Raw genomic sequence first — 168,805 nt, 5'->3', positions numbered from 1 at the left:
CTCAACTAGCGCGTCGGGGGCGCGCGCCGCGGGGGCGGGGGGGAGCCCCCCCCGCGCGCGCGCCGCCCGGGCCCCCCCGCCGGGGGGGGGGGGGGGGGGCGCCCCCCCGCCCGGGCCCCCCCCCCACCGCGAGGGGGAGCAGCGGCGTACCGCTGCGGCGCCGGCCGGCCGATCCCGAGACGATGACGCGGTCCGGGCGCGGACCACGTTGTTTGCGGGCGACGCACCGTCATCTGGATCTGTCGGTCTGGCGCTGGACGTCACGATAACCGTCGTCCATACACGACGCAAGTAACGACGTTTGGAAACGACGTTTACCCCCGAACGGGTGACCGTGGACCGGTCACAACCCTTACTTAACCGAGGCCATCACCGAAAGGCGCGTCACTTGTTAACGACGCGTGGGGGATGGAAACGTTTCGGATGAGCCCGGTAGCCTGTTAGGTATGGGCGACGTATCAACGGCAGCGGCGGACCGGGCGCAGCCGGACACCGCATGGGGCCGGTATCTGCGTCGGATGACCCGCCGGCCCGGCTGGTCGGTGGCGAAACTCGCGCGCGACTCGGGCATCGCCCGTCAGACGATCTTCGACTGGATCCGCGACGGCGGCGACTCGGTGACCGTCGGTTCGGTGCGCCGCGTCGCCGAGGCGCTCGGCGACGACGTCGTCAACGCCCTGACGGCGGCGGCCAACGTGGCACACCACGACGCCGACGAGGAGCTGACCCCGATCCTGCAGTCCGACCTCGACCCCCAGGCCAAGGCCGAACTCGTCGAATACCTCACCGGCCTGCGCGAGGCCCAGCGCCACGCCCGCCGCACCGAGATCACCGCCATGCTCAACCGCCCCAGGCGCGCCGCCGCATAGTCGAGCTCGCCCCACCGCGAGTGCCGACGCGGCTCGCCATGGTGAGGGCGCGCCGCACACCATGATCGTTCGACCTTGCCAGGCAGATGGGCGAATGCGCGATCAAGATACGCACAGGTGCCTGGCAAGTCGAACGATCATGGAGCGGCGCTCGCCGGGCCGGGCGGGAGGCGGCGCTGCTAGCCTCGGTTCAATGCGAGTCTCGGCGTTGATCCTGCCTGTGTACCCCTGGCGCGAAGGCCGCCACGTCTGGCGGGAGGCCGAGGACCTCGGGTTCCACGCCGCCTACACCTATGACCACCTGTCGTGGCGCACGTTCCGCGACGGTCCCTGGTTCGGCGCGGTGCCGACGCTCACCGCCGCGGCCGGGGTCACCGCACGGCTGCGGCTGGGCACCATGGTCACCTCGCCCAACTTCCGGCACCCGGTCACACTGGCCAAGGACGTGATGACCCTCGACGACGTCTCGGACGGGCGGGTCACGGTCGGCATCGGCGCGGGCGGCATCGGGTTCGACGCCTCGGTGCTCGGCCAGGCGCCCTGGTCCACGGCGGAGCGCACCGAACGCTTCGAGGAGTTCGTGCCGCTGCTGGACCGGCTGCTCACCGACGGCGACACCACCCACCACGGCAAGCACTACTCGGCGTACGAGGCCCGCATGCTGCCCGGCTGCGTGCAGCGGCCCCGGGCGCCGCTCGCGATCGCCGCCACCGGCCCGCGGGGACTGGCGCTGGCGGCGCGGCACGGACAGGCCTGGATCACCACCGGCCCGGCCCGCAAGGGCGACGAGACCGACCCTGAGCTGCTGCCTGGCATCATCGCGGGCCAGCTCGACGGGCTGGGCCGGGCGTGCGCCGCCGAGGGCCGGGACCCGGCGGAACTGTCGCATATCCTGCTGACCGGTTTCACCCGCGAGCAGCCGCTGGCGTCGGTGCAGGCGTTCGTCGACTTCGCGGGCCGCTACGCCGAGCTGGGCATCGACGAGATCGTCGTACACCGGCCCGTTCCGGGCACCTGTTTCGACCCTGGCCAGGGCGTTTACGAGAAACTGCCGGCCGCGGTGGCGGCAGCCTTCGGCGGCTGACCTGCCGCGACGAACGTCCCGTTTCCGCCGACTGAGGGATCGTTCAGTCTCGCGCGTGTATCCGGGATTTGTCGAGACAGTGACGCCCCGTTGCAACCTAGGTCACATCAGAGGACTAGGCTTGCCCGTCGTGACACGCCGCGCAAAGATCGTCTGTACTCTCGGCCCTGCCACCTGGTCCCCCGAGCGCCTCCGCGGGCTCGTCGAGGCCGGGATGGACGTCGCCCGCATGAACTTCAGCCACGGCTCCCACGCCGACCACGAGCAGGCCTACCTGCGGGTCCGTGAGGTGTCGGCCGCCACCGGCAAGGCTGTGGCCACGCTGGCCGACCTGCAGGGTCCGAAGATCAGACTTGGCAAGTTCGCGGACGGCCCCCACGAGTGGCGTACCGGTGACAGTGTTGTCATCACCAGCGACGACATCCTCGGTACGGCCGACCGGGTCTCCTGTACCTATCGGAAGCTGCCGGCCGAGGTCAAGGTCGGCGACCGCCTGCTCATCGACGACGGCAAGGTCGCCGTCGAGGTGACCGGCGTCAACGGACCGGACATCCGCTGCCTCGTCATCGAGGGCGGGCCGGTCTCCAACAACAAGGGCGTCTCGCTGCCGAACGTGGCCGTGTCGGTGCCCGCCATGTCCGAGAAGGACGCCGAGGACCTGCGCTTCGCGCTGCAGCTCGGCGTCGACCTCATCGCGCTGTCGTTCGTGCGCTCGCCGGAGGACATCAAGCTGGTCCACGCGATCATGCACGAGGTGGGCATCGTCCGCCCGGTCATCGCGAAGATCGAGAAGCCCGAGGCGGTCGACAACCTCGAGGCCATCGTGGACGCGTTCGACGGCCTCATGGTCGCCCGCGGCGACCTCGGCGTCGAGCTCCCCCTCGACCAGGTCCCCCTGGTGCAGAAGCGTGCCGTCCAGCTCGGCCGCGAGTACGCCAAGCCGGTCATCGTCGCCACGCAGATGCTCGACTCCATGATCGAGAACTCGCGGCCCACCCGCGCCGAGGCCTCCGACGTCGCCAACGCCGTGCTCGACGGCGCCGACGCGGTGATGCTCTCGGGCGAGACCAGCGTCGGCAAGTACCCGGTGCTGACCGTCAGCACCATGGCGAAGATCATCACGACGACCGAGGCCGGTCAGATCTCCGTGCCGCGGCTGCAGCACGACCCGCGGACCCGCGGTGGCGCGCTCACCGTCGCGGCCTCCCAGATCGCCCGCGCCGTCGGCGCCAAGGCCCTGGTCGCGTTCACCGTCACCGGCGACACCGTGCACCGGCTCGCCCGGCTGCACTGCGAACTGCCGCTGCTGGCCTTCACCCCCGAACCCGCGGTCCGCGACCAGCTCGCGCTCGCCTGGGGCGTGGAGACCTTCCTGATGCCGTTCGTGCACCACACCGACGACATGTTCCGCCAGGTCGACGAGCGCCTGCTCAGCCTCGGCCGGGCCAACGTCGGCGACTACGTGGTGGTCGTGGCGGGCAGCCCGCCCGGCACCCCCGGCTCCACCAACACCCTGCGCGTGCACCAGCTCGGTTCGCTGGCGATGCCGCAGACCCTGGCCCAGGCCACGCAGCCGACCCAGGGCTAGGGTGAGCGCGACGCCGAGTGGAGTTCGGCCCGCGCGAATGGAAGTGACATGACGGACCCCATCACCGGTCAGGCCGCCGTCGACAGCCTGGTCGAGCTGCTGGACCTGGCCCCGGTCGACGATCTCGTCTTCCGGGGCCAGAATCCGCCGATCGGGCCGCCGCGCGTCTACGGCGGCCAGGTCGCCGCGCAGGCCCTGGTCGCCGGCGGCCGCACCGTGGACCCGTCGCGGCACGTGCACTCCTTGCACGGCTACTTCGTCCGTGCCGGCAACATGGCCGAGCCGATCGACTACCACGTCGAGAAGATCCGCGACGGACGTTCCTTCTCCGTACGCCGCTCCGTGGCGATGCAGCGGGGCAAGCCCATCTTTCTCATGTCGGCCTCGTTCCAGGTGCGCGAGGAAGGGCTGGACCACCACGACCCCGCCCCGGTCGACGTGCCCGGCCCCGACGAGCTGCCCACCATGGCCGACCGCCTCTCGCCGTACCCGGAACGCCTCGGCATCTGGAAGATCCTGCCCCGGCCCATGGACGTGCGCTACGTCGACGAGCCCGGCTGGGTGCGCCCCGGCAAACGGTCCGCCAACACCCTCCAACGGGTCTGGATGCGCCTGGACGGCAAGCTGCCCGACGACCCCCTGCTGCACGCCTGCGCCCTGACCTACCTGTCCGACCTGACCCTGCTCGACGCGGTCCTGTCGGTTCACGGCGAGGTCTGGGGCCCCGGCGGCGTCATCGGCGCCAGCCTCGACCACGCCCTCTGGTTCCACCGCCCCTTCCGCGCCGACGAGTGGTTCCTCTACGACTGCGCCAGCCCCTCGGCCTCCGGCTCCCGGGGCCTGGCCACCGGCCGCATGTTCACCCGCGACGGCCGCCACATCGCCACCGCCGCCCAGGAAGGCCTCCTCCGCCCCGTCGGCGCCTGACCGCCCGCCGCCGCGCTCCGGCTTCACGCCTCCGGTCGCTCGCGGCGCTCCGGTCGCTCGCGGCGGTCCGGTCGCTCGCGGCGGTCCGCGGCGAAGATCGCTGTTTCCGGTCATGATCTGCGGTTGCACCCGTCGTTCTGACCGTAAATAGCGATCTCCATCGGTTGTCGCTCATCAGAAGCGGACAAAACGTGCACGCGCCGGATGATCGGCGTGATCAAGGGGTGGGATGGGTCACGAGGTGAGGATCGTTCGGTCAGGCCGGTGATCCGTTCGGGCGATAATCGGGTCATGCGACTGTCCGCTCGTGTCGATTACGCGCTCCGTGCGGTGATCGAGCTCGCCTCGGCCGGGGACGGCCCGGTCACCTCGGAGCGCATCGCCCGCGCGCAGGAGATCCCGCCGAAGTTCTGCGAAAGCATCCTGCTGCAGCTGCGGCGGGGCGGCATCGTGTTCGCCCAGCGCGGGCCCGACGGCGGATACTGGCTGGCCCGGCCCGCCGAGCAGATCTCGCTGGTCGAGGTCGTCGAGGTGATCGACGGGCCGCTCGGCTCACCCCGGGCCGCCCAGCCCGACGCCCCGCTGGGCGCGGCGCATGCGCTGCAGCAGGTGTGGACTGCGGTGGAGGAGTCCGAGCGGGCCATCCTGACCCAGGTCACCATCGCGCACGTCATCGCCGGCGCGCTGCCCGAGCCGGTCGCCGCCCACCTGCCGCTCGCCGCCTCCTGACGGATACCTGACAGCGTCGTTTCACCAATACTTAACAACCGGGTCTTGCCTTACCCACTACTCCTATTAAACTGATCGGAAATACCAAGAAGCTGGGATCAGTAGGAGGCAACGGCCGTGCGAAAACTGCTGGTCATGGCATTGGTGGGGCTCGCCGCCCAGCTCGTCGACGGAGCACTCGGCATGGCGTACGGCGTCACCTCCAGCACCCTGCTCCTCATCGCCGGCATCTCCCCGGCCACCGCCTCCGCCTCCGTGCACCTCGCCGAGGTCGGCACCACCCTCGCCTCCGGCATCTCGCACTGGCGCTTCGGCAACGTCGACTGGCGCGTCGTCCGCAACATCGCCCTGCCCGGCGCTGTCGGAGCCTTCGCCGGAGCGACCGTGCTCAGCAGCATCTCCACCGAATCCGCCATCCCGTGGACCGCCGGCATCCTCTTCGCGCTCGGCGTCTACCTGCTGATCCGCTTCGCCCGCCCGCTGCGGCCCACCCGGCCCCGCGCGCTGCCGCGCCGCTTCCTCGCCCCGCTCGGCCTGTTCGCCGGCTTCATCGACGCCACCGGCGGGGGAGGGTGGGGCCCCGTCGCGACGCCGACCCTGCTCGCCTCGGGCAGCATGGAGCCCCGCAAGGTGATCGGCTCCGTCGGCACGTCCGAGTTCCTCGTCGCCGGCGCCGCCAGCATCGGCTTCCTGCTCGGGCTCGGCTCCGAGGGCTTTGTGCTGCCGACCGTCGCAGCGCTGCTGGTCGGTGGCGTCATCGCCGCGCCGATCGCCGCCTGGCTGGTCCGGCATGTGCCCGCGCAGCTGCTCGGGGCGTTCGTCGGCGGGCTCATCGTGCTCGTCAACACGCGCAGCCTGCTGCGAGTGTTCAAGGTCGAACCCGAGTTCGGGCCGTACGCGTACCCGCTGGTGGTCGTGCTCTGGGCGGTGGCGATCAGCTTCGCGGTGGGCGCCTGGCGGCGCACCCGCGCGGCGCAGGCCACGGCGTCCGCCGAGCCGGAGCTCGTGCCCGCCGCCTGACATCGCACGGCCCACAGCCCTCGGTCGTCCTCGATCGAGGGCTGTGGACTGGATTCCTAGGATGGTTTAGAGGGAGTGCCTTCCGTCCCGCACGACCGGCAGCGGATGCCCGACGACGGTCGGGGCAACGGTCAGGACTTCGGGCCGACGTGCTGGTCGAGCAGGGAGTTGCGGCGGTTGAGCCGCCAGGCCACGCCGAGCAGGTCAAGCGCCCAGCCGCACAGGGTGAGGATGTCAGCGGACTCGTTGGCGAACAGGTAACGCGGATACTCGTAGGTCCGGCCGGCCTTGACGATCCGGTTGATCGTCCGGCAACCGTCGGAGTGGAACAGCCCTTGGACGAACGCTGCGGGGTGGTCGAGGACGATCGCCCGCTGCCAGGGCTCGAGCTCGATCTTGCGGTCGTGTTTCTTGCCAGGGCCGGCTTGCGGGAAGAGGCATGGCCAGTGTTTCGAGTAGCTCTGCAGGTTCACGCATCCTTTTTGTCGGATGCGCTGGACCCGATTCGCCAGTGTGGCGAGCATCGCTCTTTCTACCTGGTCCAAGATGTCGGTGTAGGCGGCGGTGCAGGAGATCCGCAGCACCGGGACCTTCGCGGAGGTGACCAGATGGCCGTCGCCGAGATAGCTGCCCAGCAGGTATGCGTACTGCAACTGATCGGTGGGTGCGGTTGCGCGGCAACGGAAGCAGCGGTCTTCGGTGAAGCGGCTGTCCGGTGCGCCCTCGTTGCGGCACCATCTGTGCACCGTTGGGTAAGGCAGGTCGAGGTGCACCGCGATCGAACTGATCGACGATCCGTTGCGATGTTCGAGCTGCGCCTGACGGCGAATGGCGAGGGGGTGCACAGCCGCGATTATCGAACGCCTGTACGACAGTGGTGCCGGGAACGGGATTCGAACCCGCATGCCCTTTCGGGCAATCGCTTTTGAGGCGATCGCGTCAGCCTGTTGCGCCATCCCGGCGAGCTTGCGTCACTGTACCCGACTAGGCTGCCGAGTAGGCAAACGGCATTCGTGGTGTGGGGGTTGTGGTTCCGGTGACCGAGAAGCAGGCTGGTGTCGCGCGTAAGCGTGTGCTGATCGCGGAGGATGAGGCGCTGATCAGGCTGGACCTGGCCGAGATGCTCGGCGAGGAGGGCTACGACGTGGTCGGCGAGGCCGGTGACGGCGAGACCGCGGTGAAGCTGGCCGAGGAGCTGCACCCCGACCTCTGCATCCTGGACATCAAGATGCCGATCATGGACGGCCTGGCCGCCGCGGAGCGGATCGCCGGCGCGCGCATCGCTCCGGTGATCATTCTGACCGCGTTCAGCCAGCGCGACCTGGTCGAGCGGGCCCGCGCCGCGGGCGCGATGGCCTACCTGGTCAAGCCGTTCCAGCAGAGCGACCTGGTGCCGGCGATCGAGATCGCGCTGTCCCGGTTCGCCGAGGTGGCGGCCCTGGAGGCCGAGGTCGCCGGGCTGAACGACCGGCTGGAGACCCGCAAGGCCGTGGAGCGGGCCAAGGGCGCGCTGATGACGCAGTACGGCATGAACGAGCCGCAGGCGTTCAAGTGGATCCAGCGCACCGCGATGGACCACCGCCTGACGATGCGCGAGGTCGCCGAGCGGATCATCGTCGAGGCCGCGGCCGCGGAGTCCGCCGAGTAGCAGACCGGTGCACCGCCGCGGCTGAGGGTCTGCACGGTCGCGGCGGCGCGCTTACGATCGATCGATGTTGTCCGGTCGTGGCGTGGTCGCACTGACACTTCTGGTCGCTTTCGTCGGCGGGTGCACGCCCGCCGCGCCGCCCCCCGTGCCCGAGATCGTGCTGCATCCGCAGTGGCGCCGGCTGGCGCTGCCCGCGCCGCCGGGTCCGGCGGGCCGCCTGGTGCTGCGGGACGCGACGGTCTGCGGCGACCGCTGGTATCTGGCCGGCGCGGTCGCCGACGCCGACGGGATGACCCGACCGGTGGCGTGGACCAGCACCGACGGCGAGAACTGGCGATCGCTCACGTTCCTGGGCACGACTTATTACGGCAAGCGGGCCGTGATCTACGCGCTGGGCTGCCGCGGCGACCGGATCGCCATGCTGGGGGCGCGCAGCGGGGGAGGGCACGGCAACCCCCGGGTCACCCAGTGGTACGGCGGCCCGGACGGCCTGCTGCACGAGGTGATCGCCGGATTCCAGCTGTACGGCGGCCCGGACGCGGTGAACGTGTCCCGGCTCGCGGGTGGCCCGCGGGGCTGGGCGATCGCGGGGAACCGGCTGGCGGGGGCGGCGGTGTGGCTGTCGCCGGACGCGACGGAGTTCGGCCTCCGCGAGGGCGTGCCGGAGCTGGCGCGCGACGCCCGCGGCGAGACGATGGCGTACGACGTGACGGCGGTGCCGGACGGCTGGCTGATGGTGGGGGCGCTGAGCCCCGCGGACCGCCTCGACCGCGATGCGCTGGCGTGGACCTCGCCGGACGGCGAACGCTGGACGCGCCTGCCCGCGCCGGTGTCGCCGGATTACGAGCAGTTCGACCGGGTGGCCGTGGTGGCTGGCGCGCCGTACGCGGTGGGGTTGCGCGGGGCGCGGTTCGGGGCGTGGCGGCTGGCCGACGGCGCGTGGGCGGATGCCGGAGCGTTCGGTTCGACGAGGCCGGGGCCCGTGGCGTGGGTCGCCGGGCTGGCGGTGACGGACGGGGGCCTGCTGGCGGCCGTCTCGGATGGCGAGATGTACCGGTTGTGGCTCATGTCACCCGATCAGGGCTGGGTGGCGGTGGCCGCACCGGGTCCGCTGCCGGCGATCGGGGTGACGGCGGCGGGTGTCGCCGCGGCGGGCCGGCGGGTTCTGGCGATGGGCGACGACGGTTCCGGGGCACACGTGTGGATCATGGACATGGCGCCGAAGCACGCATGATACTCGCAGGTCACCGGGGGGTACGCCCGAATGGCGCTGCTCACGTAACGGTTGGGTCAACCCTTAGGCGAGGTCTTACCGATCCGGGTGTGAGTGGGATAACGTCCCTGGCCAGATCGTGGTTCACGATCTGTTCCGGTCCTGCTGCCCGCACAGTCGCGGCGACGGGTCCGGATCTCGGATGGAGGAGGGTTCTAGCCTTGAGGCAACGACTCGCGCGGGTGCTCGGAGGCGTCGCCATTCTGGCGCTCGTCGCCGGTGGCGCCGCCGCATGCAAGAAGGAAGAGCCGACGACGCCTGGTGGCTCGACGGTCTCTGGTCTGAAGATCGGTTTCTTCGGCGCCCTCACCGGTGACGCCGCTGGTCTCGTGACCCCGGGCAAGAACGGCGCGGAGCTCGCGATCGCCGAGTACAACGCCGCCAACCCGGGCGCCAACGTCACCCTGGTGCCGTTCGACTCGCAGGGCTCCGGCGACAAGGCCGCCCCGCTGGCGACCGCCGCCGTCGCGGACGAGAAGATCATCGGCGTCGTCGGCCCGGCGTTCTCGGGTGAGTCCGAGGTCGCCAACCCGATCTTCGACAAGGCCGGTCTGCCGATCATCACCCAGTCGGCCACCCGGCCGAGCCTGAGCGGCAAGGGCTGGAAGATCTTCCACCGCGGCGTGGGCAACGACCTGTCGCAGGGCCCGGCCATCGGCCGCTACCTGAAGGACGTCGCCAAGGCGGAGAAGGTCTACCTCGTCGACGACCAGTCCGCGTACGGCACCGGCCTGCGCGACGAGGTCGAGAAGATCCTCGGCGCCGCCGTCGTCGGCAAGAACAAGGTCACCGAGAAGCAGGTCGAGTTCGGCCCGGTCGTGACGGCCGTCAAGAACAGCGGCGCGACCGCTGTCTTCTACGGTGGTTACACCCCGGAGGCGGCCCCGTTCCTGAAGCAGCTGCGTGCCGGTGGCTTCAAGGGCACCTTCATCGGTGGCGACGGCCTCTACGACGCCAACATGCTGAGCGTGACCGGCAAGGCTGACGTCGAGGGCGCGGTCGTGACCTGCCCGTGTGGCCCGGCCACCGCGGCCAAGGGCAACTTCGTGGCCGACTTCAAGGCCAAGTTCGGCACCGACCCGGGCGTGTACGCCGACGTCGCGTACGACCTGACGAAGATCTTCCTCGAGGGCTTCAAGGCCGGCAAGACCACGCGCGCCGACATGCAGGCGTTCCTGGGCACCTACAACGGGGTCGGCACCGCCACCGGTGTGACCTACAAGTGGGAGGCCAACGGCGAGCTGGACCCGACGCAGGTCTCGATCTGGGCGTTCGTCGCCAAGGACGGCGCGTGGGCGAACCCGCAGCAGCTCCCGAAGAGCTGATCATTCCCGATCGGCAAGTGTTTCGCAGTTGATACCCGGTGCGGCCGGAGGTTCCCCCTTCCGGCCGCACCCGGCTTTTCAGAACCCTTTCGGGAGCCCCCGTGAATTTCGATGACCTGATCCAGGGTTTCCCTGATCTGACCACCACCGGATTGGCCCAAGGGTCGATCTACGCGCTGGTGGCGCTCGGATACACCCTGGTCTACGGCGTCCTGCGCCTGATCAACTTCGCCCACTCCGAGGTCTTCATGTTCGGCACCTTCGCCGCGCTGTGGACCTGGGGACTGATGGGTTACGACAGCAACTCGACCCGCCCGGACCTGGGCACCGCACTGTTGCTGATCCTCGTCTCGCTGGTGGTCGCCTCACTGTTCTCCGGCGGTGTGGCGATGGTGGTCGAGGCGGTGGCCTACCGGCCACTGCGTAAGCGCAACGCCCCACCCCTCGTCTTCCTGATCAGCGCCATCGGCGCCTCGTTCGTGCTGGCCGAGCTGATGGGCGCTTTCACCGAGCGCCGCCAGCAGGGCATTCCCGGTCTGCTGCCGGGTGATCCCCTGTTCTCGGCCGGTGGCTGGACCGTCTACCCGCTGCAGCTGATGACCTTCGTCGTCGCGCTCGCCGTGATGTTCGGCCTCGACTGGTTCGTGTCCAAGACCCGCTTCGGCCGCGGTATCCGCGCCGTCGCGCAGGACGCCGACACCGCCGCCCTGATGGGTGTGAACAAGGGCCGCGTGATCGCGCTCGTGTTCCTGCTCGGCGGCCTGCTGGCCGGCGTCGCCGCGGTGTTCTACAGCATGAAGCAGGGCAACACGCGGTTCAACGTGGGCTTCCTGATCGGTCTGAAGGCGTTCTCCGCCGCGGTGCTCGGCGGTATCGGCAACCTGCGCGGTGCGCTGGTCGGCGGTCTGCTGCTGGGCCTCGTCGAGTCGTACGGCGCGGCGCTGTTCGGCTCGAACTGGACCAACGTCATCGCGTTCGTGGTGCTGCTCGTCCTGCTGATGTTCCGCCCCACCGGTCTGCTGGGAGAATCGCTGGGGAGGGCCCGCGCATGACGACCGAGACTGTCAAGAAGCAGCGCTGGAAGCTGAACCTGCGGGACCGCTTCCAGGATCTGCCCAAGCCGGCGCGGATCGCCGCGATGGCGGTCTTCGTGGTGCTGCTGTACCTGCTGCCGACGAAGGCGTTCTACGAGAACCTGGGCTTCCCGATCCCGATCGGCAGCGGCTACCTGCCGTTCTACACCACCGGCTCGGACATGGCCGGTGTGCTGTTCCAGTGCGGTTACTACATCCTGCTGGCGCTGGGCCTGAACGTGGTGCTCGGTTATGCCGGTCTGCTCGACCTGGGCTTCTTCGGCTTCTTCGCCGTCGGCGCCTACACGGTGGCGCTGCTGACGTCGCCGGAGAGCAAGCTGATCACGGAGTACAACTGGCTGGAGAGCCCGTGGCCGTGGCTGGTGACGGTGCCGATCGCGATCGCGCTGGCGATGCTGTCGGGTGTGCTGCTGGGCTGGCCGACGCTGCGGTTGCGCGGTGACTACCTGGCGATCGTGACGCTGGGCTTCGCCGAGATCATCCGGATCGTGGCGAAGAACCAGGACTGGATCCTCAACGGCGACCGGGGCATCCCGAGCGTCGGGCACCCGCCGGGCACCTGGCCCGACGGCGAGGCGATCTTCGACCTGGAGTTCACGCCGTACTACTGGCTCGTGCTGACGGTGATCATCGCGGTCATCTTCCTGATCCGGAACCTGGCCAACAGTCGGGTGGGCCGGGCGTGGGTGGCCATCCGCGAGGACGAGGACGCGGCCGAGCTGATGGGCGTGCCGACGTTCAAGTTCAAGCTGTGGGCGTTCGCGATCGGCGCGGCGATCGGCGGCCTGTCCGGTTCGCTGTGGGCGGGTCAGGCGAACTTCGTCAACTCGAACACGTTCAGCCTGGAGAACTCGATCCTGGTGCTGGCGGCGGTGCTGCTGGGCGGTGCGGGCAGCATCGGCGGCGCGATCCTGGGCGGCTTCATCGTCATCTACCTGCCGGAGTGGCTGCGCTCGGTCGGCGACGTGTTCGGCTGGCCGACGCAGGTCGAGATCGCGGGCATCCACATCGACGTCAGCCCGACGTCGCTGCGGTTCGTGATCTTCGGCGCGCTGCTCATCGTCGTGATGATCTACCGCCCCCAGGGCCTGTGGCCCAACCGCCGCCGCGCGGCGGAGCTCAAGGACCGGCAGAAGGAGGTGGCCCCCGTTGAGTGAGCGTAAAGCTCTGCTGGAGGTCGACAACGTCACGCTGCGCTTCGGTGGCGTGGTGGCGCTGAACCAGGTCGACTTCACCCTCTACGAGGGTGAGATCCTGGGCCTGATCGGCCCGAACGGCGCCGGCAAGACCACCTGCTTCAACGCGATGACGGGCGTCTACCTGCCGACCGAGGGCCAGATCCGGTTCAAGGGCGAGCAGGTCAGCGGCAAGAAGCGCAACAAGATCACGAAGATGGGCATGGCCCGGACGTTCCAGAACATCCGTCTCTTCCCGGAGATGACGGCGCTGGAGAACGTCCTGGTGGGCGCGGACGCGCACAACACCACCAGCGTGCCGACCGCGCTGCTGCGGCTGCCCAAGCACTGGCGCGAGGAGCGCCAGAGCAAGGCGCGGGCGCTGGAGCTGCTCGACTTCGTGGGCATCACGGGTCGCAGCGACGACCTGGCGCGCAACCTGTCCTACGGTGACCAGCGGCGGCTGGAGATCGCCCGCGCGCTGGCCACCAACCCCGCGCTGCTGTGCCTGGACGAGCCGGCTGCCGGCTTCAACCCGGCCGAGAAGGTGGCGCTGCTCGAGCTGATCAAGAAGATCCGCGACTCGGGCGTGACCGTGCTGCTCATCGAGCACGACATGCGGCTGGTCATGGGTGTGACGGACCGGATCGTCGTGCTCGAGTTCGGCAGGAAGATCGCTGAGGGTACTCCCGAGGAAGTGCGGGACAACCCGAAGGTGGTCGCGGCGTACCTGGGAGTTCCCGATGCTGCTTGAGATCGATGACATCACGCTGCACTACGGGCGGATCCAGGCGCTGCACGGCATCAGCCTGCACGTCAACGAGGGCGAGGTCGTCGCGCTGATCGGTGCCAACGGCGCCGGCAAGTCGACGATCATGCGGGCCATCTCCGGCCTGCGCGCGGTCTCGCGGGGCGCGATCCGCTTCAACGGCGAGGACATCAGCAAGGTCCGGGCGGACCTGCGGGTGGCCCGCGGCATCTGCCAGGCGCCGGAGGGCCGGGGCGTGTTCCCGGGTATGACGGTGCAGGAGAACCTGGAGATGGGCGCGTACATCCGGCGCGACCACGCGGAGATCGCGAAGGACATGGAGCGGGTCTTCGGCCTGTTCCCGCGCTTGCTGGAGCGGCGCAAGCAGGCCGGTGGCACGCTGTCCGGCGGCGAGCAGCAGATGCTCGCCGTGGGCCGCGCGCTGATGGCCCGCCCGAAGCTGCTCCTGCTCGACGAGCCGTCGATGGGCCTCGCTCCGATGATCATCCAGCAGATCTTCACGATCATCACGGAGATCAACCAGCAGGGCACCACGGTGCTGCTGGTGGAGCAGAACGCCCAGCAGGCGCTGTCCCGGGCCCACCGGGCGTACGTCCTGGAGACCGGCAACATCGTCAAGGAAGGCACGGGCGCGGACCTGCTCCACGACCCGGCCGTCAAGGCCGCCTACCTCGGCGTCGCCTGACCCGCTTCACCCTGCGGCCCCGGCCCGGACCCCACCAGGTCCGCGCCGGGGCCGCCGCCTTTGCGGGCGATCTTGCGCGAACTGTGGGTGCGACACGGGCAAAAGCCACGAAAGAGCGACAGGTCGCGCGAGATCGTCGTGATCTTCGTGAACAGTCGCGTTGGTGAGGGTTTGGGGCAGTAGTGCACGTACTTTGGGTTACCGTGAATCATCACACGGTGCGCAAAGGGGATGGATGTGCTCAAGAGGCTGATTCCGGTCGGGGCGTTTGCGATCGCGCTGGCCGCGGGCGGTTGTGGCGGCGGCGGTGAGCCGGCCGGGTCCCCTAGTGCGGCGCCGAGCGTCTCGGTGAATCCGACGCTGGCGGCGATGGTGCCCGATGCCATCAAGTCCGACGGGAAGATCCTGGTGGGTGTCGATGCGACGTACGCCCCGAACGAGTTCCTCGCCCCCGACGGCTCCACCGTGGTCGGCTTCGACGTCGACCTGTTCAAGGCCGTAGCGCAGACCCTCGGGCTGACCGCCGAGTTCCAGCCTGCCACCTTCGGCGACATCATCCCGGGTGTGGGGTCCGGCAAGTACGAGGTCGGCGTCTCCTCGTTCACCGTCAACGACGAGCGCAAGAAGCAGGCCCAGATGGTCACCTACTTCAGCGCCGGGACCCAGTGGGCTACCAAGACCGGCAACCCGGCCGGGATCAACCCGGACGACCCGTGCGGCAAGCGCATCGCGGTGCAGAAGGACACGGTCCAGTTCGAGGACATCACCAAGCGCTCCGAGGCGTGCGTCGCCGCGGGCAAGCCCGCCGTGACCATCCAGCCGTACGCGGGCCAGGACCAGGTCGCGAGTTCCGTGGTGTCCGGCAAGGACGACGCCATGCTCGCCGACTCGCCGGTCGCGGCGTACGCCGTCAAGCAGTCCAACGGCCAGCTGGAACTGCTCGGCGGCATCTACGACTCGGCCCCGTACGGCTACGTGGTCAGCAACAACCAGGCCGAGTTCGCCAAGGCGCTGCAGGGCGCGGTCGACGAGCTGATCAAGAACGGGACGTACCAGAAGATCCTCGAAAACTGGGGCGTGCAGGCGGGCGCCGTGCCCAGCGCGCAGATCAACCCGTAAGCCATGACCGCCCCGGACACGTCGGCGAGCCCGGTGCCGCGGGAGGCCGAACCGATCAAGGCCGTTCCGGTCCGGCACCCGGGGCGGTGGGTCGCGATCGCCGTGATCGCGGTGCTGGCGGCGATGTTCGTGCACCTGCTGGTCACGAACAAGGCCTTCAACTGGCCGTTCATGTTCCAGAACATGTTCACGCCGCCGGTGATCCAGGGCCTGTTCGGCACCGTCGCGATCACGATCCTGGCAATGATCATCGGCGTGCTGCTGGGCATCGTGGTCGCGGTCGCGCGGCTGTCGGACAACCCGATCCTGCGCGGCGTGTCCTGGGCGTACACCTGGTTCTTCCGCGCCGTGCCCCGGTACGTGCTGCTCATCGTCATGGGCAACCTGGGCATCCTCTGGCCCCGGCTGGAGTTCGGCATCCCGTTCGACACCTATCTCGGCCAGCTGTTCGGCATCGAGAACGCGCACTGGCGGCCGTTCGGCATCGAGACCCGCGAGCTGCTCGTCGGCTTCTGGGTCGGTGTGCTGGGCCTGGCGCTGTCGGAGGCGGCGTACATGGCCGAGATCGTGCGGGCCGGCATGCTGTCGGTCGACCCGGGGCAGGACGAGGCCGCCACGGCGCTGGGCATGAGCCGTGGCCAGGCGCTGCGGCGCATCGTGCTGCCGCAGGCGATGCGAGTGATCATCCCGCCGACCGGCAACGAGACCATCGCGATGCTCAAGGACACCTCGCTGCTCATCGCGGTGCCGGTCATCCGCGAGCTGTTCTTCCAGCTGTCCGCGATCGGCAACCGGACCTTCCAGGTGTTCCCGATGCTCGTCGCGGCCATCATCTGGTACCTGTTCCTGGTCAGCATCCTGCTGGTGGGGCAATACTTCCTGGAGAAGCGCTTCTCGCGCGGGTACGGCCGCACCGCGAAGGCGAAGATGAAGCTCGAAGGCCTGGCCGCCGAGCACGGGGCGAACCCGGAGGTGCCGTGAGCCTTTCCGAAGCAGCCGAGCACAGCGAGGCGACCGCATGACGGCAGAGCAGCCCGCCCGCCACCGCGCGCCTGAGGAGCCCGCCGGCGCCGAGCCGATGGTGCGTACCGAGAACGTGCACAAGTCGTTCGGCAGCGTCAAGGTGCTGCGCGGGATCGACGTGACGGTGCCGCGCGGCAACGTGTGCGTGGTGCTGGGCCCGTCCGGTTCGGGCAAGTCGACGTTCCTGCGCTGCATCAACCACCTGGAGAAGATCGACGCCGGGCGGATCTGGGTCGACGGCAGGCTCGTCGGCTACCAGCAGAAGGGCGACAAGCTGCACGAGCTGCACGACAAGGCCGTCGCCGCGCAGCGCCGCGAGATCGGCATGGTGTTCCAGCGGTTCAACCTGTTTCCGCACATGTGCGCGCTGGAGAACGTGATCGAGGCTCCGACGATGGTCAAGGGACAGGGCAAGGCCGACGCCCGCCGCCGCGGCATGCAGCTGCTCGACCGGGTCGGCCTGGCCGACAAGGCCCTGAACTACCCGTCGCAGCTGTCCGGCGGCCAGCAGCAGCGCGTCGCCATCGCCCGCGCCCTGGCCATGGACCCGAAGCTGATGCTGTTCGACGAGCCCACCAGCGCCCTGGACCCCGAGCTGGTCGGCGACGTCCTCGACGCGATGAAGGACCTGGCCCGCTCCGGCATGACCATGGTCGTGGTCACCCACGAGATCGGCTTCGCCCGCGAGGTCGGCGACCAGCTCATCTTCATGGACGGCGGCGTCGTCGTCGAATCCGGCACCCCCCGCGAAGTCCTCTCCAACCCCCAACACCCCCGCACCCGAGACTTCCTCAGCAAGGTCCTCTAAGCGCGTCGATCATGAACTTGAGGACGTGTTCGACGGCGTGTCCGTGCCCTGGTGTCGTGATCGAGGTCGCTGTGCCGGCGCACTGGGGTGGGCGGCCTACGGTCGCGGATCTCGAATTCGGGAACTACCTGCTGGTCACCACGTTTCGCAAGGACGGGCGGGCAGTGCCTACCCCCGTGTGGGCGGTGCGGGACGGCGCGGAGATCTATGTGTGGACGTTCGCGGACAGCGGCAAGGTGAAGCGGCTGCGGCGCAGCAGCAAGGTCACCATCAGCGACCGCGACGTGCGTGGCAAGGCCACCGGCCCGACGATTCCCGCGCGGGCGAAGCTGCTCGGCTCCGAGCAGACCGAGTCGGTGCGGCACCTGCTGGCCAAGAAGTACGGCATCCTCGGCCGCATCACCCTCTGGGGCAGCCGCATCCGCCGGCGAAGTGATCACGGCGCCAGGGTGGTGACACGCCGTCGAGCACGTCCATAGGTTCATGATCAACGCGGTCGGCGCGGGGTGTGCGGTGAGCGGGGTGGGGGAGGGCGTCGGGGGGAGGGCATAAGCTCTTCGGGTGACTGAGACGCTGCTGCTGCTTGATGGGCATTCGCTGGCTTACCGGGCGTTCTTCGCGCTGCCCGTGGAGAACTTCGCGACCTCGACGGGGCAGCCCACCAACGCCGTGTACGGCTTCACCTCGATGCTGATCAACGTGCTGCGCGACGAGAAGCCCACCCACATCGCCGTCGCCTTCGACGTGTCGCGCCAGTCCTTCCGCACCGAGCAGTACGCGGAGTACAAGGCCGGCCGCTCGGAGACCCCGACGGACTTCAAGGGCCAGGTCAGCCTCGTCCAGGAGGTGCTGGACGCGCTGCAGGTCAAGCACGTGCAGCTGGCCGGGTACGAGGCCGACGACATCATCGCCACGCTCGCCCGGCAGGGCCGCGAGGCCGGCATGCGGGTGCTGATCTGCACCGGTGACCGCGACGCGTTCCAGCTGGTCACCAAGGACGTCACGGTGCTGTACCCGCGCAAGGGCGTGTCCGACCTGGCCCGCATGGACCCGGCGGCGGTGCTGGAGAAGTACGGCGTCGGCCCGGAGCGCTACCGCGACCTGGCCGCGCTGGTCGGCGAGTCCAGCGACAACCTGCCCGGCGTGCCCGGCGTGGGCCCGAAGACCGCCGCCAAGTGGATCAACCAGTACGACGGCCTCGACGGCGTCATCGCCCGGGTCGACGAGATCAAGGGCAAGGCGGGCGAGAGCCTGCGCGAGCACCTGGCCGGCGTGATGCGCAACCACCAGATCAACGAGCTGCGCGACGACCTCGACCTGCCGCTGGACGTCCCGTCCTCGCACTGGACCACCTGGGACCGCGAGGCCGTGCACCAGGTCTTCGACACGCTGCAGTTCCGGGTGCTGCGCGAGCGGCTGTACCAGTACCTCGACACCGCCGAGCCGGAGGCCGAGGCGGGCTTCGAGATCGACGGCACGGTGCTCACCGAGCCCGGCGCGCTGGCCGCATGGCTGGCCGAGCAGGCGACCGGGCCGGTCGGCCTCGCGGTCAGCGGCACGTTCGGCCGGGGCACCGGCACGCTGACCGGGCTGGCGCTGGCCGCCGACCACACCGCGGTCTGGGTCGACCCGACCGACCTGGAGGCGGCCGACGACGCGGCGCTGGCGGCCTGGCTGGCCGACCCGGCCCGGCCCAAGGTGCTGCACGACGCGAAGCCGGCGCTGCTGGCACTGCGGGCGCGCGGCTGGCAGCTGAACGGGCTGACCCACGACACCGCGCTCGCGGCCTACCTGGCCCGCCCCGACCAGCGCTCCTACGACCTGGCCGACCTGGCGGTGCGCTACCTGCACCGGGAGCTGCGCGCGGAGGCCGCCGACACCGGCCAGCTGGCGCTGGACTTCGGCGACGGCACCGCCGACCACGCCGCCGAAGAGGCGCTGATGCTGCGCGCCCGGGCGACGCTCGACCTGGTCGAAGCGCTGGGCGGCGAGCTGGACCGCGGTGACGGCGACCGGCTGCTGGCCGACGTCGAGCTGCCGCTGGTGCCGGTGCTGGCCGCGATGGAGCGGATCGGCATCGCCGCCGACACCGACTACCTGACCGAGCTCGAGGCCCAGTTCGCGGGCGAGGTGAAGGCGGCGGCGCAGGCCGCGTACGGCGACGTGGGCCGCGAGTTCAACCTGGGCTCGCCCAAGCAGCTGCAGGAGATCCTGTTCGGCGAGCTGAACCTGCCCAAGACCAAGAAGATCAAGACGGGGTACACCACCGACGCCGACGCGCTGCAGTGGCTGTTCGCGCAGACCGGGCACCCGGTGCTGGAGCACCTGCTGCGCCACCGCGACGTCGCCAAGCTCAAGTCGACGGTGGACGGCCTGCTCAAGTCGGTCAGCGACGACGGCCGCATCCACACCACGTTCTTCCAGACCGTGGCGGCCACCGGCCGGCTGTCCAGCACCGACCCGAACCTGCAGAACGTGCCGATCCGCACCGAGGAGGGCCGACGCATCCGCCGCGCCTTCGTGGTCGGGCCCGGCTACGAGTCGCTGCTGACGGCCGACTACAGCCAGATCGAGATGCGCATCATGGCGCACCTGTCGCAGGACGCGGGCCTGATCGAGGCCTTCGCCACCGGTGAGGACCTGCACACCACGGTCGCCTCGAAGGTCTTCGCGACCGACGAGGTCACCGCCGAGCAGCGGCGCAGGATCAAGGCCATGTCGTACGGGCTGGCGTACGGCCTGTCGGCGTACGGGCTCTCGCAGCAGCTGGGCATCTCCACCGCGGAGGCGACCGGGCTGATGGAGGACTACTTCGCCCGCTTCGGCGGCGTGCGCGACTACCTGCACGCGGTCGTCGACCAGGCGCGCAAGGACGGCTACACGGCCACCATCCTGGGCCGCCGCCGCTACCTGCCCGACCTGGTCAGCGACAACCGGCAGCGGCGCGAGATGGCCGAGCGCATGGCGCTCAACGCCCCGATCCAGGGCTCGGCGGCCGACGTCATCAAGCTGGCGATGCTCCGGGTGGACAAGGCGCTGCGGGCCGAGGGGCTGACCTCGCGGATGCTGCTTCAGGTCCATGACGAGCTGGTGTTCGAGGTCGCCGCGGGCGAGCGCGCGGCGCTGGAGGCGCTGGTCCGCCGGGAGATGGGCGGCGCGGTCGACCTGTCCGTGCCGCTGGAGGTCTCCGTGGGCGCGGGCCACGACTGGAACGAGGCCGACCACTGATCGTCGCAGGTGCGGGGCCGGGTCGACCGGCCCCGCTGCCTGGGAAGGCGGCGATGCGCGGATCGGGGCGCGGCGCGCTGAGCTAGGGTCACGATCGTGAGCGCTTCGACCGTACTCGTCATGGGAGTCTCCGGCAGCGGCAAGACGACCGTCGGCACGCAGCTGGCCAAGCGCCTCGGCGCCGTCTTCGCCGACGGCGACGACCTGCACCCGCAGGCGAACGTGATGAAGATGTCGGCCGGCATCCCGCTGACCGACGAGGACCGCGCGCCCTGGCTGCGGCTGTGCGCGCAATGGCTGGCCGGGCAGCAGGACGAGGGTGTGCCGGCCGTGCTGGCCTGCTCCGCGCTCAAGCGCTCCTATCGCGACCTGCTGCGCGAGGCCGCACCCGGCCTGGCGGTCGTCTACCTGGACGGCTCGCGCGAATTGCTGGCCTCGCGCCTGTCGCACCGCCCTGGGCACTTCTTCAACCCGCGCCTGCTCGACTCGCAACTCGCCGATCTCGAACCCCCGGGCGCGGACGAGGGCGCGATCGTCGTCCCGATCACCCTGCGCCCCGACGAGATCCTCGACCAGGCCACGGCGGCCCTGTCCCGCGCCTGACCCTCTCCTCGAAATGGACGCCGGCCTGTCACACCGAATCCGAGTCGCTCGTTTTCGATGTGACAGGCCAGCGTCCATGGCGGGCCCGTCCTCGCGGTCGCACCGCTGGGCCGCTGAGCCCCGCGTCGATCATGAAGTTGTGGACGCGACACACCGTCGAACCGTGCCTTAAGTTCATGATCAACGCGGGGAAGGGGGCGCGCCGGGTGCCGGGTGGGGCACCTGGCGCGCGAGAGGGTGGTCAGAGGGTCAGTTTGTTGAGGAGGCGGTTGGGGGTGCCGGAGAGGGAGCCGGTGACGACGTTGGGGGTGGCGTTGGTGACGATCCAGGAGTGGACCGCGGACTGGCTGGCGTCGCCGTAGGTGGCCTTGTAGAGGACGGCTATGCCGGCGGCGTGCGGGGTGGACATCGAGGTGCCGTTCTTGCTGCCGGTGCCGCCGCCGGGGACCGTGGACACGATGCCGGAGCCGGGGCCGTAGAGGTCGACGCAGGAGCCGGTGGAGGAGTAGCTGGCGCGGGCGTCGGTGGAGGTGGTGGCCGCGACCACGAGCGCCGCGGTCAGGTTGCGTGGCAGCCGGTCGCAGGAGTTGCCACCGGTGTTGCCGGCCGAGGTAGCCAGGAAGACGCCCGCGTTCATCATGTTGGTCAGCGCCGTGGCCAGCGTCGAGCTGTACGTCATGTTCCAGGAGGTGTTGGCCACCGCCGGCTTGACGTGGTTGGTCCGGACCCAGTTGACCGCCGCGACGGCCGACGAGGTGGTGCCGCTGCCGGCGCAGTTGAGCCACTTCACGCCGTGCAGGCGTACGGACTTGGCCACGCCGTACGAGGTGGAGCCGATGGTGCCGGCCACGTGCGTGCCGTGGCTGTTGCAGTCGGTGTTGTTGCTGTCGATCGAGTTGTAGTCGAACGTCGCCCGGGTGCCGAAGTTAGGGTGGGAGGCGTCGATGCCCGAGTCGATGATGTACGCGTGCACGCCCGAGCCGGTCGCGGTGTAGGTGTAGCTCGCCGACAGCGGCAGCGCGTTCTGGTCGATGCGGTCGATGCCCCACGCGGGCGGGTTGCTCTGCGTGGTGTCGAGCACGTTGTGGTGCCAGGCGTCGCGCTCGATGGCCAGCACGTCGGCGCTGTGCGACAGCTCGCGCACCTGGGCGGGGCTCAGGTCGGCGGCGAAGCCGTTGACGGTGGCGCCGAAGTCGACGCGGGCAGTGGTCCGCAGCGCCCGCAGCGCCACCCCGCGGTCGGCGCCGTCCCGGAAGGTGACCAGGTAGGCGCCCGGGATGACGGTGGTGTCCGGGCCGGCGGCCGGGGCGGTGACCGGGACCGGGACCGCCCGGTAGGGCGCGCCGGCGGCGAGCGCGGGTGACGGCAGGGCCACGACGGTGGCCAGGGCGGTTGCGGTGATCGCGGCGGACGCCAGCAGGCGGGCACGCCAGGACCGGTTGGTTGGCACGTCTTCCTCCCCAATACCAGGTGCCGCCCTGTTTGGACGGCAGCTGGCTCGGAGAGTACATAGATATTGTTACAGTAATCAATGTCTAAGGCACGAAAAGGCGCCGCCCCGGTGCGGGGCGGCGCCTGATGGCACGGCTGCCGTGTCACTCGATGTTCGGTCCCTTGTACGGGTCCGGACCCTCGTAGGTCTTCGCGTGCTCCCGGTCGTAGCGGACGCCGGGCCGCTCGCGGCTGTGGTGGTAGCTGTAGATGAAGTAGATGACGAAGCCGACCAGCATCCAGACCGCGAACCGGACCCAGGTGTCGACGGGCAGGTTGAGCATCAGCCACAGGCTCGCCAGCGCGGCCAGGATCGGCAGCACCGGCACCCACGGCACCCGGAACGGGCGCGGCAGGTCGGGCCGGGTCTTGCGCAGCACGATCACGCCGAGCGCGACCACGAAGAAGGCGAACAGCGTGCCGATGCTGACCAGCTCGGAGAGCTTCTCCAGCGGGATGAACGCGGCCAGCAGGGCGATGACGACGCCGACCCCGATGGTGATCAGGTACGGCGTGCCGTAGGTGCGGTGCACCTTGGCCATGCCGATCGGCAGCAGGCCGTCGCGGGACATCGCGAACAGCACGCGCACCTGGCCGAGCAGCAGCACCAGCACCACGGTGGTGATGCCGCAGATCGCGCCGAGCGAGATCAGCTTGGCGACCCAGGGCTGGCCGACCACGTCGAAGGCGTGCGCCAGCGGCGCGTCGACGGCCAGCTGCGTGTAGTGCACCATGCCCGTGATGACCAGCGAGACCAGCACGTAGAGCAGGGTGCAGATGACCAGCGAGCCGATGATGCCGCGCGGCATGTCCCGCTGCGGGTTGCGCACCTCCTCGGCGGTGGTCGCCACGATGTCGAAGCCGATGTAGGCGAAGAAGACGATCGCGGCGGCGGCCAGGATGCCCGGGATGCCGAAGTGCACTGGTTCGATGCCCAGCAGCAGCTGTGACAGCGGCGTGTGCCATACCGAGGCGCCGGTCGCCGCGGTCGGCTCGGCCGGCGGGATGAACGGCTTGTAGTTGGCGAACTTGATGAAGAAGGCGCCCACCACGATCACCAGCAGCACCACGGCCACCTTGATCGCGACCAGAACGCCGGAGACCCGGCTCGACAGCTTGGTGCCCAGTACGCCCAGGAAGGTGCACAGGGCCACGATGAAGATCGCCCCGAAGTCGGGGATCGCCTTCTCGCCGGCCACCCAGGCGGGCAGGCTCAGCAGGTTCGCCAGGTATGCCGACCAGCCGCGGGCCACCACGGCCGCGCCCAGGCCGAGTTCGAGCACCAGGTCCCACCCGATGATCCAGGCGACGATCTCGCCCAGGGTCGCGTAGGAGTAGGTGTACGCCGAACCGGCCACCGGCACGGTCGAGGCGAACTCGGCGTAGCAGAGCGCGGCCAGGCCGCAGACGATGCCGGCCACCACGAACGAGATCACGATCGCGGGACCGGCGTTGACGGCGGCCTGGCGGCCGGTCAGCACGAAGATGCCGGTACCGATGATCACGGCGACGCCGAAGATGATCAGGTCGAGGGTGCTCAGGTTCTTCTTGAGTCTGTGTTCAGGCTCGATCGTCTCGGCCATCTCGGCTTCGACGCGCTTTGTCCTGAATATCCCTGTTGCCACGCCCTGATCATCCGCCCGGTGAAACCCGTTCCGCGCCCCTTTCCTGAAAAGTGCAATTTGCAGACGGGTCCGGGGGCGGCGGCGTGGCGCGGGAGCCGGTGGTGGCGCACGGCGGGGGCGGGAGTGGCACCGTCTTGATCGACGCCGGCCTATGACATCGACTCAGTGTGCCCGTTTTTCGATGTGATAGGCCAGCGTCGATCAAAGTCGGGGCAGGGGTCAGCCGCCGGGCTTCGCTGAGGCGAAGATGGCGGTGCCGGGGAAGAGGCGGCCGCGCAGCGGGGACCACTGGCCCCAGATCTGCTCGTGGCCCTCGGGCCACTCCGGCTCGATCAGGTCGACCAATGTGAAGCCCGCGCTGAGCAGCTCGCGCAGTCGGTCGCCCATGGTGCGGTGGTGCTCGACGTAGGTTGCCGCGCCGCTCTCGTCGTACTCGACGTAAGGCCGGCGGTCGAAGTAGGAGTGCACCGCCCGCAGCCCGCCCTCGGTGGGGTCGTCGAGGAAGATCCAGCGCATCGGGTGGGTGACCGAGAACACCCAGCGTCCGCCAGGCTTGAGCACCCGGAAGACCTCGCGCATGACGCCGGCCGAGTCGTCGACGAACGGCACCGCGCCGAACGCGGTGCAGACGACGTCGAAGGCCGCGTCGGCGAAGGGCAGCGCGCTCGCGTCGGCCTGCACCAGCGGCACCGTGATGCCGGTGCGCGCGGCGGCCTGCTCGGCATGGCGCAGCATGCCCGCCGAGAGGTCCATCGCCACCACGTCGGCGCCCTGAGCGGCCAGCCAGCGGGCCGCGGCTGCCGCACCGCAGCCCAGCTCCAGCACCCGGCGGCCGGACACGTCGCCGAGCAGCTTCGCGTCGGCCTCGCGCAGCCCCTCGGGGCACCACACGAAGTCGGCTTCGCCCAGGAACTCGCCGTGCTCGGACTGGTAGTTGTCGGCGTCGGCGTCCCACCAGCCGCGGGAGGCGCGCAGGTTCTCCGCGGCCGTGACCGGGCGGCGGGTCACGCCGGGCCCGGACTCGACCGTCTCGAAGTCGTCGTCCAGATCGTCGTCGCCGGCAGGATGGATCTCCACCCGGACAGCGTACGAGCCGGTCCGGCGGGGGCGGCGCACCGGGTGTGACGCACGGAACAATTCGCCCGCAAACGCCTTGCAGTCCCCCGAATCAGGAAGAGGGGAGCGTCACGGGAGGGGTGGGGTTGCGTCGTGTGGTAATGGGCACGGTAAGCTGTTCGATGCACTCGCACGTCCGCGGTTCTCGGCATGGAGCAGACCCGTAGCGCGCCGGATCACCGGAGCGTAGGCGAGCGGGAGCGGCAGTGGAACACCCACTGGGTCACACTGAACATCCATCCGACGGAGCAACAGTCCACATGACGAGCAGCATCGAGGCCACCTCGAGCGCCAACAGGGTCACCATCGACGATCTCGGCTCTGAGGAAGCTTTCCTCGCCGCGATCGACGAGACCATCAAGTACTTCAACGACGGCGACATTGTCGAAGGCACCGTCGTCAAGGTCGACCGGGACGAGGTCCTGCTCGACATCGGCTACAAGACCGAGGGTGTCATCCCCTCGCGCGAGTTGTCGATCAAGCACGATGTGGACCCTGCTGAGGTCGTCTCCGTCGGAGATCACATCGAGGCCCTGGTCCTCCAGAAGGAGGACAAGGAGGGGCGTCTGATCCTCTCCAAGAAGCGCGCGCAGTACGAGCGGGCGTGGGGCACCATCGAGAAGATCAAGGAAGACGACGGCGTCGTCCGTGGCTCCGTCATCGAGGTCGTCAAGGGTGGCCTCATCCTCGACATCGGCCTGCGGGGCTTCCTGCCGGCCTCGCTCGTCGAGATGCGCCGCGTCCGCGACCTGCAGCCGTACGTCGGCCGCGAGCTCGAGGCGAAGATCATCGAGCTGGACAAGAACCGCAACAACGTGGTCCTGTCCCGCCGGGCCTACCTCGAGCAGACCCAGTCCGAGGTGCGCACCGAGTTCCTGAACAAGCTCCAGAAGGGCCAGGTCCGCAAGGGCGTCGTGTCCTCGATCGTCAACTTCGGCGCCTTCGTGGACCTGGGCGGCGTGGACGGCCTGGTGCACGTTTCGGAGCTGTCCTGGAAGCACATCGACCACCCGTCCGAGGTCGTCGAGGTCGGCACCGAGGTCGAGGTCGAGGTTCTCGACGTGGACCTGGACCGCGAGCGCGTCTCCCTGTCGCTCAAGGCGACCCAGGAGGACCCGTGGCGTCAGTTCGCCCGTACCCACGCGATCACGCAGATCGTGCCGGGTAAGGTCACCAAGCTGGTGCCGTTCGGTGCGTTCGTCCGGGTCGAGGACGGCATCGAGGGCCTGGTGCACATCTCCGAGCTGGCCGAGCGCCACGTGGAGATCCCGGAGCAGGTCGTTCAGGTCGGCTCCGACGTGATGGTCAAGGTCATCGACATCGACCTCGAGCGTCGCCGCATCTCGCTGTCGCTCAAGCAGGCCAACGAGGGCTTCGTCGAGGGCGAGGAGCACTTCGACCCGACGCTGTACGGCATGGCCGCCACGTACGACAACGAGGGCAACTACATCTACCCCGAGGGCTTCGACCCGGAGACGGGCGAGTGGCTCGAGGGCTACGAGAAGCAGCGCGAGGTGTGGGAGCAGCAGTACGCTGACGCCCGCGCGCGCTGGGAGGCGCACACCAAGCAGGTCCAGACCTCGCGCGCGGCCGACGCTGCCGCCGCGTCGGAGGTCCCGACCGGCAACGTGTCGACCTCGACCCCGGCCCCGGCCAAGGCGGCGGAGGAGCCCAGCGGCACCCTCGCCACCGACGAGGCCCTGGCCGCGCTTCGCGAGAAGCTGGCGGGCGGCAAGGCCTGAGGTTCACCCCTCGCGCCTTGAGTAAGCCGAAGGGCGGCCCCCGACTCCACGGAGTCGGGGGCCGCCCTCTTTCGTGTATCGCCCCGTCCCGTCTCAAGATCGCCCGACTTGCCTGGCACTTGCGCGTATCTTGACCCCGCTTTCGCACACCTGCCTGGCAAGTCGAGCGATCTTGGCGCGCGGGCGGCCGGCTGGGCGGGCGGTGTACGGACCGCAGGCAGGGCGACCTCGGCCCGGGCGCGCGGGGCAGGAGAGCGGGTGCGAGCATGGGGCGGTGCGAGGGGTGGGGCTGACCGGCGGGATCGGATCCGGCAAGAGTGCGGTCGCGGCGCGCCTGGCCGAGCTGGGCGCGGTGGTGATCGACTCCGACCGGCTGGCCCGGGAGGTCGTCGCACCGGGCACGGAAGGCCTGGCCGAGGTGGTCGCGCGCTTCGGGCCGCAGGTGCTCGGGCCGGACGGCGCGCTCGACCGGCCTGCGCTCGGCAAGGTCGTCTTCGGTGACGAGGCTGCCCGCCGGGACCTGGAGGCGATCATTCACCCCCGGGTCCGCGCCCGGACCGCAGAGCTGGCCGCGGCCGCGCCGCCCGACGCGGTGGTCGTCAACGATGTGCCGCTGCTGATCGAGGCAGGCCTGGCCGGCATGTACGACCTGGTCATCGTGGTGTTCGCGGACGAGGCGACCCGGGTGGCACGGCTGGTGCGCGACCGGGGCATGACCGAGGCCGAGGCGCGTGCCCGCATCGCCGCGCAGGCCACCGACGAGCAGCGCCGCGCCGCGGCCGACGTCGCGATCGTCAACGAGGGCACCCTGGCGGAGCTGCACGCCACCGTGGACGAGGTCTGGCAGACCCGGCTGCACCCCTGACCCGCCAGCTCTGGCGGGACAGCGCAGGAATCGGTGCCGCCGCCGGACCAGCGGTGCCGGCCATGATCGCTCGACTTGCCTGGCAGGTGGGCGAAAGCGCGGTCAAGATACGCACAGGTGCCAGGCAAGTCGAGCGATAATCCGGGACCGCACAGCGAAAGGCCCGTGCCGCCGCAGCGGCACGGGCCTCGTAGGCCGGGACGGGTTACTTGACCTTCAACGGGAGGGCTGGCGGCTTCTCCTTCAGGTCCAGGTCGAGCTGGGCGAAACCGCCCGTGGCGGTACGCAGCTCCAACCGCTTCAGCACGCCCGCGTTGTCCACCCAGTAGCGCATCCGGGCCTGCCCCGCGGGCACGTTCGTCTCGACGGCGCTGGGCAGCTCGAACACGCCCACCGGCACCTTGCCCAGCACGTCGACGCGCAGGCGGCGGCCGTGCTTGGCGATGTGCGCGGCGTCGTCGGGCATGTTGGCGGCCAGCGACAGCGCCTCGTAGATCAGGTAGTCCAGGTCGGTGATCTCACCGGAGCTGCCCAGCACCACCCACTCGGCCCGCTCCCACTTGCCGGTCGGCGCGGGCAGCGGCGGCTGCTCGGGCACCCGCTTGCCCGGCTTGCGGATGGCGATGCCGGTGCGGTCGGCGTGCATCAGCACGTCGTAGCTCTCGTCGTCCTGGTCGCGTACGGCCAGGTATGCCAGCTGCTTCTGCCAGTCCAGCCAGCCCTTGCCGGTACGCAGCACGCCCGGGTTGACCGGCATGGTCACCGTGACCGCGCCGCCGCGGGCCTTCAGGTTGCGCTGGCGCAGCTGGGACAGCACCTTAGCTTCGGCCTTGGTGATCTCGGTCGGCTTGTTGTCGCGCCCGCCGAGCGCCATCGTGCGCACGAACTCCTGCTGCTGGCCGCGCTGCAGGTCGAGCACGGACGGCAGGCCGTCGCCGAGCACCGTCTCCAGGCGTACCAGGGAGCCCTTGGCGTCCAGCCAGTAGCCGACCGCGCCACCGTTGGCCTCCAGCGACTTCGGGTCCGGGGGTGGCGACGGGCTGCCACTGGCCTTGGCGGGCTCGTCCGCGGCACCGGGGGAGGCCTGCGTGCCGGGGGAGGCGGCGGGAGCGGCGGGGGAGGGCACCGTGGTCGCCTCCGTGCGCGGAGCGGTCGCTGCGGAGGCCGACACGCCGGCCGAGGCGACGGCGGACGGGGACGGCACGGCGGCGGACGGCGCCGGGCTGGGCGCGGTCTGCGGCAGCAGCGCCGGGCCGAGCAGCACGTCCACCGGGGCGCCGTCGAACGTGTCGCGGCGTACCCACTCATTGCGCAGCTCGCCGAGCGGCCCGGTCGGGTCGGCCTCCTGCTTGGCCAGCAGGAACAGGAAGGCGACCAGGTTGTCGATGGGCCGCTCCTCGTCGCCGCCGAGCTGCAGCGGGCGCACCCGCCAGCCGTCCTCCGGCGCGGTCAGCGGCGGCTTGCCGGCGGGGACCGCGCCGGCCGCCGGTGACGCCTCGGCGGCCGGGGAAGCGGCAGGTGAGGCGGATTCGCGGGCCGACTCCGGGGAGGGGGCCGCAGGCAGCGCGCCGGGGCGCATGGCCAGCACTCCGGGTGTGGCCTGGATCAGCAGCGTGCTCGCACCCGCTCCGGTCCCGGACACGGACAGGTAGACCAGCTGGCGCTTCCAGTCGACCCAGCCGTCGACCTTGGTCTGGCGGCTGCCCGGCCCGATGGTGCCGCGCAGGCCGACCCGGCCGTCGGCGAAGTTGCGTGCTCGCATGCCGGCCAGGCGTTCGAGTTCGCCCTTGTTCAGCGGCCGGCTCGCCTCCACGGCGGGCTTGTCCGCCGAGCAGGAGGCCAGGCCGCCGGTCATGGTCGCGGCGAGGCCCAGCAGGAGCCCGCCCGCGGCGAGGAGATGGAGGGTCCGGCGTCGTCCATTGGTCGAGGTTCCCACGCGAGATGCAACGGGCCGAGGCGGGTGAGGTGACGTGCCAAACCGCTCAGGGTCGCCGTCGGGGGCCGGGCGTGCCTGGATACGTCAAGACCGCCCGCGGCGGCCGGTCGGCGCACACAGTGTGCGCGACCGCAGCGGTGCGCTCATCGATCCTGCGGTGGGGCGGATCGAGGCTGCTACCGGTGCGCCAGAGGGGATGACCGGCCGGTGTGGAGGTCCGGTCTCTCTGGGACGGCCGCCGCGAACGGCCTACCACACGACGGTATCGCGGTGATTGATGACACACAATCGCAATATTGGAGCCGGTCGTTCACCTACCGTCACACCAGCCTCGCCTACCTGCACAGCGGCCCGCGCGAGTGTCACACGCCCGGCGTAGGTTGGGTCACATGAGTGAGACCGCCGCCGCCACGATCCCCCGCCTGGACGGGACGTTCCAGGTCATCAGCGACTACGTGCCCGCCGGTGACCAGCCCGCGGCCATCGAGGAGCTCGCCAAACGGGTCCGCCGCGGCGACAAGCACTCGGTGCTGCTGGGCGCGACCGGCACGGGCAAGTCGGCGACCACGGCCTGGCTCATCGAGAAGCTGCAGCGCCCCGCGCTGGTCATGGCCCCGAACAAGACCCTGGCCGCCCAGCTGGCCAAGGAGTTCCGGGAGCTGCTGCCCAACAACGCGGTGGAGTACTTCGTCAGCTACTACGACTACTACCAGCCCGAGGCGTACATCCCGCAGACCGACACCTACATCGAGAAGGACTCCTCGATCAACGAGGAGGTCGAGCGGCTGCGCCACTCGGCGACGATGTCGCTGCTCACCCGCCGGGACGTGATCGTGGTCGCGACGGTCTCGGCGATCTACGGCCTCGGCACGCCGCAGGAATACCTGGAGCGCGCGGTCAAGGTCAAGGTCGGCGAGGAGATCGACCGGGACAAGCTGCTGCGCCGCCTGGTGGAGATCCAGTACGCGCGCAACGACATGGCGTTCAACCGGGGCACGTTCCGGGTCCGCGGTGACACCCTGGAGATCATTCCGGCGTACGAGGAGCTGGCGCTGCGCATCGAGTTCTTCGGCGACGAGATCGAGCGGCTGTCCTACCTGCACCCGCTCACCGGCGACGTGATCAAGGACGTCGACCAGATGATGATCTTCCCGGCCACGCACTACGCGGCCGGGCCCGAGCGCATGGAGCGGGCGATCGCCGGCATCGAGGCCGAGCTGGAGGAGCGCCTGACCGAGCTCGACCAGCAGGGCAAGCTGCTGGAGGCGCAGCGGCTGCGCATGCGCACCACGTACGACCTGGAGATGATGCGCCAGGTCGGCTTCTGCAACGGCATCGAGAACTACTCGCGCCACATCGACGGCCGCGAGGCGGGCAGCCCGCCGCACGCCCTGCTCGACTACTTCCCGGACGACTTCGTCACCGTCATCGACGAGTCGCACGTGACCATCCCGCAGATCGGCGGCATGTACGAGGGCGACGCCTCGCGCAAGCGGGTGCTGGTCGAGCACGGCTTCCGGCTGCCCAGCGCGCAGGACAACCGGCCGCTGCGCTTCGACGAGTTCCTGGAGCGGGTCGGGCAGATGGTGTTCCTGTCGGCCACCCCCGGCCCGTGGGAGCTGCAGCGGGCGCAGGGCGAGTTCGTGGAGCAGGTGATCCGCCCGACCGGCCTGGTCGACCCGCAGGTGGTGGTGAAGCCGACCAAGGGCCAGATCGACGACCTGATGCACGAGATCCGGCTGCGCACCGAGCGCGACGAGCGGGTGCTGGTCACCACGTTGACCAAGAAGATGTCCGAGGACCTCACCGACTACCTGCTGGAGAACGGCATCCGGGTGCGCTATCTGCACTCCGAGGTGGACACGCTGCGCCGGGTGGAGCTGCTCAAGGAGCTGCGCATCGGCGAGTTCGACGTGCTGGTCGGCATCAACCTGCTGCGCGAGGGCCTGGACCTGCCCGAGGTGTCGCTGGTGGCGATCCTCGACGCGGACAAGGAGGGCTTCCTGCGCAGCGGCACCTCGCTGATCCAGACCATCGGCCGCGCCGCGCGAAACGTGTCCGGCGAGGTCCACATGTACGCCGACAAGATCACGCCGTCGATGGCGTCGGCGATCGACGAGACCAACCGGCGTCGCGCCAAGCAGGTGGCATACAACGAAGCCAACGGCGTGGACCCGCAGCCGCTGCGCAAGCGCATCCACGACATCCTCGACGACATCTACCGCGAGGCGGAAGACACCGACACCGCGCTCGCCGGGCACGGGCCGGGCGGGCACATCATCGGCGGCTCGGGCCGGCAGATGTCGCGCGGCAAGGCCCCGGTTCCCGGGACGCGCTCGAAGGCGCGTACCACCTCGGAGAAGCGCGGCGCGGTCGTCGCCGCGACCGAGGGCATGGCCCGCGTCGAACTGACCAAGCTGATCGGCGAGCTCAACGACCAGATGCTCGGCGCCGCCGCCGAGCTCCAGTTCGAACTCGCCGCCCGCATCCGCGACGAGATCACCGAACTCAAGAAGGAACTCCGCCAGATGGACGCCGCCGCCTAGCACGGCAACAGACAAGATCGCCGTTTCGGGTCATTCGCTGCGGTTCAACCGCACTTCCTGACCTGAAACGGCGATCTTGCATTCCGCGCCCGGGTGTCACCTCGGGTCGAGTTGGTCGGGGTAGGTGGGGCGGCCGGTGACGGCGTCGCGGAGCTTGTCGGCGACGCCGAGCATCGGGTCGACGACCTTGTTCCAGGGCGGCGTGCTCGGCGACTTGGGGTGCGGGCGGGTGCCCGCCGCCTCCTCGGCGATCGCGGCCCGGTTTCCCAGGCGGATCAGCTCGTCGTCATTGGCGAGTTCCTTGAGCCGGCCGTGGATGCGGCGGTCGGCGGTGTGCTTGTGGCGGCGCAGGTGGGCGTCGACCTCCAGGGCGAGGTCCTGGAAACCCTCGTCCTCGGCCGGCATGACCGACAGCGTCTGCAGCACCTGGCGGATCGCGCCGTCCTCGGCGAGCTCCCGGGACACCAGGTCGTCGCCGTCGGGGAACAGGGTCTTCACCGTGGGCAGCAGGTACTGCTCCTCGGCCGCGAGGTGCCGGCTGACGACGGCGGTGACCACCTCGGCGACCTGGCGACGGCGGGCCGGTGAGGCCGTCGCGGCCTCCGTGGCCAGCTCCGCGGAGAGCCGGGTGATCTGCCGGTGCTCGTCGGCCAGCATGTCGACGATGCTCTGCCCGGCGGGGGTGTACTGGGCTTCGGCTTCGGGGGACAAAGGCGGTAGTGGTGGCAGCTCAGCGCTCATGTCGCGGAGCTACCCGGGCCGGGCATCGAGCAAACCTGACCGGTTTGACGCCGCCGGGCGCACCTCATAGCACCGACGCCGATCGCCTCCGGGCTACGGCGGTCTTCTTCTCGGCGTGGTCGGTCCGACCGCCGAGGGCAGTGGTGTGCGTCCGTTCGCGCGTGACTCCTCCCGGAGCAGGATCCCCACAGTGCCCACACTCTCCTCCAGAGCCGGGCGTGCCACGCTCGGCGTCCTCATGCCGACCCGTCAGGCGCGTCACCCCGTCAGCCCTCACCAACCGGGATCCGGTGGCGGATGCCGTCGCCCGTCACCCCGACCTGAAGGCTCCCGCTATCGCCGAGTTGGCAGGCGTCAGCGAGTCGACCGCTCGGCAGTGGACGGAGAAGCTGGCGGAGAAGGCGTCACCATCTGCGGATGCACCTGCCGAAATGCTCGCGCAACGGCAATGTGACCGGGCTGCTGGACACCGCTTCCGTCAACTGATCACTCCGAGAAGGCAAGATGAACGCACTCCGCCCTCAGCAGGCCTACCGGGCGCGCAACATCATTCCCATGGAGACGAACGGCGCCCGCCGTTATCGAACCGCGACAATAGCGCTGAGTGTTGGCTTGCGGACTTAGAAGGTGGGATGTGCACCGCATGACCGATTGATGATCGGCGCTGTGTAGCCACTGACCGCAGCTGTCATTTTGGCGACCGGATATGGGGCAGCGACCGTCGTGCATAGGGACTACGGTCTCTACCGAGTGGGCAGGCAAGGCTTACACCTTCCGCCTACTCACCTGTCCATGCGGCTCGCGGTGCTGGTTGGGCCCTCACCGCGAGCCGCCACCTCATCCCTTGGAGGATCTGTGAGGTTGCGCAAAGCGTACCCCCAACGCGGACGAAAGTGGCTGGCGGCACTCGCATCAGCGTTTGTCGTGTCCATGGCAGTGGTCCTAGCGCCGGCTGGCTCTGCCACTGCGGCAAGCGATCCAGCGATTGCGATCGCACAAAAGCGTCAGCAGTTGCTCGAACTCGCTCTGACGGGAGCCTCGGAGGCGACCATCCAGTCCCGCCTGGGTCTGGTCAAGGTCTCTACAGCGAGCAGCGGCTTCCAGCCATTGTCGCCGAACACGGCCGCCACCGTCCAAACACCCACAATCTACTTTGACACCGGCTTGCAGGCGTACTACGTCTCGGCCACGTTCAGCTGGAACAACCAGCAGACGAACGGCGACGGCTCGGCGTACAGCGGCAATGTCGGTGGGTACGACGGGTTCGCCGTTCGGTTCGACAAGGACATCACCAATATGGGTACCAGCGCCTCGTTCTGTCCGGGAAACTGGGGCGGCGCTACGCCATACCCGGGCACGAAGCCAGGTTGCGTCATCCCTCAGCCCGAGGACAACAATAGCGATGGGTCGTCCTTCAAGTACCAGGACCGGACGAACGGGGCCTACTGCGGTGGCACCGACTACCCGAGCTGCTGGATCTACATCGGTGCCAAGGGGACGATCATTCACTCCTTCAAGAAGTCCTGGGCCGGGTGCCTCCAGGTGTATGCGAAGTACGGGCACACGTGGAACAGCACTCAGATCTCGGGTATCGATCTGAGCAACGGCGGCATCACGATCAACTTCTCATCGTCGAGTTACAGGTGGGACATATCCAGCTCCAACTCCGCCAAGTTGGGCTGCTAAGCGAGTAAGGTTGCCCGGTCTGCCTGTGGGCGGGTCGGGCAACCCCCTGTAGGAGGGCACATTATGCGCAAGACCGCAGTGTTTTTGATCGCCGGGCTGGTACTCGCCTTCGTCGGCTACGTTGTCTATGACAACACGAGTCGGCCAAACGAGATCCGCGTTGCCGTCGGCATGAACGGCTGTGTCGATCAGCACTGCATCACGTTTCCCCTCCCGCAGGCCGATGTTGCAGTCAAGTTTGCCGACGGCGAAGTGTTCGCCGGCAAGACCGACGCAGCTGGTATCGCACACTTTCACCTCGACAAAAGCGGCCCAGTGGAAGTCACCGCGACATCGTCGTTGCTCAGCGGCACGCTGACGACTAGGACGACTGTTGACTCAGCGGCCGGGGGATATGTGTCTATCGAACTTACTGACACAGTGCCGTTCAAGATCCTGCGCGCACAGTAAGAAGTCCGTTGGCCTTCGTGCCGTGGCAACCCGAATTTCGATCCCGGTGGAGATTCTGATCCGCCACCATTCGTATAAGGTGGCGGGTGCTTTGTGCTGCGTAGCCACCCAGCATTTTTCCCTTCCGGTCTTCCGGTGCCTCTCAAAGACGGGCATCGACCATCGCGTGTCGTTGGTGGAATGTTATTCATTGCTGGAGTTTTCCTGGCCGGTCAGGTCGAGCGAGGCGCGGACGTAGATCACCAGTGGAACACCGGCTTCCAGGCTGACGTGGTGGTCACCAACACCGGGTCGTCTGGGTCAACGGCTGGGCGCTGCGCTGGACGTTCGGCAACGGCCAGGTGATCAACCAATCCTGGAGCAGTGTGTACGCGCAGAGCCGCTGCCGTTGGGCTGACGGTCGACTCGGCGGGCCTACATCTTTTTTGATGTGCCCACATCAAAAAAGATGTAGGCCCGTACAGTCCTATGTCTTCCGGCCGGGCCGCAGCGCGGCGGCAGTCGCGCCGAGCACCGCGCCGAGCAGGGCCAGGGCCATGTCCTTCTGGGCATCCCACAGGTCACCCTGCTGGCCGTTGTAGGCCTCGGCGGCGTCCGGGGCCAGGGTCAGCGCGATGCCCCACTCGAACAGCTCGTACAGCGCGCCGGTCGAGACGATCACCTGCACCGCGTGCAGCCAGGCCCGGCCGCGCCCCGCGCCGCGCTCGCGCCAGGCGAGGACCAGCGCGGGAGCCAGCAGCAGCCCGTATCCCAAGTGGACCAGACGGTCGAAGTGGTTGCGCCCGCCGTACGGGGCGATCCCGGTGACCGCCTGCCACCACTGCTCGTACGGGACGTACGAGTAGATCCAGCGGGCGGCCACCGTGTGCAGTGTCAGGAAGCCCAACACCAGCACGAACGAACCGAGCGGCAGCCGCAGCCGCCGTTGCGTGAGCAGCAGCCCGGCCACGGCCAGCACGGTGAGGCTGTGGTGCAGCGCCTGCTCGACGGGCCAGTGAGGTCGCCACCACGACACGGCGACGATGACGGCGAAGACCAGCAGCGCGACCAGGTGGCCGCGGGGCAGGCGGTCGGGCGGGGAAGGGGTGTCCACGGCTGTTCATGCTGACAGGGCAAATCCAGTGCCGCCCGTCCCGAACTCGTCTAGGCTCGCGTCCCGTGACCGACGCTGACGCTCTCTTCGCCCCGCTGGCCGCCGACGCCGTGCCGGCCGTGTCCCGCCTGGCCGCCCGGTGCCTCGCCGTCGACGGCGGCCTGCCGCTGGCCGCGGGTGAGGGCTTCACCGGACGGCGGTACGCCGCCGAGGGCGGGCTCGCCATCGGCGCGTACGACCCGGACGGGACACTCCTCGCCGCCGCCGCGATCCGGCCCACCGGCAGCACCGTCACCGGCACCGCGCTGGTCGACCCGGCCGCCCGCGGGCGCGGCCTCGGGGCCGCCGCGCTGGACTGGTGCCTGGCCGGGGCGGAGGTCATCGAGACCGAGGCGCTGACCGACGCCGCCGCGGCCCTGTTCGCCGACCGCGGGCTGACCCAGATCTTCGCCGAGGACGTGATGCGCCACGACCTCAAGGAGATCCCCGACATCCCGCCGCCCGATGGGGTGCACCTCGTCGGCTGGGCCCCGGACACGGTGAGCCGGTTCCACGCCGCCTACCGGGCGGCGTTCGCGGACCGGCCCGGCTTCCCGGACTGGGACCTGGACCAGTGGACCGGCTGGCTGGTCGACGACGACTTCCGGCCGCCGTGGTCGCTGCTCGCGGTCGGCCCCGACGGCAGCGACCTCGGCTTCGTGGTCTGCGGCGACGGCTGGCTGGTGCAGGTCGGCACCACGCCCGCGGCGCGCGGCCAGGGCGTCGGCGCGGCCCTCACCGTCGCCGCGTTGCGGGCGGCCGCCACGGACGGCGCGTCCGAGATGCTGCTCGACGTGAACGTGAACAACCCCGGTGCGGCCGCGCTCTACCACCGCCTCGGCTTCACCACCTTGGGCCGCCGCGCCCGCTTCGCCCGCCCGGCCTGACCCCGCCGGGCGGCGGGTCGGCGAATGAGGCGAGGGAAAGGTTTCGGCATCGGCGGTGCGGCAATAGGAGTGGCAAGGGCGGGCTGATTCCGCGACAGGCGATCGATGTGGATCGCCGTTCTCCTCGCGGGGTCGGCGCGACGCCCACATGCAGTGGGGCGGTTCGTGAACCGCGTACTCCGGGCTGCTTCGCTGCCGGTGTCGGCGCCCTCGGCAGACACCGAGGAGGTTTCGATGACCGAAGCCAGGCACAGCCGCGCGCAGTCGCCGGACGAGGCGGTAGCGGCGCGATCGCTGATGGCCGAGCAGCGGCGCATTGCCGCCGAGACGGGCTGGAGCACGTCCGGCAATGCCCTGCAGGCCGTCCGCAACCATCTGGTCGCCGTCATGGCGGCGACCAGATGACCGGTCCGCGGCGGGCAGAACGGTCCGCACGCGGCCGAGACCGTCGCGGGAGCCGATCCGTCGGCTCCCGCGACGGCGTTTCGGCCATGTCGCCGTAGCGGGGAACGGGTGGTGGCCGGTCAGATCCGGACGCGGGCCGCGTCGATCCAGGCGAGCACTCCGTGGGCGCGACTGCGGGCGGCCGCGGTGCGGGCCTGTTCGAGCAGCTCCGCCGCGTCCTCGTCCCGGCCCTCTTCGTAGGCGAGCTGGCCCAGTGCCAGTTGCGCCGCCGCGAGGCCCGGCAGGAATCCCAGCTCCTGGCGGATCCGGGCGGACTCCTCCAGCTTCTCCCGGCCACTCGCGCGGTCGCCCGCCTCCAGGTCGGCGAAGCCCAGGTGGCGCACCGCGTACGACCGCGTCAGCTCGTCACCGCTGTGCTGGGCCAGGTCGTAGGAGCGCTGCAGCAGCGGCCGGGCGGTGTCGGCGTCGTCGCGCACCACCTGGTGGAAGCAGCCGAGCCAGAACAGCGCCTCGCTCTCGCCGCGCGCGTCGCCGAGCTGGGCGTAGAGTTCCGCGGCGCGCTCGAACGCGGGCAGTTCGCCCGGGTCCTCCTCGCGCCGGTGCAGGAAGTCGGCGTGCAGCAGCCGGCCGCGGGCCAGGGACAGGTCGGCTTCGAGGCTGTCCAGGTCGCGGTGGGCGGGCTCGGTCGCCGTGGTGTCGCCGCCGAAGACGGCGTTCTCGTACGACTCTTCGGCGCGGGTCAGTCGTTCGTCCCCGTTCATGTCCACCAACCTAGTTGGACGGACGGCGCGGGCGCAGCCCCCGAAACCAGCTGCCCGGATCAGGTCCCGGCGTGTGCGAGCGCCCATGCGCCGATGCGTTCCAGCAGCTCGTCGGGGGCGGCGTTCTCGGCGTGGCCGAAGCCGGACTCCAGCCACAGCTCCTTGGGCTCGGCGGCGTTGCCGTAGAGCTGCTCGGCGTGCTCGACGGGGAAGTACGCGTCGGCGTCACCGTGCACGACCAGCAGTGGGATCGGGGCGATCAGCCCGGCCACGGCGTACGGCGGGTCGGGCACCGGGTCCCAGCCGCCGGACGCGATCCGGGTGCGCAGCGCGACCCGGCCGACGAGCCGTCCCAGCCGCCGTTCCAGCACCCAGTGCACGCGCCGCATCGGCGGGGTGCCCCGGTAGTACCAGCGGGCGGGCCCGCTGACGGCCACCACGGCGTCGATGCCGCGGTGCAGCGCCGCGTGGCGGACCACGACGGACGCGCCCATGGAGAAGCCGACCGTGACGATGCGGCGGTATCCCAGCTCGCGGGCCCAGGCGACGGCCGCCTCGACGTCCTGGATCTCCAGGTCGCCGACCGTGGACAGGCCGCCGGAACGGCCGTGGCCCCGGAAGTCGAAGCTGATCACACCGGCGTTCCGGCCGAAGACCCCGGCGGCGCGGCGCACGGCCTCGCGCCGCCAGGAGCCGGTGAAGCCGTGCGCGACGACGATCGCCAGCCCGGGGTCACCCGGGTCGTGGTGGGCGTCGATCCGTACGCCGTCGGCGGTGGTGAGGGTGCGGTCGGTCATGTCGGCGGTGCGCAAGCGGCCGGGCTCAGCGCGCGTCACTCACCGGCCAGGTCGGCGTAGTGCTCGACGAACGGCGGCTTGGCGAAGAACGGGCTGAGGATCGTGCGCCACTGGGTGAAGCGGTCCGTGTTGCGGAAGTTCTCCACGTGCGCCTCGACCGACTCCCACTCGACCAGCAGCATGAAGCGCGACGGCGACTCGACGCCGCGGGTCATCCGCGTGGTGAGGCACCCCTCGGTGTCGGCGAGAATGGGCCGGGCCTGCGCGTACGCGGCGGCGAAGCCGTCCTCCTGGCCGGGCAGGACGTCGATCTGGGCGATCTCTAGCACCATGTCGATGATCCTCGCACGGCCGTCCGGCCCTGGCACGGGTGCCCTAGGGTGTCGCCCATGCTCGACTGGCTGCTCAGCACCGCTCTCACCGTGGCCGGCACGCCGATGACCTGGGCCGAGGTGCTCGGCTTCGGCACCGGTGTGCTCAACGTGTGGCTGCTGGTGCGCCAGAACGTCGCCAACTGGGCCGTCGGCATCCTCAACGTGGTGCTGCTGGGCGTGGTGTTCGTCACCTACGGCCTGTACGCCGACGCGAGCCTGCAGGTGGTCTACGTGGCGCTGGGCCTGCTCGGCTGGTGGCAGTGGCTCCGCGGCGGGGAGCGCGGCGGCCGGCTGGAGGTGTCGCGGACCATGCGGGCCGAGTGGACCGTGCTTGCCGTGGCGGGCGTGGCGGCGACCGCCGGGCTGTGGCTGCTGCTGGACCGCGTCACCGACTCGACGGTGCCGCTGCCCGACGCGCTGACCACGGTGCTCTCGCTCGTCGCGACGTACCTGCAGACCCGCAAGAAGCTGGAGAGCTGGTGGATCTGGATCATCGCGGACCTGGTCTACATCCCGCTCTACCTCTACAAGGACCTGTGGCTGACCGGAGCGCTCTACGTGGTGTTCCTGGGCCTGTGCGTGGCGGGCCTGCTGGCCTGGCAGAACGCGCTGCGGGCCCGGGTGGCCGAACCGGTCGCGGCATGAGCCGGGATTACGCCCACGGCATGGTGGTGGGCAAGTTCTACCCGCCGCACGCCGGCCACCACCTGCTGATCCGGACGGCCGCCGCGGCCTGCGCGGCCGTCACCGTCGTGGTCGCGCCGTCGCGGCAGGAGTCGATCCCGCTGGACACCCGGCTGGACTGGCTGCGCGAGGAGCACGCGGACACCCCGTGGGTGCGTTTCGCGGGCCGCTACGACGACCTGCGGGTCGACTACGACGATCCGGAGGTCTGGGACGGGCACTGCGCAGTGTTCCGGGAGGCGGTCGGCGACCGGCCCGTGGACGCCGTGTTCAGCTCGGAGAAGTACGGCGACGAGCTGGCCCGCCGGTTCGGGGCGGTGCACGTGGAGGTCGACACACCCCGCGTGGCCTGCCCGGTGTCGGGCACCGCGGTGCGCGACGACCCGGTGGCGCACTGGGACCTGCTGTCCGCCCCGGTGCGGGCCTGGTTCACCCGCCGGGTGGTGGTGCTGGGAGCGGAGTCGACGGGCACCACCACGATGGCCGCGGCGCTCGCGGAGCACTACGCCGCGCGTGGCGGGGTCTGGGCGTCCACCCGCTGGGTCCCGGAGTACGGCCGGGAGCTGACCGCACGCAAACTGGACCTGCTCCAGGCGGCCGACCCGGCGGCCACGGTGTTCGACGTGACCTGGGACCGCGCCGACTTCGTCGAGGTGGCCCGGGCGCAGTCGGCCGCCGAGGACGCGGCCGCCCGGTCGGGCTCGCCGCTGTTGATCTGTGATACCGACGCCCTGGCGACCCAGGTTTGGGAGGAGCGATACCTGGGCAGTTCGTCACCGCAGGTGCGCGCGCTGGCCCGGCGTCCCGATCTGTACCTGTTGACCTCGCCTGTCGGGGTCGCCTTCGACGACGACGGGCTGCGGGACGGGGAGCACCTGCGCTGCTGGATGACCGGCCGGTTCCGCGAGGTCCTCGCGGGGTCGGGGGTCCCGGTCGTGGAGTTGTCGGGATCACACGAGCAGCGCTCCAGGGCGGCGGTGAAGGCGTGCGAGCAGGTGTTGAGCGCGGGCTGGAGGTTGGCTGCACCACTCGGCTGACCTGGCCGGATGTCCCGGATGACCCGATCGCCCGTCCGTGCGGGCGACCCCGTCTGGGTTTACGGCTTGGCGTGGTAAACAATAGAGAGACGCGGGAGGGGAGTATCCCTCACGACGGTGTCGTCAGCACGGCTCCCCCCGGCCACCATAGGCCTGGTGTGATCCCGGCATCGTCGGTCACCGGTGGCACACCGGTGGCAGGAGAGACCTCCGGGGCAAAAATGATGCCGACCGGAGGTCTGTTCATATGAACGTGTCCACTTGGGAATGGGCCGCCACCCTGATCGGGTTGCTGGCGCTGCTGACCTTCGACTTGATGATCATCGGGCGGCGCCCGCATGAGCCTTCGATGAAGGAGGCCACCGGTTGGGTGGTCTTCTATGTCGCACTGGCCTGCGCGTTCGGCGCCTGGATCTTCTACAACCACGGCTCGCAGTACGGCCAGGAGTTCTTCGCCGGCTGGGTCACCGAGTACAGCCTGTCCGTGGACAACCTGTTCGTCTTTGTGATCATCATGAGCCGGTTCGCGGTGCCCCGGATCTATCAGCAGAAGGTGCTGCTCATCGGCATCGTGCTGGCGCTGATCATGCGTGGCGCGTTCATCGCGGCCGGCGCTGCGCTGGTGTCGCGGTTCGTGTGGGTGTTCTACATCTTCGGCGTCTTCCTGATCTACACCGCGTACACGCTCACCAAGCACGGTGAGAGCGACGAGTCGGACTTCAAGGAGAACGCGCTGATCCGGTGGAGCCGCCGGGTGCTGCCGATCAGCAAGGAGTACAACGAAGCGAAGATGACCGTGGTGCAGAACGGCAAGCGCTTCTTCACCCCGATGCTCATTGTGATGATCGCCATCGGCACGACCGACCTGATCTTCGCGCTCGACTCCATCCCCGCGATCTTCGGCCTGACCAAGGAGCCGTTCCTGGTCTTCACCGCGAACGTGTTCGCCCTGATGGGCCTGCGCCAGCTGTACTTCCTGCTCGGCGGCCTGCTGGACCGGCTGGTCTACCTGTCGCTCGGCCTGGCCGCGGTGCTCGGCTTCATCGGCGTGAAGCTGATCATGGAAGCCCTGGCCGGCAACAACGTCCCGTTCATCAACGGCGGCGAGCCCATCACCGCGGTCCCGCACATCAGCATCGGCGTCTCGCTGGGCGTGATCATCGGCATCCTGGCCATCGCCACGATCGCCAGTCTGATCAAGTCCTCCCGCGAGGCCAAGAACAACCACGAGGAGAAGTCCCCCACCCCGGTGGGGTGATCCCGCGTCCGCACCCGAAGAGCCCCGCCCCGGTCCGCCGGGCGGGGCTCTCTCGTGTCGCGAAGTCGCGGTAGGGGTCAGGGGGTGAGGCGGCCAGCGGTGACGAGGGTGGCGACGCGGTTGGGGCGGAGTTGCTCCTCGACGACGAGGAAGGCGTCGCCGCAGGCGTGGAGCATGTGGCGGCGGCCGTCGGGGGCCGGCGGGGTGGTCACGAAGCCGACGTGCTGGATGCGGCCGTCAGGGCGGGAGAAGAAGTAGAGGTCGCCGGGGCGTTCGGTGCCCAGCGGCACGTCGGCGGCGGCGGCGTGCTGGTCGTAGGCGTCGCGGGGCGTGGTCACGCCGAGCTGGCGGAAGGCCAGATGGACCAGGCCCGAGCAGTCGATGCCGTACGGGGTCAGCCCGCCCCAGACGTACGGGACGCCGAGCCAGGCGCGGGCCACCTCCAGCGCGGCGAGGCCGTTCACGCCGGCCGCGCCGCCGTCGGGGGACTCGCGCACACTGAGCTGGTCCAGCGGCAGCCAGCCGGGGTATCCGCGCGGGTCGAGCCTGGCCGCGGGCTGCGCGGTGGCGACCACGCGGGCCCAGCCGTCGCGGATCTCCTCGATCAGCACCGGCTCGCCGTGCAGCAGCTGGGTGAGCACGCCGTCGTACAAGCGGCCGGTGTCGTCGAGGCCGGCCGCCCAGGACCGGAGGTCGCACTGCGGGCCGAGGGCCGCCGCGTCGACGCCCGGGCGAGGCGCGTCGGGGCCGGACCAGAGCGTCGCCACCGGGGCGGTCACCGTGGCGATCTTCATGCGGACACCTCGCGAATCACTCGGCCGAGCCCGGACTCGGCAGCGACACACCCAGGCCGGGGGCGTCGGGCAGGACCACCGAGGCGCCCTCGTAGCGGATGCCGCCGGAGACCGGCGAGGCCGACAGCCACCAGGCCGCGTCGAGGTCGCTGACGACCGTGGTCGGATGGGCCGCGACCAGGCTCGCCGCCGCGCCGATGCCGACCGGGCCCTCCATCATGGAGCCCACGCAGGTGCCCAGGCCGTGGGCGGTGGCCAGCTCCAGCAGCGTACGGGCCACGGTGAGCCCGCCGCTCTTGGCGAGTTTCACGTTGACCAGGTCGGCCGCCCGGCGGCGGATCACCTCGACCAGGTCGCGCAGGCCGAACACCGACTCGTCCGCCATGATCGGCAGGTCGGCGCGGGCGCTGACCCAGGCCAGGCCGTCCAGGTCGTGCCGGGCGACGGGCTGCTCGACCAGCTCGACCGGCAGCTCCAGCGCGGCGATGCGGTTGACGATGGTCACCGCCTCGCGAGGGGTCCAGCCCTGGTTGGCGTCCAGGCGCAGCCTGAGGCCGGGTTCCAGGGTGTCGCACACGGCGCGGATCCGGGCCAGGTCGCCCGCGGCGTCGGTGCCGACCTTGAGCTTCAGCACGGTGAAGCCTTCGGCCAGGCGCTGCTTGGCGGCGACGGCCAGCGCGCCCGCCTCGCCCGCGGACAGCGTCACGTCGGTGGGCACGGTCAGGTTCGTACCGCCGAGCAGGCGTACCAGCGGAATGCCCAGACGGCGCGCGGCCAGGTCGTGCAGGGCGATCTCGACGGCCATCTTGGCGGCCTCGTTGCCCACCACGGCTCGGGCCATGTCGCGGCAGCGGGCGGCCAGATCGTCGGGGTCGCGGCCCAGCAGCAGCGGGGCCATCATCTCCTCGACGCAGGCCTGCGAGCCGGCCAGGCTCGCCCCGGTCACCGCCCAGACCTGCGGCGCCTCGCCGAAGCCGGACCGCCCGTCGGCGTCGACCACCTCCACCAGCAGCGTCTCCACGGCGGTGGCCCGGCGCAGCGCGGTCACGAACGGGGTGTGCAGCGGCGCGGAGATCCGGCGCGTGCGAACTGCGGTGATCGACACGCTTTCGACCCTACTTCTGAAGCGGATGCTGCAGAAGCACCGATCGGTAACGACTGACCAGGGTGGCGGTCAGTTCGCGCCGAGCTGCGCCCAGCTCGCCGCCGCGATGCGGCCGAGCAGCGCGCAGGCGTCCGCGTCGGACACCTCGCCTGTGGTGCAGGCCGCCAGCAGGTACGGCGCGGCGTCCGGCGGGAAGATCAACGCGCTGCTGTGCCGCTCGCCGGTGACCCAGCCGTTCTTCAGCGCCACCCGGGTGCCCGCGGGCAGACCCAGGTGCAGGTCGTCGCGGCACTGCTGGGCGGTCAGCACGTCGATCATCGCGGCGGACCCGGCAGGGGAGGCCAACCGGTCGTCGGCCAGCGCGCCGAACAGCGCGGCCAGGTCGGCGGCGGTGACCTCGTTGCTGATCCCGCTCTCCCGCGCCGGGTAGTCCTCGATGCCGCGGTCGGTGTGCGCCCGGGACGCGCCCGCGACCTGCCACACCTCGTTGACCTGCGCGAACGCCTGCTCGTTGGGGCCCAGCGCGCCGAGCACCAGGTTGGTGGCGAGGTTGGACGAGCGCACGATCATCCGCTCGATCAGCCAGCGCAGCGGCGCACTCCCGCCGAGCCGGTCCCAGACCTGCTGGTCGCTGTCGTACGCCGGGTCGTTGGTGTAGACCGGGGCGCCCGGCGCGGCGGAGCGGTGCTCGTTGTGCACGGGGATCTCGGCGTCCAGGTCGAGCCGGCCGGCCTCGGCGGCCCGCCAGGCGGCCGCCATCACCCCGACCTTCATGGTGCTGGCCGCGTAGTGCAGGTGGTGCTCGGCGCGCGCGAACACCGCGGACCCGTCGAGCGGGCCGCACCAGACCGAGGCGGTGCCCGGGAAGGCGTCGAGTTCGGGCGTGAGGCTCTGCAGCGTGATCACGGTTTGGCAGCGTACCCACTTCCGGGGCGGCGGCATGCCCCGGGCTGCACTAGAGTCCCGCGCCGTGACCGAACTGATCCCCTCATACCTCTCTTCACCGGTGCAGCAGCCGGACCGCACATACCGCTGCCAGAACTGCGGCTGCAGCCCGGCCGCGGAGATGACCTTCCGCGGCCACCGCGGCTTGATCATCATGATGCAGTTCCTCAAGGAGCGCGGGACCTACTGCCGCACCTGCGGACTGGCGATCTTCCGCACCATGACCAGCCGCACCCTGGTGCAGGGCTGGTGGGGCTGGGCGTCGTTCCTCATCACGCCGTTCATCCTGCTGATGAACCTGTTCGCGCGCCGCAAGCTGAACCGGCTCACCGAGCCGGTCCCGGCCCCCGACGGCTCGTCGGGCACGCCGTGGAACCCGGGCAAGCCCGTCTACCAGCGGGCCACCATCGTCGGCCTGCTCGTCCCGCTGGCTCTGGTGGGGCTGGTCGCGGTCGCGGTCGTCGCCAGTGACCCGGAGAATAAGATCGGCAAGTGCGTCGTCGCCAGCGGCTCCGACGTCGAGTTCGTCGACTGCGGCCAGCCGAACCAGGGCATGGTGACGAAGGTCGTCGACGACGAGGACCAGTGCCCGTCCGACACGATCGGCGTCGTGGAGGAGACCCACACCCGGCGCGGCCGGACCACCAGCGTCGACATCTACTGCCTCGCCGCCGACCCGTCCTGACGGCTCTGGGCGTCGCGCTTTTAATAGACGCTGGCCTATGACGTCGACTATCCGTGTCCTGGAGTCGATGTCATAGGCCAGCGTCTATGACGAAGCGGGGCGGGGCGGGCTGGGGTCGCGTGGTGCGTCCCGTACGCGGGTCAGGCGGTGCGGCGCTCGGCCCAGCCGGTGGCCAGCAGGAACTGCGCCGCGATGTAGGTGACCATCACCCAGACCGGCGGGCCGGGGATGGTGAACGCGTCGGCGACGCGCACCGCGATCAGCAGGTCGGAGATCAGGAACAGGCCGCCGCCGAGCGCGGTGCGCCAGCCGAAGGCCGACGCCAGCGCGGCGGTCGACGACAGCAGCGTGCCGTACACGGCCATCGGCACGGCCAGCCCCGCCTCGGACAGCGCGGGCCACAGCCAGGTCAGCGCGCCGACCAGGAAGATCGCGTACCCGATCGGGACCAGCAGCATGGGCAACCGGCGCACCCGGCCGAGCGCCCCGTTGCGGACGAAGGTCGTCACGTAGCAGACGTGCGCGGTGCCGAACAGCGCCATGCCGATGATGAACGCGGTGCTGCCCTCGAACTGCAGCGCCACGTCACCGGCCCAGGAGAACAGCAGCGCGGCCAGGATCCCGGTCGTCGGCGGCACCCCCTTGCCCCGCTGGTTCAGGAAGTACCACAGCGCCAGCAGGGGCAGCAGCAGCGGCTTGGTCGCCCAGTCCAGCGGCTTGCTCCCGAGGCCGGCGGCGAGGATGTTGAGCACCGAGGCGAGGCCGAAAAGCCCCAGCACCAGCCGGTCTGCGCGCATAGTGGATCTCCCGAGGGTCGAGGGTCCGCGCAGCATACCCACCAGTAGCCCTCCCCCAACACCCCTCGCCCCGCCCCACCTCCCCGTCGCGTTGATCATGAACTTGCGGACGTGATGGACGGCGTGCCGCCACCCTGGGGCCGTGATCACCGACGGGGGCCTGCAGACGATCACGGTGCCAGGGTGGGGACACGCCGGTGAACACGTCCGTAAGTTCATGATCAACGCGACGGGGAAGGCCCCCGCTACGCGTGGGCGCGGCGGGGGCCTTGGTGGTTGGTGCGGGGTGGGTCAGGCGTGCTTGCGGCGGGCGGCGATGCGGCCGCGCTGGGTCTGGTCGAGGATGACCTTGCGGATGCGTACCGCGGCCGGGGTGACCTCGACGCACTCGTCCTCGCGGCAGAACTCCAGGGCCTGCTCCAGGGAGAGCTTGCGCGGCGGGATCAGCTTCTCGGTCTCGTCCGAGGTGGAAGCCCGCATGTTGGTGAGCTTCTTCTCCTTGGTGATGTTGACGTCCATGTCGTCGGAGCGCGAGTTCTCGCCGACGATCATGCCCTCGTACACCTCGACGGTCGGCTCGACGAACAGCGTGCCGCGCTCCTGGAGGTTGGTCATCGCGAACGCGGTCACCACGCCCGAGCGGTCGGCGACCAGCGAGCCGTTGTTGCGGGTGCGCAGCTCGCCGAACCACGGCTCGTACTTCTCGAAGACGTGGTGCAGGATGCCGGTGCCGCGGGTGTCGGTGAGGAACTCGGTCCGGAAGCCGATCAGGCCGCGGGCCGGGACCAGCCACTCCATCCGGATCCAGCCGGTGCCGTGGTTGACCATCTGCTCCATGCGGCCCTTGCGGGTGGCCAGCAGCTGGGTGATCACACCGAGGTGCTCCTCGGGAGAGTCGATGGTCAGGCGCTCGACCGGCTCGCACAGCTTGCCGTCGATGTCCTTGGTGACCACCTGCGGCTTGCCGACGGTCAGCTCGTACGACTCGCGGCGCATCTGCTCGACCAGGATGGCCAGCGCCAGCTCGCCGCGGCCCTGCACCTCCCAGGCGTCGGGGCGCTCGGTCGGCAGGATGCGCAGCGACACGTTGCCGATGAGCTCCTTGTCGAGCCGGTCCTTGACCATGCGCGCGGTGACCTTGGCGCCCTTGACCCGGCCGACCAGCGGCGAGGTGTTGGTGCCGATGGTCATCGAGATGGCCGGCTCGTCGACGGTGATCAGCGGCAGCGGGATCGGGTTCTCCGCGTCGGCCAGCGTCTCACCGATCATGATGTCGGCGATGCCGGCGACGGCGATGATGTCGCCGGGGCCCGCCTCCTCGGCCGGCTTGCGCTCCAGCGCCTCGGTCATCAGCAGCTCGGAGATGCGCACGTTCTGCTGGGTGCCGTCGGTCTTGCACCAGGTGACGGTCTGGCCCTTGCGGATGCGGCCCTCCCGGACCCGGCACAGCGCGAGGCGGCCCAGGAACGGCGAGGCGTCGAGGTTGGTGACGTGCGCCTGCAGCGGCGCGCCCTCGGTGTAGGTCGGCGCCGGGATGGTGTCGAGCAGCGCCTGGAACAGCGGCTGCAGCGAGTCGCTGTCGGTGGGGACCTTGCCGTCCTCCGGCTGGGTCAGCGAGGCGATGCCGTCGCGGGCGCAGGCGTACACGATCGGGAAGTCGATCTGCGACTCGTCGGCGTCGAGGTCGAGGAACAGCTCGTAGGTGTCGTCCACGACCTCCTTGATCCGCGCGTCGGGCCGGTCCACCTTGTTGATGACCAGGATGATCGGCATGCGGGCCTTGAGCGCCTTGCGCAGCACGAAGCGGGTCTGCGGCAGCGGGCCCTCGGAGGCGTCCACCAGCAGGATGACGCCGTCGACCATGGTCAGGCCGCGCTCGACCTCACCGCCGAAGTCGGCGTGACCGGGCGTGTCGATGATGTTGATGGTGACCTGCTCGCCGCTCTCGCCGACGTACTTGACGGCGGTGTTCTTGGCGAGGATCGTGATGCCCTTCTCCCGCTCCAGATCGCCGGAGTCCATGACCCGGTCAGCGGCCGCGGCGCGCGCGTGGAAGGCGCCGGCCTGCGTGAGCATGGCATCGACGAGCGTGGTCTTGCCGTGGTCGACGTGGGCGACGATCGCGACGTTACGGAGATCGGGGCGGGTAAGCATGGCTCCATTGTCCGGCAGGCGTGATCCAAAATAGCGGTCGGGGTCGGTCGGGTGGCGGGTATCACCCGGATGAATGGGTGTCTTTCGCGCGTAACTTCCGTTATTGGTGGTATGTCGGCCACGCCGCGTACGGTCCTGCGCACCGCTCTGTTGACGCCCTTCCTGCTGCTCGCCGCGATTCCGGCCCCGCTCGCCGCCGCGGCGGCCCCCCGCGCCGTGCCCGCCGCGGCGGTGCCGGCCGGGTCCGGTGGGCTGCCGGCCGCGATCGCCGATCCGACAGCGCCGAGCGCGCGCATCAACACCGACGGCGGCGTGGTGAGCGTGCGGTCCGGCCCCGCCACGGACAAACGGGCCATGGCCTCCCTCGGCGACGACACCCGGGTCGCGGTGCACTGCAAGGTGTGGGGCGAGCAGATCACGGGCACCGAGCGGCGCTCGGCGTACTGGATGCGTGTCGGGGCGGACCGGTACCTGCCGGACGCGTTCCTGGCCTGGCCGGCCGCCCGGCCCGAGGTGGCGTGGTGCGGGTCCGGCGGCACCGGCGCGGTCACCGCGCGGGTCGCCACCGGCGGCTCGGTGCTCAACGTGCGCCGCGAGGCGGGCACGCGCGCGGCGCGCCTCGGCACCGTCGACGACGGCCAGGTCCTGGCCGTGTTGTGCCAGGCCACCGGGGAGCAGGCCGCCGGTTCGGCCGTCTGGCTGCGGCTGGCCGGCGGCCGGTACGTCGCCGAGTCGTTCGTGCGCTGGTCACCGCAGCGGCCCTGGCTGCCCTGGTGCGGGCAGGAGCCCGTGCGGGTGCCGCCTACGTCGTCGGGCGACTTCGTCGATCAGGCGTCCGTTCCCGCGCAGGCCGCGGCCCGTGCGAGCGGCGTACCCGCCTCGGTGCTGGTGGCCCAGGCGGTCGACGCCTCGGACTGGGGCCGGGCCGCGCCCGCCCGCCGCGACCACAACTACTTCGGCACGGCCTGCGCCGCTCCACCGGAGATCCGCCCGGCCGCGGCTGACGGGCAGCCCGCCGAGAACCCCTCGAACGGGGCGGCGTCGCCTGGAGCCCCGCACCGTTCCGCAGGCCCGCAGCCGGGAACTGCTGCGCAGCCGGGCGCGAATCCGCGGGCCGACGCGCGGCACGCGGCCGTCATGCTGGGCTGCCGGGCCTACGAGGGGACCTCGCTGCGGGCGTACCGCGATGAGGCCGACTCGTTCGCCGACCACGCGGCGCTGCTGGCCCGCGTGCCGCAGCACGTCCGGGCGCTGGGCCACGCCGGTGACCCGGAGCGCTTCGTGCGGGAGTTGCAGGCCGCCGGATATCCGGGCGGGGCCCGCCACGCCGACCGGATCATCGACCTGATGCGCCGCTACGACCTCTACCGGCTGGACGCCGTGCGTTAGCCAGTCACCCGTCCGGGCGACCCGCCACCAGCCGATCGGCCACAAACGGCACGCGGCGTCAACCGCCTGCCGGGCCTTGATCGCTTATGGCATGGCGGTCACCACGGGTTCGGGCAGAGGTTGGCGATGGTTCGGCTGGTATTGAGCGCGATCCGGGAGCGGCTGGGCGAGACGGCGCTGCTGGGTGTGCTGGCCGCGCTGGTGGTGGCCGTGGGTGTGGCGGGTCCGCTGTACGCCGACGCCGCCGCCCGCAACGTTCTGGCCGCCTCCGCGGCGGCGGCCACTCCGGGCGAGCAGAGCCTCACCGTCACCGTGGAGATGACCGCCCGCAACGGGATCGCGGCCGCGCTCGCCGAACTGCGCGGCTCCATCGCGGTGGTCCCGGCGGGCCCCGGGGTGCGCGAGATCCGGGGCGGCTACCGCCGCGGCGCGGTCACCCCCCGGGAAGCCGGTGCGCCGATCGAGATCCTGCTCGCCGCCCGCGACGACGTCTGCGCACACCTGGCCCTGACCGGCTCCTGCCCGGCGCAGCCCGGCGAGGTGGCGCTGGCCGCCACGACCGCGCGCCGGCTCGGGCTGGCCGCGGGCGACACGTTCGTGTTCCAGGTCCAGCCCACGGCTCCACCGGCCACGCTGCGGGTGACCGGGGTGTACGACGTGGACGGCGCGGGGGGTGCGCTCACCGATCCGTACTGGGCGGGCCGGCGCGAGCTGACCCCGGTGCCCCTGCGCGTGGAGAACCCGGTCTTCACCGTCCCCGACACCCTGCAGACGCTCGGCGCCGACACCTTCCAGGCGACCCTCGACCACGTCGCCGACCTCACCGCGATGAGCCCCGACGACGTCGACGCCTTGGCCCGGACGCTGCGCTCGGCCGAGGAGCCGGGGCGTGGCATCGCCGTCACCGGAGGCCTGTCGCGCTTGCTCCCGCAGATCATCGCGGACCGGGACAAGGTCGCCGTGCCCGTGGTGGTCGGGGCTGTGCTGCTGCTCGGGGTCGCCTGGTGGGTGCTGCTGCTCGGGGCCGGCCACGCGGCCGCCGAACGGCGTACCCAGGCGGTGCTCGGGGCGCTGCGTGGCGCGCCGGCCCGGCACCGGGCCGCGCTGACGGCCGGGCCCGGGGTGCTGACCGTGCTGGTCGCCCTGCCGGTCGGGCTGATTCTGGGCCGGTGGCTGGCACAGCTGCTGGCGTGGGCCACCATGTCCGCGCCGGGGCCGGTGCCGCTGTCGGCGACCGCGCTGGCGGTGGCCGGCGGGCTTACCCTGGCCGTGCTGGTCAGCGTGGTGTTCGCGCAGGTCCGGGTGCACCGGGGCGGCGTGCTCGACGCGCTGCGGCAGGTGCCCGCCCGACGCGGCGCGGCCGGCGGTGCCGCGGTCGTCGTCGTGGTGGTCCTCGCCGTCGCGGCGACCTGGCAGCTGCGCAACGGCGACGCCGAGGTGCTCGGCCTGGCCGAGACGGTGCTGCCCGCCGCCGCGCCGGTGCTCGTCCTGGTCGCGGCGGGACTGGTCGCCGCACGGGCGGTGCGCCCGCTGGCGGGCCTGCTCGGCCGGGCCGCGCTGCGGGTGGGACGGGTGGGCACGGCGCTCGGCGCCCTGTCGGCCGCGCGCCGGCCCGGCATGGACCGGCTGGTCGCCCTCATCGTCATCGTGGTGGCGCTGCTCGGCCATGCCGCGTACGGCTGGCAGGCGCTGCAGGCCGCCGAGCAGGAGCAGGCTCGGCTGGCGCTGGGCGCGGCCGAGGTGGTCCGGGTCCGCGCACCGTCCCGGGCCGCGCTACTGCACCTGGTGCGCGAGGCCGACCCGGCGGGCGAGTGGGCGATGGCGGTGGCCCGTCAGGAGTCGTCGACCGGCACGACCGTCGCCGTCGACGCGGACCGCCTGGCCCGGGTGGCGCACTGGCCGTCCGGCACCGGTGTCGCGGCCGACCGGGTGGCGCGGCAGTTGCGCCCGCCCGCCAATCCCTCGGTCCGGATCACCGGGGCGACACTGCTGCTCGACCTCACCATGCCGGACACGATGCACATCGACCTTCCGCTGACCGCTGTGCTGGACGGGCCGGGCGGCGAGCCGGTCACCGCCACGGCGGCCGTCGTCCCCGGTTCGGGACGGCACACGCTGCGGCTGGACGTGCCGGTGTGCGCGGGCGGCGGCGGCTGCCGGCTGGCCTGGTTGAGCTTCCGCCTCGACCCCGGCGGCCTGGTGCTGCACGGCATCGCCCAGGCCGCCCCGGACGCGGTGGTCGCCGACGCGGCCGCGATGACCGACCCGGCCCGCTGGCGGACCACGATCGGCGCGGCGGGGGTGACCCTGTCGCCACTGCCCGGCGGGCTGTCGGTGGACTACGAGCCGGTCGACCCGCGCTACCCGGACCCGGAGGTGCGGGTGCAGGTCGCCGACGTGCCGCTGCCGGTGCCCGCCGTGCTGGCGGGGGAGGAACGGCTCGCGCACGACCGCACCGTGGTCCGCGGCGAGCTGCTCAGCCCGCTGCGCCGCCCCGTCGACGTGGTCGCCGCGGCGCCCGCCCTGCCCGGGGTCGGCACGCAAGGGCTGCTGGTCGACCTGGAGTACGCCGACCGGGCGAACGACAGCACCGACAACATCGCCGACCTGCAGGTATGGCTCGCGCCGGACGCTCCCGCCGACGCGGTGGACCGGCTGCGCGCCACCGGCCTGGTGTTCGTGTCGGCGGAGACCGCCGCTCAGCGCACCGAGCAGCGGCTCGCCGTCGGGCAGGGACCGGGTTCGCGGTTCCGCTTCGGCGCGGCCCTGCTGGCGGTGCTGCTGGTGATGGTGGCGGTGGTCCTGGTGGGCGCCGTCGACGGGCCGCGGCGCGGGGCCGAGCTGGCCGCGCTGCGGACGCAGGGCGTGCCGCAGCGTTCGGTGCGCCGGGCCACCCGCAGCGGCTACCTGCTGATCGTCGCCGCGGCGGCCGCCGGTGGCGGGCTGCTCGGCGGGGCGGCCGCGGACGACTCGCCCGCCTCATCGGTGTTGCCGATCTCCGTGCTGGTGGCAGCGGGTCTGCTGCTGACCGCCACGGCGTACGTCGTGGGCACCCGGCTGTCCCGGGTCACCGGACTGGACCTGGAGGACGGCCGATGACGACGCTGCTGTGGGAGATGATCCGCGAGCGGCGCACCGCCGCCCTGATCACGTTCCTGCTCACCCTCGCCGCGGCCGCGGCCGCCGCCGGTGGCCCGGTCTACCACGCCGCGGCGGCGCAGTCGCTGCGGCTGGACCAGATCGCGCAGGCCCCGGTGACCGAGCGCGTCCTGACGGCCTCGCAACTGACCAGCGCCGACGAGGCGACCGAGGCCCGGTCCACCACCCTGCCGTACGTCGCGCACATGCGCACCGTGTACGGGCTGCAGCTGCAGGGCGCGGCCGGCGGAGCACAGGCGACCGACGCCCTGCTCGCGGCGCGCAGCGGGGTGTGCCGGGAACTGGCCGTGACCGCGGGGCGGTGCGCGGTCGCCGACCGGGAGGCGGTGCTGCCCGACGGCGCGCCGGAGCTGCTGGGCGTACGCCTCGGCGGGGTGCTGACGTTCAGCGCTCCGGGCGGGGACCCGGTGCGGTTCACCGTCGTCGGCACCTACCGCCGCCCGGACGCCGCCGACCCGTACTGGGCCGACCGGGTCTCGCTGCTCGGCGTCGAGCAGCCGGTGCTGTTCGTCACCGACCGCTCGCTGGAAGGCTTCGGCGGCCAGGCGACCAGGACCGTCGACCTGGTGGCCGAGCCCGCGGCGTTCGCCGATACGGCGGGGCTGGCCGGGCGGATCGAAGAGGCGTTCATACAGCTCAGAGCCGGGGGATACGCCGGAAGCACGCTGATGCCCGACCTCGGCGAGCGCATCGAGCAGGGCGACCGGATGCTGGCGGACACGGTCACCGTGGCCGCCGTGCCGCTCATCCTGATCTGCTGGTTCGTGCTGTTCCTGGCCGTCGCCGCCGGCGTCGACCAGCGGCGTGAGGAGCTGGGCCTGGCCGCGCTGCGCGGCACGCCCGGCCGGCTGCGCTGGGCGCTGCCGTTCGCCGAGGTGGCCGTGCCGGTGCTGGCCGCCGCGGTGCCGGGCCTGCTCGCCGGGTACGCGGCCACAGCGGCGCTGGTCCGGGTGGTGCTGCCCGGCAGCACGGTGCAGTGGGACGGAGCCTCGCTGCGCTACACCGCGCTCGCGGTGCTCGGTGCCCTGCTCGCGGGCGCGTTCGCCCAGGTCGGCGCGCTGCGTACGCCGGTGCTGGGGCTGCTGCGGCGCAGCGGCTCCCCACGGCGGGGCCGGTTCGCGACGGCGCTGGAGGTGGCTGTCGGCAGCCTCGCCGCGGTCGCCGGCTACCAGGCCGCCGCGGCGGGCGACGCGGGCGGCATCGGCCTGCTCGCGCCGGTCTGCCTCGGGCTCGCCTGCGGGCTGCTCGGAGCGCGGCTGCTGCCCCTGGTCGCGGCGCGGGTGGCGCGCCGGGCGCTGCGCCGGGGGCGCTGGCGCACCGGTCTGGCCGGGTTCGCGCTGGCCCGGGTGCCGGGCACGGGGCGGCTGGTGGTGCTGGTGACGGTCGTGTTCGGGCTGCTCGGCTTCGCGGTCACCGCGTACGACACGGCCGGGCGGGCCTGGGACGAGCGGGCGCGGGTGCAGACCGGCGCGGCACGGGTGGCCGTGGTGCAGAACGCGTCCGCCGTGCAGCTGCGCTCGGCCGTGGCCGCGGCCGACCCGGACGGGCGCTTCGCGATGGCGGTCGCCCGGTACAAGGGCAACCAGCTGCCGAACATCATCGCGGTGGACACCACGCGGCTGGCGCGGGTGGCGAACTGGCCCGACAGTGCCGGAATGGCACCCGGTGCGGTGGCCGGCCTGCTGCGGCCGAGCGAGCCGACGGCGATCATGTTCCGCGCGCGCAAGCTGGTCGTCGAGGTGACCGTGGACAGCCCCGACCCCGAGCTCTCGCTGCAGCTGCGGGTGCTGGTGATCTCGGACCGCGGGCTGCGGCACGACCTGCGTATGCCCGGTCTGCGGCCCGGCCCGCAGCGGCTCGAGGCGGACGCCACACTGTGCGACCCGGAGCCGTGCCGCCTGGACGAGATCCAGCTCCAGAACATGCGGACCGGACAGCCCCGCTTCGACGCCACCATTCACGCGATCCGCGACGAGACCGGCCGGTTGCTGCTGGACGCCGCCGCGCTGGGCGACGTGCGGCGCTGGTCGCAGCCGCCCGCCAGTGCGGCCCGCCCGGTCCCCGCGCTGCGGGGCACACCGGAGGGCCTGCGGATCTCGGTCGACTCCGCGGTCGCCGCGGACATGCGGCTGTCCTCGGCGGCGCTGCCCGGCCCGCTGCCGATGGCGGTCACCGGCCCGCTGCGCTCGCCGCTGCTGACCGCGACCGGCGGCATGGAGTTGCCGGTCACCGCGGTCGCCACCCTCGGCGCGGTGCCCCGCTTCGGGCCGCAGGGCGCGCTGCTCGACTTCGACGTCGCCGAGTACGTGCTCGGCCGCGGGACCGCGCTGACCCAGCCGGAGGTGTGGCTGTCCGCCGACGCGCCCGCCGACGCCGTGGACCGGTTGCGCCGCGCCGGGCTGACGGTGTCCGAGGAGTACACCGTGGCGCAGCGGCGGGCGCAGATCAGCGCCGCGCCCCGGCTCGGGCTGTGGTTCGCGCTGGCGGTGGCCGCGTTCGCGGTGCTGCTGGCCGCGATCGGGCTGCCCGCGCTGGCGATGTTCGAGCGGCCCGGTGGCGACAGCGGGCTGTCGGTGCTCGGCGAGCAGGGCATCCGGACCCGTACCCTGCTGCTGGTCTCCGCCGGGAGCCGGTGCGCGCTCGCCCTGGCGGCAGCCGTGGCGGGGCTGGGTTCGGCGGCGCTGGCCTGGGCGCTGGCGCGTACCGTGCTGCCGGTCTTCTCCGACGGCGACACCACGTTCACCCCGCCCGTGCTGCCGGAGCCCGGCGCGGTCGCGGGACCGGTGGCCGCCGCGCTCGCGGTGCTGCTGTCAGGCTGCTGGGCGGCGGCACACGTGGTGCGCCGCCGCAGGGAGGAGGAGCAGTGACGGGACTGGCCGTGCGGTGCCGCCGGGTGCTGCACATCTACCGGGCCGACGGCGGCGACGTGGTCGCCCTGTCCGGCGTGGACCTCGACATCGCGGCGGGGGAGAAGCTCGCCCTGGTCGGGCCGTCGGGCTCGGGCAAGTCGACGCTGATCGCGCTGCTGTCCGGCCTGATGCGGCCCAGCGCCGGGCAAGTGCGGATCGGGCCGGTCGACATCGGCCGGGTCAGCGACGCCGAACTGGCCCGCATGCGGGGGACCGACCTGGGCGTGGTGCTGCAGGGGGCGCGGCGCAACCTGCTGCCGTACGCCTCGGTGCTGTCCAACATCTGGCTGGCCCAGCGCCGGGCGGCGCAGGTGCGCCCGGCCGACGTGGAGCGCCCCGAGCGCATCCTGTCCCTGCTCGGGCTGGTCGGCATGGGCCACCGCCGGGTGCGCGACCTGCCGCCCGGAGCCGCGCAGCGGGTCGCCATCGCGGTCGGCGTGGCCGCCTCGCCCGGCCTGCTGCTCATCGACGAACCCACCAGCCGCCTCGACCGCGAGGCCCGCGACGAAGTGCTCGACGCACTCGACACCATCAACAGGGAACGCGGCACCACCATCGTGGCGGTCACCCACGACCCGGACGTCGGCGCGCGCCTGGGCCGGGCGGTGACCATCCGGGACGGCCGGGTCGGCGCGGAGGGCCGCGAGGGCCGCGAGTTCGCCGTGGTCGCCTCCGACGGCACCGTGCAGCTCCCGCCGGAGGTCCTGGAGAACGTGCCCCCCGGCACGCTGCTCGTGGTCGAGCAGGGCGACGGCCGCCTCAGCCTGGTCATCGAGTGATGGTCCACCCGCCGCGCCGCGGTTCAAGATCGTTTGATTTGCCTGGCACATGTGGGTAAGCGGGCCCAAGATACGCACAGGTGCCCGGCAAGTCGGATGATCATGGCGGCGCCCGGCCCGGTACGCGTCGGATGACCTTGGGCGGGGGCGGGCGTTCCGGGGCAGGGGCGGGCCGGGGGCGGTAGCGTCGCTGGTGGGAGGTCGAGATGTCGGGTGCAACGGTGATTCCCACGCTGCGTTACCGCGACGCGGTGGCCGCGATCCGGTTCCTGCGGGACGCCTTCGGGTTCCGGGAGGTGCTGGTGGTGCCGGGCGCGGACGAGACGGTCGCGCACGCGGAGCTGACGCACGGCAGCGGCATGGTCATGGTCAGCTCGATCACCGACGGCGGCGACGGCCGTATGCCCTTCGAGGCGGGCCCTGCCTGGCTGTACGTGATCGTCGAGGACGTCCAGGCGCACCACGACAAGGCCGTGGCCAACGGTGCGGAGATCGTCTCGCCGCCGAAGGCGGAGGAGTACGGCGGCAGCAGTTACACCGCCGCCGACCCCGACGGCAACCAGTGGACGTTCGGGTCCTACCGGCCCGAGGGCTGGTGAGGCAGACCCGTCAGCGGTCGAACTCACCCGCCTTGGCGCCCGCCAGGAAGGTCCCCCAGTCGGCGGCACTGAACAGCAGCACCGGCCCGGTCGGGTCCTTGGAGTCGCGTACCGCGACCGCCCCGGTCAAGCTGGTCGTCTCGACGCAGTCCCCGTTTCCGCCACTGCGCGTGCTCTTGCGCCACACTGCGTCCGACAGGTCGACATGGTGCAATGACAACTGATTACTCCTCGTTGAGTCGGCTCACCCCGTGAGCCCTTGCGCGATCTCCAGCATTCTGCGGCCGGACAGCTGCGGGCTCAGTGCCGCCGCGCTGAGATGGTCGAAAACGAGGCTGCAGCGGGTCACCTCGGAGGCGTCGTCGAGATAGATGTCGCCGGCGAAGCCTTCGAGGTAGACGGTGTCCGGGTCCCTGCGGTCGGGGAAGCGCAGGATCCGGAACGCCCCCGCCATGGCCTCATGCCCCCCGTGGGCGAAGGGGATGATCTGAACGGTGATGTGCGGCAGCTCGTTGGCCGCGGCCAGGGCCCGCAGCTGCTCGGCCATCACCTGCGGGCTGCCGACGGTGCGGTGCAGCACGGCCTCGTCGAGCACCGTCCAGAACTCCGGCGGCTTTTCCTGTTTGAGCAGCTCCTGCCGGGTCAGCCGGATCTGCACCCGGCGTTCGACCTCGTCCGCGTCGTCGTGCGGCCGGGTGGCCCGGATGACGGCGCGGGCGTAGTCCTCGGTCTGCAGCAGGCCCGGCACGAAGATCAGCTCCGCGCCGCGGATCGAGTCCGCCTCCGACTCCAGCTGGATCAGCTTCAGGTACGGGCTGGGCACCTCGCCGTACTTGAGCCACCAGCCTCCCCGGCGCTTGGACTCGCGGGCCAGCTCGATCAGCTCCTCGCGCTGGCCGACGTCGTCGAGGCCGTACAGGTCCAGCAGCACCAGCAGGTCGCTGCGGCGTACGCCGACTTCGCCGTTCTCGATACGGCTCAGTTTCGAGGGGGAGCAGTCGAGGGCCGGGCCGACCTGCTGGTGGGTCATGCCGGCGCGTTCGCGCAGCTCCCGCAGGGCCACCCCGAGGCGGCGGCGGCGTAGCGAGGTGCCCGACGTGGCCACGACACTCCCTGATCATCCATTGCCGACAGTGCGAGGAACAGTCTGCTGCCGCCCCGTCGGCTCAGGCAAGGGGACGCCACGAGCGGGCGATCCGGAGACTTCTTCGCGCGCCGGGTTGCAACTTGCATCTCGCGCGTGCACTGTGGAGTCAGAGCCCTGGTGACGGTTGTGCCGGGAGGCGACGTGCACACTGGACGCATCACTGACGCGCAGGCGGCGGGATACCGGCGGATGCTGCGCGACCACCTGCCCGATTCCGCGGCGCCCGGGGCCGCCTGCCGGCTGTGCCACCGCCCCGGCTGCGCCGACTACCACTACGCGTACCGCACCTTGCTCGTGGCCGGGCGGTCGACGGCGGTGGACGCGCCACCCGGAGAATGACCCCGGCCGGGTGACGCCCGAAATCGCGTGGCCCGGCCCCGGCGGCACGCGTACCGTGGCAGCGAAGGTGAGGACAGCTCGCCACGATGACTTCGAGGGAGGTGGCGACATGTCTGTCGAGGTATCCAGCACGCCACCCTCCCGGATGGCGTGACCCCCGTTCCACTCGCGCATCCATGACAAGGAATCCGATGACAGTCTCCCTGTCGTCCCTGGGCTGGGACGACCACTTCGCATCCGCGTACCCCCTGTTCGACCGGCCGGACCACGTGCCGGGCCGGGTGGTGCGCGCCGACCGCGGCGTCTGCACGGTGCTGACCGCCGCCGGCACGGCCCGGGCCGGGCTCGGCGGGCCAGCCATGATCGCGGCCGCGGCCGACCCGGTCGCGCTGCCGTGCGCCGGTGACTGGGTGGCGCTGCGGCACTGGCCGGACAACCGCACCACCATCGAGGCGGTGCTGCCCAGACGCAGCGCGATCGTGCGCCGCACCGCCGACAAGGACGCCACCGGCCAGGTGCTGGCCGCCAACGTCGACACCGCCGCGGTGATCGCCTCACCCGACCCGCTGCCCGAACCGTCGACCATCGAGCGCCTGCTCGCGCTCGTCTGGGACTCGGGCGCGCGACCACTGCTGATCATCACCAAGGCCGACCTGGTCGCCGACCCGGACGCGCTGGCCGATCAGCTCGCCGAGCTGGCCCCGGGCGTCGAGGCGATCGCGGTCAGCGCCGAACACGGCACCGGCCTGGACGCGCTGCGCCCCCTGGTCGCCCACGGCCGCACCCTGGGCCTGGTCGGCGCGTCCGGCGCGGGCAAGTCGACGCTGGTCAACGCCCTGATCGGGGCGACCGTGATGCAGACCCAGGCGATCCGCAAGGTCGACGGCAAGGGCCGGCACACCACGACGTACCGCGCGCTGGTGCCCGTGCCCGGCGGCGGCGCCGTGCTGGACACACCCGGCATCCGCGCGGTCGGCCTGCTCGACGGCGAGCAGGGCCTCGACCGCACCTTCGCCGACATCGTCGCGCTGATCGAGCAGTGCCGTTTCCAGGACTGCGCCCACGAGACGGAGCCCGGCTGCGCCGTGCGCGAGGAGCTGGAAAGCGGCGGGCTCTCCGCACGCCGCTGGGAGAGCTGGTGCAAGCTGCAACGCGAGCTCGCGTTCGAGTCCCGCCGCGCCCGCGCCCGCCGCACCGGCCGCGGCGGCCCCGCCACCCGACCCGCCCACTGGAACTACCGCTCCCGCTGACGAGACACCCCGCACGCCGACCCGGACCGCCGTCCGGCCGGGCGGCGTGCAGTTTCGGGGAAACTGCAGCTATCGGCGCACCGATTCGTGCAGTTTCCCCGAAACCGCGGCGGCGCGAAGATCGAGGGCCGGGTCAGGGCACGTTGATGAGGGGGCCCGCGCCGGGGGCGGGTTCGAGGCAGTAGTAGTGGTAGAGCTTTTCGACGTAGGGGCCGGGGCAGTCCTGCCAGGTGTTCTCGATGCTGGTGATCACCGCGTCGTGGTCGCCTTCGCAGCGGACGAAGTCCGCGCTGTCGAAGTGCAGGACGCGGTCGAACTTGACGCAGCCGCCCACCACGTCGAGTTTCTCCGCCGACGGCAGGTCGGCCAGCGCCACGAACGCGATCACGGCGGCCAGGACGGCGGGGGCGAACCAGGACTTGAACCGGTGGAACACCGGTCGGGTCGGCAGCAGCGGTGCCAGGTTCGACTCGGGTTGCCCCGGGCGGGGGACCGGCTTGTCCAGGGCGAGCACGGTGCGCCGGCCGATCAGGTTGCGGATCAGGGCCAGCGGCGCGAGCACGAACGAGACGGGGCTCCACAGTCCGCTGGTGATCGTCTCGGCGGTGGCGTCGCGCATCTTGGCCAGGCCGCAGTCGCGGCAGAACGGACCCTGGATCCGGTTGAAGCGCACGTAGAGCACCAGACCGACGTGCCGGTAGAAGGTCACCTCGGCGGCGGGAACGTGGCCGCAGACCACGCAGTCGGGCTTGGCCGGCGCCGTTTCGGGCCGGCCGGTGAGCTGCGAGTCGATCAGATCCGTCACGATCGCGAATGGTATGCGCTGCTGAGGGCCTACGCACACCCGTCTTCAGGCATCGGTTGAGGCGGGCGGTGGGCGCGCCGCGCTCGGCTCGCGCTTGACGCGACGCGATGATCGCTGTTTCAGGTCATTTTCCGAGGCGCGGCCGCAGATCATGACCCGAAACAGCGATCTTCGCGGAGCCCGGCAGGCCCCGGCGGTGGGTCAGGCGAGGAAGCCGCCGTCGATGTCCAGCGTCGCGCCGGTGACGTAGCCGGCCTCGGGGCCGGCCAGGTAGGCGACCGCGGCCGCGACCTCGTCGGCGGTGCCGTAGCGGCCGACCGCGAGCGCGGGCAGCAGCGCGCCGGACATCGGCCCGTCGGCCGGGTTCATGTCGGTGTCGACCGGGCCGGGCTGCACCGTGTTGACGGTGATGCCGCGCGGGCCGACCTCGCGGGCCAGGCCCCGGGTGAAGCCCGCGACCCCGGCCTTGGTCAGCGCATACAGGCTGCCGCCCGCGAAGGGCATGCGGTCGGCGTTGACGCTGCCGATGGTGATGATCCGGCCACCCTCGCCCAGGTGGCGCAGCGCCGCCTGGCTGGCGTGGAACACCGCGTGCAGATTGACCCCCACGGTCTGGTCGTACACCTCGTCGGTCAGCTCGCCGATCGGCCCGAACCCGACCACGCCCGCGTTGTTGACCAGGATGTCGAGCCGCCCGGACCGCCGCGCGACCTCGTCCACCACCCCGCGCACCGCGTCCCGGTCGGCCGAGTCGGCCCGTACCGCGTACGCCTTGCCGCCTTCGGCCTCGATCTCCTTGACCACCGTCGCGGCCGCGTCGGCCGAGGACTGGTAGGTCACCGCCACGGTGGCTCCCTCGCGGGCCAGGCGGCGGGCGATCCCCGCGCCGATGCCGCGCGACCCGCCGGTCACCAGGGCCACCTTGCCGTTCAGCTGCTGCGTCATCACTCGCTCCCTCGTTCGAATTTTTGAGTGCTCATTCAATATGGCATCGGGAACCGGGGTCTGCCACGTGATATATTGAACATTCACTCAAAAAATTGCCGGAGGTGGCGGGATGGCGGTGGGCAGGCCGCGGGAGTTCGACCTCGACCGGGTGCTCGGGGCCGCGCTCGACGTCTTCTGGGCCAAGGGCTACGAGGGCACCACGATGGCCGACCTGACCGCGGCCACCGGGTTGAAGCCCGGCAGCGTGTACGCCGCCTTCGGCTCCAAGGCCGGCATGTTCTCCCAGGTGCTCGACCGCTACGAGGAGTCGGTCTTCCGGTATGCCCGCGACGCGGTCCGGCAGTCGACCGTGCGCGAGGTGATCCGGCACTGGCTGGAGGGCGTGGCACGGGCCACCACCGGCCCGGACACCCCGCCGGGCTGCCTGCTGGTGCACGGCGCGCTGGCCGCCGGGGACGGCGCGGCCGCCATCCGGGCCGAGCTGGCCCGCCGACGCGACAGCGGCGAGCACCTCCTGGTGACGCGGCTGGAGCGGGCGCGCGCCGAGGGCGACCTGCCCGCCTCGGTCGATCCGCGGGCGGCGGCGGGCTACGTCTTCGCGCTGTCCTCCGGACTCGCGGTCGAGGCGGCGGGCGGCGCGGACCGGGATCGGCTGCTGCGCACCGTCGAGCTGACCCTGCACCGGCTGCCCTGGGAGTGACCCGCGACGGGGTCGGCCGAGCCGGGTGACCGGCGCCACCCGGGAATCGGCGGCGGGCGTCGTTCTGTTCACCCTCGTGGGTGACTCGTTCGGGCGGCGTCCGCGCGCCGAACGAGTGGTCCGGGCCGCCTGCGGTTGTTCGCGGACCGTCGCGAATCGCCGGGTTAGCACGTGTGTTCGTGGCGCGAAACGAGAATGTCGGAGGCCGGGGCTAGAGTTGCCCAGGCACGCGACTGCACTGCGTGCTGAGCGTGTCGTGCTGCCCCCGACCCATGCCCTGAGCTGGGCCGTCGCCGTGGCGGACCGCCCGAAGACATTGCCGAAAGACCGTGTGGGGAGAGCCTGCTGTGAGCGACCGACTGATCATCCGTGGGGCGCGCGAGCACAACCTGCGCGACGTCAGCCTGGACCTGCCGCGCGAAGCGATGATCGTGTTCACCGGGCTGAGCGGCTCCGGAAAGTCGAGCCTCGCCTTCGACACGATCTTCGCGGAGGGGCAGCGGCGCTACGTCGAGTCGCTGTCGTCGTACGCGCGGCAGTTCCTGGGCCAGATGGACAAGCCCGACGTCGACTTCATCGAGGGCCTGAGCCCCGCGGTCTCCATCGACCAGAAGTCGACCTCGCGCAACCCGCGCTCGACCGTGGGCACCATCACCGAGGTGTACGACTACCTCCGCCTGCTCTTCGCCCGCGTCGGCCAGCCGCACTGCCCCGTCTGCGGCCACCTGATCAGCCGGCAGAGCCCGCAGCAGATCGTCGACCGGGTGCTCGCGATGGCCGAGGGCACCCGCTTCCAGGTGCTCGCGCCGGTGATCCGCGGCCGCAAGGGCGAATACCTCGACCTGTTCTCCGACCTGCAGAGCAAGGGCTTCGCCCGGGTCCGGGTCGACGGCGTGGTGCACCCGCTGGGCGAGGTGCCGAAGCTGGCCAAGCAGAAGAAGCACGACATCGAGGTGGTCGTCGACCGCCTCGCCGTCAAGGAGAGCTCGAAGCAGCGGCTCACCGACTCGGTGGAGACCGCGCTCGGCCTGGCCGGCGGCATCGTGATCATGGACTTCGTCGACCTGCCCGAGGACGACGAGCACCGCGAGCGCAAGTTCTCCGAGAACCTGGCCTGTCCCAACGAGCACCAGCTCGGCATCGAGGACCTGGAGCCGCGCGTCTTCTCCTTCAACTCGCCCTACGGCGCGTGCCCGGAGTGCACCGGCCTGGGCACCAAGAAGGAGGTGGACCCGGAACTGGTCATCCCCGACCCGGAGAAGAGTCTCGGCGAGGGCGCGATCTCCCCGTGGGCGGGCGGCCAGACCCAGGAGTACTTCTCCCGGCTGCTGGAGGCGCTCGGCGAGGAGAACGGCTTCGACATGGACACCCCGTGGCGGGCCATCACCGCGCGGGGCCAGAAGCTGATCCTGCACGGCGCGGAGAACCAGGTGCACGTGCGCTACCGCAACAAGTACGGCCGCGAGCGCTCGTACTACTCCGGCTTCGAGGGTGTGATCCCGTGGCTGGAGCGCCGCCACTCCGACACCGAGAGCGAGTGGTCGCGGGAGAAGTACGAGGGCTACATGCGCGAGGTGCCGTGCTCGGTCTGCTCAGGCACAAGGCTCAAGCCCGAGGTGCTGGCGGTGACCCTGGACGGGCGCAACATCGCCGAGCTGTGCGCGCTGTCGGTCGGCGAGGCGGCGGTGGTGCTGGCCGGGCTGGAGCTGGACGACCGGCAGCGCTTCATCGCCGAGCGGGTGCTCAAGGAGATCAACGCCCGGCTGCGCTTCCTGGTCGACGTCGGCCTGGACTACCTGTCGCTGAACCGGCCGTCGGGCTCGCTGTCCGGCGGTGAGGCGCAGCGCATCCGGCTCGCCACGCAGATCGGCTCCGGCCTGGTCGGCGTGCTGTACGTGCTGGACGAGCCGTCGATCGGCCTGCACCAGCGGGACAACCACCGGCTGATCGAGACCCTGGTGCGGCTGCGTGACCTGGGCAACACCCTGATCGTGGTGGAGCACGACGAGGACACCATCCGCACCGCCGACTGGGTGGTGGACATCGGTCCGGGCGCGGGCGAGCACGGCGGGCGCATCGTGCACAGCGGGCCGTACGACAAGCTGCTGGTCAACGAGGAGTCGGTGACCGGGGCGTACCTGTCGGGCCGCAAGGAGATCGCGACCCCGGCGCACCGCCGACCGGCGACCCCGGGTCGCGAGCTGACCGTCGTCGGCGCGCGCGAGCACAACCTGCGCAACGTGTCGGTGGCCTTCCCGCTGGGGCAGTTCATCGCGGTCACCGGCGTGTCCGGGTCCGGCAAGTCGACGCTGGTCAACGACATCCTGTACACGGTGCTGGCGAACCAGATCAACGGGGCGCGCATGGTGCCGGGCCGGCACACCCGGGTCACCGGTCTGGAGCACGTGGACAAGGTCGTGGGCGTGGACCAGTCGCCGATCGGGCGCACCCCGCGCTCGAACCCGGCGACCTACACCGGCGTGTTCGACAACATCCGCAAGCTGTTCGCGGAGACGACCGAGGCGAAGGTGCGCGGCTACGGGCCGGGGCGATTCTCGTTCAACGTCAAGGGCGGGCGCTGCGAGAACTGCGCCGGCGACGGCACGATCAAGATCGAGATGAACTTCCTGCCCGACGTGTACGTGCCGTGCGAGGTGTGCAAGGGCGCCCGGTACAACCGGGAGACCCTGGAGGTGCACTACAAGGGCAAGACCATCGCCGAGGTGCTGGAGATGCCGATCGAGGAGGGGGCCGAGTTCTTCCAGGCCATCCCCGCGATCCACCGCCACCTCAAGACGCTGGTCGACGTCGGCCTGGGTTACGTGCGGCTGGGCCAGAGCGCGCCGACCCTGTCCGGCGGCGAGGCGCAGCGCGTGAAGCTCGCCTCCGAGCTGCAGAAGCGCTCCACCGGGCGCACCGTGTACGTGCTCGACGAGCCGACCACCGGTCTGCACTTCGAGGACATCCGCAAGCTGCTGCTGGTGCTGCAGGGGCTGGTCGACAAGGGCAACACGGTGATCGTGATCGAGCACAACCTCGACGTGATCAAGTCCGCGGACCACCTGATCGACATGGGCCCCGAGGGCGGCCACCGCGGTGGCACCGTGCTCGCCACCGGCACCCCTGAGCAGCTCGCCGCGGTCGCGGAGAGCTACACCGGCCAGTTCCTCAAGCCGATGCTCGCCGCCCACGCCCCGGCCCCGGTCACCCCGCCGCGCGCCCGCAAGGCCCGCGCCAAGGCCGCAGTGGCCTGACACCCGGCCCACTGAGCACGACCTGTCCCGGCGACCCGCCTCCGCGGTCGCCGGGACTCTCCATGTGTCCGGCCGCCGCGCTTGTGTCCTGCCTCGCGTTCGCGCCTGCCGTTGCGCCTTGTGTCCGCCGTCCTGCCTCGCGTTCGCGTTCGTGTCCGCCGTCCTGCCTCGCGTCCGACGCGCACGGCGTCTCGTGCCGCGGTCTGCGGTCAAGATCGCTGGACTTGCCAGGCAGGTGGGGGAATGCGCGCTCAAGATACGCCCAGGTGCCGGGCAAGTCGGGCGATCTTGTTGACGGTGGGTGAGAAAAATAGTTGAACTCGCAGCTAAATCTCAGAACGGGCCGCTAGGTTGATCCAGAGAAAACCTCACCTACACCTGGAAGGCCTCTCATGAGTGACGTGACGACGTCCGGCGCGACCTCGCGCCGGGTCCTGCTGGCCTCCGCGGGCGCCGTCGGCGCCGGTGCGCTGCTCGCCGCGTGCGGCTCCGAGGCTCCGGCGACCGAGCCGACCGGCGGGGCGACCGACCAGGGCGCCCCCGGAGCCAGCGGCGCGGCGGTAGGCGCGGGCACGGTGCTCGGCAAGGCCGCGGACATCCCGGTAGGCGGTGGGGTGATCTTCAAGGAGCAGGGCGTCGTCGTCACCCAGCCCACGGCGGGCCAGTACGCCGCCTTCAGCGCGATCTGCACCCACCAGGCCTGCCCGGTGAGCCAGGTGGAGGCCGGGAAGATCAAGTGTCAGTGCCACTTCAGCGAGTTCTCGATCACGGACGGCTCGGTGCTCCAGCCGCCCGCCCCCCGCGCGCTGGACAAGAAGGAGATCAAGGTCGAGAACGGCGAGATCAAGCTCGCCTGAGCCCCGTGTCCCACGCTGCAGTTTCAAGGAAACTGCGTGAATGGCAGGCTCCATTCGTACAGTTTCCGGGAAACTGCAGCGATCTTGGGCGGCGGAGCGGTGGCGGCGGAGCGGTGGCGGCGGAGCGGGTTCAAGGCGGGGGCCGAGTCTCATGTGGACCAGTGCCCCGGATCGCTGGCCGGAGGCGTGTCGGACTGATCGTCTAGGCTTGGCGGCGTGGCTGATCCGTCCCAGTACCGGCCCGCGCCGGGCACGATTCCCGACGCGCCCGGTGTGTACCGGTTCCGCGACGACCAGGGCCGGATCATCTACGTCGGCAAGGCCAAGAGCCTGCGCAGCCGGCTGAACTCCTACTTCGCCGACGTCTGGACGCTGCACCAGCGCACCCAGCAGATGGTCACGACCGCGGCCGGCGTGGACTGGGTCGTGGTCGGCACCGAGGTCGAGGCGCTCCAGCTGGAGTACTCCTGGATCAAGGAGTACGACCCCCGCTTCAACGTGAAGTACCGCGACGACAAGTCGTACCCGTACCTCGCGGTCACCCTCGACGAGGAGTATCCGCGGCTGCTGGTCATGCGCGGGGCCAAGCGCAAGGGCGTGCGCTACTTCGGGCCGTACTCGCATGCCTGGGCCATCCGGGAGACCCTCGACCTGCTGCTGCGCATCTTCCCGGCGCGCACCTGCTCGGCCGGGGTGTTCAAGCGGGCGGGCCAGATCGGGCGGCCGTGCCTGCTCGGCGACATCGGCAAGTGCTCCGCGCCGTGCGTCGGGCGGGTCAGCGCCGCCGAGCACCGCGGCATCGTCGAGGACTTCTGCGACTTCATGGCCGGGCGCACCGACACCATGCAGCGCCGCCTGGAGAAGCAGATGCACGAGGCGTCGGCGGCGATGGAGTACGAGCGCGCCGCGCGCCTGCGCGACGACCTGATCGCGCTGCGCCGGGCCATGGAGAAGCAGTCGATCGTGCTGTCCGACGGCACCGACGCCGACGTGGTCGCCTTCGCCGACGACCCGCTGGAAGCCGCGGTGCAGGTCTTCCACGTGCGCGACGGGCGGGTGCGCGGCCAGCGCGGCTGGATCGTGGACAAGACCGAGGAGCTGAGCATCGGCGACCTCGTGCACCACTTCTGCACCCAGATCTACGGCGGTGAGACCGGCGAGGCCGACGTGCCCCGCGAGCTGCTGGTGCCGGAACTGCCCGCCGACGCCGACGCGCTGACCGACTGGCTGTCGCAGCATCGGGGTTCGCGGGTGACCATGCGGGTGCCCCAGCGCGGCGACAAGAAGACGCTGATGGAGACCGTCGCGCGCAACGCCCTGCAGGCACTGGCCCAGCACAAGCTGCGCCGGGCCGGCGACCTCACCGCGCGCAGCAAGGCCCTGGAGGAGATCGAGGACGCGCTCGGGCTGGCCGCGGCCCCGCTGCGGATCGAGTGCTACGACATCTCGCAGATCCAGGGCACCGACGTGGTGTCCAGCATGGTCGTGTTCGAGGACGGCGTGCCGAAGAAGTCCGACTACCGGCGCTTCATCATCAAGGGCGCGACCGACGACGTGTCCGCGATCAGCGAGGTGATGCGGCGGCGGTTCGCCCGATACCTGGCCGAGGGGCCGGTGGACCCGGCCGAGGAGGCCGCCGCGGGCCGGCCGAGGCGCTTCGCGTACCCGCCGCAGCTGGTCGTGGTCGACGGCGGCGCGCCGCAGGTCAACGCCGCGGCGGCGGTGCTCACCGAGCTGGGCGTCACCGACGTGGCGATCTGCGGGCTGGCCAAGCGGCTGGAGGAGGTCTGGCTGCCCGACGACTCGATGCCGATCATCCTGCCCCGCACCGCCGAGGGCCTCTACCTGCTTCAGCGGGTCCGCGACGAGGCGCACCGCTTCGCCATCCGCTTCCACCGCGAGCGGCGCTCGGCCCGGATGACCGCCTCCGACCTCGATAGCGTGCCCGGCCTGGGCGAGATCCGCCGCAAGGCCCTGCTGCGCCACTTCGGCTCGCTCAAGCGCCTGGCCGCGGCGAGCGTCGACGAGATCGCCGAGGTCCCCGGCATCGGCCCGCGCACCGCGGTCGCGGTGCTGACGGCCCTCGGTGTGCCACCTCAGCCCCCACCGGTGGCGCAACCCGCGCCTGTTGCGGAGACCGCGCCCGGGACCGCCGCCACGCCCACGCCCGAGGCGGTGCCCGTCCCGCCCGGAACGGCGGCGGCCGGGTCCGCGCCGGGCGAGCCGCAGGCCACACCCGCGCAGGGTGCGAAGCTGGCCACGGCGGAGGAACCGGGCACGCCTGGCTAGGATGTTCTCTCGTTGCCGACATCCGGTGGCAACGTGCCCGTCCGCCGCCTGAGGTTCGCTGGATCCCGGGGGCCGTCGCGGGCGGCCGCCCCGGCAGGCGGCGACGACAGCAGTGGGGGCACACGTGAGCGTGGATACACCGGCCCGGCGCAGTACGCCGGGCGAGCGCGGTGAGCAGCAGGGCGAGCCCAGGGTGACCGGGGACGAGTCCGGCGAGGGCCCGGCCACGAACCTGGTGGTGGTGACCGGCGTCTCCGGCGGCGGGCGCAGCACCGTGGCCCGTGCCCTGGAGAACGTCGGCTACTACGTGGTCGACAACCTGCCGCAGGCGCTGCTGGTGCAGCTCGCCGAGCTGGCCGCGAAGGCCGGCGGCGCGGCCCGGCACACCGCGATGGTGCTCGACGTGCGCAGCCGCGTCTTCTCGACCGACCTCGCCGGCGCGATCCGCGACCTGCGCGAGAAGGGCTTCTCGCCGCGGGTGGTCTTCGTCGACGCCGACGACGAGGTGCTGATCAGGCGGTTCGAGAGCGTACGCCGATCGCACCCGCTGCAGGGCGACGGCCGGCTGTCCGACGGCATCGCCGCCGAGCGCTCGCTGCTGGCCGAGGCCCGCGAGCAGGCCGACGTGCTGATCGACACCTCGCACCTGAACGTGAACCAGCTCCGGGCCCGGGTCGAGGAGCTGTTCGCCAGCCCGGAGGCGCTGCGGCTGCGGGTCACCGTGCTGTCGTTCGGCTTCAAGTACGGCCTGCCCCCGGACGCCGATTTCGTGCTGGACGCCCGCTTCCTGCCCAACCCGTACTGGGTGCCGGAACTGCGCGAGCACACCGGCCGCGAGGAGGACGTCAGCCGGTACGTGCTGGGCCAGCGCGGGGCGAACACGTTCGTCGAGACGTACGCACGCCTGGTGACCGCGACCGCGCCCGGCTTCGAGCGGGAGGGCAAGCGCTACCTGACCGTGGCCGTCGGCTGCACCGGCGGCAAGCACCGCAGCGTCGCCATCGCCGAGGAGCTGGCCAAACGCCTGCGCGAGCTGCGCGTGGTCGCCCATGCCCAGCACCGCGACCTGGGACGCGAATGAGCGAGCACAACATCGGGTTCAGACCGCAGGCAGGCGGTGACCGGATCCGGGTGGTGGCGTTCGGCGGGGGGCACGGGCTGAGCGCGAGCCTGCGTGCGCTGCGCGCGACCGGGCTGCCCCTGGAGATCACCGCCGTCGTCACCGTGGCCGACGACGGGGGCTCCAGCGGCCGGATCCGCGCGGGCCGCGACGTACTCCCTCCGGGTGATCTGCGGCAGGCGCTGGCCGCCCTCGCCGGGGACGACGATCTCAGCGACCGCACCGCCAAGCTGATGCAGTACCGCTTCGGCGGCGCCGACGAGCTGGCCGGGCATCCGGTCGGCAACGTGGTGCTGTGCGGCCTGATGGAGCAGCTCGGCGACCCGGTGGCGGCGCTCGACCTGGCCGGGGCGATGCTGCGCGCGGTGGGCCGGGTGCTGCCGATGTCGAACAAGCCGCTGGGCATCGAGGCCGACCTGTTCGTCGACGGCAGGCAGGTCACCGTACGTGGCCAGCACCAGGTCGCGGTCGCTCAGGGGCGGGTGCTGGAGGTCCGGCTGGAGCCGCCGGAGCCCGACGCGTGCCCGCAGGCCCTGGCGGCGATCGCCGACGCGGACTGGTTGGTGTTCGGGCCCGGGAGCTGGTACACCAGTGTCATCCCGCACCTGCTGGTGCCGCAGCTGGCAGCCGCGGTCACGGCGAGCGCGGCACGCCGACTGGTGACCCTGAACCTGGCGGCGGACTCCGAGACGGTGGGCCTGTCGCTGCCTGATCACCTGGGCGCGCTGGGTCGGTATCTCCCGGACCTCAAGGTCGATATTGTTCTGGTCGACAGGAATGCCGTGGGAGACCCCGAACCGGTCGCGAATGCGGCAGAATCACTCGGTGCTCGCATCGCGATCGCTCCGGTGGCCGTCCAGGACGGCACCGCGCGACACGATCCGGTCCGATTGGGCCGCGCACTGGTGCCACTCTTGGCCACCGCTCGTTAAGCACGTACGACAAACCGCACGACACAATCAGGCATCACAGCCGCGACCGGCCACGAGGTGACGACACGATGGCGATGACCGCTGCGGTCAAAGACGAGCTCAGCCGGGTCGACGTGCCCAAGCCGTGCTGCCGGCGCGCGGAGATGGCGGCACTGCTGCGCTTCGCGGGCGGGCTGCACATCGTCTCGGGCCGCGTCGTGGTGGAGGCGGAGCTGGACACCGGAGCGGTGGCCCGGCGGCTGCGCACCACCATCGCCGACCTGTTCGGCTACCCGAGCGAGGTGCACATCCTCGCGTCGGGCGGGCTGCGCAAGGGCAGCCACTACATCGTGCGCATCGTCAAGGACGGCGAGGCGCTCGCGCGCCAGACCGGCCTGCTGGACGTGCGCGGGCGGCCGGTGCGGGGCCTGCCGCCGAACGTGGTCTCGGCGAGCGTGTGCTGCGCCGTGGCGGCCTGGCGCGGGGCGTTCCTGGCGCACGGCTCGCTGACCGAGCCCGGCCGCTCCTGCGCCCTGGAGATCACCTGCCCGGGTCCGGAGTCGGCGCTGGCGCTGGTCGGCGCGGCCCGCCGGCTGGGCATCACCGCCAAGGCCCGCGAGGTGCGCGGCGTCGACCGGGTCGTGGTCAAGGACGGCGACGCGATCGCCGCCCTGCTCACTCGTATCGGCGCGCACTCCAGCGTGCTGGCCTGGGAGGAGCGCCGGGTGCGCCGCGAGGTCCGCGCGACCGCGAACCGCCTGGCCAACTTCGACGACGCGAACCTTCGGCGTTCGGCGCGGGCGGCGGTCGCCGCGGCGGCCCGGGTCACCCGCGCCCTGGAGATCCTCGCCGACGACGCCCCCGGCCACTTGACCAGCGCGGGCCGCCTGCGCCTGGAGCACCGCCAGGCCTCCCTGGAGGAGCTGGGCGCGCTGGCCGACCCGCCGCTGACCAAGGACGCCATCGCCGGCCGCATAAGGCGTCTGCTCGCCCTCGCCGACAAGCGCGCCCGCGACCTGGGCATCCCCGACACCGAAGCGGCCGTCACCGCCGAGATGCTCACCGTCTGAGCCGCCGTCCCCGAGATCGCCGCGACCCGCCCGGGTCGCGGCGATCTGTCGTTTCGGCGTACCCGCGTGGCGATCTTGGGGGTGGGGTCGTTGTGGTTTCGTGTGACAGGGGACACGGGGGTGAAACAAAGACCCCGGCGGGGATGTCTGCCACAGCTCAGCTAGGGTCGGAACCGTACGGCGACGCTGCCGGCAGCTCGGCCGCGACGCCGTCCGCCAGGTGTGTTGGCGGCGTGACCGGGCGAGTGACCTATCGGCCGCCGCACTGGGCGAACTGCCGCCAGTCGGCGCACATGGCGAGGAGATGGGACCTGTGACCATCCGGGTTGGCATCAACGGCTTCGGCCGGATCGGGCGTAACTTCTACCGGGCGCTGCTCGCGTCCGGCGCGGACATCGAGCTGGTGGCCGTGAACGACCTGACCGACAACGCGACGCTGGCGCACCTGCTCAAGTACGACTCGATCCTGGGCCGCCTGCCCTACGAGGTGAAGGCGACCGAGACCGAGCTGACGGTCAACGGCAAGTCGTTCAAGGCGTTCGCCGAGCGCGATCCGGGCAAGCTCCCCTGGGGTGACCTGGGCGCGGACGTCGTCATCGAGTCGACGGGCCTGTTCACCGACGCCGCCAAGGCGAAGGTGCACGCGGACAACGGCGCCAAGAAGGTCATCATCTCGGCTCCGGCCAAGGGTGAGGACATCACGATCGTGCTCGGCGTGAACGGCGACAAGTACGACGCCGCCAAGCACACGATCATCTCGAACGCCTCCTGCACCACGAACTGCCTCGCCCCCATGGCGAAGGTCCTGAACGACACGATCGGGATCGAGAAGGGTCTGATGACCACGATCCACGCTTACACCCAGGACCAGAACCTGCAGGACGGCCCGCACAAGGACCTGCGTCGCGCCCGCGCCGCGGCCCTGAACATCGTGCCGACCTCGACCGGCGCCGCCAAGGCGATCGGCCTGGTGCTGCCGGAGCTCAAGGGCAAGCTGGACGGCTTCGCGCTGCGCGTGCCGATCCCGACCGGCTCGGCCACCGACCTGACCTTCACCGCCGCTCGCGAGACGTCGGTCGAGGAGGTCAACGCCGCGATCAAGGCCGCGGCCGAGGGCCCGCTCAAGGGCATCCTGGTGTACACCGAGGACGAGATCGTCTCCTCGGACATCGTGACCGACCCCGCCTCCTGCATCTTCGACGCCGGCCTGACCAAGGTCATCGGCAACCAGGTGAAGGTCGTCGGCTGGTACGACAACGAGTGGGGCTACTCGAACCGCCTGGTGGACCTCACCAAGCTCGTGGGCGCCTCGCTGTAATGCGCGGCCTCGACGAATTGCTCGCCGAGGGTGTCTCGGGTCGGCGCGTGCTCGTGCGCGCCGACCTGAACGTGCCCTTCGTCAAGGACAGCCCCGGGACGATCGCCGACGACGGCCGGATCCGGGCGGTGCTGCCGACCATCACGGCGCTGCGGGACGCGGGCGCCTCGGTGATCGTCATGTCGCACCTGGGCCGCCCCAAGGGCGAGCCCGACCCCAAGTACACGCTCGCGCCGGTCGCGACGCGCTTCGCCGAGCTGCTGGGCTCGCCGGTCACCTTCGCCGGTGACACGGTCGGCCCGTCGGCGCAGGACGCGGTGGCGGCGCTGACCCCCGGCGGCGTGGTGCTGCTGGAGAACCTGCGCTTCAACGTGGGCGAGACCAGCAAGGACGACGCCGTGCGCGGCGCGTTCGCCGACCGGCTGGCGGCGTTCGGCGACGTGTACGTCGACGACGCCTTCGGCGCGGTGCACCGCAAGCACGCCAGCGTCTACGACGTCGCCTCCCGGCTCCCGCACTACGCGGGCGGCCTGGTGCTGCGCGAGGTCGAGGTGCTCAAGCGGCTCACCGAGAACCCGGCCACGCCGTACGTGGTGATCCTGGGCGGTTCGAAGGTCTCCGACAAGCTGGCCGTGATCGAGGCCCTGCTCGGCAAGGCAGACAAGCTGCTCATCGGCGGCGGCATGTGCTTCACCTTCCTCAAGGCCCAGGGCCACGAGGTGGGCGCGTCGCTGCTGCAGGAGGAGATGCTCGACACCTGCCGCGACCTGCTGGCCCGCGCCGGCGACCGGATCGTGCTGCCGACCGACGTGGTGGTGGCCGACAAGTTCGCCGCCGACGCCGCGACCGACACGGTCGCCGCGGACGCGATCCCGGCCGGCTGGCTCGGCCTGGACATCGGCCCCGAGTCGGTGGCCCTGTTCACCGAGGCGCTGTCCGGCGCGAAGACGGTCTTCTGGAACGGCCCGATGGGCGTGTTCGAGCTGGCCCCGTTCGCCAACGGCACCCGGGGCGTGGCCGAGGCCATCACCAAGGTCGACGGCTTCACCGTGGTCGGCGGCGGCGACTCGGCCGCGGCCGTGCGCGCGCTCGGCATCGACGAGGACGCGTTCGGCCACATCTCCACGGGCGGCGGCGCCTCCCTGGAGTACCTGGAGGGCAAGTCGCTGCCCGGTCTCGAAGCCCTGGAGGCGTGATGGCAGAGGTCAAGCGCCGGCCCCTGATGGCCGGCAACTGGAAGATGAACCTCAACCACCTCGAAGCCATCGCGCTCGTGCAGAAGCTGGCCTTCAGCCTGACCGAGAAGCAGCTCGAAGAGGTCGAGGCCGCGGTGCTGCCGCCGTTCACCGACATCCGCAGCGTGCAGACGCTGGTGGACGGCGACCGGCTGCTCATCAAGTACGGCGCGCAGGACATCTCGGCGCACCCCTCCGGCGCGTACACCGGGGAGATCTCCGGCGCGATGCTGGCGAAGCTGGGCTGCTCGTTCGTGACGGTGGGCCACTCGGAGCGCCGGCAGTACCACAACGAGTCCGACGCGCTGGTCAACGCCAAGGTCAAGGCCGCGCTCGCCAACGAGATCACGCCGATCCTGTGCGTGGGCGAGGGCCTGGACATCCGCGAGAAGGGCGAGCACGTCGAGTACACGCTCGCGCAGCTCGACGGCGGCCTGGCCGGGCTCACCCCGGCCGAGGTGGAGAAGGTCGTGGTGGCGTACGAGCCGGTCTGGGCGATCGGCACCGGCAAGACCGCCACGCCCGAGGACGCCCAGGAGGTCATCGGGGCGATCCGCGCGCAGCTGGCCAAGACCCAGGGCGAGTCCACCGCGCAGGCGGTGCGGGTGCTCTACGGCGGCTCCGTGAAGGCGGGCAACGTCGCCGCGATCATGGCGCAGCCCGACATCGACGGTGCGCTGGTCGGCGGGGCGAGCCTCGACGCCGACGAGTTCACCAGGCTGGTGCGCCTCGGTCTCTGAGCCACCGGCACGAACCTGCTCCGCCCCCGCGGCTCCGGCCGCGGGGGCGGACCTCGTCTATGGCCGGACCGCCTGACGTACACGCTAAGTGATCTTTCGGATGCCCGCAGTCCTGCTTTGTTGCGATCTGACTCCCGGCTGCCGCGCCGGTCCCCGCAGTGCCTAGAGTGTGCGCGTGGCCGGGCGACCGAGACGTCGTGCGGCTGCGAGCGGTTCACCCCCCGACCACCCCTGAGATCCTTGGCGGGCCACCCCCACGCCCGCTGGGAGGACGACGATGCCATACCTCAAGCACCGCATGCGGCAGATCACCGCCGCCGCCGTCGCGGTCATGGCGCTCGGCGCCGCCTCCGCCTGCGACTCGGCGGCCGACGCCAACGACACGGTATCCACGGGCGGCACCCTGCGCGTCGTGTTGCCGCAGCTCCCCGAGCACCTGGACCCGCAGCGCATCGCGGCCGCGATGGACAACAACATCAGCCGCCTGATGTCGCGCACCCTGACCACGTACAAGGCCGAGTCGGGCCCCGCCAGCAGCGAGCTGGTGCCTGACCTGGCCACCGACCTCGGCCGGCCGAGTGAGAAGAACACGGTCTGGGAGTTCAAGCTGCGTGAGGGGGTGAAGTGGGAGGACGGCTCGCCCGTCAACTGCTCGCAGGTCAAGTACGGCGTGGAGCGCAACTTCGCGGCGCTGTTCGACTCGGGCCTGCCCTACGCGGAGCTGATGCTGGCCGACAACGCCACCCCGTACGAGGGCCCGTACAGCGGCAAGGGGCTGGACTCGGTGGTCTGCGAGGACACCCGGACCATCAAGTTCAAGCTCAAGCAGCCGGCCGGCGACTTCAACTACACGGTGGCGCTGCCGATCTTCTCGCCCGCCAAGCAGGGCGCCGACGGTGACAAGGACGCCTACGACAAGCGTCCGCTGTCCAACGGCCCGTACCGCATGGAGCCGCGCTCCGGCGACAAGGGCTTCACGCTGGTCCGCAACGAGCACTGGTCGTCGAGCCTCGACTCGGTGCGCAAGGGCCACCCCGACAAGATCGTCTTCGTGGTCGACTCCAACGACCCGGCCGTGACCAACGCGCTGATCCAGGACCAGGGCGCCGACCGCAACACGATCATGTTGCAGAGCAACGTGGCGCCGAACTTCCTGCAGCAGGTCATCAACGACCCCAAGCTCTCGCAGCGAGTGGCGACCGGCCCCAGCGGCTCGGTGCGCTACTTCGCCATCAACACGGTCATGGTGCCGAACCTGGACTGCCGCAAGGCGCTGGCGTACGCGTTCAACAAGCGCAAGTACCGCCAGGCCATGGGCGGTTCGGTGATCGGTGAGCTGGCCACCTCGATGATCCCGCCGAACCTGGCGGCGCACGCCAAGTTCGACCACTACGGCACCCTCACCGACAGCGACGGTGACGAGGACAAGGCGCTCGCGCTCATCGACAAGGCGCGCAAGGACGGCAAGCCCTGCCCCGAGAAGATCTCGGTCTCGCTGCCGGAGAACGACACCATCGCCCGCTACGTCAAGACGATGGTCGACGCCTACGTGCGCATCGGCATCAAGGTCGAGCTCAAGCGGCTGCCGGCGGACCAGTACTGGGGCCGCATCGCCGACGTGGGCCACGGCAACCACCTGGTCTACGCGGGCTGGATCCCGGACTGGGCGAACGGCTCGGCGGTCATCCCGCCGCTGTTCGACGGCAAGCTGGTCAAGCCCACCGGCGAGCAGAGCGGCTCGAACTACTCGTTCCTGAACGACTCGGACGTCAACAAGGCGATCGCCGACGCGCTGGCCGAGCAGGACCTGAACCGGCAGTACAAGCTGTGGGGCGAGATCGACAGCAAGCTGTCGGAGATGGCCGTGACCATCCCCGTGCTGTACCCGAACTCGATCCGCATGTACGGTTCGAACGTCGCGGGAGCCTTCATCCACGCCCAGTTCGGCGCGCCCGACCTGGCGTCGCTGGGCCTGAAGGACCCCTCGATCCCGGTGGATGTGACCTCCTCGGCCTCCTAGCCGGTACGATGGACCGCTATTGTTGACCGACACCCAAGGCCGCGCGAGCGGCCACCGAGCCTAAGGACACCTGCTCATGCCGATCGGCTTCGCCTACACGTTGATCGTGTTGCTGATCATCACCAGCGCCCTGCTGACGATGCTGGTCCTGCTGCACCGGGGCAAGGGCGGCGGCCTGTCCAGCATGTTCGGCGGCGGCGTGTCGTCGAGCCTGGCCGGGTCGTCGGTGGCGGAGAAGAACCTCGACCGCTACACCGTGCTGGTGGGCATCGTCTGGTTCGCCTGCATCGTGGGGCTCGGCCTCTGGCTGAAGCTCGAAATGGCCGCCGGCGCCGTCGGCTGACGACCGCAAGCACGCGAAAGGGCGGCTGACCTTCGGGTCGGCCGCCCTTTCGGCGTTACTCGGTCGATCAGCGCGGGGCGAAGTGCGCCGGGGTGTTCGCCGCCGCCGCCCGGTCGAGCAGCCAGACAGTGCGCGAGACGCCGCGCACCCGGGCCGCCGGCAGCAGCGCCGGCCCGGTCAGCGCCGCCCCGACGGACTCGGCCTTGTCCGGCCCGGCGGCGATCAGCCAGACCTCGTCGGCGGTGTCCAGGGCGGGGATGGTGAGCGTGGTGCGCAGCGGCGGCGGCTTCGGGCTGTCCCGGACCGCGCAGACCGGCCCGGCTTCGGCCGAGCTCGGGTGGCCCGGGAACACCGACGCCACGTGGCCGTCCTCGCCGACGCCGAGCAGCACCAGGTCGAAGCGCGGCAGCGCGCCCCCGTCGGGCGCGTGCCGGGCCAGCTCCGCGGCGTACCGCGCGGCCGCCAGTTCCGGGTCTGCGCCGTCGGGGCCGTCCGAGGGTGGCATCGGGTGCACCCGCGCCGGGTCGAGCGGCAGCGAGTCCAGCAGGGCCGCGCGCGCCTGGGTCTCGTTGCGGTCCGGGTCCCCGGCGGGCAGGAAACGCTCGTCCCCCCACCACAGGTTGACCCGGGACCAGTCGACCGCGTCGCGGGCCGGGGCGGCCAGCACGGCCCGGTACACGGCCGCCGCGACCCGGCCGCCGGTCAGCACGACGTCGGCCGTGCCCCGTGCGGCCTGCGCGTCCTGTATCCGCACGACGAGCCGTGCGGCAACCGCCGTGGCCAGCAGGTCCGCGTCGGCATGCACGACCACGGTCGGCGCCGGCACGGACCCGTCGGCGGCATGCGCGCCGGGTGCGGTGTCCGTGCTCATGCCTTCTCCTCGCTTCGCTCGTCGGCGGCATGGACACCGGGCCTCTGATTCGCTCGCTGACGCTCGCTCATGCGGCCACCGGTTCCCACGCCGGGTCCTGCCAGATGTGGGTACGGGTGGACGCCCGGTCGCCGAGGTTCTCGATTCCCGTCGCCGCGGCGAGCGCCGCCGCGTACGGCTGGTCGGCGTCGAGGCGCTGCAGCTCCTCGGCCAGCACCTCGCCCAGGCGGCGCTCCACCAGCGGCAGCACCTGGTCCAGCGAGCCGGACTTGCGCAGCAGGGCCATGCCGTCGCCGGTGCTGTGCAGGCTCAGCGAGCCGCCGTCGGCCAGCGCGAAGTCGACCCCGTGCAGCGGGCCGGAGACCTCGGCGAGCTGCACCGGGACGCCCATCCGAGCCATGATCCAGCCGCGCAGCAGCGCGCCCAGCGGGTCGCCCGCGGCGGCGTGCACCGTCGCCGACAGCGCGCCCGCCGACGCGGTGTCGAAAGCGCCCGCGATCAGCGAACGCCAGCCGGTCAGCCGGGTCCAGGACAGGTCCGTGTCGCCGGGGGCGTAGTCCAGCGCCCGCTGCCGCAGCGCCGCGGCCGGGTCGGGGCACTGGGCGATGTCGGTGACCCGGCGCTCCGCGACGACGCCCAGCGGGTCGTACGCGATGTGCTCGGGCGGGCAGCCGTGCCACCAGGTGACCACCGGCACGTCCGGGGCCAGCAGCGGCATGACCACCGACTCGCTGTGCAGGGCGAGCCGGCCGTGCATCCGCATGATCACGGCCTCGCACGGTCCGAGCCGCCCGCCGACGACGATCTCGGCGTCGAGCCGGTTCTTGGCGTTGGCGGTCGCCGCGTCGACGCCCGCGACCGGGCCGCGGCTGACCACGAGCAGGCGGCAGGGGTGCGACGCGGCGGCGATGGTGGCCGCGTCCTCGACCTGGCGCACCCGGCCCTCGTCCACGATGACGACCAGGTTGAGGGCGAGGCCGCTGGCGACGCCGCCCGCGTTGCGCCGCTCCGAGGCGAGCTTGCGCACCACCTCGTTACCGGTGGTGTCCCACAGGGCTAGCATTCCGTCCCACTTCCCAGCGTGATCAACAGCTCGCTCATGCCCGCCGCCAGGTGCGGCCCTCGCGGGCCAGCATCTCGTCGGCCTCGCGCGGACCCCATTCGCCCGCCCGGTACGTCGCGGGCTTGGTGCCCGCCCAGGCGTCCTCCAGCGGGTCGATGATGCGCCAGCCCTCCTCGACCTCCGCCGCGTCCGGGAACAGCGTCCGGTCGCCGAGCAGCACGTCGAGGATGAGCCGCTCGTACGCCTCGGGGCTGGACTCGGTGAAGGCCTCGCCGTAGGCGAAGTCCATGGTGATGTCGCGCAGCTCCATCTGGGTGCCGGGCACCTTGGAGCCGAACTTCAGCATCACGCCCTCGTCCGGCTGGACCCGGATGACCAGCTGGTTGTTGCCCAGCAGCTCCACGTCCTCGGGGTAGAACGGCAGGTGCGGGGCCTTCTTGAACAGCACCGCGACCTCGGTGACCCGCCGGGGCAAGCGCTTGCCGCAGCGGATGTAGAACGGCACGCCCGCCCAGCGGCGGTTCTGGATGGTCAGCCGCACCGCCGCGTACGTCTCGGTGTCCGAGTCCGGCGGGACGTCCGACTCCTCCAGGTAGCCCGGCACCCGGGCCCCGGCGACCCAGCCGGTCAGGTACTGCCCGCGCACGGTCTCGGCGGCCACGTCCTTCGGCGGCACGGTCGCCCGCAGCACCTTGAGCTTCTCCGCGCGGATCTCGGAGGCGTCGAACGTGGTCGGCTCCTCCATGGCGACCAGCGCCAGCAGCTGCATCAGGTGGTTCTGCATGACGTCGCGGGCCGCGCCGGTGGCGTCGTAGAAGCCGGCCCGGGTGCCGATGCCGACGTCCTCGGCCATGGTGATCTGCACCGAGTCGACGTACTTTGAGTTCCACAGGGGCTCGAACAGCGAGTTCGCGAAGCGCAGCGCCAGGATGTTCTGGACCGTCTCCTTGCCCAGGTAGTGGTCGATGCGGAAGACGTCCTCCGCGCTGACCACGTCGTCGACCAGGTCGTTGAGCGCCTTGGCCGACTCCAGGTCCTCGCCGAACGGCTTCTCCACCACGACCCGCCGCCAGCCGCCCGACTTGGCGTTGTCGGCCATGCCGGTGCGCTCCAGCTGCTTGAGCACGGTCGGGAAGGCGGCCGGGGGGATGGACAGGTAGAACGCGGCGTTGCCCATGATGCCGTGCGAGTCGCGCAGCTCGTTCAGGCAGTCGTGCAGCCGGTCGAAGGCGGCGTCGTCGTCGAACGCGCCGCCCACGAAGCGGAAGTTGCCCGCCAGCCGGGCCCAGACCTCCTCGCGCCACGGGGTCCGCGCGTGCTCCATGGCCGCCGTGCGGGCCACGTTCTCGAAGTCGCCGTCGCCCCAGTCACGCCGGGCGAAGCCGGCGATCACGAAGCCGGGCGGCAGCAGGCCGCGGTTGGCCAGGTCGTACACGGCGGGAATGAGCTTCTTGCGGGCGAGGTCGCCGGTGACCCCGAAGATGACGAGCGCGCAGGGCTCCGGGATCCGCGGCAGTCGGCGGTCCTGGGGGTCCCGCAGCGGATTGCGCCGCTGCGGGTCGGACGACACGGTCACGTGACGTCACCTCTCCTTGTCCGGCTGGAGCCGGGCCGCGGCGTCCAGCAGCTGGGCGATGCCCTTGGCCCGGTCGGTCAGGTGCAGGTGCAGCAGCGGGCGGTCGCGCCCGGCGAGCGCCTGCCGATCGCCCGCGGCCTGCGCTGCCTGCAGCCGACCGAAGGTGTACGGCCTGCCCGGCACCACCAGGTCCTCGGCGGCTTCGCCGGTGATCTGCAGGAACGCGCCGTTCTGCGGGCCGCCCTTGTGGTACTGGCCGGTCGAGTGCAGGAAGCGCGGTCCCCAGCCGAACGTCACCGGGCGGCCGCTCGCGCTCGCCAGCAGCTCGCGCAGCTTGGCGGTGTCCGCGTCGGCGAACCGGTCGAGGTAGGCCATCACGGCGACGTAGCCGTTTTCGCCCGTGGCCCCGAGCAGGGCGCGCAGCGCGTCTTCCAGGGAGCTCGCGTCGCCGTACCCGACGACGGCGCCCTCGGTGAACGACGGCGTCGCCGCCGGCAGTCCCGACTCCAGGATCTTGTTCGTGTTCTGCTTGGACTCGGTGACGTTGGGCTGGTCGAACGGGTCGATGCCGAGCACCCGTCCGGCCACCGCGGTCGCGACCTCCCAGCACAGGAACTGCGCGCCGAGCGGCCCGTTGACCGAGACGTGCGGCACGACGCCGCTGCCCGGCACGGCGCCGACGCCCAGCGACCCGCCGACCGTGGCGGTCAGCACGTCGGAGCCGGTCGCACCGGCGCTGATCGGGGTCTCCACCACGACCGGCAGGATGCCCTTGCCGTCCTTGCCGGTGGACTCGGCGATCAGCTGCTCGGCCCAGTCGCCCAGGCCGGTGATGCCGCTGCCGTCGTCCACCAGCGCGATCTTGTCGCGGCCCGCCAGGGCTGCCGCGCCCATCGCCGCGCCGAGCAGGAACGCCGGGTTGTCGAGGTCGCCGGTCAGCGTGGTCGCGAACTCCTCGGCCTGGTCCAGCAGTTCGGCCACGTCCACCCCGGTCAGCGCCGTCGGCACCAGGCCGAACGCGGTCAGCGCCGAGTAGCGGCCGCCCACGTCCGAGTCGGCCAGCAGCACGGTCGCGCCCATCTCGCGGGCGGTCGCCTCCAGCGGCGAGCCGGGGTCGGTGACGACGACGAAGCGCCGGCCCGCCTCGGCCGGGCTCAGTCCGGCGTCGAGGAACGCCTGCAGGTACGCCCGGCGGTGGCTGTCGGTCTCCACGGTGCCGCCGGACTTGCTCGACACCACCACCACGGTGCGGTCCAGCCGGTCGCGCAGCGCGGCGGCGACCTGGCCGGGGTCGGTGGTGTCCAGCACGGTGAGCCGCTTGCCCAGGGTGAGGGAGATCACCTCGGGGGCCAGCGAGGAGCCGCCCATGCCGGCCAGCACCACGTGGTCCAGGTCGCCCAGCTCGTCGTGCAGCTCGGCGAGCTGCGGCAGCAGCGCCCGGCTGCGCTGGAAGGTGTCCACCCAGCCGAGCCGGATCGACGCCTCGGCCTCGGCGGCCGGGCCCCACAGCGTGGCGTCCTTGGCCGCCAGCTTCGCGGGCACCCCGTCGGCCAGCAGCTGCGCCAGCACGGGCTCGGCCGCCTCGGCGACCTCGCGGGACACCCGCACGGTCAGCCCGCCGCCGAACACGACTTCCTCAAAGTTGTCCGTCACGCCTTCTCCTCGCTGCGCTCGTCGGCGGCGTGTCCTACCTGCACCATGGTTCGCTCGCTGCGCTCGCTCACGCCTGCTCCAGCTTCGCCTGCACGCCCGCGAGCAGTTCCTTCCAGCTGGCGTCGAACTTGGCGACACCGTCGCGCTCCAGGAACTCCACCACGTCGTCGTAGTCGATGCCGACCTCGCGCAGCGCGTCGAGGGTCATCTCGGCCGACTGCAGGTTGCCGGTGACCGTGTCGCCGGGCACCTTGCCGTGGTCGGCGAAGGCCTTCATGGTCTTCTCCGGCATGGTGTTGACCGTGTTCGGCGCGATCAGCTGCTCGATGTAGAGCGTGTCCGGGTAGGCCTCGTTCTTGGTGCCGGTGGAGGCCCACAGCGGCCGCTGCGGCTTGGCCCCGGCGGCCTTGAGGGCGGCCCAGCGCTGGCCGTTGACGACGTCCAGGTGCGCGCCGTACGCCAGCCGGGCGTTGGCGACCGCGGCCTGCCCGCGCAGGGCGAGCGCGTCCGGAGTGCCGATCTTCTCCAGCCGCTTGTCGATCTCGGTGTCGAAGCGCGACACGAAGAACGACGCCACGGACTCGATCTTCGAGATGTCGTGCCCGTTGGCCTGCGCCTGCTCCAGGCCGGTCAGCCAGGCGTCCATCACCGCGCGGTAGCGCTCCAGCGAGAAGATCAGCGTCACGTTGACGCTGATGCCCTCGGCCAGCGCCGCTGTGATCGCGGGCAGGCCGGCCAGGGTCGCCGGGATCTTGATGAACAGGTTGGGCCGGTCGACCAGCCACCACAGCTGCTTGGCCTCGGCGATGGTCGGCTCGGTCTGGTCGGCCAGCCGCGGGTCGACCTCGATGGACACCCGGCCGTCGGCCCCGCCGGAGGCGTCGAACGCCGGGCGCATCACGTCGCAGGCCCAGCGGATGTCGTACGTGGTGAGCATGCGCACGGCCTCGTCGACCGTGACGCCGCGCACCTTCAGGTCGTGCAGCTGCGCGTCGTAGTCGTCGCTGCCCGCCAGCGCGCCCGCGAAGATGGTCGGGTTGCTGGTCACACCGACGACGTGCGACTCGTCCTGCAGCTTGGCCAGGGCGGTGTGCTTGCCGCCCTCGGTCAGCCGCTCACGGGAGATGTCGTCGAGCCATACCGCGACGCCCGCGGCGGAGAGCTCGCCCAGTGGATCAGTCATGTGTCACTCGCCTGCCTTGTTCAGGGAGCGGCGGGCCGCGGCCGCGACCGCCTCCGGGGTGAAACCGAACTTCTCGAACAGGGTGGCCGCCGGGGCGGACGCGCCGTAGTGCTCCAGGCTCACCGACTCGCCGGCGTCGCCGACCAGGTCACGCCACGACATGGCGATGCCGGCCTCGACGCTCACGCGGGCCTTGACGTTCGCGGGCAGCACGGACTCCCGGTACCCCGCGTCCTGGGCGCGGAACCACTCCTGGCACGGCATGGACACGACCCGGGTGGGCACGTCCTCGTCCTCCAGCAGCTCCTGGGCCTTGAGGCAGATCGAGACCTCGGAGCCGGTGCCGATGAGGATCACCTGCGGCGTGCCGGTGGAGGCCTCCTCCAGGATGTAGCCGCCGCGCTCGAAGCCGGTGATCTTCGCCGGGTCGAGCGTGGGCACGTTCTGCCGGGTCAGCGCCAGCGCGGTGGGCCGGTCGCTGTGCTCCAGCGCCATGCGCCAGGCGTGCGCGGTCTCGTTGGCGTCGGCCGGGCGCACCACGTCCAGGCCGGGGATCGCGCGCAGCGCGGTGAGCTGCTCCACCGGCTGGTGGGTCGGGCCGTCCTCGCCGAGGCCGATCGAGTCGTGCGTCCAGACGTAGGTCACCGGCAGCTTCATCAGCGCGGCCAGGCGCACCGGCGGGCGCATGTAGTCGGAGAAGACCAGGAACGTGCCGCCGTACACGCGGGTGCCGCCGTGCAGGGCGATGCCGTTCATGATCGAGCCCATGCCGTGCTCGCGGATGCCGAAGTGCAGCGTGCGGCCGTACTCGTCGCCGGGGAACTCCTTGGTGGCGAACTCGGCCGGGACGAACGACGGCTCGCCCTTCATCGTGGTGTTGTTGCTCTCGGCCAGGTCGGCCGAGCCGCCCCACAGCTCCGGCAGCACCGGCGCGAGCGCGTTCAGCACCTGGCCGGACGCGGCCCGGGTGGCCAGGCCCTTCGGGTCGTGCGGGAAGGACGGCAGCGCCTTCTCCCAGCCCGCCGGTAGGGTGCGGGTGCTCATCCGGTCGAACAGCGCCAGCCGCTCCGGGTTGGTCTTCGCCCAGTCGTGGAAGGCCTCCTCCCACTGCTCGTGCAGCAGGCGGCCGCGCTCGGCCACGGCGCGGGTGTGCGCGATGACCTCGTCCTCGACCGGGAACGCGACGGCCGGGTCGAAGCCGAGCAGCTCCTTGACCGCGGCGGCCTCGTTCGGGCCCACCGCCGAGCCGTGGATCTTGCCGGTGTTCTGCTTGGTCGGCGCGGGCCAGCCGATGATGGTGCGCAGCGCGATGAAGCTGGGCCGGTCGGTGACCGCCTTGGCGCGCTGGATCGCCGCCCACAGTGCCGGGATGTCCTCGTGGTAACCGGTGTTGCCGCCGGTCCAGTCGACCTTCTCGACGTGCCAGCCGTACGCCTCGTAGCGCTTGCAGACGTCCTCGGACTTCGCGATGAGGGTGTTGTCCTCGATCGAGATCTCGTTGTCGTCGTAGAAGACGATGAGGTTGTCCAGCTTCTGGTGGCCCGCGATCGAGGAGACCTCGTGGGTCACGCCCTCCTCGATGTCGCCGTCCGAGCAGATCACGTAGATGTGGTGGTCGAACGGGCTGGTGCCGGGGGCGGCGTCCGGGTCGAACAGGCCGCGCTCGCGGCGCGCCGCCATCGCCATGCCGACGGCGTTGCCCAGGCCCTGGCCCAGCGGACCGGTGGTGGTCTCCACGCCGCGGGTGTGCCCGTGCTCGGGGTGGCCCGGGGTCAGCGAGCCCCACTGGCGCAGCGCCTGCAGGTCCGACAACTCCAGGCCGTAGCCGGCGAGGAAGAGCTGGACGTACTGGGTGAGAGAGGAGTGGCCGGCGGACAGCACGAAGCGGTCGCGGCCGGTCCAGTCCGGGTCGTTGGGGTCGAGCCGCATGGCCCGCTGGAACAACAGATAAGCCAGGGGCGCGAGGCTCATCGCGGTGCCCGGGTGGCCGTTGCCGGCCTTCTCGACGGCGTCCATGGCCAGGACGCGGGCGGTGTCCACCGCGCGGCGGTCGATGTCAGACCAGATCAACTGCTCGGTCACAGCTGTGCTACTCCTAGCGGCTCGTTTCCGTCACGCCAGGCCGTGGAAGGTTCGCCACGCCCAGGGGCTCCGGCAGGTACAAAGCATCGTCGTCCGGGCGGCCACGGTGTCGCCGGCGTCGGTGTTGACCCTACTCATACCGCGCACGACGCATGTGCGAACCCGTCCATTCCGCGCGTGGTGGCGCGCCCGCAGGGGTTGACCAGCGTTGCCGTACCCTGTTGCGGGTGAGCACGCTCGCCGCAGAGTCGCCTGAGGCGGCCACCGTAGATCTCCCGTCCCCCCGCACCGCCACGATCCCGGTCCAGCCGGGCGCGGTGGCCCGTGCCGCCCTGCTGCAGCAGCGCAAGGCCAGATGGGCCGTGGTGGGGGCATACGTGTCGCTCACCAAGCCGCGCATCGTCGAGCTGCTGCTCATCACGACAATCCCGGCGATGATGCTGGCCGCGCAGGGGCTGCCGTCGATCTGGCTGATGCTGGTGGTGCTGGTCGGCGGCTCGTTCGCGGCCGGCGCGGCCAACGCGATCAACTGCTACATCGACCGCGACATCGACCCGCTGATGGGCCGCACCTCGCGCCGCCCGCTGGTCACCCACAAGATCTCGCCGAAGAACGCCCTGGTGTTCGGCCTCACCCTCGCGGTCGCCTCGACCGTGCTGATGGCGGCGTTCACCAACTGGCTGGCCACCGCGCTGACCGTGGCGGCGATCGTCTACTACGACGTGATCTACACCGCGTGGCTGAAGCGCACCACGCCGCACAACACCTTCTGGGGCGGCGTGTGCGGGGCGATGCCGGTGCTCATCGGCTGGGCCGCGGTCACGAACTCGCTGGCCCCGGCGGCCTGGCTGCTGTTCGGCGTCGTCTTCTTCTGGCAGATGCCGCACTTCTACGCGCTGGCGATCCGGTTCAAGGACGACTACGCCAAGGCCGGCATCCCCATGCTGACCGTGGTGGCGACCCCGCGTCGCGTCGCGATCGAATCCGTGGTCTACTCCTGGCTCACGGTGGCCGTGTCGCTGGCGGTGTGGCCGCTGGGCATGTCGTCGGTGTACGGCGTTCCCGCGCTGATCTGCGGCGGCTTCTTCATCCTGGAGGCCCACGGCCTGTACAGCCGCACGGTCAAGGGTGAGGACGTCAAGCCGATGCGGCTGTTCCACTGGTCCACGGCGTACCTCACGATCGTGTTCGTGGCCACCGCGGTCGACGTGTTCATCTGAGCGGTTCTTACCTGTTTCGGCCGGACACGCCCTTTTTCGGTAACGAGTGTCGGCCAGCTGACTGATTTCTGTCCGTTCTGTGACGCATTGACGATGCTATTTCCGGGCGAACCCGGACAGTCGATCTCTGTACATCGGGTTGCGATCACGTAACAGGAATCACAAAAGCTCATCACCATCCCTCCACAGGACACCCGTTCTGCTTATCGTGCTTGGCATGGCAGAAGGTTCAGATACGACGACGACCATCGAGCACCCCACCGCCACGCTTGTGGCGGGCCTGCGCGCTTTCGCGAGCGAGCACGGGGGAGCGAAGGGAGTCGTCGAGTACGTCGGACGGCGCGGTGCGCGCATCGTGCTGGTGGGCAATGACGGAGCATGGGGCGACCGGATGGCCGCCAGCACCGACATCGCCCGAGCCGCCTGCGAGAAGGCCGGCATCACCGTGGAGAACGAGTGGGAGCGCGAGCTGATCGAGCTCATGCGCCCCACGAACGACCTCTGGCGTTCCATGTCCAAGCGAGTCATGGCGCGCTGAGGTTCTTTCAGATCCCGCGTTATATTCGGATCTTGTGAGCACATCCCTTGACCACGCGACCCGGGCCCAGGCCCGGGTCGCCCTGGTTTCTGAAGCAGGTTCCACCCCGGCCGGAGGGCGCCCGCGCGTCGCGATCGTGACCTGCGCCGAGATTCCGCTGCTGGAGGCGGACGACCAGTTGGTGCTGCCCGCGCTGGCGGCCCTGGGCGTCGACGCCTCGCCGGTCGTCTGGGACGACCCCGCGGCCGACTGGTCCGCGTACGACCTGGTCGTGCTGCGCTCCCCGTGGGACTACGCGCAGCGCCACGACGAGTTCCTCGCCTGGGCTGCCGGTGTGCCCCGCCTGGTGAACCCGGTCGAGACGGTGGCCTGGAACACCGACAAGCGCTACCTCGCCGAGCTGGCCGCGGCCGGGCTGCCGGTCACCCCGACGACCTTCCTGGCCCCCGGCGACACCTGGACGCCCCCGTCCGGCGACGGCGAGTACGTGATCAAGCCCGCGGTCAGCGCGGGCAGCCGCGACACCGGCCGCTACGGCCCCGGTGACGCCGCGCAGGCCGTCGCCCACGTCCAGCGCCTCCAGGCGGCCGGCCGGATCACCATGATCCAGCCGTACCTGCCCGCCGTGGACTCGTACGGTGAGACCGCCCTGCTCTTCTTCGCCGACCCGGAGACCGGCCGCCTGGCCTACAGCCACGCCATCCGCAAGGGCCCCATGCTCACCGGCCCCGACGAGGGCCTGGAGACCCTGTACAAGCCCGAGGAGATCACGCCCCGGGTGCCCACCGCCGCCGAGCGCGCCGTCGGCGAGGCCGTCGTGGCCACCCTCCCCACCGGCCTGGTCTACGCCCGCGTCGACCTCATCCCCGACGAGCGAGGCAACCCGCTCCTGGTCGAACTGGAACTCACCGAGCCGTCGGTCTTCCTGCTCCACGACGAGGGCTCGGCTGCCCGTCTGGCCGCCGCCATCTGCTGGGCCATCTGACCCTGGCCCGCGGCGCCCCGCTCCACCGCGTGGGCGCCGCAGTCCGCCCAAGTTCGTTCGACTTGCCTGGCACCTGTGCGTATCTTGACGCCGAATTCGCCCACGTGCCTGGCAAGTCGAACGATCTTGGTGTGGTCGACGCCCCGGCCGAACCAATCGGGTCAATGGGGGGTGCGGGAGAGGAAGTCGCGGAGGCCGGCACCCGGGGGGTCGTCGGGGTGGGCGGCGAGGCCGCGTTCGGCCCAGGAGCGGGCGGCGAGGGGGTCGCCGATGTCGGCCAGGGCGCGGGCGAGGCGGCCGTACTGGGCGGCGTGTTTGAGGTCGCCGCCGATGACCTCGATGAGGGTGGGGACGTCGCGTTCCCAGCGGGCCAGGCGTTCGACGGCGTCGCGGGCGGACAGGTCGCCGGGGTCGGCGGCCCAGCGGCGGCGGACCACGGCGCGGTAGTGGTCCAGGCCGCCGGGGCCGAGGGCGGGGCCGTACGCCCAGATGTCGACGGGGCACCAGCGGCCGGTGTCGAACTGCACGGTGACCAGCCAGTCGGCCAGGTCGACGGGGTCGGGCGGGGCCTGGCGGCACGCTTCGGCGTGGGTGGCCAGCAGGCGGTTGAGCAGGTTGTCCAGCGCGCCGGAGGCGTCGTCGGCGTGGTCGAGGGTGCTCAGCAGCAGTTCGACGGCGTGGGCGAGGGGCTCGCGGGCGACGGCGGGCCGGCCGGTGCGCACCAGGGTGGCCAGTTCCTCGGCGACGTGCGCGGCGCTCTCGGCGTGCCGGACGCTCGCCCAGTAGTCGAGGTCGCCGGTGGTGGTGAAGGTCCGGGTCACCACGCCGGGAAGGGAGTCCTCGGGGTGGGCCTGCGGCGCGCGGCGCAGAGAGGTGGGCACCCCGTCATCATCGCTCCGACGGGCGGTCCGTGAGGCCCTTGCGCGACCGGTTGACGACCGGATCGGAATCTGGCGGTTACCGGACGGTGACCAATGTCCGGTTCGTTTCGTGGCTGGTCACGCTGGACGCGCTCCCATCGGGCGCGGGGGCGTCGAACCCGGTGCGCCAGACCACGGCCAGCGTCGCGACCCACACCGCGCAGGCCCCGGCCATGTGCGCGCCGACCAGGATGGCGGGCAGGTGGGTGAAGTACTGCACGAAGCCGATCACGCCCTGCGCCAGCAGCACGGCCAGCAGGGTCGCGCCGGTGCGGGCCATCGCCGGGGCGCCGACGGCGCGGGCGGCGAACCAGCACGCGACGGCCAGGCCGAGCATCAGGAAGACGGCGTCCACGTGCAGCTGCGAGATCATCTCGGGGTTCAGGCCGGTGCGGTGCGCCTTCTCGTCGCCGGCGTGCGGGCCGCTGCCGGTGACCACGACGCCGATCACGATGACGACGGCGGACGCGGCGGTCAGCGCCCAGGTGAGCGGGCGCAGCCGGTCCGCGGCGGGCTCGGCCGCCAGGGGAGCGGTGCGCCGCCAGAGCAGGTACGAGCCGCCGATCATCGCGGCGGACAGCAGGAAGTGCAGGCCGACGACGTACGGGTTGAGGTCGGTGAGCACCGTGATGCCGCCGACCACGCCCTGCCCGGGGATCCCGAGGGCGAGGATCACCGCGGGGCGGCGCAGCCGGGCGTGCCGCCACACGGCCACGACGAGCAGGACGGCGATGGCGGACAGCACGAAGGTGAGCAGCCGGTTGCCGAACTCGATCGCCCCGTTGATCCCCATCGCCTTGGTGGCGGTGTACGAGTCCTCGGTGCACTTGGGCCAGGTCGGGCAGCCGAGTCCGGAGCCGGTGAGCCGGACCGCGCCACCGGTGATCACGATGCCGATGTTGCCGATGAGCCCGGCCAGGGCCAGCCTGCGGCGGGTGACCGCGCCGGCGTCGAGCAGGTGTCCGACGAGCGGCACCCGCTCCAGGACCCGGGTGACCCGGGGGACGAATCCGGCTGCTTTGACGGTCTCGACATCACGCACGAACCGATGGTAGGCGCGCGTTCCGGACGTGCCGAGTTAGGGCAGCCTGGGTGTCAGGGGTCACGCCGGGGGCGGTTTGCGCACGTCGAACTAAATAAGTAACACTGGTGTAGTGAAAAAGGGCGGGGTGATCACAGAGGCAGCCGACCGCCGCGTGGGCCATCCTGCCACGCGCGGCCGGGTGATCGAACTGCTCGCGCAGGGCCCCGCGACCGCGGCGGCGCTGAGCGAGGAACTCGGTCTCAGCCCGGCCGGGGTGCGCCGCCACCTCGACGCCATGTACGCCGAGGGCCTGGTCAGTGCCCGCGAGCAGGTGATCCGCGGCCCGCGCGGCCGGGGACGGCCCGCCAAGGTCTTCTCGCTCACCGACACCGCCCGCGACGGGCTCGGCCGGCACGCCTACGACGGGCTGGCCACGGCCGCGCTGCGCTGGATCGCCGAGCGCGGCGGCGAGCGCGAGGTGGCCGCCTTCGCCGCGGCCCAGATCGCCTCGCTGGAGCAGCGCTGCGAGGACGCCGTGCGCGACTCGGGTGATGATCCTCTCGCCCGCGCGGAGGCGCTCGCGGAGGCGCTGACCGCCCAGGGATACGCTGCGAGCGCGTCCACGATCGCCACCGGCGGGCAGCTGTGCCAGCACCACTGCCCCGTCGCGCACGTCGCCGCCGAGTTCCCGCAGCTGTGCGAGGCCGAGACCGAGGTGATCGGTCGCCTGGTCGGCACGCACGTGCAGCGGCTCGCGACGATCGCGCACGGCGACGGGGTGTGCACCACTCACATACCTCCGAAGTTGGCTCGTCCCGGAGCGCCGCCAGGTGGCGCGCCGGCTCCGGCGGGCCGGACCGAACTTGTTCAGATCCACGATGGCGTCACGATGAGGACGGACTCATGACCGAGCAGATCACCACGACCGAGGACCAGCTCGCTGGCCTGGGCAAGTACGAGTACGGCTGGGCCGACCCGGACCTGGCCGGGAGCAACGCACGGCGCGGTCTGAACGAGGCCGTGGTGCGCGACATCTCGGAGAAGAAGAGCGAAGCCGACTGGATGCTCGACCTGCGGCTCAAGGGCCTGCGCCTGTTCGGCCGCAAGCCCATGCCGAACTGGGGCGCGGACCTGTCGGGCATCGACTTCGACAACATCAAGTACTTCGTGCGCTCGACCGAGAAGCAGGCGGCGAGCTGGGAAGACCTGCCCGAGGACATCAAGAACACGTACGACAAGCTCGGCATCCCGGAGGCGGAGAAGCAGCGCCTCGTGGCCGGTGTCGCCGCGCAGTACGAGTCCGAGGTCGTCTACCACGCGATCCGTGAGGACCTGGAGCAGCAGGGTGTGCTGTTCCTGGACACCGACACGGCGCTCAAGGAGCACCCGGAGCTGTTCAAGGAGTACTTCGGCACCGTCATCCCGGTGGGCGACAACAAGTTCGCCGCGCTGAACACCGCGGTGTGGTCGGGCGGCTCCTTCATCTACGTGCCGCCGGGCGTCAACGTGGAGATCCCGCTGCAGGCCTACTTCCGGATCAACACCGAGAACATGGGCCAGTTCGAGCGGACCCTGATCATCGTCGACGAGGGCGCGTACGTGCACTACGTCGAGGGCTGCACCGCGCCGATCTACTCGTCGGACTCGCTGCACAGCGCGGTCGTCGAGATCATCGTGAAGAAGAACGCGCGCTGCCGGTACACGACCATCCAGAACTGGTCGAACAACGTCTACAACCTGGTCACCAAGCGCGCCGTGTGCCACGAGGGCGCGACCATGGAGTGGGTCGACGGCAACATCGGTTCCAAGGTCACCATGAAGTACCCGGCCGTGTTCATGGTCGGCGAGCACGCCAAGGGCGAGGTCCTGTCGGTCGCCATGGCCGGTGAGGGCCAGCACCAGGACGCCGGCGCCAAGATGGTGCACGCGGCCCCGCACACCTCCAGCACGATCATCAGCAAGTCGATCGCCCGGGGCGGCGGCCGCACCTCGTACCGCGGTCTGGTCCAGGTCATGGAGGGTTCGCACCACAGCAAGAGCACGGTCAAGTGCGACGCGCTGCTGGTCGACACCATCTCCCGCTCGGACACCTACCCCTACGTCGACATCCGCGAGGACGACGTGGCGATGGGCCACGAGGCGACCGTCTCCAAGGTGAGCGACGACCAGCTCTTCTACCTGATGAGCCGGGGCCTGTCCGAGGACGAGGCCATGGCGATGATCGTGCGCGGCTTCATCGAGCCCATCGCCAAGGAGCTGCCGATGGAGTACGCGCTGGAACTGAACCGACTGATCGAACTGCAGATGGAAGGCGCCGTCGGCTGATGAGCACCGAAGTTATCGCACCGCCCAAGACCAAGTCGCAGGCGTTGCGCTCGTTCCACGTGGCCGACTTCCCGGCGCTGACCGGACGCGAGGAGGAGTGGCGCTTCACGCCGCTCAAGCGCCTGCGCGGCCTGGCCGCCGGGGACGTCACCGCCGTGGCCGCGCCCAAGCACGAGCACGGCGAGCTGCCCGCGGGCGTCACCGTGTCGACGGTGTCGCGCTCCGACGCGCGCATCGGCGGGGTGCTCACCCCGTTCGACCGGATCAGCGCCTGGGCGTACGAGAACGCCGCCGACGCGCTGCTGGTCGAGGTCGCCAAGGAGACCGTGCTCGCCGAGCCGGTGTTGCTGCGGCTGAACGGCCACGGCGCGGACGGCGCGGCGGCCGCCCACACCTACCTGGCCGTCGGCGCGTTCGCCGAGGCCACGGTGGTGCTGGAGCAGACCGGCAGCGTCACGCTGGCCGACAACGTGGAGATCGCGGTCGCCGACGGCGCGAAGCTGACCCTGGTCACGGTCGCCGACTGGGCCGCCGACGCGGTGCAGGCGCAGCACGTCAAGGTCAAGCTGGGCCGCGACGCGAAGATCCTGCACGTGCAGGTGTCGCTCGGCGGTGACCTGGTGCGCCAGTTCACCAGCGTCGACTACACCGGCCGCGGCGGCGAGGCCGAGCTCTACGGGCTCTACTTCGCCGACGGCGCGCAGCACATCGAGCACCGCCTGCTGGTGGACCACTCGGTGCCGGACTGCCGCTCGTACGTGGGCTACCGCGGCGCGCTGCAGGGCGACGGCGCGCACACGGTCTGGGTCGGCGACGTGCTGATCCAGGACCAGGCCACCGGCACCAGCACCTACGAGGTCAACCGCAACCTGCTGCTGTCCGACGGGGCGCGGGCCGACTCGGTGCCGAACCTGGAGATCGAGACCGGCGAGATCGTCGGCGCGGGCCACGCCTCGGCGACCGGCCGCTTCGACGACGAGCAGCTGTTCTACCTGATGGCCCGGGGCATCCCGGAGGCCGAGGCCCGCAAGCTGGTCGTGCGCGGCTTCTTCGCCGAGCTGCTGGGCAAGATCCCGGCCGAGGACCTGCGCGAGCGCCTCGGGGCGGCGATCGAAGAGCGGCTGGAGAAGGCGGGCTCATGAGCGAGCGCAGCGAGCGAATCATGACGCCAGGCCCCGCCGCCGACGAGCGCAGCGAGGAGAAGGCGTGACCGATTTCGTTAGGGCCTGTGCCGCCGACGAGGTCGCCAAGGGGGCGGCGCTCGCGGTGGACCTCGCCGGCACGCCGGTGGTGGTGGTGCACGCGGAGGACGACGGCTTCTACGCCGCGTACGACGAGTGCTCGCACGCCGCCGTGGCGCTGTCCGAGGGCGAGGTCGACGGCTGCACGCTGGAATGCTGGCTGCACGGCTCGCGTTTCGATCTTCGTACCGGTGAGCCGACCGGCCTGCCCGCCACCGAACCCGTACCCGTCTTTCCCGTCGAAGTCCGTGACGGTGATGTCTACGTCAGCATGACGCCAAGCAATGGAGTGACCCGATGAGCAAGTTGGAGATCCGCGACCTTCAGGTGTCGGTGAAGCTGCCCGAGGGCGAGCTCAAGCCGATCCTGCACGGGGTCACGCTGACCGTGGAGTCGGGCCAGACGCACGCCATCATGGGCCCCAACGGCTCCGGCAAGTCGACCCTGGCCTACTCGATCGCGGGCCACCCGAAGTACGAGATCACCGGCGGCACGGTGACCCTGGACGGCCAGGACGTGCTGGCGATGACCGTGGACGAGCGCGCCCGCGCGGGCCTGTTCCTGGCCATGCAGTACCCGGTCGAGGTCCCCGGCGTGTCGGTGGCCAACTTCCTGCGCACCGCCAAGACCGCGATCGACGGCGAGGCCCCGAAGCTGCGCACCTGGGCCGGCGAGCTGAAGGGCTCGATGGAGAAGATGGGCATGGACCCCGCCTTCGCCCAGCGCAACGTCAACGAGGGCTTCTCCGGCGGTGAGAAGAAGCGGCACGAGATCGTGCAGCTGGAGCTGCTCAAGCCGAAGATCGCGATCCTCGACGAGACGGACTCCGGCCTGGACGTCGACGCGCTGCGCGTGGTCTCCGAGGGCGTGAACCGCGTCAAGGAGAACAACGACAGCGGCGTGCTGCTGATCACGCACTACACCCGGATCCTGCGCTACATCAAGCCGGACTTCGTGCACGTGTTCGTCGCGGGCAAGATCGTCGAAGAGGGCGGCCCGGAGCTGGCGGACAAGCTCGAGGCCGAGGGTTACACGCGCTACGGGGCGGACGCCGACGCGGCCGTCGCGGCTGCCTGAGGGAGCTGAGCAGAAGATGACCGCCCTGACCATCCCGGCCGGGATGCCGCAGTACGACGACAAGCCGCGCTTCGACGTGGAGCGCGTGCGCGCCGACTTCCCGATCCTGGGCCGGGAGGTCAACGGTCACCCGCTCGTCTACCTCGACAGCGGCAACACCTCGCAGAAGCCGCGCCAGGTCATCGACGCGGTGGCCCGGTACTACGCCGAGCACAACGCCAACGTGGCCCGTTCGGTGCACACGCTGGGCACCGAGTCGACCGAGGCGTACGAGGGCGCGCGCGCCAAGGTCGCCGCGTTCATCGGCGCGCCGAGCGTCGACGAGGTGGTGTTCACCAAGAACGCCACCGAGTCGCTGAACCTGGTCGCGCACGCGTTCGGCCCGCACGCGCGGGACGAGCGCTTCCGGCTGGGCCCCGGCGACGAGATCGTGATCTCGGAGATGGAGCACCACTCCAACATCGTGCCGTGGCAGCTGCTCTGCGAGCGCACCGGCGCGACGCTGCGGTGGTTCGGACTGACCGAGGCCGGCCGCCTCGACGAGTCGAACCTCGAAGAGCTGGTCAACGAGCGCACGAAGATCGTCTCGATCGTGCACATGTCGAACGTGCTCGGCACCGTCAACGCCACCTCGCGCATCACCGCGCGGGTGCGCGAGGTCGGCGCGCTGCTCATGCTCGACTGCTCGCAGTCGGTGCCGCACCTGCCGATGGACGTCGTCGACTACGACGTGGACTTCATCGCGTTCACCGGGCACAAGATGCTGGCCCCGACCGGCATCGGCGTGCTGTGGGGACGCGGCGAGCTGCTCAACGCCATGCCGCCGTTCCTGGGCGGCGGGTCGATGATCGAGACGGTGAAGATGACCGGCTCGACCTTCGCCCCGGCCCCGGCCCGGTTCGAGGCCGGCACCCCGCCGATCGCGCAGGCGGTCGGGCTGGGCGCGGCGATCGACTACCTGACCGAGATCGGCATGGACGCGATCGCCTGGCACGACAAGGAGCTGACGGCGTACGCGCTGGACGCCCTGGACACCGTGCCGGGCCTGCGCATCTACGGTCCGCGGGTGCCGGTCGGACGCGGCGCGACCATCTCGTTCACGCTCGACGGGATCCACCCGCACGACGTGGGCCAGGTGCTCGACTCGCTCGGCGTGCAGGTGCGGGTGGGCCACCACTGCGCCAAGCCGATCTGCGACCGGTTCTCCGTGCCCGCGCTCACCCGGGCCTCGTTCTACCTCTACACGACGACCGACGAGGTCGACGCGCTCGTGCGCGGCCTGGATCAGGTGCGGAAGGTCTTCGCTTAGCCATGCAGCTCGACCAGCTCTACCAGGAGATCATCCTGGACCACTACAAGCGCCCGCAGGGGCGCGGATTGCGCGAGCCGTTCGCGGCCGACGTGCACCACGTCAACCCGACCTGCGGCGACGAGATCACCCTCCGGGTCGCCCTGGACGGGGAGACCATCAGCGACATCTCGTACGACGGCCAGGGCTGCTCCATCAGCCAGGCGTCCGCGAGCGTGCTGTACGAGCTGCTCAACGGCCGCAAGGTCGACGACGCGCTCGCGGTGCACGCCGCGTTCGTCGAGCTGATGGGCGGCAAGGGCCAGGTCGAGCCCGACGAGGAGGTGCTGGGGGACGCGGTCGCGTTCGCCGGCGTCGCCAAGTACCCCGCGCGGGTCAAATGCGCGCTGCTGTCCTGGATGGCGTTGAAGGACGCGGTCGCGCAGGCCGTCGCCCTCGAGAAGGAGGAAGTGTGATGAGCGAGACCGACATCGTCGACAGCGCCGTGGAGTCCGTGCGCGCCGAGGCCGCGCCGGCCGAGGCCGCCGCGCCGAAGTCCGGCAAGAAGGCCGAGGTGGACGACGTCCGCGAGGCCATGAAGGACGTCGTGGACCCCGAGCTGGGCATCAACGTCGTCGACCTGGGCCTGGTGTACGGCGTGCACATCGACGACGAGAACGTCGCCACCCTCGACATGACGCTGACCTCGGCGGCCTGCCCGCTGACCGACGTCATCGAGGAGCAGACCCGCGCCGCGCTGTGCACCGGCCCCGGCGGTGGCCTGGTCAACGACATGCGCATCAACTGGGTCTGGCTGCCGCCGTGGGGCCCCGACAAGATCACCGACGACGGCCGCGACCAGCTCCGCTCGCTCGGCTTCAACGTCTGACCGAACGTCCCCGAAAGGGCGTCCACCCGTGAGGTGGGCGCCCTTTTCGCGCGTCCCGCCCCCAGGTCATCCGACTTGCCTGGCACCTGGGCGTATCACGCTTCATGATTCGCCCACCTGCCGGGCAAGTCGAGTGATCATGGCCGGCCGCCTACGCTCGGGGCGTGGGGAGTGTGCCCGAGGGGCCGTCGGCGGAGTTGCAGGCGTGGACGTGCGCGGTGTGCCCGGCGCAGGAGCTGGCTGCGGGGCGATTCGATGTGGTCGCGCGGCCGGGGCCGGACAGCCGCTACGAGCCCGCGATCGGGTGGCGGGTGGACGGGTCCACCGGAGCGCCCACCTGCGTGCACCCGTACCGCGTGGGGCTGCCGCCAGGCGCGTACGCCACCGGGGGTGTGCCATTGCCACCGCGGGCCCCGCAGCCGCCCGACCCGCGTGACCTGGTCCTGCCCGACGACCCCACGCTGCTGGAGGCGTGGTTCGTCGCCGTGCTGCGCGACGCCGAACCGGCCCGGATGCGGGCCGCCCTGGCGCGGGCGGAGCAGGTGGCGGGGGAGCGGTTCCCGGGGCGGGTGGTGGTCGCGGCCGTTCGCCGGGTGATGTCCACCGAACTCGCGAGATAATGCGGTTGATCGTCCACCGGCAGGCGGAGGAGGCTCGCGGTCATGCACATCGCCACCCTCGACCAACGCCCCGACCTCGTCGACGCCCTGTGGGACATGCCCACGGTCTGGCCCGAGTTCATGCGCCACGACCCCATCTCGAACCTCTACTACGGCCTGTGCACCGAGCAGTGGCCCGAATACATCCTGGTCGCCGAGGACCCCGACGAGCCCGGCAAGCTCGTCGCCAAGGGCCACAGCGTGCCGTTCTTCCTGCCCGAGGGCGACGAACTGCCGATCGACGGCTGGGACGGCGCGCTGCGCCGGGCCGTGCGCGCCCGGGTGGCGGGGGACAAGCCGAACATCGTCTCCGCGATCGAGATCGCGGTGCGCCCCGACCGGCAGGGCACCGGGCTGTCCGCGGTGATGCTGGCCGCGATGCGGGACAACGCGGCCCGGCTGGGCTTCGCCGACCTGGTCGCGCCGGTGCGGCCGAACGGGGCCAAGGACCCCGACGAGCCCATGACGTCGTACGCGTACCGCACGCGCGACGACGGCCTGCCCGTGGACCCGTGGCTGCGGGTGCACGTGCGCGCGGGCGGCGTCATCGAGAAGATCGCCACCCGGTCCATGGTCATCCCCGGCACCTGCGCGGAATGGCGCGAGTGGACCGGGCTGCCGTTCGACACCACCGGGCCGGTCCACGTGCCCAAGGCGCTCACCCCGGTGCACGCCGACGCCGAGCACGACTGGGCCGTGTACGTCGAGCCCAACGTGTGGATCCGGCACCGCACCGGGGCCTGAGACATCGATGAGAAAATAGGTCGCAGGCAGGGGCACGGCGGCCCAGAATGATCCGCATGACGACTACCTGCCTGCGCCTCGCGCCCCTGTCCGCTTCGGCGGAAGGACGGCGTCGACAGCAGCGTGGGCCCGTGGCCGGAACGAGCCGCCCGCAGTCGTGACCGCCGCCCTCGTGGGCGGTCTGCTGGCGGGGTACGGCGTAGCCGTGCCCGTCGGCGCGATCGCGCTGCTGCTGATGAGCCTCACCGCCCGCACCTCGCTGCGGATCGGCGCCGCCGCCGCACTGGGCGTGGCGGCCGCCGACGGGATCTACGCCCTTGTCGCCGTTCTCGGCGGAGCCGCCCTGGCCCGCTGGATCGAACCGATCTCCACCCCGCTGCGCTGGATCGCGGTGGCCGTGCTGCTCTACATCGCGAGCCACACCGCGTGGAGCGCGATCCGGCACTACCGCGACCCGGCCCGGGCCCGGGAGACGAAACTGCTGGACACCCCGGGCCGGGCCTTCCTGGCACTGCTCGGGCTGACCCTGCTCAACCCGATGACGATCGTGTACTTCGGTGCACTCGTCCTCGGCGGGCGGCAGGCCATGGACGGGCTGACCGGGCCGGAGGGCGCGGTGTTCGTGACCGCCGCCTTCCTCGCCTCGGCCAGCTGGCAGCTGAGCGTCGCCGCGGGCGGCGCGCTGGTGGGCAAGGTGCTCGCCACGCCCCGGGGACGCCTGGTCACGGCCCTGGTGTCCAGCCTGGTGATCTCGGTCCTCGCGGTGGCACTCGTCGTGGCAGAGTAGGCCCATGCTGCCTACCCCCTCCGCTCTGCTGCTCGACTTCGGCGGGGTGATCGTCGAATCCGGACGCTCCACCGAACCGCTCCGGGAACTCGTGGACCGGGTCCACCGGCTCGTCGGCGGTGCGCTCAGCACCGCCGAGATCCACGAGTCCCTGGAGCGGGCTGACGACGTCCGGTCCGAGCGACGCGACACGTCGACCGACTTCGTCGAGCTGAGCCACGAGCAGCTGTGGGGTGAGCTGGTCGCCGCTGAATGGCCGGCGGTGGCCCGGGCCACCGTGCTGGTGCACGCCGGCGACCTGACCCGGCAGTGGGCCCGGCGGCCCGACTGGCGGTTGCGACCCGGCATGGCCGACCTGCTGGATTTCACCATCGGATTGGGCATGCCGGTCGCGGTGGTCAGCAACACGCGCAGCGGTCAGGCGCACCGCGACATCCTCGACGAACTGGGCGTGACCGGTGCGTTCGCGGTCCAGGTCTACAGCGACGAGCTGGGCGTGTTCAAGCCGCACCCCAGCATGATCTGGGCCGCCGCCCGTGAGCTGGGAGTGGCCGCCGCGGCGTGCTGGTTCGTCGGCGACCAGCTCAGCAAGGACATCGTCTGCGCCCGCCGGGCCGGCACCGGCGCGGCCATCCTCATGCCCCACGGCGACAGCCCTCAGAAGGGCGACGGCAGCCCCGAGACCACCCCCGACGCGGTCGTCGCCGACGGCACCGAACTCCTCGCCCTGCTCCGCCAGTCCCTCTAGCAAGGAAGGGCACCTTCACAACGCTCTGCGTTGTGAAGGTGCCCTTCCTAACCTTTCCTGCGGTCGGTGGCAGCTGCGGGGTGGTGGTGGCGGTGGGCTCGGCGTTCGGCCGCGGCCTGCATCAGGGGCATCAGCGCCAGCAGCGGCAGCGCCAGGTTGGCCAGGAAGAGGGCCGCGACCAGGGTGGCCACCATGGCGCTGGTCGCGATCACGCCCCGGCGCACCGCCCGGTCCACCGCCTCGCTGCGCCCGGGGCGCTGCAGCGGCACCCGGTCGCGGATGCGCAGTGACAGCAGCAGGCCGCTCAGCGCGATGAACACCAGGTTGACCATGTACAGCAGGGTCGCCCCGCGCCCCTGGTTCACCTCGTACGTGAGCACCGCCGTGGGCACCGGCAGGAACACCACGCCCAGCAGCCACATGCTGTTGAGCAGCATGATGCCCTCGCCGACGTCGACGAGGTTGTCGAACACCCGCCGGTGCACCATCCAGAACAGCGACACCACCGCGAACGACATCACGAACGCGGCGAAGTCGCCGGCGTGCTCGCGCACGAGGTCGCGGACCGACTCGGTCTGCGCGTCGCGGGCGGTGTCGACCAGCGGCAGCACCAGCAGGGTCAGCGCGATCGCGACGACCCCGTCGGTGTACGCCGTCAGCCGGACCAGCGAGCGGGACTCCTGCACACCTCTGGTTACCACAGCAGCGCAGGTCAGCTCAGGTGCTTGAGCGCTTCCCGGCGGGACAGCCCGGACAGCTCGGCGGCGTGCGCGGCGACGAACGCGCGCACCGCCGCCGGATCGGTCTTGCCGTACTCCCGCAGCGCCCAGCCGATCGCCTTGCGTACGAAGAAGTCCGGGTGCCCGGCCTGTGCCGCGCAGTAGCGCAGCAGCCGGGGGGCGTCGGTGGCCGCCTTGTACGTCAGCTGGTGCAGGATCGCCGTGCGCACCAGCCACAGGTCGTCGTCGGCTGCCCAGGCGTCCATCGTCGTGACCAGACCCCGGTCCCGGGCCACCAGCGGGCCGACCACGTGCGCGGCGAGCGCGTCGACGGTGTCCCACCAGGGTTTCCCGGTGATCAGGCACCGCGCCGTGTCGAGGAACCCACTGTCCAGCACCCGGGCGTGCCGACGCAGCAGCACGCACGCGGCGTACTGGTACTCGCGCTCGTCGCGCGTCCAGCACGTCAGCGCGACCTCACGCAGCGTCGCCGCGTCGGGGCGGGGCTGCCCGGCCAGCGCCGCCCGTAGCACCTGCCGCACCGCCGGACTGGACACGCCCAGGAACGGGAACTGGTCGCGCATGTACGCCCGCATCGCCGGGGCCCGTACTGGATCTGCAGCGGCCGTCAGCCGCTCGTCCAGCCGCGCCATCAGCGCGACGGCTCCCGACGCCATGCCACCTCCCGTGTATTGGCCTGCGGTGATCGCCCACCACCGGTGGAATACTGCGAATCATGGACAGTATCGACCTCGCCTCGCTGTGGTCCGCGGAGCCGGGCTACCTGAACACGGCCAGCTTCGGGCTGCCACCGGACCGGGCCTGGCATGCCATGCAGGCGGCGCTGGGCGACTGGCGGGCGGGCCGCACCTCGTGGGAGGGGTGGGGTGAGTCGACCGAGCGCGCCCGGCAGTCGTACGCCCGGATCATCGGGGTCGACGCGGCGGACGTCGCGGTCGGCGCGCAGGTGTCGCAGCTGCTGGCCCCGGTCGCGGCGGCCGTGCCCGACGGCGCGACCGTGCTGGTCCCCGAGCTGGAGTTCACCTCGGCGGTCTTCCCGTGGGCGGTGCACGCCGACCGCGGCGTGACCGTGCGCACCGCGCCCGCCGACCAGCTCGCCGAGCGCATCGACGCGAGCGTGGACGTGGTCTCGTTCGGGCTGGTGCAGTCGTCGGACGGGGCGGTCGTCGACTATGCCGCGGTCGTCGCCGCGGCCCGCGCCGCGGGCGCGCTGGTGGTCGTGGACGCCACGCAGGCCTGCGGCTGGCTGCCGTTCGACGGCGCGCTCGCCGACGTGGTGGTGACCGTCGCGTACAAGTGGCTGATGTCGCCGCGCGGCACCGGTTTCGTCTACCTGAACCCGGCGGTGCGCGAGCGCACCCGCCCGCTGGCGGCCAACTGGTACGCCGGTGAGGACGTGCACAGCTCGTATTACGGCCTGCCGCTGCGGCTGGCCAAGGACGCCCGCGCCTTCGACATCTCGCCCGCCTGGCACGCCTGGGTCGGCACCGCGCCCGCGCTGGAGGTCGTCGAGGAGATCGGCGTGCCCGCGATCCACGCGCACGACGTCGGCCTCGCCAACAGCTTCCTGGCGGGCCTGGGGCTGCCGCCCGGCGACAGCGCCATCGTCACCGTGGACGTGCCCGGAGCGGACGCCAAGCTGGCCGCCGCGGGCATCCGCACCGCGGTGCGCAACGGCCGGATCCGCGCCTCGTTCCACGCGTACACCACGCAGGCCGATGTGGACGCCGCGCTGAACGCCCTGGTGGGCTGATGCCCGCCAAACCCGCCGCGGGCGGGGGCCGCTGGGCCGACGTCGAACCGCGACGGCTGCGCCGCTGGCTGGACGGTTTCTACTCGCGCCACGACGGGGCCGAGGAGGAGGGCCTGAAACTGGTCGCCGCCAACGGGGACACCGCAGAGCTGCTGCCGCCGCCCGGCGTCGGCCCGGTCGCCGACGTGGACGCGCTGCTGGAGGCGCTGGCCGTGCCGCGGCGGTTGGGGCTGCTGCTGGCCCGGCGCAACGCCGTCGCGGTCGGGGTCGCCGACGGCGACGAGCTGATCAGCTCCAAGGTGGACACGTTCTACGTGCAGGGCCGCACCGCCGCGGGCGGCTGGTCGCAGCAGCGCTACGCCCGCCGCCGGGAGAACCAGGCGTCCGGCGCGGCCCGCGACGCCGCCGACATCGCCGCGCGCATCCTGCTGCCGTACGCGGACAGCATGGCGGCCCTGGTATGCGGCGGCGACCGGAGCACGGTCGACGAGATCCTCACCGACCGCCGCCTGGCCCCCCTGCTCCCGCTGCGCCACGAGCGCCTGCTCGACGTCCCCGAACCCCGCCACGCCGTCCTCGTCGAGGCCATCCCCGCCGCCCACACGATCCGCATCCACCTCGTCCCCTGACCCCCGCCCCCGGCGCCCCTCCGGGGCGCCCCCCTGCGCCGCAACTCTTAAAGACTTGCGGCCTCAACGCGTGGTCGAGGCCGCAAGTCTTTAAGAGTTGCCGCAGGCGGCGGGTGGTGGGTCAGCTGGCGAAGGTGTTGCATTGGCGGGGGTCGCCGGTGCGGTAGCCCTGGTTGAACCATTGCTGGCGTTGGGCGGAGGAGCCGTGGGTGAAGGCCTCCTGGTTGATGCGGCCGGTGGCCTTCTGCTGGATGGCGTCGTCGCCGACGGCCGCCGCGGCTTCCAGGGCCTGGTCGATGTCCTGCTGGGTGATGGACTTGAACAGGGGCTGGCCGGTCGCGTCGGTGGTCTTGGCGGCGGAGTTGGCCCACACCCCGGCGTAGCAGTCGGCCTGCAGTTCCATGGCGACGGAGTACTTGTTGGCGTTGGCCGGGTCGCGCTGCTGGGCGCGGCGCACCTGCGCCTCGGTGCCGAGCAGGGTCTGGATGTGGTGGCCGTACTCGTGGGCGAGCACGTACGCCTGGGCGAACTGGCCCTTGGCGCCGAACCGGCTGGCCAGCTCGTCGTAGAAGCTCAGGTCGATGTAGACGTGGTTGTCGCCGGGGCAGTAGAACGGGCCGACGCCGGCGGTGGCCGGCCCGCAGGCGGTGTCGACCGAGCCGGTGAAGAACCGGGTGGTCGCCGGCTGGTACTGCTGGCCCAGGTACTGCGGCATGGCCGAGCGCCAGTACGCCTGGATCGAGTTGATGTAGAGCAGGTTGCGGCAGGCCGGGTTCTCGAACCGGTTGGGGTTCGACTTGTCGCACTGCTGCGCCAGCGTGGTGCTGTTGACGTCGTTGGGTCCGGGCTGCTGGCCCTGCTGCTGGGGCGTGAGCCCGCCGACGCCGCTGAACAGGCTGGAGCCGCCGCCGGTGCAGATGAGCAGACCGACGCAGAGCGCGCCGATCAGCAGCACCGCCATGCCGATCTTGCTGCGCATGAGCAACGGCAGCAGCCCGGCGAGGCAGCCCGCGCCGCCCATGCCGCCGCCCCCGCCGCCTCCGCCGCCCATGGGCGGGAAGTTGAAGCCGCCTCCGCCGCGCCCGCCCCCGGCGCCGCGCATGTCCTCGACCTGTGACGGGTCGAGTTCGGCGTTTTCGTTGATGCTCACGTTCGCCAGCGTAGGCAGTTTTGTGGCGAATCACACCCAAATCAGGTCGTCTCCGGGGTAAATGCCGTGGCAGGGCGGGTCGGGGTGCTCGGTAGACTGGAGGCTCCTTCCCGAAGCCACCCGGTGGCCCACCCCTGACCTGGGAGCAATTCATGATCACGGCCACCGGTCTGGAACTGCGCGCGGGCGCGCGCATCCTGCTGGGGGACACCACCCTGCGCGTGCAGCCCGGTGACCGCATCGGTCTCGTCGGGCGCAACGGGGCTGGCAAGACCACCACGCTCAAGGTCCTCGCCGGCGAGGGCTCCCCGTACGCGGGCAAGATCGACAGCCGCGGGCCGGTGGGTTACCTGCCGCAGGACCCGCGCACCGGCGACCTGGACATCACCGCCAGCGACCGGGTGCTCTCCGCGCGCGGCCTGGACGTGCTGCGCAACGAGATGAAGGAGTTGGAGGGCAAACTCGCCGACGACGAGCGCTTCATGCGCCGCTACGGCCAGCTGGAGGACCAGTTCTCCGCGCTCGGCGGCTACGGCGCCGAGGCCGAGGCTGCCCGCATCTGCTCGAACCTTGGCCTGCCCGACCGAGTCCTCCAGCAGACGCTCGGCACCCTGTCCGGCGGCCAGCGCCGCCGCGTCGAGCTGGCCCGCATCCTGTTCCGCGACGCCTCGGAGACCGGCGGCGGCATCCTGCTGCTCGACGAGCCGACCAACCACCTCGACCACGACTCCATCACCTGGCTGCGCGGCTTCCTCGCCGGCCACAAGGGCGGGCTCATCGTCATCTCCCACGACGCCTCGCTGCTGGACGCCGTCGTGAACAAGGTGTGGTACCTCGACGCCAACCGCTCGGTCGTCGACACGTACAACATGGGCTGGAAGACGTACCTGGAAGCCCGCGAGACCGACGAGCGCCGCCGCAAGCGCGAGCGGGCCAACGCGGAGAAGAAGGCCGGCGCGCTCATGGCGCAGGCCGACAAGCTGCGCGCCAAGGCCACCAAGACGATCGCGGCGCAGAACATGGCCAAGCGCGCCGAGAAGATGATCTCCGGCCTGGACGAGGTGCGCGCGACCGACAAGGTGGCCAAGGTGCGCTTCCCCACCCCGGCGGCCTGCGGCAAGACCCCGCTGACCGCGGAGGGACTGTCCAAGTCGTACGGCTCGCTGGAGATCTTCACCGACGTCGGCGTCGCCGTGGACCGCGGTTCCCGCGTGGTCATCCTGGGCCTCAACGGCGCGGGCAAGACCACCCTGCTGCGCATGCTCGCCGGCATCCTGCAGCCGGACACCGGCGAGGTCAAGGCGGGCCACGGCCTGCGCCTGGGCTACTACGCCCAGGAGCACGAGACCCTCGACGTCGACCGCACCATCCTCGACCACATGCGCTCGGCCGCCCCCGAGCAGACCGATACGGAGCTGCGCCGCATCCTGGGCGCGTTCCTGTTCAGCGGGGACGATGTGGACAAGCCCGCGGGTGTGCTGTCCGGCGGCGAGAAGACCCGGCTGGCACTGTCCACCCTGGTCTGCTCCGGCGCGAACGTGCTGCTGCTCGACGAGCCCACCAACAACCTCGACCCGGTCAGCCGCGAGCAGGTCCTCGACGCCATCGCCCGCTACCCCGGCGCGATCGTCCTGGTCACCCACGACCCCGGCGCCGTAGCGGCCCTCAAGCCCGACCGCGCCATCCTCCTGCCCGACGGCGACGAGGACGCCTGGTCCGACGACCTCCTCGAACTCGTCGAACTCGCCTAAGACAAAGGAAGGGCACCTTCACAACGCTATGCGTTGTAGAAGGTGCCCTTCCTAACATCTCAGGCCCGTCACCAGGGCGTCGACAGGACGGCTTCGATGATCATCGCGGAGAGGGCGCCGACGGCGACGAGGAGCAGGGGAGCGGGGACCGGGTCGCCGCCGGGGCGTTCAGGGGCGACGGCGGCGATGGTGAGCCAGGGGAAGTACGGCAGCCACGCGTGCTCCACCCCGCCCCGGGCCAGCCCCGCCCCGACCGAGAACAGCACCGCCCCGGACGCGCCCACCAGGAACGGCCAGCCGGGGGTGTTGCGCACCTTGCGCAGGCTCGCGAAGATGGGCGGCCCGACCGCCAGCAGCAGCGCGCACACGCTGATCAGGCCCCACCACAGCGCCGAGCGGTGCGGCTCGATGCGCGCGGCGAAATCGGCGTACGCCGTGCCCAGCCCGTCGGTCCAGGTGAAGCCCAGCTTGGCCGCGCCGAGCACCGGCAGCAGCACCCCGAGCCCGGCGAACATGTTCAGGGCGGCCCGGCGGCGGGCGAAGTTCAGGAACACCACGGACAGCCCGAGCCACGCGACGGCGTACGAGAACAGCGCGGCCGTGCCCAGCAGCAGCCCGGCCAGCACCGCCCAGGCCGCCGCGCGCCAGCCGTGGCGGCGGGTGGCCCGCACCCCGGCCAGCGTCATCGCCGCGCCGATGGTGGCCACGACGGCGTCCATCGACACCGCTGTCCAGATCGCGTACGGCGCGAGCGCCAGCACCGGCGCGTACGGCCTCGCGGCGGCCTCGCCGCCCATGTCCCGCACCGCGGCCAGCACCATCGGCACCGACAGCGCCCCGATCGCGGTCACCAGCAGCGCCAGCGCCAGATGGTCGGTGACCCCGAGCCGCTGCACGGCCCACAGCACCAGCACCGGCGCCGGCGGGTGGCCCCGCGTGGCGGCCGTGTGCTCGGCCGAGCGGTCGGTGAAGCTGCGCAGGTACGCCAGCGGGTCGTCGCCGACCTCCTGCACGTCGCCGAGGTAACTGTCCGGGGTCAGCGAGCGGGTCAACCCGTCCGCGCCGTCGACGAGCGCGAGCGAGACGGCCCAGGCGAAGAACGCCACCGTCGCCCCGGTGCTGACGGCCCACCACGGCAGTCGATGGATCCAGCCGCGCCAGGCTGCGCCGAGCACGGTCACCGCGACGACCGGCGCCAGCAACGACATCGGCGACAGTTCGAAGCGGTAGCGGCCGAGGAACGGCGCGCTCGCGGTGCCCAACCGGGCCCCGGCGCGCACCGCCAGCCAGGTCGTGAGCAGGCCGATGCTCACCAGCACGAACCAGCCGAACAGGTCTCGGCGTTCGCGGTGGAGGGCGCTGCGGGGGTCGACGGTGGTCACGGCGAGACACGCTATCGGGTACCCGACAGCACCGTGCGTGTCGGTTGGCATGGAATTGATATCTAGCGCATGATCGTCGGAGGCGGTCTAATAGGTTGGACCGCAAACCGCATCGTCCGGGACGTGAGGATTTCAACATGGCAGCCACCGGCACAGCTACCACCACCGAGAAGGGTCGCCGGATCGTCGGGACCGAACGCCAGACGCTCGCCAAGGACCTCGTGAAGCGCTACACGTCGGGTGAGTCCATCCGCGCGCTGGCCGCGTCGACTGGCCGTTCGTACGGATTCATCCACCGGGTGCTCACCGAGTCCGGAGTCGCGCTGCGTCAGCGCGGCGGAGCCCGTCGGCGCAAGAAGGCATGATCCGCCCGCACCACGCAGAGCTTGGGGAGCCGGTTGATGTCTGAGATGGCAGCGGCCGGCTTTCGCATCAGCCAGGACGGTCCGGTCGCGACGGTGACATTGGACCGCCCAGAGGTGCGCAACGCGCAGACCCCCGAGCTCTGGGCAGGTCTGGCCGATGCCGCACGGGGGCTCGCCGGCGATGTGCGCGTCGTGGTCGTACGCGGGGAAGGGCGGTCCTTCTCCGCGGGCCTCGACCTGAAAGTGGTGCAGGGCGGCGAGTTTCAGCAGCTCGCCACCGTCAGCCCGGAGGAGTGCGCGGATCGGATCGCCGATTTCCAGCAGGCCTTCTCTTGGCTCCGCCGACCCGATCTCATCACCATCGCCGCGGTGCAGGGCCACGCCATCGGCGCGGGCTTCCAGCTCGCGCTCGCCTGCGACCTGCGGATCGCGGCCGACGACGCCCTCTTCGCGATGGCGGAGGTGACGCTGGGGCTCGTGCCGGACCTCACCGGCACCAAGCGCCTGGTCGAGCTCGTCGGTTACGCCCGCGCGCTGGAGCTGTGCGTGACCGGCCGCCGCGTGAACGCCGCCGAGGCGGACCGGATCGGCCTGGTCAACCTCGTGGTGGGGCGCGACGAGCTGGACGCGGCCGCGGCCGATCTGGCCAATGCGGTGCTGGCGGCCCCGCGCGACGCGGTCGTCGAGATCAAGGCACTGCTGGCCGCGGCGGGCGGTCGGAGTTTCCCGGAGCAGGAGCGCGCGGAGCGCGAGGCGCAGACCCGCCGCATCCGCGACCTGGCCGGCCTGGGCGAGTGACATTCCGGCGGTATCTGTTCCGCCGTCCCTTTCCGGATCGCTGAGCCACTCTTTCGGGCGTCATACCGACGGCTGATTCGTCATGGTGGAAAGACGGCCGCCTTCTCCTTTCCGGGGGATGGGCGGCATCCGGTCGCGTGCCATTGTCTGCCCGGCTGAATAGTTAATGAGCCGGGCTAAGGAATTTTCGTTCGGCAGGGCACGTTGAGCGGCACGTCTGGTCTTTCACAGTGGGAGGTTCACCGGTGAGTTATCCGGGTGGGGGCGGCGGCATGGAGACGCTCATGCGGTCCATGCGTCGGGGGCAGAGCGTCGAGAACCGCAAGATCGGCAAGCCCACCGCGAAGCGGATCCTCTCCTTCGCCCGGCCGTACCGCAGGGAGATCGTCTTCTTCCTGGTCACCATCGTGGTCGGCGCGGTCATCGGCGTGGTCACGCCGCTGCTGGCGGGCCGGGTCGTCAGTGCGATCACCCCGAAGGACGGGGTCATGGCCCCCGACGCGGGCCGCACCGTCATCACCATCGCGGTGGTCATCGCGGCGCTCGCCCTGCTCAGCGCGGGGCTGTCGCTGGTCGAGCGGTTCTACTCGGCGCGCATCGGCGAGGGCCTCATCTTCGACCTGCGCACCCAGGTGTACGACCACGTGCAGCGCATGCCGGTGCAGTTCTTCACCCGGGCGCAGACCGGCGCGCTGGTCAGCCGGCTCAACAACGACGTGCTCGGCGCGCAGCGCGCGTTCACCTCGACGCTGTCCGGCGTCGTCGGCAACATCATCCAGCTCGTGCTGACCGTGCTGGTCATGCTGACTCTGTCCTGGCAGATCACCGTGCTGTCGCTGATCCTGCTGCCGGTGTTCATCCTGCCCGCGCGCCGGGTCGGCCACCGGCTGGCCGAGATCACCAAGGAGTCGTACGACCTCGGCGCGAAGATGAACGCCACCATGACCGAGCGCTTCGGGGTCGCCGGAGCGCTGCTCGTGAAGCTGTTCGGCCGCCCCGAGACCGAGTCGACGCGCTTCGCCGAGCGGGCCGGCCGGGTCCGCGACATCGGCGTGCAGAGCGCCATGTACTCGCGCACCTTCTTCGCCGCCATGATGCTGGTCGCCTCGCTGGCCCAGGCGCTGGTCTACGGCCTGGGCGGCTGGTACGCCGTGCAGGGCAGCCTCGACGCGGGCGACGTCGTGGCCCTGGCGCTGCTGCTGGTACGCCTCTACGGGCCGATCACCGCGCTGTCCAACGTACGCATCGACGTGATGGGCGCGCTGGTCTCCTTCGACCGGGTCTTCGAGGTGCTCGACCTGCCGCCCGCGATCGCGGAGAAGCCCGGCGCGGTCGACGTGCCGAAGGGCGCGTCGAAGGTCGAGTTCCGGGACGTGGAGTTCCGCTACCCGACCGCCGCCGAGATCTCGCTGGCCTCGCTGGAGGACGTGGCGACGCTGGAACGCACCGCCACCGCGCCGGTGCTGCGCGGTGTCTCGTTCACCGTGGAGCCCGGCCAGATGGTCGCGCTGGTCGGCAGCTCGGGCGCGGGCAAGTCCACCACCTCGATGCTGGTCAGCCGGATGTACGACGTCACCAGCGGCACCGTGCTCGTCGGCGACGTCGACGTGCGCGAGGCCACCCTGCAGTCGCTGCGGGACACCATCGGCGTGGTCACCCAGGACGCGCACCTGTTCCACGAGACCATCGCGGAGAACCTCCGCTACGCCAAGCCTGACGCCACCGACGACGAGCTGTGGGCCGCGCTGGCGGCCGCGCAGATCGACACCCTGGTCCGGGCCACCCCCGACGGGCTGGACACGGTGGTGGGCGAACGCGGCTACCGCTTCTCCGGCGGCGAGAAGCAGCGCATCGCCATCGCCCGCCTGCTGCTGAAAGCCCCGTCGATCGTCATCCTCGACGAGGCCACCGCCCACCTGGACTCCGAGAGCGAGGCCGCCGTCCAGCAGGCCCTGTCCACCGCCCTGGCCGGCCGTACCGCCCTGGTCATCGCCCACCGCCTGTCCACCGTCCGCGAGGCCGACCAGATCCTCGTCCTCGACGACGGCCGCATCGTCCAGCGCGGCACCCACGAACAACTGCTCGCCTCCGGCGGCCTCTACGCCGACCTCTACCGCACCCAGTTCGCCACCGCGGATTCCCCCCGCCTCACCCACCTCACCGACACCCCCGCCTGACCCCCGCCCCCTCCCCGCCTCGCGCCGCGCCGCGCCGCGCCGCGCCGCGTTGATCATGAACTTAAGGGCGTGTTCGGCGGCGTGTCGCCACCCTGGCACCGTGATCACCTTCGGGGCCGGCTCGCGGCTGCGGGATCTAGAAGAGTTGTTGCTGCTCAGGAAGCAACAACTCTTCTAGATCCACGGTGCGCGGCGGGCGACTGCCGAGGGTCAGCGGGGGCGGTAGGTGAGGGCGCGGCCACGCCAGCGGAGGAACAGTTCGCCTGCGTGGAGGCGGACGGCGGCACCGCGGCGGGCGCGCGGGGCGGTTTGGCCGTCGTACGTCCACAGCAGGTCGCGGAGCGCGAGTTCCCGCCGCGCTGCGGCGTCGCGGGGTGGGTGGGCCAGGGCGAAGTCCCAGCCGTCGCGCAGCGACCCCTGCGGCGCGCGACCCGCAGCCCAGGCCGAGAACACTCGGGCCCACTGCCCAGGTCCCGCTGACGCGGCCAGCCGGGGCCATGTGCGCGCCACGTCCTCGGCCCGCTTGCGCAGCAACGCGGTCTGCGTCGCGGCCACCGCCCCGGCGTCGAAGCCCGTAGGAACGGCGGATCCCGCCACCAGAGCCCGCACCAGCTCCTCCTGCCGCCGCGCCAGCCCGACACCAGCAGCCGGGATGCCCGCCATGGGGCCGGAGCCGCCGGCACCGGAGCCGCCAGGGCCGGTCATGCGCGTGCCGCGCCGGTGATCGCGGGGTAGCCGGTCGCCGCGGACAGGGCGTCCAGCTCCGCGCGCAGGGCCGCGGCGGGCGGGTAAAGGCCGTCGCGTTCGAGCAGGATCGCGGGCGGGCGCTGCCGCGCGCAGAGCTCGCCCAGCAGCTCCAGGACCTCGCCGGGCACCGGGTCGGTGTGCGTGTCGTGGTAGCGGCCCTCGTGCAGGCGGCCGCCGGCGACGTGGACGTACGCCATGCGCTCCAGCGGGAGCCGGGTCAGCAGGTCGGCGGGGTCTTCGCCGCGGTTGAGCGCGTTGGCGTACACGTTGGCGATGTCGAGCAGCAGCAGCGCGTCGGTGCGTTCCAGGATCTCGGTGAGGAACTCGGCCTCGGTCAGCTCGTCGTCGGGCCACTCGAACAGCGCCGCGATCGGCTCCAGCGCCAGCGGCACGTCGAGTTCCGCGGTGGTCCGCGCGACGTTGGCGACCACCGCGTCGACGGCCTCGCGGCAGCGCGGCAGCGGCAGCAGGTGACCGGCCTCGACCCCGCCCGCTCGGACGTACGCGATGTGCTCGCTGACCAGCGGCGCGCCGACGGCGCGGGCGGCCTGCGCCAGGTGCTCGACCCGGTGCGGGTCGACCGGTTCGGCCCCGCCGAGGGACAGTTTCACGCCGTGCGGCACCACCGCGACCCCGGCCGCGAGCAGCCGGGCCAGCGCCTCGGGCGGCTCACCGGAGTGCGGCAGCGACTCGGCGATGACCTCGACGAACCGCAGGCCGGGCAGTTCGGCGACGAAGCCGGAGATCTCGGGGCGCCAGCCGATGCCGACGCCCCGTCCGGCCAGCGGCGTCATCCGCCGCACCCGCCTCCGCCGCCGCAGCCACCCCCGCCACCGCAGGAAGAGCCGCTGCTGCAGGAGGAACCACCGCTGTCGCCGCCGCTCGAACCGCCGCCGTCGGAGCCGCCGTAGAACGGGCCGTACGCGCCGCTGGTGTCGTCGCGCTCCGGGATCTCGGTCTCCCCGGCGAAGGCCGGGTCGGCGGCCCACAGCACGGCGGTGCCGAACAGGCCGACGGCCAGCGCGGTCTGCGCGGGACCGTAGGTGTCCCAGGCGGGCCGCGACGCCGGACGCAGGTGGTTGAAGTGGCGCTTGGCCTGGAACAGCGCGTTCTCGGCGGCCTTGGTGCGCCGCGGCTTGCGGGCGAGCAGCACCAGGCCGACGATGCCGACCGGGATGACCAGCAGCACCAGGAACATCACCGGGCGGTCGTTGGCGATCCCGGCGATGATCCGGACCACGCCCACCGCGAACAGGGCGAGCAGCAGCAGCGGGCCGCGCCGGGCGCGGGACACCACGTCGGGGCCGACGGTGAGGCCGCCGCGGCGCAGCTCCTCGCCGATCGCGGCCAGCGCCTCGGCCACGGAGCGGTCGGTGTGCAGCTCCTTGGCCCGCTGGCCGTTGCCGACGGCGTGCAGGACTGCCGTGTCCAGCGGGGTCGCGCCCGGCGGCAGGCCGCCGGTGCGGGTGAGCCGCCCGGCCTCGTCGGCCGCGACGACGCCGCTCTGGCGCAGGAAGGTCAGCGAGGAGTACACCGCCAGCGCCGCGCCGCCGTTGAGGTACGCGGTGTGCTGCGGCGACAGCTGGTCCACGCGGACCTGGCCGGGCCCGGCGAACAGGCGGGACCGGTGGATCAGCGTGCCCACCAGCACGACCACCGCGGCGAGCGCGAACAGCAGCAGGAAGGTGGGACCGGGGATGCCCCAGGTGTCCGCCATGGGAGCTCCTTCGACGAGGGAGCCCTCATGATGGACCATCGGAGCAATCAGCGGGAGACCAGCACGCTCAGGCAGGTGACGCAGCCTTCGAGCTTCTCGAACTCGCCGATGTCCACCACGACCGGGGCGAAGCCCAGATCCCCGAGCAGTTCGGCGGTACGCGGCGCGGACGCGGCCAGCAGCACCCGGTCGCCGCCGAGCGGCACCACGTGGCAGCCGCCCTCCTCCTCGACGGGGCGCACCGCCGGGAACAGCCCGGTCGGCACCAGGTGGGGCAGGGCCAGGAAGGTGCCGTCGGGCAGCGCGGTCACCGCGGACTTCAGGTGCAGCACCTCGCCCAGCGGCACCGCGACCACGGTACGGCCGAGCGGGGCGAGCAGCGCCCGCAGCTGCCGGATGCCCTCGGCGTTGGTACGCCCGCCGCGTCCGACGTAGACGGTCGTGCCGACCTGGAGCACGTCGCCGCCCTCCAGGGTGCCCGGCTCCGTGATGCGCGCGGTGCGCAGGTCCAGTTCCAGCACGGCCTGCTCGACCCCGGCCACCTCGCCTCGGCGGGCCGGGGCGCCGGGGTGGGTCAGCACGGCGAGGTCGTCCACCACCACGACCGCGTCCTCGACGAACACCGAGTCCGGGCAGTCGTCAGCGGCCGGGGCGGGGTAGACCTCCCAGCCGGCCGAGGCCAGCGCGTCGGCGTACGCCATGTGCTGGGCGCGGGCCAGGGACAGGTCGATCTCGCTGCGGCCGATGTGGGTCACGATGCCGTCGGCGAGCCGGGAACTCGGCTCGCGGACCAGGGCGGTTCTCATTTCTTACGCATTACCAGGAAGACCACCAGAGCGACCACCACCACGGTCGCGCAGCAGACGGTGCCGCCGAGCAGCAGATGCCAAGGTTTGAGGGCGCCCATGGGGTGGCACTGTAGCGCCCGGATGCCCGCCAGAAAATATCTTGTCGATCCCTGGATCTCGTGGATAGTGTCGGCGGTACACGGGAAAGGAGGTGGTCCAGCTTTGAGTAGCTACAGGACACGTGAGGTGGCTGCCCGCTAGGCGGCTGTCATCGACTGCACTTCTGTCGATACCTGAAGGTTCGACTGGAGCGTCGAGGCCGTGTGTCAGCGGCCCTGGCGAATCCAAGGGAGCCACCCGATTCCCGGGGGAATGTCCGGTTTGTCCAGCCGGCCCGCGCACCCGCGCGGAACCCCCGGGTTTCGTCATTTCCGGAGCAGGTCACGCTGTTGCGTCGGCGGCGGGGCGGAAACGCCCGAACGTCCGCTTCAGCGGCGGCGGACCGTCTCCTCGATCAGATCCAGCACCGGGCCGAAGTCGTCGGCCGAGCCACCCATCGCCAGCCGCTTGACCAGCCCGTCGTACGCCAGCTCCAGGAAGTGCGCGAGCACGTCGATCGGCACGTCCTCGCGCAGCACACCCGCGCTCGCCTGGCGCTGCAGGCGCTCGCGGGTCGCGGTGTCGATCGCCTCGCTGTGCTGGGCCCACCGCTTGGCGAACGCCGGGTCCGTGCGCAGCCGCCGGGCCACCTCCAGCTGCGTGCCGAGCCAGCCGGCCGCGTCGGGGTCCTGGGCGTGGGCCAGCAGATCCCGCATCACCTGCACCAGGCCGTTCGCGGCGACGGTGGCGGCCATCTCGACCGCGTCGTCCTCGGCGACGGCCAGGAACAGCGAGTCCTTGTCGCGGAAGTGGTGGAAGATCGCGCCCCGGGACAATCCGGTCGCCTGCTCCAGGCGGCGCACCGTGGCGCCCTCGTAGCCGTAACGGGCGAAGCAGGCACGGGCCGCGGCGAGGATCTCGTGGCGGCGCGCGTCGAGTTGATCCTGACTCACCCTGGGCACATGCCGATCTTCGCAGGTCGGCCCCGCACACGCAATCCGTACGTACGGCTTGACGCCCGGTGACGGATCTCGGACGCGATGCGCGCGAAACCCGCGCATGGAAGAATCCTCCGCGTCCGGCGCGCGTTGAGCGTCGGGGACAGTATGGCGACGCCGTGCGAAACGCCTGCAGGCCAACAGGTCTGCGGCCCGCCGGGGAAGGTGCGACCTGTGGACCTGGAGCTGTTGACCACCACCTACGTGGACACGTGGGTGATGGTCCTGGTGGTCTCGATCCTGACGATCTCCCTGCTGATCGGGGTGCCGCTGGCCCGCTCGGCCGGGCGGCGGCGCGGCATGCGGCTGGCCAACCCGGGGGCGTACGCCACCCGCGCGGACAAGGCCAAGGACACCGGCCTGTTCCTGGCCGCGCTGATCCCGACGCTGCTGGTCTGGCTCGCCGTGATGGGCGTGTCCTTCATCGGCCTCACCGGCTTCGCCAACGACGTCATGGGCTGGGACCACTGGACCAACATCCTGGTGCCGCTCAGCCTCGACGGCATCAGCATCTCCTTCGGCGCGTGGGCGTTCGTCGCCGTCAAGCGCGGGCGGCACCCCGGCCGGGCATACAAGATCGTGCTCGCCGCCGCGACCGTGTCGGCGACCCTGAACTTCGTGCACGGCCGCGACAAGTGGTCCATCTGGGCGGGCCTCTACCTGGCGTTCCTGTCCTTCGCGGGCATGGCGATGTTCCACGAGCTGCTGGACCAGTTCATGGCCGGCTACGACGACGAGGTGGCGCTCAAGACCCGCTACCCGCGCTTCGGCCAGCGTTGGTTCTACGCCCCGATCTCCACGTTCGCGGCCCGCCGGGCCTGGATCGTGCACCCGCCGGCGGAGGGCCTGCGGCCCAGCGTGCGCAACGCGCTGACGCACCTGGAGGACACCCGCGAGGCCAAGCGCCAGCGCCGCCTGTACGGCGCGCAGCTGGTCCGTGAGGAGCAGCAGGCCAAGCTGGTCGAGGTGCACGCCCGAGCCGAGGTGCGCCGGGCCCGCTCGGCGAGCTGGCGTTCCGGAGCCGCGCCGGGCTCGTCGCCGCAGGTGCCGCACCTGCCCGTGCCGCACCAGTCCGCGCCGATCCCGCAGAACGGGCACCAGTCGAACGGGCACCAGCCGAACGGCTACCAGCCGTACCCGCCGCAGGCGGTCTACCAGCCGACGCCCCAGCCGGAGGACTTCCCCGAGCCGCCGCCCGCGCCCCACCAGCCAGAACCCGAGCCGATGTCCCAGGACCTCGTTCCCGAACGTGACGAGCGCGGCACGATCCTGGGCCGGGACCTGCGGGCCACCCTGGAGTCGGCGTGGAGCGCCCCGACCGGCCGCGAGCCGATGGGCCACCGGCCCCTGTCGGACACCAGCGAGATCACCTCACGCGGCATGCTCAACCACCTCCAGGAGCCGGTCCAGCGGATGATCACCGAGGCGCTGTCGCGCGGTGAGCAGGTCAGCCCGGCCTTCGTCCGCGAATGGACGGCCCAGGAGTACGGGCGCACGCCGAGTGAGAACTGGGCCCGCAACCAGATCAAGGCAGCTCGCCAGCGGGACACCATCGGCGTGGACGCGGATCTGGCGTGACCAGGCATCGATTTCGTTACCGCGAGGTTTCCCGCACAAAGGGGGGCTTCACCAGCGTGTCCTGAGTCACGTAAGGTGCCCGCGTGCCTCTGTTGCTGTTGGACCTCGACAACACACTGGTCGACCGCGAGGGCGCCTTCCGGATGTGGGGTACTCGGTTCCTGTCCGAGATCAGCGCCCCGCCGTACGACATCGACTGGCTGGTGGACGCCGACGCGGACGGCCTGACCTCGCGCTGGGACCTGGCCGACGCGATCCGCGACCGCTATCGACTGCGCAACTCCGTCGTTGACCTGGTGGAGGAGTTGCACGAGGGGCAGATCGAGGCGACCCGGCTGGACCCGATGGTCGGTGCCGCGCTGCGCATCGCCGCCGAGGCGGGCTGGGTGCCGGTGATAGTCACCAACGGCGAGACCCGCCAGCAGGAAGCCAAGATCCGGCGTACCGGCCTGGACCGCTTCGTGGCCGACTGGGTGGTCTCGCAGGAGGTCGACTGCCGCAAACCCAACCCGCGCATCTTCGAGATCGCCGCGGAGCGGGCCCGGATGCGGCTGCGTGGCGCCTGGATGATCGGCGACAGCCCCGAAGCCGACATCGGCGGCGCGACCACGATCGGCATCCCCAGCGTCTGGATCCACCGCGGCCGCCAGTGGACCGAACGCCGCTTCGGCCCCACCCGCATCGTCGAAGGCGCCATCCAGGCCGTGGCAGCCGTCCTCGCCGCCGACCCACCCCACCGCATGGCCCGCTGACGTCCTGCCGGTCTTTTCGGGTTGATCATGAACTTATGGCAGTGTTCGACGGTGTGTCGCTGCCATAACTTCATGATCGATGCCTGTGGGTGAGGCCGGGCGCGTGTGATGCGGGTCGCTGCGGAAAATCGGTTGACAGGATCAGTGGGTCGAGGGAAGACTCGTCCGCGTTGTGCGAGATCCCGGAACTGATCCGGGTCGGGAGAGAAGGGAGTTGAGCCGAATGGTTGCCGTCGCTGTGCGCTGCGCGCATTTCGCCTCTTTCTTCTTCTTCTCTCCGACCGAGGAGCTTTTCCAGTGCGAGAGCACGACTTTCCGCGCTCCGGCCGCGTCAACCGCCGGAACCGTTTCGACGACGACGAACTGACCTTCGAGAAGTCGTACGCCGAAGAAGTCGAGTGGGACGAGACCCCCGACAAGCCCGAATTCGGTGACCGCTGGTCCACCTGGGACCTGTCGACGCCCACCGAGCGCGGGCCGCTGCCCCACCCCGACTGGCTCGTCACCGAGCTGGCCGCGGTCGACGTGGAGCGCGGAGTGCTGAAGACCGGCAAGGAGGCCGACGTCTTCCTGCTGCACCGCCACGTTCCCGGCACCGACCGCGGCTGCCTGCTGGCGGCAAAGCGCTACCGCAGCCACGACCACCGCATGTTCCACCGCGACGCGGGCTACCTGGAGGGCCGTCGGGACAAGGAGTCCCGGGTCAACCGGGCCATGGCCAACCGCAGCGCGTTCGGCAAGGAGGCCATCGCCGGGCAGTGGGCGGCGGCCGAGTTCGGCGCGCTGGCCCGGCTGTGGGAGATCGCGCGGCAGCTCGACGTCGCGCCGTTCACGCCGTACCCGGTGCAGATCCTGGGCACCGAGGTGCTGCAGGAGTTCATCGGCGCGCCCGACGGCACCGCCGCGCCGCGGCTGGCCCAGGTGCGCACCGACGAGGCCGGGCTGGCCGACCTGTGGGCGCAGCTCGTGCTGGGCCTGACGGTGCTGGCCCGCGCGGGGTACGCGCACGGCGACCTGTCGCCGTACAACATCCTCGTGCACGAGGGGCGGCTGGTCATCATCGACCTGCCGCAGATCGTGGACGTGGTGGCCAATCCGCAGGGCAAGCGGTTCCTGACCCGCGATGTGCACAACGTGGCCACGTGGTTCACCGCCCGCGGCCTGACCGGCCTGGACGAGGCGGCCCTGACCGCCGAACTCCTCGCCGAAGCCGGCATGCGGACCTGACCCCGCGCGGCCGTGCTCGTTGGACTTGCCTGGCAATCGGGCGAAAGGGCGTTCAAGATACGCCCGATTGCCAGGCAAGTCGGCGGATCTTGCCCGGGCTGAACGGGGTCTTGTCATGATCGCGGCGGGCCGCGATGATCTCCCGATGTCGTCGTTCACGTACACCGCCCCGTTCCGGTTCGGCCGGCTGACCAAGTCCATGCTGGCCGTCGGAGTGCTCGCGGCCGTCGCGGGCCTGCTGCCGGGCTGGAGCGAGGACGTCCGGGTGGTGCTGATCGCGGGCGGGCTGGCGCTGCCGGGCACGCTGCTCGCCCTGTACCTGCCGCTGATCCTGGGCGGCAAGCCGGGCCTGCGGGTCGACGCCGACGGCGTCCTGTTCGGCGGGCGCCCGCCGATCTACGCCCGGACCAGCGCCTTCGTACCCTGGTCGGCGATCAGCGAGATCTACCTGTTCCGGGTGCACCAGGGCCTGTTCGTCACCACGTACGTCGGGGTCCAGGGCGTCGACGGGGTCGCGCCGCTGCGGCCGTCCATGCCGGCGAGCGTGGCCGCCACGATCTGGCACGTGCCGACCGAGGTCGTGCTGGCGAGCCGGCCGGCGTTCGGCTGGCAGTTGGACAAGGCGGCGCTGACCACGGCGGCGGGCTACTTCGCACCCGGCGTGCCGGTGATCGACCTGACCGAGGCGGCCCCGATGCAGCGCCAACTCCGCGAGACGCCGCCGACCTTCGGCCCGCCGTCCGCGTGACGCGGGCCGTGCCCGACCGTGCTCCGGCCGGGCACGTGCTCCGGCCGGCCACGGCCCTCTCGGCGGAGCCTGCCGCCAGATGGGTCAGCGAACGCGGCCGCGGGGTTTGAGCTGGGCGTTGGGCAGCACCGGAGCGGGCAGGGGCGCACCGTCGTAGCCGGTCACCGTGCCGAAGCGCGGGTCGGCCGCCATCCACTGCTCGCGTGCGGCGGCGACGTCGTCGTGGCTGCGCCCGACGAAGTTCCACCACATCACGATCTCCTCCTCGAACGGCTCGCCGCCGAGCAGCAGCACCCGGGCCGGTCCGTCGGCGGCCAGGTCGAGGGCGGTCCGCTCGCGGCCGAGGTAGAGCAGGGTGCCGGGCTCCAGCGGTACGCCGTCGACGTGCGCGGCGCCGTCGAGCACCAGCGCCGCGTACTCGAAATCGCCGCGCAGCGGCAGGGTGATCGCCGATCCCGCTGCCAGTGCGGCTTCCGCGCCGACCAGCGGGGTGTACGCCGTCGCCGGCGACACCGCGCCGACCAGCTCGCCCATGATCACCGTCAGGACGGCCCCGTCCAGCTCGACGACGGGCAGGTCGGGGTGGTGCTCGAAGGCCGGGGCGGCCGAGCGTGCCGCGTCCGGCAGGGCGACCCACAACTGCACGCCGTGCAGGGGTTCCGTGCGCGGGACGGGCGACTCCTCGGAGTGCGAGATGCCGTGCCCGGCCGTCATCAGGTTGAGCTGGCCGGGCCTGACCAGCGCCTCGCTGCCGACGCTGTCGCGGTGCAGCACCTCGCCCTGGACCAGCCAGGTGACGGTCTGCAGACCGGTGTGCGGGTGGGGCGCGACGCGCATGTCGTGGTCGGCCGGGCCGTACTGGTCGACGAAGCACCACGCGCCGACCATGCGCCGGTCCTTGTGCGGCAGCGTACGGCTGACCATCATGCCGCGCGGCCCGCCCAGCACCACCTCGCGGCCGGGGAGCAGCTCGTGCGTCGGCCCGTCCGGCACCGGCTCGTGCCCGCAGGCGGTCTCGACGGGCGCCGTCTCAACGTTGCTCATTCAACTAACTGTACTGCTGGCAGCCGCCTCCGGCGGCTGCGGCGTTCGGCCTCTCAGCCGACGTCACAGGCCAGTCGTCGGCTTCGCTTCGTTTACCTGCTTGGTGGCGCGTGACGCCGACGGCCGAACGCGGTGCGCCCGGCGGCCGGATGTGAAGGAAGGGCACCTTCTACAACGCATAGCGTTAAGAAGGTGCCCTTCCTTGCCCTCACGCGGACTGGTCAGCTCGCGAGCATCCGGCGGAGGACGTACTGGAGGATGCCGCCGTGGCGGTAGTAGTCCGCCTCACCGGGGGTGTCGATGCGGACGACCGCGTCGAAGGTGACCCCGGTGTCGGTGGTGACCTTGACCGTCTTCGGGGTGGTGCCCTCGTTCAGGGCCTCCACGCCGGTGAAGGTGAAGGTCTCGGTGCCGGTCAGGCCGAGCGAGACGGCGGTCTGACCGGCCGGGTACTGCAGCGGCAACACACCCATGCCGATGAGGTTCGAGCGGTGGATGCGCTCGTACGACTCGGCGATGACGGCCTTGACGCCCAGCAGCGCCGTGCCCTTGGCGGCCCAGTCGCGCGACGAACCGGAGCCGTACTCCTTGCCCGCCAGGATGACCAGCGGGATGCCGGCCGCCTGGTAGTTCTGGCTGGCGTCGTAGATCGTGCTGACCGGGGCGTCCGCGACGGTGAAGTCGCGGGTGAAGCCGCCCTCGGTGCCGGGCGCGATCTGGTTGCGCAGGCGGATGTTGGCGAAGGTGCCCCGGATCATCACCTCGTGGTTGCCGCGGCGGGAACCGTACGAGTTGAAGTCCTTGCGCTCCACCCCGTGCTCGGCCAGGTACTTGCCGGCCGGGGAGTCGGCCTTGATGGAACCGGCGGGGGAGATGTGGTCGGTGGTCACCGAGTCGCCCAGCTTCGCCAGCACCTTCGCGCCCGCGATGTCGCTGACCGGCCCCGGCTGCGCCGCCATGCCCTCGAAGTAAGGGGGCTTGCGCACGTACGTCGAGTCACCTGCCCAGGCGAACGTGTCACCGGTCGGCGTCGGCAGGCCCTGCCAGCGCTCGTCGCCGGCGAACACGTCGGCGTAGTCCTTGGTGAACATCTCCGCCGAGATCGAGGCGTTGATGGTGTCCTGCACCTCGGCCGGGGTCGGCCAGATGTCGCGCAGGTACACCGGCTGCCCGTCGGCGTCGGTGCCCAGCGGGTCGCTGGACAGGTCGATGTCCATCGTGCCGGCGATGGCGTACGCCACGACCAGCGGCGGGGACGCCAGGTAGTTCATCTTGACGTCGGGGTTGATCCGGCCCTCGAAGTTGCGGTTGCCGGACAGCACCGACACCACGGCGAGGTCGGCCTCGTTGACCGCGGCGCTGATCTCCTCCGGCAGCGGGCCGGAGTTGCCGATGCAGGTCACGCAGCCGTAGCCGACCAGGTGGAAGCCGAGCTTCTCCAGGTACGGCACCAGACCGGCCTTGGCGTAGTAGTCCATGACGACCTTGGAGCCGGGCGCCAGCGTGGTCTTCACCCACGGCTTGGCGTGCAGGCCCCGCTCGACGGCCTTCTTGGCCAGCAGCGCCGCGCCCAGCATGACCTGCGGGTTCGACGTGTTGGTGCAGGAGGTGATCGAGGCGATCACGACCGCGCCGTGGTCGAGGTGGTAGGTCGAGCCGTCGGCCGCGGTGACCGGCGTGGGGTTGCTGGCCCGGGTGAGGCTCTGCGCAGGGGAGTCCGATGCCGGGAAGCTCTCCTTGCCGGCCTCGTCCTCCTCCTCGTCCTTGACGTAGTCGGGCAGCACCGAGCGGAACGCGGTCTTGGCGTTGGTCAGCTCGACCCGGTCCTGCGGGCGCTTCGGGCCGGCGATGCTCGGCACGACGGTCGCCAGGTCCAGCTCCAGGTACTCGGAGTAGGCCGGCTCGACCGACGGGTCGTGCCACAGGCCCTGCTGCTTGGCGTACGCCTCGACCAGCGCGATCTGCTCGGCCGGGCGGCCGGTCAGCTCCAGGTAGGCGATGGTCTCCGCGTCGATCGGGAAGATGGCGCAGGTGGAGCCGAACTCGGGGCTCATGTTGCCGATGGTGGCGCGGTTGGCCAGCGGCACCGAGGTCACGCCGGGGCCGTAGAACTCGACGAACTTGCCGACCACGCCGTGCTTGCGCAGCTGCTGGGTGATGGTGAGCACCAGGTCGGTGGCGGTCGCGCCCGAGGGCAGCTCGCCGAACAGCTTGAAGCCGACGACCTTCGGGATCAGCATGCTGACCGGCTGGCCGAGCATCGCGGCCTCGGCCTCGATGCCGCCGACGCCCCAGCCCAGCACGCCCAGGCCGTTGACCATCGTGGTGTGCGAGTCGGTGCCGACCACGGTGTCCGGGTAGGCCTGGCCGTTGCGCGGCATGATCACGCGGGCCAGGTGCTCGATGTTCACCTGGTGCACGATGCCGGTGCCCGGCGGGACGACCTTGAACTCGTTGAACGCGGTCTGGCCCCAGCGCAGGAACTGGTAGCGCTCCTGGTTGCGGCCGTACTCGATCTCGACGTTGCGCTCGAAGGCGTCCTGGCGGCCGAACACGTCGGCGATGACCGAGTGGTCGATGACCAGCTCGGCCGGGGCCAGCGGGTTGACCTTCGAGGCGTCGCCGCCCAGGTCGCGGACGGCCTCGCGCATGGTGGCCAGGTCGACCACGCAGGGCACGCCGGTGAAGTCCTGCATGAGGACGCGGGCGGGCGTGAACTGGATCTCCACGCTGGGCTCGGCGGTCGGGTCCCAACCACCCAGCGCGCGGATGTGATCGGCGGTGATGTTGGCGCCGTCTTCGGTGCGCAGGAGGTTCTCCAGCAGGATCTTGAGGCTGAAGGGCAGCCGCTCGTGGCCCTCCACCTTGTCGATCTGGAAGATCTCGTAGCCCGCGTCACCGACGCGCAGCTCACTCTTGGCACCGAACGTGTCGAGGCTCGCCACGTCGTACTCCTTCACAGCGGGTCTGTTACCACCTGAGTCTTTCGCAGAGGCCGACACGTGGGCAGGTAAGGCAAGGCTTACTGCCTGCGGCGGCGTCACTCAAACCGTACGTCCGTCTTGTTTAAGGCGCAAGTCCGTGCCAGACTCCGGGATGTGATTCACCACGTACAGGTCGCCTGCCCCCGGGGCAGCGAGGACGTGCTGCGCGGCTTCTACGTCGGCGTCCTCGGCATGACCGAGAAACCCAAACCCGCGGCGCTCGCGGTCCGCGGTGGCTGCTGGTTCATCGACGAGTACGGCAGCGAGCTGCACCTCGGCGTCGAGGACGACTTCCGCCCCGCCCGCAAGGCCCATCCCGCCCTGCTGCGCCCCGACCTCGACACCCTCGCCACCCGCCTGGAGTCGGCGGGCTACCCGGTGACCTGGGGCAACGACGAGGTCCCCGGCATCCGCCGCTTCCACACCGAAGACCCCCACGCCAACCGCCTCGAATTCGTCCTGGTCGACCCCGCCTGACGCGCTCCCTCTCGCGTCGATCGAGACCCCCCGACCGCGTCGATCATGAACTTGTGGCCGTGTTCGACGGTGTGTCGCTGCCACAACTTCATGATCGATTAAACCTGATCTCGATGGGCCGGGGTGTGCCGAGTGGCCCGTGGGATGTCGGGTGGCCTGCGCGCCGAACCGCCTGCGGGGGCGGCGGTTCGCGCGCAGGCCACCCGATCCGGATTGGTGCTCCACCAGCGGCGTCGGGCGGTGGGACGATCCGATCATGATCTCTTCGGGCGCGGTTCTCGGGGTGTTCGCGGTGGCGCTGGCCATGGTGCTCACCCCGGGGCCGAACATGATGTATCTCGTCTCGCGCAGCATCACCCAGGGACGGCGGGCGGGGCTGATCTCGCTGGCCGGTGTCGCGGCGGGCTTCCTCGTCTACCTGGTGGCCACGAACCTGGGGCTCTCGGCGCTGTTCGTGGCGGTGCCGTCGCTCTACCTCGCGGTGAAGCTCGCCGGTGCGGCGTACCTCGGCTGGTTGGCTTTCCAGGCGCTGCGGCCCGGTGGGGTGTCGGTGTTCGAGCCGGCGGCGCTGCCGCCGGACTCGAACCGGCGGCTGTTCACGATGGGGCTGATCACCAACCTGCTCAACCCCAAGATCGCCATCATGTACCTGTCGCTGATCCCGCAGTTCATCGACCCGGCGGCTGGGCATGTGCTGGCGCAGGGCTTCCTGCTCGGCGCGGTGCAGATCGTGGTCGCGGTCACCGTCAACGGGCTGATCGCGCTGGCCGCGGGCACGATCGCGGGCTTGCTCTCCGGCCGCCAGGTATGGCTGCGCGTCCAGCGCTACCTGATGGGCACCGTCCTCGGCGCGCTCGCCGTCCGCATGGCCACCGACCACGCCCGCCCCACCCCCGCCTGACCGCCCACCCAACCGCCCACCCAACCGCCCACCCAACCGCCCACCCAACCGCCCACCCACCGCCCCGCCGGCCCGAGTCGATCATGAAGTTATGGCACAGACACGCCGTCGAACACGTCCATAAGTTCATGATCGACGCGACGGGGGTCGAACACGTCCATAAGTTCATGATCGACGCGACGGGGGTGGTGGGAATGTTGGAGGATCGTTGACTGTTCAACTATCTTGTCAGGGGAAACGCTAGTACAGAGGGAGGGCGTCATGCCTGCCGTTACCGTCGATGACCTGTTGGTGCTGCCCCGGGTGCCCGTGCCGGGTGAGGCCGCGGTCGAGCGGAAGGTCACGTCGGTGACCGCCGCGCCGTCGGGGTTCGAGGGGGAGGGGTTCCCGGTCCGCCGCGCGTTCGCGGGCGTCGACCTGAAGGCCCTGGACCCGTTCATCCACATGGACCAGATGGGTGAGGTCGAGTACGCACCCGGTGAGCCGAAGGGGACCCCGTGGCACCCGCACCGGGGCTTCGAGACGGTCACCTACCTGCTCGACGGCATCTTCCGGCACCAGGACTCGCACGGCGGCGGCGGCCTGATCTCCGACGGCGACACCCAGTGGATGACGGCCGGCAGCGGCCTGCTGCACATCGAGGCGCCGCCAGAGGAGCTGGTCATGTCGGGCGGCCTGTTCCACGGCTTCCAGCTGTGGGTCAACCTACCCGCCAAGATGAAGATGTCGCCGCCGCGTTACCAGGACATCCGGGCCGGTCAGGTGTCGCTGCTCAGCTCGCCCGACGGCGGGGTGCTGCTGCGCGTCATCGCCGGTGAGGTGGCAGGCTACTCCGGGCCGGGCATCACGCACACCCCGATCGCACTGGTGCACGCCACGCTCGCGCCGGGGGCGCAGCTGCGGCTGCCGTGGCGGCCGGACTTCAATGCGCTGGTGTACACGCTGGCCGGGTCGGGTTCGGTGGGCGCCGACAAGCGGCCGGTGAAGCTGGGCGACCTCGCGGTGTACGGGGCCGGTGACGTGATCACCGTCGCGGCCGACGCGTCGCAGGAGAGCCGCAACGCGGCCGGCATGGACGTGCTGATCCTCGGCGGCCTGCCGATCCGCGAGCCGGTGATGGCCTACGGCCCGTTCGTGATGAACACCAAGGCCGAGCTGATCCAGGCGTTCGAGGACTACCAGGCGGGCAAGCTGGGCGTGATCCCGAGCGAGCCGCGCCGGGTCGACGTCGGCGAGGGCGACCACCCGGGCCACGACGTCCTCTGAGCAGGGCCTTCGGGTCGTAAAGGTTAAGAAGGGCACCTTCTTCAACGCGGAGCGTTAAGAAGGTGCCCTTCCTTGCTCTCGGGCCGTCGTCACGGGACCGGGGGCAGGGGCGGGAGGCCGGGGACGGGGAGTTCGGGCAGGCCGGGTACGGGCGGGAGGCTCGGGTCGACGGGCAGGCCGGGTGCGGCGCCGCCGAGCACGATGGAGATCAGGCTGGCCAGCAGGTCGTTGATGCTGGTCAGCAGTTCGGTGATGGCATCCATGGGACCCACCTTCCGGTAGCGGTCGCGGAGGTGTATCGACCGATTAGGACTATTTGATAGCTAATACCCGACATGTGGCAAGGGTGGCCCTGCTTCCGGAGGACCACGGTCGGGGGAGGGTGTCGGCGGCGATCTTTCATCCTCCTGCTGTTTACACGTCAAAGATTGCAAGGCCTTGCGGAAACATTTCAGTTACCCGTATGTTGCCGCTGTTGCTCGTGTGACGCCCCCGACACTTCACCCTCCCGGAGAAGGCCCATGGCAGCCCTACGCGCCCTCGTGCGCCCCGCGGCACTTCGCAAAGAGTTGAGAAACCCCCGCACGCTCCTCATCGGACTGCTGGCGGTGGTGCTGGCCGCGGCCCCGTTCGTGGTGATCCGCTCGCTGACCGGCGGCGGCCCCGCGCAGTGGGTGCAGGCCGGTGACACCTACTGGGCCAACGAGCCCGCCGCGGCCGCGCTCGCCGCGGCCGGCCCGCCACGGCGCCAGGCGGAGCAGTTCTACTTCGTGCTGCCGGACCGCTTCGCCAACGGCGACCCCCGCAACGACAAGGGCGGGCTGTCCGGCGACCGGCTCAAGACCGGCCTGGACAAGACCGACAAGGGCTTCTACCACGGCGGCGACCTGGCCGGTCTCATGGACAAGCTCGACTACATCGAAGGCCTGGGCACCACCGCGATCTGGCTCGCCCCGGTGTTCCAGAACCGCCCGGTGCAGGGGACCGGCGCGGACGCCTCGGCCGGCTACCACGGCTACTGGATCACCGACTTCACCCAGGTCGACCCGCACTTCGGCACCAACGCGGACCTGAAGAAGCTGGTCAAGCTCGCACACCAGCGCGGCATCAAGATCTACCTCGACGTCATCGTGAACCACACCGCCGACGTCATCGCGTACGAGGAGAACCAGTACTCCTACGTGGACAAGAAGACCAGCCCGTACACCGACACCGCGGGGCGCGCGTTCGAGGACGTCAACTACGCCGACGGAAAGAGCGGCTTCCCGAAGACGGACCGCTCGTCGATGCCGTACACCCCGGTCTTCAAGAGCGCCGCCGACGCCAAGGCCAAGACGCCCGCCTGGCTGAACGACCCGACGATGTACCACAACCGGGGCGACTCCACCTTCTCCGGCGAGAACAGCACGTACGGCGACTTCTTCGGCCTGGACGACCTGTGGACCGAGCGGCCCGAGGTGGTCCGCGGCATGACCAAGGTCTACTCGGACTGGATCGAGTCCACCGGCGTGGACGGCTTCCGCCTGGACACCGCCAAGCACGTGAACATGGAGTTCTGGCCGCAGTTCAGCCAGGGCATCGCGGTCGACGCCCGCAAGGCGGGCAAGCCCGACTTCTTCATGTTCGGCGAGGTCTACTCGGCCGACCCGAACATCATGTCGAGCTACGTACGGCAGGGCCGCCTGCAGGCCACGCTCGACTTCGGCTTCCAGGCCGCCGCACAGGGCTTCGTCACCGGCGGCTCCGGCCAGGGCCTGGGCGACCTGTACGCCGCCGACGGCCTGTACACCTCACCCGGCACCGACGCGTCCACGCTGCCGACCTTCCTCGGCAACCACGACATGGGCCGCATCGGCACGTTCATCGGCAACGTCGAGGCCGACGCCACGGTCGCCCTCCGACGCGACCGGCTCGCCCACGAGCTGATGTTCCTGACCCGCGGCCAGCCGGTCGTCTACTCGGGTGACGAGCAGGGTTTCACCGGCAACGGCGGGGACAAGGACGCCCGGCAGGACATGTTCGCCACCCAGGTCGCCGACTACCTCGACGACGACCTGCTCGGCACCGACCGCACCCACGGCTCGGACCAGTTCGACACCGCGCACCCTCTCTACCGCGCGATCGCCGAGCTGGGCGGGCTGCGCAAGGCGCACCCGGCGCTGCGTGACGGCGTGCAGGTGACCCGGCACGCGGGCGACGGGGTGTTCGCCTTCTCCCGCGTCGACCCGGCACAGCGCGTCGAGTACCTGGTGGCGTCGAACAGCGGCACCGCCCCGAAAACCGTCACCGTGGACACCGCCACCGCGAGCGCTGTGTTCGGGCAGCTCTACCCCGCTGCGGGCAACGGCCCGACGGCCGGGGCGGACGGCAAGGTGACGATCACCGTGCCTGCGCTGTCCAGCATCGTGCTGCGCGCCGACCGGGCGCTGCCGAGCGCCGGCGACCCGCAGATCACCATCACCGCCCCGGGTTCGGGCGCGGAGATCGCCACCCGCGCCGCCGTCACCGCGCAGGTCACCGGCGACCCGCTCGCCACGGTCACGTTCGCGGCGCAGGTCGGCGACGGCCCGTGGAAGCTGCTCGGCACCTCGAAGGCGGTCGGCGAGCACACCGTGTTCCACGACCTGACCGGCCTGGCCGGTGGCACGGCCGTCACCTACAAGGCCGTCGTCCGCGACGGCGGGGGCCGCACCGCGTCCACCACCAGCACCATCACGGTGGCCTCGCCCGCGCAGGCCGCGCAGCGCGAGTACGTGCTGGTGCACTACCAGCGCGGCGACGGCGACTACGACCCGTGGGGCCTCTACACCTGGGGCGACACCGACGGCTCGATGCAGCACCCGTGGCCGCAGGGGCAGCCGTTCGCGGGAGAGGACTCGTACGGGCGCTTCGCCTGGGTGAAGGTCAAGCCGGGCGCCACCAACGTCGGGTTTCTCGTGGTCAACGGCTCGGGAAGCAAAGACGTCGAGGCTGACCGCAGCGTCGACCCGAGCCGGGTCGGCGAGATCTGGCTGAAATCGGGCGACGCGACGATCTATCCCTCCCGTGCCGCCGCGACCGGCAAGGTGGACATGCACTACCGCCGGGCCGACGCGAACTACAGCGGCTGGGGCCTGCACCTGTGGGGTGACGGACTGGCCGCCGGAGCGGGCACGGACTGGTCGAGCCCGCGCCAGCCGGACGGCACGGACGCTTTCGGCGCACACTGGAGTGTGCCCGTCGGTGACGCCACCAAGCCGGTGAACTTCATCGTGCACCGGGGCGACGAGAAGGACCCGAACGCCGACCTCGCCATGGACATGGGTGTCGGCGAGGCGTGGATCGCGTCCGGCGACGCGACAGTGCACCCGACCCGGGCCGCCGCCGAGAAGACCGCGGTCCTGCACTACCGCCGCGCTGACGGGAACTACACCGGCTGGGGCCTGCACCTGTGGGACGGCAACGCCGACCCGGTCGAGTGGGGCAGCCCGATGCAACCGACCGGCACGGACGCCTTCGGCGCGTACTGGCGTATCCCGCTGGTGGACGGCGCGACCGGGGTGAACTACATCATCCACAAGGGCGACGAGAAGGACCTGCCCGCCGACCAGCGGCTGGACTTCGCGACGTTCGGCAACGAGGCCTGGATCCTGTCCGGGCAGCAGGCCTACCTGCGGCCGTCGGTCAAGGGCGCGGCACTCGACATCGATCTGAGCAAGTCGTACGCCCACTGGCTCGCCCGGGGCACCATCGCCTGGAACAAACACGACCCCGACGGCAAGGTGTACGACCTGGTCGTGGCCCCGAATGGCGGGCTGTCCGTGGTGGACGGCGCGCTGGCCGGCGACTTCACGAAGATCCGGCTGTCCGCGTCCGGCGGCCTGTCCGAGGCGCAGCGCCAGAAGTTCCCGCACCTGTGGGCGTACGGCGCGTTCGACGTGAACGCCACCCTCGCGAGCATCAAGAACGCGCTGCGCGGGCAGCTCGTGGTGACCGAGAGCGACCACGAGGGCAAGCTGCTGTCGGCGACCGGCGTGCAGATCCCGGGAGCGCTGGACGACGTGTACTCCGCCGCGGCCAAGGCGGCGCTGGGCCCGGTGTTCGCCAAGGGCCGGCCCAGCCTCGCGCTGTGGGCCCCGACGGCGAAGGACGTGCAGCTGGAGCTGTTCGACAGCCCGTCGGCGACGCCGCAGACCGTGTCGATGCTGCGCGACGACAACACCGGGGTGTGGAAGGTGACCGGGTCGAGTGACTGGACCGGTAGGTACTACCGATTCCGGGTCAGCGTGTGGCAGCCCGCCAAGGCGCAGGTCGTCACGGCGTCGGTGACGGACCCGTACGCCGTCGCGTTGTCGGCGAACTCGACGCACAGCCAGCTGATCGACGTGGCGAAGCTGCCCGGCGCGGCGGTGAAGACCCCGTCCTACACGGGCCGGGCGCAGATCCAGGAGCTGTCGGTGCGCGACTTCTCGGTCGCGGACTCGACGGTGCCGCAGGACAGGCGCGGTACGTACGCCGCGTTCACCGACCCGCAGACCGCGGGTATGCGGCACCTGAAGTCACTGGCCGACGCCGGGGTCTCGCACCTGCACCTGCTGCCGGTGTTCGACTTCGCGACGATCCCCGAGAAGCGGACCGACCAGCAGCAGCCCGCCTGCGACCTGCCGTCGCTGCCCCGGGACTCGTCCCAGCAGCAGGCCTGCGTGGCGGGGGTGGCCGCGACGGACGGCTACAACTGGGGCTACGACCCGCTGCACTACACGGTGCCCGAGGGCGGCTACGCGACCGACCCCGAGGGCAAGGCGCGCAACGTGGAGTTCCAGTCCATGGTGGACGGCATCCACCGGGCCGGGCTGCGGGTGGTGCTGGACGTCGTCTACAACCACACCTCGGCCGCCGGCGACGACCCGAAGTCGGTGCTGGACCGGATCGTGCCCGGCTACTACCACCGGCTGCTGGAGGACGGGGCCGTGGCCACCTCCACCTGCTGCGCCAACACCGCGCCAGAACACGCGATGATGGGCAAGCTCGTCGTCGACTCCCTGGTCACCTGGGCGAAGACGTACCGGGTGGACGGGTTCCGGTTCGACCTGATGGGCCACCACCCGAAGCAGAACCTGCTCGACGTCCGTGCGGCGCTGGACAAGCTGACCCTGGCCAAGGACGGCGTCGACGGCAAGGCGATCCTGCTCTACGGCGAGGGCTGGAACTTCGGCGAGGTCGCGAACGACGCCCGGTTCGAGCAGGCCACCCAGGCGAACATGGCGGGCACCGGCATCGCCACGTTCAACGACCGGCTGCGCGACGCCGTCCGCGGCGGCGGCCCGTTCGACGACAACCCGCGCCGCCAGGGCTTCGCGTCCGGGCTGTTCACCGACCCCAACGGGGACGCGGTCAACGGCACGGCCGCCGAGCAGCGCGCCCGGCTGCTGCACCAGCAGGACCAGATCAAGGTCGGCCTGACCGGCAACCTGGCCGGGTTCACCTTCACCGACTCGGCCGGCAACCAGGTCAGCGGCGCGGAGGTGGACTACAACGGTTCGTCGGCCGGGTACACCAAGGCCCCGGCGGAGGCTGTCACCTACGTCGACGCGCACGACAACGAGATCCTGTTCGACGCGCTGGCGTACAAGCTGCCCGCGGCCACCCCGGCGCTGGACCGGGCGCGGATGCAGGTGCTGGCGCTGTCGACGGTGGTGCTCAGCCAGGGCACCGGGTTCGTCACCGCGGGGTCCGACCTGCTGCGCAGCAAGTCGCTCGACCGCAACTCGTACAACTCCGGCGACTGGTTCAACGCCATCCGCTGGGACTGCGCGAGCGGCAACGGGTTCGGGCTCGGCCTGCCCCCGGCGGCCGACAACGAGAGCAAGTGGGCGTACGCGAAGCCGCTGCTCGCCGATCCGGCGCTGGTGCCGACGTGCGAGGCGATCGGACTGGCCGGGGACCGGTTCGCGGAGCTGCTGCGGGTCCGCGCGTCCAGCCCGCTGTTCTCCCTGCGTACGCAGGCCGAGGTGCAGCAGGCGGTGTCGTTCCCGCTGTCCGGGGCCGCCGAGACCGCGGGCGTGATCGCGATGGTGATCAAGAAGGACGGCAAGACGGTGGTGGTGGTCTTCAACGCCACCACGTCCAGCACCACGCAGACCGTCGCATCCCTGAAGAACGCGCGACTGGGCCTGCACCCGGTCCTGGCCACCTCGGTCGACCCGCTGGTCCGCCAGTCCGCCTACACCCCATCCACCGGCACCTTCACCGTGCCCGCCCGTACCGTGGCGGTCTTCGTCACGAAGTGACACGAAGCAAGGAAGGGCACCTTCACATCGCTATGCGTTGTAGAAGGTGCCCTTCCTATCGCCCGTGGTGCGGCATGAGCCGTGAGAGGCTGGTCAGGGCCTGGTCAGGGGCAGCCGGGGCCGATGGACGGGCGGATGCACGTGTCGGTGCCCGTGCCACCGTCGTTGGTGTTCGTGCCGTCGCCGCCGTTGAGCAGGTCGTTGTTGGCTCCGCCGAACTGGTTGTCGTTGCCGCCCCCGCCGAGCAGGTAGTCCTCGCCGTTCCCGCCGATCAGGACGTCGCTGCCGGCGTCGCCGCGCAGGTAGTCGTTGCCGTCGGCCCCTTCGAGGGTGTCCGTGCCGTCGCCGCCGACGAGGTAGTCCGCGCCCGCGTTGCCGCACAGCAGGTCGTCGCCGCCGCGGCCGTCGATGTAGTCGTTGCCGCCCAGGCCGAAGATCACATCGGGACCCGGGGTGCCGACGATGTAGTCGGCGCCGTTGGTGCCGACCCGGGTCGGCGTGGCGGTCGCGCAGGTCACCAGCGCCGCGGCCCGCTGGGCGGCGCTCGCCACGTCGTCGGGGGCCAGCGCATCGGCCGTGGTCGGCCCGGCCAGGCCGCCCGCCACCAATCCGGCTGCGACCATCAATCCGGTCGCCAGCGTACGCACCCATGTGCGGCGGCCCTGGAAATCTTCACTGTTCGCGAGCATCGCTCACCCCCGGACGGGCCGTTGACGCCGGGCTCTGACCTGCCCCGCGCAGGTCGGCGTCTGTGATGGCCGTCCGATGTGCTCCAACGCGAAGCGTCTGACCAGGTTACGGCCATGATCGGAACACCCGTGCGGCAGAACGGCGGCGGCCGGGCGTTCCACGCAACGCCCGGCCGCCAACGTCGATCGCCCGGACCCGGGACCGTCGCATGTCGTCGATCATGAAGTTAGGGGAGCGACACGCCGTCGAACACGCCCTTAAGTTCATGATCGACGCGGTGGGGTGGGGTCAGCCGGGGAGGCGGGGGCCGGCCTCGCGTTGGGTGGCGAGCCAGGTTTCGACCTCGGTGGAGGTGCGGGGGAGGCCCGCGGAGAGGTTGACGGCGCCGGTCTTGGTGACCAGGACGTCGTCCTCGATGCGGATGCCGACGCCGCGGAGTTCGGCGGGGACCAGTTCGTCCTCGGGCTGGAAGTACAGGCCGGGCTCGACGGTGAGGACGTAGCCCTCGTCGAGCGCGCCGTCCTTGTACGCCTCGTGCCGGGCGTGCGCGCAGTCGTGCACGTCGATGCCGAGCATGTGGCCGAAGCCGTGCAGGGTCCACCGGCGGTAGACGGTGGACTCCTTGGACATCGCCTCTTCGACGCTGACCGGGAGGATGCCCAGGTCGTGCAGGCCCTCGGCGAGCACCCGCATGCAGGTGGTGTGCACGTCGGCGAACTTGACGCCCGGCTTGATGAAGTCCATGCCGGCCTGCTGCGAGGCGTGCACGATGTCGTACACCTGGCGCTGCAGCGGGGTGAACGTGCCGCTGACCGGCAGGGTCCGGGTCACGTCGGCGGTGTAGAGGTTGCGGTTCTCCACGCCCATGTCCAGCAGCAGCAGCTCGCCCGGGGTCGTCCGGCCGTCGTTGCGGATCCAGTGCAGCACGGTGGCGTTGCCGCCCGCGCCGACGATCGAGCTGTAGCCGACGGTGTTGCCGTCGTGGCGGGCGCGCAGGCCGAACACGCCGTCGATGAGGCGCTCGGAGACCGGCCGGTCGGCCGGGATGATCCGGGCCACGTCCTCGAAGCCGCGCACGGTGGCGTCGATCGCGTCCTGGAGCTGGGCGATCTCCCACTCGTCCTTGACGAGTTTCATCTCGGAGATGGTCCAGGCCAGCTCGCGGTCGCGCTCCGGGTTCGTCGGCCGGACCAGGCCGTCGACGTGCGGGTCGAGGCCGCGCAGCACCCGGGTGCGGCCGGGGGCGAGGTCGTTGAGCACGTCGGGCAGCGTGTCCAGGTGGGCGGTCTCGACGCCCAGCTCGGCGGACTTCTCGCGCAGCGTGTGGCGGCGGCCGATCCACAGCTCGCCGTAGCGGCGGTCCTTGAAGAACTCGTCGGTGTCGCGCGGGGAGCGGGGGCGCACGTACAGCACCGCGTCGTGGCCGGAGCCGTTGGGGCGCAGCACCAGCACGCTCTCCGGGTCGTGCTCGCCGGTCAGATAGACGAAATCGCTGCCCGGGCGGTACGGGAAGTCGGTGTCGTTGGCCCGCACCATCTCGTGCCCGGACGGGATCACCAGCGTCTCGCCGGGGAACGCCGCGGACAGCGCCGCGCGGCGCTTGGCGTGGTTGGGGGCCTCCGCCCGCAGGGTCACCGGGAGCTCGGTGTCGCTCCATCCGGTGCGCATGAACTGCAGGAACTTCTCCGGGTACGCAGGGTCGTGCGACTCGGTGCCCTTCTTCTCTTCAGTCATATTGCCGCCTCCGAGCATGGTCTTCGTGTGTTCCGAGCCTATCGCCCGCCGGTAGCTGGCATGATTGCCCACGTGTGTGGACTTTTGGCCTTTTTCAGTAGTCAGGGCACGGTTGATGCGTACTCGGGCCCCCTTGGCGAGGCCCTGGAACGGCTGCACCACCGGGGCCCCGACGACACCGGGCTGGACGTCGTCGACACCGACGCGATCTTCGCGCACAAGCGGCTGGCGATCATCGACGTCGAGTTCTCCAAGGAGCCGCTGCCCTGGTCGCCGCCCGGCCCCGACAGCGCCGACTCCGCCGAGGCCCGCTACCTGCTCACCTTCAACGGGGAGATCTACAACTACCTGGAGCTGCGCCAGGAGCTGATCGACGAGCACGGCGCGAAGTTCGCCACGCAGGGTGACGGTGAGGTCATCGTGGCGGGATACCACTACTGGGGCGAGGCGGTGCTGGACCGGCTGCGCGGCATGTTCGCCTTCGTGATCTGGGACCGGCAGGAGCGGCTGGCCTTCGGCGCTCGCGACGCGTTCGGCATCAAGCCCCTGCACTACCTGCAGACCGTGGACGGGCTGTTCCTGGCCAGCGAGAAGAAGGCGCTGCTGCCGTTCGCGCCGAGCGCCGCCGCGGGCAACGCCGGCATCGACCCGGTGCAGCTGTCGCACCTGCTGACCTTCCAGTACGTGCCGGAGCCGCACACGCTGCACCACGGCATCGAGCGCATCGGCTCCGGGGAGTGCCTGACCTGGCGGCCCGGCCCGGCCGGCGAGCGCACCGGCGGGGAGCTGACCAAGCGCCGCTGGTTCCGGCCGGTGCTGCGACCCCGGCTGTCGATCGACGACCCGAAGCGCCTGTTCGCGCAGATCCACGAGACGCTGCGGGAGAGCGTACGGCTGCACATGCGCTCCGACGTCCCGGTCGGCGCGTTCCTGTCCAGCGGCATCGACTCCACCGCCGTGGTGGCGCTGGCCCGGGAGTGGAACCCGAACATCCTGACCTTCACCGTCGGCTTCGACGTGCCCGGCTACTCCGAGATCGACGTCGCCCAGGAGTCGGCCCGGCACCTGGACGTCACCACCATCCCCACCAAGATCGGCGCGCGGGAGATGATGGAGGCGCTGCCGCGCATCGTCTGGCACCTCGACGACCCGGTCGCCGACCCGTCCCTGGTCCCGCTCTACCACGTGGCGCAGACCGCCGCGAAGCACGTGACCGTGGTGCTGTCCGGCGAGGGCGCGGACGAGTTCTTCGGCGGGTACGGCATCTACCGCGAGCCGCTGTCGCTGGCCCCGCTGACCCGGCTGCCGCACTCGTTCCAGCGCGGCCTGCGGGCGGTCTCCAAGGCGATCCCGCGGGGCATGCGCGGCAAGAGCTACCTGGAGCGGGGCACCACCCCGCTGACCGAGCGCTTCTCCGGCAACTCGCGGATCTTCACAGAGGACGCCGAGATCCGCCGCCTGCTGCGCCGCCGCGAGTCGGTCGAGGCGGCGGCCCGGTTCACCGACGTCACCGCGCCGCTGTACGCCGAGGCGGCTGCCGACGGCCTCGACGACGTGGCCACCATGCAGTACGTCGACATCCACACCTGGCTGCGCGGCGACGTGCTGGTCAAGGCCGACCGCATGTCCATGGCGCACTCGCTGGAGCTGCGGGTGCCGTTCCTGGACCGCGAGGTGTTCGCGGTGGCCTCGAAGATCCCGCTGGAGCTGAAGGTGCCGCCGCGCTCCAACGCCACGAAGTACGCCATGCGCAAGGCGCTGGAGCAGGTCGTGCCGCCCGCCATCGTCAACCGCCCGAAGCTGGGCTTCCCGACCCCGACCCGGGTCTGGCTGGCCGGCGAGATGTACGACTGGGCGCGGGAGATCCTGCACACCTCCGGCGCCGACGACCTGCTCGACCTGACCTATGTGGACGGCCTGCTCAAGGAGCACCGGGCCGGGGGCGCGGACAACTCCCGCAAGATCTGGACGGTGCTCGTCTTCTGCGTCTGGCACTCCATCTTCGTCGCCCGCACCCTGGATCCGGGCGTGGGCCGCAACGAATCCGCCCTGCTGACGAAACCCGTCGTCGGCTCGATGGTTTCCTGACTGCCGCTAGTGGCTCGTCCCGGCGGTCCGCCTGAACGGCAGACCGCCGAGGACTCCCCACCAGCGTTACGTCCGTGCCATGCTTGCTCTGACAACCGACGCCGCAATCGCGTCCGCGGTGTCACACCGTCCAGGTGGGACACCGCACGCGATCGGCGGAGCCGTCAGGGGAGGCGGGATGGCGCAGCCGGTCCTGGTGCAAGTCTCGTCCCTGCTGAGACCCGACGCGCTCGTGGCCGCCCGGGGGCTCTGGCGGGTGCCGGGGCCCCCGCGGCTGTTGCACGTCGACGTCGCGGCCCTGCCCGACAGCGCGCTGCCCTGGCTGTGGGACGTGGCCGAGGAGTTCGGCCGCGACGCCGACCTGACCGTGCTGAGCAGCGCCGACGTGCTCGCTCGGCACGGCGCGGTTGCGCCGCTGCGGGCGGCGCGGCGGCTGCGCGCCCTGGGCCGGGGCGCGGTGCTGCTGGCGTGCGGCCCGGCGGTGTCGATCCTGATCTGCGACGACCCGGACTCCCGCCCGCGCGCGGACGGGCCCGCGGACATCCTGATCGGACTGCCGTTCACGCCGACGTTACCGAATCTGCAGGCAGCGTTGGGTTTCAGCGGTGTGCCGTGGGACGCATCAGGCTGGTTGGATCTAGCGGAGAAGGCCGCCGCGGCCTAAGGTGCCTTCGTGCCCCACGTACCAAACGACGACGACACCGTGCCCGAAAACCTTTTCGCCGTACTGCGCCATGCGGTGCTCGACGGCCCCGGATCGACGCCGTCGCGGGTGCGCCACGTCGTCGCGCACGCGAAACTCGACGAGGTTTCGCACGAGCTGCGCGGCTACGTGGACACGATGCGCGAGCACGCCTGGCGCAGCACCGACGAGCAGGTGCGTGAGCTGCTGGCCGTGGGCTGGTCGGAGGACCAGGTGTACGAGCTGACCGTGGCCGTGGCGCTGGGCGCCGGGCAGCGGCGGCTGGACGCGGGACTCGCCGCGATCGAGCAGGCGCAGCAGCGCTCGTCCGGCGAGCAGGCCCCGGCCGTGCGGGCGGTGCCCGTCCAGTCGGCGGCGGCGCTCGCTGCCACTCAGGCGGAGGTGACCCGGCATGCGGCTGCCTAGCCTGGGCCGGTCCTGGCGCTTCAGCGACCGGGTCAAACTGAAGATGATCAGGATCGCCAGCGGGCGTGCGCCGGCCGACATCCTCAAGATGCTGCACTACCGCCGGGAGTTCTTCGGCGAGCCCTTCACCGCCTGGGTGCACCGGGTGCTGCGCGGGCCCTCCGAGTGGAGCATCGGTGAGCGTGAACTGATGGCCACCTTCGTGTCGAACCTCAACCACTGCCGCTTCTGCGCGGGCAGCCATGGCGCGATCGCCGACGCGACGCTCGGGCCGGAGGTCACCGCCGCGGTGCTCGACGACTGGCGCACCGCCCCGGTGCGGCCGTCGCTGCGGGCCGCGTTCGCGCTGCTGGAGGCGCTCACCCTGCGCCCGGACGAGGTCGGCCCGGAGCTGGTCGAGGCGGCGTATGCCGAGGGCGTCACCGAGCAGGGGGTGCGCGACGTGGTGCACGTCTGCGCGATCTTCTGCACCATCAACCGGGTTGCCGACGCGGTCGACTTCGCGATCCCGGACGACAAGGGCTTCCAGGGCGACGCATACCAGCTGCTCAAGCGCGGATACGCGATCAGCTGAGCTAGCCGATGGTGTTCGGCGTGGCCGCGTCCAGCTGGGCGTAGCCGCGCCGGACCGCGTGCTCGGCCTCGCGTCGCCCGGCCTCGCCCCAGCGGGCCAGCGAGCTGGCGGCGGCCACCTTGGCCACGTCGCCGCTGTCGCCGTGCGCCTCGCGGATCAGCCAGTCCAGGGCGGCCAGCTCGTCGTGGGCGATGGTCAAAAACTCCGCGTCGACGATCTCGCCGTGGCCCGGCACCACCACCGTGTCCGGCCCGGCCGTGCGCGACAGCGCGAGCAGCGTCTCCGGCCAGTCCAGCGGGAAGGAGTCGGCGAACCCCGGTGGGGCGCCCTCCTCGACCAGGTCCCCGGCGACGAGCACGTCGTCCACGCGTACCACCAGGTCGCCGGCGGTGTGGCCGCGGCCGTGCCAGGACAGGCGCACCTGCCGGCCGCCGATGTCGATCAGGTCCTCGCGCTCGACGGGGCTGTCCGGCGCGCGCAGCACGACCCGGCCCAGGTCGCGGGCGATCTGCTCGTCGTCGGCCAGCAGTTCCTGCTCCCAGGAGCGCTGCCACGCGCGGCCGTTCTCGCGCAGCTCGCGTACGCACTCGCGGTGGCCCCAGATGGGGGTGGCGGGCCCGGCCAGGGTCGCGTTGCCGAAGCAGTGGTCGAAGTGGAAGTGCGTGTTCACGATGCCGAGCGGCTTGGTGGTCACCCGCAGCACGGCCTCCTGCAGCTCCCGGGCCTGGGCCTCGGTCGACAGGGTGTCCACCAGCAGCGCGCCGGTCTGCCCGGTGATCAGCGTGCAGTTCACCCGCAGGTACGGGTACACCAGCACGAACACCCCGTCGGCGATCTCGGTGAACTCGGTCATGACGTCGTCGCCTTCTCCACGAAGCGGTGCCGGTCCACCAGGACCCGCTCCACCCGACCCTCCGCCGCGACGGTCTCGCCGTCGCGCACGGTCACCTCGAAGGTGAGCTTGCGGCCGTCGACCTTCGTCAGCAGCGCCTCCGCCACCACGGTACGGCCTACCGGCGTCGCCGACCGGTGATCCAGCTCGACACGCGTCCCGACCGTGGTCTGCCCGGATTCCAGCACCCGCGCGGTCGCCGCGACCGTGGCCGCCTCCGCCAGCGCGACCACCCGCGGCGTGCCCAGCACTCCGACGTCGCCCGAGCCCAGCGCCTGCGCCGTGTCCGCGTCACTCACCGTCAACTGCACCTTCGCCGTCAGGCCTGCTGTGAGCTGCTGCATGCGCCACAGCCTAGGCGCTCACCCCGCCGCCCGCACGCACCCGTCACCGCGCTCGCCGCCCACCCGGCCGCCTGTCGCAACGGTGAGCAGGCCAGCCGTCCGACGGCTCGCTGCGGTGCCGTCACCCCGTCGGGGCGGCGGGATCGGCGACCACGCGGCACAGTGGCGGTACACATTGGAGGTGGCGGTGCCGGTCGACTTCGACGGGGAGCTGCTGGAGGTGACGGCGGCCGGGGGGCTGGCCGCGGCGCACACGGAGCAGATCCGGCAGGCGGTCTACGACGGGCGCCTGCTGCGCTTCCCCGACCCGGCGTGGCGGTGCGCCTACCTGGGCGCGGGCGAGGAGAAGGCCTGCTTCGGCGTACGCGACGGCGACGGGCGCATGTTCGTGCTGGAGGTCATCGACGAGCGCACGTACCTCAACGGGCGCTTCGTGGGCGGGGCCTACTTCGGCGACCACCGGGTGCCCGGCCTGGCCGGGGTGCCCAAGTCGGCGCGGGCGACCGTCGGGCTGCGGTTCACCGGCCTGGTCAAGGCACGGCAGTGGGTGCACGGCCACGAGTGGGCGCGTTTCCCGTGGCGGCCGGACCGGCGCGGCCGCCTCGACGGGCTGCTCACCGGATACCTGCGGCTGGTCCTCGGCGGCCGCTACGAGCGCTACCGACGGCAGTACTCCGACGTGCACGAGCGCAACGTGATGTTCGAGGTGCGCCCGGCCCGTGCCCGGGGGGTGCCGGTGCTCGCCCGGGATCTGTCCGGCCGGATCCGGCTGGTGCGGGTCGGCCTGCAGCCGATCGACCTGCGCTGATCAGAGCGGGGCGATCCAGTAGAGCTGCTTGTGCCCGCGCGCCTCCATCTCGGCGGCCAGCTGCTCGGCCTCCGCACGGGTGTCGCACCGGCGCACCTCGTACCGGTTGCCGTTGTCGTCCTGCCGCCACACCACCCAGCGCTGCGAAGCCTGTTCGGCCTGCACTTCGTCCCCTCGCTCCCCGGATTCTCCGGCCGCAAGCGCGACGAAGCTGGTCGATGCCGGAAGTGTAAGTCCACTTATAGTAAGTCGACTTACACTTCTGCGCGGGCCGCGCGGGCGCGGGTGGTCAGGTCGTCGGCCCAGGCGAAGGCCTCGGCCAGCGGCCGGTGCACCGCCGCGGCCGGGGTCGCGCCGGCGACGTCGACGTACACCGTGGCCAGGCCGAGGCGGCGCTGCCAGGGACCCTCGGTGACGCGGACGCTCTGGATCCGGGCGTACGGCACCACGGTCAGTTGCCGGGTCATCAGGCCGTCGACGGTGGCGAAGGCGTGCTCGGTCAGGCCCGCGGCGAGCACCCGGCGGCGCAGCGGCGCCAGCCAGCGCGCCCGGTGCGGCACCGGCGACAGGGGTAGCGCCGTGATGTCCAGCCCCGGCAGGGCCAGCGGCACCAGGGCCCGCGCGGTGTCCACGGTCGCCACGGGCAGCAGGCGGTCGGTCTCAGCCCGGCTCTGCTGGCCGTCGGCGCCCACCGAACTCTGCCCGGCGACCGCGAGGGTGACCCGCAGCCAGCCCTTGCCGCGCCACAGCAGCGGCCAGGTCACCGTCAGCGACTGGATGCGCCGCGGGGCGACCACCTGGCTGCGGGTCTCCAGCAGGCCGTGCCGGATGCGCAGGCGCTCGTCGGCGGCCCGGCCGATCCGGAAGTTCCAGAAGTTGAGGATGCGCATCACGGGCGCGCCGATGGTGCCCGCCACCGCGGTGACCATGCTGGCGACCGCGAAGACGCCGAAGTCGCTGTTGAAGGCCAGCTGGCCGACGATGTACAGGATGGCCAGCGGCGTGAACATCACCGGCGGGGTCAGGAACTGGCTGACCGTAACGTCGTTGTTGTCGACCCGGTAGAGGTCGGGCGGCTCGGGCCGCGCCGTGGACGGCTCGGGCTCGGCCGCAGCCGACTCGTCCGTCGGGGCCAGGGTCCGGGTGGCCAGCGCCAGCAGGCGGGTGCGCAGCACGTCGGCCTCGGCCAGGGGCAGGAACGCCAGTGGAGCCTCGGCCTTGCCGGCGCCGGCCACGTCCAGTTTCAGTTCGGCGAGCCCGGCCAGGCGGGCCAGCACCGGCTGCACGACCTCGATCGCCTGGAGCCGTTCCAGCGGCACCGCGCGGGTGCGCCGGAACAGCACGCCCTCGTGGATGCGCAGCTCCCGGCCGACCACCTCATAGCCGGTGAAGCGCCAGGCGATGGCGGAGTAGAGCAGCACCAGCACCAGCAGGCCGAGCAGGACCAGGGCGTACGTGCCGGGGCCGAGGTTCTGCAAGCCGCGCCAGGACACGGCGGCGATGACCAGGACCAGGGTGCGCACGCTCTTGAGCACCGGGCTGAGCGGGTGCAGCCGCTGCCGGGGCAGCATCTCGGCGGGTGTGGTCACAGGCCCTCACCGGCGTCCTCGCCCAGTGCGGCGAGCCGGTCGCGCAGGCGGGCGGCCTCGGCGGGCTCCAGACCGGGGATGGTCGCGTCGGAGGCCGCCGCGGCGGTGTGCAGCTGCACCGTGGCCAGCCCGAACGAACGCTCCAGCGGGCCGGCGGTGACGTCGACGTACTGCATGCGGGCGTACGGAACGATGGACAGGTGCCGGACCATCCGGCCGTGCCGGACCAGCAGGTCGCGCTCGCGCTCGGCGTAGCCGTAGGAGCGGGCGGCGCGCACCGCGACCACGCCCCGCACGACGGTGAACGCCAGCACCGCGACGGCCGCGAACAGGACCCAGCCCGAACCGGTGAAGGCCCAGACCACGCCGCAGATGGCGAGCAAAACCGCGGTGCTGATCGACACCCTGGTGAGTTCCAGCGCGACCAGGCGCGGCGAGACGGGACGCCAGGCGAGCTCGCCCGGCCACGGGTCGAGGGCGCTGCGCGTCGCGGTGTGCACGGGTGCTTCGGAGCGCGGGTCGGTCACCGTTCCGACGATAGACGATCAGGCCAGCGGCAGCGTTTCGCGCAGGAAGCCCCGCGCGGACAGGAAGTCGGCCAGGGTCTGCCGGTGCTCGTCGCAGGCGAGCCAGCTCTTGCGCCGCTCCGGGTCGTGCAGCTTGGGGTTGTTCCAGCGCAGGTCCCAGAGGGCCGCGTCGCGGCAGCCCTTGCGTGAGCAGATCAGGGGAGCCTCGGCCTCGATCACGTCGTGGAGCCTACCCGCGCAACAAAAAAGCCCGAGCAGGGCTCGGACTGTGTTTGGCGTGCCGGGCGGCCACGGGGGAAGCCGCCCGGCAACGCACGAATATTAACCACGCGCCGGGCGCGGAGGGAAGAGTGGCGGGGCATCCGTTCGGATGAAATGAAAAGCCGACACCGCCTGGCTCCGGCAGCCGATGGTTTCGCCGGAATAACGGCACTATGCCGCATAAGTCGGCTGTTCGTGCGAGGCTGGGGCAGATCAGGAACCCGTCGGTAACGAGGAGCCGTGGTGCAGCCCATCACGTACGACAACACCACCGGCCCCGCGCCGACCGGCAGCGCCGACCCCGTCGCCACCCCCGCGCAGGACGCCACGCTGCTGGAACGCGCACTGTTCGAGGTCAAGAAGGTGATCGTCGGCCAGGACCGGCTGATCGAGCGCATGTTCACGGCGCTGCTCGCCCGCGGGCACTGCCTGCTGGAGGGCGTGCCCGGGGTGGCCAAGACCCTGGCCGTGGAGACCCTGGCCACGGTCGTGGGCGGCTCGTTCGCCCGGGTGCAGTTCACGCCCGACCTCGTGCCCGCCGACATCGTCGGCACCCGGATCTACCGCACCGGCAGCGAGCGCTTCGACGTCGAACTGGGCCCGGTCTTCGTCAACTTCCTGCTCGCCGACGAGATCAACCGGGCCCCGGCCAAGGTGCAGTCGGCGCTGCTGGAGGTCATGGCCGAGCGGCACGTGTCGCTCGGCGGGGTCACCCATACCGTGCCGGATCCGTTCCTGGTCATGGCCACCCAGAACCCGATCGAGCAGGAGGGCGTGTACCCGCTGCCCGAGGCGCAGCGGGACCGCTTCCTGCTGAAGGTGCTGGTCGGCTACCCGACCGACACCGAGGAACGCGAGATCGTGTACCGGATGGGTGTCGCGCCGCCGCGCGCAGTGCCGGTGCTCACCACCGAGGCGCTGCTCGGCCTGCAGGAACGCGCCGACCAGGTGTTCGTCCACAATGCACTGGTCGACTACTCGGTGCGCCTGGTGCTGGCCACGCGCGCCCCGGCCGAACACGGGCTGCCCGACATCGCCCGGCTCATCCAGTACGGCGCCAGCCCGCGGGCCTCGCTGGGCCTGGTGCGAGCCACCCGGGCGCTGGCGCTGCTGCGGGGGCGCGACTACGCGCTGCCGCAGGACGTGCTCGACATCGCCCCGGACATCCTGCGCCACCGGCTGGTGCTCAGCTACGACGCGCTGGCCGACGAGATCCCCGCCGATCACATCGTCGCCCGGGTGCTGGCCGCGGTGCCGCTGCCCTCGGTCGCCCCGCGGCAGCAGGCGACATGAGCGTGACCTCGGCCGCCCCCGAGCGCACCGATGGCCAGGCCGCGCTGCGGCGGCTGCAACTGCTGGTCAACCGGCGGCTGGACGGACTCCTCCAGGGCGACTACCTGGGCCTGCTGCCGGGGCCCGGCAGCGAGGCGGGGGAGTCGCGGGAGTACCGGGCCGGCGACGACGTACGGCGGATGGACTGGCCGGTCACCGCCCGCACCACGGTCCCGCACGTGCGGCTGACCGTCGCCGACCGGGAACTCGAGACCTGGCTGGCCGTGGACCTGTCACCCAGCCTCGATTTCGGCACCGCCCGCATGCTCAAGCGCGACCTGGTGCTGGCGGCGACCGCGGCGATGACCCACCTCACCGTGCGCGGTGGCAACCGGGTCGGCGCGGTGATCAACGCGGGCGGCCCCGAGCTGGTTCGCCGCCCCGCCCGGCCCGGCCGGCGCGAGGCGCAGGGACTGCTGCGCACGGTGGCGCGGCTGATCGACGAGGGCGGCGCGGCGCGGAGCAGGCAGCGTCCCGCCGACAGCCTCGCGCCGCTGATCGAGGCGCTGAACAGCCCCCCGCGCCGGCGCGGGCTGGCCGTGGTCATCTCGGACTTCCTCGACCCGCCCGAGCGCTGGGCCTGGCCGCTGCGCAAGCTCGCCACCCGGCACGAGGTGCTGGCCGTCGAGGTGCTCGACCCGTGCGAGCTGGAGCTGCCCGCGGCCGGGGTGCTGGAGCTGCGCGACCCGGAGACCGGCGCGGTGCACGAGGTGCAGACCGGCGACCGTGACCTGCGCCGCCGCTACGCCCAGGCCGCGCTGCGCCAGCGCGAGTTGATCGCCGACGCGGTGCGTACCGCCGGGGCCCGGCAGGTGCGGCTGCGCACGGACTCCGACTGGCTGCTCGACCTGGTGCGGTTCGTGGCCGCGCAGCGACACCGCCGTACCCGCGGGGGGAGCCGATGATCCGTTTCCTGGATCCGATGTGGCTGCTGGCGCTGATCCCGGTGCTGGCCCTGGCCGGGGCGTACGCCGCCCGGCACCTGCTGCGGCGGTTCCGCCGCGACACCGCGCTGCCGTTCAGCAACCTGGAGCTGCTGCGCTCGCTGGTGCCCCGAGGGCTGGGCTGGCGGCGGCACGTGGCCGCGGGGCTGTTCCTCGCGGGCCTGTTCTCGCTGGTCACGGCGCTGGCGAGGCCATCGGTGGAGGTCGACGAGCCGCTGGAGCGGGCGACCATCATCCTGGCCATCGACGTGTCGCTGTCGATGCAGGCCGACGACGTGACCCCGACCCGGATCGAGGCGGCGCAGGAGGCCGCCAAGCAGTTCGTGCAGGAGCTGCCCGGCTCGTACAACCTGGGGCTGGTGTCCTTCGCCAAGTCGGCGAACGTGCTGGTCTCGCCGGGCAAGGACCGCGCGGCGGTGACCGAGGCGATCGACGCGCTGGAACTGGCCGAGGCCACCGCGACCGGCGAGGCCGTGTACACCTCGCTGGACGCGATCAAGGCCGTGCCCGGGGCCGGGGCCGAGGGGCCGCCACCGGCCCGGATCGTCCTGCTGTCCGACGGATACCGCACCTACGGCCGGGCGATCGAGGACGCGGCCGTCGCGGCGGTCGAGGCGAACGTGCCGGTGACCACGATCGCCTTCGGCACGGACGCCGGCATGGTGGACATCGCCGGGCAGCTGCAGCGGGTGCCGGTGGACCGGCAGGCGCTGGCGGAGCTGGCCGAGACGACCGGGGGCTTCTTCTACGAGGCGGCGTCGGCGGCCGAGCTGACCCAGGTGTACCAGGACATGGGTTCGTCGATCGGCCACAAGACGGTGCCCAAGGAGGTCTCGCAGTGGTTCGCGGCGGCGGCGCTGCTGCTGGGTCTGGGCGCGGGGGCGCTCAGCCTGCTGTGGACGTCACGCCTGCCCTGACGGCGGCTTTGCCCTGCACCCATTCGCTTGCTCTGCACCCGTCCGCGCAACCATCGTGGTGTTGCGCGGGCGGGTGCAGAGCAGAGCCGGTGGGTACGGCGCGCCGGCGGCGTCGCGGGCGCGGGCCGGTGGCGCTCAGCGGGCGCCGACCAGCACGAAGATGGCCACCACCCAGGTCGCGGCGAGGGTGAAGCCCAGCGGGGCGAGGTAACGGTTCATGACGAACTCCGGTGACTGTGTTGTGCACGCAACTACAGGGACACGCGGGTGTGAGTCATGACCAGGTCACAGCGCAGACCTCCCAGCCGGTGGCAGAACGCACCGGCTCGGTTTCGACGGGAGGACGCGCGGGGATGCGAGAGCTATGGCGCGGTCAGCGCACTGCGACTCGCAGGACCCGGCCATGACTCGGAGGATCGCTATCTCGCATAGCGATCACCTCCTTAGGCCGAAATCCAGCTCGCAAACGCCGTGATCATACCGTATGGGCGATCGTGATCCGCATCAGCCGTACCGGCAGGGTTTCCGTGTCCACCCGGACGGAGCAGTCTGTGGGAATCCCACAAAGATTATAGTCGGATTTAGTCACGGCCCCGTACCAGCCGCCTTCCGCGCAGCGTCCTAGGCTCAGGCGGAACAACCTGATCGCGAAGGAGTAACCGTGTCTCGTACCGTCCTCGTCACCGGCGGCAACCGCGGTATCGGCCTGGCGATCGCGCAGGCGTTCGCCAAGCAGGGCGACCGTGTGGCGATCACCCACCGGGGCACCTTCGACCAGTCGCTGGCGCCGGAGATCCTGGGCGTCACCTGCGACGTCACCGACCCCGCCGCGGTCGACGCGGCGTTCACCACCGTGGAGAACGAGCTGGGCCCGGTCGAGGTGCTGGTCGCCAACGCCGGCATCACCGACGACACGCTGCTGATGCGCATGTCGGAGGAGCAGTTCGGCCGGGTGCTGGACACCAACCTCAGCGGCGCGTGGCGCTGTGCCCGCCGCGCCTCGACCAAGATGGTCCGCGGACGCTGGGGCCGCATGATCTTCATCTCCTCGGTGGTCGGCCTGTACGGCGGCGCGGGGCAGGTCAACTACGCGGCGAGCAAGGCCGGCCTGGTCGGCATGGCCCGCTCCATCACCCGCGAGCTGGGCACCCGCAACATCACCGCGAACGTGGTGGCCCCCGGCTTCATCGAGACCGACATGACCGACAAGCTCACCGACGAGCGCAAGGCCGAGATCCGCAAGGCCATCCCGGCCGGCCGCATCGCCGCGGTCGACGAGATCGCCGGCGTCGTCACCTGGCTGGCGGGCGACACCGCCGGCTACATCTCCGGCGCGGTCATCCCCGTCGACGGCGGCCTCGGCATGGGCCACTGACCCGCCTTCTCGCGCGGTCGATCATGAACTTACGGACGTGCTGGGCGGCGTGTCGCCACCCTGGCACCGTGATCAACGAGATTTCGAATGAGGAGTAGACGTGCTGCTCGAAGGTAAGCGCATCCTGGTCACCGGCGTGATCACGGAGCAGTCGATCGCGTTCAACGTCGCGAAGATCGCCCAGGAGCAGGGCGCGACCGTGGTGCTGACCGGCTACGGCCGCCTGTCGCTGGTGGAGCGGATCGCCAAGCGGCTGCCCGTCACCGCGCCGGTGATCGAGCTGGACGCGACGAACCCCGAGCAGCTGGCGGCCCTGGCCGACAACGTGCGCGGGTACGTCGACGGGCTCGACGGCGTGGTCCACTCGATCGGCTTCGCGCCGTCCACCGCGCTCGGCGGCACGTTCCTGCAGACGCCGTGGGAGGACGTCGCCACCGCGGTGCACGTGTCGACGTACTCGTACAAGGCGCTCGCGATGGCCACCCTGCCGCTCATGCCCAACGGCGGATCGATCGTCGGCCTGACCTTCGACGCCACCGTCGCCTGGCCGGTGTACGACTGGATGGGCGTGGCCAAGGCCGGCCTGGAGTCCGCTTCCCGCTACCTCGCCAACTACCTCGGCGACCAGGGCATCCGCAGCAACCTGGTGTCGGCCGGCCCGCTGCGCACCATGGCCGCCAAGTCGATCCCCGGCTTCGAGAAGTTCGAGGAGTCCTGGACCGAGCGCGCTCCGCTGGGCTGGAACCTCACCGACACCGTGCCCACCGCCAAGGCCGTCTGCGCCCTGCTGTCCGACTGGTTCCCCGCCACCACCGGCGAGATCATCCACGTCGACGGCGGCTATCACGCCCTCGGCGCGTAACCGCCCCGAGCGACTCTTGACGAGTCGCGCCTTCCGGACGTCACCCAGGCCGCAGCTCTTTCAGAGTTGCGGCCTGGGGCGTCTGGGCCTCGGCCCAGGTCGTGGCCGCGCGCGTGCTGTGACGTGTGTGGGATGGCGGGTGGGTGATGTGTGGGCGGTCCGGGTGGGGTTCTAGCCTTTTACGCATGTACGACGCCTTCCTGCTGTTGTCGTTCGGTGGTCCGGAACACCCCGACGAGGTGCTGCCGTTCCTGCACAACGTGACGCGGGGCCGGGGCGTGCCCCCGGAACGCCTGGCCGAGGTCGCCGAGCACTACCTGCGCTTCGGCGGGGTGTCGCCGATCAACGAGCAGTGCCGGGAGCTGGTCACCGCGATCCGGGCCGACTTCGCGGCCAACGCGGTGGACCTGCCGGTGTACTGGGGCAACCGGAACTGGCGGCCGATGCTGGCCGACACCCTGGCGCAGATGCGCGATCACGGCATCGGGCACGCGGTGGCGCTGGCGACCAGCGCGTACGGGTCGTACTCGTCGTGCCGGCAGTACCTGCAGGACATCTCCTCGGCGCGGGCCGCGGTCGGGCCGCGCGCCCCGGTCGTGGACAAGCTGCGCCACTTCCACGACCACCCCGGCTTCGTCGAGCCGTTCGCCGACGCGGTGGCCGCGGCGCTGTCGACGCTGGACGTGACCCAGCACGCGACCACCCGGCTGGTGTTCACGGCGCACTCGATCCCGGTGTCCATGGCGGAGTCGAGCGGCCCGTCCGGCGGGCGCTACGAGGCGCAGTTGCGCGAGACCGCCCGGCTGGTCGCCGAGCGGGGCGCGCCGGGCCTGTCCTGGGACCTGGTGTGGCAGAGCCGCTCGGGCGCGCCGCACATCCCGTGGCTGGAGCCCGACGTCAACGACCACCTGGAGGCGCTGGCCAAGGAGGGCGTGACCCAGGTGGTGGTGAGCCCGATCGGGTTCGTCTCCGACCACCTGGAGGTGCTGTGGGACCTCGACGAGGAGGCCGCGGCGACGGCGCGCCGGCTGGGCCTGGGCTTCGCGCGGGCGGGCACCCCCGGCGCGGACCCGCGCTTCGTGGCGATGGTGCGCGACCTCGTGTTGGAGCGGATGGCGCCGCCGGGGGACCGCACCCGGGCCGCGCTCGGTAGGCTCGGGCACTGGGATGTCTGTGCGAGCAACTGCTGCCCGCCGCCGGTGCGCAGCAACAGAGAGGGAACCCGATGACCGACCGTAAGCCGATCGCCGCCTGGTTGACCGACATGGACGGCGTACTGGTCCACGAGGGTGAGCCGGTGCCGGGCGCGCCGGAGTTCATCGGCCGGCTGCGGGCCTCGGGCGTGCCGTTCCTGGTGCTCACCAACAACTCCATCTACACCCCGCGCGACCTGCACGCGCGCCTCACCCGGCTGGGCTTCGACCTGCCGGAGTCGGCGATCTGGACGTCGGCGCTGGCCACCGCCCAGTTCCTGGCCGACCAGCGGCCGGGCGGCACGGCGTACGTCATCGGCGAGGCGGGCCTGACCACGGCCCTGCACGCGGCGGGCTACATCATGACCGACTACGAGCCGGACTACGTGGTGCTGGGCGAGACCCGCAACTACAGCTTCGAGGCGATCACCACGGCGATCCGCCTGATCAACAAGGGTGCCCGGTTCATCTGCACCAACCCGGACGCCACCGGACCGTCCAACGAGGGCGCGCTGCCCGCCGCGGGCTCCGTCGCCGCGCTGATCACGAAGGCCACCGGCATCGAGCCGTACTTCGTGGGCAAGCCGAACCCGATGATGATGCGCTCGGCACTCAACAAGATCGGCGCGCACTCGGTGCAGGCCGCGATGATCGGCGACCGGATGGACACCGACGTGCTCTGCGGCCTGGAGGCCGGGCTGCACACCATCCTCGTGCTCACCGGCATCGCCACCAAGGCCGATGTGGAGCGCCACCCCTACCGGCCGTCGCGGGTCATCAACTCCGTCGCCGACCTGATCGACGAGGTCCAGCCGCTGCAGGCCGAGGCGGAGGCCGCCTAGCTCTCGAACGGGGCGTTGCAGGCGGCGACGAGGGCGGCGCGGCAGGCGGCGGCGAGCGGGCGCAGGGCCTCGTCGCGCTGCTGGGCCTCGAAGCTGTTCAGCGCCCCGCCCGGGGCGGCCTGGCCGGCCAGCGTGAGCACCCGGTCGAGCACGCAGGCACGGGCGTAGAGCCGCCGGGCACGCGGGTCGTAGCCCGGGGGCAGGTCGGTCTCGGCGTCGGGCTTGCGCAGCGCCTGGAGCGCCCCGGCGAGCTCGGGCCGCCACTGCGCCACGTCCAGGCGTACCAGCCGGGTGGTGGTCTCGGTCAGCGCCTGGCTCAGCGCGCCGTCGGCCTCGCGCACCCCCGGCAGGTGCGCGCTCGGGGCCTCCGGCAGCTCGAACGCGCGCCACAGCACGGTGGTGAAGGTGACGCCCGAACCGGACGTGTGCTGCCGCGCCTCGGGCACCAGGCCGAGCCGGCTGGCGATGACCCCCTCGCCGTTGACCAGCGCGTGGCTGGTGAACGGGCCGGGGCCGGGCAGCCCGCGCGGGTCGCCGGGCACCGGCAGCACCAGCCGGATCTCGTCGGGGTGCAGCTTGGCCAGCGCGGGCAGGGCCTCGCGCAGTCCGACCTCCTCGCGCCACTGGCCGGGCAGGTCGCGCACGTGCTGCTCCTCCTCGGCGGTCAGGTCGTCGAGGATCTCGTCGAAGGACACCAGTCCGGCGCGCCAGGCCCGGGTCCACGCGACGAAGCGGGCGGACCGGCGCGTGGTCAGGGTCACCTGCGCTGCGGGGGACATGCCGACCAGGGTACGTGCTGTTCCTGGGGTTTGTCCCGGACCGGCGCGTCATTGAGCGCGCGACGCCCGCGGGGACTAGGGTGCCGTCGCATGCGCTACAGCGATGATGTGCTCGATTCCTTCGACCGCCGCAAGCCCCGTCGGGTGACCCCCGAACACGACGCTGAGCTGGGCATGGTCGTCGAGGATGCGGGCAGCGGGTTCTGCGGGGAGATCGTGGGTTTCGAGTACGGCGCGGTGACCCTGGAGGACCGCCACGGCCGCCGCAGGCACTTCCCACTGGACCCCGCCGCCTTCCTACTGGATGGGACGGTGGTCACGCTGCGCCGCCCGCAGGCCTCCGCCGCGCCCGCGCAGCCGCGGCGCACCGCGTCCGGTTCGGTCGCCGCCGCGCCGGGCCGCGCCCAGGTGGCCCGCGCCGGGCGGATCTGGGTTGAGGGCCTGCACGACGCCGAGCTGCTGGAGCGCATCTGGGGCGACGACCTGCGCGCCGAGGCGGTCGTGGTGGAGCCGCTGCACGGCGTCGACGACCTGCCCGCCGCGGTGCGCGAGTTCGCGCCGGGCCCGGGACGGCGGCTCGGCGTGCTGGTGGACCACCTGGTCACCGGCACCAAGGAGGCCCGGCTCGCGCAGGCGGTGGACAGCCCGCACTGCCTGATCGCCGGACACCCGTACGTGGACGTGTGGCAGGCGGTGAAGCCGTCCCGGCTGGGCATGGAGGAGTGGCCGGTGGTGCCGTACGGGCACCCGTGGAAGGAGGGCATCTGCGCCGCGCTCGGCGTCAAGGAGCCCGCGCTGTTCTGGCGGCGGCTGCTGTCGCGCGTGGACAGCTACCACGACCTGGAGACGCCCCTGGTCAACTCGGTGGAGCGCCTCATCGACTTCGTGACCGCGCCGCAGGAGTAGCCGCCGCGCCGCAGTCCGTTCAGGGCTGCCGGGTGTGCAGGAACGTCGCGATGTCCAGCTCCACCGGGCAACGCTCGGCGTCGCGGCGGACCCGCATCACCTCGCCGTCGTTGCTGCCGCTGTGGCAGCGCCACACGTCGGCGCCCTCGGTGGTGAACCGCCACGGCGTGCCGGGCACGGTGACCGGGGTGAAGACCAGCTCGCCCGCGTCGGCGTCGAAGCGGGCGGCGAACTCCCGGCCCATCCACCACCACGTGCCTTCCAGCTCGTGCGGCTGCCCGGCGGGCTGCGGCTGCCACGGCGCGGGGCGCTCGGGCTCGGCGTCGAGCACCTCGGTCAGCAACTGCCGGCTCAGGTCGGCCATCCGCCGCCCGTGCAGGGTGTACGCGTTGGCGAAGGCGACCACGCCGGTCCGGCTGGGCCGGTGCGTCCACAGGTGGGCCAGGTAGCCGGGCATCGAGCCGCCGTGTCCGGCGAAGATGCGCTCGCCGCTGCGGATCAGCTCCAGGCCGAGGCCGTGGCCGGTGGTCCAGGCGTCCAGGTCGGTCATCACGACCGGGGCGCACATCTCGGCCAGCGTCGCCGGGGCGAGCACCGCCGGGTCCGGCTCGGCCAGGAACGCGGCCCACTTGAGCAGGTCGTCGGCGGTGGACCAGAGCTGCCCGGCGGGGGCCATCGCACCGGCGTCGGTGCGCGGCTCCTCGTTCAGCGTGCCGTGCCAGGGGTGCACCACGTAGCCGCGGGCGAACGGCTCGACCTCGCAGTAGCTGGTGCGGGTCATGCCCAGCGGCTCCAGCAGGCGTTTGGTGACCAGCTCCGTCCAGTGCAGACCGGTCAGCCGGTGGGCGACCGCGCCGAGCAGCCCGTACGCCAGGTTGGAGTAGTGGTAGGCGCGGTGCGGCGGGTAGGCGAGCTTGTCCGGCGTCAGCGCGGCCAGGAAGGTGTCCAGGTCGGGGCCGTCGTGCCGCTCCCACCACAGGCCGTCGGGTTCGCGCTGCAGGCCGGAGATGTGCCCCAGGAGCTGGCGGATGGTGATGGCACTGCCCACCGGGGTGCCGGGCAGGTGCCGGTAGAGCAGGTCGTCCAGGGCGAGCGCGCCCTCGTCGCGCAGCTGCATCATCAGCACGGCGGTCAGCGTCTTGCTGATCGAGCCGATGCGGAACTGGGTGTCGCCGGTCGGCGCGGCCCCGGTCGCCGGGTCGGCGCCGGCCACGGCCAGGTGGGCCGCCCGCCCGTCGCGCACCACGGCCGCCACCAGGCAGGGGGTACGCCCCTGCGCCTGCGCGCCCGCCACCAGCTCGTCGAAGCGTGCCGCGGTCTGCGTGTTCAGCGTCATTGTCACTCCACCCTGTGCGCCGGCGGTATCCGTGCGCCGCCGACTGCGCTGGACAACCTATGCGGACAACGGCGTCCGGGCCAAGGCGTTACCCCGGCTGGCTGGGCGTACCTCCTGATCTGTCCGAACGGACGAGGAGATCCACACCCCCCAACACTGGCGTGAGCGTGACACGATCAGCACGTGGAAGATTGGATGTGGTGGCTACTCCTCGCAGCGGTGGCGGTGATCGCGGAGCTCTTCACCGGCACGTTCGTGCTGCTGATGCTGGGCGCCGGCGCGCTGGCCGCCTCGCTGGTGGGTCTGGGCGGAGCACCCGGCTGGATCCAGGGCATCGTGTTCATCGTGGTGTCGGTCCTCTCGCTGGCGGTGGTGCGCCCCTGGATGAAGCACCGCTGGTTCCGGCAGGATGCCGATGCCGCCTCGATGGGGCTCGCGGTCACCGAGGGCGCGGGCGCGCTCGTGGTGGAGCGGGTCGACGTCGACAACGGCCTGGTCAAGATCGGCGGCGAGCTCTGGCGGGCCCGGCCGTACGACGCCACGAAGTCATACGTCCCGGGTGACCGGGTCCGGGTAGTGAAAGTGGACGGCGCGACGGCGCTGGTCTGGAGGGATTGATGGAGACTTTTATTACCCTGCTGGTGGCGGTCATCGCCCTGATCGTCCTGATCACGCTGATCAAGATGGTCAAGATCGTGCCGCAGCAGCGCAACGACGTGGTCGAGCGCCTCGGCAAGTACAACCGCACGCTGACTCCGGGCCTGAACATCCTGGTGCCGTTCATCGACGCCGTGCGGACCAAGGTCGACCTGCGCGAGCAGGTGGTCAGCTTCCCGCCGCAGCCGGTGATCACGTCGGACAACCTGGTGGTCTCCATCGACACCGTGCTGTACTTCAAGGTCATCGACCCGGTGCGGGCCACCTACGAGATCGCCAACTTCCTGCAGGCGATCGAGCAGCTGACCGTCACCACCCTGCGTAACGTCATCGGCTCGATGGACCTGGAGCGCTCGCTGACCAGCCGCGAGGAGGTCAACCGGCAGCTGTCGGCGGTGCTCGACGAGAACACCGGCCGCTGGGGCGTCAAGGTGACCCGTGTCGAGATCAAGGCGATCGAGCCGCCGCCGAGCATCCGCGACTCCATGGAGAAGCAGATGCGCGCCGAGCGTGACCGCCGTGCCGCGATCCTCAACGCCGAAGGTGTCAAGCAGTCCCAGATCCTCACGGCCGAGGGTGACAAGCAGGCGGCGGTGCTGCGCGCCGACGGTGACCGGCAGGCCCGCATCCTGCAGGCCGAGGGCCAGGCCAAGGCGATCAAGCTGGTCGTCGACGCCATCCACGTGTCCTCGCCCGACAACAAGGTGATGGCCTGGCAGTACCTGCAGGCCCTCCCGCAGATCGCGGCCGGCGCGTCGAACAAGCTGTGGATCGTCCCGGTCGAGCTGACCAAGGCGCTGGACGGCATCGCGTCGACCTTCGGCGGCCTGCGCAGCGACCCGGAGGCCGCCGAGGCCGCCCGCGAGTCGGGCGCCGAGGCCGAAGCCGAGGCGCACCGCGTCGCGGCCGAGGCCGCCGCAGCGGTCAAGGAGATCGAAATCGAAACCAGCCGCCTCCCCAAGGAGTGACGGCCGCCTCCACCCCGGGGGCGACGATCTTGCGCGAACTGTGGGCTTGACCCGGGTAAACCGGACAAAATCACAACAGTTCGCGCAAGATCGTCAGGATCTCGATGGTACGCGGAAGGGCCGGCAGCCGTGGCTGCCGGCCCTTCCGGGTTGACGGGGTCAGCGCGGGTCGCGGCCCATGAGCAGCTTCCAGGGGACGAGGGCGGACTCGATCTGGACGCCGAGGCTCATCTTGGAGACGCCTTCCTCGCGCTCCTCGAAGCGGATCGGGACCTCGGCGATACGCAGGCCCTGGCGTACCACGCGGTGGTTCATCTCGACCTGGAAGGCATAGCCGTTGCTCTGGACCGAGGCGACGTCGATCGCGCGCAGGGTCGCCGCACGCCAGGCCTTGAAGCCCGCGGTGGCGTCCTTGACGCGCAGCCGCAGGATCGCGTTGACGTAGAAGTTCGCCCACGCCGACAGCGCCTTGCGGTGCCACGGCCAGTCGCTGGCGACCGCGCCGCCGGCGACGTAGCGCGAGCCCAGCACGACGGCCGCGTCGGTGTCCGCCAGCGTCTGCAGCATGGCGGGGATCGCGGTGGTCGGGTGGGACAGGTCGGCGTCCATCTGGATCACGATGTCCGCGCCCTCGTCCAGCGCCTGGGTCATGCCCGCGACGTAGGCCCGGCCCAGCCCGTCCTTGGCCGTGCGGTGCAGCACCGTGACCGGGGCGGGCCCGTCGACGGCCAGCTTGTCGGCGACCTCGCCCGTGCCGTCCGGCGAGTTGTCGTCGACCACCAGCACGTGCAGGTTCGCCACCGGCAGGGCCGCCAGCAGGTCGACGAGCTTCGGCAGGTTGTCGCGCTCGTTGTAGGTGGGCACGACCACCGTGATCTTCGGAGCGGTGCTCTTCATCGATACCTCAGGATTGGGGACGTCCGACCGGCTGAGCGGATCAGGGCAGACGGCCGATGGACGGGCGGCGGTGGCCGATCCTACCTTCCGGCGGGGCCGAACGCCCCAAGCGCGGTGTCGCCGCCGGGCCGTGCCGCCCCGGACGGCAGAATCGGGACGTGGAACTGATCACCGATCCGGGCGACGAACGCATCGCGGACTACCGGGCGCTGACCGACGTCGAGCTGCGTACCCGCTGGGAGCCGCCGCACGGGCTGTTCATCGCCGAGGGGGAGCTGGTGCTGCGCCGCGCGCTGCGGGCCGGCTACCGGCCGCGCTCGTTCCTGGTCGAGGCCAAACGCGCCGGGCAGGTCGCCGACCTCGACGGCGCGCCGGTGTACGGAGCCGAGCCGGAGGTGCTGGAGCAGGTCACCGGGTTCCACGTGCACCGGGGCGTGCTGGCGAGCTTTCACCGGCAACCGGCACTGGCGGCCTCGGAGGTGCTGGCCGCGGCCCGGCGCGTGGTCATCTTGGAGGACATCAACAACCATACGAACATCGGGGCGATCTTCAGGGGCGTGGCGGCGCTGGGCGTGGACGCGGTGCTGCTGTCGCCGACCTGCGCGGATCCGCTCTACCGGCGCAGCGTGCGGGTGAGCATGGGCGAGGTGTTCGCGATCCCGTACGCCAAACTCGATCCGTGGCCGCAGGCGCTGTCGGAGGTGCGGGACGCGGGGTACACGATCCTGGCGATGACTCCGGCCGCCGACGCGGTGCCGATGCAGCAGCTCACCGACACCCAGCGGCTGCGTCCGGCGCTGCTGCTGGGCGCGGAGGGGCCGGGCCTGTCCCGGCACGCCCTGGAGGCCAGCGACGTGCGCGTGCGCCTGCCCATGCGCCGGGGCGTCGACTCCCTCAACGTCGCCGCCGCGACGGCGGTCGCCTGCTGGGAGCTGACCCGCGACGACCCCGCCTGACCGGACTGCGTCTCGTTCCGCGCAAGATCTGTTTTTGTGGACGCTGGGTGCCCCCATAGGGGCGTCAGGCGTCCACAAAAACAGATCTTGACCGGCGAAACGGTCGGTCTGCGCGGGATGGCGGCCGGTGCCTACACTGCGCGCCATGACTCTGCGAGGCGTGGCGACGCCGTGCTGACCGGGCTCGGGCGGCGTATCGGCTGGTGGGCGGTGCCCGTAGAGGTGCTCGGCCTGGTCGGGGCGATTCAGCTGTCGCTTGTGGCGTTGATCGCTCTCTTCGGCTCGGAGCCGGGTCCCTTCAGCTGGCCGATGTTCCTCTTCATCTGGATCTTCTTCGCGGCGTTCGGGACGGCGTTGGCCTGGTGGGATCGGCGCCGTAGGGACCCGGCGGACGAGCCGGCGTGGCGTGCTCGGGCGCCGCGCCGGCTGTCGGCGGCCATCGCGGTCGCCGACGTGTGGTGGTCGGCGACCGTCATCTCATCGGGCATGTCGGCGTATCAGGGCGGCCTGGGGCTGTGGTACAGCGCCCTGGTGAACGTGTTCGGGGTGTTCCCGCTGGTGCTGCTGCGCCATCTGGCCGACCGATACGAGCGGGCGGAGACCGCCGCGTCGTGACCGGCTGGTCGGCGCGGCGCGGCGGCGTGGTTAGGCTGAACGCACCATAGGGCTGTCGAGGTCGGGGTATGGCCAGCTGTTGCAGACGTGCCGGGCGTGACGCCGCGGCGGGACCGCGGTGACCGCGGTGTTCCCGACGGTGCGTGAGGTGATCGCGCTCGACCCCGTGCGGATCGGCGCGCCGCGGCTGGTCGCGGGTGAGTCGGGGCTCGACCGGCCGGTGCGCTGGGTGCACTCGGCGGAGGTGCCCGACATCGCGACCCTGCTGCGTGGCGGCGAGCTGGTGCTGACCACCGGCATCGGCCTGCCCGCCGACGACGCGGGCGTACGCGCGTTCGTCAACGACCTGGCCGAGGTCGGCGTGTCCGGGCTGATCGTGGAGCTGGGGCGGCGGTACACGGCGAGCGTGCCGCGGGTGATGGCGGCCGCCGCGCAGAAGGCCGGCCTGCCGCTCGTCGAGCTGCGCAGGCCGACCCCGTTCGTGCAGATCACCGAGGCGGTGCACGCGCTGATCGTGGACGCGCAGCTGGCCGAGCTGCGCGCCACCGAGCAGATCCACCAGCGGTTCACCGAGCTGAGCGTGGACGGCGCGGAGCCGGCCGAGGTGGTGCACCAGGCGGCGCAGCTCGCCGGCTGCCCCGTGGTGCTGGAGAACCTGGCCAGGCAGGTGCTGGCCTACGACGCGGCCGGAGATCGCGCGGAGATGCTCCTGGACGGCTGGGAGCAGCATTCCCGGCGGATCAAGGCGCAGCCGTCGGGCAGCGGGCGCACCGGATACGACCCGGACACGGGCTGGCTGGTGACCCCGGTCGGGGCGCGCGGCCAGGACTGGGGCCGCCTGCTGCTGCGCTGGCCCGCCTCGGGCACCGCGCGGGGCCTGGCGGCCTCGGTCGGCCCGGTCCGGGTGGACGCCGGGTCAGGCGCAGCCCAGACCACGTGGCCGGAACACCCGGCCGGGGTGGGCTCGGCAGAACGCGGAGAGGCCGGCCGCCCGGCCGGGTCGCAGGCGCCCGCGGACCGCTCAGGGCCGGGCGGGCCGCCGGGTCTATCCGTCTCGTGGGAGGAGCCCGACGCGGGCTTGGCCACCCCGTCGTCCACACCCCCGACGCGGCTGATCATCCTGCTGGAGCGGGCCGCATCGACGCTGGCACTGGGCCGGCTCATCCGGCGGGACGCCGAAGGGCTGGAGCGGCAGCTGCACGGCACCCTGCTGTCGGCGCTGCTGGACCACAGCCTGCCGGTGTCGGAGGTGGCGCTGCGGGCCGCGGCGCTGGGCATCCAGCTGGAGCGCCGCCGCCTGGTCGGGGTGGTGGTGCGGCACCGGGACGAGTCGCTGGCGGCGGGCACCGAGGCGGGCCAGGCCGCGCTGCGCGACCTGGCCGACGCCGTCTCGCAGGCACTGCGCGAGGCCAAGCAGACCGGGTTGACCAGCGCCGTCGACGACCGGGCGGTGGGCGCGCTGCTGGCGGTCCGCGGGGAGGAGGAGCCCGCGCTGGAGTCCTTCGCCGCCGCGCTGCGCCGGGGTCGGGCCGGCACCTTGCTGATCGCGGCCGGTTCGGGCGTGGACAGCCTGCGCGAGGCCCGGCGCTCGCTGGTGGAGGCGCGGCAGGTCGCCGAGGCCGCCCGGCACGACCCGGCCGGGCCGGACGTGCACCGGCTGCCCAACGTGGGCCTGCCAGGGCTGCTGCACCTGCTGCGGGACGAGCCGCGGCTGCAGACGTTCGTGGAGCGCCAGCTCGGGGCGCTGCTGGCGTACGACGCCGAGCATCGCAAGGACGCGCTGCTGCCCACGCTGCGGGTGTTCCTGGAGCACGGGCGCAACAAGTCGATCGCCGCGGGAGCGGCGCACCTGTCCCGGCCCGCCTTCTACGAGCGGCTGGCCCGGATCGAGCGCATTCTGGGAGTGGACCTGGACTCGGTGCAGGTGTGCCTGTCGCTGCACGTGGCGCTGCTGGCGAGGGACGTGTTGCGGGGCTGACCCACAGAAAAACCGAGGTGCAGCCTTCGATTCTTCGGCGAGAAGCGCGGCGCGTACCCTGTCGGCTTGACGATCTGTCAGGTGGACACGGTGGCGGCTGGCACGATGTAGCTTGCCCGGGGCTCCCGGAGCTGGGAGCGTCCAGGGTGATCCGAGCCACAGCCGTATACCGCCCGCCGAAGGACGTGTTAGCCCATGAGCACCGACGAACTGCTCAACCGCCACCGTGCCGTCATGCCCAACTGGATCAACCCGCTGTACGCCGACCCGATCGAGCTGGTCTCCGGCTCCGGCTGCCGGGTCACCGACGCGGCGGGGCGCACGTACCTTGATTTCTTCGGCGGCGTGCTCACCACGATGATCGGGTACGACATCCCGGAGGTCTCCGACGCGGTGCGCCGGCAGCTCGACAAGGGCATCGCGCACTCCTCGACGCTGTATCTGATCCGCAAGCAGGTCGAGCTGGCCGAGAAGATCGCCAAGGTGTCCGGCATCGCGAACCCGAAGGTGTTCCTGGCCAACTCCGGCACCGAGGCCAACGACACGGCCCTGCTGCTGGCCACCCAGTTCCGGCGCAGCAACCAGATCCTCGCGGTGCGCAACAGCTACCACGGCCGCAGCTTCGCCGCGCTCGCCGTCACCGGCCAGCGCAGTTGGTCGGCGACCTCGCTGTCCCCGGTGAACGTCAGCTACCTGCACTCCGGCGACCGGCTGCGGGGCGTGTTCGCGGGACTGTCCGACGCCGAGTACATCGCGCGCTCCGTGGCCGACCTGCGCGAGGTGCTGGCCACCACGACCGCGGGCGACGTGGCGTGCCTGATCGCCGAGCCGATCCAGGGCGTGGGCGGCTTCGTCGCGCCGCCCGACGGCTACTTCAAGGCGGTCAAGGAGGTGCTCGACGAGCACGGCATCCTGTGGGTCTCCGACGAGGTGCAGACCGGCTGGGGCCGCACCGGCGAGCACTTCTGGGGCTACCAGGCCCACGACGCGGTGCCGGACATGCTGACCTTCGCCAAGGGCATCGGCAACGGCTTCACCCTGGGCGGTGTGGTGGCCCGCGGCGAGATCATGGACTGCCTGAACGCGGTCTCGTTCAACACGTTCGGCGGCAACCCGATCAGCGCCTCGGCGGGCCAGGCGGTGCTCGACTACGTGCTCTCCCACGACCTGCAGTCCAACGCGGCCCGGGTGGGCGAGGTGCTGCACGCGGGCGTACGCGGCCTGAACTCCCCGATCGTGGCGGAGGTGCGCGGCAAGGGCCTGATGCTGGCGTTCGAGCTGGTCCGGCCCGGCACCCTGGATCCGGCCCCGGAGCTGGCGCTGCGCGTGCTGGAGGAGACCAAGGCCAACGGGCTGCTGGTCGGCAAGGGCGGCCTCTACGGCAACGTGATCCGGATGGGCCCGCCGCTGACCCTCACCGAGGCCGAGGCCAAGGAGGGCCTGGACATCCTGGCCGCCGCACTGGCGGCCGCACATCAGCAGGCGGTGACAGCATGACTGGATACATAACCCATTTCGTCGACGGCAAGCCGTGGGAGCACGGCGCGACCCGGCAGGGCGAGGTGTACGACCCGGCGACCGGCGCGGTGGCCGCGATGGTCGACTTCGCGTCGGCGGCCGAGGTCGGCGCGGTGGTCGGCGTGGCCGACCGGGCGGCTCGGGCCTGGCGGGACGCGTCGCTGGCCAAGCGGACCGCGGTGCTGTTCGCGTTCCGGCAGCTCATTCACGAGCGGCGGGACGAGCTGGCGGCGGCGATCACGGCCGAGCACGGCAAGGTGCTCTCCGACGCGGCGGGGGAGGTGCAGCGCGGCCTGGAGGTTGTCGAGTTCGCCTGCGGCATCCCGTCGGCGCAGCGCGGCTCGTTCAGCGAGAACGTGTCGACGGAGGTGGACTCGTACTCGATCCGGCAGCCGCTGGGCGTGGTCGCGGTGATCACGCCGTTCAACTTCCCGGCGATGGTGCCGCTGTGGTTCGCGCCGATCGCGATCGCCTGCGGCAACGCGGTGGTGCTCAAGCCGAGCGAGAAGGACCCGAGCGCGTCGGTGCTGCTGGCGTCGTGGTTCGCCGAGGCGGGCCTGCCCGACGGGGTCTTCAACGTGGTGCACGGCGACAAGGAGGCCGTGGACGCGCTGCTGACCCACCCGCAGGTGAAGGCGGTGTCGTTCGTCGGCTCGACACCGATCGCGCGCTACGTGTACGAGACGGGCACCGCGCACGGCAAGCGGGTGCAGGCGCTGGGCGGGGCGAAGAACCACATGGTGGTGCTGCCCGACGCCGACCTCGACCTGGCCGCCGACGCGGCGGTCAACGCGGGCTTCGGCTCGGCGGGCGAGCGCTGCATGGCGATCTCCGTGGTGGTCGCGGTCGACCCGGTCGGCGACGAGCTGGTCGGCAAGATCTCCGAGCGGGTGGCGGGCATCCGCACCGGCGACGGCCGCCGGGGCTGCGACATGGGACCGCTGGTGACGAAGGTGCACCGGGACAAGGTCGCCTCGTACGTCGACGCGGGCGAGCGGGCCGGCGCGAGGCTGGTCGTCGACGGCCGCACCGTGCGGCCGGACGCGGACGGGTCCGGGTTCTTCCTCGGGCCGACGCTGTTCGACCAGGTCACGCCGCAGATGTCGATCTACACGGACGAGATCTTCGGGCCGGTGCTCAGCGTGGTCCGGGTCGGCTCGTACGACGAGGCGCTGGCGCTGGTCAACGGCAACCCGTACGGCAACGGCACGGCGATCTTCACCAACGACGGCGGGGCCGCCCGGCGCTTCCAGCACGAGGTGGAGGTCGGCATGATCGGCGTGAACGTGCCGATCCCGGTGCCGATGGCGTACTACTCCTTCGGTGGCTGGAAGGCCTCGCTGTTCGGCGACACCCACGCGCACGGCGCGGAGGGCGTGCACTTCTTCACCCGGGGCAAGGTGGTCACCAGCCGCTGGCTGGACCCGCGCCACGGCGGGATCAACCTCGGCTTCCCGACCCAGCACTGACCTGCGACCGAAACCCCGTCCATGCGGCTTGAGCTGCATGGACGGGGTTTCGTCTTTGTGAGAGGATCGCCGCGCACTGCTCTGATCTTGCTGCTCAGGCGCTTGATCGGAGCTTCTGTCATGTCCGCGCGGGGGAGTTGGTGAAAACTTTCACCGCCGCGGATAGGGGATCATCCGATGATCCTGCGGGTTCGTGAACAGGCGGTCACCTGGTCATGAACGCCTGGGGGCGAATTATGGGGGTTCTGTAGAAAGTCTGCGTAACGTTTCTGCGGCGAGACCTTGCCTAGTGACGACGGCGGCCGTAAGAATCCTTCAGAACACGGCCGAAACTTGTAGGGAAATACCAGACCGTCTCTGGCAAGGAGTGGGAATGGCACAGTCCGACCTGACCCGGCGTACGGTGCTGCGGCGTGCTGCCGCGGCGGGCGTCCTCGCCGGTCCGGCCGCGGGGCTGCTCAGCAGCTGCGCGCTCGGCGACGACACCTCCGGCGACACGTCCGGCAAATACGAGGGCACCAAGAGCGACAAGAACCCGCTGGGCGTGAAGGAAGACGCCCCGCTCGACGTCGTCATCTTCAACGGCGGCTTCGGCGAGGACTACGCCAAGGCGCACGAGGCGATGTACAAGGAGACCTACCCCAAGGCCGAGGTCAAGCACTCGGCCGTGGTGGAGATCAACAAGGAGCTGCAGCCGCGCTTCGTCGACGGCACCCCGCCGGACTTCGTGAACAACTCCGGCGCGGGCCAGATCGACCTCGGCGGCCTGGTCGCCCAGGGCGCGCTCGCCGACCTCACCCCGCTGCTGGACGCGCCGAGCCTGGACGTGCCCGGCAAGAAGGTGCGCGAGACCCTGCTGCCCGGCACGGTCGAGAGCGGCAGCTTCGACGGCAAGACGTACGTCCTGAACTACGCGTACACCGTCTACGGCATCTGGTACTCCAGCAAGCTCTTCACCGAGAAGGGCTGGGAGTACGCCAAGACCTGGGACGAGCACATCGCCCTGTGCAAGAAGATCAAGGCCGCCGGCATCGCGCCGTGGACCTACCAGGGCAAGCACCCGCGCTACATGTCCTGGCCGGTGATCTCCACGGCGATCAAGTTCGGCGGGCCGCAGGTCGCCATGGCGATCGACAACCTGGAGCCGGGCGCGTGGACCTCCGACGCGATGAAGGCCGCCGCCGAGGCGTGGCACCAGATCGTCAAGGACAAGTACATCCTCGAAGGCTCCCCGGGCCTGGACCACAAGCAGTCCCAGACCGAGTGGTGCAAGGGCAACGCCGCGTTCATCTCCTGCGGTTCCTGGCTGGAGAGCGAGCAGAAGGCGGTCACCCCCGAGGGCTTCAACATGGCCGTCGCCCCGACCCCGAGCCTCGGCTCGGGTGACAAGCTGCCGTTCGCCGCGATCCGCGGCACCGCCGGCGAGCCGTTCGTGGTGCCCGCCAAGGCGAAGAACGAGCGCGGCGGCATGGAGCTCATGCGGCACATGCTGTCGATGAAGGGCGCGAAGGACTTCACGGGCAAGGTGTCCAGCCTGTCCGTGGTGGCCGGCGCGGCCGAGGGGGCCACCCTGCCGTACGGCCTGACCACCGCGGTCAAGGCGCTGGCCGACTCGGGAAGCAACGGCTTCAACTGGGTCTACAACGTGTACTACCGCAAGCTGGAGCGCGAGCTGGTGGACGCGGCGTGCGGCGAGTTCTTCTCCGGGCGCACCACGCCCGCGGAGTTCCTCGCGGCCTGCCAGAAGGGCGCGGACCTGATCGCGGCCGACACCACCTTCAAGAAGTACAAGCGCAGCGCCTGACGCGCTGACCCCGGCGCCCGCCACGCCTGATGTGGCGGGCGCCGGTCCGCACTCGACGAGGAGGGCACGACGTGAGACACGGGAAGTATCCGCTGCTGGCAGCGTTCCTTTTGCCGCCGTTGGCGCTGTACGGCTACTTCGTGGTGTCCCCGTACGCCCAGTCGTTCCTGATCGCGATGACGAACTGGCAGGGGCTGTCGCCGGCGTACGAGTTCGTCGGGTTCGACAACTTCAAGCGTTTGCTGGGCGACGAGTACGTCTGGAACGCCCTGCTCAACAACCTGTGGCTGCTGGTGCTGCTGCCGCTGCTGACCATCGCGCTCGGCCTGTTCCTGGCGACCATGCTCAACGTGGGCGGCCGGGGCGGGCGCAGCACGGTCACCGGCGTGCGCGGCTCGGCGCTCTACAAGGTCATCTACTTCGCGCCGCAGATGCTGTCGGTGTCGATCGTCGGCGTGCTCTGGGCCGAGGTCTACAACCCGCGCAGCGGCCTGGTCAACTCCGCGCTGCGCGCCGTCGGCCTGGACGGGCTGGCCAAGGTCTGGCTCGGCGACCCCGCGTACGCCTTCTGGGCCGTGCTCGCGGTGATGGTCTGGGCCAACGTCGGCTTCTACGTGGTGCTGTTCGGCGCGGCCATGCAGTCGGTGCCGCGCGACATCTACGAGGCCGCCGCCCTGGACGGGTCGAGCCGGCTCAACACCCTGGTGCGGATCACCATTCCGCTGCTCTGGGACACCATCCAGGTCGCCTGGGTGTACCTGGCCATCCTGGCGCTGGACGGCTTCGCGCTGATCCACGTGATGACCCGCGGCGGCCCGAACTTCTCCACCGACGTGGTCGGCCTGCGGCTCTACACCGAGGCGTTCGGCGACTACAAGTGGGGCTACGCGTCGGCCATCGGCGTCGTGATGTTCTTCGTGACCCTCAGCGTCACCGTGCTGTCCCTGCGCCTGACCCGCCGCGAGAGGATCGAGCTTTCATGAGCGAGCAGACCTTGGATGCCGTCGTCGTCGAGCGCGGCCTGAAGGACGGCCAGGCGGACCGCCCGGCCAAGCCCGCCGCCGGGGAGCCCGGACGGGGTCGGAAGGCCGTCGACGGCACGCTCAACGTGTTCTCGCACGCCTTCCTGGTGCTGTGGGGCCTGCTGACGGCGCTGCCGCTGCTGTGGGTGGTGCTCAGCTCGTTCAAGGACGACGCCGAGATCCTCGGCGACCCGTGGGGGCTGCCCAGCGCGCTGCGCTTCGACAACTTCGCCCGCGCCTGGACGCACGGCCACATCGGGCAGTACTTCGTCAACACCGGCATCGTGCTGGTCGGTTCGCTGACGCTGACCATGCTGCTCGGTGCGACCGCCGCTTACGCCCTGGCCCGTTACAAGTTCCTGGGCAGCCGGCTGGTGTACTTCGTCTTCGTCGGCGGCATGATGTTCCCCGTCGTGCTGGCCTTCGTGCCGCTGTTCAAGATCGTCGGCGGGGTCGGGCTGCGGGACACCCTGCCCGGCCTGATGCTGATCTACACGGCGTACTCGCTGCCGTTCACGGTCTTCTTCCTCACCGCGTTCTTCCGCACCCTGCCCGACGCGGTCGCCGAGGCCGCCTACATCGACGGGTGCGGGCCGTTCCGGACCTTCTTCCGGGTCATGCTGCCGATGGCCAAACCCGGCCTGATCAGCGTCGGCATCTTCAACTTCCTCGGCCACTGGAACCAGTACCTGCTGCCGGTCGTCCTGATCACCTCGGACGAGAAGCAGGTGCTCGCCCAGGGGCTGGCCAACCTCGCGATCAGCGAGGGCTACCGCGGCGACTACTCGCGGCTGTTCGCCGGCCTCACCCTGGCGATGCTGCCGGTGCTGGTGGTGTACGCGGTCTTCCAGCGCCAGGTGCAGTCGGGCCTGACCGCCGGCCAGATGAAGTAAGTGAGTCCTAGCACAGCCGCGCCATAGGGGACGCCCGTACGGGCCACGACCAGCGTGAATCCATCTGCGGACCGAGGGCGGGGGTGACCCCGCCCTCTACCGTCGAAGACAGCCGCGGCGAACACGCCGCACCGCTCTTCGGGGAGTTGACCAAGATGGCCTCAACGGCTCGGCGGCTGTACCGGCCGCGCCACGGACGCTGGATCGCGGGTGTATGCGCCGGTCTGGCGCAACGCTTCAACCTGCCGGCCTGGCTGGTCCGACTGCTGTTCCTGCTGTCGTGCCTGCTGCCGGGGCCCCAGTTCATCGTCTACATCGCCATGTGGGTGATCGTTCCCGAGGAGTGAGCGCGGGGCGTCCGTAGATCAACGAGGGCGGTGCCGGGGGCCTCCGGCACGGCCCTCGTGCCGTGTCAGGCGTCGGCTTCGGACGCGCCGAGCGCGCGTACCGCATGCAGGGTGTCGGCCTCGGCCGCGCTCTTGTCCTCGCGATAGCCCAGCACCCGCGCGAAGCGCAGGGTCACCCCGCCCGGGTAGCGCGTGCTGCGCTGCACCCCGTCGAACGCGATCTCCACGACCAGCTCCGGGCGCACCGTGACCTGGAAGTCGTTGCGCTCGACCGCCAGCTCCAGCAGCCGCTCGGTCTGCCAGGCCAGCATCGCGTCGGTCAGGCCCTTGAACGTCTTGCCCAGCATGACGAAGCCGCCCTGCGGATCCCGGGCCCCGAGGTGCAGGTTGGACAGCCAGCCGCGCCGCCGCCCGTTGCCCCACTCGGCGGCGAGGATCACCAGGTCGAGCGTGTGCCGCGGCTTCACCTTCACCCAGCCCGCGCCGCGCCGCCCCACCTCGTACGCCGCCTGCGCCGCCTTCACCACCACCCCTTCGTGCCCGGCCGCCAGCGCCGACGCGAACGCCTGCTGCGCCTGCTCGGGAGTCTCGGCGAGGGCGCGCTCGACCCGCATCGCGGCGGGCAGCATCGCGTCGAGCGCGGCCCAGCGCGCCGTGCCCGGCTCGTCGATCCAGTCCGTGCCGTCCAGGTGCAGCAGGTCGAAGAAGTACGAGGTCAGCGCGCCTGACGCGCGTTGCGCCGCCCGGCCCGACGTCTCCTGGAACGGGCGCGGCCGCCCGCGCTCGTCGACCGCGATCGCCTCGCCGTCCAGCACGACCGCGCGCACCGGCAGCGCGCGCACCGCGGCCACGATCTCGGGTACCCGTGCGGTGATGTCGTCCAGGCTGCGGCTGAACACGGCGACCTCGTCGCCGTCGCGGTGCGCCTGGATGCGGATGCCGTCCAGTTTCGCGTCCACGGCCGCCGGGACGCCGGTCGCCACCAGGGCCTGCTCCGGGTCGGGCGCGGACTGCGCCAGCATCGGGGCGAGCGCGGTGCCGACCGACAGCCGCAGGGCGGACAGCCCCGCCTCGCCCTCGGTCAGCGCGGTCGCGGCCACCGTCTTCAGGTCCCCGGACAGCAGCAGCGCGCGGCGAACCACCGCCGCGGGTGCCGCTGATCTCCGCAATTTCCGCAACGTTCCCGCAGGCCAAGGGCGCGCGAAC

Annotated in this window: 151 protein-coding genes, 1 tRNA gene and 2 pseudogenes; 102 read left to right on the top strand and 52 right to left on the bottom strand. The window is 71.2% G+C overall.

Annotated features, from left to right (window positions below):
* Positions 1–446 precede the first annotated feature (446 nt).
* The 6 genes from AB0B66_RS16195 to AB0B66_RS16170 all read left to right on the top strand — a co-directional run bounded on the left by AB0B66_RS16195 (position 447) and on the right by AB0B66_RS16170 (position 6,217).
* Positions 447–869, top strand: coding sequence for a helix-turn-helix transcriptional regulator (locus tag AB0B66_RS16195; protein WP_360529384.1), 423 nt, complete (start codon positions 447–449; stop codon positions 867–869).
* Between the two features lie 193 nt (positions 870–1,062).
* A complete protein-coding gene (locus AB0B66_RS16190; protein ID WP_360529381.1) occupies positions 1,063–1,953 on the top strand; it encodes an LLM class flavin-dependent oxidoreductase in 891 nt (296 codons plus the stop codon).
* 130 nt (positions 1,954–2,083) lie between these two features.
* Complete coding sequence (pyk, locus tag AB0B66_RS16185) at positions 2,084–3,541, top strand: pyruvate kinase (protein WP_360529378.1); 1,458 nt, start codon at positions 2,084–2,086, stop codon at positions 3,539–3,541.
* 48 nt (positions 3,542–3,589) lie between these two features.
* On the top strand, positions 3,590–4,468 hold the full coding sequence (locus tag AB0B66_RS16180; protein WP_360529375.1) for an acyl-CoA thioesterase II: 879 nt from the start codon (positions 3,590–3,592) through the stop codon (positions 4,466–4,468).
* Between the two features lie 291 nt (positions 4,469–4,759).
* Complete coding sequence (locus tag AB0B66_RS16175; protein ID WP_360529372.1) at positions 4,760–5,197, top strand: Rrf2 family transcriptional regulator; 438 nt, start codon at positions 4,760–4,762, stop codon at positions 5,195–5,197.
* Positions 5,198–5,314: 117 nt separating this feature from the next.
* The gene (locus AB0B66_RS16170) at positions 5,315–6,217 is read left to right on the top strand and encodes a sulfite exporter TauE/SafE family protein (RefSeq protein ID WP_360529369.1); all 903 of its coding nucleotides are present in this window, start codon (positions 5,315–5,317) and stop codon (positions 6,215–6,217) included.
* Positions 6,218–6,348: 131 nt separating this feature from the next.
* Here AB0B66_RS16170 and AB0B66_RS16165 read toward each other — a convergent pair whose 3' ends face one another.
* Positions 6,349–7,062 carry a transcriptional regulator gene (locus AB0B66_RS16165; RefSeq protein ID WP_360529366.1) on the bottom strand — a complete coding sequence of 238 codons (714 nt, stop codon included), beginning with the start codon at positions 7,060–7,062 and terminating at the stop codon, positions 6,349–6,351.
* A gap of 30 nt (positions 7,063–7,092) precedes the next feature.
* A tRNA-Leu gene (locus AB0B66_RS16160) sits at positions 7,093–7,179 on the bottom strand.
* Between the two features lie 74 nt (positions 7,180–7,253).
* Between AB0B66_RS16160 and AB0B66_RS16155 the strand changes: the two genes are divergently transcribed.
* From AB0B66_RS16155 to AB0B66_RS16095, 13 genes are all read left to right on the top strand, one after another.
* Entirely contained in the window at positions 7,254–7,865 is a 612-nt protein-coding gene (locus tag AB0B66_RS16155) for a response regulator (protein WP_155374664.1), read from the top strand.
* Positions 7,866–7,929: 64 nt separating this feature from the next.
* Positions 7,930–9,099 carry a hypothetical protein gene (locus tag AB0B66_RS16150; protein ID WP_360529362.1) on the top strand — a complete coding sequence of 390 codons (1,170 nt, stop codon included), beginning with the start codon at positions 7,930–7,932 and terminating at the stop codon, positions 9,097–9,099.
* 200 nt (positions 9,100–9,299) lie between these two features.
* Entirely contained in the window at positions 9,300–10,463 is a 1,164-nt protein-coding gene (locus AB0B66_RS16145; RefSeq protein ID WP_360529360.1) for a branched-chain amino acid ABC transporter substrate-binding protein, read from the top strand.
* A gap of 101 nt (positions 10,464–10,564) precedes the next feature.
* Positions 10,565–11,515 (top strand): branched-chain amino acid ABC transporter permease, encoded by a 951-nt coding sequence (locus tag AB0B66_RS16140; RefSeq protein WP_360529357.1) that lies wholly within the window; start codon positions 10,565–10,567, stop codon positions 11,513–11,515.
* Entirely contained in the window at positions 11,512–12,714 is a 1,203-nt protein-coding gene (locus tag AB0B66_RS16135; protein ID WP_360529354.1) for a branched-chain amino acid ABC transporter permease, read from the top strand. The genes AB0B66_RS16140 and AB0B66_RS16135 overlap by 4 nt, the downstream gene beginning before the upstream one ends.
* Entirely contained in the window at positions 12,707–13,486 is a 780-nt protein-coding gene (locus tag AB0B66_RS16130; RefSeq protein WP_360529351.1) for an ABC transporter ATP-binding protein, read from the top strand. Before AB0B66_RS16135 ends, AB0B66_RS16130 begins: the two co-directional genes overlap by 8 nt.
* Positions 13,476–14,186 carry an ABC transporter ATP-binding protein gene (locus AB0B66_RS16125; RefSeq protein ID WP_360529348.1) on the top strand — a complete coding sequence of 237 codons (711 nt, stop codon included), beginning with the start codon at positions 13,476–13,478 and terminating at the stop codon, positions 14,184–14,186. The genes AB0B66_RS16130 and AB0B66_RS16125 overlap by 11 nt, the downstream gene beginning before the upstream one ends.
* A gap of 237 nt (positions 14,187–14,423) precedes the next feature.
* A complete protein-coding gene (locus AB0B66_RS16120) occupies positions 14,424–15,305 on the top strand; it encodes an ABC transporter substrate-binding protein (protein ID WP_360529345.1) in 882 nt (293 codons plus the stop codon).
* A 3-nt stretch (positions 15,306–15,308) separates the two neighbouring features.
* Positions 15,309–16,286, top strand: a complete 978-nt coding sequence (locus tag AB0B66_RS16115; RefSeq protein WP_360529342.1) for an amino acid ABC transporter permease — start codon at positions 15,309–15,311, stop codon at positions 16,284–16,286.
* Positions 16,287–16,323: 37 nt separating this feature from the next.
* Positions 16,324–17,136 carry an amino acid ABC transporter ATP-binding protein gene (locus AB0B66_RS16110; protein ID WP_360529339.1) on the top strand — a complete coding sequence of 271 codons (813 nt, stop codon included), beginning with the start codon at positions 16,324–16,326 and terminating at the stop codon, positions 17,134–17,136.
* A gap of 71 nt (positions 17,137–17,207) precedes the next feature.
* Positions 17,208–17,615, top strand: coding sequence for a PPOX class F420-dependent oxidoreductase (locus tag AB0B66_RS16105; RefSeq protein ID WP_360529623.1), 408 nt, complete (start codon positions 17,208–17,210; stop codon positions 17,613–17,615).
* 82 nt (positions 17,616–17,697) lie between these two features.
* Entirely contained in the window at positions 17,698–20,364 is a 2,667-nt protein-coding gene (gene polA / locus AB0B66_RS16100; RefSeq protein WP_360529336.1) for a DNA polymerase I, read from the top strand.
* 96 nt (positions 20,365–20,460) lie between these two features.
* Positions 20,461–20,967: a gluconokinase gene (locus tag AB0B66_RS16095; RefSeq protein WP_360529333.1), complete on the top strand. Its 507-nt coding sequence runs from the start codon at positions 20,461–20,463 to the stop codon at positions 20,965–20,967.
* A 241-nt stretch (positions 20,968–21,208) separates the two neighbouring features.
* On the opposite strand, the gene AB0B66_RS16090 is transcribed toward AB0B66_RS16095, so the two are convergent.
* The 3 genes from AB0B66_RS16090 to AB0B66_RS16080 all read right to left on the bottom strand — a co-directional run bounded on the left by AB0B66_RS16090 (position 21,209) and on the right by AB0B66_RS16080 (position 25,130).
* Positions 21,209–22,387, bottom strand: coding sequence for a S8 family serine peptidase (locus tag AB0B66_RS16090; protein WP_360529620.1), 1,179 nt, complete (start codon positions 22,385–22,387; stop codon positions 21,209–21,211).
* Positions 22,388–22,562: 175 nt separating this feature from the next.
* Complete coding sequence (locus tag AB0B66_RS16085; protein ID WP_360529330.1) at positions 22,563–24,041, bottom strand: amino acid permease; 1,479 nt, start codon at positions 24,039–24,041, stop codon at positions 22,563–22,565.
* A gap of 261 nt (positions 24,042–24,302) precedes the next feature.
* The gene (locus tag AB0B66_RS16080; RefSeq protein ID WP_360529617.1) at positions 24,303–25,130 is read right to left on the bottom strand and encodes a class I SAM-dependent methyltransferase; all 828 of its coding nucleotides are present in this window, start codon (positions 25,128–25,130) and stop codon (positions 24,303–24,305) included.
* A 329-nt stretch (positions 25,131–25,459) separates the two neighbouring features.
* Between AB0B66_RS16080 and rpsA the strand changes: the two genes are divergently transcribed.
* Positions 25,460–26,941, top strand: coding sequence for a 30S ribosomal protein S1 (gene rpsA / locus AB0B66_RS16075; RefSeq protein WP_360529327.1), 1,482 nt, complete (start codon positions 25,460–25,462; stop codon positions 26,939–26,941).
* 274 nt (positions 26,942–27,215) lie between these two features.
* Positions 27,216–27,803 (top strand): annotated as a pseudogene (coaE, locus tag AB0B66_RS16070) (dephospho-CoA kinase); the annotation flags it as partial.
* Positions 27,804–28,011: 208 nt separating this feature from the next.
* Here the strand turns inward: coaE and AB0B66_RS16065 are convergent.
* On the bottom strand, positions 28,012–29,742 hold the full coding sequence (locus AB0B66_RS16065) for a hypothetical protein (RefSeq protein WP_360529324.1): 1,731 nt from the start codon (positions 29,740–29,742) through the stop codon (positions 28,012–28,014).
* A gap of 389 nt (positions 29,743–30,131) precedes the next feature.
* Here AB0B66_RS16065 and uvrB point away from each other — a divergent pair, with 389 nt between their 5' ends.
* On the top strand, positions 30,132–32,288 hold the full coding sequence (gene uvrB, locus AB0B66_RS16060) for an excinuclease ABC subunit UvrB (protein ID WP_360529321.1): 2,157 nt from the start codon (positions 30,132–30,134) through the stop codon (positions 32,286–32,288).
* A gap of 96 nt (positions 32,289–32,384) precedes the next feature.
* Here the strand turns inward: uvrB and AB0B66_RS16055 are convergent, their stop codons facing one another.
* A complete protein-coding gene (locus AB0B66_RS16055) occupies positions 32,385–33,029 on the bottom strand; it encodes a hemerythrin domain-containing protein (protein ID WP_360529318.1) in 645 nt (214 codons plus the stop codon).
* A gap of 924 nt (positions 33,030–33,953) precedes the next feature.
* On the opposite strand from AB0B66_RS16055, the gene AB0B66_RS16050 reads away from it, so the two are divergent.
* Together AB0B66_RS16050 and AB0B66_RS16045 are read left to right on the top strand one after the other, a co-directional pair.
* A complete protein-coding gene (locus AB0B66_RS16050) occupies positions 33,954–34,715 on the top strand; it encodes a hypothetical protein (RefSeq protein WP_360529315.1) in 762 nt (253 codons plus the stop codon).
* Positions 34,716–34,778: 63 nt separating this feature from the next.
* A complete protein-coding gene (locus tag AB0B66_RS16045) occupies positions 34,779–35,165 on the top strand; it encodes a hypothetical protein (RefSeq protein WP_360529312.1) in 387 nt (128 codons plus the stop codon).
* A 466-nt stretch (positions 35,166–35,631) separates the two neighbouring features.
* Here AB0B66_RS16045 and AB0B66_RS16040 read toward each other — a convergent pair whose 3' ends face one another.
* The gene (locus AB0B66_RS16040) at positions 35,632–36,258 is read right to left on the bottom strand and encodes a DUF2238 domain-containing protein (RefSeq protein WP_360529309.1); all 627 of its coding nucleotides are present in this window, start codon (positions 36,256–36,258) and stop codon (positions 35,632–35,634) included.
* A 65-nt stretch (positions 36,259–36,323) separates the two neighbouring features.
* On the opposite strand from AB0B66_RS16040, the gene AB0B66_RS16035 reads away from it, so the two are divergent.
* Positions 36,324–37,184, top strand: a complete 861-nt coding sequence (locus tag AB0B66_RS16035) for a GNAT family N-acetyltransferase (RefSeq protein WP_360529306.1) — start codon at positions 36,324–36,326, stop codon at positions 37,182–37,184.
* 234 nt (positions 37,185–37,418) lie between these two features.
* The gene (locus AB0B66_RS16030; RefSeq protein WP_360529303.1) at positions 37,419–37,589 is read left to right on the top strand and encodes a hypothetical protein; all 171 of its coding nucleotides are present in this window, start codon (positions 37,419–37,421) and stop codon (positions 37,587–37,589) included.
* Positions 37,590–37,708: 119 nt separating this feature from the next.
* On the opposite strand, the gene AB0B66_RS16025 is transcribed toward AB0B66_RS16030, so the two are convergent.
* Genes AB0B66_RS16025 through AB0B66_RS16015 form a run of 3 tightly spaced genes read right to left on the bottom strand, consistent with a single transcriptional unit; the run spans position 37,709 to position 39,479 of the window.
* Entirely contained in the window at positions 37,709–38,350 is a 642-nt protein-coding gene (locus tag AB0B66_RS16025; RefSeq protein ID WP_360529300.1) for a hypothetical protein, read from the bottom strand.
* Positions 38,351–38,409: 59 nt separating this feature from the next.
* Positions 38,410–39,147 carry an alpha/beta fold hydrolase gene (locus AB0B66_RS16020; protein WP_360529297.1) on the bottom strand — a complete coding sequence of 246 codons (738 nt, stop codon included), beginning with the start codon at positions 39,145–39,147 and terminating at the stop codon, positions 38,410–38,412.
* A gap of 35 nt (positions 39,148–39,182) precedes the next feature.
* Complete coding sequence (locus tag AB0B66_RS16015) at positions 39,183–39,479, bottom strand: antibiotic biosynthesis monooxygenase family protein (RefSeq protein ID WP_360529294.1); 297 nt, start codon at positions 39,477–39,479, stop codon at positions 39,183–39,185.
* A gap of 57 nt (positions 39,480–39,536) precedes the next feature.
* On the opposite strand from AB0B66_RS16015, the gene pnuC reads away from it, so the two are divergent.
* From pnuC to AB0B66_RS16000, 3 genes are all read left to right on the top strand, one after another.
* Positions 39,537–40,166 (top strand): nicotinamide riboside transporter PnuC, encoded by a 630-nt coding sequence (pnuC, locus tag AB0B66_RS16010; RefSeq protein WP_360529291.1) that lies wholly within the window; start codon positions 39,537–39,539, stop codon positions 40,164–40,166.
* Entirely contained in the window at positions 40,163–41,242 is a 1,080-nt protein-coding gene (locus AB0B66_RS16005) for an AAA family ATPase (protein WP_360529288.1), read from the top strand. Before pnuC ends, AB0B66_RS16005 begins: the two co-directional genes overlap by 4 nt.
* Before the next feature lie 247 nt (positions 41,243–41,489).
* Positions 41,490–42,500, top strand: a complete 1,011-nt coding sequence (locus AB0B66_RS16000) for a TerC family protein (RefSeq protein ID WP_360529285.1) — start codon at positions 41,490–41,492, stop codon at positions 42,498–42,500.
* Between the two features lie 77 nt (positions 42,501–42,577).
* Here AB0B66_RS16000 and AB0B66_RS15995 read toward each other — a convergent pair whose 3' ends face one another.
* The 3 genes from AB0B66_RS15995 to AB0B66_RS15985 all read right to left on the bottom strand — a co-directional run bounded on the left by AB0B66_RS15995 (position 42,578) and on the right by AB0B66_RS15985 (position 45,305).
* Positions 42,578–43,294, bottom strand: coding sequence for a C40 family peptidase (locus tag AB0B66_RS15995; RefSeq protein ID WP_360529282.1), 717 nt, complete (start codon positions 43,292–43,294; stop codon positions 42,578–42,580).
* Between the two features lie 16 nt (positions 43,295–43,310).
* Positions 43,311–44,399, bottom strand: coding sequence for a dipeptide epimerase (locus tag AB0B66_RS15990; RefSeq protein WP_360529279.1), 1,089 nt, complete (start codon positions 44,397–44,399; stop codon positions 43,311–43,313).
* A gap of 69 nt (positions 44,400–44,468) precedes the next feature.
* Positions 44,469–45,305, bottom strand: a complete 837-nt coding sequence (locus AB0B66_RS15985; protein ID WP_360529276.1) for a serine hydrolase — start codon at positions 45,303–45,305, stop codon at positions 44,469–44,471.
* A gap of 64 nt (positions 45,306–45,369) precedes the next feature.
* Here AB0B66_RS15985 and AB0B66_RS15980 point away from each other — a divergent pair, with 64 nt between their 5' ends.
* Positions 45,370–46,029, top strand: a complete 660-nt coding sequence (locus tag AB0B66_RS15980; RefSeq protein WP_360529273.1) for a hypothetical protein — start codon at positions 45,370–45,372, stop codon at positions 46,027–46,029.
* A gap of 140 nt (positions 46,030–46,169) precedes the next feature.
* Here AB0B66_RS15980 and AB0B66_RS15975 read toward each other — a convergent pair whose 3' ends face one another.
* Positions 46,170–46,826, bottom strand: coding sequence for a lysoplasmalogenase (locus AB0B66_RS15975; protein ID WP_360529270.1), 657 nt, complete (start codon positions 46,824–46,826; stop codon positions 46,170–46,172).
* Positions 46,827–47,117: 291 nt separating this feature from the next.
* The gene (gene typA, locus AB0B66_RS15970; RefSeq protein ID WP_360529267.1) at positions 47,118–48,980 is read right to left on the bottom strand and encodes a translational GTPase TypA; all 1,863 of its coding nucleotides are present in this window, start codon (positions 48,978–48,980) and stop codon (positions 47,118–47,120) included.
* Between the two features lie 111 nt (positions 48,981–49,091).
* Between typA and AB0B66_RS15965 the strand changes: the two genes are divergently transcribed.
* The 5 genes from AB0B66_RS15965 to AB0B66_RS15945 all read left to right on the top strand — a co-directional run bounded on the left by AB0B66_RS15965 (position 49,092) and on the right by AB0B66_RS15945 (position 57,815).
* Positions 49,092–50,369: a glucosaminidase domain-containing protein gene (locus tag AB0B66_RS15965; RefSeq protein WP_360529264.1), complete on the top strand. Its 1,278-nt coding sequence runs from the start codon at positions 49,092–49,094 to the stop codon at positions 50,367–50,369.
* A 126-nt stretch (positions 50,370–50,495) separates the two neighbouring features.
* Positions 50,496–53,468, top strand: coding sequence for an ABC transporter permease (locus AB0B66_RS15960; protein ID WP_360529261.1), 2,973 nt, complete (start codon positions 50,496–50,498; stop codon positions 53,466–53,468).
* Positions 53,465–56,395, top strand: coding sequence for an FtsX-like permease family protein (locus AB0B66_RS15955; RefSeq protein ID WP_360529258.1), 2,931 nt, complete (start codon positions 53,465–53,467; stop codon positions 56,393–56,395). Before AB0B66_RS15960 ends, AB0B66_RS15955 begins: the two co-directional genes overlap by 4 nt.
* Positions 56,392–57,216, top strand: a complete 825-nt coding sequence (locus AB0B66_RS15950) for an ATP-binding cassette domain-containing protein (RefSeq protein ID WP_360529255.1) — start codon at positions 56,392–56,394, stop codon at positions 57,214–57,216. Before AB0B66_RS15955 ends, AB0B66_RS15950 begins: the two co-directional genes overlap by 4 nt.
* Positions 57,217–57,422: 206 nt before the next feature.
* On the top strand, positions 57,423–57,815 hold the full coding sequence (locus AB0B66_RS15945) for a VOC family protein (protein ID WP_360529252.1): 393 nt from the start codon (positions 57,423–57,425) through the stop codon (positions 57,813–57,815).
* Positions 57,816–57,825: 10 nt separating this feature from the next.
* On the opposite strand, the gene AB0B66_RS15940 is transcribed toward AB0B66_RS15945, so the two are convergent.
* Together AB0B66_RS15940 and AB0B66_RS15935 are read right to left on the bottom strand one after the other, a co-directional pair.
* On the bottom strand, positions 57,826–58,029 hold the full coding sequence (locus AB0B66_RS15940) for a DUF397 domain-containing protein (protein ID WP_360529614.1): 204 nt from the start codon (positions 58,027–58,029) through the stop codon (positions 57,826–57,828).
* Positions 58,030–58,059: 30 nt separating this feature from the next.
* Positions 58,060–58,920 carry a helix-turn-helix transcriptional regulator gene (locus AB0B66_RS15935; protein WP_360529249.1) on the bottom strand — a complete coding sequence of 287 codons (861 nt, stop codon included), beginning with the start codon at positions 58,918–58,920 and terminating at the stop codon, positions 58,060–58,062.
* A 183-nt stretch (positions 58,921–59,103) separates the two neighbouring features.
* On the opposite strand from AB0B66_RS15935, the gene AB0B66_RS15930 reads away from it, so the two are divergent.
* A complete protein-coding gene (locus AB0B66_RS15930) occupies positions 59,104–59,301 on the top strand; it encodes a hypothetical protein (RefSeq protein WP_360529246.1) in 198 nt (65 codons plus the stop codon).
* Between the two features lie 191 nt (positions 59,302–59,492).
* Entirely contained in the window at positions 59,493–60,551 is a 1,059-nt protein-coding gene (gene rsgA / locus AB0B66_RS15925) for a ribosome small subunit-dependent GTPase A (protein WP_360529243.1), read from the top strand.
* A gap of 133 nt (positions 60,552–60,684) precedes the next feature.
* Here the strand turns inward: rsgA and AB0B66_RS15920 are convergent, their stop codons facing one another.
* Both AB0B66_RS15920 and AB0B66_RS15915 read right to left on the bottom strand, forming a co-directional pair.
* Positions 60,685–61,356: a hypothetical protein gene (locus AB0B66_RS15920; RefSeq protein WP_360529240.1), complete on the bottom strand. Its 672-nt coding sequence runs from the start codon at positions 61,354–61,356 to the stop codon at positions 60,685–60,687.
* Between the two features lie 201 nt (positions 61,357–61,557).
* Positions 61,558–62,301 carry a 3-oxoacyl-ACP reductase family protein gene (locus tag AB0B66_RS15915; protein WP_360529237.1) on the bottom strand — a complete coding sequence of 248 codons (744 nt, stop codon included), beginning with the start codon at positions 62,299–62,301 and terminating at the stop codon, positions 61,558–61,560.
* A 112-nt stretch (positions 62,302–62,413) separates the two neighbouring features.
* Here AB0B66_RS15915 and AB0B66_RS15910 point away from each other — a divergent pair, with 112 nt between their 5' ends.
* From AB0B66_RS15910 to secG, 12 genes and pseudogenes are all read left to right on the top strand, one after another.
* The gene (locus AB0B66_RS15910) at positions 62,414–63,004 is read left to right on the top strand and encodes a TetR/AcrR family transcriptional regulator (protein WP_360529234.1); all 591 of its coding nucleotides are present in this window, start codon (positions 62,414–62,416) and stop codon (positions 63,002–63,004) included.
* Positions 63,005–63,351: 347 nt separating this feature from the next.
* Positions 63,352–66,186, top strand: a pseudogene (uvrA, locus tag AB0B66_RS15905) (excinuclease ABC subunit UvrA); the annotation flags it as partial.
* 464 nt (positions 66,187–66,650) lie between these two features.
* Positions 66,651–67,115, top strand: a complete 465-nt coding sequence (locus AB0B66_RS15900; protein ID WP_360529231.1) for a Rieske (2Fe-2S) protein — start codon at positions 66,651–66,653, stop codon at positions 67,113–67,115.
* A gap of 216 nt (positions 67,116–67,331) precedes the next feature.
* Positions 67,332–69,404, top strand: coding sequence for an excinuclease ABC subunit UvrC (gene uvrC / locus AB0B66_RS15895; protein WP_360529228.1), 2,073 nt, complete (start codon positions 67,332–67,334; stop codon positions 69,402–69,404).
* A 193-nt stretch (positions 69,405–69,597) separates the two neighbouring features.
* Entirely contained in the window at positions 69,598–70,485 is an 888-nt protein-coding gene (gene rapZ, locus AB0B66_RS15890; RefSeq protein WP_360529611.1) for an RNase adapter RapZ, read from the top strand.
* Positions 70,482–71,456: a uridine diphosphate-N-acetylglucosamine-binding protein YvcK gene (yvcK, locus tag AB0B66_RS15885; protein WP_360529225.1), complete on the top strand. Its 975-nt coding sequence runs from the start codon at positions 70,482–70,484 to the stop codon at positions 71,454–71,456. The genes rapZ and yvcK overlap by 4 nt, the downstream gene beginning before the upstream one ends.
* Before the next feature lie 68 nt (positions 71,457–71,524).
* Positions 71,525–72,505, top strand: coding sequence for a DNA-binding protein WhiA (gene whiA / locus AB0B66_RS15880; RefSeq protein ID WP_120315989.1), 981 nt, complete (start codon positions 71,525–71,527; stop codon positions 72,503–72,505).
* 313 nt (positions 72,506–72,818) lie between these two features.
* The gene (gap, locus tag AB0B66_RS15875; RefSeq protein WP_120315988.1) at positions 72,819–73,823 is read left to right on the top strand and encodes a type I glyceraldehyde-3-phosphate dehydrogenase; all 1,005 of its coding nucleotides are present in this window, start codon (positions 72,819–72,821) and stop codon (positions 73,821–73,823) included.
* Positions 73,823–75,019, top strand: a complete 1,197-nt coding sequence (locus AB0B66_RS15870) for a phosphoglycerate kinase (RefSeq protein WP_360529222.1) — start codon at positions 73,823–73,825, stop codon at positions 75,017–75,019. The genes gap and AB0B66_RS15870 overlap by 1 nt, the downstream gene beginning before the upstream one ends.
* The gene (gene tpiA, locus AB0B66_RS15865; RefSeq protein ID WP_360529219.1) at positions 75,019–75,798 is read left to right on the top strand and encodes a triose-phosphate isomerase; all 780 of its coding nucleotides are present in this window, start codon (positions 75,019–75,021) and stop codon (positions 75,796–75,798) included. Before AB0B66_RS15870 ends, tpiA begins: the two co-directional genes overlap by 1 nt.
* A gap of 277 nt (positions 75,799–76,075) precedes the next feature.
* The gene (locus AB0B66_RS15860; protein WP_360529216.1) at positions 76,076–77,818 is read left to right on the top strand and encodes an ABC transporter substrate-binding protein; all 1,743 of its coding nucleotides are present in this window, start codon (positions 76,076–76,078) and stop codon (positions 77,816–77,818) included.
* Between the two features lie 76 nt (positions 77,819–77,894).
* On the top strand, positions 77,895–78,161 hold the full coding sequence (gene secG / locus AB0B66_RS15855; protein ID WP_203696709.1) for a preprotein translocase subunit SecG: 267 nt from the start codon (positions 77,895–77,897) through the stop codon (positions 78,159–78,161).
* A gap of 67 nt (positions 78,162–78,228) precedes the next feature.
* Here the strand turns inward: secG and pgl are convergent, their stop codons facing one another.
* From pgl to tkt, 6 genes are all read right to left on the bottom strand, one after another.
* Positions 78,229–78,987, bottom strand: coding sequence for a 6-phosphogluconolactonase (gene pgl, locus AB0B66_RS15850; RefSeq protein ID WP_360529608.1), 759 nt, complete (start codon positions 78,985–78,987; stop codon positions 78,229–78,231).
* Positions 78,988–79,099: 112 nt separating this feature from the next.
* A complete protein-coding gene (locus AB0B66_RS15845; RefSeq protein ID WP_360529213.1) occupies positions 79,100–80,095 on the bottom strand; it encodes a glucose-6-phosphate dehydrogenase assembly protein OpcA in 996 nt (331 codons plus the stop codon).
* A 34-nt stretch (positions 80,096–80,129) separates the two neighbouring features.
* Positions 80,130–81,665, bottom strand: a complete 1,536-nt coding sequence (gene zwf, locus AB0B66_RS15840; RefSeq protein ID WP_360529605.1) for a glucose-6-phosphate dehydrogenase — start codon at positions 81,663–81,665, stop codon at positions 80,130–80,132.
* Between the two features lie 12 nt (positions 81,666–81,677).
* The gene (locus AB0B66_RS15835; protein ID WP_360529210.1) at positions 81,678–83,324 is read right to left on the bottom strand and encodes a glucose-6-phosphate isomerase; all 1,647 of its coding nucleotides are present in this window, start codon (positions 83,322–83,324) and stop codon (positions 81,678–81,680) included.
* A gap of 67 nt (positions 83,325–83,391) precedes the next feature.
* Entirely contained in the window at positions 83,392–84,507 is a 1,116-nt protein-coding gene (gene tal / locus AB0B66_RS15830) for a transaldolase (RefSeq protein ID WP_360529207.1), read from the bottom strand.
* 3 nt (positions 84,508–84,510) lie between these two features.
* Positions 84,511–86,589 (bottom strand): transketolase, encoded by a 2,079-nt coding sequence (gene tkt / locus AB0B66_RS15825; RefSeq protein ID WP_360529204.1) that lies wholly within the window; start codon positions 86,587–86,589, stop codon positions 84,511–84,513.
* Between the two features lie 317 nt (positions 86,590–86,906).
* On the opposite strand from tkt, the gene AB0B66_RS15820 reads away from it, so the two are divergent.
* The 3 genes from AB0B66_RS15820 to AB0B66_RS15810 all read left to right on the top strand — a co-directional run bounded on the left by AB0B66_RS15820 (position 86,907) and on the right by AB0B66_RS15810 (position 89,332).
* Positions 86,907–87,809 carry a heme o synthase gene (locus AB0B66_RS15820; protein WP_360529602.1) on the top strand — a complete coding sequence of 301 codons (903 nt, stop codon included), beginning with the start codon at positions 86,907–86,909 and terminating at the stop codon, positions 87,807–87,809.
* Positions 87,810–88,026: 217 nt separating this feature from the next.
* Positions 88,027–88,347, top strand: coding sequence for a hypothetical protein (locus AB0B66_RS15815; protein WP_360529201.1), 321 nt, complete (start codon positions 88,027–88,029; stop codon positions 88,345–88,347).
* Positions 88,348–88,429: 82 nt separating this feature from the next.
* The gene (locus AB0B66_RS15810) at positions 88,430–89,332 is read left to right on the top strand and encodes a hypothetical protein (protein ID WP_360529599.1); all 903 of its coding nucleotides are present in this window, start codon (positions 88,430–88,432) and stop codon (positions 89,330–89,332) included.
* Positions 89,333–89,493: 161 nt separating this feature from the next.
* Here the strand turns inward: AB0B66_RS15810 and AB0B66_RS15805 are convergent, their stop codons facing one another.
* Together AB0B66_RS15805 and AB0B66_RS15800 are read right to left on the bottom strand one after the other, a co-directional pair.
* The gene (locus AB0B66_RS15805) at positions 89,494–90,213 is read right to left on the bottom strand and encodes a hypothetical protein (protein WP_360529198.1); all 720 of its coding nucleotides are present in this window, start codon (positions 90,211–90,213) and stop codon (positions 89,494–89,496) included.
* Positions 90,214–90,289: 76 nt separating this feature from the next.
* Positions 90,290–91,210, bottom strand: coding sequence for a COX15/CtaA family protein (locus AB0B66_RS15800; RefSeq protein ID WP_360529596.1), 921 nt, complete (start codon positions 91,208–91,210; stop codon positions 90,290–90,292).
* Between the two features lie 211 nt (positions 91,211–91,421).
* On the opposite strand from AB0B66_RS15800, the gene AB0B66_RS15795 reads away from it, so the two are divergent.
* The 12 genes from AB0B66_RS15795 to AB0B66_RS15740 all read left to right on the top strand — a co-directional run bounded on the left by AB0B66_RS15795 (position 91,422) and on the right by AB0B66_RS15740 (position 101,034).
* Positions 91,422–92,183, top strand: coding sequence for an ArsR family transcriptional regulator (locus tag AB0B66_RS15795; protein ID WP_360529195.1), 762 nt, complete (start codon positions 91,422–91,424; stop codon positions 92,181–92,183).
* The gene (sufB, locus tag AB0B66_RS15790) at positions 92,180–93,601 is read left to right on the top strand and encodes a Fe-S cluster assembly protein SufB (protein ID WP_360529192.1); all 1,422 of its coding nucleotides are present in this window, start codon (positions 92,180–92,182) and stop codon (positions 93,599–93,601) included. The genes AB0B66_RS15795 and sufB overlap by 4 nt, the downstream gene beginning before the upstream one ends.
* Positions 93,601–94,743, top strand: coding sequence for a Fe-S cluster assembly protein SufD (sufD, locus tag AB0B66_RS15785; protein ID WP_360529189.1), 1,143 nt, complete (start codon positions 93,601–93,603; stop codon positions 94,741–94,743). The genes sufB and sufD overlap by 1 nt, the downstream gene beginning before the upstream one ends.
* Positions 94,744–94,807: 64 nt before the next feature.
* On the top strand, positions 94,808–95,143 hold the full coding sequence (locus AB0B66_RS15780; RefSeq protein ID WP_360529186.1) for a non-heme iron oxygenase ferredoxin subunit: 336 nt from the start codon (positions 94,808–94,810) through the stop codon (positions 95,141–95,143).
* On the top strand, positions 95,140–95,919 hold the full coding sequence (gene sufC, locus AB0B66_RS15775) for a Fe-S cluster assembly ATPase SufC (RefSeq protein ID WP_155386815.1): 780 nt from the start codon (positions 95,140–95,142) through the stop codon (positions 95,917–95,919). The genes AB0B66_RS15780 and sufC overlap by 4 nt, the downstream gene beginning before the upstream one ends.
* Positions 95,920–95,935: 16 nt before the next feature.
* Positions 95,936–97,228, top strand: coding sequence for a cysteine desulfurase (locus AB0B66_RS15770; RefSeq protein ID WP_360529182.1), 1,293 nt, complete (start codon positions 95,936–95,938; stop codon positions 97,226–97,228).
* Between the two features lie 2 nt (positions 97,229–97,230).
* Positions 97,231–97,683, top strand: coding sequence for a Fe-S cluster assembly sulfur transfer protein SufU (sufU, locus tag AB0B66_RS15765; RefSeq protein WP_120315971.1), 453 nt, complete (start codon positions 97,231–97,233; stop codon positions 97,681–97,683).
* Positions 97,683–98,096, top strand: a complete 414-nt coding sequence (locus AB0B66_RS15760; protein ID WP_360529178.1) for a metal-sulfur cluster assembly factor — start codon at positions 97,683–97,685, stop codon at positions 98,094–98,096. Before sufU ends, AB0B66_RS15760 begins: the two co-directional genes overlap by 1 nt.
* Before the next feature lie 164 nt (positions 98,097–98,260).
* On the top strand, positions 98,261–98,716 hold the full coding sequence (locus AB0B66_RS15755; protein WP_360529175.1) for a hypothetical protein: 456 nt from the start codon (positions 98,261–98,263) through the stop codon (positions 98,714–98,716).
* Positions 98,717–98,758: 42 nt separating this feature from the next.
* On the top strand, positions 98,759–99,499 hold the full coding sequence (locus tag AB0B66_RS15750) for an N-acetyltransferase (protein ID WP_360529172.1): 741 nt from the start codon (positions 98,759–98,761) through the stop codon (positions 99,497–99,499).
* A gap of 157 nt (positions 99,500–99,656) precedes the next feature.
* Positions 99,657–100,286 carry a LysE family transporter gene (locus tag AB0B66_RS15745; RefSeq protein WP_360529169.1) on the top strand — a complete coding sequence of 210 codons (630 nt, stop codon included), beginning with the start codon at positions 99,657–99,659 and terminating at the stop codon, positions 100,284–100,286.
* Positions 100,287–100,290: 4 nt separating this feature from the next.
* Complete coding sequence (locus AB0B66_RS15740; protein WP_360529166.1) at positions 100,291–101,034, top strand: HAD family hydrolase; 744 nt, start codon at positions 100,291–100,293, stop codon at positions 101,032–101,034.
* A 47-nt stretch (positions 101,035–101,081) separates the two neighbouring features.
* Here AB0B66_RS15740 and AB0B66_RS15735 read toward each other — a convergent pair whose 3' ends face one another.
* Together AB0B66_RS15735 and AB0B66_RS15730 are read right to left on the bottom strand one after the other, a co-directional pair.
* Positions 101,082–101,735 (bottom strand): TMEM175 family protein, encoded by a 654-nt coding sequence (locus AB0B66_RS15735; protein ID WP_360529163.1) that lies wholly within the window; start codon positions 101,733–101,735, stop codon positions 101,082–101,084.
* A gap of 11 nt (positions 101,736–101,746) precedes the next feature.
* The gene (locus AB0B66_RS15730; protein ID WP_360529160.1) at positions 101,747–102,430 is read right to left on the bottom strand and encodes a DNA alkylation repair protein; all 684 of its coding nucleotides are present in this window, start codon (positions 102,428–102,430) and stop codon (positions 101,747–101,749) included.
* Positions 102,431–102,489: 59 nt separating this feature from the next.
* Between AB0B66_RS15730 and AB0B66_RS15725 the strand changes: the two genes are divergently transcribed.
* Positions 102,490–103,527 carry an aminotransferase class V-fold PLP-dependent enzyme gene (locus AB0B66_RS15725; RefSeq protein WP_360529157.1) on the top strand — a complete coding sequence of 346 codons (1,038 nt, stop codon included), beginning with the start codon at positions 102,490–102,492 and terminating at the stop codon, positions 103,525–103,527.
* The gene (locus tag AB0B66_RS15720) at positions 103,524–104,156 is read left to right on the top strand and encodes an acVLRF1 family peptidyl-tRNA hydrolase (RefSeq protein ID WP_360529593.1); all 633 of its coding nucleotides are present in this window, start codon (positions 103,524–103,526) and stop codon (positions 104,154–104,156) included. The genes AB0B66_RS15725 and AB0B66_RS15720 overlap by 4 nt, the downstream gene beginning before the upstream one ends.
* A 121-nt stretch (positions 104,157–104,277) precedes the next feature.
* Here AB0B66_RS15720 and AB0B66_RS15715 read toward each other — a convergent pair whose 3' ends face one another.
* Positions 104,278–105,306 carry a neutral zinc metallopeptidase gene (locus AB0B66_RS15715; RefSeq protein ID WP_360529154.1) on the bottom strand — a complete coding sequence of 343 codons (1,029 nt, stop codon included), beginning with the start codon at positions 105,304–105,306 and terminating at the stop codon, positions 104,278–104,280.
* A gap of 152 nt (positions 105,307–105,458) precedes the next feature.
* Between AB0B66_RS15715 and AB0B66_RS15710 the strand changes: the two genes are divergently transcribed.
* Positions 105,459–107,057: an ABC-F family ATP-binding cassette domain-containing protein gene (locus tag AB0B66_RS15710; protein ID WP_360529151.1), complete on the top strand. Its 1,599-nt coding sequence runs from the start codon at positions 105,459–105,461 to the stop codon at positions 107,055–107,057.
* A gap of 68 nt (positions 107,058–107,125) precedes the next feature.
* On the opposite strand, the gene AB0B66_RS15705 is transcribed toward AB0B66_RS15710, so the two are convergent.
* Complete coding sequence (locus AB0B66_RS15705; RefSeq protein ID WP_360529148.1) at positions 107,126–108,439, bottom strand: hypothetical protein; 1,314 nt, start codon at positions 108,437–108,439, stop codon at positions 107,126–107,128.
* Positions 108,440–108,576: 137 nt separating this feature from the next.
* Here AB0B66_RS15705 and AB0B66_RS15700 point away from each other — a divergent pair, with 137 nt between their 5' ends.
* The 3 genes from AB0B66_RS15700 (at position 108,577) to AB0B66_RS15690 (ending at position 111,779) form a co-directional block, all read left to right on the top strand.
* Positions 108,577–108,804, top strand: a complete 228-nt coding sequence (locus AB0B66_RS15700; protein WP_120315961.1) for a helix-turn-helix domain-containing protein — start codon at positions 108,577–108,579, stop codon at positions 108,802–108,804.
* A 45-nt stretch (positions 108,805–108,849) separates the two neighbouring features.
* Complete coding sequence (locus tag AB0B66_RS15695; RefSeq protein ID WP_360529145.1) at positions 108,850–109,602, top strand: enoyl-CoA hydratase/isomerase family protein; 753 nt, start codon at positions 108,850–108,852, stop codon at positions 109,600–109,602.
* A gap of 284 nt (positions 109,603–109,886) precedes the next feature.
* Positions 109,887–111,779, top strand: a complete 1,893-nt coding sequence (locus AB0B66_RS15690; protein ID WP_360529142.1) for an ABC transporter ATP-binding protein — start codon at positions 109,887–109,889, stop codon at positions 111,777–111,779.
* 210 nt (positions 111,780–111,989) lie between these two features.
* Here the strand turns inward: AB0B66_RS15690 and AB0B66_RS15685 are convergent, their stop codons facing one another.
* The 5 genes from AB0B66_RS15685 to AB0B66_RS15665 all read right to left on the bottom strand — a co-directional run bounded on the left by AB0B66_RS15685 (position 111,990) and on the right by AB0B66_RS15665 (position 116,092).
* The gene (locus AB0B66_RS15685; protein WP_360529139.1) at positions 111,990–112,484 is read right to left on the bottom strand and encodes a hypothetical protein; all 495 of its coding nucleotides are present in this window, start codon (positions 112,482–112,484) and stop codon (positions 111,990–111,992) included.
* Positions 112,481–113,320: a DUF692 domain-containing protein gene (locus tag AB0B66_RS15680; RefSeq protein WP_360529136.1), complete on the bottom strand. Its 840-nt coding sequence runs from the start codon at positions 113,318–113,320 to the stop codon at positions 112,481–112,483. The genes AB0B66_RS15685 and AB0B66_RS15680 overlap by 4 nt, the downstream gene beginning before the upstream one ends.
* Complete coding sequence (locus tag AB0B66_RS15675) at positions 113,317–114,243, bottom strand: TIGR04222 domain-containing membrane protein (RefSeq protein WP_360529133.1); 927 nt, start codon at positions 114,241–114,243, stop codon at positions 113,317–113,319. The genes AB0B66_RS15680 and AB0B66_RS15675 overlap by 4 nt, the downstream gene beginning before the upstream one ends.
* A gap of 47 nt (positions 114,244–114,290) precedes the next feature.
* Positions 114,291–115,049, bottom strand: coding sequence for a dimethylargininase (gene ddaH / locus AB0B66_RS15670; RefSeq protein ID WP_360529130.1), 759 nt, complete (start codon positions 115,047–115,049; stop codon positions 114,291–114,293).
* A 470-nt stretch (positions 115,050–115,519) separates the two neighbouring features.
* Entirely contained in the window at positions 115,520–116,092 is a 573-nt protein-coding gene (locus AB0B66_RS15665) for a helix-turn-helix domain-containing protein (RefSeq protein ID WP_360529127.1), read from the bottom strand.
* A 210-nt stretch (positions 116,093–116,302) separates the two neighbouring features.
* On the opposite strand from AB0B66_RS15665, the gene AB0B66_RS15660 reads away from it, so the two are divergent.
* The 4 genes from AB0B66_RS15660 to AB0B66_RS15645 all read left to right on the top strand — a co-directional run bounded on the left by AB0B66_RS15660 (position 116,303) and on the right by AB0B66_RS15645 (position 120,433).
* Positions 116,303–117,706, top strand: coding sequence for a DUF2637 domain-containing protein (locus AB0B66_RS15660; RefSeq protein ID WP_360529124.1), 1,404 nt, complete (start codon positions 116,303–116,305; stop codon positions 117,704–117,706).
* An 83-nt stretch (positions 117,707–117,789) separates the two neighbouring features.
* Positions 117,790–118,458 (top strand): HAD family hydrolase, encoded by a 669-nt coding sequence (locus tag AB0B66_RS15655; protein ID WP_203699328.1) that lies wholly within the window; start codon positions 117,790–117,792, stop codon positions 118,456–118,458.
* A 297-nt stretch (positions 118,459–118,755) separates the two neighbouring features.
* On the top strand, positions 118,756–119,685 hold the full coding sequence (locus AB0B66_RS15650) for an RIO1 family regulatory kinase/ATPase (protein WP_360529121.1): 930 nt from the start codon (positions 118,756–118,758) through the stop codon (positions 119,683–119,685).
* A gap of 145 nt (positions 119,686–119,830) precedes the next feature.
* Positions 119,831–120,433, top strand: coding sequence for a hypothetical protein (locus AB0B66_RS15645; protein WP_360529118.1), 603 nt, complete (start codon positions 119,831–119,833; stop codon positions 120,431–120,433).
* An 84-nt stretch (positions 120,434–120,517) separates the two neighbouring features.
* On the opposite strand, the gene AB0B66_RS15640 is transcribed toward AB0B66_RS15645, so the two are convergent.
* Both AB0B66_RS15640 and acnA read right to left on the bottom strand, forming a co-directional pair.
* Entirely contained in the window at positions 120,518–121,477 is a 960-nt protein-coding gene (locus AB0B66_RS15640; RefSeq protein WP_360529115.1) for a pirin family protein, read from the bottom strand.
* 221 nt (positions 121,478–121,698) lie between these two features.
* Positions 121,699–124,437: an aconitate hydratase AcnA gene (gene acnA, locus AB0B66_RS15635; protein ID WP_360529112.1), complete on the bottom strand. Its 2,739-nt coding sequence runs from the start codon at positions 124,435–124,437 to the stop codon at positions 121,699–121,701.
* 138 nt (positions 124,438–124,575) lie between these two features.
* Here acnA and AB0B66_RS15630 point away from each other — a divergent pair, with 138 nt between their 5' ends.
* The 3 genes from AB0B66_RS15630 to AB0B66_RS15620 all read left to right on the top strand — a co-directional run bounded on the left by AB0B66_RS15630 (position 124,576) and on the right by AB0B66_RS15620 (position 127,105).
* A complete protein-coding gene (locus AB0B66_RS15630) occupies positions 124,576–124,938 on the top strand; it encodes a glyoxalase (protein ID WP_360529109.1) in 363 nt (120 codons plus the stop codon).
* 256 nt (positions 124,939–125,194) lie between these two features.
* Positions 125,195–125,839, top strand: a complete 645-nt coding sequence (locus AB0B66_RS15625) for a LysE family translocator (protein ID WP_360529106.1) — start codon at positions 125,195–125,197, stop codon at positions 125,837–125,839.
* A gap of 261 nt (positions 125,840–126,100) precedes the next feature.
* A complete protein-coding gene (locus tag AB0B66_RS15620; protein ID WP_360529103.1) occupies positions 126,101–127,105 on the top strand; it encodes a pirin family protein in 1,005 nt (334 codons plus the stop codon).
* Positions 127,106–127,194: 89 nt separating this feature from the next.
* On the opposite strand, the gene AB0B66_RS15615 is transcribed toward AB0B66_RS15620, so the two are convergent.
* Positions 127,195–127,368 (bottom strand): hypothetical protein, encoded by a 174-nt coding sequence (locus AB0B66_RS15615; protein WP_360529100.1) that lies wholly within the window; start codon positions 127,366–127,368, stop codon positions 127,195–127,197.
* Positions 127,369–127,626: 258 nt separating this feature from the next.
* Here AB0B66_RS15615 and pulA point away from each other — a divergent pair, with 258 nt between their 5' ends.
* On the top strand, positions 127,627–133,374 hold the full coding sequence (gene pulA, locus AB0B66_RS15610) for a pullulanase-type alpha-1,6-glucosidase (protein ID WP_360529097.1): 5,748 nt from the start codon (positions 127,627–127,629) through the stop codon (positions 133,372–133,374).
* Between the two features lie 104 nt (positions 133,375–133,478).
* On the opposite strand, the gene AB0B66_RS15605 is transcribed toward pulA, so the two are convergent.
* Complete coding sequence (locus AB0B66_RS15605) at positions 133,479–134,063, bottom strand: calcium-binding protein (protein ID WP_360529094.1); 585 nt, start codon at positions 134,061–134,063, stop codon at positions 133,479–133,481.
* Between the two features lie 289 nt (positions 134,064–134,352).
* Positions 134,353–135,798, bottom strand: coding sequence for an aminopeptidase P family protein (locus tag AB0B66_RS15600; RefSeq protein ID WP_360529091.1), 1,446 nt, complete (start codon positions 135,796–135,798; stop codon positions 134,353–134,355).
* A 72-nt stretch (positions 135,799–135,870) separates the two neighbouring features.
* On the opposite strand from AB0B66_RS15600, the gene asnB reads away from it, so the two are divergent.
* The 4 genes from asnB (at position 135,871) to AB0B66_RS15580 (ending at position 139,568) form a co-directional block, all read left to right on the top strand.
* Positions 135,871–137,886, top strand: a complete 2,016-nt coding sequence (asnB, locus tag AB0B66_RS15595; RefSeq protein WP_360529088.1) for an asparagine synthase (glutamine-hydrolyzing) — start codon at positions 135,871–135,873, stop codon at positions 137,884–137,886.
* Positions 137,887–138,064: 178 nt separating this feature from the next.
* The gene (locus AB0B66_RS15590; RefSeq protein ID WP_360529085.1) at positions 138,065–138,550 is read left to right on the top strand and encodes a hypothetical protein; all 486 of its coding nucleotides are present in this window, start codon (positions 138,065–138,067) and stop codon (positions 138,548–138,550) included.
* 9 nt (positions 138,551–138,559) lie between these two features.
* Positions 138,560–138,994, top strand: a complete 435-nt coding sequence (locus AB0B66_RS15585) for a hypothetical protein (protein ID WP_360529082.1) — start codon at positions 138,560–138,562, stop codon at positions 138,992–138,994.
* Entirely contained in the window at positions 138,981–139,568 is a 588-nt protein-coding gene (locus tag AB0B66_RS15580) for a peroxidase-related enzyme (RefSeq protein ID WP_360529079.1), read from the top strand. Before AB0B66_RS15585 ends, AB0B66_RS15580 begins: the two co-directional genes overlap by 14 nt.
* A gap of 1 nt (position 139,569) precedes the next feature.
* Here the strand turns inward: AB0B66_RS15580 and AB0B66_RS15575 are convergent, their stop codons facing one another.
* Together AB0B66_RS15575 and AB0B66_RS15570 are read right to left on the bottom strand one after the other, a co-directional pair.
* The gene (locus tag AB0B66_RS15575; protein ID WP_360529076.1) at positions 139,570–140,421 is read right to left on the bottom strand and encodes an MBL fold metallo-hydrolase; all 852 of its coding nucleotides are present in this window, start codon (positions 140,419–140,421) and stop codon (positions 139,570–139,572) included.
* Positions 140,418–140,804 (bottom strand): hotdog domain-containing protein, encoded by a 387-nt coding sequence (locus AB0B66_RS15570; RefSeq protein ID WP_360529073.1) that lies wholly within the window; start codon positions 140,802–140,804, stop codon positions 140,418–140,420. The genes AB0B66_RS15575 and AB0B66_RS15570 overlap by 4 nt, the downstream gene beginning before the upstream one ends.
* A gap of 115 nt (positions 140,805–140,919) precedes the next feature.
* Here AB0B66_RS15570 and AB0B66_RS15565 point away from each other — a divergent pair, with 115 nt between their 5' ends.
* Positions 140,920–141,612: a hypothetical protein gene (locus AB0B66_RS15565; RefSeq protein WP_360529070.1), complete on the top strand. Its 693-nt coding sequence runs from the start codon at positions 140,920–140,922 to the stop codon at positions 141,610–141,612.
* Here AB0B66_RS15565 and AB0B66_RS15560 read toward each other — a convergent pair whose 3' ends face one another.
* The 4 genes from AB0B66_RS15560 to AB0B66_RS15545 all read right to left on the bottom strand — a co-directional run bounded on the left by AB0B66_RS15560 (position 141,613) and on the right by AB0B66_RS15545 (position 143,947).
* Complete coding sequence (locus AB0B66_RS15560; protein ID WP_360529067.1) at positions 141,613–141,777, bottom strand: hypothetical protein; 165 nt, start codon at positions 141,775–141,777, stop codon at positions 141,613–141,615.
* Positions 141,778–141,866: 89 nt separating this feature from the next.
* Positions 141,867–143,201, bottom strand: coding sequence for a PH domain-containing protein (locus tag AB0B66_RS15555; RefSeq protein ID WP_360529064.1), 1,335 nt, complete (start codon positions 143,199–143,201; stop codon positions 141,867–141,869).
* Entirely contained in the window at positions 143,198–143,728 is a 531-nt protein-coding gene (locus AB0B66_RS15550) for a PH domain-containing protein (RefSeq protein WP_360529061.1), read from the bottom strand. Before AB0B66_RS15550 ends, AB0B66_RS15555 begins: the two co-directional genes overlap by 4 nt.
* An 18-nt stretch (positions 143,729–143,746) precedes the next feature.
* The gene (locus tag AB0B66_RS15545) at positions 143,747–143,947 is read right to left on the bottom strand and encodes an acetone carboxylase (protein WP_360529058.1); all 201 of its coding nucleotides are present in this window, start codon (positions 143,945–143,947) and stop codon (positions 143,747–143,749) included.
* 294 nt (positions 143,948–144,241) lie between these two features.
* Here AB0B66_RS15545 and AB0B66_RS15540 point away from each other — a divergent pair, with 294 nt between their 5' ends.
* From AB0B66_RS15540 to AB0B66_RS15510, 7 genes are all read left to right on the top strand, one after another.
* The gene (locus AB0B66_RS15540; protein WP_360529590.1) at positions 144,242–145,282 is read left to right on the top strand and encodes a MoxR family ATPase; all 1,041 of its coding nucleotides are present in this window, start codon (positions 144,242–144,244) and stop codon (positions 145,280–145,282) included.
* On the top strand, positions 145,279–146,226 hold the full coding sequence (locus tag AB0B66_RS15535) for a DUF58 domain-containing protein (protein ID WP_360529055.1): 948 nt from the start codon (positions 145,279–145,281) through the stop codon (positions 146,224–146,226). Before AB0B66_RS15540 ends, AB0B66_RS15535 begins: the two co-directional genes overlap by 4 nt.
* Complete coding sequence (locus AB0B66_RS15530; RefSeq protein ID WP_360529052.1) at positions 146,223–147,182, top strand: VWA domain-containing protein; 960 nt, start codon at positions 146,223–146,225, stop codon at positions 147,180–147,182. The genes AB0B66_RS15535 and AB0B66_RS15530 overlap by 4 nt, the downstream gene beginning before the upstream one ends.
* Positions 147,183–147,843: 661 nt before the next feature.
* Positions 147,844–148,557: a 3-oxoacyl-ACP reductase FabG gene (gene fabG / locus AB0B66_RS15525; RefSeq protein WP_120315934.1), complete on the top strand. Its 714-nt coding sequence runs from the start codon at positions 147,844–147,846 to the stop codon at positions 148,555–148,557.
* A gap of 100 nt (positions 148,558–148,657) precedes the next feature.
* The gene (gene fabI, locus AB0B66_RS15520) at positions 148,658–149,419 is read left to right on the top strand and encodes an enoyl-ACP reductase FabI (RefSeq protein ID WP_360529048.1); all 762 of its coding nucleotides are present in this window, start codon (positions 148,658–148,660) and stop codon (positions 149,417–149,419) included.
* A gap of 185 nt (positions 149,420–149,604) precedes the next feature.
* Complete coding sequence (locus tag AB0B66_RS15515; protein ID WP_360529045.1) at positions 149,605–150,648, top strand: ferrochelatase; 1,044 nt, start codon at positions 149,605–149,607, stop codon at positions 150,646–150,648.
* Entirely contained in the window at positions 150,645–151,454 is an 810-nt protein-coding gene (locus AB0B66_RS15510; protein WP_360529042.1) for an HAD-IIA family hydrolase, read from the top strand. The genes AB0B66_RS15515 and AB0B66_RS15510 overlap by 4 nt, the downstream gene beginning before the upstream one ends.
* Here AB0B66_RS15510 and AB0B66_RS15505 read toward each other — a convergent pair.
* On the bottom strand, positions 151,451–152,233 hold the full coding sequence (locus tag AB0B66_RS15505) for a hypothetical protein (RefSeq protein ID WP_360529039.1): 783 nt from the start codon (positions 152,231–152,233) through the stop codon (positions 151,451–151,453). The two genes, AB0B66_RS15510 and AB0B66_RS15505, sit on opposite strands and share 4 nt — an antisense overlap.
* A gap of 90 nt (positions 152,234–152,323) precedes the next feature.
* On the opposite strand from AB0B66_RS15505, the gene AB0B66_RS15500 reads away from it, so the two are divergent.
* Positions 152,324–153,139: a DUF3097 domain-containing protein gene (locus tag AB0B66_RS15500; protein WP_360529036.1), complete on the top strand. Its 816-nt coding sequence runs from the start codon at positions 152,324–152,326 to the stop codon at positions 153,137–153,139.
* 19 nt (positions 153,140–153,158) lie between these two features.
* On the opposite strand, the gene AB0B66_RS15495 is transcribed toward AB0B66_RS15500, so the two are convergent.
* The gene (locus AB0B66_RS15495) at positions 153,159–154,475 is read right to left on the bottom strand and encodes a serine hydrolase domain-containing protein (protein WP_360529033.1); all 1,317 of its coding nucleotides are present in this window, start codon (positions 154,473–154,475) and stop codon (positions 153,159–153,161) included.
* Positions 154,476–154,658: 183 nt separating this feature from the next.
* Here AB0B66_RS15495 and AB0B66_RS15490 point away from each other — a divergent pair, with 183 nt between their 5' ends.
* Both AB0B66_RS15490 and AB0B66_RS15485 read left to right on the top strand, forming a co-directional pair.
* A complete protein-coding gene (locus AB0B66_RS15490; RefSeq protein ID WP_360529030.1) occupies positions 154,659–155,093 on the top strand; it encodes an NfeD family protein in 435 nt (144 codons plus the stop codon).
* Complete coding sequence (locus AB0B66_RS15485) at positions 155,093–156,100, top strand: SPFH domain-containing protein (protein ID WP_360529027.1); 1,008 nt, start codon at positions 155,093–155,095, stop codon at positions 156,098–156,100. The genes AB0B66_RS15490 and AB0B66_RS15485 overlap by 1 nt, the downstream gene beginning before the upstream one ends.
* Before the next feature lie 159 nt (positions 156,101–156,259).
* Here AB0B66_RS15485 and AB0B66_RS15480 read toward each other — a convergent pair whose 3' ends face one another.
* Complete coding sequence (locus AB0B66_RS15480; protein ID WP_360529024.1) at positions 156,260–156,997, bottom strand: polyprenol monophosphomannose synthase; 738 nt, start codon at positions 156,995–156,997, stop codon at positions 156,260–156,262.
* Between the two features lie 158 nt (positions 156,998–157,155).
* Here AB0B66_RS15480 and AB0B66_RS15475 point away from each other — a divergent pair, with 158 nt between their 5' ends.
* The 9 genes from AB0B66_RS15475 to AB0B66_RS15435 all read left to right on the top strand — a co-directional run bounded on the left by AB0B66_RS15475 (position 157,156) and on the right by AB0B66_RS15435 (position 167,599).
* Positions 157,156–157,953 carry an RNA methyltransferase gene (locus AB0B66_RS15475; protein ID WP_360529021.1) on the top strand — a complete coding sequence of 266 codons (798 nt, stop codon included), beginning with the start codon at positions 157,156–157,158 and terminating at the stop codon, positions 157,951–157,953.
* Positions 157,954–158,124: 171 nt separating this feature from the next.
* Positions 158,125–158,568 carry a hypothetical protein gene (locus AB0B66_RS15470; protein ID WP_360529018.1) on the top strand — a complete coding sequence of 148 codons (444 nt, stop codon included), beginning with the start codon at positions 158,125–158,127 and terminating at the stop codon, positions 158,566–158,568.
* A gap of 127 nt (positions 158,569–158,695) precedes the next feature.
* A complete protein-coding gene (locus AB0B66_RS15465) occupies positions 158,696–160,546 on the top strand; it encodes a PucR family transcriptional regulator ligand-binding domain-containing protein (RefSeq protein WP_360529587.1) in 1,851 nt (616 codons plus the stop codon).
* 195 nt (positions 160,547–160,741) lie between these two features.
* Positions 160,742–162,043, top strand: a complete 1,302-nt coding sequence (locus tag AB0B66_RS15460; protein WP_360529015.1) for an aspartate aminotransferase family protein — start codon at positions 160,742–160,744, stop codon at positions 162,041–162,043.
* The gene (locus tag AB0B66_RS15455; protein WP_360529012.1) at positions 162,040–163,533 is read left to right on the top strand and encodes a CoA-acylating methylmalonate-semialdehyde dehydrogenase; all 1,494 of its coding nucleotides are present in this window, start codon (positions 162,040–162,042) and stop codon (positions 163,531–163,533) included. The genes AB0B66_RS15460 and AB0B66_RS15455 overlap by 4 nt, the downstream gene beginning before the upstream one ends.
* A gap of 373 nt (positions 163,534–163,906) precedes the next feature.
* Complete coding sequence (gene ngcE, locus AB0B66_RS15450; RefSeq protein WP_360529009.1) at positions 163,907–165,337, top strand: N-acetylglucosamine/diacetylchitobiose ABC transporter substrate-binding protein; 1,431 nt, start codon at positions 163,907–163,909, stop codon at positions 165,335–165,337.
* A gap of 71 nt (positions 165,338–165,408) precedes the next feature.
* A complete protein-coding gene (locus tag AB0B66_RS15445; protein ID WP_360529006.1) occupies positions 165,409–166,320 on the top strand; it encodes a sugar ABC transporter permease in 912 nt (303 codons plus the stop codon).
* A complete protein-coding gene (locus AB0B66_RS15440) occupies positions 166,317–167,252 on the top strand; it encodes a carbohydrate ABC transporter permease (protein ID WP_360529003.1) in 936 nt (311 codons plus the stop codon). Before AB0B66_RS15445 ends, AB0B66_RS15440 begins: the two co-directional genes overlap by 4 nt.
* Positions 167,253–167,407: 155 nt before the next feature.
* On the top strand, positions 167,408–167,599 hold the full coding sequence (locus AB0B66_RS15435) for a PspC domain-containing protein (RefSeq protein ID WP_360529000.1): 192 nt from the start codon (positions 167,408–167,410) through the stop codon (positions 167,597–167,599).
* A gap of 65 nt (positions 167,600–167,664) precedes the next feature.
* Here the strand turns inward: AB0B66_RS15435 and AB0B66_RS15430 are convergent.
* Positions 167,665–168,805: ATP-dependent DNA ligase (locus tag AB0B66_RS15430; RefSeq protein WP_360528997.1), on the bottom strand; the 1,141-nt coding region annotated here is incomplete at its 5' end.

This window comes from Catellatospora sp. NPDC049111 (assembly GCF_040648615.1).
Classification (GTDB): Bacteria; Actinomycetota; Actinomycetes; order Mycobacteriales; family Micromonosporaceae; genus Catellatospora; species Catellatospora aurea.
The sequence above is the reverse complement of the archived record's forward strand: the minus strand, read 5'-3'. Positions and strand labels throughout refer to the sequence as shown.

What these genes read in the sequence shown, in the direction of transcription:
- rpsA (WP_360529327.1), top strand. Translation starts at nt 25,460, where the DNA reads ATGACGAGCAGCATCGAGGCCACCTCGAGCGCCAACAGGGTCACCATC.
- tpiA (WP_360529219.1), top strand. Translation starts at nt 75,019, where the DNA reads ATGGCAGAGGTCAAGCGCCGGCCCCTGATGGCCGGCAACTGGAAGATG.
- AB0B66_RS15590 (WP_360529085.1), top strand. Translation starts at nt 138,065, where the DNA reads ATGGCGCAGCCGGTCCTGGTGCAAGTCTCGTCCCTGCTGAGACCCGAC.
- AB0B66_RS16030 (WP_360529303.1), top strand. Translation starts at nt 37,419, where the DNA reads ATGACCGAAGCCAGGCACAGCCGCGCGCAGTCGCCGGACGAGGCGGTA.
- AB0B66_RS16055 (WP_360529318.1), bottom strand. Translation starts at nt 33,029, where the DNA reads ATGAGCGCTGAGCTGCCACCACTACCGCCTTTGTCCCCCGAAGCCGAA.
- rsgA (WP_360529243.1), top strand. Translation starts at nt 59,493, where the DNA reads ATGACAGTCTCCCTGTCGTCCCTGGGCTGGGACGACCACTTCGCATCC.
- AB0B66_RS15455 (WP_360529012.1), top strand. Translation starts at nt 162,040, where the DNA reads ATGACTGGATACATAACCCATTTCGTCGACGGCAAGCCGTGGGAGCAC.
- AB0B66_RS15960 (WP_360529261.1), top strand. Translation starts at nt 50,496, where the DNA reads ATGGTTCGGCTGGTATTGAGCGCGATCCGGGAGCGGCTGGGCGAGACG.
- AB0B66_RS16150 (WP_360529362.1), top strand. Translation starts at nt 7,930, where the DNA reads ATGTTGTCCGGTCGTGGCGTGGTCGCACTGACACTTCTGGTCGCTTTC.
- AB0B66_RS15675 (WP_360529133.1), bottom strand. Translation starts at nt 114,243, where the DNA reads ATGGCGGACACCTGGGGCATCCCCGGTCCCACCTTCCTGCTGCTGTTC.
- AB0B66_RS15770 (WP_360529182.1), top strand. Translation starts at nt 95,936, where the DNA reads ATGACCGCCCTGACCATCCCGGCCGGGATGCCGCAGTACGACGACAAG.
- ddaH (WP_360529130.1), bottom strand. Translation starts at nt 115,049, where the DNA reads ATGAGAACCGCCCTGGTCCGCGAGCCGAGTTCCCGGCTCGCCGACGGC.
- tal (WP_360529207.1), bottom strand. Translation starts at nt 84,507, where the DNA reads ATGACTGATCCACTGGGCGAGCTCTCCGCCGCGGGCGTCGCGGTATGG.
- AB0B66_RS15995 (WP_360529282.1), bottom strand. Translation starts at nt 43,294, where the DNA reads ATGAAGATCGCCACGGTGACCGCCCCGGTGGCGACGCTCTGGTCCGGC.
- AB0B66_RS15435 (WP_360529000.1), top strand. Translation starts at nt 167,408, where the DNA reads ATGGCCTCAACGGCTCGGCGGCTGTACCGGCCGCGCCACGGACGCTGG.
- AB0B66_RS15710 (WP_360529151.1), top strand. Translation starts at nt 105,459, where the DNA reads ATGATCACGGCCACCGGTCTGGAACTGCGCGCGGGCGCGCGCATCCTG.
- AB0B66_RS15505 (WP_360529039.1), bottom strand. Translation starts at nt 152,233, where the DNA reads ATGTCCCCCGCAGCGCAGGTGACCCTGACCACGCGCCGGTCCGCCCGC.
- AB0B66_RS15860 (WP_360529216.1), top strand. Translation starts at nt 76,076, where the DNA reads ATGCCATACCTCAAGCACCGCATGCGGCAGATCACCGCCGCCGCCGTC.
- AB0B66_RS15440 (WP_360529003.1), top strand. Translation starts at nt 166,317, where the DNA reads ATGAGCGAGCAGACCTTGGATGCCGTCGTCGTCGAGCGCGGCCTGAAG.
- AB0B66_RS15580 (WP_360529079.1), top strand. Translation starts at nt 138,981, where the DNA reads ATGCGGCTGCCTAGCCTGGGCCGGTCCTGGCGCTTCAGCGACCGGGTC.
- yvcK (WP_360529225.1), top strand. Translation starts at nt 70,482, where the DNA reads ATGAGCGAGCACAACATCGGGTTCAGACCGCAGGCAGGCGGTGACCGG.
- AB0B66_RS16000 (WP_360529285.1), top strand. Translation starts at nt 41,490, where the DNA reads ATGAACGTGTCCACTTGGGAATGGGCCGCCACCCTGATCGGGTTGCTG.
- sufB (WP_360529192.1), top strand. Translation starts at nt 92,180, where the DNA reads ATGACCGAGCAGATCACCACGACCGAGGACCAGCTCGCTGGCCTGGGC.
- uvrB (WP_360529321.1), top strand. Translation starts at nt 30,132, where the DNA reads ATGAGTGAGACCGCCGCCGCCACGATCCCCCGCCTGGACGGGACGTTC.
- pnuC (WP_360529291.1), top strand. Translation starts at nt 39,537, where the DNA reads ATGCTCGACTGGCTGCTCAGCACCGCTCTCACCGTGGCCGGCACGCCG.
- AB0B66_RS15570 (WP_360529073.1), bottom strand. Translation starts at nt 140,804, where the DNA reads ATGCAGCAGCTCACAGCAGGCCTGACGGCGAAGGTGCAGTTGACGGTG.
- AB0B66_RS16110 (WP_360529339.1), top strand. Translation starts at nt 16,324, where the DNA reads ATGACGGCAGAGCAGCCCGCCCGCCACCGCGCGCCTGAGGAGCCCGCC.
- AB0B66_RS15600 (WP_360529091.1), bottom strand. Translation starts at nt 135,798, where the DNA reads ATGACTGAAGAGAAGAAGGGCACCGAGTCGCACGACCCTGCGTACCCG.
- AB0B66_RS15530 (WP_360529052.1), top strand. Translation starts at nt 146,223, where the DNA reads ATGATCCGTTTCCTGGATCCGATGTGGCTGCTGGCGCTGATCCCGGTG.
- AB0B66_RS16190 (WP_360529381.1), top strand. Translation starts at nt 1,063, where the DNA reads ATGCGAGTCTCGGCGTTGATCCTGCCTGTGTACCCCTGGCGCGAAGGC.
- AB0B66_RS15945 (WP_360529252.1), top strand. Translation starts at nt 57,423, where the DNA reads ATGTCGGGTGCAACGGTGATTCCCACGCTGCGTTACCGCGACGCGGTG.
- AB0B66_RS15515 (WP_360529045.1), top strand. Translation starts at nt 149,605, where the DNA reads ATGTACGACGCCTTCCTGCTGTTGTCGTTCGGTGGTCCGGAACACCCC.
- AB0B66_RS16085 (WP_360529330.1), bottom strand. Translation starts at nt 24,041, where the DNA reads ATGGCCGAGACGATCGAGCCTGAACACAGACTCAAGAAGAACCTGAGC.
- AB0B66_RS15620 (WP_360529103.1), top strand. Translation starts at nt 126,101, where the DNA reads ATGCCTGCCGTTACCGTCGATGACCTGTTGGTGCTGCCCCGGGTGCCC.
- AB0B66_RS15645 (WP_360529118.1), top strand. Translation starts at nt 119,831, where the DNA reads ATGTCGTCGTTCACGTACACCGCCCCGTTCCGGTTCGGCCGGCTGACC.
- AB0B66_RS15975 (WP_360529270.1), bottom strand. Translation starts at nt 46,826, where the DNA reads ATGCGCGCAGACCGGCTGGTGCTGGGGCTTTTCGGCCTCGCCTCGGTG.
- sufC (WP_155386815.1), top strand. Translation starts at nt 95,140, where the DNA reads ATGAGCAAGTTGGAGATCCGCGACCTTCAGGTGTCGGTGAAGCTGCCC.
- AB0B66_RS15750 (WP_360529172.1), top strand. Translation starts at nt 98,759, where the DNA reads ATGCACATCGCCACCCTCGACCAACGCCCCGACCTCGTCGACGCCCTG.
- AB0B66_RS15485 (WP_360529027.1), top strand. Translation starts at nt 155,093, where the DNA reads ATGGAGACTTTTATTACCCTGCTGGTGGCGGTCATCGCCCTGATCGTC.
- secG (WP_203696709.1), top strand. Translation starts at nt 77,895, where the DNA reads ATGCCGATCGGCTTCGCCTACACGTTGATCGTGTTGCTGATCATCACC.
- AB0B66_RS15740 (WP_360529166.1), top strand. Translation starts at nt 100,291, where the DNA reads ATGCTGCCTACCCCCTCCGCTCTGCTGCTCGACTTCGGCGGGGTGATC.
- typA (WP_360529267.1), bottom strand. Translation starts at nt 48,980, where the DNA reads ATGCTTACCCGCCCCGATCTCCGTAACGTCGCGATCGTCGCCCACGTC.
- AB0B66_RS15965 (WP_360529264.1), top strand. Translation starts at nt 49,092, where the DNA reads ATGTCGGCCACGCCGCGTACGGTCCTGCGCACCGCTCTGTTGACGCCC.
- AB0B66_RS16175 (WP_360529372.1), top strand. Translation starts at nt 4,760, where the DNA reads ATGCGACTGTCCGCTCGTGTCGATTACGCGCTCCGTGCGGTGATCGAG.
- AB0B66_RS15575 (WP_360529076.1), bottom strand. Translation starts at nt 140,421, where the DNA reads ATGACCGAGTTCACCGAGATCGCCGACGGGGTGTTCGTGCTGGTGTAC.
- AB0B66_RS15605 (WP_360529094.1), bottom strand. Translation starts at nt 134,063, where the DNA reads ATGCTCGCGAACAGTGAAGATTTCCAGGGCCGCCGCACATGGGTGCGT.
- AB0B66_RS15915 (WP_360529237.1), bottom strand. Translation starts at nt 62,301, where the DNA reads ATGACGCAGCAGCTGAACGGCAAGGTGGCCCTGGTGACCGGCGGGTCG.
- AB0B66_RS15640 (WP_360529115.1), bottom strand. Translation starts at nt 121,477, where the DNA reads ATGAGCAACGTTGAGACGGCGCCCGTCGAGACCGCCTGCGGGCACGAG.
- AB0B66_RS15500 (WP_360529036.1), top strand. Translation starts at nt 152,324, where the DNA reads ATGCGCTACAGCGATGATGTGCTCGATTCCTTCGACCGCCGCAAGCCC.
- AB0B66_RS15495 (WP_360529033.1), bottom strand. Translation starts at nt 154,475, where the DNA reads ATGACGCTGAACACGCAGACCGCGGCACGCTTCGACGAGCTGGTGGCG.
- AB0B66_RS15955 (WP_360529258.1), top strand. Translation starts at nt 53,465, where the DNA reads ATGACGACGCTGCTGTGGGAGATGATCCGCGAGCGGCGCACCGCCGCC.
- AB0B66_RS15725 (WP_360529157.1), top strand. Translation starts at nt 102,490, where the DNA reads ATGGACAGTATCGACCTCGCCTCGCTGTGGTCCGCGGAGCCGGGCTAC.
- AB0B66_RS15460 (WP_360529015.1), top strand. Translation starts at nt 160,742, where the DNA reads ATGAGCACCGACGAACTGCTCAACCGCCACCGTGCCGTCATGCCCAAC.
- AB0B66_RS16195 (WP_360529384.1), top strand. Translation starts at nt 447, where the DNA reads ATGGGCGACGTATCAACGGCAGCGGCGGACCGGGCGCAGCCGGACACC.
- AB0B66_RS15535 (WP_360529055.1), top strand. Translation starts at nt 145,279, where the DNA reads ATGAGCGTGACCTCGGCCGCCCCCGAGCGCACCGATGGCCAGGCCGCG.
- AB0B66_RS15680 (WP_360529136.1), bottom strand. Translation starts at nt 113,320, where the DNA reads ATGACGCCGCTGGCCGGACGGGGCGTCGGCATCGGCTGGCGCCCCGAG.
- AB0B66_RS15900 (WP_360529231.1), top strand. Translation starts at nt 66,651, where the DNA reads ATGAGTGACGTGACGACGTCCGGCGCGACCTCGCGCCGGGTCCTGCTG.
- AB0B66_RS15910 (WP_360529234.1), top strand. Translation starts at nt 62,414, where the DNA reads ATGGCGGTGGGCAGGCCGCGGGAGTTCGACCTCGACCGGGTGCTCGGG.
- sufU (WP_120315971.1), top strand. Translation starts at nt 97,231, where the DNA reads ATGCAGCTCGACCAGCTCTACCAGGAGATCATCCTGGACCACTACAAG.
- sufD (WP_360529189.1), top strand. Translation starts at nt 93,601, where the DNA reads ATGAGCACCGAAGTTATCGCACCGCCCAAGACCAAGTCGCAGGCGTTG.
- AB0B66_RS16125 (WP_360529348.1), top strand. Translation starts at nt 13,476, where the DNA reads ATGCTGCTTGAGATCGATGACATCACGCTGCACTACGGGCGGATCCAG.
- AB0B66_RS15625 (WP_360529106.1), top strand. Translation starts at nt 125,195, where the DNA reads ATGATCTCTTCGGGCGCGGTTCTCGGGGTGTTCGCGGTGGCGCTGGCC.
- AB0B66_RS15615 (WP_360529100.1), bottom strand. Translation starts at nt 127,368, where the DNA reads ATGGATGCCATCACCGAACTGCTGACCAGCATCAACGACCTGCTGGCC.
- AB0B66_RS15845 (WP_360529213.1), bottom strand. Translation starts at nt 80,095, where the DNA reads ATGCTAGCCCTGTGGGACACCACCGGTAACGAGGTGGTGCGCAAGCTC.
- AB0B66_RS16025 (WP_360529300.1), bottom strand. Translation starts at nt 38,350, where the DNA reads ATGAACGGGGACGAACGACTGACCCGCGCCGAAGAGTCGTACGAGAAC.
- AB0B66_RS16180 (WP_360529375.1), top strand. Translation starts at nt 3,590, where the DNA reads ATGACGGACCCCATCACCGGTCAGGCCGCCGTCGACAGCCTGGTCGAG.
- AB0B66_RS15815 (WP_360529201.1), top strand. Translation starts at nt 88,027, where the DNA reads ATGGCAGAAGGTTCAGATACGACGACGACCATCGAGCACCCCACCGCC.
- AB0B66_RS16015 (WP_360529294.1), bottom strand. Translation starts at nt 39,479, where the DNA reads ATGGTGCTAGAGATCGCCCAGATCGACGTCCTGCCCGGCCAGGAGGAC.
- ngcE (WP_360529009.1), top strand. Translation starts at nt 163,907, where the DNA reads ATGGCACAGTCCGACCTGACCCGGCGTACGGTGCTGCGGCGTGCTGCC.
- AB0B66_RS16135 (WP_360529354.1), top strand. Translation starts at nt 11,512, where the DNA reads ATGACGACCGAGACTGTCAAGAAGCAGCGCTGGAAGCTGAACCTGCGG.
- AB0B66_RS16045 (WP_360529312.1), top strand. Translation starts at nt 34,779, where the DNA reads ATGCGCAAGACCGCAGTGTTTTTGATCGCCGGGCTGGTACTCGCCTTC.
- pulA (WP_360529097.1), top strand. Translation starts at nt 127,627, where the DNA reads ATGGCAGCCCTACGCGCCCTCGTGCGCCCCGCGGCACTTCGCAAAGAG.
- AB0B66_RS16020 (WP_360529297.1), bottom strand. Translation starts at nt 39,147, where the DNA reads ATGACCGACCGCACCCTCACCACCGCCGACGGCGTACGGATCGACGCC.
- AB0B66_RS16115 (WP_360529342.1), top strand. Translation starts at nt 15,309, where the DNA reads ATGACCGCCCCGGACACGTCGGCGAGCCCGGTGCCGCGGGAGGCCGAA.
- AB0B66_RS15730 (WP_360529160.1), bottom strand. Translation starts at nt 102,430, where the DNA reads ATGGCGTCGGGAGCCGTCGCGCTGATGGCGCGGCTGGACGAGCGGCTG.
- AB0B66_RS15510 (WP_360529042.1), top strand. Translation starts at nt 150,645, where the DNA reads ATGACCGACCGTAAGCCGATCGCCGCCTGGTTGACCGACATGGACGGC.
- AB0B66_RS15690 (WP_360529142.1), top strand. Translation starts at nt 109,887, where the DNA reads ATGCGGTCCATGCGTCGGGGGCAGAGCGTCGAGAACCGCAAGATCGGC.
- AB0B66_RS16005 (WP_360529288.1), top strand. Translation starts at nt 40,163, where the DNA reads ATGAGCCGGGATTACGCCCACGGCATGGTGGTGGGCAAGTTCTACCCG.
- AB0B66_RS15480 (WP_360529024.1), bottom strand. Translation starts at nt 156,997, where the DNA reads ATGAAGAGCACCGCTCCGAAGATCACGGTGGTCGTGCCCACCTACAAC.
- whiA (WP_120315989.1), top strand. Translation starts at nt 71,525, where the DNA reads ATGGCGATGACCGCTGCGGTCAAAGACGAGCTCAGCCGGGTCGACGTG.
- AB0B66_RS15685 (WP_360529139.1), bottom strand. Translation starts at nt 112,484, where the DNA reads ATGACCGGCCCTGGCGGCTCCGGTGCCGGCGGCTCCGGCCCCATGGCG.
- AB0B66_RS15760 (WP_360529178.1), top strand. Translation starts at nt 97,683, where the DNA reads ATGAGCGAGACCGACATCGTCGACAGCGCCGTGGAGTCCGTGCGCGCC.
- AB0B66_RS15700 (WP_120315961.1), top strand. Translation starts at nt 108,577, where the DNA reads ATGGCAGCCACCGGCACAGCTACCACCACCGAGAAGGGTCGCCGGATC.
- AB0B66_RS15870 (WP_360529222.1), top strand. Translation starts at nt 73,823, where the DNA reads ATGCGCGGCCTCGACGAATTGCTCGCCGAGGGTGTCTCGGGTCGGCGC.
- AB0B66_RS15695 (WP_360529145.1), top strand. Translation starts at nt 108,850, where the DNA reads ATGGCAGCGGCCGGCTTTCGCATCAGCCAGGACGGTCCGGTCGCGACG.